At 70.1% G+C, this 222,830-nt stretch carries 219 protein-coding genes, 1 tRNA gene, 5 pseudogenes and 1 riboswitch (2 of these 226 only partly in view); of the genes and pseudogenes, 119 read left to right on the top strand and 106 right to left on the bottom strand.

All coding sequences use genetic code 11. From position 1 onward, the window contains the following. The 9 genes from ACW4TU_RS20755 to mshD form a co-directional block, all read right to left on the bottom strand. Window positions 1-68 carry the start of an SCO4651 family lipoprotein gene (locus ACW4TU_RS20755; protein WP_457429598.1) on the bottom strand. The gene continues 775 nt to the left of window position 1, outside the view, so only the first 68 of its 843 coding nucleotides appear in the window; its start codon is at window positions 66-68; its stop codon lies beyond the left edge, outside the window. Window positions 69-378: 310 nt separating this feature from the next. Beyond that, window positions 379-798 (bottom strand): NUDIX hydrolase, encoded by a 420-nt coding sequence (locus tag ACW4TU_RS20750; RefSeq protein ID WP_457429597.1) that lies wholly within the window; start codon window positions 796-798, stop codon window positions 379-381. After that, window positions 795-1,949 (bottom strand): CHAD domain-containing protein, encoded by a 1,155-nt coding sequence (locus ACW4TU_RS20745; protein WP_457429596.1) that lies wholly within the window; start codon window positions 1,947-1,949, stop codon window positions 795-797. Before ACW4TU_RS20745 ends, ACW4TU_RS20750 begins: the two co-directional genes overlap by 4 nt. Beyond that, window positions 1,930-4,161, bottom strand: a complete 2,232-nt coding sequence (locus ACW4TU_RS20740) for an RNA degradosome polyphosphate kinase (RefSeq protein ID WP_457429595.1) — start codon at window positions 4,159-4,161, stop codon at window positions 1,930-1,932. The genes ACW4TU_RS20745 and ACW4TU_RS20740 overlap by 20 nt, the downstream gene beginning before the upstream one ends. A 286-nt stretch (window positions 4,162-4,447) precedes the next feature. Beyond that, window positions 4,448-5,446, bottom strand: coding sequence for an ABC transporter permease (locus ACW4TU_RS20735; RefSeq protein ID WP_457429594.1), 999 nt, complete (start codon window positions 5,444-5,446; stop codon window positions 4,448-4,450). Then, window positions 5,443-6,447: an ABC transporter permease gene (locus ACW4TU_RS20730; RefSeq protein WP_457429593.1), complete on the bottom strand. Its 1,005-nt coding sequence runs from the start codon at window positions 6,445-6,447 to the stop codon at window positions 5,443-5,445. The genes ACW4TU_RS20735 and ACW4TU_RS20730 overlap by 4 nt, the downstream gene beginning before the upstream one ends. Beyond that, a complete protein-coding gene (locus ACW4TU_RS20725) occupies window positions 6,444-7,337 on the bottom strand; it encodes an ABC transporter ATP-binding protein (RefSeq protein WP_457429591.1) in 894 nt (297 codons plus the stop codon). Before ACW4TU_RS20725 ends, ACW4TU_RS20730 begins: the two co-directional genes overlap by 4 nt. Further along, a complete protein-coding gene (locus ACW4TU_RS20720; RefSeq protein WP_457430218.1) occupies window positions 7,334-7,735 on the bottom strand; it encodes a GntR family transcriptional regulator in 402 nt (133 codons plus the stop codon). The genes ACW4TU_RS20725 and ACW4TU_RS20720 overlap by 4 nt, the downstream gene beginning before the upstream one ends. A 100-nt stretch (window positions 7,736-7,835) precedes the next feature. Further along, window positions 7,836-8,771: a mycothiol synthase gene (gene mshD / locus ACW4TU_RS20715; protein ID WP_457429589.1), complete on the bottom strand. Its 936-nt coding sequence runs from the start codon at window positions 8,769-8,771 to the stop codon at window positions 7,836-7,838. A gap of 251 nt (window positions 8,772-9,022) precedes the next feature. On the opposite strand from mshD, the gene ACW4TU_RS20710 reads away from it, so the two are divergent. The 3 genes from ACW4TU_RS20710 (at window position 9,023) to ACW4TU_RS20700 (ending at window position 13,293) form a co-directional block, all read left to right on the top strand. Continuing rightward, entirely contained in the window at window positions 9,023-10,846 is a 1,824-nt protein-coding gene (locus tag ACW4TU_RS20710) for a bifunctional metallophosphatase/5'-nucleotidase (protein WP_457429587.1), read from the top strand. Window positions 10,847-11,268: 422 nt separating this feature from the next. After that, window positions 11,269-11,403 (top strand): hypothetical protein, encoded by a 135-nt coding sequence (locus ACW4TU_RS20705; protein ID WP_457429585.1) that lies wholly within the window; start codon window positions 11,269-11,271, stop codon window positions 11,401-11,403. 93 nt (window positions 11,404-11,496) lie between these two features. Beyond that, window positions 11,497-13,293, top strand: coding sequence for an ABC transporter ATP-binding protein (locus ACW4TU_RS20700; protein ID WP_457429583.1), 1,797 nt, complete (start codon window positions 11,497-11,499; stop codon window positions 13,291-13,293). Here the strand turns inward: ACW4TU_RS20700 and ACW4TU_RS20695 are convergent. Together ACW4TU_RS20695 and ACW4TU_RS20690 are read right to left on the bottom strand one after the other, a co-directional pair. After that, on the bottom strand, window positions 13,251-13,973 hold the full coding sequence (locus tag ACW4TU_RS20695; protein WP_457429581.1) for a response regulator transcription factor: 723 nt from the start codon (window positions 13,971-13,973) through the stop codon (window positions 13,251-13,253). The genes ACW4TU_RS20700 and ACW4TU_RS20695 overlap by 43 nt on opposite strands. 153 nt (window positions 13,974-14,126) lie before the next feature. Next, the gene (locus tag ACW4TU_RS20690; protein ID WP_457429579.1) at window positions 14,127-16,226 is read right to left on the bottom strand and encodes a pectinesterase family protein; all 2,100 of its coding nucleotides are present in this window, start codon (window positions 16,224-16,226) and stop codon (window positions 14,127-14,129) included. A 521-nt stretch (window positions 16,227-16,747) separates the two neighbouring features. Between ACW4TU_RS20690 and ACW4TU_RS20685 the strand changes: the two genes are divergently transcribed. Then, a complete protein-coding gene (locus ACW4TU_RS20685; RefSeq protein WP_457429578.1) occupies window positions 16,748-17,488 on the top strand; it encodes a dienelactone hydrolase family protein in 741 nt (246 codons plus the stop codon). A gap of 161 nt (window positions 17,489-17,649) precedes the next feature. Here the strand turns inward: ACW4TU_RS20685 and ACW4TU_RS20680 are convergent, their stop codons facing one another. From ACW4TU_RS20680 to ACW4TU_RS20655, 6 genes are all read right to left on the bottom strand, one after another. After that, window positions 17,650-19,101, bottom strand: coding sequence for a HAMP domain-containing sensor histidine kinase (locus tag ACW4TU_RS20680; RefSeq protein ID WP_457429576.1), 1,452 nt, complete (start codon window positions 19,099-19,101; stop codon window positions 17,650-17,652). Continuing rightward, window positions 19,098-19,835, bottom strand: coding sequence for a response regulator transcription factor (locus ACW4TU_RS20675; protein WP_457429574.1), 738 nt, complete (start codon window positions 19,833-19,835; stop codon window positions 19,098-19,100). The genes ACW4TU_RS20680 and ACW4TU_RS20675 overlap by 4 nt, the downstream gene beginning before the upstream one ends. 98 nt (window positions 19,836-19,933) lie before the next feature. Beyond that, window positions 19,934-20,131 (bottom strand): hypothetical protein, encoded by a 198-nt coding sequence (locus tag ACW4TU_RS20670; RefSeq protein ID WP_457429572.1) that lies wholly within the window; start codon window positions 20,129-20,131, stop codon window positions 19,934-19,936. Between the two features lie 51 nt (window positions 20,132-20,182). Continuing rightward, the gene (locus ACW4TU_RS20665) at window positions 20,183-21,361 is read right to left on the bottom strand and encodes a S1C family serine protease (RefSeq protein ID WP_457429571.1); all 1,179 of its coding nucleotides are present in this window, start codon (window positions 21,359-21,361) and stop codon (window positions 20,183-20,185) included. A 108-nt stretch (window positions 21,362-21,469) separates the two neighbouring features. After that, on the bottom strand, window positions 21,470-22,495 hold the full coding sequence (locus ACW4TU_RS20660) for a LacI family DNA-binding transcriptional regulator (RefSeq protein WP_457429569.1): 1,026 nt from the start codon (window positions 22,493-22,495) through the stop codon (window positions 21,470-21,472). A 104-nt stretch (window positions 22,496-22,599) separates the two neighbouring features. After that, a complete protein-coding gene (locus ACW4TU_RS20655) occupies window positions 22,600-23,400 on the bottom strand; it encodes a response regulator transcription factor (protein WP_457429568.1) in 801 nt (266 codons plus the stop codon). Window positions 23,401-23,673: 273 nt separating this feature from the next. On the opposite strand from ACW4TU_RS20655, the gene ACW4TU_RS20650 reads away from it, so the two are divergent. The 9 genes from ACW4TU_RS20650 (at window position 23,674) to ACW4TU_RS20610 (ending at window position 29,508) form a co-directional block, all read left to right on the top strand. Beyond that, complete coding sequence (locus ACW4TU_RS20650; protein ID WP_457429566.1) at window positions 23,674-24,561, top strand: alpha/beta hydrolase; 888 nt, start codon at window positions 23,674-23,676, stop codon at window positions 24,559-24,561. Window positions 24,562-24,633: 72 nt separating this feature from the next. Beyond that, complete coding sequence (locus ACW4TU_RS20645; RefSeq protein ID WP_457429565.1) at window positions 24,634-24,888, top strand: MoaD/ThiS family protein; 255 nt, start codon at window positions 24,634-24,636, stop codon at window positions 24,886-24,888. 10 nt (window positions 24,889-24,898) lie between these two features. After that, window positions 24,899-26,002: a hypothetical protein gene (locus ACW4TU_RS20640; RefSeq protein ID WP_457429563.1), complete on the top strand. Its 1,104-nt coding sequence runs from the start codon at window positions 24,899-24,901 to the stop codon at window positions 26,000-26,002. 332 nt (window positions 26,003-26,334) lie between these two features. Continuing rightward, entirely contained in the window at window positions 26,335-27,078 is a 744-nt protein-coding gene (locus tag ACW4TU_RS20635) for an LmeA family phospholipid-binding protein (RefSeq protein WP_457429561.1), read from the top strand. A gap of 237 nt (window positions 27,079-27,315) precedes the next feature. Beyond that, window positions 27,316-27,396 (top strand): Ms5788A family Cys-rich leader peptide, encoded by an 81-nt coding sequence (locus ACW4TU_RS20630; protein ID WP_351335063.1) that lies wholly within the window; start codon window positions 27,316-27,318, stop codon window positions 27,394-27,396. 185 nt (window positions 27,397-27,581) lie between these two features. Then, a complete protein-coding gene (locus ACW4TU_RS20625; RefSeq protein ID WP_164416824.1) occupies window positions 27,582-28,421 on the top strand; it encodes a sulfurtransferase in 840 nt (279 codons plus the stop codon). Between the two features lie 39 nt (window positions 28,422-28,460). Beyond that, complete coding sequence (locus ACW4TU_RS20620) at window positions 28,461-28,748, top strand: DUF1416 domain-containing protein (RefSeq protein WP_055524959.1); 288 nt, start codon at window positions 28,461-28,463, stop codon at window positions 28,746-28,748. Between the two features lie 84 nt (window positions 28,749-28,832). Continuing rightward, window positions 28,833-29,093: a DUF3099 domain-containing protein gene (locus ACW4TU_RS20615; RefSeq protein WP_457429559.1), complete on the top strand. Its 261-nt coding sequence runs from the start codon at window positions 28,833-28,835 to the stop codon at window positions 29,091-29,093. A gap of 52 nt (window positions 29,094-29,145) precedes the next feature. Beyond that, a complete protein-coding gene (locus ACW4TU_RS20610; RefSeq protein WP_457430216.1) occupies window positions 29,146-29,508 on the top strand; it encodes a VOC family protein in 363 nt (120 codons plus the stop codon). A 37-nt stretch (window positions 29,509-29,545) separates the two neighbouring features. Here ACW4TU_RS20610 and ACW4TU_RS20605 read toward each other — a convergent pair whose 3' ends face one another. Beyond that, entirely contained in the window at window positions 29,546-29,854 is a 309-nt protein-coding gene (locus ACW4TU_RS20605) for a DUF7848 domain-containing protein (RefSeq protein ID WP_457429557.1), read from the bottom strand. Continuing rightward, on the bottom strand, window positions 29,851-30,246 hold the full coding sequence (locus ACW4TU_RS20600; protein WP_457429556.1) for a hypothetical protein: 396 nt from the start codon (window positions 30,244-30,246) through the stop codon (window positions 29,851-29,853). Before ACW4TU_RS20600 ends, ACW4TU_RS20605 begins: the two co-directional genes overlap by 4 nt. 187 nt (window positions 30,247-30,433) lie before the next feature. Here ACW4TU_RS20600 and ACW4TU_RS20595 point away from each other — a divergent pair, with 187 nt between their 5' ends. Continuing rightward, window positions 30,434-31,276 (top strand): helix-turn-helix domain-containing protein, encoded by an 843-nt coding sequence (locus tag ACW4TU_RS20595; RefSeq protein WP_457429554.1) that lies wholly within the window; start codon window positions 30,434-30,436, stop codon window positions 31,274-31,276. After that, window positions 31,258-31,542 carry a DUF397 domain-containing protein gene (locus ACW4TU_RS20590; protein WP_457429552.1) on the top strand — a complete coding sequence of 95 codons (285 nt, stop codon included), beginning with the start codon at window positions 31,258-31,260 and terminating at the stop codon, window positions 31,540-31,542. The genes ACW4TU_RS20595 and ACW4TU_RS20590 overlap by 19 nt, the downstream gene beginning before the upstream one ends. On the opposite strand, the gene ACW4TU_RS20585 is transcribed toward ACW4TU_RS20590, so the two are convergent. Then, window positions 31,536-31,898, bottom strand: a complete 363-nt coding sequence (locus tag ACW4TU_RS20585) for a DsrE family protein (RefSeq protein ID WP_457429551.1) — start codon at window positions 31,896-31,898, stop codon at window positions 31,536-31,538. The two genes, ACW4TU_RS20590 and ACW4TU_RS20585, sit on opposite strands and share 7 nt — an antisense overlap. Before the next feature lie 172 nt (window positions 31,899-32,070). On the opposite strand from ACW4TU_RS20585, the gene ACW4TU_RS20580 reads away from it, so the two are divergent. From ACW4TU_RS20580 to ygfZ, 9 genes are all read left to right on the top strand, one after another. Then, window positions 32,071-32,874, top strand: a complete 804-nt coding sequence (locus ACW4TU_RS20580) for a hypothetical protein (protein WP_457429549.1) — start codon at window positions 32,071-32,073, stop codon at window positions 32,872-32,874. Window positions 32,875-32,987: 113 nt separating this feature from the next. Beyond that, the gene (locus ACW4TU_RS20575; RefSeq protein WP_457429547.1) at window positions 32,988-33,755 is read left to right on the top strand and encodes a hypothetical protein; all 768 of its coding nucleotides are present in this window, start codon (window positions 32,988-32,990) and stop codon (window positions 33,753-33,755) included. After that, on the top strand, window positions 33,752-34,669 hold the full coding sequence (locus ACW4TU_RS20570) for a hypothetical protein (protein WP_457429546.1): 918 nt from the start codon (window positions 33,752-33,754) through the stop codon (window positions 34,667-34,669). The genes ACW4TU_RS20575 and ACW4TU_RS20570 overlap by 4 nt, the downstream gene beginning before the upstream one ends. A gap of 255 nt (window positions 34,670-34,924) precedes the next feature. Beyond that, window positions 34,925-35,500 carry a heme-binding beta-barrel domain-containing protein gene (locus tag ACW4TU_RS20565; protein ID WP_457429544.1) on the top strand — a complete coding sequence of 192 codons (576 nt, stop codon included), beginning with the start codon at window positions 34,925-34,927 and terminating at the stop codon, window positions 35,498-35,500. Between the two features lie 334 nt (window positions 35,501-35,834). Continuing rightward, window positions 35,835-36,497 carry a hypothetical protein gene (locus ACW4TU_RS20560; protein ID WP_457429542.1) on the top strand — a complete coding sequence of 221 codons (663 nt, stop codon included), beginning with the start codon at window positions 35,835-35,837 and terminating at the stop codon, window positions 36,495-36,497. Between the two features lie 14 nt (window positions 36,498-36,511). Continuing rightward, window positions 36,512-38,164: an N-6 DNA methylase gene (locus ACW4TU_RS20555; protein WP_457429540.1), complete on the top strand. Its 1,653-nt coding sequence runs from the start codon at window positions 36,512-36,514 to the stop codon at window positions 38,162-38,164. Beyond that, on the top strand, window positions 38,161-38,847 hold the full coding sequence (locus ACW4TU_RS20550) for a restriction endonuclease subunit S (RefSeq protein WP_457429538.1): 687 nt from the start codon (window positions 38,161-38,163) through the stop codon (window positions 38,845-38,847). Before ACW4TU_RS20555 ends, ACW4TU_RS20550 begins: the two co-directional genes overlap by 4 nt. A gap of 10 nt (window positions 38,848-38,857) precedes the next feature. Continuing rightward, the gene (locus ACW4TU_RS20545; RefSeq protein ID WP_457429536.1) at window positions 38,858-39,340 is read left to right on the top strand and encodes a Fur family transcriptional regulator; all 483 of its coding nucleotides are present in this window, start codon (window positions 38,858-38,860) and stop codon (window positions 39,338-39,340) included. Window positions 39,341-39,350: 10 nt separating this feature from the next. Beyond that, the gene (gene ygfZ, locus ACW4TU_RS20540) at window positions 39,351-40,316 is read left to right on the top strand and encodes a CAF17-like 4Fe-4S cluster assembly/insertion protein YgfZ (RefSeq protein WP_457429535.1); all 966 of its coding nucleotides are present in this window, start codon (window positions 39,351-39,353) and stop codon (window positions 40,314-40,316) included. A gap of 25 nt (window positions 40,317-40,341) precedes the next feature. Here the strand turns inward: ygfZ and dtd are convergent, their stop codons facing one another. After that, window positions 40,342-40,767, bottom strand: coding sequence for a D-aminoacyl-tRNA deacylase (dtd, locus tag ACW4TU_RS20535; protein WP_457429534.1), 426 nt, complete (start codon window positions 40,765-40,767; stop codon window positions 40,342-40,344). A 214-nt stretch (window positions 40,768-40,981) separates the two neighbouring features. Here dtd and ACW4TU_RS20530 point away from each other — a divergent pair, with 214 nt between their 5' ends. The 3 genes from ACW4TU_RS20530 (at window position 40,982) to ACW4TU_RS20520 (ending at window position 44,172) form a co-directional block, all read left to right on the top strand. Further along, window positions 40,982-41,602 (top strand): RsiG family protein, encoded by a 621-nt coding sequence (locus ACW4TU_RS20530; RefSeq protein ID WP_457429532.1) that lies wholly within the window; start codon window positions 40,982-40,984, stop codon window positions 41,600-41,602. A 147-nt stretch (window positions 41,603-41,749) separates the two neighbouring features. Continuing rightward, complete coding sequence (locus tag ACW4TU_RS20525) at window positions 41,750-43,030, top strand: GNAT family N-acetyltransferase (RefSeq protein WP_457429530.1); 1,281 nt, start codon at window positions 41,750-41,752, stop codon at window positions 43,028-43,030. A 284-nt stretch (window positions 43,031-43,314) separates the two neighbouring features. Continuing rightward, on the top strand, window positions 43,315-44,172 hold the full coding sequence (locus tag ACW4TU_RS20520) for a winged helix-turn-helix domain-containing protein (protein WP_457429528.1): 858 nt from the start codon (window positions 43,315-43,317) through the stop codon (window positions 44,170-44,172). A gap of 37 nt (window positions 44,173-44,209) precedes the next feature. On the opposite strand, the gene ACW4TU_RS20515 is transcribed toward ACW4TU_RS20520, so the two are convergent. Then, window positions 44,210-44,398: a hypothetical protein gene (locus ACW4TU_RS20515; RefSeq protein WP_457429526.1), complete on the bottom strand. Its 189-nt coding sequence runs from the start codon at window positions 44,396-44,398 to the stop codon at window positions 44,210-44,212. A 202-nt stretch (window positions 44,399-44,600) separates the two neighbouring features. On the opposite strand from ACW4TU_RS20515, the gene ACW4TU_RS20510 reads away from it, so the two are divergent. Both ACW4TU_RS20510 and ACW4TU_RS20505 read left to right on the top strand, forming a co-directional pair. After that, window positions 44,601-45,482, top strand: a complete 882-nt coding sequence (locus ACW4TU_RS20510) for a FadR/GntR family transcriptional regulator (protein ID WP_457429524.1) — start codon at window positions 44,601-44,603, stop codon at window positions 45,480-45,482. Further along, complete coding sequence (locus ACW4TU_RS20505) at window positions 45,482-46,228, top strand: HAD family hydrolase (protein WP_457429523.1); 747 nt, start codon at window positions 45,482-45,484, stop codon at window positions 46,226-46,228. The genes ACW4TU_RS20510 and ACW4TU_RS20505 overlap by 1 nt, the downstream gene beginning before the upstream one ends. Here ACW4TU_RS20505 and ACW4TU_RS20500 read toward each other — a convergent pair. Then, entirely contained in the window at window positions 46,219-46,401 is a 183-nt protein-coding gene (locus ACW4TU_RS20500; RefSeq protein WP_457429521.1) for a hypothetical protein, read from the bottom strand. The genes ACW4TU_RS20505 and ACW4TU_RS20500 overlap by 10 nt on opposite strands. 147 nt (window positions 46,402-46,548) lie before the next feature. Between ACW4TU_RS20500 and ACW4TU_RS20495 the strand changes: the two genes are divergently transcribed. The 5 genes from ACW4TU_RS20495 (at window position 46,549) to ACW4TU_RS20475 (ending at window position 53,277) form a co-directional block, all read left to right on the top strand. Then, window positions 46,549-47,475, top strand: a complete 927-nt coding sequence (locus tag ACW4TU_RS20495) for a GntR family transcriptional regulator (protein WP_457429520.1) — start codon at window positions 46,549-46,551, stop codon at window positions 47,473-47,475. Window positions 47,476-47,696: 221 nt separating this feature from the next. Beyond that, window positions 47,697-49,865: a phosphotransferase family protein gene (locus ACW4TU_RS20490; protein WP_457429518.1), complete on the top strand. Its 2,169-nt coding sequence runs from the start codon at window positions 47,697-47,699 to the stop codon at window positions 49,863-49,865. A 54-nt stretch (window positions 49,866-49,919) separates the two neighbouring features. Next, window positions 49,920-50,573, top strand: a complete 654-nt coding sequence (locus ACW4TU_RS20485; protein ID WP_457429516.1) for a TetR family transcriptional regulator — start codon at window positions 49,920-49,922, stop codon at window positions 50,571-50,573. A gap of 41 nt (window positions 50,574-50,614) precedes the next feature. Further along, on the top strand, window positions 50,615-52,714 hold the full coding sequence (locus ACW4TU_RS20480) for a HelD family protein (protein WP_457429514.1): 2,100 nt from the start codon (window positions 50,615-50,617) through the stop codon (window positions 52,712-52,714). 11 nt (window positions 52,715-52,725) lie between these two features. Next, window positions 52,726-53,277: an HAD domain-containing protein gene (locus ACW4TU_RS20475; protein ID WP_457429512.1), complete on the top strand. Its 552-nt coding sequence runs from the start codon at window positions 52,726-52,728 to the stop codon at window positions 53,275-53,277. 30 nt (window positions 53,278-53,307) lie between these two features. Here ACW4TU_RS20475 and ACW4TU_RS20470 read toward each other — a convergent pair whose 3' ends face one another. The 3 genes from ACW4TU_RS20470 to ACW4TU_RS20460 form a co-directional block, all read right to left on the bottom strand. After that, window positions 53,308-55,728, bottom strand: coding sequence for an ATP-binding cassette domain-containing protein (locus ACW4TU_RS20470; protein WP_457429511.1), 2,421 nt, complete (start codon window positions 55,726-55,728; stop codon window positions 53,308-53,310). A gap of 62 nt (window positions 55,729-55,790) precedes the next feature. Continuing rightward, window positions 55,791-56,201, bottom strand: coding sequence for a VOC family protein (locus tag ACW4TU_RS20465; RefSeq protein ID WP_457429509.1), 411 nt, complete (start codon window positions 56,199-56,201; stop codon window positions 55,791-55,793). A gap of 10 nt (window positions 56,202-56,211) precedes the next feature. Continuing rightward, window positions 56,212-56,751 carry a helix-turn-helix transcriptional regulator gene (locus tag ACW4TU_RS20460; RefSeq protein ID WP_457429508.1) on the bottom strand — a complete coding sequence of 180 codons (540 nt, stop codon included), beginning with the start codon at window positions 56,749-56,751 and terminating at the stop codon, window positions 56,212-56,214. Between the two features lie 213 nt (window positions 56,752-56,964). On the opposite strand from ACW4TU_RS20460, the gene rox reads away from it, so the two are divergent. The 7 genes and pseudogenes from rox to ACW4TU_RS20425 all read left to right on the top strand — a co-directional run. Then, window positions 56,965-58,446 (top strand): rifampin monooxygenase, encoded by a 1,482-nt coding sequence (gene rox / locus ACW4TU_RS20455; RefSeq protein WP_457429507.1) that lies wholly within the window; start codon window positions 56,965-56,967, stop codon window positions 58,444-58,446. A gap of 181 nt (window positions 58,447-58,627) precedes the next feature. Then, a complete protein-coding gene (locus ACW4TU_RS20450) occupies window positions 58,628-59,233 on the top strand; it encodes a flavodoxin family protein (RefSeq protein ID WP_457429505.1) in 606 nt (201 codons plus the stop codon). 44 nt (window positions 59,234-59,277) lie between these two features. Further along, the gene (locus tag ACW4TU_RS20445; protein ID WP_457429504.1) at window positions 59,278-59,667 is read left to right on the top strand and encodes a nuclear transport factor 2 family protein; all 390 of its coding nucleotides are present in this window, start codon (window positions 59,278-59,280) and stop codon (window positions 59,665-59,667) included. A gap of 48 nt (window positions 59,668-59,715) precedes the next feature. Further along, the gene (locus ACW4TU_RS20440) at window positions 59,716-59,934 is read left to right on the top strand and encodes a hypothetical protein (protein ID WP_457429502.1); all 219 of its coding nucleotides are present in this window, start codon (window positions 59,716-59,718) and stop codon (window positions 59,932-59,934) included. 296 nt (window positions 59,935-60,230) lie between these two features. After that, the gene (locus ACW4TU_RS20435) at window positions 60,231-60,569 is read left to right on the top strand and encodes a MoaF-related domain-containing protein (RefSeq protein WP_457429500.1); all 339 of its coding nucleotides are present in this window, start codon (window positions 60,231-60,233) and stop codon (window positions 60,567-60,569) included. 105 nt (window positions 60,570-60,674) lie between these two features. After that, on the top strand, window positions 60,675-61,544 hold the full coding sequence (locus tag ACW4TU_RS20430) for a helix-turn-helix transcriptional regulator (RefSeq protein WP_457429499.1): 870 nt from the start codon (window positions 60,675-60,677) through the stop codon (window positions 61,542-61,544). Between the two features lie 12 nt (window positions 61,545-61,556). Continuing rightward, window positions 61,557-61,718, top strand: a pseudogene (locus ACW4TU_RS20425) (carbonyl reductase); the annotation flags it as partial. 87 nt (window positions 61,719-61,805) lie between these two features. On the opposite strand, the gene ACW4TU_RS20420 reads toward ACW4TU_RS20425, so the two are convergent. Then, the gene (locus ACW4TU_RS20420) at window positions 61,806-62,498 is read right to left on the bottom strand and encodes a TetR/AcrR family transcriptional regulator (protein ID WP_457429497.1); all 693 of its coding nucleotides are present in this window, start codon (window positions 62,496-62,498) and stop codon (window positions 61,806-61,808) included. 53 nt (window positions 62,499-62,551) lie between these two features. Between ACW4TU_RS20420 and ACW4TU_RS20415 the strand changes: the two genes are divergently transcribed. From ACW4TU_RS20415 to ACW4TU_RS20400, 4 genes are all read left to right on the top strand, one after another. Beyond that, window positions 62,552-63,670, top strand: a complete 1,119-nt coding sequence (locus tag ACW4TU_RS20415) for an FAD-dependent oxidoreductase (protein WP_457429496.1) — start codon at window positions 62,552-62,554, stop codon at window positions 63,668-63,670. 155 nt (window positions 63,671-63,825) lie between these two features. Continuing rightward, on the top strand, window positions 63,826-64,389 hold the full coding sequence (locus ACW4TU_RS20410; RefSeq protein ID WP_457429494.1) for a helix-turn-helix domain-containing protein: 564 nt from the start codon (window positions 63,826-63,828) through the stop codon (window positions 64,387-64,389). Window positions 64,390-64,484: 95 nt separating this feature from the next. After that, entirely contained in the window at window positions 64,485-65,180 is a 696-nt protein-coding gene (locus tag ACW4TU_RS20405) for a hypothetical protein (protein ID WP_457429492.1), read from the top strand. A gap of 148 nt (window positions 65,181-65,328) precedes the next feature. Continuing rightward, window positions 65,329-65,667, top strand: a complete 339-nt coding sequence (locus ACW4TU_RS20400; RefSeq protein ID WP_457430214.1) for a DUF2516 family protein — start codon at window positions 65,329-65,331, stop codon at window positions 65,665-65,667. Window positions 65,668-65,755: 88 nt separating this feature from the next. Here the strand turns inward: ACW4TU_RS20400 and ACW4TU_RS20395 are convergent, their stop codons facing one another. The 3 genes from ACW4TU_RS20395 to ACW4TU_RS20385 form a co-directional block, all read right to left on the bottom strand. Further along, window positions 65,756-67,093: a PP2C family protein-serine/threonine phosphatase gene (locus ACW4TU_RS20395; RefSeq protein WP_457429490.1), complete on the bottom strand. Its 1,338-nt coding sequence runs from the start codon at window positions 67,091-67,093 to the stop codon at window positions 65,756-65,758. Between the two features lie 324 nt (window positions 67,094-67,417). Beyond that, window positions 67,418-68,518 carry a C40 family peptidase gene (locus ACW4TU_RS20390; protein WP_457429488.1) on the bottom strand — a complete coding sequence of 367 codons (1,101 nt, stop codon included), beginning with the start codon at window positions 68,516-68,518 and terminating at the stop codon, window positions 67,418-67,420. A 198-nt stretch (window positions 68,519-68,716) separates the two neighbouring features. After that, window positions 68,717-69,544 (bottom strand): class I SAM-dependent methyltransferase, encoded by an 828-nt coding sequence (locus tag ACW4TU_RS20385; protein ID WP_457429486.1) that lies wholly within the window; start codon window positions 69,542-69,544, stop codon window positions 68,717-68,719. Between the two features lie 168 nt (window positions 69,545-69,712). Between ACW4TU_RS20385 and mshA the strand changes: the two genes are divergently transcribed. After that, window positions 69,713-71,017, top strand: a complete 1,305-nt coding sequence (mshA, locus tag ACW4TU_RS20380) for a D-inositol-3-phosphate glycosyltransferase (RefSeq protein ID WP_457429485.1) — start codon at window positions 69,713-69,715, stop codon at window positions 71,015-71,017. After that, complete coding sequence (locus ACW4TU_RS20375) at window positions 71,010-71,501, top strand: type III secretion system chaperone family protein (protein WP_457429484.1); 492 nt, start codon at window positions 71,010-71,012, stop codon at window positions 71,499-71,501. The genes mshA and ACW4TU_RS20375 overlap by 8 nt, the downstream gene beginning before the upstream one ends. Here the strand turns inward: ACW4TU_RS20375 and ACW4TU_RS20370 are convergent. After that, entirely contained in the window at window positions 71,491-72,309 is an 819-nt protein-coding gene (locus ACW4TU_RS20370) for a helix-turn-helix transcriptional regulator (protein WP_457429482.1), read from the bottom strand. The two genes, ACW4TU_RS20375 and ACW4TU_RS20370, sit on opposite strands and share 11 nt — an antisense overlap. A gap of 49 nt (window positions 72,310-72,358) precedes the next feature. Here ACW4TU_RS20370 and ACW4TU_RS20365 point away from each other — a divergent pair, with 49 nt between their 5' ends. Then, window positions 72,359-72,823, top strand: a complete 465-nt coding sequence (locus tag ACW4TU_RS20365; protein ID WP_457429480.1) for a DUF2000 family protein — start codon at window positions 72,359-72,361, stop codon at window positions 72,821-72,823. 27 nt (window positions 72,824-72,850) lie between these two features. Here ACW4TU_RS20365 and ACW4TU_RS20360 read toward each other — a convergent pair whose 3' ends face one another. Both ACW4TU_RS20360 and ACW4TU_RS20355 read right to left on the bottom strand, forming a co-directional pair. After that, window positions 72,851-73,099: a type II toxin-antitoxin system RelE/ParE family toxin gene (locus tag ACW4TU_RS20360; RefSeq protein WP_457429478.1), complete on the bottom strand. Its 249-nt coding sequence runs from the start codon at window positions 73,097-73,099 to the stop codon at window positions 72,851-72,853. Beyond that, the gene (locus tag ACW4TU_RS20355) at window positions 73,096-73,365 is read right to left on the bottom strand and encodes a type II toxin-antitoxin system prevent-host-death family antitoxin (RefSeq protein WP_164324180.1); all 270 of its coding nucleotides are present in this window, start codon (window positions 73,363-73,365) and stop codon (window positions 73,096-73,098) included. Before ACW4TU_RS20355 ends, ACW4TU_RS20360 begins: the two co-directional genes overlap by 4 nt. 519 nt (window positions 73,366-73,884) lie before the next feature. Here ACW4TU_RS20355 and ACW4TU_RS20350 point away from each other — a divergent pair. Continuing rightward, on the top strand, window positions 73,885-74,646 hold the full coding sequence (locus ACW4TU_RS20350) for a phosphoglyceromutase (protein WP_457429476.1): 762 nt from the start codon (window positions 73,885-73,887) through the stop codon (window positions 74,644-74,646). A gap of 78 nt (window positions 74,647-74,724) precedes the next feature. Here ACW4TU_RS20350 and ACW4TU_RS20345 read toward each other — a convergent pair. After that, window positions 74,725-75,995: pseudogene (locus ACW4TU_RS20345) on the bottom strand (tyrosine-type recombinase/integrase). A gap of 120 nt (window positions 75,996-76,115) precedes the next feature. Between ACW4TU_RS20345 and ACW4TU_RS20340 the strand changes: the two are divergent. Further along, window positions 76,116-76,736, top strand: a complete 621-nt coding sequence (locus tag ACW4TU_RS20340) for a hypothetical protein (protein WP_457429474.1) — start codon at window positions 76,116-76,118, stop codon at window positions 76,734-76,736. Between the two features lie 657 nt (window positions 76,737-77,393). On the opposite strand, the gene ACW4TU_RS20335 is transcribed toward ACW4TU_RS20340, so the two are convergent. From ACW4TU_RS20335 to ACW4TU_RS20320, 4 genes are all read right to left on the bottom strand, one after another. Then, the gene (locus ACW4TU_RS20335; protein WP_457422148.1) at window positions 77,394-78,671 is read right to left on the bottom strand and encodes an IS701 family transposase; all 1,278 of its coding nucleotides are present in this window, start codon (window positions 78,669-78,671) and stop codon (window positions 77,394-77,396) included. A gap of 92 nt (window positions 78,672-78,763) precedes the next feature. After that, complete coding sequence (locus ACW4TU_RS20330) at window positions 78,764-79,333, bottom strand: maleylpyruvate isomerase N-terminal domain-containing protein (protein ID WP_457429472.1); 570 nt, start codon at window positions 79,331-79,333, stop codon at window positions 78,764-78,766. A gap of 55 nt (window positions 79,334-79,388) precedes the next feature. Next, window positions 79,389-80,510: an IS630 family transposase gene (locus ACW4TU_RS20325; RefSeq protein ID WP_457429471.1), complete on the bottom strand. Its 1,122-nt coding sequence runs from the start codon at window positions 80,508-80,510 to the stop codon at window positions 79,389-79,391. Window positions 80,511-80,616: 106 nt separating this feature from the next. Then, window positions 80,617-80,925, bottom strand: coding sequence for a hypothetical protein (locus ACW4TU_RS20320; protein ID WP_457429469.1), 309 nt, complete (start codon window positions 80,923-80,925; stop codon window positions 80,617-80,619). A gap of 853 nt (window positions 80,926-81,778) precedes the next feature. On the opposite strand from ACW4TU_RS20320, the gene ACW4TU_RS20315 reads away from it, so the two are divergent. Beyond that, entirely contained in the window at window positions 81,779-82,579 is an 801-nt protein-coding gene (locus ACW4TU_RS20315; protein WP_457429467.1) for a hypothetical protein, read from the top strand. A 101-nt stretch (window positions 82,580-82,680) separates the two neighbouring features. Here ACW4TU_RS20315 and ACW4TU_RS20310 read toward each other — a convergent pair whose 3' ends face one another. The 4 genes from ACW4TU_RS20310 to phoU form a co-directional block, all read right to left on the bottom strand. Beyond that, window positions 82,681-82,929, bottom strand: a complete 249-nt coding sequence (locus ACW4TU_RS20310; RefSeq protein ID WP_457429465.1) for an SCO4226 family nickel-binding protein — start codon at window positions 82,927-82,929, stop codon at window positions 82,681-82,683. A gap of 123 nt (window positions 82,930-83,052) precedes the next feature. Next, window positions 83,053-84,189, bottom strand: a complete 1,137-nt coding sequence (locus tag ACW4TU_RS20305; protein WP_457429463.1) for a sugar ABC transporter substrate-binding protein — start codon at window positions 84,187-84,189, stop codon at window positions 83,053-83,055. A 301-nt stretch (window positions 84,190-84,490) separates the two neighbouring features. After that, complete coding sequence (locus ACW4TU_RS20300; RefSeq protein ID WP_189145191.1) at window positions 84,491-84,643, bottom strand: hypothetical protein; 153 nt, start codon at window positions 84,641-84,643, stop codon at window positions 84,491-84,493. 154 nt (window positions 84,644-84,797) lie between these two features. Next, the gene (gene phoU, locus ACW4TU_RS20295; protein WP_457429461.1) at window positions 84,798-85,487 is read right to left on the bottom strand and encodes a phosphate signaling complex protein PhoU; all 690 of its coding nucleotides are present in this window, start codon (window positions 85,485-85,487) and stop codon (window positions 84,798-84,800) included. A gap of 203 nt (window positions 85,488-85,690) precedes the next feature. Here phoU and phoR point away from each other — a divergent pair, with 203 nt between their 5' ends. Beyond that, window positions 85,691-87,016 (top strand): two-component system sensor histidine kinase PhoR, encoded by a 1,326-nt coding sequence (gene phoR, locus ACW4TU_RS20290; protein WP_457429459.1) that lies wholly within the window; start codon window positions 85,691-85,693, stop codon window positions 87,014-87,016. A gap of 5 nt (window positions 87,017-87,021) precedes the next feature. Then, a complete protein-coding gene (phoP, locus tag ACW4TU_RS20285) occupies window positions 87,022-87,693 on the top strand; it encodes a two-component system response regulator PhoP (RefSeq protein WP_473965363.1) in 672 nt (223 codons plus the stop codon). Window positions 87,694-87,806: 113 nt separating this feature from the next. On the opposite strand, the gene ACW4TU_RS20280 is transcribed toward phoP, so the two are convergent. Next, a complete protein-coding gene (locus ACW4TU_RS20280; protein WP_457429457.1) occupies window positions 87,807-88,454 on the bottom strand; it encodes a copper chaperone PCu(A)C domain-containing protein in 648 nt (215 codons plus the stop codon). Window positions 88,455-89,111: 657 nt separating this feature from the next. On the opposite strand from ACW4TU_RS20280, the gene ACW4TU_RS20275 reads away from it, so the two are divergent. The 6 genes from ACW4TU_RS20275 (at window position 89,112) to ACW4TU_RS20250 (ending at window position 95,844) form a co-directional block, all read left to right on the top strand. Further along, window positions 89,112-89,594, top strand: coding sequence for a CarD family transcriptional regulator (locus tag ACW4TU_RS20275; RefSeq protein ID WP_327696560.1), 483 nt, complete (start codon window positions 89,112-89,114; stop codon window positions 89,592-89,594). A 381-nt stretch (window positions 89,595-89,975) separates the two neighbouring features. Continuing rightward, window positions 89,976-90,728, top strand: coding sequence for a 2-C-methyl-D-erythritol 4-phosphate cytidylyltransferase (gene ispD, locus ACW4TU_RS20270; RefSeq protein ID WP_457429455.1), 753 nt, complete (start codon window positions 89,976-89,978; stop codon window positions 90,726-90,728). Continuing rightward, on the top strand, window positions 90,718-91,236 hold the full coding sequence (ispF, locus tag ACW4TU_RS20265; RefSeq protein ID WP_457429453.1) for a 2-C-methyl-D-erythritol 2,4-cyclodiphosphate synthase: 519 nt from the start codon (window positions 90,718-90,720) through the stop codon (window positions 91,234-91,236). Before ispD ends, ispF begins: the two co-directional genes overlap by 11 nt. 320 nt (window positions 91,237-91,556) lie before the next feature. After that, window positions 91,557-92,960 carry a cysteine--tRNA ligase gene (gene cysS / locus ACW4TU_RS20260; protein WP_457429452.1) on the top strand — a complete coding sequence of 468 codons (1,404 nt, stop codon included), beginning with the start codon at window positions 91,557-91,559 and terminating at the stop codon, window positions 92,958-92,960. A 109-nt stretch (window positions 92,961-93,069) separates the two neighbouring features. After that, window positions 93,070-94,011 (top strand): 23S rRNA (guanosine(2251)-2'-O)-methyltransferase RlmB, encoded by a 942-nt coding sequence (rlmB, locus tag ACW4TU_RS20255; protein WP_457429450.1) that lies wholly within the window; start codon window positions 93,070-93,072, stop codon window positions 94,009-94,011. A gap of 117 nt (window positions 94,012-94,128) precedes the next feature. Next, a complete protein-coding gene (locus ACW4TU_RS20250; protein ID WP_457429449.1) occupies window positions 94,129-95,844 on the top strand; it encodes a DoxX family protein in 1,716 nt (571 codons plus the stop codon). 127 nt (window positions 95,845-95,971) lie between these two features. On the opposite strand, the gene ACW4TU_RS20245 is transcribed toward ACW4TU_RS20250, so the two are convergent. The 7 genes from ACW4TU_RS20245 to ACW4TU_RS20215 form a co-directional block, all read right to left on the bottom strand. Further along, window positions 95,972-96,703, bottom strand: coding sequence for a nucleotidyltransferase family protein (locus ACW4TU_RS20245; protein ID WP_457429448.1), 732 nt, complete (start codon window positions 96,701-96,703; stop codon window positions 95,972-95,974). Window positions 96,704-96,882: 179 nt separating this feature from the next. Further along, entirely contained in the window at window positions 96,883-97,332 is a 450-nt protein-coding gene (locus tag ACW4TU_RS20240; RefSeq protein ID WP_457429446.1) for a hypothetical protein, read from the bottom strand. Window positions 97,333-97,554: 222 nt separating this feature from the next. Then, on the bottom strand, window positions 97,555-98,691 hold the full coding sequence (locus ACW4TU_RS20235) for an ABC transporter ATP-binding protein (protein WP_457429444.1): 1,137 nt from the start codon (window positions 98,689-98,691) through the stop codon (window positions 97,555-97,557). Between the two features lie 5 nt (window positions 98,692-98,696). Next, window positions 98,697-98,831: a hypothetical protein gene (locus ACW4TU_RS20230; protein ID WP_457429443.1), complete on the bottom strand. Its 135-nt coding sequence runs from the start codon at window positions 98,829-98,831 to the stop codon at window positions 98,697-98,699. 186 nt (window positions 98,832-99,017) lie between these two features. Then, window positions 99,018-99,212: a zinc ribbon domain-containing protein gene (locus tag ACW4TU_RS20225; RefSeq protein WP_457430212.1), complete on the bottom strand. Its 195-nt coding sequence runs from the start codon at window positions 99,210-99,212 to the stop codon at window positions 99,018-99,020. After that, complete coding sequence (locus ACW4TU_RS20220) at window positions 99,149-99,586, bottom strand: RNA-guided endonuclease InsQ/TnpB family protein (RefSeq protein ID WP_457429441.1); 438 nt, start codon at window positions 99,584-99,586, stop codon at window positions 99,149-99,151. The genes ACW4TU_RS20225 and ACW4TU_RS20220 overlap by 64 nt, the downstream gene beginning before the upstream one ends. Next, complete coding sequence (locus ACW4TU_RS20215) at window positions 99,559-99,783, bottom strand: hypothetical protein (RefSeq protein ID WP_457429439.1); 225 nt, start codon at window positions 99,781-99,783, stop codon at window positions 99,559-99,561. Before ACW4TU_RS20215 ends, ACW4TU_RS20220 begins: the two co-directional genes overlap by 28 nt. A gap of 177 nt (window positions 99,784-99,960) precedes the next feature. Between ACW4TU_RS20215 and ACW4TU_RS20210 the strand changes: the two genes are divergently transcribed. Next, window positions 99,961-100,034, top strand: a tRNA-Thr gene (locus ACW4TU_RS20210). A 76-nt stretch (window positions 100,035-100,110) separates the two neighbouring features. On the opposite strand, the gene ACW4TU_RS20205 is transcribed toward ACW4TU_RS20210, so the two are convergent. Continuing rightward, window positions 100,111-101,001, bottom strand: coding sequence for an aminoglycoside phosphotransferase family protein (locus ACW4TU_RS20205; RefSeq protein ID WP_457429438.1), 891 nt, complete (start codon window positions 100,999-101,001; stop codon window positions 100,111-100,113). 33 nt (window positions 101,002-101,034) lie between these two features. Here ACW4TU_RS20205 and ACW4TU_RS20200 point away from each other — a divergent pair, with 33 nt between their 5' ends. The 3 genes from ACW4TU_RS20200 (at window position 101,035) to ACW4TU_RS20190 (ending at window position 106,491) form a co-directional block, all read left to right on the top strand. Continuing rightward, window positions 101,035-101,688: a rhomboid-like protein gene (locus tag ACW4TU_RS20200; RefSeq protein ID WP_457429436.1), complete on the top strand. Its 654-nt coding sequence runs from the start codon at window positions 101,035-101,037 to the stop codon at window positions 101,686-101,688. 11 nt (window positions 101,689-101,699) lie between these two features. Next, window positions 101,700-103,124, top strand: coding sequence for an NAD(P)/FAD-dependent oxidoreductase (locus tag ACW4TU_RS20195; RefSeq protein WP_457429434.1), 1,425 nt, complete (start codon window positions 101,700-101,702; stop codon window positions 103,122-103,124). 115 nt (window positions 103,125-103,239) lie between these two features. Further along, entirely contained in the window at window positions 103,240-106,491 is a 3,252-nt protein-coding gene (locus ACW4TU_RS20190) for a Tat pathway signal protein (RefSeq protein ID WP_457429432.1), read from the top strand. Window positions 106,492-106,637: 146 nt separating this feature from the next. On the opposite strand, the pseudogene ACW4TU_RS20185 reads toward ACW4TU_RS20190, so the two are convergent. Next, window positions 106,638-106,869, bottom strand: a pseudogene (locus ACW4TU_RS20185) (alcohol dehydrogenase catalytic domain-containing protein); the annotation flags it as partial. A gap of 177 nt (window positions 106,870-107,046) precedes the next feature. On the opposite strand from ACW4TU_RS20185, the gene ACW4TU_RS20180 reads away from it, so the two are divergent. Beyond that, entirely contained in the window at window positions 107,047-107,763 is a 717-nt protein-coding gene (locus ACW4TU_RS20180) for a pentapeptide repeat-containing protein (RefSeq protein WP_457429430.1), read from the top strand. Between the two features lie 97 nt (window positions 107,764-107,860). Here the strand turns inward: ACW4TU_RS20180 and ACW4TU_RS20175 are convergent, their stop codons facing one another. Further along, window positions 107,861-108,361, bottom strand: coding sequence for a hypothetical protein (locus ACW4TU_RS20175; protein WP_457430211.1), 501 nt, complete (start codon window positions 108,359-108,361; stop codon window positions 107,861-107,863). Between the two features lie 456 nt (window positions 108,362-108,817). Beyond that, on the bottom strand, window positions 108,818-109,393 hold the full coding sequence (locus ACW4TU_RS20170) for a TerD family protein (protein WP_457429429.1): 576 nt from the start codon (window positions 109,391-109,393) through the stop codon (window positions 108,818-108,820). 185 nt (window positions 109,394-109,578) lie between these two features. Between ACW4TU_RS20170 and arfB the strand changes: the two genes are divergently transcribed. Beyond that, complete coding sequence (arfB, locus tag ACW4TU_RS20165; RefSeq protein WP_457429427.1) at window positions 109,579-110,016, top strand: alternative ribosome rescue aminoacyl-tRNA hydrolase ArfB; 438 nt, start codon at window positions 109,579-109,581, stop codon at window positions 110,014-110,016. A 253-nt stretch (window positions 110,017-110,269) separates the two neighbouring features. Here the strand turns inward: arfB and ACW4TU_RS20160 are convergent, their stop codons facing one another. Beyond that, window positions 110,270-110,737 carry a GNAT family N-acetyltransferase gene (locus ACW4TU_RS20160; RefSeq protein WP_457429425.1) on the bottom strand — a complete coding sequence of 156 codons (468 nt, stop codon included), beginning with the start codon at window positions 110,735-110,737 and terminating at the stop codon, window positions 110,270-110,272. 71 nt (window positions 110,738-110,808) lie between these two features. Then, window positions 110,809-111,399 carry a flavin reductase family protein gene (locus tag ACW4TU_RS20155; RefSeq protein ID WP_457429424.1) on the bottom strand — a complete coding sequence of 197 codons (591 nt, stop codon included), beginning with the start codon at window positions 111,397-111,399 and terminating at the stop codon, window positions 110,809-110,811. A gap of 319 nt (window positions 111,400-111,718) precedes the next feature. On the opposite strand from ACW4TU_RS20155, the gene cdgB reads away from it, so the two are divergent. Continuing rightward, window positions 111,719-113,449 (top strand): diguanylate cyclase CdgB, encoded by a 1,731-nt coding sequence (gene cdgB, locus ACW4TU_RS20150; RefSeq protein WP_457429422.1) that lies wholly within the window; start codon window positions 111,719-111,721, stop codon window positions 113,447-113,449. A gap of 192 nt (window positions 113,450-113,641) precedes the next feature. Further along, window positions 113,642-114,640, top strand: coding sequence for a CBM35 domain-containing protein (locus ACW4TU_RS20145; protein WP_457429420.1), 999 nt, complete (start codon window positions 113,642-113,644; stop codon window positions 114,638-114,640). Window positions 114,641-114,692: 52 nt separating this feature from the next. Here ACW4TU_RS20145 and ACW4TU_RS20140 read toward each other — a convergent pair whose 3' ends face one another. From ACW4TU_RS20140 to ACW4TU_RS20130, 3 genes are all read right to left on the bottom strand, one after another. Further along, window positions 114,693-115,634, bottom strand: a complete 942-nt coding sequence (locus tag ACW4TU_RS20140; RefSeq protein ID WP_457429418.1) for a 1-phosphofructokinase family hexose kinase — start codon at window positions 115,632-115,634, stop codon at window positions 114,693-114,695. 20 nt (window positions 115,635-115,654) lie between these two features. Beyond that, window positions 115,655-116,794: an N-acetylglucosamine-6-phosphate deacetylase gene (gene nagA / locus ACW4TU_RS20135; protein ID WP_457429416.1), complete on the bottom strand. Its 1,140-nt coding sequence runs from the start codon at window positions 116,792-116,794 to the stop codon at window positions 115,655-115,657. A 71-nt stretch (window positions 116,795-116,865) separates the two neighbouring features. Continuing rightward, on the bottom strand, window positions 116,866-117,807 hold the full coding sequence (locus ACW4TU_RS20130; protein WP_457429414.1) for an ROK family protein: 942 nt from the start codon (window positions 117,805-117,807) through the stop codon (window positions 116,866-116,868). Window positions 117,808-117,941: 134 nt separating this feature from the next. Here ACW4TU_RS20130 and ACW4TU_RS20125 point away from each other — a divergent pair, with 134 nt between their 5' ends. The 3 genes from ACW4TU_RS20125 (at window position 117,942) to otsB (ending at window position 120,518) form a co-directional block, all read left to right on the top strand. After that, the gene (locus ACW4TU_RS20125; protein WP_457429412.1) at window positions 117,942-119,204 is read left to right on the top strand and encodes an extracellular solute-binding protein; all 1,263 of its coding nucleotides are present in this window, start codon (window positions 117,942-117,944) and stop codon (window positions 119,202-119,204) included. Between the two features lie 84 nt (window positions 119,205-119,288). Continuing rightward, window positions 119,289-119,522 carry a DUF3263 domain-containing protein gene (locus ACW4TU_RS20120; protein WP_457429410.1) on the top strand — a complete coding sequence of 78 codons (234 nt, stop codon included), beginning with the start codon at window positions 119,289-119,291 and terminating at the stop codon, window positions 119,520-119,522. Window positions 119,523-119,672: 150 nt separating this feature from the next. After that, window positions 119,673-120,518 (top strand): trehalose-phosphatase, encoded by an 846-nt coding sequence (otsB, locus tag ACW4TU_RS20115; RefSeq protein ID WP_457429408.1) that lies wholly within the window; start codon window positions 119,673-119,675, stop codon window positions 120,516-120,518. Between the two features lie 7 nt (window positions 120,519-120,525). Here otsB and ACW4TU_RS20110 read toward each other — a convergent pair whose 3' ends face one another. Both ACW4TU_RS20110 and ACW4TU_RS20105 read right to left on the bottom strand, forming a co-directional pair. Next, a complete protein-coding gene (locus ACW4TU_RS20110; RefSeq protein ID WP_457429406.1) occupies window positions 120,526-121,938 on the bottom strand; it encodes an alpha,alpha-trehalose-phosphate synthase (UDP-forming) in 1,413 nt (470 codons plus the stop codon). Between the two features lie 121 nt (window positions 121,939-122,059). Then, window positions 122,060-123,004 (bottom strand): glucosyl-3-phosphoglycerate synthase, encoded by a 945-nt coding sequence (locus ACW4TU_RS20105; RefSeq protein WP_457429404.1) that lies wholly within the window; start codon window positions 123,002-123,004, stop codon window positions 122,060-122,062. Between the two features lie 166 nt (window positions 123,005-123,170). Continuing rightward, a riboswitch (SAM riboswitch) is annotated at window positions 123,171-123,317 on the top strand. A 15-nt stretch (window positions 123,318-123,332) separates the two neighbouring features. On the opposite strand from ACW4TU_RS20105, the gene thrC reads away from it, so the two are divergent. From thrC to ACW4TU_RS20075, 6 genes are all read left to right on the top strand, one after another. Continuing rightward, a complete protein-coding gene (gene thrC, locus ACW4TU_RS20100) occupies window positions 123,333-124,664 on the top strand; it encodes a threonine synthase (RefSeq protein WP_457429403.1) in 1,332 nt (443 codons plus the stop codon). A gap of 121 nt (window positions 124,665-124,785) precedes the next feature. After that, a complete protein-coding gene (locus tag ACW4TU_RS20095; protein WP_006382340.1) occupies window positions 124,786-125,061 on the top strand; it encodes a MoaD/ThiS family protein in 276 nt (91 codons plus the stop codon). A gap of 452 nt (window positions 125,062-125,513) precedes the next feature. Next, window positions 125,514-125,720 carry a cold-shock protein gene (locus ACW4TU_RS20090; RefSeq protein WP_019057200.1) on the top strand — a complete coding sequence of 69 codons (207 nt, stop codon included), beginning with the start codon at window positions 125,514-125,516 and terminating at the stop codon, window positions 125,718-125,720. A gap of 368 nt (window positions 125,721-126,088) precedes the next feature. Beyond that, window positions 126,089-127,717: a chaperonin GroEL gene (groL, locus tag ACW4TU_RS20085; RefSeq protein WP_189145221.1), complete on the top strand. Its 1,629-nt coding sequence runs from the start codon at window positions 126,089-126,091 to the stop codon at window positions 127,715-127,717. A 238-nt stretch (window positions 127,718-127,955) separates the two neighbouring features. After that, the gene (locus ACW4TU_RS20080) at window positions 127,956-129,080 is read left to right on the top strand and encodes an NADH:flavin oxidoreductase (RefSeq protein WP_457429400.1); all 1,125 of its coding nucleotides are present in this window, start codon (window positions 127,956-127,958) and stop codon (window positions 129,078-129,080) included. 143 nt (window positions 129,081-129,223) lie between these two features. Beyond that, complete coding sequence (locus ACW4TU_RS20075; protein ID WP_457429398.1) at window positions 129,224-130,363, top strand: winged helix DNA-binding domain-containing protein; 1,140 nt, start codon at window positions 129,224-129,226, stop codon at window positions 130,361-130,363. 138 nt (window positions 130,364-130,501) lie between these two features. Here ACW4TU_RS20075 and ACW4TU_RS20070 read toward each other — a convergent pair whose 3' ends face one another. The 10 genes from ACW4TU_RS20070 to ACW4TU_RS20025 all read right to left on the bottom strand — a co-directional run bounded on the left by ACW4TU_RS20070 (window position 130,502) and on the right by ACW4TU_RS20025 (window position 138,770). Next, window positions 130,502-131,287, bottom strand: a complete 786-nt coding sequence (locus ACW4TU_RS20070; RefSeq protein WP_457429396.1) for a class I SAM-dependent methyltransferase — start codon at window positions 131,285-131,287, stop codon at window positions 130,502-130,504. 305 nt (window positions 131,288-131,592) lie between these two features. Continuing rightward, a complete protein-coding gene (locus ACW4TU_RS20065) occupies window positions 131,593-131,874 on the bottom strand; it encodes an amidase family protein (protein WP_457429394.1) in 282 nt (93 codons plus the stop codon). A 220-nt stretch (window positions 131,875-132,094) separates the two neighbouring features. Then, window positions 132,095-132,733 (bottom strand): RRXRR domain-containing protein, encoded by a 639-nt coding sequence (locus ACW4TU_RS20060; RefSeq protein WP_457429392.1) that lies wholly within the window; start codon window positions 132,731-132,733, stop codon window positions 132,095-132,097. A 226-nt stretch (window positions 132,734-132,959) separates the two neighbouring features. Then, entirely contained in the window at window positions 132,960-133,781 is an 822-nt protein-coding gene (locus ACW4TU_RS20055; RefSeq protein ID WP_457429390.1) for a hypothetical protein, read from the bottom strand. A 526-nt stretch (window positions 133,782-134,307) separates the two neighbouring features. Continuing rightward, window positions 134,308-134,598, bottom strand: a complete 291-nt coding sequence (locus ACW4TU_RS20050; RefSeq protein ID WP_457429389.1) for a DUF6355 family natural product biosynthesis protein — start codon at window positions 134,596-134,598, stop codon at window positions 134,308-134,310. 125 nt (window positions 134,599-134,723) lie between these two features. Further along, a complete protein-coding gene (locus ACW4TU_RS20045) occupies window positions 134,724-135,320 on the bottom strand; it encodes a dihydrofolate reductase family protein (protein ID WP_457429387.1) in 597 nt (198 codons plus the stop codon). Window positions 135,321-135,419: 99 nt separating this feature from the next. Further along, entirely contained in the window at window positions 135,420-136,010 is a 591-nt protein-coding gene (locus ACW4TU_RS20040; RefSeq protein ID WP_457430209.1) for a hypothetical protein, read from the bottom strand. A 140-nt stretch (window positions 136,011-136,150) separates the two neighbouring features. Further along, the gene (locus ACW4TU_RS20035; RefSeq protein WP_457429385.1) at window positions 136,151-136,684 is read right to left on the bottom strand and encodes a GNAT family N-acetyltransferase; all 534 of its coding nucleotides are present in this window, start codon (window positions 136,682-136,684) and stop codon (window positions 136,151-136,153) included. Between the two features lie 38 nt (window positions 136,685-136,722). Further along, window positions 136,723-137,670, bottom strand: coding sequence for an N-acetylmuramic acid 6-phosphate etherase (murQ, locus tag ACW4TU_RS20030; protein ID WP_457429383.1), 948 nt, complete (start codon window positions 137,668-137,670; stop codon window positions 136,723-136,725). Between the two features lie 110 nt (window positions 137,671-137,780). Then, window positions 137,781-138,770 (bottom strand): MurR/RpiR family transcriptional regulator, encoded by a 990-nt coding sequence (locus ACW4TU_RS20025; RefSeq protein ID WP_457429381.1) that lies wholly within the window; start codon window positions 138,768-138,770, stop codon window positions 137,781-137,783. A gap of 56 nt (window positions 138,771-138,826) precedes the next feature. Here ACW4TU_RS20025 and ACW4TU_RS20020 point away from each other — a divergent pair, with 56 nt between their 5' ends. Continuing rightward, window positions 138,827-139,231: a hypothetical protein gene (locus ACW4TU_RS20020; protein WP_457429380.1), complete on the top strand. Its 405-nt coding sequence runs from the start codon at window positions 138,827-138,829 to the stop codon at window positions 139,229-139,231. Further along, entirely contained in the window at window positions 139,228-139,494 is a 267-nt protein-coding gene (locus tag ACW4TU_RS20015; protein WP_457429378.1) for a DUF4031 domain-containing protein, read from the top strand. The genes ACW4TU_RS20020 and ACW4TU_RS20015 overlap by 4 nt, the downstream gene beginning before the upstream one ends. 41 nt (window positions 139,495-139,535) lie before the next feature. On the opposite strand, the gene ACW4TU_RS20010 is transcribed toward ACW4TU_RS20015, so the two are convergent. Both ACW4TU_RS20010 and ACW4TU_RS20005 read right to left on the bottom strand, forming a co-directional pair. Continuing rightward, the gene (locus ACW4TU_RS20010) at window positions 139,536-140,630 is read right to left on the bottom strand and encodes a GNAT family N-acetyltransferase (RefSeq protein WP_457429377.1); all 1,095 of its coding nucleotides are present in this window, start codon (window positions 140,628-140,630) and stop codon (window positions 139,536-139,538) included. Window positions 140,631-140,670: 40 nt separating this feature from the next. Next, a complete protein-coding gene (locus ACW4TU_RS20005; RefSeq protein ID WP_457429375.1) occupies window positions 140,671-141,360 on the bottom strand; it encodes an HD domain-containing protein in 690 nt (229 codons plus the stop codon). A 226-nt stretch (window positions 141,361-141,586) separates the two neighbouring features. Between ACW4TU_RS20005 and ACW4TU_RS20000 the strand changes: the two genes are divergently transcribed. Continuing rightward, window positions 141,587-142,279 (top strand): copper homeostasis protein CutC, encoded by a 693-nt coding sequence (locus ACW4TU_RS20000; protein ID WP_457429373.1) that lies wholly within the window; start codon window positions 141,587-141,589, stop codon window positions 142,277-142,279. 157 nt (window positions 142,280-142,436) lie between these two features. On the opposite strand, the gene ACW4TU_RS19995 is transcribed toward ACW4TU_RS20000, so the two are convergent. Next, window positions 142,437-144,512, bottom strand: coding sequence for a HelD family protein (locus ACW4TU_RS19995; protein WP_457429371.1), 2,076 nt, complete (start codon window positions 144,510-144,512; stop codon window positions 142,437-142,439). A gap of 307 nt (window positions 144,513-144,819) precedes the next feature. Here ACW4TU_RS19995 and ACW4TU_RS19990 point away from each other — a divergent pair, with 307 nt between their 5' ends. After that, on the top strand, window positions 144,820-145,005 hold the full coding sequence (locus ACW4TU_RS19990; protein WP_457429370.1) for a hypothetical protein: 186 nt from the start codon (window positions 144,820-144,822) through the stop codon (window positions 145,003-145,005). Between the two features lie 12 nt (window positions 145,006-145,017). Here ACW4TU_RS19990 and ACW4TU_RS19985 read toward each other — a convergent pair whose 3' ends face one another. Beyond that, complete coding sequence (locus tag ACW4TU_RS19985; protein ID WP_457429368.1) at window positions 145,018-146,697, bottom strand: DNA repair helicase XPB; 1,680 nt, start codon at window positions 146,695-146,697, stop codon at window positions 145,018-145,020. Between the two features lie 198 nt (window positions 146,698-146,895). Here ACW4TU_RS19985 and ACW4TU_RS19980 point away from each other — a divergent pair, with 198 nt between their 5' ends. Continuing rightward, window positions 146,896-147,441, top strand: a complete 546-nt coding sequence (locus ACW4TU_RS19980; RefSeq protein ID WP_457429366.1) for a hypothetical protein — start codon at window positions 146,896-146,898, stop codon at window positions 147,439-147,441. Between the two features lie 11 nt (window positions 147,442-147,452). Here the strand turns inward: ACW4TU_RS19980 and ACW4TU_RS19975 are convergent, their stop codons facing one another. Then, window positions 147,453-150,008: a helicase-associated domain-containing protein gene (locus ACW4TU_RS19975; RefSeq protein WP_457429365.1), complete on the bottom strand. Its 2,556-nt coding sequence runs from the start codon at window positions 150,006-150,008 to the stop codon at window positions 147,453-147,455. Window positions 150,009-150,201: 193 nt separating this feature from the next. Here ACW4TU_RS19975 and ACW4TU_RS19970 point away from each other — a divergent pair, with 193 nt between their 5' ends. Both ACW4TU_RS19970 and ACW4TU_RS19965 read left to right on the top strand, forming a co-directional pair. Beyond that, window positions 150,202-151,206, top strand: a complete 1,005-nt coding sequence (locus ACW4TU_RS19970) for a hypothetical protein (RefSeq protein WP_457429364.1) — start codon at window positions 150,202-150,204, stop codon at window positions 151,204-151,206. A gap of 501 nt (window positions 151,207-151,707) precedes the next feature. Next, window positions 151,708-152,358 (top strand): HAD family hydrolase, encoded by a 651-nt coding sequence (locus ACW4TU_RS19965; protein WP_457429362.1) that lies wholly within the window; start codon window positions 151,708-151,710, stop codon window positions 152,356-152,358. Here ACW4TU_RS19965 and ACW4TU_RS19960 read toward each other — a convergent pair. Beyond that, a complete protein-coding gene (locus tag ACW4TU_RS19960; RefSeq protein ID WP_457429360.1) occupies window positions 152,331-152,585 on the bottom strand; it encodes a hypothetical protein in 255 nt (84 codons plus the stop codon). The two genes, ACW4TU_RS19965 and ACW4TU_RS19960, sit on opposite strands and share 28 nt — an antisense overlap. A 226-nt stretch (window positions 152,586-152,811) precedes the next feature. Here ACW4TU_RS19960 and ACW4TU_RS19955 point away from each other — a divergent pair, with 226 nt between their 5' ends. Next, window positions 152,812-153,195: a cold shock domain-containing protein gene (locus ACW4TU_RS19955; protein WP_164317505.1), complete on the top strand. Its 384-nt coding sequence runs from the start codon at window positions 152,812-152,814 to the stop codon at window positions 153,193-153,195. A gap of 54 nt (window positions 153,196-153,249) precedes the next feature. Here the strand turns inward: ACW4TU_RS19955 and ACW4TU_RS19950 are convergent, their stop codons facing one another. The 4 genes from ACW4TU_RS19950 to ACW4TU_RS19935 form a co-directional block, all read right to left on the bottom strand. Beyond that, the gene (locus tag ACW4TU_RS19950) at window positions 153,250-154,131 is read right to left on the bottom strand and encodes a 1,4-dihydroxy-6-naphtoate synthase (RefSeq protein WP_457429358.1); all 882 of its coding nucleotides are present in this window, start codon (window positions 154,129-154,131) and stop codon (window positions 153,250-153,252) included. Continuing rightward, a complete protein-coding gene (locus ACW4TU_RS19945) occupies window positions 154,097-154,843 on the bottom strand; it encodes a futalosine hydrolase (RefSeq protein ID WP_457429356.1) in 747 nt (248 codons plus the stop codon). Before ACW4TU_RS19945 ends, ACW4TU_RS19950 begins: the two co-directional genes overlap by 35 nt. Next, the gene (locus ACW4TU_RS19940; protein ID WP_457429354.1) at window positions 154,813-155,313 is read right to left on the bottom strand and encodes a DUF2771 domain-containing protein; all 501 of its coding nucleotides are present in this window, start codon (window positions 155,311-155,313) and stop codon (window positions 154,813-154,815) included. The genes ACW4TU_RS19945 and ACW4TU_RS19940 overlap by 31 nt, the downstream gene beginning before the upstream one ends. A 93-nt stretch (window positions 155,314-155,406) precedes the next feature. Next, window positions 155,407-156,861, bottom strand: coding sequence for an MFS transporter (locus ACW4TU_RS19935; protein WP_457429353.1), 1,455 nt, complete (start codon window positions 156,859-156,861; stop codon window positions 155,407-155,409). Window positions 156,862-157,310: 449 nt separating this feature from the next. On the opposite strand from ACW4TU_RS19935, the gene ACW4TU_RS19930 reads away from it, so the two are divergent. Further along, window positions 157,311-158,270, top strand: a complete 960-nt coding sequence (locus ACW4TU_RS19930) for a DUF3027 domain-containing protein (RefSeq protein WP_457429351.1) — start codon at window positions 157,311-157,313, stop codon at window positions 158,268-158,270. Window positions 158,271-158,399: 129 nt separating this feature from the next. Here the strand turns inward: ACW4TU_RS19930 and ACW4TU_RS19925 are convergent, their stop codons facing one another. Continuing rightward, window positions 158,400-159,287: a prohibitin family protein gene (locus ACW4TU_RS19925; protein WP_457429349.1), complete on the bottom strand. Its 888-nt coding sequence runs from the start codon at window positions 159,285-159,287 to the stop codon at window positions 158,400-158,402. A gap of 231 nt (window positions 159,288-159,518) precedes the next feature. On the opposite strand from ACW4TU_RS19925, the gene ACW4TU_RS19920 reads away from it, so the two are divergent. Then, complete coding sequence (locus ACW4TU_RS19920; protein ID WP_457429347.1) at window positions 159,519-162,668, top strand: sacsin N-terminal ATP-binding-like domain-containing protein; 3,150 nt, start codon at window positions 159,519-159,521, stop codon at window positions 162,666-162,668. 229 nt (window positions 162,669-162,897) lie between these two features. Beyond that, on the top strand, window positions 162,898-163,695 hold the full coding sequence (locus ACW4TU_RS19915) for a hypothetical protein (RefSeq protein WP_457429345.1): 798 nt from the start codon (window positions 162,898-162,900) through the stop codon (window positions 163,693-163,695). Window positions 163,696-163,927: 232 nt separating this feature from the next. Here the strand turns inward: ACW4TU_RS19915 and ACW4TU_RS19910 are convergent, their stop codons facing one another. After that, on the bottom strand, window positions 163,928-164,242 hold the full coding sequence (locus ACW4TU_RS19910) for an immunity protein TriTu family protein (protein WP_457429343.1): 315 nt from the start codon (window positions 164,240-164,242) through the stop codon (window positions 163,928-163,930). Beyond that, a complete protein-coding gene (locus ACW4TU_RS19905) occupies window positions 164,233-168,090 on the bottom strand; it encodes a TreTu family toxin (RefSeq protein WP_457429342.1) in 3,858 nt (1,285 codons plus the stop codon). Before ACW4TU_RS19905 ends, ACW4TU_RS19910 begins: the two co-directional genes overlap by 10 nt. A gap of 663 nt (window positions 168,091-168,753) precedes the next feature. On the opposite strand from ACW4TU_RS19905, the gene ACW4TU_RS19900 reads away from it, so the two are divergent. The 4 genes from ACW4TU_RS19900 to ACW4TU_RS19885 all read left to right on the top strand — a co-directional run bounded on the left by ACW4TU_RS19900 (window position 168,754) and on the right by ACW4TU_RS19885 (window position 173,375). Next, window positions 168,754-169,221, top strand: coding sequence for a hypothetical protein (locus ACW4TU_RS19900; RefSeq protein WP_457429340.1), 468 nt, complete (start codon window positions 168,754-168,756; stop codon window positions 169,219-169,221). A 146-nt stretch (window positions 169,222-169,367) separates the two neighbouring features. After that, a complete protein-coding gene (locus ACW4TU_RS19895; protein WP_457429338.1) occupies window positions 169,368-170,966 on the top strand; it encodes an FG-GAP-like repeat-containing protein in 1,599 nt (532 codons plus the stop codon). Between the two features lie 263 nt (window positions 170,967-171,229). Further along, window positions 171,230-172,162 (top strand): hypothetical protein, encoded by a 933-nt coding sequence (locus ACW4TU_RS19890; RefSeq protein ID WP_457429336.1) that lies wholly within the window; start codon window positions 171,230-171,232, stop codon window positions 172,160-172,162. A gap of 274 nt (window positions 172,163-172,436) precedes the next feature. Then, window positions 172,437-173,375 carry a hypothetical protein gene (locus ACW4TU_RS19885; protein WP_457429334.1) on the top strand — a complete coding sequence of 313 codons (939 nt, stop codon included), beginning with the start codon at window positions 172,437-172,439 and terminating at the stop codon, window positions 173,373-173,375. A 15-nt stretch (window positions 173,376-173,390) separates the two neighbouring features. On the opposite strand, the gene ACW4TU_RS19880 is transcribed toward ACW4TU_RS19885, so the two are convergent. The 3 genes from ACW4TU_RS19880 to ACW4TU_RS19870 all read right to left on the bottom strand — a co-directional run bounded on the left by ACW4TU_RS19880 (window position 173,391) and on the right by ACW4TU_RS19870 (window position 176,635). Further along, window positions 173,391-175,817, bottom strand: coding sequence for an HAD-IC family P-type ATPase (locus ACW4TU_RS19880; RefSeq protein ID WP_457429332.1), 2,427 nt, complete (start codon window positions 175,815-175,817; stop codon window positions 173,391-173,393). 264 nt (window positions 175,818-176,081) lie between these two features. Then, window positions 176,082-176,330, bottom strand: coding sequence for a DUF2530 domain-containing protein (locus tag ACW4TU_RS19875; RefSeq protein WP_457429331.1), 249 nt, complete (start codon window positions 176,328-176,330; stop codon window positions 176,082-176,084). Between the two features lie 122 nt (window positions 176,331-176,452). Continuing rightward, complete coding sequence (locus ACW4TU_RS19870) at window positions 176,453-176,635, bottom strand: ribbon-helix-helix protein, CopG family (protein ID WP_457429329.1); 183 nt, start codon at window positions 176,633-176,635, stop codon at window positions 176,453-176,455. 155 nt (window positions 176,636-176,790) lie between these two features. On the opposite strand from ACW4TU_RS19870, the gene ACW4TU_RS19865 reads away from it, so the two are divergent. The 3 genes from ACW4TU_RS19865 (at window position 176,791) to thpR (ending at window position 179,529) form a co-directional block, all read left to right on the top strand. After that, window positions 176,791-177,228 carry a MarR family winged helix-turn-helix transcriptional regulator gene (locus tag ACW4TU_RS19865; protein ID WP_235477330.1) on the top strand — a complete coding sequence of 146 codons (438 nt, stop codon included), beginning with the start codon at window positions 176,791-176,793 and terminating at the stop codon, window positions 177,226-177,228. 406 nt (window positions 177,229-177,634) lie between these two features. Then, window positions 177,635-178,915, top strand: a complete 1,281-nt coding sequence (locus ACW4TU_RS19860) for an MFS transporter (RefSeq protein WP_457429327.1) — start codon at window positions 177,635-177,637, stop codon at window positions 178,913-178,915. A 14-nt stretch (window positions 178,916-178,929) separates the two neighbouring features. Continuing rightward, window positions 178,930-179,529, top strand: coding sequence for an RNA 2',3'-cyclic phosphodiesterase (thpR, locus tag ACW4TU_RS19855; protein ID WP_457429325.1), 600 nt, complete (start codon window positions 178,930-178,932; stop codon window positions 179,527-179,529). Between the two features lie 163 nt (window positions 179,530-179,692). Here the strand turns inward: thpR and ACW4TU_RS19850 are convergent, their stop codons facing one another. Then, window positions 179,693-180,685: an aldo/keto reductase gene (locus tag ACW4TU_RS19850; protein WP_457429323.1), complete on the bottom strand. Its 993-nt coding sequence runs from the start codon at window positions 180,683-180,685 to the stop codon at window positions 179,693-179,695. Between the two features lie 200 nt (window positions 180,686-180,885). Between ACW4TU_RS19850 and ACW4TU_RS19845 the strand changes: the two genes are divergently transcribed. Next, window positions 180,886-181,830, top strand: coding sequence for a nuclear transport factor 2 family protein (locus tag ACW4TU_RS19845; protein WP_457429322.1), 945 nt, complete (start codon window positions 180,886-180,888; stop codon window positions 181,828-181,830). A gap of 72 nt (window positions 181,831-181,902) precedes the next feature. Here ACW4TU_RS19845 and ACW4TU_RS19840 read toward each other — a convergent pair whose 3' ends face one another. The 3 genes from ACW4TU_RS19840 to ACW4TU_RS19830 all read right to left on the bottom strand — a co-directional run bounded on the left by ACW4TU_RS19840 (window position 181,903) and on the right by ACW4TU_RS19830 (window position 183,974). Continuing rightward, on the bottom strand, window positions 181,903-182,382 hold the full coding sequence (locus tag ACW4TU_RS19840; RefSeq protein WP_457429320.1) for a carboxymuconolactone decarboxylase family protein: 480 nt from the start codon (window positions 182,380-182,382) through the stop codon (window positions 181,903-181,905). 267 nt (window positions 182,383-182,649) lie between these two features. Further along, window positions 182,650-183,216 (bottom strand): Uma2 family endonuclease, encoded by a 567-nt coding sequence (locus ACW4TU_RS19835; RefSeq protein WP_457429318.1) that lies wholly within the window; start codon window positions 183,214-183,216, stop codon window positions 182,650-182,652. 74 nt (window positions 183,217-183,290) lie between these two features. Then, window positions 183,291-183,974 carry a GDSL-type esterase/lipase family protein gene (locus ACW4TU_RS19830; protein WP_457429317.1) on the bottom strand — a complete coding sequence of 228 codons (684 nt, stop codon included), beginning with the start codon at window positions 183,972-183,974 and terminating at the stop codon, window positions 183,291-183,293. A 232-nt stretch (window positions 183,975-184,206) separates the two neighbouring features. Between ACW4TU_RS19830 and ACW4TU_RS19825 the strand changes: the two genes are divergently transcribed. Continuing rightward, window positions 184,207-185,196: a WD40 repeat domain-containing protein gene (locus ACW4TU_RS19825; RefSeq protein WP_457429315.1), complete on the top strand. Its 990-nt coding sequence runs from the start codon at window positions 184,207-184,209 to the stop codon at window positions 185,194-185,196. A 161-nt stretch (window positions 185,197-185,357) separates the two neighbouring features. Continuing rightward, a pseudogene (locus tag ACW4TU_RS19820) lies at window positions 185,358-185,786 on the top strand (DUF4158 domain-containing protein); the annotation flags it as partial. A gap of 244 nt (window positions 185,787-186,030) precedes the next feature. Here ACW4TU_RS19820 and ACW4TU_RS19815 read toward each other — a convergent pair. After that, a complete protein-coding gene (locus ACW4TU_RS19815) occupies window positions 186,031-186,426 on the bottom strand; it encodes a cupin domain-containing protein (RefSeq protein ID WP_457429314.1) in 396 nt (131 codons plus the stop codon). A 52-nt stretch (window positions 186,427-186,478) separates the two neighbouring features. On the opposite strand from ACW4TU_RS19815, the gene ACW4TU_RS19810 reads away from it, so the two are divergent. Then, entirely contained in the window at window positions 186,479-187,471 is a 993-nt protein-coding gene (locus ACW4TU_RS19810) for a GlxA family transcriptional regulator (protein WP_457429312.1), read from the top strand. Between the two features lie 40 nt (window positions 187,472-187,511). On the opposite strand, the pseudogene ACW4TU_RS19805 reads toward ACW4TU_RS19810, so the two are convergent. Continuing rightward, window positions 187,512-187,598 (bottom strand): annotated as a pseudogene (locus ACW4TU_RS19805) (site-specific integrase); the annotation flags it as partial. Window positions 187,599-187,895: 297 nt separating this feature from the next. Here ACW4TU_RS19805 and ACW4TU_RS19800 point away from each other — a divergent pair. Both ACW4TU_RS19800 and ACW4TU_RS19795 read left to right on the top strand, forming a co-directional pair. After that, complete coding sequence (locus ACW4TU_RS19800; RefSeq protein ID WP_457418680.1) at window positions 187,896-189,098, top strand: IS110 family RNA-guided transposase; 1,203 nt, start codon at window positions 187,896-187,898, stop codon at window positions 189,096-189,098. Between the two features lie 198 nt (window positions 189,099-189,296). Further along, window positions 189,297-190,859 (top strand): cellulase family glycosylhydrolase, encoded by a 1,563-nt coding sequence (locus ACW4TU_RS19795; protein ID WP_457429311.1) that lies wholly within the window; start codon window positions 189,297-189,299, stop codon window positions 190,857-190,859. A gap of 96 nt (window positions 190,860-190,955) precedes the next feature. On the opposite strand, the gene serC is transcribed toward ACW4TU_RS19795, so the two are convergent. From serC to ACW4TU_RS19765, 6 genes are all read right to left on the bottom strand, one after another. Next, window positions 190,956-192,074, bottom strand: coding sequence for a phosphoserine transaminase (gene serC, locus ACW4TU_RS19790; protein ID WP_457429310.1), 1,119 nt, complete (start codon window positions 192,072-192,074; stop codon window positions 190,956-190,958). Window positions 192,075-192,266: 192 nt separating this feature from the next. Continuing rightward, window positions 192,267-193,475: a cytochrome P450 gene (locus ACW4TU_RS19785; RefSeq protein ID WP_457429309.1), complete on the bottom strand. Its 1,209-nt coding sequence runs from the start codon at window positions 193,473-193,475 to the stop codon at window positions 192,267-192,269. Next, window positions 193,472-194,149: a GTP-binding protein gene (locus tag ACW4TU_RS19780; RefSeq protein ID WP_457429308.1), complete on the bottom strand. Its 678-nt coding sequence runs from the start codon at window positions 194,147-194,149 to the stop codon at window positions 193,472-193,474. Before ACW4TU_RS19780 ends, ACW4TU_RS19785 begins: the two co-directional genes overlap by 4 nt. Next, complete coding sequence (locus ACW4TU_RS19775) at window positions 194,130-194,501, bottom strand: DUF742 domain-containing protein (RefSeq protein ID WP_457429307.1); 372 nt, start codon at window positions 194,499-194,501, stop codon at window positions 194,130-194,132. The genes ACW4TU_RS19780 and ACW4TU_RS19775 overlap by 20 nt, the downstream gene beginning before the upstream one ends. Beyond that, window positions 194,498-194,953 carry a roadblock/LC7 domain-containing protein gene (locus ACW4TU_RS19770; RefSeq protein ID WP_457429306.1) on the bottom strand — a complete coding sequence of 152 codons (456 nt, stop codon included), beginning with the start codon at window positions 194,951-194,953 and terminating at the stop codon, window positions 194,498-194,500. Before ACW4TU_RS19770 ends, ACW4TU_RS19775 begins: the two co-directional genes overlap by 4 nt. Beyond that, window positions 194,950-196,935, bottom strand: coding sequence for a sensor histidine kinase (locus tag ACW4TU_RS19765; RefSeq protein WP_457429304.1), 1,986 nt, complete (start codon window positions 196,933-196,935; stop codon window positions 194,950-194,952). The genes ACW4TU_RS19770 and ACW4TU_RS19765 overlap by 4 nt, the downstream gene beginning before the upstream one ends. 254 nt (window positions 196,936-197,189) lie before the next feature. Between ACW4TU_RS19765 and ACW4TU_RS19760 the strand changes: the two genes are divergently transcribed. Then, a complete protein-coding gene (locus ACW4TU_RS19760) occupies window positions 197,190-200,018 on the top strand; it encodes an FAD-binding and (Fe-S)-binding domain-containing protein (protein WP_457429302.1) in 2,829 nt (942 codons plus the stop codon). 145 nt (window positions 200,019-200,163) lie between these two features. On the opposite strand, the gene ACW4TU_RS19755 is transcribed toward ACW4TU_RS19760, so the two are convergent. Then, window positions 200,164-200,442 (bottom strand): hypothetical protein, encoded by a 279-nt coding sequence (locus ACW4TU_RS19755; RefSeq protein WP_457429300.1) that lies wholly within the window; start codon window positions 200,440-200,442, stop codon window positions 200,164-200,166. Window positions 200,443-200,919: 477 nt separating this feature from the next. Between ACW4TU_RS19755 and ACW4TU_RS19750 the strand changes: the two genes are divergently transcribed. Together ACW4TU_RS19750 and ACW4TU_RS19745 are read left to right on the top strand one after the other, a co-directional pair. Continuing rightward, window positions 200,920-201,156: a GntR family transcriptional regulator gene (locus ACW4TU_RS19750; RefSeq protein ID WP_329282983.1), complete on the top strand. Its 237-nt coding sequence runs from the start codon at window positions 200,920-200,922 to the stop codon at window positions 201,154-201,156. Further along, on the top strand, window positions 201,153-201,776 hold the full coding sequence (locus ACW4TU_RS19745; RefSeq protein ID WP_457429298.1) for a nucleotidyltransferase family protein: 624 nt from the start codon (window positions 201,153-201,155) through the stop codon (window positions 201,774-201,776). The genes ACW4TU_RS19750 and ACW4TU_RS19745 overlap by 4 nt, the downstream gene beginning before the upstream one ends. Window positions 201,777-202,208: 432 nt before the next feature. On the opposite strand, the gene ACW4TU_RS19740 is transcribed toward ACW4TU_RS19745, so the two are convergent. Continuing rightward, window positions 202,209-202,697: a hypothetical protein gene (locus ACW4TU_RS19740; RefSeq protein WP_457429297.1), complete on the bottom strand. Its 489-nt coding sequence runs from the start codon at window positions 202,695-202,697 to the stop codon at window positions 202,209-202,211. 184 nt (window positions 202,698-202,881) lie between these two features. Here ACW4TU_RS19740 and ACW4TU_RS19735 point away from each other — a divergent pair, with 184 nt between their 5' ends. Next, window positions 202,882-203,955, top strand: coding sequence for an EamA family transporter (locus tag ACW4TU_RS19735; protein WP_457429295.1), 1,074 nt, complete (start codon window positions 202,882-202,884; stop codon window positions 203,953-203,955). 273 nt (window positions 203,956-204,228) lie between these two features. Here ACW4TU_RS19735 and ACW4TU_RS19730 read toward each other — a convergent pair whose 3' ends face one another. Continuing rightward, complete coding sequence (locus ACW4TU_RS19730) at window positions 204,229-204,486, bottom strand: hypothetical protein (RefSeq protein WP_457429293.1); 258 nt, start codon at window positions 204,484-204,486, stop codon at window positions 204,229-204,231. Window positions 204,487-204,597: 111 nt separating this feature from the next. On the opposite strand from ACW4TU_RS19730, the gene ACW4TU_RS19725 reads away from it, so the two are divergent. The 3 genes from ACW4TU_RS19725 (at window position 204,598) to ACW4TU_RS19715 (ending at window position 206,207) form a co-directional block, all read left to right on the top strand. Continuing rightward, entirely contained in the window at window positions 204,598-204,774 is a 177-nt protein-coding gene (locus ACW4TU_RS19725) for a hypothetical protein (RefSeq protein WP_457429291.1), read from the top strand. A 260-nt stretch (window positions 204,775-205,034) separates the two neighbouring features. Beyond that, entirely contained in the window at window positions 205,035-205,583 is a 549-nt protein-coding gene (locus tag ACW4TU_RS19720; protein WP_457429290.1) for a hypothetical protein, read from the top strand. A gap of 69 nt (window positions 205,584-205,652) precedes the next feature. Further along, a complete protein-coding gene (locus ACW4TU_RS19715; protein WP_457429288.1) occupies window positions 205,653-206,207 on the top strand; it encodes a hypothetical protein in 555 nt (184 codons plus the stop codon). A gap of 33 nt (window positions 206,208-206,240) precedes the next feature. Here the strand turns inward: ACW4TU_RS19715 and ACW4TU_RS19710 are convergent, their stop codons facing one another. Next, window positions 206,241-207,053 (bottom strand): class I SAM-dependent methyltransferase, encoded by an 813-nt coding sequence (locus tag ACW4TU_RS19710; RefSeq protein ID WP_457429287.1) that lies wholly within the window; start codon window positions 207,051-207,053, stop codon window positions 206,241-206,243. Window positions 207,054-207,319: 266 nt separating this feature from the next. Here ACW4TU_RS19710 and ACW4TU_RS19705 point away from each other — a divergent pair, with 266 nt between their 5' ends. The 8 genes from ACW4TU_RS19705 (at window position 207,320) to ACW4TU_RS19670 (ending at window position 217,563) form a co-directional block, all read left to right on the top strand. Beyond that, the gene (locus ACW4TU_RS19705) at window positions 207,320-208,126 is read left to right on the top strand and encodes a TIGR03084 family metal-binding protein (protein WP_457429285.1); all 807 of its coding nucleotides are present in this window, start codon (window positions 207,320-207,322) and stop codon (window positions 208,124-208,126) included. A 74-nt stretch (window positions 208,127-208,200) separates the two neighbouring features. Beyond that, window positions 208,201-209,844 (top strand): acyclic terpene utilization AtuA family protein, encoded by a 1,644-nt coding sequence (locus ACW4TU_RS19700; protein WP_457430207.1) that lies wholly within the window; start codon window positions 208,201-208,203, stop codon window positions 209,842-209,844. Next, window positions 209,841-211,445 (top strand): acyl-CoA carboxylase subunit beta, encoded by a 1,605-nt coding sequence (locus ACW4TU_RS19695; RefSeq protein ID WP_457429284.1) that lies wholly within the window; start codon window positions 209,841-209,843, stop codon window positions 211,443-211,445. Before ACW4TU_RS19700 ends, ACW4TU_RS19695 begins: the two co-directional genes overlap by 4 nt. A gap of 10 nt (window positions 211,446-211,455) precedes the next feature. After that, complete coding sequence (locus ACW4TU_RS19690; RefSeq protein ID WP_457429282.1) at window positions 211,456-213,342, top strand: acetyl/propionyl/methylcrotonyl-CoA carboxylase subunit alpha; 1,887 nt, start codon at window positions 211,456-211,458, stop codon at window positions 213,340-213,342. Window positions 213,343-213,450: 108 nt separating this feature from the next. After that, window positions 213,451-214,617 (top strand): acyl-CoA dehydrogenase family protein, encoded by a 1,167-nt coding sequence (locus ACW4TU_RS19685; RefSeq protein ID WP_457429280.1) that lies wholly within the window; start codon window positions 213,451-213,453, stop codon window positions 214,615-214,617. Window positions 214,618-214,646: 29 nt separating this feature from the next. Then, window positions 214,647-216,215 carry a 4-coumarate--CoA ligase family protein gene (locus ACW4TU_RS19680; RefSeq protein WP_457429278.1) on the top strand — a complete coding sequence of 523 codons (1,569 nt, stop codon included), beginning with the start codon at window positions 214,647-214,649 and terminating at the stop codon, window positions 216,213-216,215. Next, entirely contained in the window at window positions 216,212-216,949 is a 738-nt protein-coding gene (locus tag ACW4TU_RS19675; protein WP_457429276.1) for an enoyl-CoA hydratase family protein, read from the top strand. Before ACW4TU_RS19680 ends, ACW4TU_RS19675 begins: the two co-directional genes overlap by 4 nt. Further along, complete coding sequence (locus ACW4TU_RS19670; protein WP_457429274.1) at window positions 216,937-217,563, top strand: TetR/AcrR family transcriptional regulator; 627 nt, start codon at window positions 216,937-216,939, stop codon at window positions 217,561-217,563. Before ACW4TU_RS19675 ends, ACW4TU_RS19670 begins: the two co-directional genes overlap by 13 nt. Window positions 217,564-217,581: 18 nt before the next feature. On the opposite strand, the gene pdxH is transcribed toward ACW4TU_RS19670, so the two are convergent. Continuing rightward, complete coding sequence (gene pdxH / locus ACW4TU_RS19665; protein WP_457429272.1) at window positions 217,582-218,280, bottom strand: pyridoxamine 5'-phosphate oxidase; 699 nt, start codon at window positions 218,278-218,280, stop codon at window positions 217,582-217,584. Window positions 218,281-218,544: 264 nt separating this feature from the next. On the opposite strand from pdxH, the gene ACW4TU_RS19660 reads away from it, so the two are divergent. Together ACW4TU_RS19660 and ACW4TU_RS19655 are read left to right on the top strand one after the other, a co-directional pair. Then, window positions 218,545-219,645, top strand: a complete 1,101-nt coding sequence (locus ACW4TU_RS19660; protein ID WP_457429270.1) for a citrate synthase 2 — start codon at window positions 218,545-218,547, stop codon at window positions 219,643-219,645. A gap of 93 nt (window positions 219,646-219,738) precedes the next feature. Continuing rightward, window positions 219,739-220,368, top strand: a complete 630-nt coding sequence (locus tag ACW4TU_RS19655) for a lipoprotein (RefSeq protein WP_457429268.1) — start codon at window positions 219,739-219,741, stop codon at window positions 220,366-220,368. Window positions 220,369-220,704: 336 nt separating this feature from the next. On the opposite strand, the gene ACW4TU_RS19650 is transcribed toward ACW4TU_RS19655, so the two are convergent. Both ACW4TU_RS19650 and ACW4TU_RS19645 read right to left on the bottom strand, forming a co-directional pair. Further along, window positions 220,705-221,046: a hypothetical protein gene (locus tag ACW4TU_RS19650; protein ID WP_457429266.1), complete on the bottom strand. Its 342-nt coding sequence runs from the start codon at window positions 221,044-221,046 to the stop codon at window positions 220,705-220,707. Between the two features lie 226 nt (window positions 221,047-221,272). Continuing rightward, window positions 221,273-221,716, bottom strand: a complete 444-nt coding sequence (locus tag ACW4TU_RS19645; RefSeq protein ID WP_457429265.1) for a GNAT family N-acetyltransferase — start codon at window positions 221,714-221,716, stop codon at window positions 221,273-221,275. Between the two features lie 57 nt (window positions 221,717-221,773). Between ACW4TU_RS19645 and ACW4TU_RS19640 the strand changes: the two genes are divergently transcribed. Both ACW4TU_RS19640 and ACW4TU_RS19635 read left to right on the top strand, forming a co-directional pair. After that, entirely contained in the window at window positions 221,774-222,238 is a 465-nt protein-coding gene (locus ACW4TU_RS19640) for a GNAT family N-acetyltransferase (RefSeq protein ID WP_457429263.1), read from the top strand. Window positions 222,239-222,462: 224 nt separating this feature from the next. After that, on the top strand, window positions 222,463-222,830 hold the 5' portion of the coding sequence (locus ACW4TU_RS19635; RefSeq protein WP_457429261.1) for a PAS domain-containing protein. The gene runs 1,054 nt beyond the window's last position; only the first 368 of its 1,422 coding nucleotides appear in the window; its start codon is at window positions 222,463-222,465; the stop codon falls past the right edge of the window.

The raw sequence follows: 222,830 nt of genomic DNA, 5'->3' as shown, positions 1-222,830 counted from the left end.
ATCAGGAGGCCGGTCGTCGCGGCGGCCATGACGACCGCCCCGCCGCCTCGCCAGTGTCGCCGGTCCATCGCCGCACACCCCCAAGCAGGGCCGTCGGTCCACGGCCTCCGTCCCTCCGCTTAACGAGGGGTGGGGGAGGTTGTCACGCGCATACCAGTGCTTTACCCAGGGATGGGTACCGTTGAAGGTGTGGCGCAGCAAGATCGAAGCGAACGTTCCCAGTTGCCCGAAGAACACTCCGTTTCCATGGTGGAGCACGGGCCGTTCTGCTTCGCCAGATGCGTCTGCGGGTGGCGCGGACCGGCCCGCCGGGCCCGCAGTCTGGCCCGGACGGACGGCAGGGGGCACGAGAACGACGACAGGTGACAGCCCGCCTGCCTACCTCTGCGGCAGGGCCAGCAGCTCGTCGACCAGGTCCTTGTCGCGGAGCTGGGTGAGGCGTTCGCGGGCCGCCGCCGGGGGCAGCCACAGGATGAGGTCGACCTCGTCGTTCGGGGTGAAGGCGCCGGACGTCGCCTCCGCCGCCCAGTAACTCACCTGCTTGGGGCGGCCGTTGACCTCGTAGTGGGTGCTGGTGAGGGCGGCGCCGGGGGCTGCCAGGTAGCCCGTCTCCTCCTCGACCTCGCGCAGCGCGCCGGCGAGTGTCTCCTCGTCGCGCTTCAGGTGGCCCTTCGGGTGCGACCAGTCGTCGTACTTCGGCCGGTGGACGAGGCAGATCTCCAGGCCGCCGTCCAGGGGCGAGCGGCGCCACAGGACGCAGCCCGCCGCCAGTACGGGGTGCTCACCGGCGGATGTCACCTCGTGCTCATCGCCTTCTTCTCCCAGGACTGCTGGAACGCGAACCGGGCCGCCTCCACCTCGTGGCGCTGGTCGGCGTGCAGCACGCCGAGCGCGTACGCCGTCGCCGGGGCGATACGGGGGGTGCGGGCCGCCGCCGAGGCCGCCGCGGCGGCCTCGGACGCGTCCCGGTGCCGGTTGAGCGCCGTGCCGGCCGCCAGCATCCGTACGTCGAGGCCGTCCCGGGCTTCGGCGCCCGCCAGCACCTCGTGGGCGTAGCGGCGCAGGCGCAGGAGGAGGCGTACGTGGTGCCAGGGGGCGTCCTGGGGGTGGGGGGCAGGGTCGGGGGAGAGGCCGTGGATGAGGGCCTCGGCGTTGTAGGGGTGGCCGGCGGTGAGGAGGGGGAGGGCGGTGACGGCGTCGCACAGGCGTTCGTGGGCCGCGGCGGCGAGGGGGCGCAGGTCGGTGGCGGTGGCGGTGGGGGTGAGGGGGACCTCGCTGGCGAGGACCGCGACGTTGTCGGCCACCGCGTGGAAGCGGCTCGATCCCAGGGCCTGCAGGGCTGCCGAGTGGGATCGGGTGCGGGCCAGGGTCAGCTGTCGTTCCAGCAGGGCGCCTGCCTTCGCGGCGCCCACTGTCAGGTTGCTGCGGTCCGGGGGTGCTGCCGGGTGGGACTGGGCACCGGCGGTACCGGGGTCCGCTTTCCGTGGGACGGGATCCGCCCCAGCGGAACGACCGCCCACAGCGGGGCTGGTTCGGCTGCCCACGGCCGGCTGTGTGGGGAAGGGTGCCGCCCCCGACAGTCTGTGCAGGGCCAGCAGCAGGCGGTCCAGACGGGCCGCGTACGCGTGTTCCCTCGCCAACGTGCCTGACAGCCAGGCCAGTTCGGGGTGCAGGGTTTCCGACCAGGAGGGGTCGAGGAGGGGGCGGAAGGTGTGGAGGGTGCCCGTGATGCGGCGGGCCGCGTGGCGCAGGGCGCGGGCCGCGTCCACGGGCTCCTCTCCGGGGGAGGCGGCGGAGCCCGTGCCTGTCTCCCTGTGCAGGCGCAGGGCGCGGAGGAACTCCGTCGCCTGCGCCCGCAGGTAGTCCGCCAAGGCGTCCGCCGTCACGGGACCGGCCGTCGTGGATCCGGCCGTCGTGGGGTCGGTCGGGTCAAGGTGTCGCTGTGCCACGCCTACGCCTCCGGGCGTCTATGAGCATCTCCTGGACGTTCCGCAGCGGTTGGCCCTCGGAGTCCGTCGCGTGCCGGGTCCATTCGCCGTCCGGACCCAGGTGCCAGGACTGCGTGGTGTCGGACATGCCGGTTTCCAGCAGCCGGTTGATCGCGGTCCGGTGGGCCGGGTCCGTGACCCTGACGAGTGCCTCGATGCGGCGGTCGAGGTTGCGGTGCATCATGTCGGCGCTGCCGAACCACACCTCGGGCTCGCCGCCGTTGCCGAAGGCGAAGACCCGGGAGTGTTCGAGGAAGCGGCCGAGGACGGAACGGACCCGAACGTTCTCGGAGAGACCCGGGACTCCGGGCCGTACGGCACAGATGCCGCGGACCCAGATGTCACACGGGACGCCTGCCTGGGAGGCGCGGTACAGCGAGTCGATGAGCGCCTCGTCCACCATCGAGTTGACCTTGATACGGACATACGCGGGGCGTCCGGCACGGTGGTGCTGGACCTCCTTGTTGATCCGCGAGATCAGGCCGTCCCGCAGGGACTTGGGGGCGACCAGGAGGCGGCGGTACGTCTCCCGGCGGGAGTAGCCGGACAGCCGGTTGAACAGGTCCGAGAGGTCCGCGCCCACCTGCTGGTCCGCCGTCAGCAGGCCCAGGTCCTCGTAGAGGCGGGCCGTCTTGGGGTGGTAGTTGCCGGTGCCGACGTGGGAGTAGCGGCGCAGCGTGTCGCCCTCCTGGCGGACCACCAGGGACAGCTTGCAGTGGGTCTTCAGGCCGACGAGGCCGTAGACGACGTGACAGCCGGACGCCTCCAGCTTCCGCGCCCACTTGATGTTGGCCTGCTCGTCGAAGCGGGCCTTGATCTCGACGAGGACGAGGACCTGCTTGCCGGCCTCGGCGGCCTCGATGAGGGCGTCCACGATCGGGGAGTCGCCCGAGGTCCGGTACAGGGTCTGCTTGATGGCGAGGACGTCCTCGTCGAGCGCCGCCTGCTCCAGGAAGGCCTGGACGGAGGTGGAGAAACTGTCGTACGGGTGGTGGAGGAGCACGTCCCGTTCGCGCAGGGCCGCGAAGATGTCCGGCGCGGACGACGACTCGACCTCGGCCAGGTCGCGGTGGGTGCCGGCGATGAACTTCGGGAACTTCAGCTCGGGCCGGTCGAGGGAGGAGATGCCGAAGAGGCCGGTGAGGTCGAGGGGACCCGGCAGCGGGTACACCTCCGCCTCGGTGATGTTCAACTCCCGTACCAGCAGGTCGAGTACGTACCGGTCGATGGACTCCTCGACCTCCAGGCGCACCGGCGGCCCGAAGCGGCGCCGCATCAGTTCCTTCTCCAGGGCCTGGAGGAGGTTCTCGGCGTCGTCCTCCTCGACCTCCAGGTCCTCGTTGCGGGTGAGGCGGAAGGCGTGGTGCTCCAGGACCTCCATGCCCGGGAACAGCTCTTCGAGGTGCGCGGCGATGACGTCCTCGATGGGCACGTACCGGCTCGGGGAGGCCTCCAGGAAGCGGGACAGCAGCGGCGGCACCTTCACGCGTGCGAAGTGGCGGTGTCCGCTCACCGGGTTGCGGACGATCACCGCGAGGTTCAGGGAGAGACCCGAGATGTACGGGAAGGGGTGCGCCGGGTCGACGGCCAGCGGGGTGAGGACCGGGAAGATCTGGTGGCGGAAGAGGGTGAACAGGCGGGCCTGCTCCTTCTCCGTCAGCTCGCTCCAGCGGACCAGGTGCACGCCCTCCTCGGCGAGCGCCGGGGCCACGTCCTCCTGGTAGCAGGCGGCGTGCCGGGCCATGAGCTCGCGGGAGCGGGCCCAGATCATCTCCAGCACCTCGCGGGGCTGGAGGCCGGATGCCGAGCGGGTGGCCACGCCGGTGGCTATCCGGCGCTTCAGGCCGGCCACCCGGACCATGAAGAACTCGTCCAGGTTGCTGGCGAAGATCGCGAGGAAGTTAGCCCGTTCGAGGAGGGGTGTGTTGGGATCCTCGGCCAGTTCCAGCACCCGCTCGTTGAACGCGAGCCAGCTGCGCTCCCGGTCCAGGAAGCGGCCCTGCGGCAGCAGCTCGCCGTCGTAGGGTGCCTCCTCGTACTCGTCGAGGTCGGCGTCGATGTCGGGTTCCAGGTCGGAGACCACGGCCGACACCGTGTGCGGGCGGTGGGAGGTCAGGGAACCGACGGACGGCTGCGCGTGCTGTACCTGCGACTGGGCGTTTGGCTGGCTCATGACCCCATTGTTCCGCGCCTCGCCCGGTACGGGCGCGTCGGAGCGTGCGGGCGGGAGCGCGGCGGGGGCGATCCGGTCGGCTCCGGTCCCGTTGGTGGCCTCGGGGGGCGGCGAAGGCTCAGGCACGGCGGGCGTCATTGGGTGAGCCTCGCAAGCCTGGCTGAATCACTGGTTACGGGGACATGACGTGCGGGATATCGGGGGGCGACTCGCGGGTGCGGATGCGAGGGGCGCGTATGCCCCCCTCCCCGTTGCAGGGGCATACGCGGGTCGGGCGGGCCGGGGCTCAGGCGGTGCGGCGGCGCAGCAGCAGGAGGGCGGCGGCCGTCGCGGCGGTGGTGAGGGCGAGGACGACTCCGGTCTCCGTGAGCTGGAGGGGCCAGAAGTGGGAGACCGGGTGGTAGTCGCGGTAGAAGCCGACGACGTCGTGGTCGGCGAGGCACTTGGTGTCGGCGACGCAGATCGGGTCCGAGATGTGCTTTCCGGTGGAGGTCAGGGCGCCGTCGTCGACGACCATGCCGATGTAGTCCGGGTAGTCGTCCTTGCTGGTCAGGGTCTTGACCGGCCATAGATGCGGACGAAGTGACGAGATCACGTACACCAGGATCAGGAAGGCGAAGAAGGTGCTGCCGGAGGCGGCCATCGACCGCTGTACGAGCAGTCCCGTCAGGGCGCCGACCGCCAGGCCGAGCAGGGCGTACGCGGGGGCGAGGGTGCCGTTCGCGACGTAGGTGCCCTCGTCGTACCAGTGCCGGGTGCCCATCCCGTGGAACAGCTTGGTGTGCGCGCCCCACGCCAGGCGGTGCAGCAGCACGAGGAGGAGGGTGCCCGCGGTGAGCAGCGCGGCCGGTACGGCGAGCTTGGCGGCGAGCCAGCGCGCCGGGGACACGGACTGGGTCCAGGCCAGCTGGGCGGTGCCGTTCTCCAGCTCGCGGCCGATGAGCGAGGCGCCCGCCCAGAGGGCGGTGAACAGCGGTACGAGGTTGATGAGGCCGCCGCTGATGGTGTTCGCGGTTTCGTAGCGGGTGTAGGCGGGGCCGCCGTAGTTGCAGCTGTCGTTGACGGCCCCCCCGACGCAGCCCTTCCGGAAGAACTCGGCGGCGGCGGCGTCGGCTCCCCAGCCGTACATCCACAGCATCGCCGCGGCGGCCACGGCGATCAGCAGCAGCCAGAACCAGAGGGCCCAGCGGTGCAGGATCAGCATGACCCAGGGCAGGCCGTGGGGACGCAGGCGGGTGCCGCGCTGAGGTCTCGCGGGGGCCGCGAGTGCGGTGGTGGTGGTCATGCGGTGGCTCCCGTGCGGCGCTTGAGGAGGGCGAACGCGATCAGCGCGGCCACCGTCGCGAGGGCGAGGAGGATGCCGGTCTCCATGAGTTGGAGCGGCCAGAAGTGGGAGGCCGGGTGGTAGTCGCGGTAGACGCCGGCGACGTCGTTGCGGGCGATGCATGCGGCCCTGTCGTCGCAGAACAGATCGGGGATGCGGGCGCCGGTGGAGGTGTAGGAGCCCTTGGCGACCGTCATGCCGCCCTCGTCGGGGAACCCGCCGGGGCTCTGCCTGGTCTCGGCCGGCCACAGGTGCGGACGTAGAGACTGGAACTGCTGTACGACGATGCCGATGGCGACGACTCCGACGCCGAGCGCGGGCAGCGAGCGGCGTAGGGCCATGCCCGCGAGGACGCCGACGGCCAGACCGGCCAGGGCGTAGGCGGTGGCGAGGGTGCCGTTGGGCTCGAAGATCTGGCTGTCGTACCAGTTGAAGTTGCCCTGCCGCAGTTCGGAACCGGCCGCCCACATCAGGCGATGCAGGACGGTGAGCAGGAGCATGCCGGCCGTGATCAGTACGGCGGGCACGGCGAGCTTGGCGGCCAGCCAGCGCGCCGGGGACACGGACTGGGTCCAGGCCAACTGGGCCGTGCCGTCCTCCAGTTCGCGGCCGATGAGCGAGGCGCCCGCCCAGGCGGCGATCAGGAACGGGGCGAAGAAGACGAGGAGGCTGCCGAGGACGACGCCCGAGTCCCAGCGGGATCCCAGCGGGCCCAGGGTGTCGCAGCCGAGGTTGGGCATACCGCCGTCACGGCAGCCCGAGCGCACCAGCTCGTCCATGGCCGCGTTCGTGCCCGGCCCGTACGTCCAGAGGAGCACACCGGCCACCACGACGACGTACAGCAGCCAGAACCAGAGTGCGGAGCGGTGGACGCGCAGGAGGGTCCAGGTGAGGCCGTGGAGACGGCCGGTGCGCTGTGCCGCTGGTCGCTCGGGTGCCGCGAGTGCGGCGGTGGCGGTCATACGGCGGCCTCCGCCGACTCGTCCGCGTCGAGGTGCAGGGGCGGTGCTCCCGGGGAGCGGAGGTGGGCGAGGACCAGTTCCTCCAGGGTGGGGGTGGCGCTCTGCCAGGTTCCGGCGAGGCGGCCCCCGGGGCGGATGAGGGCGGTGGTCTGGCGGCCCGTCGTACGGGACTCGATGACCGTGTGGTCGTCGAGGTCGGCGGCCGGGCCGGTGACCAGGGTGTGGGCGGCGAGCAGGTCCTCCAGCGGGCCGGCGAGGCGGACCCGGCCGGCGCCGACGAGGAGGACGTGGTCGCAGGAGCCCTCCAGCTCGGCGACGACATGCGAGGACATGACAACCGTGGTGCCGTTCTCGGCGGCGTCGGCCATCAGGGTGCCCATCAGCTCGTGCCGGGCGAGCGGGTCGAGGTCGGCCATCGGCTCGTCCAGGAGCAGCAGTTCGGGGCGCTTGCCGAGGGCGAGGGCTATCGCGACCCGGGTGCGCTGACCGCCGGAGAGGTTGCGGATCTTGGCGGCGGGGTCGAGGGCGCCGTCCGCGACGATTCCCTCGGCGACGGCCCGGTCCCAGCGCCGGGGGTTGAGCTCCCGGCCCAGCCGCAGGGTGTCCTCGACGGTGAGCTGGGGGTGCAGGGGCTTGTCCTGGGCGACATAGGCCGTGCGCTCGCGTGCCGCGCCCGGGCTGGTGCCGAGGACGGTGAGCGTGCCCTCGGTGGGCCTGAGGAGACCGGCCGCGTGGGCCAGCAGCGTCGACTTGCCGGCGCCGTTGGGCCCGACGACCGCGCAGACGCGCCCGGCCGGCAGGCGGAACGCGCACTCGCGCAGCGCCCAGCCGCCCTTCCGCAGGCCGAACCGCTTGCCCAGTCCGGCCGCCTCCATGGCGGTGTCGTTCATCCCTGGTCCCCCTTGAATTGCGTGTCGGTGAAATGCGTGTCGAGTACGGAGGTGAACAGCGCTGCCACGTCGTCCCGTTCGAGTCCGGCGGCGCGGGCCCGGCCGGCCCAGTCGGCCAGTTCGGCGCCGAAGGGGGAGTCCGCCGGGGCGGCCCCCAGAGACTTGCGGACGAACGTGCCGAGGCCCCGCCGCGCCTCGACCAGGCCCTCGCGCTCAAGCTCGCGGTAGGCCTTCAGGACGGTGTTCGGATTGATGGCGGTGGCCTCCACGACCTCACGGGCTGTGGGCAGCTTGTCGCCGGGTTCCAGCAGGCCCAGGCGCAGGGCCTGTTTGGTCTGCTGGACGATCTGCAGATAGGTGGCGACGCCGGTGCGTCTGTCGATGCGGTACTCGACCACTCGTACAACCACCCTTTCACTAATTGAGTAGTGAAAGGGTGAACCAAGAGAGGGGGCGATGTCAAGATCACCGCCCCCACGTCCTGCGAGTGCCCGCGTGTTACGACTCCGTGCGGTACATCAGGTCCGTCTCGTGGGTCTCGAAGCCCAGCCGCTCGTACAGCGCCACCGCCGCCGTGTTGTCCGCGTCGACGTACAGCATCGCTGTGGGCAGCCCGCGCTCCGCCAGGTGGCGCAGGCCGATCGTGGTGAGCGCCCGGCCGAGGCCGCCGCCCTGGGCGCCCGGGCGCAGGCCGATGACGTACACCTCGCCGAGGCCCTCCGCCGTGTGCGTCTTCGTCCAGTGGAAGCCGATGAGCTCGCCGTCGCGGAAGGCGAGGAAGAAGCCGTCCGGGTCGAACCAGGCCTCGGCCATGCGGTCTTCGAGGTCGCGCTGGGTGAGCGAGCCCTGTTCGGGGTGGTGGGCGAAGGCGGCGGCGTTCACGGCGAGCCAGGCCGCGTCGTCCTCGCCGGGCACGAAGGTCCGTACCGTCACATCCTGCGGAAGCTTCGGCTCGGGCAGCTCCAGGTCGGTCAACGGCCGCCGCAGCTGGCGCAGTTCGCGGAAGAGGGCGAGGCCGAGGACCTGGGCGAGGTGCCGGGCGGCGGAGTGGGCGCCGTGCGCCCAGACGCGCACTCGCTTGCCGGAGGCGGCCAGCAGGGCCGAGCCGAGGGCGCGCCCGTGACCGTTGCCGCGGTGGGCGGGGTGGACGACAAGTTCGGCGGCCGGCGCCTCGACCGGGTCGGTGTCCTCCAGCTGTGCGTAGCCGACGACTTCGCCGCCGACGATCAGGAGGAAGTGCGACACGCCCTCGCGGGCGCCCCCGCGTAGTCGGAGCCGCCCCTGCTCGGACACCGCCTGCTGGCCGTCGGTCCGGGCGGCCTCCGCGAGCAACGCGAGGACGGCGTCGGCCCGCTCGGGCGTGAGGGCGGCCAGGGTGTCGATGGAACGAGACAGGTCGGGGGAGCCGGGGCGCGCGGTGTCGTCGCTGGTCATGGCTACGAGGGTAAGGCCTGCCCGATTCATGGTGAATCTCCCGAGGAGGCAACCGTTCCGTAACCCTGAACCCCTGTCGCGCTACGCGCGTTGACCCTAGGCTGCGCCGGGACGGGATCACATTCTCACCCTCTTCTTAAGTCGTCCTTTCCTTGGGCGTCCACGGGGCGTCCAAGGGGCGTCCACGGGGCGTCCCCTGGGCGCTTCCCAAGTCTTCAGTCTTCCGAATCTCGCTCACTTCAGGGGGGCACATGCCAGCCACACCCCAGCCGTACCACCGCCGCAGACGCCGTACGCGCGCACTGCTCGCCGGCGTCGCCGGTATCGCCACGGTCGGCGCACTCGCGGCCGCCGCGCTCCCGGCCAGCGCCGGCGGCAGCGCGTCCAAGCCCGGCAGCCAGGGACACAGCAAGCCGAGCCGCTACCAGGACGTGCAGCTGCTGTCCTTCAACGACCTGCACGGCAACCTGGAGCCGCCGTCCGGCTCCTCCGGCCGGGTCACCGAACTCCAGGCCGACGGCACGACGAAGACGATCGACGCGGGCGGTGTCGAGTACCTCGCCACCCACCTGCGCGAGGCGCGCGGGGACAACCCGTACTCGATCACGGCGGCCGGCGGCGACATGGTCGGTGCCTCCCCGCTGATCTCGGGCCTCTTCCACGACGAGCCCACCATCGAGGCGCTCAACGGCCTCGACCTCGACGTCACCTCGGTCGGCAACCACGAGTTCGACGAGGGCGCCAGGGAACTGGCCCGTCTGCAGAACGGCGGCTGCCACCCGACCGACGGCTGCTACGTCAAGGGAAAGAAGTTCAAGGGGGCGGACTTCCCCTACCTCGCGGCGAACGTGCTCGACGAGAAGACCAAGAAGCCGATCCTCAAGCCCTACTGGGTGTGGAAGAAGAACGGCGTCAAGATCGGCTTCATCGGCGTGACCCTGGAGGACACCCCCGGTGTCGTCTCCGCCGAGGGCGTGAAGGGCCTCAAGTTCAAGGACGAGGTCGAGACGATCAACAAGTACGCCAAGGAGCTGGAGAAGCAGGGCGTCAAGTCGATCGTCGCGCTGATCCACGAGGGCGGCCTCCCGGCCTCCGGCGCGTACAACTACGACTGCGACGCGGCGGGCGGCGGCTCCGGTATCTCCGGGCCGATCGTCGACATCGCGAAGAACGTCACCTCGAAGGTCGACGCGCTGGTCACCGGCCACACGCACGCGGCGTACGCCTGCACGATCCCGGACCCGTCGGGCAAGCCGCGCACGGTCACCTCGGCCGCGTCCTTCGGCCGCCTCTACACGGACACCACGCTGACGTACGACCGCTGGACGGGTGACATCGCCCGTACGGCCGTCTCCTCCGCGAACCACGTGGTCACCCGGACCGTCGCCAAGGCCGCGGACATGACCGACCTGATCGCCCGCTGGAACACCCTCGCGGCGCCCATCGGCAACCGCGCGATCGGTTACATCTCCGGCGACATCAACAACACCGGCACCGAGTCCCCGATGGGCGACCTCATCGCCGACGCGCAACTGGCGTACGGCAGGAAGCTCGACCCGGAGACCGACCTCGCGCTGATGAACCCGGGCGGAATCCGCGCGGGGCTCACCTTCGCGGCGAAGGGCGCGGAGGGCGACGGTGTCGTCACCTACGCCGAGGGCTTCACGGTCCAGCCGTTCTCCAACACGGTGAACCTGCAGAACTTCACCGGCGCGCAGCTCGTCTCCGTACTCCAGGAGCAGGTCAGCGGCACGAACACGGCCTCGCCGAAGGTGCTCCAGGTGTCGACGGGGCTCACCTACACCCTTGACCTGACGAAGGCCGGCGCCGCGCGCCTGGTCGCCGACTCCGTCAAGCTGAACGGTGCGGCGATCGACCCGGCCGCCACCTACCGCGTCGCGACGAACAGCTTCCTCGCGGGTGGCGGCGACGGCTTCCCGACGCTGGGTCAGGGCACGAACGACCTGGTCGGCGGGGACGACCTCGCGGCGCTGGCGGACTACCTGACCGCCAACTCCACGGCCACGACCCCGATCGCGCCGCCGGCGGCGAAGCGGATCACGGTCGTGCAGTAGCGGTAGCGGTTCCATCCCAGAGGGCCCAAGGCATGTTGCCTTGGGCCCTCTGTCATGCCCGTAATAAATCCTGTGTGAAATGGGGATCGGTTCCCCGGGTGTCCTGAAAATTGGTCTCAGCTGCTATTAACCGAGGTCTAAGCGGAATTGGTCTTTTCCGCTTCTCGGGTCCCGTAGTGTTTTCCATGTCGAAAGCGAACGGCGGACGACACGGAAAGCAAGGGAGAGCAATATGAGCTTCAAGAAGATCGCCCCGGTCAAGAAGGCCCGCAAGGCCGTCCCGCCGCCCCACAAGCCCGCGCCGAAGAAGGTCACTCCCAGGCGTCGACCGGTCGCCCATAAGGGCTGACGCAGAACACAGCCGCAGTCACAGCTAAAAGCAAAACGCGAACAGCCAATTCACAACCCGGGAGGGAATTCCTATGAGCTTCCACAAGATTGTCCCCGTCAAGAAGGCATCCAAGCCCGCCGCCCCGGCTCCGGCTCCCAAGAAGAAGGCTCCGAAGAAGCCGGCGCCCCAGAAGGTGCCGCGTCGTCCGGTCGGGCACCAGCACTGAGACCTGCCGTGAGGCGGGGTCACCGGAGGGCGAGCGCATCGTCCCGGTGGCCCCGCCTCGGGCGTGTAAGGAGAAAAGGAAAGGGAGTTGAGCATGAGGGAAGTCCGGGAGGCGTTCCGCCGGTTCTGGCCGTTGACGCGCGGGGACCGGAAATGGCTGGTGGCGATCGTCATGTGCGTGGTGGTGTCCGCGCTGGCCGAGACCGCCGCGATCCTGCTGTTCGCGGAACTGACGGACAACGCCCTGAAAGCCGGTTCCCTCGCCGCCTTCTGGGGCCCGGCCGGTGCCTGGCTGGCCGTCGCCGTCCTCGGCGCGCTCGTCGGCTACGCCGGAAACTCGCTCGCCACCTGGACCGCCGAGAGATTCGTCCTGCGCCTGCGCGCCAACGTCTTCCGGCATGTCCAGGACCTCCCGCCCCACTTCTTCCAGAAACACCGCCAGGGCGATCTGGTGGAACGTCTCACCGGTGACGTCGAAGCCATCGAACAGATGGTCGTCTCGGGAGTTGTCGGTACCGTCTCCGCCGCCTTCTCGGCCCTCTTCTACTCCGCCGCAGCCCTCTGGCTGCGCTGGGACCTGGCCCTGGTCACCTTCTTCCTGGCCCCCCTCTTCCTCCTCGCCGCCCGCCGCTTCGCCGGCCGTATCCGGACGGCCAGCCAGGACGAGCGGGTCGCCGACGGCGCGATCACCTCCGTGGTGGAGGAGTCCCTCGGCAACATCGTCCTCACCCAGGCCTACAACCGCCGCCGCGACGAGGAGAAGCGCCTCGACCGGGAGGCCCGCGCCTGGATGAGGGCGAGCGTGCGCGGGGCGCGGCTGAGCGAGATGTACGAACAGTTCGTCGAGGTCGTCGAGACGCTGTGCGTCCTCACGGTGATCGGGCTCGGCGTCTGGGAGATCTCCGCCGGCCGGATGTCACTGGGTGCCTTGCTGGCCTTCGCCGCCTTCGTCGGCTACCTCTACCCGCCGATCCGCAGCCTCGGCCAGCTCGGCCTGACCCTCACGGCGGCGACCGCGGGCGCGGAACGCCTCGGCGAGCTGCTGGACGCCGAGCCCGCCGTCACCGACCCGGCCGAGCCGGTGGCCCAGTGGCCGGTGCGCGGCTGGGTCAGCGTCCACGGGGCCTCCTTCACCTACCCGGGCGAGGGAACGGACCGGCGGCCGTCGCTGCGCGAGGTGACCTTCACCGCGGCCCCCGGCGAACTGGTCCTGATCACGGGGGCGAGCGGCGCCGGAAAGTCCACCCTGTCGAAGCTCCTCACCCGCTTCTACGACCCCTCGGCGGGCGTGATCTGCCTGGACGGCGTCCCGCTGACCGACGTACCCCTCACCTTCCTCCGCGAGAACGTGGTGCTGCTGCCGCAGGAGACGCTGATCCTGCACGGGTCGATCCGCGAGAACATCGAGTGCGGGCGCCCCGGCGCGAGCGACGCGGACATCGAGGCGGCGGCTCGGGCGGCCGACGCGCACGACTTCGTCACCGCGCTCCCCGAGGGGTACGGCACGAGGATCGCCCCCGGCACGGCCACGCTCTCCGGCGGCCAGCTGCAGCGGATCGCCATCGCCCGGGCCATGCTGCGCCGGGCCCCGGTACTGGTCCTCGACGAGCCGACGGCCGGCCTGGACTCGATCGCCGCCCGCCGGATCGTCCCGGCGCTGCGCCGGCTGATGGCGGGCCGTACGACCATCATGATCACCCACGATCTGAGCCTCGCCCCGGACGCCGACCGCATCCTGGTCGTCGACGACGGCCGCCTCGCCGAGACGGGCACGCACGACGAACTGATGGCGCGGGGCGGCGGGTACGCGAGGCTCGCGGCCCCGCTGCTCCCCCAACCGGCCGGGTCCTACCGGCGGGAGGAGACGCTGACACTGGCCCTGAGGGTGTAGCCCATTCCCCGGACGGTGTGGATGAGCCGGGGTTCGCCCCGGCTCTCCAGCTTCCGGCGCAGGTACATGACGTACACGTCAAGGGTGTTGGAGGCGGGCTCGAAGTCGAAGCCCCAGACGTCCTTGAGGATCTGGACCCGGCCGAGGATCCTGTCGGGCCGTCTCAGCAGGTATTCGAGGAGGTTGAACTCGGTCTTGGTGAGGTCGAGTCGGCGGTCGGCGCGGGTGACGGTACGGGTCCTCGGGTCCAGGTGGACGTCCTGGAAGCTGAGGCCCGCGAGCTGCGAGGGCGGCCGGGGTTCGCGCTGTGGGCTCCGGCGCAGCAACGCCCTTACCCGCGCGAGGAGTTCCTCGGTGGCGAAGGGTTTCATGAGGTAGTCGTCGGCGCCGTTGTCGAGCGCGACGATCCGGTCTCCGACCGCGGCCCGTCCGGTGATCATCAGGATCGGGACGGTGCACCCCGAGGCCCGTAGCCGCCGGGTCGCGGCGAGCCCGTCGAGGCCGGGCATGGTGACGTCCATGAGCACGAGGTCGGGTGCGCTGTCCGGTTCGGCCACCAAGGCGAGCGCCGCACGGCCGTCCCCGGCGAGCACGGTCTCGTACCCCTCGAACCTGAGCACCCGGTCGAGCCCCTCACGTACGGCCGCGTCGTCGTCGGCCAGCAGGATCTTCCGCGCCATCCCTCCAACGTGCGACGACGGGCTGTGCTGGGCCTGGGAAAGGGGTGTGCGGGGGCTGGGGAGGTGAGGATGCGGAGAGGGCGGGTGGCGGGTGTGGCTGGGGAGCGGGGCATCGGCTCGCGCTCCCCAGCCGTTCTGCTGTGCTTACGCCGGTCAGCCGGCCGTGGGTGTCCAGTCGCCCAGCCAGTCGGCGACCTCCTGGCCGGTGGCCTGGGCGTCGGTCAGCTGCGGGCGGTCGCCGCTCGCGGCGCCCGAGCCCGCGCCGGTGTTCTTGTACTCGGCGAAGCGGTCGTCCTTCCAGGAGAAGCCGCTCATGTCGGTCCAGGGAGTGGTCCTGATCGCGGCGCTCAGGGAGGTGTTGCGGATGGTGGTCTGCGGGTCGAGGGTCGCGTCGCCGCCCGCGTGCCAGGGGCGGCCCAGGTAGAAGCTGCGGTCGGAGACGTCGCCGTTCACCGTGGAGTTGGCGATCAGGATGCCCTTGCGGTTCGCGGCGGTGCTGGGGGCCGTGACGTAGCCGGCCGAGGTGCCGTTCCAGCGCTTCTTCAGGGTGATGACGGACTTGTCGATCACGGCGGTGGCCCGGCCGAAGATGAAGTCGGTGTTGCCGACGACGTAGGAGTTGGTGATGTAGACGCGGCCCAGCTTGTCCTTGGACGCGGTGTCCACCAGCAGGGTGTCCTGGTCGCCGCTGACGATGACGCTGTCGAGGAACACCTTGTCGGCGGAGGTGCGCAGGGCGACCGCCTGGTTGGCGATGTCCTGGTGCGCGGCCTCGTCGAAGTCGTTGGAGATGGTCAGGTTGCGGGCCTGGAAGTCGTCCGCGTCGACGGCGACGGTGGCGCTGCCGCCGGTGCCGTATGTGCCGGAGCCGTCGGGCTTCGGCGTACCGGACGCGTTGTTGTAGACGATCGTGGTGTCCTTGCGGCTGCCGCCGCTGCCCTGGATGGTGACGTGCGGCTTGTTGGACGGCACCTTGACCAGTTCGCGGTACGTGCCCGGCTTGACGGAGATCACCACCCGGGAGGTGTTGTTCGCGGGTACGGCGTTCACGGCGGCCTGCACGGTCCGGTACTGGCCGGAGCCGTCGGCGGCGACGGTGAGGGTCGTGGCGGCGGCGGCCGTGGTGGTCGCGGTGCTGGTCGCCTTGGCCACGGAACTGCGCGGCCCCACACCGGACTTGAGCAGCGCGGGCACGTCGGCCGTCTTGTCCGGGGTGTAGCTGTAGTACGTCTTCGGGTCCCAGGCCGCGCCCGACCCCCCGCTCTCGTTCTTCCCTGTCGTCCCGGAGAAGACGTTGCCGCGCTGGACGAGGGTGGCGGTGGCGTCGCGGACGACGGGGTTGGTCATGCCCTGGAAGTAGGAGTTCTCCAGCACCATGTTGGTCTTGCCGCGCGAGTAGTTGCCGTACGAGGACTTGATGGTGGTCCCCGCCTCGTCCTCCAGGTAGTTGTTGTAGAGGTGCGCGTGGGCCACGTTGTCGGTGGACGGGTTGCGCTGCTCGGTCTCGCGGATCCAGTTGTGGTGGATCGTGATGTCGGCGGTGGTGTTCTCGGTCCAGCCGATGCCGAAGGCCTTGTTGTCCTGGCTCAGCTTGTTCCAGGAGACGGTCAGGTAGGTCGTGTCCTTGCGGCTGTCGATGAGACCGTCGGCCATGTGCCGCAGGTCGTTGTGATCGATCCACACATGATGGGCGCCGTCCATCTGGATCGCGTCGAAGTCGTGCTCCTTGTCGTTCCAGATGCCCTGGTAGGCGTCCCGGATGGTGAGATTCCGGATGATGACGTTGTGGACCCCGGTGCCGAGGAAGAACCCACCGCCGACGATCTGCCCGGAGGTCCCCGACCCGATGATGGTCTTGTCGGAGGCGACCTTGATCTCCTTGCCGACCGGGTCCATGGTGATGGTGGCGGCGACAACGATGATGTACGGCTCGGAGGCTGTTGCGTACTTCTCCAGGTCGGCGAGCGTCTTCACAGTGACGGTCTGGCCGTCCCGGCCGCCGTAAGTCCCGTTCTGGCCAAGGGCGTTGACGGAGGCGAAGCCATTGGCGACGTCGGTGACACCGGCGAGGGCGGAGCCGGCGGAGGTCGCGGCGGACGCCTTCGGCTGCGCGTCCGCGCCGAACACTCCGAAGACACCGCCGTAGGCCATGGCTCCGGCGGAGGCGAGGGCCAGCGGGACCCCGGCGAGCAGTGCGGTCTTGCGGCGGCGGTGACGACTGCGGCTACGGGACTTGCTGCGGGTTTCGCTCACGACTGCTTCCGATCAAGTGAGGGGTCAAGAGGGGTGAAGAGGGGTTCGAGGGGGGCTTGACTGGAGGGAGAACCACGTCACTTGGGTGTTGCAGCCGAGGAGGCAAAGGTTGCCGCGCTGAGGCGACGAAGGCCAGGGACCGCAGAGGAAGCGGAAGGATCGGGAGACAGGCCCTGTCCGAAGCGGAGTTGGCCGAGAGTAGACGCAGTGCCAAGAAAGTGTGGACTGGCTGAGAACGACAACCCGGGCCCCACCAGGGCATTCTCGATCATGCAAACGGGGGTTTCCTCGGCCGTGTGGCTGATCAGCCACACGGCCGAGGAGCGTTGCCGGATCGGCGCAGCCATAAAACCCGTTGGCGGACCACGGCGACCACTGCTACTTTGCCGGAGGCCGTGGGAGAGAACGAGGAGGTGGTACCCGTGAACGCTGTATCGACATGGGTGCTCCCCTCCGGGGCCACGGTCGGGCGATAGGTCGTCCGGGAGCGCCGTTCAAGCGCACTCCCGAAAGGCACGACCATGCGATTCACTTCCGAACAGCGTCTCGACGACGGCGTCCTCGAACGCGAATTCACCCTCGGTGACATCCCCGGACTCCTGTGGACACCCGCATCGGCGTCCGCATCCGCACCGGCGCCGCTGATCCTGCTCGGCCACCCTCCCCTCGGGCTGCGCAAGATGTACCCCCGACTCGTGGCCCGGGCCCGGCACTCCGTGGCGGAGGGTTTCGCCGCAGCCACCATCGAGCTCCCCGGGAGCGGAGACCGGCCCCGTTGGCCCGCCGTCGAGCAGGCCCGTGCCGACCTGCGCCGGGCGGTGGAGGCCGGCGAGCCGGTCAGCGACGAGATCGTCGACGCCCTCGTCCTCCCGCTGGTCGACAAGGCGGTCCCGGAATGGCAGACCGCCCTGGACGCACTCCTGTCGCTGCCCGGGATCGGTGGCCCGGTCGGGTACTCGGGGGGAGTGATCTCCATCGGCGTCCGGCTGGCGGTGGTCGAGCCTCGTATCTCGGCCGCCGTTCTGTTCGCCGGGAGTTTCGTGCCGCGCGCCCTGTTCGAGGAGGCCCGGCAGGTCACCATTCCCCTGCACGTCCTGCTGCAGTGGGACGACGAAGGGAACGACCGGCAGGCGTCCCTGGACCTGTTCGACGCCTTCGGCTCCAAGGAGAAGTCCCTGCACGCCAACATGGGCGGGCACACCGGTGTCCCGCAGTTCGCGGGGGACAACGCGGCCCAGTTCCTCACCCGACACCTGAAGTGAGGCCGGGCCGTCGGACCGGCAGCGGACGGTAGCCGCTGCCGGCCGGCAGACGAGCACAACCGCCCCGATCGCGGCGGTACCGGCCGGCCATCGGCGGTACCGGCCGGTCGGGGCGGCGCTCGGCCCGAACCTCGACGCCCACGCTGAACCGCTTGGGCGCCCTACATCGCCTCCGGCGGCGGAATCGCCGCCCCCGGCAGCCGTACGGTGGCCACCGTGCCGCCGCCCGCCGCGCGGGCCAACGTGACCTCACCGCCCGCCTGTTGGACCGTACGGGCGACGATCGACAGACCCAGGCCCGAACCGGGGAGGGCGCGTGCACTCGGTGAGCGCCAGAAGCGGTCGAAGACGTGGGGGATCTCGTCGGCGGGGATACCGGGCCCGTGGTCGCGGACCGTCAGGGTGCCGCCGCTGAGCTGCACCTCGATCGTGCCGCCCTCGGGGCTGAACTTCACCGCGTTGTCCAGGATGTTGACCACCGCCCGCTCCAGCGCAGACGGCTCCGCCCGGACGAACCAGGGCTGGATGTCCGCGGTGATCGTCAGCTCGGGTCCACGGAGCCGGGCCCGGCGCAGGGCCGACTCCACGGTGTCCTCCATGGCGACCACCTGAACGCGCTCACCTCGCTGGCCCTCCGAACGGGACAGCTCCTGCAAGTCACCTATCAGGGCGGCCAGTTCGGTCATCTGGGCCTTCACCGAGGCGAGGAGTGCCTTGCGGTCGGCCTCGGGGATCGGGCGGCCCGTCTCCTCGCTGCGGGTGAGGAGTTCGATGTTCGTGCGGAGGGAAGTCAGGGGGGTGCGGAGTTCGTGGCCGGCGTCCGCGATCAACTGTTGTTGCAGCTCATGGGAGTTGGCGAGCGAGGAGGTCATCGAGTTGAAGGAGCGGGAGAGGCGGGCGATCTCGTCGTCGCTGTCCTCCTCCACCGGGATGCGGACGCTCAGGTCCTCGGTGCGGGCGACGTGTTCCACGGCCTCGGTGAGCTTGTCCACGGGGCGCAGGCCCGCCCGCGCCACCGCCAGCCCGGCCGCGCCGGCGCCCACGACTCCGATACCGGAGACGAGGAGGAGGATCAGGGCCAGCTCATTGAGGGTGGACTCGGTGCCCTTGAGAGGGACCGCGATGACGAGGGCGGCACGGTACGGCTGCGTGCCGGGACCTTCGCTGACAGCTACGGGCAGGGTCATCACCCGTACCGAGTCGCCGTTCTTGTCCGTGCCGTTATGGAGGATGCCGTTGGTGGCGCTGGTGTCCTCGATCAGCTCTTTGTCGGCACTGGTCACCTTGACCGTGCCCTCCGAGAACCCTGCGACGCAGATGGTTCCGTCCGGCTTGACCAGTTGGAGGTAGTTGTTCGGAGCCCGGAAGTCGTTGCTGTTCTGCTGCGGGGTCTCGCTGCAGTTGGCGACGAGCTGGCGGAGGCTGTTGTCGTCGAACCCGCGCTGGGTCATCTTCTGAAGGTCGTTGTCGACCTGGTCGTACAACTTGCCCTGCACGATGAACCAGCACGTCACCGAAACCGCCGCCACCGCGAACGCCACAGCCGCAGCGACCAGCAACGCCAGCCGCGACCGGATCGGCAGGGATCGGTACCGGCGTCCCACTCTGCTCATTCCGCGCCGCCCTGTCGAAGCACATACCCCACGCCCCGGACCGTGTGGACGAGGCGCGGCTCGCCGCCCGCCTCCGTCTTGCGGCGGAGGTACATGACGTACACGTCGAGGGAGTTGGAGGACGGCTCGAAGTCGAAGCCCCAGACCGCCTTCAGGATCTGCTCCCGGGTGAGGACCTGGCGCGGGTGGGCCAGGAACATCTCCAGGAGGGTGAACTCCGTGCGGGTCAGTTCCACCGACCGGGCGCCGCGCGTCACCTCGCGCGTCGCGAGGTCCATGCGCAGGTCGGCGAAGGTGAGTGCCTCGTCCTCCGGGAGGCTGCCCGCCACGGCCGCCGCCGCGTAGGAGCTGCGGCGCAGCAGGGCCCGTACCCGGGCGAAGAGTTCGTCCAGTTCGAAGGGCTTGACCAGGTAGTCGTCCGCTCCCGCGTCCAGGCCGGTGACGCGGTCGCCGACCGTGTCCCTGGCCGTCAGCATCAGGATGGGCGTGGTCGTGCCCGCGCCGCGCATACGCCGGGCCGCCGTCAGGCCGTCCATCCTCGGCATCTGGATGTCGAGGACGACCAGGTCGGGCTGGTACGCGGTCGCCTTCTCCAGGGCGTCCGCGCCGTCGACCGCGACCTCCGTGTCGTACCCCTCGAAGGCGAGGCTGCGCTGGAGTGCTTCGCGCACAGCCGGCTCGTCGTCGACGATCAGGATGCGCTGGGTGTCACGGTCGCCTTCGGCGGGGCTCATGGTCGTGGATTCCTCGGGTGCGGTGGGACGTGTCGGGCGCCTTCAGCCTCGCACGTTTCCGGTCTGCTGCGGAGAGAAGGGATCAGCTGTGGAGCGGATCAGCTGAGTGCGGGACGGCGACCGCGCGTCGTGACCCTGCGGGCGGCGGCCGTATGCGTGACCGTGGCGACCTCCGCGGCCCGGGTCGTCGCCGTCGGCGGGTGCAGGGCGAAGGCCACGCCGAGGGCGAGGTCCAGGGCGGCCGGGCCGGTGGCCGCCGTACCGGCGGTCAGCTTGTGCGAAACCTGCTTGATCATGACGTACCCCTCATCTCACTTCGGTTCTCGTGCGTGTGCCGGGCGTCGACGTCAGCTGGTGGAGCCCGAGCGCAGGGTCGCCAGGTCGGACTTGACGGTGTTGATCGGGATGGCGAAGCCGAGGCCCGCGCTGCCCGCGTCCGACGAGGACGAACTCGCCGAGTACATCGCGGAGTTGATGCCGATGATGTTGCCGTTCATGTCGATGAGCGCGCCGCCGGAGTTGCCGGGGTTGAGGGACGCGTCCGTCTGGAGGGCCTTGTACGTCGTCGTGGACGTGCCGGTGTCGCCGTTGAACTGCTGGCCGCCGAACTCGAACGGCCAGCCGCCACTGCCGCCGCCCTGCTGTTGCTGCTGGCCCTGGCTCTCCTCGGTGGCGACGGTGACGTCACGGTTGAGGGCGGACACGATGCCGCTGGTGACCGTGCCGGTCAGGCCCTCGGGGGAGCCGATCGCCACGACCTCGTCGCCGACCCGGACGCCGGCGGAGTCGCCGAGGGTCGCCGTCTTCAGGCCGGAGGCGTTCTCCAGCTTGATGAGGGCCAGGTCCTTCTTGCTGTCGGTGCCGACGACCTTCGCGGTGTACGTCTTGCCGTCGCTGGTCGACACCTTGATCGACGAGGCACCGGTGATGACGTGGTTGTTGGTGATGATCTCGCCGTCGGACGTGATGATCACGCCGGATCCGGTCGACGAACCCGCGTTGGAGGTCGCGTTGATCTCGACGATGCTCGGGCTGACCGCCGCGGCGACCCCGGAGACCGTGCCCTTGGCGCTCGACGGCACCACGTTGGTGCTGGTGCTGCTGGAGGTGACGGCGGAGTCGGAGTTGGTGAGCTCCTGGATGCCGTACGCCGTGCCGCCGCCTATCGCCGCGGCCACGATCGCCACGGCGGCGAGGAGGGCGAAGGGGCCCTTCGCACGCTTCCTGCGCGGGGCGGAGGCGGCGTGATCGGCGGGGGGCTCCGCGAGCAGGGTGGCCGTGGCCGCGGGCTGCTCCTGCGTGGCCTGCGGGCCGTACGGAGCCTGCTGGGCCTGGGGCTGGGCCGGTTCCTGGTACGCGGGCTGCTGGACCGTCGGCGGCTCGAACGCCGGCGGGGGCGGCCACTCGGGGTTCACCGGGGAGGAAGCCTGGGGGGCGGAAGCGTACTGCTGCTGGGGGTACGCCGACTGCGGCTCGTGGCCCTGGGGGGTCTCGTACTCGCCGCTGCGGCGGAAGCTCTCGGTCATGGAAGAGAGCTTGTCCCGTCAGCATGAGAGCTGGCTGAGTGCTCCCTGAGAAGCCCGACAGAAGCTCGTATGCCCGAAATAAAGACCCCGGCCGAACGGCTGGAGCGTCTACTCGCAGCCGCAGGAACGCCGGGTCACCAACCGGGACGGGAACAGCTTCAGCCGCTCGCGCCGCGAGCCCGCCACCCGTACCCCGTCGTCGAGGACCAGGTCGACGGCCGCCCGGGCCATGCCCGGGCGGTCGGAGGCGACGGTGGTGAGGGGCGGGTCCGCCAGGGCCGCTTCCTTGATGTCGTCGAAGCCGGCCACCGCCAGCTCGCCGGGGACGTCGATGCGCAGTTCGCGGGCCGCGCGCAGCAGGCCGATGGCCTGGTCGTCGGTGGAGCAGAAGATGGCCGGGGGACGGCGGGCCGGGTCGGCGAGGATCTCCAGGGCGGCCTTGTAGGCGTCGTACCGGTTGTAGAGGGCCTCGAAGAGGCGGCCCTCCGTGGGGACGCCGGCCTCGTCCATCGCGCGCCGCCAGCCCTGGACGTGGTCCGAGACGGGGTCGCCGACCGCGGGGGTCTCGGCGATGCCGCCCATACAGGCGACGTACTCGTAGCCGTGCTCCAGCAGGTGGCGGACGGCGAGGTGGGCGCCGCCGAGGTCGTCCGTGACGACGGCGGCGTCGTCTATCGCCTCGGGGCGTTCGTGGAGGAGGACGACCCGGGCGTCCCAGGCCTCGATCTCCGCCGCCGCGTTGTCGTTCAGGGCGTGGCTGACCAGGATCAGCCCGGAGACCCGCATACCGAGGAACGCCCGCAGATAGTGGACCTCGCGCTCGGCGACGTAGTCGGAGTTGCCGACCAGCACCATCTTTCCGCGCTCGGACGCGGCCTGTTCGACCGCGTGCGCCATCTCCCCGAAGAAGGGCTGGCGCGCGTCCGGCACGATCAGGCCTATGAGGTCCGTGCGCCGCGACGCCATCGCCTGGGCGACCCGGTCGGGCCGGTAGCTCAGTTCCTTGATAGCGGCGAGGACACGCTCGCGCGTGGCCGGGGCAACCGGCCGGGGTCCGTTGTTGATGACATAGCTGACGACGGCGGTGGAGGTACCCGCCAGCCGAGCCACATCATCCCTAGTCACCTTGGCCACGCGCGGAGTCTACGCGGATGGACCCGCTCTGGGCAGGGCGTAAGGAATTCGATCCACCCGCCCGGAGCGCGGACCAGCCGTGCGTCACCGCCCGGCCACCGAGGTCACGCCTCGGCGGTGACCTCGGACGACTCCTCGACGGCGTCCAGGGCCGCTGTATCGCCCGTAACGCCCGCAACGTCCGACTTTGCGAGGGCTGCCTTGGCCTTCGCCTCGTCGCTCGTACGGTCGCCCTTCTCCGGCGTAACGAATCGATAACCGACGTTCCGGACGGTCCCGATCAGCGACTCGTGCTCGGGGCCGAGCTTCGCGCGCAGCCGTCGTACGTGCACGTCGACCGTCCGGGTGCCACCGAAGTAGTCGTAGCCCCAGACCTCCTGGAGGAGCTGCGCGCGCGTGAACACGCGGCCCGGGTGCTGGGCGAGGTACTTCAGCAGCTCGAACTCCTTGAAGGTGAGGTCGAGGACCCGGCCCTTCAGCTTCGCGCTGTACGTCGCCTCGTCGACCGAGAGGTCGCCGTTGCGGATCTCCATGGGGGAGTCGTCGTTGACGATCTGCTGGCGCCCCATGGCGAGCCGCAGTCGTGCCTCGACCTCGGCGGGCCCGGCGGTGTCCAGGAGAACGTCGTCGATACCCCAGTCGGCGGTGACGGCCGCGAGGCCGCCCTCGGTGACGACGAGGATGAGCGGACAGCCGGGCCCCGTGGAGCGCAGGAGCTGGCACAGGCTGCGTACCTGGGGCAGATCCCGCCGGCCGTCGATCAGGATGACGTCGGCACCTGGGGTGTCGACGAGAGCGGGTCCCTCCGCCGGAGCCACGCGCACGTTGTGCAGCAGCAGGCCGAGAGCGGGGAGTACCTCCGTCGACGGCTGGAGGGCATTGGTCAGGAGGAGAAGTGAACTCATCGAGTCCCACCTACCCGGATAGTCGTCGCCATACGGTCGTGCACGTTTCGCTCGCCCATAACGTCTGGTTCCTCCTCGGTCCCTGCGAGGACGTTGCGGTACTGCGGTACTGCTGTACTTCTGCACTGCTGTGCGATCTACGTGGCGTGGCGTACACCTGCGGTTTCCTACAGCGTTCCGCTTCGTAACCCGCTTCGTATACAGCGCCACCGAAAGCACAAAAGGACTCGGGGGCTGCGCTGCCCGAGTCCTCTGCCCAGCAGAATAGCCCACATGAGCACTGGTCCGGCAGGTCATGTGACGCGATCTTTCACCGTCCCGAAATCTGAGACGGCCGATCGCACCTCTCTGCGGAGGTTTCTGACCACCGACGACGGGGTGACGATCGATGCCGTATACGAGCCGGGAGGCGTTGTATACGACACCTCGACGCCACTTTCCGATCACCTTTCCGATCACCTCGTGTTCGTCGTCGCGCACGGTTTCACGGGAGACGTGGACCGGCCGCACGTTCGACGGGTGGCGGCGGCGTTCGCGCAGTACGGGGCCGTGCTGACGTTCTCCTTCCGGGGGCACGGGGCGTCGGGCGGGCGCTCGACGGTCGGCGACCGCGAGGTCCTCGATCTGGCCGCCGCGGTCCGCTGGGCACGTGAGCTCGGGCACACCCGGGTGGCCACGGTCGGCTTCTCGATGGGCGGCTCGGTGGTACTGCGGCACGCGGCGCTGTACGGGAGTTCCGGGCGCCGGGAGCGCGGGGGGCGCACGGGGGCGGCGTCGGACGTGGTGGTTTCGGTGAGTGCGCCGGCCCGTTGGTACTACCGGGGCACGGCCCCCATGCGGCGCGTGCACTGGCTGGTGACCCGTCCCGAGGGCCGCCTGGTGGGCCGATACGGACTCCGTACGCGGATCCACCACCAGGACTGGAACCCCGTACCTCTCTCCCCGGTGGAGGCGGCGGCGCGGATGGCGCCGACCCCGCTGCTGATCGTGCACGGCGACCGGGACGGCTACTTCCCGGTGGACCATCCACGGATGCTCGCGGAAGCGGCGGGCGACACGGGCGAACTGTGGCTGGAGCCGGGGATGGGCCACGCGGAGCACGCGGCGGACGACGAACTGCTGCGGCGCATAGGGGACTGGGCGGTCACGAGGGCGGGCTAGCCTTGGCGGTGTCACAGACAACAGCAACAGACAATTGACTGCCGGCCGATCGAGGAAGCAGAGAACAGGCAGATGCCAAAGGTCACGGTGCGCTACTGGGCCGCCGCGAAGGCCGCGGCCGGGACCGCCGAGGAGCCGTACGACGCGGTCACCCTCGCCGGGGCGCTCGACCAGGTCCGCGAGCGGCACCCCGGTGAACTCGTCCGCGTCCTGCTCCGCTGCTCGTTCCTCATCGACGGTGACCCCGTGGGCACCCGCGAACATGAGACGGTACGGCTGGCCGAGGGCGGCACGGTCGAGGTGCTCCCGCCGTTCGCAGGAGGGTGAGCGCAGCGCTATGAGCGACCAGCAGCGATATGGGCAGCAGTACGGCGAGTCGTACGAGGGGTACGACCCGTACCAGCAGCCGCAGCAACAGCAGCAGTACGGGGGACAGCAGCCTCAGACTCCGGCCTGGCCCGGGCAGCAGCAGCCGGCGTACGACGACGGGCAGGCGCAGCAGTACACGCAGCAGTGGCAGGGGCAGACCTGGGAGACGCAGATGCAGGCCCCGGTGACGGCTGCCCCGGTGGTGCCGGCCGCGGTGGCGGAGGTACCGGAGACTCCGTACCTGCCGCCGCAGGGGGCCGGCGGGGATGCGGCCGGGCCCGGGTACGGGCCCGCCACGGTCGCGGGCAACACCCGCGTCACCGATGCGCAGCGGGCCCGGCTCGAAGGACGTTCGCCGATCATCGAGCCCGGAATGCAGCCGGCCGCCCTCACGGCACTGCTCGGGCTGCTGCTGTCGGGTACGGCGGCCGTCGGTACGTACGCGCTGGTGGTCCCCCTCGTCGTCCTCCAGGCGGTCACGGCGGCGGGCTGGTTCCGGCTGAACGGTATGTGGCCCGCCCGGCAGGGCATCGCCCTCGCCTTCGCGGGCGCGGTGACGGCTGATGTGGCGCTGCTGGCGGCGGGGCGAGAGAACGCGCCGACGGCGATCGTCGGCACGCTCGGGGTCTGGGTCGTGCTGACCCTCGTCCTGCAGCTCCGGTCCCACGCGGACCCGGACACCCGGATGTCCGGCCTGATGGCGACGATCGCCTCGGCGGCGCTGGCGATCATCGCGGCGGGTCACCTCGCGGCGGAGCCGGACGCGGTGAGCGTCGGGGCGGCCGCGGTCGCCGTGGCGGTGCTCGCGCGGGCGTTGCCGTTGCCGACGGTGGCGTCGGTGGTTGTTGCCCTGCTGGCGGCTGCGGGGGCGGGGATCGCGGTCGGGGGGATGACGGACCTGGGAAGCAAGGGTGCGTTGCTGGGGGTGGCTGCGGGTGTCTGTGCGCTCGTCGGACACCGGGTGGCCAGCTATGACTACCCGTCGAGGTTCGTCCACTTCACGGCGGGAGTGGCGTTGCCGCTGGCGGCGGCCGCACCGGCGGTGTACCTGGTGGGACGCGCGCTGACCTGAGGCGGCGCCTGGCCTGCGATGGGCGGGTATCAACTGTTCCGGCGTTCACAGTCGAGGCCGCCGCAGCCCGGGTCTTGTTTCCCACCCACCCGCCCGTTCGCCGTCTCTATCCAGCCCAGGTCCAGGCACCTCCAGCCCGTTGGGGGTCCCCCCTCCGGGGGAGTTTGAGGACGAGGCCCGTTCAGGGCCGAAAGGGGGGTCTGGGGGCGCCGCCCCCAGGGATGGGACGGGTAGGGGCGGCGGGGGCGAGGAATCGTCCCGCCTGTCACAAGCGATCTACAACCACCCCCGCCCCGGCCCCCGTCGAAGCCCCGCCGGGTACCGTCGCGACCATGCGTGCACTCCGAATACTCCTCATCGTCGCCATCATCCTCGGCGGCCTCTTCGTGATCGCCGACCGCGTCGCCGTCGGCTTCGCGGAGGACGAGGTCGCGGACCGCCTCAGGACCAGCGAGGGCCTGGCCACCACTCCCGACGTGTCGATCAACGGCTTCCCCTTCCTCACCCAGGTCGCCGGCGGCGAACTCGACGACGTCAAGGTCGGCATCAAGGACTACGACGCCGCCACCGGAACCTCCGGCCAGAACATCCGCATCGACGACCTCAACGCCCGGATGCGCGACGTCGAGTTCACCGGCGACTACAGCTCCGCCACCGCGGCCACCGCCACCGGCAGCGCGACCATCACGTACGCCGAACTGCTGAAGGCGGCCAAGTCGGCCGAGCGGGGGCCCACGGAGGTGGTCCCGGGGGTGACCGCCACGGTCGTGGGGCTGTCCGACGGCGGCAACGGCAAGATCAAGGTCGAGGTCGAGGCGACGGTGCTCGGCAAGAAGCTGCCGAAGCCGGTGTCGGTCCTCAGCACGGTCACGATCGACGCCGACACGGTGAAGGTGAAGGCGGACTCGCTGCCCAACCTGGGCATCGACCTCGCCGACGGCAGGATGCGCACGGTGACGGACTTCCAGCAGCGGATCGACGGTCTGCCCGGCGGCATCAAGCTGTACTCGGTCGTGGCGGCGAAGACCGGTGTGGACATCACGGTGCGGGGTTCGAACGTCAGCCTGGCTGGGTAGCTGGCTGGGTAGCCGGCGGATAGGACAGCTCAGGACGCCCCGTGTCGTGCGAGCGTCCACCTGGCGAGACAGCTTCGTCCGTACCGCAGATGAGATGACGAACGCACTCCCACCTCCTCGCCCGCACCCCGCCGATCACCGCCCCCTCCCCCCTCGTATCCCACATCGCGGACGATCGCGTCTCATCATGCGACACGCCGGTGACATCCCCGGCAATCCGTCCCTACGATCGACGCTATGCAGCGACAGGCGGATCTCACGAAGCGGCGGGCAGTAGACCTGTGCCGCGTCGCCGCCATGCTCTGTCGCCCTTTCTGAGCGGGAGCGCGCGGCGTCACCGGCGCACCACATCCCGCATCCCCGGCGCCCTTCACCCAAGGGTCCTCGTGCGCGAGTCGCAACAGGCCTGACCGCACACGAGCGGGTACGACCGGGTACGACCGCATTCGTACCCCCTCTGCTTACGCACCACCCCGCCGCAACTGCCCCGGAGGAGAAAAAGCATGAGCCGCAGCGACGTACTGGTTGACGCCGACTGGGTCGAGGCCAACCTCGACAACGCCGACATCGCCATCGTCGAGGTGGACGAGGACACGTCCGCCTACGAGAAGAACCACATCCGCAACGCCATCCGGATCGACTGGACCAAGGACCTCCAGGACCCGGTCCGCCGTGACTTCATCGACGAGGAGGGCTTCGAGAAGCTCCTCTCGGCCAAGGGCATCGGCAACGACACCCTGGTGATCCTCTACGGCGGCAACAACAACTGGTTCGCCTCGTACGCCTACTGGTACTTCAAGCTGTACGGCCACGACAGCGTCAAGCTGCTCGACGGCGGCCGCAAGAAGTGGGAGCTCGACGCCCGCGAGCTGGTCGAGGAGGTCCCGGAGCGGACCGCCACCGTCTACAAGGCCAAGCCGCAGAACAAGTCCATCCGTGCCTTCCGCGACGACGTCGTGGCGGCCATCGGCTCGCAGAACCTGGTCGACGTGCGCTCGCCCGACGAGTTCAGCGGCAAGCTGCTCGCCCCTGCCCACCTCCCGCAGGAGCAGTCGCAGCGCCCGGGCCACGTCCCGTCCGCCCGCAACATCCCGTGGTCGAAGAACGCCAACGACGACGGCACCTTCAAGTCGGACGACGAGCTCAAGGAGCTCTACGCCGACGAGCAGGTCGACCTCGCCAAGGACACCATCGCGTACTGCCGTATCGGTGAGCGTTCCGCGCTCACCTGGTTCGTCCTGCACGAGCTGCTCGGCGTGGAGAACGTCAAGAACTACGACGGCTCCTGGACCGAGTACGGCTCCCTGGTCGGCGTTCCGATCGAGCTCGGCGCCAACAAGTAACCCTCGTAGTCAGTCAAGGCCTGAAGGACGGAAACGAACATGTGTGGAGCGAAGGCCGGCGGCCCGGACGCCTCGACGATCAAGCCCGGTGAGACCACGATCCAGGGTCAGGTGACCCGCGACGGCGAGCCGGTGGTCGGATACGTCCGCCTCCTCGACTCGACCGGCGAGTTCACCGCCGAGGTCCCCACCTCGGCGACCGGGCAGTTCCGCTTCTACGCGGCCGAGGGCACCTGGACCGTCCGCGCCCTCGTCCCGGGCGGCACGGCCGACCGCACGGTCGTCGCCCAGACGGGCGGCCTCTCGGAGGTCGCCATCGCCGTCTGACGGCACCAGCGGCAGTAACCGAAGGGCCGTACTCCTTGACCTTGGGGTACGGCCCTTCGCCGCGCGCGGAACTACCCTTGACCCATGTACGCGCGACGGCGCCACGCCTACTTCGCCATGATGGGGACGTGCATCGGCCTCTTCGTCCTGGCCTGCGGCGTCGTACGCCTCTGGTCGGTGCCGGTGGCCGTCGGTATGTGCGTGGTGGCGATGGTGATCCCGCCCCTGGCGGCGATGGTCGCCAACCGCCGGGGCCCGGACGACCGCTGGTGGGACGACCCGTCCGGCGACTCCAAGTCCGACGAGTGGTGGGACGAGCTGGACGGCAAGAAGCGCCGGCAGTGATCGGGAGGGTGAAGGGGGACCTGTGGGGCGTACGAGTACGAGAGTGTCCACCGTGACGCTGGACGCGCACGACGCACACGAGCTGGCCGGCTTCTACCGCCGCCTCCTGGGCTACGAGATCCGCAGCGAGGAACCCGACTGGGTCCTCATCGGCCCCCCGCCCGGCACCGAGGGCGTCTCCCTCGCCTTCGAGACGGAACGCGCGTACGTCCCGCCGGTCTGGCCCACCCGCGCCCCCGGCGACCAGCAGATGATGCTCCACCTGGACATCGAGGTCGACGACCTGGAGGCGGAAACCGCACGGGCTGTGGCTGAGGGGGCCCGCCTCCACGAACACCAGCCCCAGGGCGACGTACGAGTCCTGCTGGACCCGTCGGGTCATCCGTTCTGCCTGTGGACGCAAGCCGCGCCCTGAACACCCGTGCCCCGTGCCCGTTGCCCTGTGCCTCAGGTCATGGCGTGCGGGGCGGCCGTGTCACGCGTGCCGGTTCCAGGCCCGGGGGCGGACTGTCGGGCCCCTCGGTCGGCTCCACCGGCTCCATGACCGAGTAGTCCGCGAAGAGTCGGCGATAGCGCGTGTGCCGGGTCTCCTGAGTGTGCCTGCGCTGCCACTCCTCGACCTCCCCCGGCCCTGGCCACGTACCGGACCCGGCCCCGCAGTCCGCGTCCTCGCCCGAGACGCAGCGCGCGGAGTACTCCGGGTACGCGGTGAGGTCCTGCGCGAGCACGTACGCCACGTACCGGAAGATCCGCCGGGTCACGAGCCGTGCTCCGCCCGCTGGTGCCTGCGCATCAGGACGTCGGCGTCGGTCACCGCGCTGGCGTCCGACTCCGCCCGTGCGGTCCGCCGCAGCCCGTCCACTTCGGCGCACGTCTCGCAGCCGGGCACCGGCGCGGTCGGTCGGCTCGGCTCCGGGTAGCCCCAAGTGGCCCGCTCGGCACGCTCGTTCGCCGCGCGTACGCCCGCGCTCAGCCGCTGCTCGGGCGTGGCCGCGCGGAGCGACCCGGGGTCCGCCTGCCACTCACGGCCGCCGCCGACGGGGCGCAGCATCGCGTACGGGCCGGAGGTGGCCCGGTACTCGCCGATCCTGTCGGTGACCGGGTCGTGGACCAGCGTTCCGGGCTCGAAGGATGTCGTCGGCTCGGTTGTCATGGAGGCCGTTCCTTTCATCCAACTCGTACAACTTCTATACGGAATGCGTTGTTTGTACTACTCTGCGTATTCGAGTTCAGGGTGAGCATGGCCCATCCGCGCGGCCAAAACGCCGCTGAGCGGCGGTTGTTCGGCGCCTGGAGGCGCAAGTTCCATAAATTCCACAAGGTTCCACAGGAGGAGTGCGATGCCGTCGCGAAGGGTGATCACCGGGCGGAGCCAGGAGCCCAGGCGACGGTTCGCGGAGGAGCTGCGCTTACTCCGGGTCGAGCGAGGGGAGAGCCTGCGGCAGCTCGCGGAAACGCTGGGGTGGGACGCGTCCCTGTTCGGCAAGCTGGAGAGCGGGGCGACGCTGGGGAGCCCGGAGGTGGCCCAGGCGCTGGACCAGCATTACGGGACGGGCGGGTTGCTGCTCACTTTGTGGGAGCTGGCAGTGGGGGATCCGGCTCAGTTCAAAGAGCAATATCGGCGGTACATGACGCTGGAGGGGGAGGCGGTCAACCTGTGGCAGTACTCCGTGAGCATCATGCCGGGCTTGCTTCAGACAGACGCGTACGCCTACGAGGTTCTCTCGTTGGGGGGTGCCAAGGGGCAAGCGTTGGATCAGCAGGTCGAAGCACGCACAGGTCGACGGAAACTGCTCGACGGGGAGGAGGCGCCGCCGTTCCGTGCCCTCCTCGCGGAGGCGGTGCTGTGCACCCCTCTGCGTAGCGCGAGCGCGTGGAGAGAGCAGCTGGAGCATTTGTTGGAGGTGTCGGAGCGCCCGAACGTCACGCTCCAAGTGCTGCCGAACAGGGCAGGTCTGTACGGCCTGGTGAGCACCGACGTCATGTTCTTGAGGCTGCTGGACGGCGGTACGGTGGCGTACACCGAGAACGCGCACCGCGGCGAACTCATCGAGGAAAACAGCTCGGTTGAGCTGCTGCAACGTGCGTACGATGCGGTGCGCGACATGGCTTTGAACGCGGCCGAGTCGCGGGAGTTCATCTTGCGGATGTTGGAGGAAGTGCCGTGCGAGCCATCGACCTGAGCAACGTGACGTGGCGCAAGAGCAGCTACAGCAATCCGGATGGAGGCAACTGCGTAGAGGTCTCTGACGACCTCCTCAGCTCCGCCTCTTGGCGCAAGAGCAGCTACAGCAACCAGGACGGCGGCGCGTGCGTCGAGGTCGCCCCCAACCTCCCCGCCGTCGTCCCCGTTCGGGACAGCAAGGACCCCGGTCGAGGCGCCCTCGTCCTCGGGGCCGGTGCCTGGGCCGCCTTCGTCGGGGCTGTCAGGGACGACTCGGTTCAGTAGACGAGCGCCTGCGTCCCGTCCGCCATCGCCTCCTGGACGAAGACCTGCGCGCCCGCGATCCGTACGCCCTCGATGACGTCCTTCTCGGTGATGTCCCGCCGGGCCGCGCACTGGGTGCACAGGGTGAGCCGGCCGGCCGCGAGGACCGAGTCGATCAGGTCGGGCAGCGGCGCGGCGTGCGGCAGCTCGAACTCGGCGGCCCGGCCCGGCAGCGCGAACCACGCCGACTCCCCGGTCAGCCACAGGGACACCTCGACCCCGCTGGCCACGGCCACCGCCGCCACCGTGAACGCCTGCGAGCACCGCTCGGGGGCGTCGGCCCCCGCGGTCACCTTGATCACGAGCTTGTTCGCCATGGCCGCATCGTAGGCCGTGGTGCGGACCCTCGGGGCGGGGCGCGCCTGGCGACCGCGAGCTGGGTCCGGCCGGCCGTCATGTAGTCCGAATCGTGATCAACTCCCTTGCAACTCTGGGCGTTCGCCATGGGTCTCCTGTGCGCGCGGATAGGGAATCCGTGCGTCACGTTGCATGGGGGACGTCTTGGAAGTCTCGGAAGAACATGATGAAGCGCCGAAGAACCTGGAGGCAGCGGAAGCGCCGCAGGAGCCGCCCGCGCCGCCGCGGGTGCGTCGGCGCGGGCGTACGACGCTGTTGATCGCCGGTGCCGCCGTGCTCGGGCTCGTCGCCGGAACCTGTGCCGGCTACCTCGTACAGGCCGACCGTGAGCCCACGCCGTTGCCCCCGCTGTCGCAGCCGGTGCTGGCGCAGGCGGGCGGCGAAGGGCCGGAGCCGCTCTCGGCCGCCCAGGACCGACAGCTGCGGACCGAAGGCGATCTGCGCAGGCTGCTGTTGAGGAAGCCGGCCGGCACGAAGACCGCCGAGTGGCTGGAGCGCACTGACGGTTGGTTGGATTTCTCCGCTTACCTTGGCGACTTCACTGACCCGGGCGTGAGGTTCGACGATATGGCCGACGACGAGTTCCGCCGTGCGGCCGTCGTCGGCTGGGGGAGCGGTCGTTCGCGCAGCGTGGAGATCCGGCTCATGCAGTTCCGGCAGGAGGACAGCATGGCGGCGGCCGACTCCAGTGAGTACAACCAGAGATGGGCGGACGACGAGGAAGCCACCGACAGCTGGGGCATCCCGGGCACCGGGAGCGGCAGGGCGTACGTACACACCCGGCCGAGCATCGAGCCCGGATACGAGCCGCAGTACTCGGCCGAGGCACACGCCTGGCGCGGGGATGTCGCGATGGAGGTCTGGATCTACGACAGCAAGCCGATCCCGAAGAAGATGATCATGGATCTGGCCGAGCGGCAGATGGAGCGGCTGTGAGTGAGCGCGAGAGTGACGTGAGCCAGCAGAGCCACGAGAGCCACGCGGATCGCGAAGATCGCGAAGGTCGGGACGCGCAGTCGGTGTCACTGCCCGGCCAACATGTCCGGCGAGTGCGCTTCGCAGCCGTGGCCGGGTCCGTGGTGCTGGCCGGGGCGCTGGTCGCCGGGGTGGTCCACACGGTTGCGACCGTGCGGGCGGCCGACCGTGACGCGGGTGCTCCGACCTGGAAGTTCCCCAAGGGCGAGGCCGAGAAGAAGGCGACTGCCAAGCCGGGGCTCGCGGGCATGCTCGTGCCGTACGGGAATGGCGACGGCAGTGGCAGCACCGGCGGCAGTGACGAGGGCGCATGGGTCCGGGGGCCGGACGTCGTGCCGTTCGGTTCCGACGTGGAGCTCGGCGGAGCCCAGGCCACGGACCTGCGGAAGGAATCCCTGCGCGGACTGCCTCGCGCCCAGCGCAAGGAGCTGGAAGGGATGATCGACCGGCAGCGCATCAAGGGACTGGTGGCGCGCAGCTACCTCAGTGACCTCTCGTACGCCCGTGTGCACACTGCGTCCGTCTCCTCGGTGACCGTCGTGCTCGTCCGGATGGACAGGTCGGCTGTCCGCGACAGCTCCACGTTCCAGAACAGGTTCCTCGACGCCTCGGGACTCTTCCGTAAAGGCGTGAAGATCAAGGGGCACGACAACGCCCGGTGCTTCCAGCCGCTCAAGGGCGGGGACGAGGTGCAGCTCGACAGGATGGTCTGCTCCGCCTACGTGGGGGACGTCCTGGTCGCCGTCACGGCATACGGTGCGCGGCCACTCGACACCGAGGGCATCACGACGATGGTGCGTGCCCAGCTCGACCGCATCGTAGAGCCGGGGGAAGCCGTATGACCGAGCAGCCAAGACTGATCGACGAACGCGGACCGGACACCGCCGACGAAACGCCACCGGTCGTCAGTTCGCCACCGGCCGGTGGCGAACCGTCGGTCACCGGTGAGGCGCGGCCCGGTCCCGCAGCGCCCCCGGTGTCCAAGGGCCGACGGGTCCTGCCCGCTCTGCCCGCTCTCCTGCGCTGGACAGCCGCCCTCACCGTCCTCGTCGCGGCCGGTACGGCGACGGCGTACGGGATCGCGCGGATGGAGCGTACGGACGTACCGGGACTGGCCACCGAGTCGGACGGGCGCTGGGACTTTCCGCGGCTCACCAAGCCGCCGTTGCCCGCCGGCAGCCCCGGGCCCTTCGCCGCGGACAACCCGGCCGGCACGCACTACGCCGATCTGCGCGCCCTCGTCCTGCCCGCGCCCGAGGGGGCGAAGGAGGACAAGACGCTGCGCGGCTCGGACGGCTGGCTGGCGACGAAGGACTATCTGGCGGAGTACGAGCTGAAAGAGGACCGCGACGTCCTCGGGCAGAGGCTCGTCGACCTCGGCCTGCGGCACATCGCCGCTCGCGGCTGGACCACACCGGACGGCACTCGGACCCGCATCTACCTGCTCAGGTTCGGCACGGTGAACGTCGCGGAGGAGGGGATGGGACGCTACGCCGTCTCGCACACCTCCCCGGTCTTTCACGTACGGGGCGTCGGTGAGGCCCGCTACGACACTGACTTCCGCGGTCTCTCCGAAGTGGCGCACGTCACCCGTACCGCCTACGTGGAGGCGAAGCCGTACGGCGCCGAGCAGGTCCGCCAGGTGCACCTCTCCGCCGGGGACGTCTACGCGGTGATCCTCCAGTCCCGCAAGGGCACGGCCGAGGCCGTCCCCTTCCAGCAGACGGTGGTCCTGCAGAGCCAACTGCTCGGCTAGCACCGAACCGAACCACCCGGCCGCCAGTACCGCACCACCTGGCCGAGAGAGCCGGGCCCCGGCCGCGTAAGCTTGGGCCCGGCTCTTGTGCACACAACCGATCGTCCGAGGAGCACCCCGTGCTTGAGGCATTCTTCGAAGCCCTGCTGGTTCTGGTCGCCGTCGGCGTTCTCGCCTTCGCCGGTCTCACGGTCAAGAAGCTGTACCAGGGCCAGCGCTGACCCCCGCCACCAGGAATCGCAGGAAACGCAGCTCATGATCGAGATCCCGTCCGACCTCCACAAGGACCTTCTGCCGCTCGTCTTCCTGGTCGGCGAGTGGGCCGGCGCGGGGGTCTACGACTTCCCCGGCGACGAGAAGTGCAACTTCGGGCAGGAGGTCACCTTCACGCACGACGGACGTGACTTCCTGGAGTACCACTCCCGCTCGTGGGTGCTGGACGCCGACGGCAACAAGGTCAGGCCCCTGGAGTCGGAGTCCGGCTACTGGCGGGTCGACGCCGACCGCAAGGTCGAGGTCGTCATGGTCCGCCAGGACGGCGTCGTCGAGGTCTGGTACGGCGAGCTGGCCGCCAAGAAGCCGCAGATCGACATCGTGACCGACGCCGTGGCACGGACGGCGGCCTCGGGGCCGTACACCGGCGGCAAGCGGCTCTACGGGTACGTGCACAGCGACCTCATGTGGGTCGGCGAGAAGCAGACCCCGGACGTCGAGCTGCGCCCGTACATGTCGGCGCACCTGAAGAAGGTCGTCACCCCGGAGGACGTCGAACGCTGGGCGAAGGCCCTGCCGGACGACATGCCGGACGACGGGATCGCGTTCTTCAAGTAGACCGCTCGCTTCTTCTGGCGATTCCCTCCACATCCCCCCGTGTCCCCGTGGCCGGGGGGTCGTTCTCTCCATGGGTCCCGCACGCCCGACAGGGTTAACAGAATGAGCAGCACGACAATGCATTTGTGGTGTGCGATGTCTGGGGCTACAGTGACGCATGTCTTCGCGGGGTGGCTGGCTGCTTCGCAAACGCGCGGAACCCCGGTCGCAATTTGCCTGCGACCGGGGTTCCGGATGCTGTGCTCTGGGTGGCATGCGAAGCAGCGGCGAGCCCAGAACGTTCACTGAGCAGACTAACACGACGCATCCACGGATGCGCTTGAGTGGGGGAGTCATGACCAACCGCCTGCCCGATTGGATGGTGCGGGACCTGTCCCTGCCGAGGCTGCGACGTTACATCCGTGCCGCGCACGGCGACGCCCGGGGCGCGGAGCGGCTGTACTGGTGGAACGTCGAGCTGTCGGCCGCGCTGGTCGGCCCCCTGCACTGTCTGGAACTGACACTGCGCAACGCCCTGCACGACGCGCTCGTACGACATCACGGCAGACCGGACTGGTGGGAGGTGGCACCTTTGAACGAGCGCGGACGCGGGCTCGTGGACGGCGCTCGCCGCTCCTGTGAACGCCGCCTGCCGCGCACGAGGCCGGACGACGTGGTGGCGGAGCTGACTCTCGGCTTCTGGGTGTCGCTGCTCAGCCGCGGCTACGACCGGCATTTCTGGGCGCCTGTGCTGCAATTCGCGTTCCCGCACTACAGCGGCGGGCGTCGTGACCGCCTCTACCGCGACCTGACCTCGCTCGTCCTGCTGCGCAACCGGGTCATGCACCACGAGCCGGTCCACCACCGGCACCTCCAAGCCGACCATGACAGCATCTACCGCGTGCTCGGCCACCTCAGCCCCGAACTCGCCAAGGAGGCACAGGCCATGGACCGGTTCCCCGCCGTGCTCGCCGCCCGGGCGGACGTCCTGGGCGGCGTCAGACCGCCCCGGTTCTGAACGCGGGAGACGCAGTGACCGACCACGACACCCCGCCGTCCGGCCCCAGCGGTGACCCCGTGCCCGCCGACGTGCTCGTCTCCCGGCCCGACATCGCGCGCCTCGCGGGCGTGAAGCGGCCCGCCGTCACCAACTGGGAGCGGCGCCACCCTGAGTACCCCGCTCCGGTCGGCGGGGATCCCGAGCTGTTCCGCTCCGGTGAGGTGCTGGCCTGGCTGTCCACCCGGACCATCCCCGCGAACGCCCTGCTGCCCGACGAACCGGCGGGAACCACCTACGGCGACCGCTTCCGGGCCCGGTTGCCGGGCGGGACGGCCGGCGGGCTGCTCCGGCTGGTCGAGCGGCTCGCGGGGCCGGAGGCGGACCGGCTGCGGGGGCCGATGTCCCTGGACCGCTATATCTGGTGGCTGTTGTACCTCGTCGTGGTCCGGATCGTGGAAGGGCCTTACGGACTGACCAGGGTCTTGGACGGCTCCGACACGGCGGACCGCGAACACGACTTCCCGAGGGAAGTGTTTCCGCGCGACCTGATCATCGAACTCGCCGGCGTGCTCGACCGCACCCCCACCGGATCCGAGCGCGAAGCCCGATCGGCGTTCGATCACGTCCTGGTGCGCTGGCGTGCCGAACACGCACGCGAGGGCGGCGCGTTCCTCACCCCGTCGTCCGTGAGCCGGGTCATGGCCGGGGCGCTGGCCGCCGTGCGGCCCGGGGCGGTGCGCGTACACGATCCGTACGCCCGTACCGGAGAACTGCTCGTCGCCTACCTGGACGCGGTCGCCGTACCCGGTGGCGGCGAACCGCCCCAGGCTGACGGCCGGGTACCGGAGTCCGGGGAACGGCAGGTGGCGGGCTGGAACCTGCGGGTGCGCCATGGGCGTACCGTGCCGCTCGGCGAAGGGCCCGTCGCGCCGGCACTCGACCCCGCCGACCCCCCGGGCGCCTTCGACGTGCTCCTCACCAACCCGCCCTTCGGCCGCCTCCCGGAGGACGTCGCCCCACCCCCGTACTGGACGTACGGTCCTGCCCGCCGCACCGAGTTCGACTGGCTCCAGTACGCCGTCTCGCGCCTCGCCGCCGACGGCCGGGCCGCCGTGCTGATGCCGGCCGGGGCGGCCTCCAACTCCGGAGTCGCCGAGAAGGTGCGCGGGGGACTGGTCGAGGCCGGGGCCGTGGAATGCGTGATCGCTCTGCCCGCCGGGCTCTTCACGCTCACGGCCGTCAAGACGCACATCTGGTTTCTGCGCGCCCCCGGCTCCCGCGGTGCCGCCGAGCCCGCCCCCGAGGTGCTGTTCGTGGCCGGTGAGCACCTCGGGCACCAGGTCAGCCGGACCCAGCGGGCACTGTCCGACGACGACATCGCTCGGCTGGTCGGGGAGTACGTCTCCTGGCATGAGACCCGGGAGAGCGGGGCTCCGTTCGCGGGCACTCCGGGACTGAGCCGGTCCGTGCCGGTGCCGGACATCGTGGCCCACGGCCACAGTCTGGACCCCGTGTCGCGCGTCCGGCCGCCCGGCCCGGCCCGGGCCACCGAGGAAGCAAGGTCAGGATCCGCCGGTTTCCGCGACCGGCTGGACCGGCTGACCGAGGAGATCGGGGCCCTGCACGAGCGGGCGCGAGAGGCCGACGCCGAAGCCGCCCGCTGGCTCAGGAGGTACGGACTGTGACGACCACCACGACCATCGACGAAACCGTGCCGCCGGGCTGGTCGCACGGCATCCTGCGGGACCTGTGCGCCTCCATCCAGGCCGGGCCGGCGATGCGCGCCGAGGACAGGGGCCGCACCGGGGCCGACGGGGAGGGCGGCACCCCCGTCGTACTGCCGCGCGATCTGAGGGGGCAGCGCATCGTCCCGGACGAGACCGCGGACACACCGGTGATCCCCTGGAACCGGGCGCGCACCCTGGTCAAGTACGAACTGGCCGCCGGGGACGTCCTCCTCACCCGGACCGGCACCGTGGGGCGCTGCGCACTGGTCACCGGTGCGCACGTGGGCTGGCTGTTCCATCCCAACCTGGTACGGCTCCGGCTGCCGGAGGAGCGTGCGGGGCTGGTGTCGGCCGCGTACCTCGCGGCCTGCCTGAGCGCGACCGCCGCGCAGGACTGGATCAGGACCCGGACGGCCGGCTCGGTCATCCCGTCGCTGAGTATCCGTACCCTCGGTGAACTGCCCGTTCTCCTTCCGCCGGCCGCCGTGCAGGAGACGATCGGTGCCACGCTCGCCGCCCTCGACGACAAGATCCAGGCGCACACCGAGATCGTCCGCGCGACCCGCGACTACCGCGCCGTGCTTGCCGACGCCCTGATGAACGGCGTCCTGGCCGCAGAGCAGCGATCCGGTCGGCCCTAGACTGGACGGCGTGGTGAGCACCGACTGGAAAAGTGATCTGCGGCAGCGCGGTTACCGGCTGACCCCGCAGCGCCAGCTTGTCCTCGAAGCCGTGGACACCCTTGAGCACGCGACCCCCGACGACATCCTCGTGGAAGTGAGGAAGACGGCGTCGGGGGTCAATATTTCCACGGTCTACCGGACCCTGGAGCTGCTGGAGGAGCTGGATCTGGTCAGCCATGCCCACCTCGGGCACGGTGCGCCGACGTACCACCTCGCGGACCGGCATCACCACATCCATCTGGTCTGCCGCGACTGCGAGAACGTGATCGAGACGGATGTCGCCGTCGCCGCGGACTTCACCGCCAAGCTGCGCGAGGACTTCGGGTTCGAGACCGACATGAAGCACTTCGCGATCTTCGGCCGCTGCAAGGACTGCTCCCTCAAAGCCACAACCGGCAAGGGTGCCGCCCCTCACACCGCGACGGCCAAGGTTTCAACTACCGAGTCGTAGGCTTGTCCCCATGAAGAGTCCTTTGCTGTTCCTGCCCGGCGCCGTCCCCGCCGAGGGGGTGGACGAAGGCGTCGCCGCCCATTACGGCGAACTGTTCCGCGAACAGCGTGCCCTCGCCGAGGGCATCGGATTCGTCGACCTCTCCCACCGCGGTGTGGTCACCGTCACCGGTGACGACCGGCTGAGCTGGCTGCACCTGCTGCTCACCCAGCACGTCAGCGACCTGCCCGTGGGCGAGGCCACCGAGGCGCTGGTGCTGTCCGCCAACGGTCACATCGAGCACGCGCTGTACCTGGTCGACGACGGCACGACCACCTGGGCGCATGTGGAGCCGGGGACCCAGGAGGCGCTGATCGCCTACCTGGAGTCGATGAAGTTCTTCTACCGGGTCGAAGTCGCCGACCGGACAGGCGAGTTCGCGGTCGTCCACCTGCCCGCCGGCGCCATCGCGGAGGTCCCCGACGGTGTCGTCGTACGCGAGACCGCGTACGGGCGTGACCTCTTCCTTCCCCGTGCCGAGCTGGAGTCGTACGCCGAGAAGGCCGGACCGGCGGCGGGGCTGCTGGCGTACGAGGCGCTGCGGGTCGAGCAGCACCGGCCGCGCGTCGGGTTCGAGACCGACCACCGGACCATCCCGCACGAGCTGGGCTGGATCGGCACGGCGGTGCATCTGCAGAAGGGCTGCTACCGGGGGCAGGAGACGGTCGCCCGGGTCCAGAACCTGGGCAAGCCGCCGCGTCGGCTCGTCTTCCTGCACCTGGACGGCAGCGAGGTCCACCTGCCGCCGCCCGGCACGGAACTCCGGCTCGCGGACGACGGACCCGACGGGCGGAAGATCGGCGTCATCACGACGTCCGTACGGCACCACGAGCTGGGGCCGGTCGCGCTCGCGCTGGTGAAGCGGAACGTGGCGGTGGACGCGCGGCTGGTGGCCGACACGACGGCTGCCGCGCAGGAGGTCGTGGTCGAGCCGTAGGCCCCGACCACCACCCCGACCACCCCTACATCTCCACGAGGACCGTGAACGGGCCGTCGTTCGTCAGGGTCACCCGCATCTGGGCGCCGAAGCGGCCTGTCGCCACCGTCGCGCCCAGGGAACGGAGTTGGGCGACCACCTCGTCGACAAGCGGTTCGGCGACGTCGCCGGGGGCTGCCGCGTTCCAGGTGGGGCGGCGGCCCTTGCGGGCGTCGCCGTACAGGGTGAACTGGCTGATGACGAGCAGCGGGGCGTCGATGTCGGAGCACGATTTCTCGTCCGCCAGCATGCGGATCGACCAGAGTTTGCGGGCCAGTTGGGCCGCCTTCTCCTTCGTGTCCTCGTGTGTGACCCCGACGAGGACGCACAGGCCCTCGCCCGCGATCTCGCCGGTCACCTCGCCGTCCACGACGACGCTCGCGCCGTCCACCCTCTGCACCACTGCACGCATGGGGGCCATCATGCCGTGCCGTCGCGCACGTCATGGACGTCGTGGCGTGGTGTGGCATGGCGTGGCGTCCGGGCCGGTTCCGTGGGCCCATGGAGGGATTCTTTTTGATCCTTAAGCCCCCATCTGGGGCCGTTCGGGGGCACTCGGTCACATAGCGGCCACCGGGGGTGGCACGATGCTACCCATTCGCCTGTCGAGGGGACGGTAGAGGCACATGAGCACACCGAGTACCGGGCGGCCTCATACGGCCGCCCGACCGCCCGAGCAGCGCCACGTCGGTCCGGTGGCTCCGGCGGCTCCGGTCACTTCGGTCGGTTCGCTGCTGGCCCCCGCTCCGCCCGAGCACGACCTCGCCGTGCTGCGCCTGGCCGAGCTGCGCGTCCTGCGCCGGGAGGCCCAGCGCGACGAGGCCGACCTCAGTTACGTACGACGGCTGTTGCAGGGGCGCATCGACATCCTGCGGGCGGAACTCGCGCGTCGCGGGCCCACGTCCGTGGTGGCGGTGGGGGAGGGGTCGGTCGTGGAGCGGCTGTCGGAGATCCTGACGGACGCGCCGGCGCGGCACCGGTCGTCGGCGCGGCACGTGACGCTGGGGACGCCGCACAGCGAGGAGTACGGGCGGCTGGCGGCGGAGATGCTCGCCGAGGTCGAGCTGTCGGACCTGAACGCGCGCACGGATCCGGAGCTGACGGCGGCGATGGGCAGGCTGGTGCGGTACGAGCAGCAGGTCTCGCGGCGGCGGCAGGGGCTGCAGCGGACGGCGGACGACTGCAGCGGGGAGATCGCGCGCCGCTACCGGGAGGGCGAGGCCCAGGTGGAGGACCTGCTGATCTGAGTGTCCAGCCTCCTGGGGGTCCCCCTCTCGGGGAGTTCGAGGAGCGGGGGTTCGGGGGCGGAGCCCCCGAGGACGCGACGGGTAGGGGCGGCGGGGGCGAGGGAAATCCGCGCGACACCCCACCCACCCTCCCCCTAGCCTGACCCCATGACCCCCCGTGCCGACATCGACGTACGCACCGTCAACGAGGACGGGCTCCGGGAGTGGACCCGGGCCCTGAGCACCGGGTTCCTCCGGTCGCCCGAGGTCACGGACGCGGAGCTGGCGGCGCGCCGCGGCGGCTTCCTGCCGGGGCGGACCCTCGGCGCGTACGACGGCGAACGATGCGTGGCGACGTTCCGCTCGTTCCCGCAGGACCTGAGTGTCGGCGCCGGCGCGACCGTCCCCGCCGACGCGATCTCGAACGTCACCGTCTCCCCGACCCACCGTCGCCGGGGCATCCTCACCCGCATGATGGCCCAGGACCTCGCCGCGGCGAAGGAGCGCGGAGACGTCGTCGCCACGCTGATCGCCGCCGAGTACCCGATCTACGGGCGGTACGGCTTCGGGCCCGCCACCTGGACCTCCGAGTGGACCATCGACGTACCGCGCGCGGGCCTCGACCCCCGCTGGGCGGGCCCGGCGGACGGCGGCCGTATCGACCTGGTGGACGCGGCGGACGTACGGAAGCTGGGGCCCGAGCTGCACACACGGCTCGTGCGACGGCAGCCGGGTGCCGTCAGCCGTGACGAGCGCTGGTGGCAGGTCAACACCGGTGCGGTGCTGTTCGGCGGGTCCTGGGACGAGCCCTTCTACGCCGTCCACCGCTCGGCGGACGGCGAGGTCGACGGGCTGGTCTCGTACGAGGCCGAGGACAAGTGGGACGGCAAGCAGCCGCAGGTCACCGCCGACGTGAACTGGCTGATCGCCGCGACGCCGGCCGCCGAGCGCGCCCTGTGGCAGTACCTCTGCTCGATCGACTGGATCACCAAGGTCAAGACCGGCTGGCGCGCCCCGGACGACCTGCTCCCCTTCTTCCTGCCGGACCCTCGGGCGGCCAGGCTCACCACCCACGCGGACTGGCTGTGGGTGCGGATCCTGGATGTCGTACGGGCCCTGGAGGCGCGTCCGTACGACGCGACGGCCGGCGGGACGGTCGGCGGCAGCCGTTCCCTTGTCCTGGAGGTCGTCGACGCGGCCGGGTTCGCCGGGGGGCGGTACCGGCTCGACGTGTCCGCTGAGGGCGTCGGTTCCTGCACGGCCGGGACCCGTGACGCCGCCGAAATCACCCTGGATGCGAGGGAGTTGGCGGCGCTGTGGCTCGGTGACGAGTCGGCGGTGCGGCTGGCGGCGCTGGGGCGGGTGCGGGAGGAACGAGCGGGCGCCGCCCGTGTGGCCGACGCCCTGCTGCGTACGTCCAGGCGGCCGTGGTGCCCGGACATCTTCTGATCCGATCCTGATCCGATCCTGATCCGTTTCCGGTCGGACCGTGATCCGACCGCTGATCCGACCTCTTTTCCGGTCGTGGTGGCTGCCGAGCTCCAGGCTCCCCTCCGGAAGAGAGTCCGGTAGCCAACCTGTGGAAGGTTTGACCATGTTGTGGAAGTTGGTAGCCAACTTCACTGTTCTTATCTCCACCCGGAAGCGTCTTATAACCACCTTCCCTTGAACTGCCCAAGGATGGCGGGAAGTTGTAGTGTTTGGTTGTGGAGACCCATAGGTCACACCGAGACGTGGCCGACGCCCTGCGCAGCCGGATCAGGACCGGTGAGCTGCGGCCGGGCCAGCGCATGCCCACCCAGGCCAGGCTGGCCGAGGAGTTCGGCGTCGAGCGAGGTGCCGTACGTGAGGCGTTGCGCATCCTGCAGGCCGAGCGGCTGCTGACCAACGTCAGCAAGGGGAGCCCGGCGACGGTCGCCCCCGATCCCGGACCGGCGCCGACCGGCCCCGCCGCCCCGCCGCTGCCCACCATCGGGGCCCTCGCGCCCCGTATCGCGGCGGCCTTCTCGGCGCCGCACGTGGTGGTCGACGCCCTGTGTCTGACGTCCGTCTCGCTCACCCTCGCCATCGGGGAGCCGCTGCGCCAGATCCACGCCGGACGGCTGAATCCGGCCAGGATCGACGTCCGGGTGCTGCTGCCGAGCCGCGACATCGACCTCGCGTTCCCGGCGCCGGTGGCACTGGCGGACGGTTCCCCGGCCGGGGCCTCGGCCACCGGCCGGCTGCAGCGCCGCTGGCTGACGCATCGCAACGCCCAGGGGCAGGTCCTGCGGCACAATCTGCTGGCCCTGCGCGGCACGCACGGTATCGACGTGCGCGTCTCCTTCCGGGCCCTCCCGTTCACGCCACCGGTGCAGCTGTACCTGCTCAACGGGGCGGACGCGCTCTTCGCGTACTACACGCTCAAGAGGAGCGAGGCGGAGATCGACCACGAGCAGGTGGAGATGTACGACGCCGAGGGCGTCCGGTCGACGCTGTTCGCGTTCGAGCGGGGCGCCGGGCTGCGCGACTCGACGTTCGTGGAGCAGTCGCACCTCTGGTTCAACGCACTGTGGGAGACGATCAGTTCGGAGCTGGTGCTCACGGACTGAGGTCTCCCACGGCCGGCTGTCACTGGTGCCGTCATCGTCACAGGGTGGGCCCCGTGACCAGCAGGGCGAGCACGACGGCCCCGATGGAGCTGAGGGTCGCGTTCCTGGCCTTGATGCCTATGGTGAGCAGCAGCAGGCCGACGACGCCGGAGGTGCCGTACTGCCAGCTGACGAACTGCTGGAAGCCGCTGATGAAGACGGCGGCGAGGAGAGCGATGGCGGGCATGGTGGTTCCTCCTTCAGGGCGGTGACCGGGGCGCTGCGGGGGGTGTTGTCCGGGACGGTGTCGCAGAGGTGGCAGAAAGGAGGCGGAGATTCCACCAACTTCACCAAGTTGGTAACCAACTCTGATTAAGTTGTCCCCACTTGGCTACTACTCATAAACAACTTTTCAGCAACTCCCCAAAGATGGATCCCAGTTGTAGCGTTTGGTCGTGACCCAGGAGAACGTGGCAGTGAACGGCAGCAGAAGACAGACGCCCCAGGAGATCTCCACCGCCCTGCGTGACCGCATCCGCGCCGGCGATCTGCAGCCGGGCGACCGCCTGCCCACCCAGGCCGAGCTGGCCGAGGAGTTCGGCGTCGAGCGAGGTGCCGTACGTGAGGCGCTGCGCATCCTGCAGGCCGAGCAACTGCTCACCAACGTCAGCAAGGGCAGCCCGCCGCGCGTCGCCGAAGTGACGCCGCCCAGGGAAGGACCCCAGCCGACGATGGTGGGGCTGGCGCCGCGTCTGACGGAGGCGTTCTCGGTCCCCCACGTCCGTGTCGACGCGGCCTGTCTCACCGCGGAGAGCCTGATGCTGGCCGTCGGGGAGTCGGTCCGGCTCATTCACGAGGGCCGCATCCGGCCCGAGCGGATCGACGTACGCATCCTGCTGCCGTCCCGGGACATCACGCTGGCGTTCCCGGTGCCTGTCGAGGGCCGCAGCGAGGACGACCCGGTCCACCAGCGCTGGCTGGCCCAGCGCAACGCCCAGGGGCACGTCCTCCAGCACAATCTGCGCGCCCTGCGCTCGTCGCACGGCATCGACGTACGGGTGACGTTCAGGGCGCTGCCGTTCACCCCGCCGGTGAAGCTGTATCTGCTCAACGGGACGGAGGCGCTGATCGCGTACTACATGATCGCCCGCCGCGAGGAGCCCATGGAGGGCGGGACGCCGCTGGACATGTACGACGCCCTGGGGACCGAGTCGCTCCTCTTCCCGTTCGAGAAGGGTGCCGGGGAACGGGACACGGCGTTCGTCGAGCAATCCCAGAAGTGGTTCGACGCCCTCTGGGAAACCATCACGACGGACCTGACACTCTCCTAGTGACCTCTGATACGACACAGCCCGAACTGGTGACCGAGGACGACTCCGTGATCGACGACCTGCGGGAACCGGTGGCCCGCGCACGGGTCGTGCTCTGGGACTTCGACGGACCCATCTGTGCCCTGTTCGCCGGCCACTCGGCGCAACGCGTGGCGATCGACCTCGTCGAGTGGCTCGAAGGGCGGGGCCTGCACGGTCTGTTGACGGAGGCGGAGCGCGAGTCCCTGGACCCGCACGTCGTACTGCGTGCCGTCGACCGCCGGCATCCGGGGAGTGACCTGGTGGACGAGCTGGAGAAACGCCTCACTCAGGAGGAGCTCCGGGCCACGAGTCTGGCGATGCCCACTCCGTACGCCGACCCGCTGGTCCGCACCTGGACGGCGGTGGGCGCCCGGCTCGCGGTCGCCACGAACAACTCCCCGCTGGTGGTCCGCCAGTATCTGGCGAGCCGCGGGCTGACCTCGTGCTTCGCCCCGCACGTCTACGGCCGCACGCGGGAACTGAGCCATCTCAAGCCCCACCCGCACTGTCTCAACCGCGCGCTGAACGCGATGGGGGCGGCGCCGTCGTCCGCGCTCATGATCGGGGACACCCCTTCGGACTACCTCGCCGCACGGGAGGCCGGTGTTCCGTTCCTCGGCTACGCGCGTAACGAACACAAGGAGAAGCTGCTGCGGGACGCGGGTGCCGAGGTGGTCGTGGACTCGCTGGAGCCCGTACTGAGGCTGCTGCGCGGTCAGGCCTGAGTCATCAGCAGGGTGAAGACCACCGCCGCGCCGACGGCCAGCCCGGTGTGGCGTGCCCGGATGCCTACGGCGACCGCCGCCAGGAGCAGCAGGCCCAGCACTCCGAGTCTTGACTGGGCCAGTCGTCCCAGCAGGAACTCGCCCAGTGCAAGGACCACTTGGAACAGAAGCATTCTCCTCACCCTCCCCTTCCACTTTGCGTGAAGCGGTCAACTCACCGTCCAATTGGACTGGTTGACGTGAATGTGGTCTGCCCGGTCCGCTAGATCCCTTAACCGGCTTGGTAGTTGATGGTTCAGTTGACTGGAATCTGTTTGGAAATGGACCGGAAGCGGTACGGTCGGGGTGTGGGACATGGGGAAGGACAGCAGGCCACTGACGGCGGCGGCAGGGAGTTCGACCGGGTGGCCGACGAGCTGCGCCACCGTATGGCGGACGGGCTGTACCCGGTGGGCTCGCTGATGCCCGCACAGCGCGACCTCGCCGAGGCGTTCGGGGTGTCCCGGGACACCGTGCAGCGTGTCCTGAGGGAGCTGCGCAACGAGGGCTGGATCGAGTCCCGGCAGGGCAGCGGCTCCCGGGTCGTCAAGACGCAGCGCATCCAGTCCACGGCGCCCAAGGCCAGCCGCTCGCGCCAGGCGGTGACCCTGGGGCCGCTCATCAGTGAGGCGTTCGAACAGCCCGAAGTCACCCTGGACGTCTACACGTTGACCTCGGAGACCCTGGACGCGCACATCCGTCTCCAGGCGGAACGGATCAGGGCCCATGTCATAGTTCCGCAGCGCATCGCCCTGCGGATGCTCCTGCCGTCCGACACGGAGTCCCTGCCCTATCCGCGCGGAATCGACGCGAAGGACGACCCGCTCCTGCGCAACAGACTCCGCGACATCACCGGCCGTCACACCGATTCACTGCGCGGAGTACTGGCGGAGCTGGCGGCCGAAGGGCTGGTTCCGGAGATCGGCCTGGAGGTCCGCTACGCACCGCTGACCCCCACCTTCAAGCTCTATCTGATCAATGGTGTGGAAGCGCTGCACGGCATGTACGAGGTGATCCGGCGGCCGGTGGTGGTGGACAGGCGGAAGACGGTCGAGGCCCTCGACGTCCTGGGCCTGGGTGCCACGCTGACGCACCACGTACGGGACGGCGACCCGAACTCACCGGGTTCCACCTTCGTCGAGAGCATGCAGAACTGGTTCGAGTCGGTCTGGAACCTCCTGTCCGAGGAGTCCGGGGCCGTGCGCTAGCATGCCCGCACCGTGTGAGCAACACCTCGCGCACATACGTATGGATGGCGAACAGGCCAACCTCGGCGACTTGATGCAGCAGAGCGGCAGACCACCCGTCGTGTCGCTCCGTTGGCGCTCAAGTCGTGCGGAGTATCACCTGGGAACACCGTTCTGCCGCACCATCCATCCTCGCGCGAGTCCCGGAGCAGCCAGTGGGCGCACCCTCAGTTCCCCGTTCCATGACAGGGGAGCGCGCCGACGGCGGTTCGCCGGACATCATCGAGGCGTTCGTGCTGAGGGCCACGCTCAAGGGCAAGGCGAGCAACGGCTTCCACAACCAGAACTATGTCCTGCCGTTGACGGAGGACCTGGCACAGAAGGTGGGCCTGGCGGCCGGGACGCCGGTCACTGTCCGGATCCGGCGGGAGACGGCGCTTCCTGTGGTGATCCGTACCTGGCGGGACGAGGCACGGATCCTCGACGCCGTACACGGTGCGCTGCCGAATGTGCCGAAGTGCCTGCTGGAGGGTGACGGGTTCACCGTCCACAGCTATGTGGACGGCGTACCGCTCTCCAGCATCTGCGGAAACGGCAAGCCCGTCGACACCCTCCTCATGAAGGCGCTGGCCGACCTGCTCGCCCAGATGACCCAGGTGCGCCGAAGGGCTCTGCCGCCCCTGCCCGAGGTCTGGCCCCGCAACCACACGGACAGTCAGGGCTTTCTGCGGGCGCTCGTCCAGCTGGCCGACCGTCAGATCCGCCGGCGCAACTGGCCGGCTTTCGGCGGCCTGTTCAAGGCGCTCGGCATTCCGGAGGACTCCCTCACCCGGTTGGCCGAACGGGTACCGGCCATGACGCGGCGGCCCTACAGCCTGCTGCACGCGGACCTGCACCGCGACAACCTGATCGTTTCCTACGACGGTGACCCACCCCTCATCTGTGTCGACTGGGAACTGGCGACCTACGGCGACCCTCTGCACGACCTCGCGACACACCTCGTGCGCATGCAGTACCCCGCCCATCAGTGGAACGACGTGATCGACGCCTGGGCGGATGCCATGCGGCTGGTCCGCCCCGCCGCCGTCAAGGGCCTGGGCAAGGACCTGCGCCACTACGTGGACTTCGAGCGGGCGCAGTCCGTCTTCCCGGACGTCATGAGGGCCGCGCAGTCCCTGGAGGACACGTTCGACCAGAAGAGCCTGGACGAGGCGACAGCCTCGGTGAGCCGGGCCCTGGAGGCGGCGGCGGCGCCGCTCGGGCTCCGGCATGTGCCGGGCACGGACGAGATCGAGCGCATCCTCTTCCGCTGGCAGGCGTCTCGGGAGGACGGGAGGAAACGCGGCCGGGGGTGGGGCGCGGACGACATCCACTGGACGCCGGACGAGCGGGTGCGGGAGCGTCCCGAGTTCTCCCGCGCCAATGTGGACCGCGCGCTGGTCGCGGAGGGTGTGGCTCCGGCCAACCGTGTGTTCAAGGGGACCGCGAACCTCAACTCGGTGGTCTGGGTCGGGGGCGTCGACTTTCCCGTGGTGGTACGGCGCCAGGTGCCGAAGGCCTGCCGCCGCGAGCCCAGCTTCCTCAGCGAGCACGCGGTGCTCCAGGCCATCGACGAGTCGTCGGTCGCGGTGGCGGCGCCGAGGGTCCTCGCCCTGGGCACCGGCTACCGGAACGAACCCTTCGCCGTCCACACGTACGCGGGCCGGCGCGACATCGACCAGCCGCCGAGCCATCCGGTGAACGGCCTGCTGCCGCACGAGGCGGACGCACTCGTCGACCAGCTGTGCGCGCTGACGGACGTGGACTACCGCGCACTCGACCCGGCGGCGGGCGAGGGCGACTTCTACGGCTGGCTGAGCGACCAACTCGTCGTTCTGGTACGGGACCTGCCCAGGGAGTCGCAGCAACTGGCCAGGGTTCTCGGCCTGCCCGACGCCGACCGGCTGCGGCAGATCCTGGGCCGGCACGTGGTGAGCGAACGCGAGCCGGCGCTGCTGCACGGTGACCTGAACCCCTGGAACCTCGTCCGGCGCGACGACCCGCTGGTGCTGACCATCATCGACTGGGAGATGGCGGTCGTCGGCGACCCGCTCTACGACCTGGTGCGGCACATGCACCTCACGCCGACCCGGTCGGAGATCCGGGACCGGATGTTCCGGCGCTGGGAAAGCCTGCTGTCGCCGAGGTACACCGACAACTGGCGACAGGACTGGCGGGTGTACCGGGACATCGAGGTCGTCCGGTCCGCCTACATCGACCTGGACCGCCTGGTCACCGGCGCCGGTCTGGACGCCCCGAACGTCCGCCGGGCGGTCGACTCGTACCCGATGACTCTGGCGTCGGCCATGGCCGCGCTGGGGCTGCCGGCCCGCTCCACGGAGAACCCGTATCTGGCGCTCGCGTTGCGATAGCCGGAGGCGGCTGGCGGGTCCGTGCGGGCCAGGGGAGTGCGTACCCTCGCTCCCATGGCAGGAACCGGGCTGCGTGAGCGCAAGAAGCAGCAGACATACCAGAATGTGTCCGACATCGCGATCGGGCTCTTCCTCGCGAAGGGCTTCGACGCGGTGTCCGTCGCCGAGGTCGCCGCCGCGGCCGGGATCTCCAAGCCGACGCTGTTCCGGTACTTCCCGGCCAAGGAGGACCTCGTCCTGCACCGCTTCGCGGACCACGAGGACGAGGCGGCGCGGGTGGTGCGGGCGGCCGTCGCGGGTACGGGGGCGGAGGCGTCGCCGCTCGACGCGCTGCGGCGGCACTTCCTCGACGGGCTGAGCCGCGAGGACCCGGTCACCGGCCTCAACGGCTCCCCCGAGGTGCTCGCCTTCCACCGTCTGCTCTACGGCACGGCGTCGCTGGTCGCGCGGGCGTACGAGTACCAGCAGCGCTCGGAGGCCGTACTCGCCGTCGCCCTCGGCGACACCCTGGCGGCCCGGCTCGCGGCCAGCCAGATCATCGCCGTACAGCGGATTCTGGCGCAGGAGAACTGGCGGCGGATCGCGGCGGGGGAGACCGTGGAGGCGGTACGGGAGGACGCGGTCGCGGCGGCGGAGGGGGCGTTCGGGCAGTTGGCGGCGGGGCTGCGGTGGCTCGGGCCGGCGAGGGAAGAGAACACCGCCGGGTAAAATATTTAACTCGGTTGCGTTATTTCGGTATGCTTGCTGGAATGACGCCACCCGGTCCCGACCCCACCCGTGCCCAGGCCCTTCTCCGCGACTCCCTGGGCCGTGAGCGCGCTCATCACGACATCTGTCGTGCCGCCCTCGCCGCGATGATCGACGGCGCCCGGGAACACGTCGTCACCGGCGCGGACGTCTCCGCCTCCGGGGCGGACGCGGAGGTGCTCGGGTACCAGCTGCGCAGCAAGGCGAAGGAACTCGGCGAACTGCCCGCAGGGCCCCTGTTCTTCGGCCGGTTGGACTTCGGCAGCGGTGACCGGGGCGGCGATCACAGCGGCGCGAGCTACCACGTCGGGCGCCTGCGGATCAGCGAGCACCCGACCCGCCCGCCCCTCGTCGTCGACTGGCGCGCCCCCGTCTCCCGGGCCTTCTACCAGGCGAGCGCCCGCGATCCGCAGGGTGTGGCCGTGCGCCGCCGGTTCGGCTGGGCGCCCGGCAGCAGGGGCGACTCCGCCGACCTGACCGGCCTGGAGGACGAGCACCTGGACGAGCACCTGGACGAGCATCCGACGGAAGTCGGCTCGGGGGAGGGGGAGTTGGCGGGCGGCGCGGACGGCTTGGTCGCACGGGAGATCGCGCGACCCCGTGTCGGGCCCATGCGGGACATCGCCGCGACGATCCAGCCCGAGCAGGACGACCTCGTCCGGGCGGGCCTCGGCGTCTCCGTGTGCGTGCAGGGCGCCCCCGGCACCGGCAAGACGGCCGTCGGGCTGCACCGGGCCGCCTACCTCCTCTACACGTACCCCCAACGCGTGCAGCGGGGCGGCCTGTTGATCCTCGGGCCCAACCGCACGTTCCTCTCGTACATCGCGGAGGTCCTGCCCGCCCTCGGGGAGACGGGCGTACGGCAGTCGACGGTCACGGACGAGATCGCGGCCCATCCGGTGCGCGCGGAGGACGACGAGCGGGCCGCCGTCGTGAAGCACGACGCGCGGATGGCGGAGGTGCTGCGCCGGGCGTTGTACGCGCGGGTGGTGGTCGAGGGGTACGCCAACTCCCTTGAGGTGCCGGACGATTCGTACCGCTGGCGGGTCCCGGCGGTGGAACTGGCGCGGATCGTGGCGGGCGTACGGGCCGAGGAGCCGCCGTACGCCGTGGGGCGCGAGCGGGTACGGACGCGGGTCGTCAGCCGTATCCAGCGGGAGGCGGAACGGCGGGCGGGGCCGCAGCCGAACGCCTGGGTGCGGCGGATCGAGCGGGCGCGGGCGGTCGGGGCGTACGTCGAGGCGGTGTGGCCGAGGGCGCGTCCGGAGGAGGTGGTGGCCGAACTCCTGGGCGACGAGCGGGCGTTGGCGCGGGCTGCCGAGGGAGTGCTGGAGGCGGACGAGCAGCGGGCGGTGCGGTGGGCGCGTCCGCCGAGGTCGTGGAAGTCGGCGCGCTGGTCGGCCGCCGACCTGGTCCTCCTCGACGAGGTCGCCGGCCTGATCGAACACCCCGAGGGGTACGGTCATGTCGTGATCGACGAGGCGCAGGACCTCTCCCCGATGGAGTGCCGGGCGATCGCGCGCCGGGTCCCCTACGGCTCACTGACGGTGCTGGGTGACCTGGCCCAGGGCACCACACCGTGGGCTGCGCGGGCGTGGGGGCCCTTGCTGGCCCACCTGGGCAGACCGGACGCCACGGTGATCCCGCTGACCACCGGGTTCCGGGTGCCGCGGACGGTGGTCGCCTTCGCCAACCGACTGCTGGCCCGCCTGGACGTACCGGTGCCACCCGCCCGATCCCTGCGCGGCGACGGGGAGTTGAGGGTCGTGGAGACCACCGACATCGCCGGGGAGGTGGTGGCCGCGGTGCGCCGGGCGCTGGACGGGGAGGGGTCGGTGGGGGTCGTGGCGGCGGAGGGCGAAGTGGCCGCGGTACGAGAGGTGTTGGACACGGCGGGGGTGGCGGTGGACGGGGGGCGGGTCGCGGTGATGTCGGCGAAGGCGGTGAAGGGGCTGGAGTGGGACCACGTGGTCGTGGTGGAACCGGCGTCGATCGTGGAGGGGGAGGGGGCGACCGGGCGGGGCCTGAACCGGCTGTACGTGGTGCTGACGCGGGCGGTGTCACGGCTGGAGGTCGTGCACGGGCGGGCGTTGCCGTTCTGAACGGGGGTGCGGTGACTCCCGAACCGGTGGACCCCCGGCCCGCCCCGCTCCCTCCGCTTCTCCCGCTCCTCTTCCTGGATGTCGACGGACCGTTGATCCCGTTCGGCGGTACCCGGGAGCAGTATCCGGACGGCTATCCGATGTACCGTCCCGCCCGGCGACTGCGCTTCCCGGAGTCTGAGGTGAACCCCTTGCTGCCTCGGATCGACCCCGCACTCGGTCCCCGACTGGCCGCGCTGGCCTGCGAGTTGGTGTGGGCCACGACCTGGATGGACGAGGCGAACGAGTGCGTCGCCCCGTGGCTCGGCCTGCCGGCCCTCCCGGTGGTGAACTGGCCGGAGCCGGACCCCGACGACCTGCCCGGCGTTCACTGGAAGACCCGCCCGCTCGTCGAACGAGCCGCCGGGCGGGCCTTCGTCTGGCTCGACGACGAGGTGACCGACGCCGACCGTCGCTGGGTGGCCGAACACCACCCGGGCCGGGCCCTGCTGCACCGGGTTGACCCTCACCACGGGCTGCGGGACGCGGACTTCGCGGTCGTCGAGGAGTGGCTCCGGTCGTAGGGGTAGGGCCGCGGTTGGTGCGGGGCGTGCTCAGGTGCCCACATACGCCGCCAAGTGCTCCCCCGTGAGAGTGCTGCGGGCCGCCACCAGGTCTGCCGGGGTGCCCTCGAAGACGATTCGGCCGCCGTCGTGGCCCGCGCCGGGGCCCAGGTCGATGATCCAGTCGGCGTGGGCCATGACCGCCTGGTGGTGCTCGACGACGATGACCGACTTGCCGGCGTCGACGAGCCGGTCGAGCAGGCCGAGGAGGTGTTCGACGTCGGCGAGGTGGAGGCCGGTCGTCGGCTCGTCGAGGACGTACACGCCGCCCTTGTCGCCCATGTGTGTGGCCAGCTTGAGGCGTTGGCGTTCGCCGCCGGACAGGGTGGTGAGGGGCTGGCCCAGGCTGAGGTAGCCGAGACCGACGTCCGCGAGCCGGTCGAGGACGCGGTGCGCGGCCGGCGTACGCGCCTCGCCCGCGCCGAAGAACTCCTCCGCCTCCGTCACCGACATCGCGAGCACCTCGCTGATGTCCCGGCCGCCGAGCCGGTACTCGAGCACCGCCGCCTGGAACCGCTTCCCCTCACAGTCCTCGCAGGTCGTGGCCACACCGGCCATCATCGCCAGGTCGGTGTAGATGACACCGGCGCCGTTGCAGGTGGGGCAGGCGCCCTCGGAGTTGGCGCTGAACAGGGCCGGCTTCACCCCGTTGGCCTTGGCGAACGCCGTACGGATCGGGTCGAGCAGTCCGGAGTACGTCGCCGGGTTGCTCCGCCGGGAGCCACGGATCGGCGTCTGGTCGACCGACACCACACCCCCGTCGACGGCACCCCGGGTCTCGACCAGCGACCCGTGGATGAGCGAGCTCTTGCCGGACCCGGCGACACCGGTCACCACGCACAGCACCCCGAGCGGGATGTCGACGTCGACGCCCTGGAGGTTGTGCCTCGTCGCGCCGCGGACGGGCAGCGTGCCGGTGGCCTTGCGAACCGTCTCGGGCGCCTTGAGGGTCGCCCGGTCGTCGAAGTGGCGGCCGGTGACCGTACCGCCGGTCCGCAGGCCCTCGACCGTGCCCTCGAAGCAGACGGTGCCGCCCGCCGTACCCGCGCCGGGACCGAGGTCGACGACATGGTCGGCGATCGCGATCACCTCGGGCTTGTGTTCCACGACGAGCACGGTGTTGCCCTTGTCGCGCAGCCGCAGCAGCAGGTCGTTCATGCGCTGGATGTCGTGCGGGTGCAGCCCGATCGTCGGCTCGTCGAACACGTACGTGATGTCGGTGAGGGCGGAACCGAGGTGGCGGATCATCTTGACGCGCTGTGCCTCACCGCCCGACAGGGTGCCCGAGGCGCGGTCGAGCGCGAGGTAGCCGAGGCCGATCTCCACGAACGAGTCCAGCGTGTGCTGGAGCGCGGTGAGCAGCGGCGCCACCGAGGGGTCGTCGAGGCCGCGGACCCACTCGGCCAGGTCCCGGATCTCCATCGAGCAGGCGTCGCCGATGCTGATCTTCTTGATCTTCGACGACCTGGCCCCCTCGCTGAGCCGGGTGCCCTCGCAGTCGGGGCAGGTGGCGAAGGTGACCGCCCGCTCCACGAACGCCCGGATGTGCGGCTGCAGCGCCTCCTTGTCCTTGGCCAGGAACGACTTCTGGATCTTGGGGATCAGTCCCTCGTAGGTGAGGTTGACGCCGTTGACCTTGATCTTCGTCGGCTCGCCGTAGAGGAAGTCCCGCATCTCCTTCTTGGTGAAGCTGCGGATCGGTTTGTTCGGGTCGAGGAAGCCCGACTGGGCGTAGAGCTGCACGGTCCACTGGCTGTCCGACTTCCAGCCGGGGATGGTGAACGCGCCCTCGGCGATCGACTTGGAGTCGTCGTAGAGCTGGGTGAGGTCGATGTCGGAGACCGCGCCCCGGCCCTCGCAGCGGATACACATACCGCCCGTGCGGTTGAAGGTCGCCTTGACCGTCTTCGTCTTCTCGGCACCGCGTTCGACGGTGATCCCACCGCTCGCCCGGACCGAGGCCGTGTTGAAGGAGTACGCGCTCGGCGGCCCGATGTGCGGCTGCCCCAGCCGGCTGAACAGGATCCGCAGCATCGCGTTGGCGTCGGTGGCGGTGCCGACCGTGGAACGCGGGTCGGCACCGAGTCGCTGCTGGTCGACGATGATCGCGGTCGTCAGCCCTTCGAGTACGTCGACCTCGGGCCGCGCCAGCGTCGGCATGAACCCCTGGACGAACGCGCTGTACGTCTCGTTGATCAGCCGCTGCGACTCCGCGGCGATCGTGTCGAACACCAGCGAGCTCTTGCCCGAACCGGAGACACCGGTGAACACCGTCAGCCGACGCTTCGGCAGCTCGATACTGACGTCCTTGAGGTTGTTCTCGCGCGCGCCGTGCACACGGATCAGATCGTGGCTGTCGGCACCGTGCGGCGCGTCGGCCGCCTGCGAGTCCGTCCTCGGGGTGCTGCTCATCGGGTCTCCGTCTCGTCCGGTTTCCTACAGACTGGCTGACGCGGGCCGCTCCCGGGGCCCGGCTAGCCCTTCGGCTTCTGCGAGATCCGTACCAGGTTGCCCGAAGGGTCGCGGAACGCGCAGTCGCGCGGGCCCCAGCCCTGGTCCATGGGCTCCTGGAGCACCTCGGCACCGGACGCCCGAACCTTCTCGAACATGGCGTCGAGGTCGTCGGTGCGGAAGACGAACATCGGCATGACGCCCTTGGTGAGCAGTTCCTGCAGGGCGTCGCCGTCGGCCGCGGAGCGGCCCGCGTGGGGTTCGGAGAGGACGAGTTCGAGGTCCGGCTGCGCGGGGCTGCCGAGGGTGACCCAGCGGTGGTCGCCGGACGCGACGTCGTTGCGGACCTCGAAGCCGAGTGCGTCGCGGTAGAAGGCGAGCGCCTCGTCGGGGTCGTTGACGGTGATGTGGCAGTACTGGAGTGCGATGTCCATGCCGTCAACGCTAGGCGGCGGCCGTACGGCCCGCTTCTCGAATCCTGCTCGGTACGGTCCCGATGTCCCCGGCCGGTGTGCTGGTGACCGGTGTGCCGGTGGCCGAAGCCTCCGCGCGCGGAGCGCCCGCGCCCGGGACGTCCGGGCCCGGCGCGTTTCTGCTCGGCCGGGTGGTCACCTTCGCCACACAGGCGGGCATCGCCGTCACCGCGTCGTGTTCCCGGCCTCGGTACGCGCTCGGCGTCTCCCCGACGACCTCGGTGAACCGTGAGCTGAACGAGCCCAGCGACGTACAGCCGACGGTCATACAGGCGTCGGTCACGCTCATGCCGGCGCGGAGCAGCGTCATCGCCCGCTCGATACGGCGGGTCATGAGATAGCTGTACGGCGTCTCGCCATAGGCCGCCCGGAACCGCCGTGAGAAGTGCGCCGGCGACATCAGCGCGTGCCTGGCCATCGTCGGAACGTCGAGCGGACGTGCGTACTCCCGGTCGATCAGATCCCGGGCCCGGCGCAGATGCGCGAGGTTGGCGAGCTCCTGCGGGTCCATTCAGCGAAGGTACCACCGGGTCGCGGGACCGGTCCGGGTCTGCGCGAGCGCTCGGAGTCGCTCGGAGGGCGGAAAACATCCACTCCCCTCCACTCTCAAGCTATAGCGCACAGGGGGGCTTGCGGCAAGACCCCGGTCATGCCGCAGAATCGTCGGCCGAGGCAGCCCGGACCTGCGGAAATCGCGGGGATCATGGCAATCGAGGCTGCCGAAATGGGGGTTTTCATGATGGACGTGGACGTGGACGTGGACGGGGACGTGACCGTGGTCGGCGGCGGACCGACCGGCCTGATGCTGGCCGCCGAGCTGCGGCTGCACGGCGTACGCGTGCTCGTGCTGGAGCGGGACGCGGAACCCACCCCGGTCGTCCGCTCGCTCGGCCTGCATGTCCGCAGCATCGAGGTGATGGACCAGCGCGGCCTGCTGGAGCGGTTCCTCGCGCACGGAAAACAGCACCCGGTCGCCGGCGGTTTCTTCGCCGCCATGGACAAGCCCGCGCCCGCCCGGCTGGACACCGCGCATCCGTACGTACTCGGCATCCCGCAGACCGTCACCGACCGTCTGCTGTACGAGCACGCCACCGGGCTCGGCGCCGAGGTCAGGCGCTCCTGCGAGCTGGTCGGGCTGAGCCAGGACGAGGGGGGCGTGACCGCGGAACTCGCCGACGGCACGACGCTTCGCTCGCGCTACCTCGTCGGCTGCGACGGCGGCCGGAGCACCGTACGCAAACTGCTGGGCGTCGGTTTCCCCGGCGAGCCCACCCGGCTCCAGGCGCTGCTGGGCGAGATGAAGGTGGGCGTCGAGCAGGAGACGGTGGCCGCCGTGGTGGCGGAGGTCCGCAAGACGCAGAAGTGGTTCGGCCTCGGGCCCATGGGGGGCGACGGGGTGTACCGCGTCGTCGTGCCCGCCGACGGGGTGACCGGGGACCGCTCGGCCCCGACCCTCGACGAGGTCAAGCGGCAGTTGCGGGCGTACGCCGGTACCGACTTCGGCGTGCACTCCCCGCGCTGGCTCTCCCGCTTCGGCGACGCCACCCGGCAGGCCGAGCGCTACCGCGTCGGCCGGGTCCTTCTGGCCGGCGACGCGGCGCACGTCCATCCGCCGGTCGGCGGGCAGGGGCTCAACCTCGGCATCCAGGACGCGTTCAACCTCGGCTGGAAACTGGCCGCCGAGATCGCCGGCCAGGCACCTGAGGGGCTGCTGGACAGCTACCACACCGAACGGCACCAGGTGGCCGCCGACGTACTGGACAGCACCCGCGCGCAGACGCATCTGATGTCCACCGATCCGGGCGCCCAGTCCGTACGCCGACTGCTGTCGCAGCTGATGGACTTCGAGGACGTCAACCGGTATCTGATCGAGAAGCTCACCGCCATCGGCGTCCGCTACGACTTCGGCGAGGGCCACGCCCTGCTCGGCCGGCGCATGCGGGACCTGACGCTGAAACAGGGCCGCCTCTACGAACTGACGCACGCCGGCCGGGGCCTCCTCCTCGACCGGACCGGCCGCCTCTCGACGGCAGGCTGGGCGGACCGCGTCGACCATGTCGTCGACGACTCGGAGGAACTGGCCGAACTCGACGTACCCGCGGCACTCCTGCGGCCGGACGGGTACGTGGCCTGGGTCGGTGAGGACCAGGGGGATCTGGCCGTCACGTTGGCCAGGTGGTTCGGGCCGGCGGTCGGGACGGAGTGACGACGGGCATTCCGTCCTCGTCGGCGAACGCGGGAATTCCATCAAGGAATGCCCTGCGGTTTCTCCCCCACCAGGAACGAATCCCAACCAGGGACAAATCCTTCCTACCCTCGCCACTGAATTGCGTGCCAAGCTTCCGGAGCAGGATTCGCGCAATTCTTTTCGAGGAGAAATTCCCGCCATGTCTTCCCCCTTCACCGGCCCCACGGTCGCCGTCGCGTTCCACTCCGGATACGGGCACACCGCTGTCATCGCCGAGGCAGTGGCGCGTGGTGCCGCGGCAGCCGGGGCCGAGGTGATCTCCATCTCCGTGGACGTGATCACCGAGGAGCAGTGGGCCCAGCTGGACGCCGCGGACGCGATCATCTTCGGTGCCCCCACCTACATGGGCACCGCGTCCGCCGCCTTCCACACCTTCGCCGAGGCGAGCAGCAAGCGCTGGTACACCCAGACCTGGGCGGACAAGATCGCCGCCGGGTTCACCAACTCCGGCGCCAAGAACGGCGACAAGTCCTCGACCCTGGGCTACTTCTTCACCATGGCCGCCCAGCACGGCATGCACTGGGTCAGCCTCGGCGTACAGCCGGGCTGGGCCTCCACGGAGGGCAGCGAGGACGACGTCAACCGGCTGGGCTACTTCGTCGGCGCGGGCGCGCAGACCCCGGTCGACGCCGGACCGGAGGCGGTCCACAAGTCGGACATCGTCACCGCCGAGGGCCTCGGTGCCCGCGTCGCGCGGCAGACCGCGTTCTTCAGCGCCGGCCGTGCCGCCCTCGCGACCGCCTGACACAGACCCTCTCCCGCATCGTCGGATCATCCAGGAGCACTCTCATGTCCGATTCCCCGAACCTCGCCCTCGTCCGCCGTCTGTACGACTCCGGCATGGCCCCGGACGTGGTCGCCGAGGTCATCGACCCCAATATCGTCTGGGACATCACTCCCGGCTTTCCCTATGGCGGGGTCTACAAGACCTGGGCCAGCGTCGGCGGCGACTTCTTCGGCCGGCTCGCGCCCCGCTTCGCCTCCTTCGGCGCGGTGGCCGAGGAGTTCTACGACGCCGGTGAGCACGTCTTCGCGCGCGGCCATTACCACGCCGTGTCCACGTCCGGCCAGGAGTCGGACGCGCGGTTCATCCACTTGTGGACGGTCACCGACGGCAGGCTCACCCACCTGGTCCAGGCCGCCGACAGCCACGTCGTCCAGCAGGCCGCGACCAGCTGACCGCCCGCACCCACCCCAGGGAGGCCGAGGAGGCCATCGGTCCGTACGGTGCTTCAAGGAGGCCAGGTACGAGATCGGCGCGGCCACCCCGGGTGGCGTATCGCCCACCGCCGACGCTCTCGGTCTGACCGCGGCTTCAACGGCGGCACCGAGGGCGCCGAGCAGTTGGAGACCGCCCTGCGCGAGGCGACAAAGCCGGCGAACCCCGTCCGCATCGAGGACGTCCGCGTCGACGACCACGACGCCGTGTTCGTCCGCGGCATCTGAGGCCCGATGGAGGACCTGTCCGGCAACCCGGAGGCCGGCAGCTCGCTGAGCGACCGGCCCGCCACCGGACCGGACTGTCCAACTCCGAGGAGATCCAGAACGGCCCCGTCGGCCGGGCGAGGTGGCCGCTGCAGGACCGTCTCGCCTCGCACGAGGGCGCGGACCACCGCAAACGCGAGGAGACCTTCGCCCCCACCTCGAAGTCGACCGCACTCTCGTCACCGGCCGGAACCCCGCCTCGGCCGTCCCGTTCGCCCAGGGAGTCGTCGAGGCGCCCAAAGAAAGAGGTAGTACAGATGGACAGCAACGCGACCCTCCCCAGCGTGGGACAGACCTGGCTGGCGGACCTCGGCCCGGACACGCCGCTCGGCCACTTCACGGTGGAGATCACCTTCGACTCGGCGACCCAGGTCAGCTTCGAGGTGACGGGCGGTGCCATCAAGGGCCGGAAGCAGACGATGGAGTACACCACCAGCCGCCTCCGCGACGGCCTGTACGTCGTGCGCTGGACCGAGCCCGACGCCGGTGACCACGTCACTCACATCGAGGACTACACCGAGGGCACCTGCATGGCCAGCTCCGTCATCGGAGGCGGGTTCGTCCAGCTCCACGGGAAGTGGAGCCGCGTCCGCTGAACCCGTGGGCGACGGCGGACGGACCGCGCGTCATCGACGGTGAGCGCTTCCAGGGACAGATCTCTCCCCCTGACAACGCCGCTCTTCCGATGTCAGGGTGATGGCATGAACCGCGATCCTCATCGTCACGATCTGGGAGAATTCCTCAAGGCGCGCCGTGCCGAGCTCGCCCCGGCCGCCGTCGGCCTGCCCGGCGGTGGCTCACGTCGCGTCTCGGGACTGCGACGCGAGGAGATCGCCGTACTGGCGGCCATCAGCACCGACTACTACGCCCGCCTCGAACAGGGCCGTATCCAGCCCTCCCCGTCCGTGCTGGACTCCCTGGCCCGGGTGCTGCGCCTCGATGACGACCAGCGCGCCTACCTCTACGAGCTCGCCGCCAGGGACGACTTCCGCCCTCCCCGTCGGCAGCCGCGCCTCAAGGCCCAGCCGCAGTTGCAGCGCATGCTCGACGACATGGCGCACACCCCCGCCTTCGTGATCGGACCGCGCACCGAGATCGTCGCCTGGAACTCCATGGGCGCCGCCCTGATCACCGACTTCGGAAAGATCCCGGAGAAGCAGCGCTACTACGTCAGGCTCCTCATCACCGATCCCGCGATGCGCGAGCTGTACGCGGACTGGGAGGGCGTCACCCGGCTGGCCATCGCCCAGCTGCGGATGCACAACGCCAACAACCCCGGGGACGCGCAGCTCACCACGCTGGTGGGCGAACTCTCGGTACGGGACGCCCAGTTCCGGCGGTGGTGGGGTGCCCACAACGTCGCCGTCCGGGACACGGGGGCCAAGCACCTGCGCCACCCCGTCGTCGGGGACCTGCACCTCGACTGGAACGCCGTCACCTGGACCGCCGACCCCGACCTGCAGATCATCGTCTGGACCGCCGAATCCGGCACGTCCACCCACGACAGCCTGCGCATGCTCGCGTCCTGGGCCGCCGACCCCAGCCACACGACCAGCGGCAGCTCCGCCTGACCGCCCCGTATTCAGGCCCAGTCACCGGCCCGGGCCGCCGGAGCCGTACTCGACCCGGTCTTCACCGAGCACGTCGATCCCGCCCTCTACGGCGAGCTGGTCCGCTTCGGCAAGGCCTTGCCGTGGCACGACGGCACGCCTCCGGTGGAACAGGACCGGATCCTCAGGCCCTGACCGCCCGCACACCCGCGTCGGGAGAAGCACTGCCTGCGGTCCCGGACACCGACCCCGGCCTCGCTCACGTTCGGCGGGAGCTGAGCGTCACGCCGGCGGCCGGGCGAGTCTGGCGGCCACGGCGTCGAGGACCCAGTCCAGGCCGGTCGTGAAGGATGTCTCGGCGTCCACGTGCGTGCCGTCGTACACGGCCTTGGCCAGCGCCGGGAAGCGGCCCGTGGCCAGCATTCTCGTCACATGCGGCCCGGAGGCGCGCTGCCAGTCGCGCTTGGACAGGCCCGTGGCGCGCTCGGCCCGCAGGTTCGCGATCTCGCGCCTGATCGCGCCGGTGACGTAGGCGCTGACGGTCTCCACGGCGCGCATGACGGTGTCGACGTCGGCGAGACCGTCGAGGGCGGCCAGCTTGGCCTCGGTCACGGCGAGGCCGTTCGGGCCCAGGGTCGGTCGGCCGCCGAGCAGATCGGCCAGCCATTCGTGACGGAGAGCGGCCTGCCTGGTGAGGTGGGCGACGACGCGCAGCGCCTCCCGCCAGTCACCGGGCTGCTCCTCGGGGAGCATCTCGGCGTGGACCTCGTCCATCATGAGGTCGAACAGCTCCTCCTTGGTGGAGATGTATCCGTACAGCCGCATCGGGCCGGCGTCCAGGCGACCGGCGACCTTGCGCAACGACACCGCCTCCAGCCCGCCCTCGTCGGCCAGCGCGATGGCGGCGGCGACGATCCGCTCCCGGTCGAGCGGCACGGGGCGCGTCGGCGGCTCCGGCCGGTCCCACACAGTCATGGCCACATCGTACTGTTGCTATACATCGTACTGAGAAAATACAGTGTATCGACATGAGACATCGCATCGCCGTGGTCGGCAGTGGCCCGGCCGGACTTACCTTCGCCCGTGTCCTGCACCGCCATGGTTACCCCGTCGCCGTCCTGGAACGCGATCCCGCCCCGGACGCCCGCCCCCCGGGCGGCACGCTGGACCTGCACAAAGGGCTGGGCCAGCTCGCGCTGGACAAGGCGGGGCTGCTGGCGGAATTCCAGGCGCTCTCGCGTCCCGAGGGGCAGGCCATGCGCATCCTGGACACGGCAGGGACCGTCCTGCGTGACTGGCGACCCGGTCCAGATGACCTGGCCAATCCCGAGATCGACCGCAGGCAACTGCGTGACCTGCTGATCGGCCCTCTCGACGTCCAGTGGGGCCGGGGTGTGACGCAGGTGGTGCCGGGCACCCGGGACGGCGTCCTGGTCCATTTCGCGGACGGGCGTCAGGAGACGTTCGACCTCGTGGTCGGCGCGGACGGCGCCTGGTCCCGGACCCGCCCGGCGGTCTCACCGGCGACGCCGCACTACACCGGCGTCACCTCGGTCGAGACCTCCCTCGACGACGTCGACACGCGCCACCCCGACCTCGCCCGGTTGATCGGCGACGGCTCCGTGGCTGTGTACGGCGTGAACCGAAGCCTTGTCGCCCAGCGCAACAGCGGCGGCCACGTGAAGGTGTACACCAAATTCCGCGCGCCGCTGGACTGGCACACGAACCTGGACCTGGCCGACGCCGAGGCCGTGCGATCGAGCCTGCTGGCTCTGTTCGACGGCTGGGCCGCTCCCGTCCTCGACCTCCTCCGCCACGGCACCGCTTTCGTCCACCGCCCCCTCCACGTCCTGCCCGTGACCCACACCTGGACCCACGTCTCCGGGGTGACGCTCCTGGGTGACGCCGCCCATCTGATGCCCCCGTTGGGGGCGGGCGCGAACCTCGCGATGCTGGACGGCGCCGAACTCGCCGAGTCCATCGCCACCGGCCCCGGAGACCTGGACGACGCGGTCCGCGCCTTCGAGGAACGGATGTGGGCACGGGCCGGCACCTGGGCGAAGATCACGACGGCCGGTCTGGAACGCCTGGTGAGCCCGGACCCCACCGAAGCCCTCGCCCTCTTCGACCAGGTCCAACCATCCTGACCGCCAGGCGCGCGAGCCCCAGCACCAACAGCTCGCCACACCTACCGAGAACGGACACCTGCGGTCGGTTGAGCACCGGGAGTACGGCAGTGGCGTAGCGCACTTTTGCAAGCAGGCGCTTGCAATAGTTAGCAAGAGTGCGGCAAGGTGGACGCATGGCAACACTCAACGTCGGCAATCTTGGTGAGTACCTGCGCGACCAGCGGCGCACCGCGCAGCTGTCCCTCAGGCAGCTCGCCGATGCCGCCGGGGTGTCCAATCCGTATCTGAGCCAGATCGAGCGCGGGCTGCGCAAGCCGAGCGCGGAGGTGTTGCAGCAGGTCGCCAAGGCGCTGCGGATCTCCGCCGAGACGCTGTACGTGCGGGCCGGGATCCTCGATGCCGAGCGGGACCGGGACGAGGTGGAGACGCGTGCCGCCATCCTCGCCGATCCCACGCTCAGTGAACGGCAGAAGCAGGTGCTGCTGCAGATCTACGAGTCCTTCCGCAAGGAGAACGGGTTCGAGATAGCCGAGTTCGCCGATCCCGGCAGCGCTTCCGCCTCTACGGACGTCCCTGTGCCGGACGTTCCGGGCGGCGCCCACAGCGATACGGGCAGCGATACGGGCAGAGGCACGGACACAGGCACGGACACAGGCACAGCTACAGATACAGCTACAGATACAGCTACAGACATAGGCACCGGCAGTGATGCCGACCCGCAGCAGACGGCCAGTTGACGCACCAGACGCTCCGGTCACACCGGACGAGACCGGCCCGACGTTCACGGAACCCCCAAACCCTCAGTTCGAAGCAACCCGGGAGGACCATCACCATGGCCATCACCGACGACCTCCGCAAGACCTTCAGCGACCCCACGCCGTTCTACTTCGCCGCCGGCACCGCCGACCTCGCCCTTCAGCAGGCCAAGAAGGTCCCCGGTCTGGTCGAGCAGCTGCGCGCCGAGGCGCCCGCCCGGATCGAGGCGGTACGCGGCACCGACCCGAAGGCGGTTCAGGAGAAGGCCGCCGCTCGCGCCAAGGAGGCGCAGGAGAAGGCCGCCGGCCGTGCCAAGGAGGCACAGGAGACCATCCAGACCAAGGTCGGCGAGTTCATCAACACGCTGGACGGCGACTTCAAGAAGCTCGGCTCCACCATCGACGCCGACCTGAAGAAGCTCGGTGAGAGCGCCACGGACCTCGCCCTGCGCGGTGTCGGCGTCGCCGCCGAGTACGCCGTGAAGGCGCGCGAGACGTACGAGAAGGTCGCCGAGCACGGCGAGCAGGCCGTGAAGACCTGGCGTGGCGAGGCCGCCGAGGAGATCGAGGAACTGGCCATCGCCGTCGAGCCGAACTCCGAGCCGGCCGAGGTCAAGGTGGCGACCGAGGAGAAGGTGCCCGCCCCGGCCGCGGCCCCTGTCCCGACTCCCGCCGAGGCCAAGATCGCGTCTGCCCCGGCCGGTAAGCCCGCCGCCAAGAAGGCCCCGGCCCGCAAGCCCGCCGCCAAGAAGACGACTCCGCCGACCAAGTAGGCAGAGCCGAACGAGTGAAACTTCGGGTACGAGGACGGGTCGGGCACTCCAGGAGTGTCCGACCCGTTCGGCGGGTAGCGGGTTTGCGGTTGCGGGTACGGTGACCGCACATACGAACTGACCGAGCTTGGTGGTGGACGTAGTGCTGATGCAGGGGTTCAACGGGTTCATGTGGCTGTTGAGCACGGCCTTTACCCTTTTCAGTGGCTTCGCGCTCTTCGACGCCGCGGTGCGCCGCGAGGACGCCTATCGGGCGGCGGACAAGAAGACCAAGCCGTTCTGGCTGGTCGTTCTCGGACTCGCCTTCGTGGTGAGCCTGATCTTCGGGATCCTGTCGTTCCTGCCGATCATCGGCCTGGTCGCGACGATCGTGTACATGGTCGACGTACGACCGGCCCTGCGCGGTCTCCCGGGCGGCGGACGCAGCCGCAGAGGCGGCGGCTCCAGCAGCGACGGGCCGTACGGGCCCTACAACGGCGGTCGCTGACCGACGGACCCGCCCCCGCCCCCGCCCCCGCGCCCACCTCGTCCCCGCCTCATCGACCCGTCCTACCGGCTCGCCCGCACCGAACGGGCTACGCCAGGCGGTCCAGCAGCAGCACCGCCAGGTCGTCCGTCAGCTCGCCGCCGTTCAGCTCGCGGACCTCGCTCACGGCCGCTCGCAGCAGGTTCTCGCCGCGCAGGCCCTGTGCCAGCTGGCGGCGGATCATCGCCACCATGCCGTCCTGGCCCAGCCGTTCCCGGCCCGTGCCGATACGGCCCTCGATCAGACCGTCCGTGTAGAGCATCAGCGTCCACTCGGCCCCCAGTCGCACCTGCGTACGAGGCCAGCGGGCCCCCGGCAGCAGTCCCAGCGCCGGGCCGTTGTTGTCGTAGGGCAGCAGTTCCGCGATGGCCGGAGAGTCGGCGAGCCCGGAGGTCGCGGGCGCCGGGCGGACCAGCAGCGGAGCCGGATGGCCGGCCAGGCACAGGCCCGCGCTGCGGCCGTCCGGCGAGATGTCGACCGTGCAGAGCGTCGCGAAGATCTCGTCGCTCTCGCGTTCGTGTTCGAGGACCTGCTGCAGCGTGCCCAGCAGCGCGTCACCGCACAGGCCCGCCAGGGTCAGCGCGCGCCACGCGATGCGCAGTTCCACACCGAGCGCCGCCTCGTCGGGGCCGTGCCCGCACACGTCGCCGATCATCACGTGGACCGTGCCGTCGGGCGTACGCACCGTGTCGTAGAAGTCGCCGCCGAGCAGGGCGCGGGAGCGGCCGGGGCGGTAGCGGGCGGCGAAGCGCAGCGAGGAGCCGTCGAGGAGCGGGGTGGGGAGCAGGCCGCGTTCCAGGCGGGCGTTCTCCTGGGCCCGCAGCCGGGACTCGGTGAGCCGGCGTTCGGCTCGGTCGGAGCGTTTTCTCTCCACGGCGTAGCGGATCGCGCGGCTCAGCAGCCGGCCGTCCAGCTCGTCGCGGAAGAGGTAGTCCTGGGCGCCGACGCGGACCGCCTCCGCACCGCGCTCGGCGTCGCCGGAGGCGGTGAGCGCGAGGACGGCGTGCCGGGGCGCGAGCCGCAGTACGTGCTTCAGCACCGCCAGCTCGTCGTCGTTGCCGTCCTCGGTGTGGTGGGGCGCGGGCAGGGCGAGGTCCAGCAGGATGCAGTGGACGTCGTCGGTGAGCAGCCGCTCGGCCTCGGTGAGGTTGCGTGCCGTGCGGACGCGGATCGGCTTGCCCGTCGCGTCGAGCAGCTCGGGCACCACGGGCGAGCCACCGGGGTCGTCCTGGATCAGCAGGAGGGTCAGATGTGTGCCGGGGGCGGTGACGGAGGGGCCGCCCGGTCCGGGGGTGCCTGTGGAGGTCGCTCCGGGCATGGCGCGGGCCGGCGCCTGACCGTTCTCCAGGGCCGGGACCGCTCTCTGCCGCGGTACGGGTACGGGCATCGTCGTGGGTTCCTTCCCTCCCCCCGAGGGCACGATGGGCGAGGGGTCTCGATCCACCGACCGGGACCATAGCGGTTGACAGGCCCGCAGCGGAATGGTTGGCGGCGCGTCGACCGGGTGGCGCCGGTGTCATATGCCGTGCTCCGTAACGCACTTGGACACGGGGTTGCTCGCCCGGGGATGACGAATGTCACGTCCACCAGAGGGTTGGGCGGTGCCGGCGGGTGCGGTGGGTCACGTGGGACGGGTCACGGGCGGTGCGGGATGTTCCGTACGGCGTGAAAGCTGCCGTATGTGGTGAATTGTCCGAGATGGCCTCCGGGTTCACGTGCCCGGTCGGACCACCCCGAGTATCTTCATCGACCCCGCCCCCGCGATCGTCACCGTCCGCCCGGGCCGCGGGGCGTGCACCATCTTGCCGTCGCCCACGTACATCGCGATGTGGCTCGCGTCGTCGAAGTAGACGATCAGGTCGCCGGGGCGCATGTCCTCGATGTCGACGTGCGGAAGCTGCTCCCACTGCTGCTGCGAGGTGCGCGGGATGGGGACCCCGGCCGCCGCCCAGGCCGCCGAGGTCAGGCCCGAGCAGTCGTATGTGCCGGGGCCCTCGGCGCCCCACTCGTACGGCTTGCCCGTCTGCGCCGTCGCGAACCGCACGGCCTTCTCGCCCTGTGCCGTCGCGCCGGTGTCGCTGCCGTCGACGTGGTCAAGGACGCCGGAGTCGAGCCAGGACGTCTGCGCCCTGGCGGCGGCCTCGCGCTCCAGCTCCGCGAGGCGTTCCTTCTCCTCCTTCTGAAGCTGGGACTCCAGGTTCTCGGCCGCCGCGATCTGCTGCTTGATCTGCTTCTGGGCGGCGGCTTTGGCCTTCCGGCTCGTCTCCAGCTTCTTCCACTGGGCCGAGGCGTCCCGCGCGTACAGCTCCAGGTCCTGCTGGGTGCGCGTCAGTTCGGCGAGCAGGCCCGTGGTCGCCTTCTCGCCCTGCCGGATCCGGCTGACCCCCTCCAGCCACGCCTGCGGATCGTCACTGAGCCACAGCCGCGCCGCCGGCGGCAGGCCTCCCGAGCGGTACTGGGCGCGCGCCGCGGCGCCCGCGCGGTCCTTCAGCTCGGCCAGCCGTTCCTGCCCCTTGACGATCTCCCGGGCCAGCGCGACCAGCTCGGCGGACTGCCGCTCGGTCTGCTCCTCCGCCGCGTTGTAGGCGTCGGTGGCGACCGCCGCGTCGTGGTAGAGCTTCTCCAGCCTCTTGTGTACGGCTTCCAGGTCCTTGTTCGGCGGCAGCGTCACGCTCGGGGTCGGTGCGGGCGTCGGGGTGGCCGTCGGGGTCGGTGCCGGGCTCGCGAACGCGGCGCCCGCGCCGCCGAGGACGGTGACCGCGCAGACCAGTCCCACGGCTGTCGCGACCAGACTCCGCTTGCCAACTCCCATTCCCCGTACCCCCGTACCTTTTCGCCCATTTGATTAATCGTCAGTAACTTACGGCGCCCGGGGGATCGTGCCATGTCACCGCAAAAAGCAACAGACATCCCGCAGGTTGCCTGCTCTTTCCCTGTCCCCGCATGTGTGACGAACGGCGTACGGAGATCGTTGCCCTCGAACCGTGAGCAATTCGAGGCACCGGGCAAATCAGCGCCGAGGCGCCAAGGCCCCCCACGCCACGGTCACTTCTCCCTGCCGCCACCGCGCCGGCCCGTCCGTCACCGGCCAGTCGGCCGTCAGGTCCCGTACCGCCCGGATCCAGCGCTGGCGGGCCCCGTACGAGGCGTAAGGCGCCGCGGCGGCCCAGGCGCGGTCGAAGTCGCGCAGGAAGGCGTGCACCGGTTCACCGGGGACGTTCCGGTGGATGAGGGCCTTCGGGAGGCGCTCGGCGAGGTCGGAGGGGCGGTCCAGGGAACCGAGCCGCGCCGCGAAGGTGACCGTGCGCGGCCCCTCCGGCCCCAGGGCGACCCACACATGCCGGCGCCCGATCTCGTCGCACGTCCCCTCGACGAGCAGCCCGCCTCCGAAGGCGCCCCCGAAGCCCTCCGTGGCCGGTGCGAGCCGGGCGCACAGCCGCGCCCAGACCCCGGCGACCTCGGCCTCGTCGTACTGCCGCAGCACGTTCGCCGCGCGGATCAGCGCCGGCCGCTCCGGCACCGGGACCTCGAAGCCGCCGTGCCGGAAGGCGAGCCCCTCGCGCTCGTACGGTTTCGCCGCCGCGACCCGGGCGGGCTCGATCTCGACGCCCACCACGCGTGCGCGTGGCGCCACGGTACGCAGCCGGGCGAGCAGCTCGACGGCGGTCCAGGGCGCGGCCCCGTACCCGAGGTCGACCGCGACGGGGGAGGGGACGTGGCGCAGGGCGGCGCCGTGCGTGGCCGCGATCCAGCGGTCCATACGGCGCAGCCGGTTGGGGTTGGTCGTCCCGCGCGTCACCGTTCCCAGAGGGCGATTCGATGCGCGGGGAGCAGCCATGCGTACGAGGGTAAGGGGCGGCGCCGTATCGAACGGTTGAGCGGAAAACGGTAATGATTGGGCAAAGAGGAAATGGGCCGCCTCCTCCTGGCGTTGACCCTTCGGAGCTGTGCCGAGAGCCAAACCGCGAAGAGCCGCGAAGGTCGGGCCGAGAAGGAGGAACGCCACGTGAGCCAGTACATCGGCCTGCTGGGCCGCCGCCGCAGGCCCCGCCGGGTGGCCATGCTGTCCGTGCACACCTCCCCGCTCCACCAGCCCGGCACGGGCGACGCCGGCGGTATGAACGTCTACATCGTCGAGCTCGCGCAGCGCCTCGCCGCGATCAACATCGAGGTCGAGATCTTCACCCGGGCCACCACGGCCGCCCTCCCCCCGTCCGTCGAGCTGGCCCCCGGCGTCCTCGTGCGCCACATCGACGCGGGCCCCTACGAAGGCCTCCCCAAGGAGGACCTGCCGGCCCAGCTGTGCGCCTTCACGCACGGCGTCATGCAGGCCTGGGCCGGCCACCGCCCCGGCCACTACGACCTCGTGCACTCGCACTACTGGCTCTCCGGCCACGTCGGCTGGCTGGCCGCCCAGCGCTGGGGCACCCCCCTGGTGCACGCCATGCACACCATGGCCAAGGTCAAGAACGCCGCCCTGGCCACCGGCGACAACCCCGAGCCCGTCGCCCGCGTGATCGGCGAGATGCAGGTCGTGGCCGCCGCCGACCGTCTCATCGCCAACACCGCCGAAGAGGCCGGCGAACTCGTACGGCACTACGACGCCGACCCCGGCCGGGTCGCCGTCGTCCACCCGGGTGTCAACCTCGACCGTTTCTGCCCGGCCGACGGCCGCGCCGCCGCCCGCGCCCGCCTGGGCCTCCCGCAGGACGCCCTGATCCCCCTCTTCGCGGGCCGCATCCAGCCCCTGAAGGCCCCCGACGTGCTGCTCCGCGCGGTCGCCGTCCTCCTGGACGAGCGCCCCGAGCTGCGCGCCAACATCGTCGTCCCGATAGTCGGCGGCCCCAGCGGCAGCGGCCTGGCCAAGCCGGAGGGCCTGCAGAAGCTCGCCGCCCGCCTGGGCATCGCCGACGTCGTGCGCTTCCGCCCGCCCGTGGGCCAGGAACAGCTGGCGGACTGGTTCCGGGCGGCCTCCGTCCTCGTCATGCCGTCCTACAGCGAGTCGTTCGGCCTGGTCGCCATCGAGGCCCAGGCGGCGGGCACGCCGGTGCTGGCGGCAGCGGTGGGCGGCCTCCCGGTGGCGGTCGACGACGGACGTACGGGATTCCTCGTACAGGGCCATGATCCGGCCGCCTACGCGCGCGTGCTGCGCGATTTCGCCGACAACGAGACCCTCACCGCCCGGATGGGCGCGTCGGCGGCCCGGCACGCGCAGCGCTTCGGCTGGGACGCCTCGGCCGCCGCCACGGGGGACGTCTACACGGCCGCGATGCAGGCCCACAGGCGTCGCGTACGCTCGCTGCATGGCTGATTCGGCGTCGATCATCGAGCAGGTCCTCACCGAGGCCGAACTGGACTGGGAGAGCCCGAAGCCCGGCAACTACGTGGTGAAACTCCCCGGCACCCGCAAACTCTCGACGACGGTCTCGTTCCTGGTGGGCAAGCACTCCCTCTCGCTGAACGCGTTCGTGATCCGCCACCCCGACGAGAACGAGGCGGGCGTCCACCGCTGGCTCCTGGAGCGCAACCTCAAGCTGTACGGCGTGAGTTACGCGGTGGACCGCCTGGGCGACGTGTACGTGACGTCCAAGCTGCCCCTGTCCGCGATCACCCCGGAGGAGATCGACCGCCTCCTCGGCTCGGTCCTCGAAGCGGCCGACGGCGGCTTCAACACCCTTCTGGAGCTGGGGTTCGCGTCCGCGATCCGCAAGGAGTACGCCTGGCGGGTGTCCCGGGGCGAGTCGACCCGCAACCTGGACGCGTTCGCCCACCTGACCCAGCGCCCTACGGACTGAATCCCCGGCCGAGCCGATAGCGCCCGGGTGGCACGCCCACCAACTTCCTGAAGTGACGGGCGAGATGGGCCTGGTCGTAGAATCCGGCGGCCGTGGCGACCTCACCGGGAGCCAGCCCGTCGAGGAGCAGCCGCCGGGCCAGGTCGACACGACGCGCCGTCAGATACCGGTGCGGCGGCATCCCGAAGGCCGCGCTGAACGCCCGTACGAGATGCGCGGGATGGGCGTGCACGAGCCGCGCGGCCTCGTCGAGCGCGATCCCGTCGACAAGCCGCTCGTCGAGCAGTTCGCGCAACCGCCGGGCTAGCGGCGGATCTACGCGCGCGGGACTGGCTGTGCCGGTCGCCCGCAACCGCGTACGCAGCCGCTCCGCGACGAGCGTCAGCCGGCTCGCGGCCTCGAACTCCTCCCCGGCCCGCACGAGCGCACCGTGCAACTGCCCTACGCGCAGCCGCAGCAGGGGGTCGCGCAGATCGGGCCGGTCGACGGCGGCCCCGATCAACTCGTCGCCCAGATGGGTGGAGTCGAGATAGAGCACCCGTTTACGGAACCCGTCCGGAGTCGCGGGCGACCCGTTGTGCGGCACGTGCGGCGGCAGCAGGGTCACGGTGTCGTGCGGGGTGCCCCGCTCGTGCCGGTCGAGGTCGTACCGTACGGCGCCGTCGTCGACGATGAGCAGCGTCCAGGTGTCGTGTACGTGCATCGGGTAGGCGTACTCGACGAAGTGGGCGTGGAACACCTCAAGGACACCCGGGACGCGCGGGCGCCAGGCGGAAACGGTTCGCTGCTCCGAGGATGTGGCGGCCACGCAAAGAACGTACAAGACGCCTGGGTGCGCGGGTCGGCAGTCTCAAGGCATGAACGCACCGCACACCACCCCCACCTCTGCCCTCGCGCCCGCCCCCGAACCCGTTCGCTTCGACACGAAGATCGCCGTGGTCCTGCGCGAGGACCTGGAACCCTGGCAGCGCCTGAACGTGACCGCGTTCCTGGTCAGCGGCCTGGGGACGACGGTCCCCGAGGTGATCGGCGAGCCGTACGAGGACGCGGACGGCACCCCGTACCTCCCGATGTTCCGTCAGCCGGTCCTCGTCTTCGAGGCCGCGAAGGAGACGCTGAAGGCGGCTCACGGACGGGCGGTGTCCCGGTCCCTGCCGTGCTCCGTCTTCACGTCCGACCTGTTCGGCACGGGCAACGACCGGGACAACCGCGCGGCTGTACGGGCCGTGGGGGCCGGGGAGTTGGATGTGGTGGGGATGGCGGTGTACGGGCCGAAGAACGCGGTGGACAAGGTGGTGAAGGGGGCGCGGATGCATCCGTGAGCCAAAGGCGCCGAAGGTCGATCAGGTTCAGGTTCGCCCGACGTGCTCGATGTGGAGGGTGCGCGCGTCCTGGTCGAAACGGTAGAGGATGCGCCAGGGAAGCCCGTGGTGAAGGCGGCGGTGGTGAGTGCCCCAGGCCCGGGACCCTGCAGGCCTGGGATTCTCCGTGAGTTGGTCGGTCGCCTGGAGGAGTGCGTCCACCCCCTGCGGGTCGTCCTTGAGGTAACCAGTGGCCTCGTTGAGCGCTGCCGGTTCCCACTGGACCTGCCAGGTCACGCCTCGCTCCCCCTTCCTGCGGCTTCGAGAAGCGCACGCCGTGCCTCGGCATGCGGTACGGGAGTCTCTGTACGTCCGAGGGCACGGTCACGCTCAAGGCGGGCGAGCGCGAGCGCGTCCTCCAGGTCTTCGAGCTCCGCGGGGGAGATGAGGACCGCGGTCGGAACACCGTGGTCGGTGAGGGTGATGTGCTCGTGCTGGGCGGCCCGGCGTGCGAGTTCTCCGAGCTTGCCTCTGGCTTCAGCGATCGGATATGTAGCTGACATGAATCTAGTGTACACAGAGATGACACTTTCACCCTCGAAGCCATGTGCCGCAATGTGTTCCACCGCTGTGGCGCTCCGGTGGAGGTCGGTGTCCTTCCGGAGCGCCGCAGCCTTCGGGGAGTCGGTCAACTCCGCAGGATCTGAAGGGAGTTCATGGACAGACTTCCTTCGCAGGGGCCGGCGTCAGGTGGTGGCAGGAGCACGTGCGCGCCGGGGACACCGCTGTCGCGGGGCTCAAAGTCCCGGCAGCGGGGATGCTGACCGAGAGTGCACCGGGGCGACCGGTACGAGGGTTCCGGCGTCCAGGCCGGCTCGGGAGCCCGGAGACAGATTCTCGGGGCGGCGCGTTTCAGGGCGGCGAGTGGCACAGGTATCGCCCATGGACGTAAGCAGCTCGAACGGTGATGACACCTTACGAGCGGGTTCCGCGGGGAAGCCACTCAACTAACAGATCCCGGCAACCGTCCGGTTGCCGGGCGGCCGAGCAACGGATCAGGACGTTCTATTACGCTCGGGGGCATGGCCGACGCACCGTACAAGCTGATCCTCCTCCGCCACGGCGAGAGCGAATGGAACGCGAAGAACCTGTTCACCGGCTGGGTGGACGTCAACCTCACCGACAAGGGCGAGAAGGAGGCGGTCCGCGGCGGTGAGCTGCTCAAGGACGCCGGTCTGCTCCCCGACGTGCTCCACACGTCCCTCCAGAGGCGCGCGATCCGCACGGCCCAGCTGGCCCTGGAGTCCGCGGACCGCCACTGGATCCCCGTCCACCGCAGCTGGCGCCTGAACGAGCGCCACTACGGCGCCCTCCAGGGCAAGGACAAGGCCCAGACGCTCGCCGAGTTCGGCGAGGAGCAGTTCATGCTCTGGCGCCGCTCCTACGACACCCCGCCCCCGCCCCTCGAGGACGGCACCGAGTTCTCCCAGTCGGACGACCCGCGCTACGCGACGATCCCCCCGGAGCTGCGCCCCCGCACGGAGTGCCTGAAGGACGTCGTCGACCGCATGCTCCCGTACTGGTACGACGGCATCGTCCCCGACCTCCTCACCGGCCGTACGGTCCTGGTCGCGGCCCACGGCAACAGCCTCCGCGGCCTGGTCAAGCACCTGGACGGCATCTCCGACGAGGCGATCTCCGGCCTGAACATCCCGACGGGCATCCCCCTCGCCTACGAACTGGACGCCGACTTCAAGCCGCTGAAGCCGGGCGGCACCTACCTCGACCCGGACGCGGCAGCGGCGGCGATCGAGGCGGTCAAGAACCAAGGCAAGAAGAAGTAGGAATAGCGATCATGCCCCTGAGCTGCGCATACGGCGCGACTCAGGGGCATTTTCATGCTGTGGAACCTCCCTGGAACCTCAGCCTGTGGGATCTTGCGGCCGGAGAACCTGCCCGAGAGCCTTCCGGGCCCGCTCCCGGCTGCTCGGCATGAGGTGCGCGTACACCTTCAGAGTCAGGCCAGGGTCCGAGTGCCCGAGGTACTCAGCGAGGGCCTTGATGCTCTCCCCGGCGTCCAGGAGCACGGACGCAAGTGCCTCAGCGCGTGCATGCCGTGCTCCCGCGCGGCGGCATGCTCCCGGCTCTTGGCTTTCGGTATGACGCCTGCCTTCGCGAGAGCGGGCTTCCAGTGATCCTCATTCAGCGACGTACGCCAGACATGCCCACCCAGGGGACCGGTGAAGATGAGCCGCCGGGTCACCGGCTGGCCGTTCGCTCGCATCCACGGGAGCTTGATCTCCACGGGTGGGAACCGCTTGATGTGTTCCTTGAGCGCGTCCGCCACGGGTTCGGGCAGCCGCACGTCACGCAGCTTGCCGCCCTTCGGTGGGGCGAACACGGGCTGACTCAGGCTCAGCTTGAGCTGTTGGACGACGTGAAGAATGCCGTTGTCGAAGTCAAGCTCTTCGACGGACAGTCCGAGGATCTCCCCCTGTCGCAGGCCACAACCGGCGCCCATGTCCACCATGGGACGGAACCGTTCGACCAGGGCGCCGCGCATGGCGAAGACCCGTTCCGACGTCCAGGGGACCACACGACGCGCGCCCATCTCCGGGAGCGCCACCGTGCGCGAGTTGCAGGGGTTCCGGGGAAGGTAACCGTCTTCGACGGCCGCGCTCAGGACGGCGCGCACGTTGGAGAAGATGACGCGGGCGTACGCGCCGGACATGCCGGACGCTTCGAGCTGCGTCACGAACTCGCGGATATGGCTCGGCTGGAATGAGCCCAGCGGCCGGGCCCCGATGCGCGGGAAGGCGTGCAGCTTGAGCTGAGACTGCATCGAGGCCCGGGTGTTCGGGTCGCCGCTCTGGCTCGACAGCCACTTTTCCGCGAACTCCTGGAAGGACGTCCGGGCCGCGTTCGGGTCGATGTACTGGCCCCGGGCCACGTCTGCGCTGATGTTGCTGAGCCACTGTTCGGCGAGTCGCTTCTGTCCATCGGCGAAGGACTTGCCCTTTCGCTTGCCGTCAGGCGCGAGGTACCGGGCGCGGTACGGCAGTCCGGTGCCGTGACGGGCGGTCTTGACGCGGGCGGTCTTGCCGTCGGTGTCGGTCTCGGTCTTGAACCAACGGTCTTGAATGCTGCCGGGTGCGGTTCCTTTCGAGTGACGGCCGCGATCAAGTGAGGTCATAGTTCCGCTGGTGAGTGCGTCAGGCGTCGCCAATAAACCATGCTGCGGGGAACCGTGCCGCGTCGGGATACTGGGCCGGTGAGCAACGCCATGGCTGAGTACGAAGCGGATACTGAACAGTTGAAGCGAAGGGTCTACCTCGGCCTGCGCGAGGGCAACCTCGACCCACAGGACGTCGTCGCCCTCGCCTGCGAACTGCTCGACTGGTTCCATTACACCGACGCCGTCCTGGAGGTCGTCGAGCGGAACCCGGCCGAGGTACCGCAGGCGGAGATGACCGCTCTGGCCCGGTGCATCCTGGACGACGCGGGCTTCGATCCCGGCTTCGACCTCGCCCCAGAGCGTTTGGAGACGTTGCGCGCCGCACTGCGGATCGTGGCCCGTGACCTGCCCACGCGCGGGATCGAGGGCGAACCGGAGATCGAGATCCTGGAGGACTGTTTCCCGGTGGGAGCCGGTGTCTGCCTTGCCGACGGCGAACGGCTCAACTGGGGCGGCCCCATCCTGCCGAACATGTGCGACGACCCTGCCATGGCATTGACCAGTCTGGCGATCATGATCCAGGAGAGCTTGCTCGAATGGACCTGGCAGGTCTGGCCGGTGTGCCCCCGACATGACCTCGGCGTCCACGGCTCGGAGCGAGAGCGCGAGGTTGTGTGGTGGTGCGCGGGCGATGGCGGACACATCCTGGCGCCGGTCGGCGAACTCTCGCGCGCTCTCGGCCGCCGTCGCCCCCAGTAGGGGCGGCGGTGGGGTGCAGTTCGTTTCGAACGACCGCCGGGATCAGGCGGTGGGTGCGTAGTTCCGCTGGTCGGGAGCCTTCGGGGGCCATCCAGGGCGGGGGGGCGGCCCGGCGGTGCTCGCCCACGTCGCCCGTCTTCCCCTTGGAGGCCCAAGGACGGCCTTTACCTTCGGGGCGCCCCCAGGTAAAGGCCCGTCATCAGGCCTTCCAAGGAGGGGCGGGCAGGACCCCCCTCCTGGATTGCCGTTGTCACCCTCACTTCACCTATGCCGCCTGCCGGGGTCTGGAGTACCGGAAACGGCTTGTGGCCCGGAAGGCGACAAGACAAGACAAGACAAGACAAGCGACAAGCCGCACGACAGGGGAGGCGACAAGCAGCGCGACAAGCACACCACCCACCGGAGCGTGCGGGGGCGTCGGTCCGGCGGGTGTCAGGGCCCGGGTGCCAGGAGGTGTCAGGGCGCGGTGTCAGGCCGGTGTCAGGAGCGGGTGACGCCGCGTTTGCCTAGGGGTTTGGGTCAGGAGCCCGTGACTGTAAAGACACCTCATGCAGCTAGTAGGACTCCGTTAGGTTGCTTTGGCTCTTGGGTTTGGTCTGGTGGCGGAGGTTCTGGGCAGGGGGCGGTGGCAGGTGGTGCAGGTGCCGGTCCAGCAGTTCAGCAGGTCCTGGATGGTGTCGAGGATCTGGTAGAGGGTGAGTCCGCCGTATCGGCTTTTGGGGCCAGGCGCTGTTCGGTGAGGAAGGCGTGGGCGGCGGTGACCAGGGTGACGTGGTGATGCCACCCCGCCCAGGAACGTCCCTCGAAGTGGTCCAGGCCGAGGCCGTGCTTGAGTTCCCGGTAGTCGTGCTCGATGCGCCAGCGGATCTTGGCCAGGCGGACCAGTTCGGCCAGCGGGGTGCCGGCGGGCAGGTTCGACAGCCAGTAGTCGGTGGGTGCTTCGGCGCCTTCGGGCCACTCGGCCAGCAGCGTGACCTCGGGCAGGACACCGTCCCACAAGCCCTCCTGCGCGGTCGCGGCGGCCCGGGCCAGGCGGCGGGCCCGGACCCCGGCCGGCCGCACCCGCAGTGCCAGGAAGCGCGAGCGCATCGGCCCGCGGGAGCCTTCACGCCAGGTGACCTCGGTGAATGCCTGTCGCCCGTGACCAACGGCCAGAACGGACACGGAGGACGGCTTGTCCCGGTAACGGGCCTGCGGTTTGCGGCCGTTCCCGGACCAGGCCGGGGCGGCGGGCTGCGCATGGTGCGGGTGCACGGTCACATCCGAACGGACCGCTACGACATATCCGATGCCCCGGCCGGTCAGGCCGTCGCGGAAGTCGGCGTTCTGCCCGTAGCCGGCGTCGGCCACCACCACCGGCGGCACCAGCCCCCACCCGGCCAGTTCGTCGAGGGTGTCCAGGGCCAGGCGCCACTTCTCCCGGTGCCCGACCTCATCGGGCACCTGGCAGCGAAGCCGGCGTTCGGCGTCGCTGTCCCACTCCCTGGGCAGGAACAGCCGCCACTGAAGCGGGACGGAGGCGGCATCGGTGACCGCGTGCACGCTGACCGCCACCTGACAGTTCGCCTGCTTGCCCAGGGCCCCGCAGTACTGGTGAGCCACGGCGACCGACATCCTCCCGTCCTTGGGAAACGACACGTCGTCGATGGCCCAGGCATCCGGGCCGATCAGCGGCACCATCCGTTCCGCGATCCGCCGCCGCACCGGCACCGGATCCCACGGCGACTGGTTCACGAACTGCTGCAGGTTCTGCTCGTTGCCGTCCGGCAGCCGCGCAGCCATGGCCTGGATGGACTTGCGCCGCCCGTCCACCATCAGTCCCCGCAGATAGCAGTCGCCCTTGGCCCGCTGGTCCTTGCGCGGCACCGAGGAGAACACATCAGCCACGAACAACGCCAACTTCGCCCGAGCACGGTTCACTTCATGTGCGTCCACACACCCACCATGCCGCTGAACACCACCGACAGAAAGACCTAACGGAGTCCTACTAGTGCTGTGACCGGATAGGTTCGCCGGGGCCAGCTCGCTCAGTCCGATCGTGCTGCTTCCCACCGCCATGAGGTTTGGCGAGGGAGGCCGTCGAGGCCCCCGCGCCCGGTGCACCAGAGAAGTACCTGGGTGGGGTCTCCGGGCGGGGCGGCAGGGAAGAGCCGGTTGAGTACGGCTGCGCTCAGCGGCGCTGGTGGTAGCCAGTCCACGGACAGCCCCTGCGTGATGTCGTGGGTGTGCAGCAGCGTTTCGGCCACACCCATAGCTGCGAACCCCTCGGGGTCGCACGGACCCCAGTGCCAGGCGCGCAAGGTCGGGTCGGCCGCGGCCAACGCGCTGCTGAGTAGCCTGCCGCAGGCGGTGGCGGCCTGGAGCACCTCAGCCGGTGAGGCTGTGGGGCGGACGTTCAGGTCGAAGGGAAGGTAGGCGTCGGCGGGCTGTGCTGCCACCTGTCCTGCGTAGGCCAGCAGGTCATGGCCGATATGCGCTGCTGTTTGCCAGCAGGTCCATTCGAGCGGCCCCGCCGGCACCGTCCAGTCCGCGGCGGTATGAGGGCTGAGTATCCCCAGCATCTCTGCCACGGCGGCGTCGACGTCCTGATGGTTCATGCGGAACTCCTCGCAGTTCGTGCTGTGCGACTGGGCTGTGGCGGCTGTCGTTCCTTCACGCCGCCAGGGATCTGGCACGTCCGCCCCAGCGGATGCCCTTCTCGCTGCGGATACGGGCGCGTTCCTTGCGCTCGGCGGCCAGGACGTCGCGGTGGCGGGCGTTGGCGTTGCGCCAGCGCAGGTAGGCGTGCAGGGCCCGGGTCTGCACGGTGTGGTTGGGGTAGTTCGAGTTGGCGATGGTGAACTGTCTCAGCGGTCCGAAGTGGGCCTCGATCGGGTTCGCCCACGAGGCGTAGGTCGGCGTGAAACACAGCTCGACCTTGTGCTTCTTCGCCCAGCGTCGGATGTCGGTGCCCTTGTGGGCGGACAGGTTGTCCATGATCACGTAGATCGGGGCGCCGTCCGGGCGGGCGGCGCGGATCGACTTCAGTGCGGCCAGCGTGTTCACGGCGCCCTTCTTGCGGCGGTTGATGCCCCACAACGTGTCGTCGCCGACCGAGTAGCAGCCGTGGAAGTACCGGACTCCATGGGTGCGGTGGTAAGTGGCCGGCAGCCGGTCGGGACGCCCTTGTCCGGCCCAGCCCGAGCCCGCGGTGGGCCGAATCCCGAGCGGGCCGAACTCGTCGAACGCAAAGACCCGGTCCGGGAAGCGGTCCAGGACTTCCTCGATGCGGTCGAGCTTGGCGTCGCGCTCGGGGTCCGGGGACTCCTTCCACGTCTTGGTGCGCTGGAAGGTGATGCCGCGGCGGGCGAGCAGGCACCGTAACGCCTCGCGGCCGATGCAGATCACCCGGCCGTGCACTGTGCGCAGGTAGGCGACCAGCTTGCGCAGCGACCAGCGGGTGAACGGCTGGCCGAGCTTGACCGGTCGGGTGGTGGCCGTCGCGATGACGAAATCCTCGTCGTCATCGCTGAGTTGGCGGGGACGGCCTCCCGCCCACTGAGGGTCCAGGCAGGCCAGGCCAATCTCGTTGAACCGGTGGATCACGTCCCGGACTGTGTCCTCGTCGGCCTTCACCAGCTGGGCGATCACCGGCACCCGGTTCCCACCGGCCGAGGCCAGCAGCATCATCGCCCGCCGGTAACGCACCGAACTGGTGCTGCCCCGGCGCACTATCTGCTGCAGCTTCTGCCCCTCCTGGTCGGTCAGTCTCCGCACACGGACAGGATCAGCCACCGCGCCTCCAGCGATCGGGTCGGATGTCACCGCATATCCAACCGCCACGACCACCGACCCGGCGAACCTATGCGGTCACAGCACTAGCGGGTCAAGTTGACCTTGGTCAGCCGACTGAAAAGGCGGCCAGCAAGGTGTCCGCCCGGACTTCCAGTTCGGGCGTCAGGCTTCCCTTCACGGCCACCATGAGCTCGTCGCCGCTGACCGCGCGGGCAAGCCGAACCTCGACCTGTCGATGCTCGCCGACCAAGGGATACGAGTACCAACCGTCGGTCCGCTCGTCGTCGGTCGCCTCGACCGCCAGAGCCACCGTCTCCCAGTCGGTGGCATCGAACCCGTAGCCCACGTAGTGCGACAGCAACTCCAGGAACGACCGCAGGTTGCGCTCCCAGATCCATCCACCGACTTCTGCCATGGCTTCCCCTCCGTGCTCAGAAGGGACAGCCTGTCATGGGCCGATGTCTCAGTGATCACCCTGCTGCAGCAGGAGGGGGAAACGCGACCGCTTCGTCGAAGGGGCCGCGCCCCAGGCCCATCAGAGATCCTGGACCTCTAATTACAACGAATTAGGAGGTGTCAGGGCGGGGCCATACGCAAGAGGAGCACGCCCACGAGCGGGGTGCTCCTCTTGCTTGTGGGGGCCAGTCATCCGGCCGCACGTCGCCGGCCGAACGTACGCCGGACAGGAATGGGCGCCCGAAGGACGTCCGCCCCGGAGGGCGGTCCCTCTTGCCCTTCCTTGGGACGCTCCGGGTCCCGCCTACGGGGGTGTGACGCGGCCCGCAGGTAGGTGTGACGGACCGGTGTGAGGCGGTGCGACGGGCCGGTGTGAGGGCGCGTCACACCGCGTTTGCCTAGGGGTTTGGGTGTGATGCGCCGTCACACCGTGATGAGTGTTGGGCCGGTGTGACGGCGGAACCGGTGCCCTCCCACGAGACCCTGGCGGGCCCTGTGCCGGGCCCTCCGACGACGACCGGTAACGACAGACAACGACCACCAACAACTGCTTAGCAGCAGGTCAGTTGGCGTGTGCACCCCTCTGACCAGGGCCAAAAAGCGGGCCCGCCAGACCCAGGGCAAGAAGAAGTAGCCTTCACGACAGCCTTCGTGATCATGCCCCCGACGCGCGCTCACCGCGCGGATCGGGGGCATTTTCGTTGCCGAGCATGTCAGTTCGGCGAAAGTGCACAACCCCCCAGGCGTCCCGTCAGTCTCACGCAGCGAAGGCACCACCCAGTTCACCAAACAGGGGAAACCACGCCATGCGCATGCGCGCCACTGTCGCCACCGCTACCGCCGCCGCCGTCAGCGTCGCTCTGGCCGTCACCGCCCTCGCCGTCCCGGCCTCCGGGGCCGACCAGGACGACTCGGCCACGACGTTCTCGAACATCGATGTCAACCACGACTGGCAGGACTACACCGTTGGCGTCGACGCCGCGACGAAGAGACTGATCCCGATCTCCGCGACGCTCAGCGACCCGTCCGGCGTCAAGAGCGTGTCGATCGAGCTGAGGCGCGGAGACGACGCGGAGAAGCCCGACGCGGTCATTACCGCGGGCGCCCATTGCCACAAGACCAACGAGATCACCTCCTGGTGCGAGGCCCTGCTGACGGCCAACCCGAAGGTCAACCTCCACAGCAACGCCCTCGCCGGTCTCTGGTACCTGAGCTTCGTGGCCACCGACGGCGAAGGCAACGTCACCCGCGGGGACGGCCTCACCGACCTCACATCCTTCGCCCGCGTCAAGCGCACGACCTACATGTCCCAGACCGACGCCGGCCCGGAGCCGGTGACCAAGGGCAAGAACCTCACGGTCAAGGCCCAGATGACCGTCGCCAGCTGGGAGACGAACAAGAACGTCCCCCTCGTCGGGCACCAGCTGCTGCTCCAGTACCGCAAGGGCACGAGCGGCCCCTTCAAGACGCTGAAGAAGGTCAAGACCGACCGGAACGGCTGGGCCACGGCCACCGTGCAGGCGACCGCGGACGGCGCGTACCGCTACACCTTCGGGGGCACGAACCTCACCATGCCCGCGGCCAGCTACACCGACTACGTCGACGTGAAGTGAGCCCGGACCCGGTGAAGTAGTGCCCGTCCCCTGTCCGCGACATCGGCGGGCAGGGGACCTCCTCGTACCGGCCTGCTACCTGGTACCTGCCGACCGCGTTCTCAGACCGTCAGCGGAACCGGGTGGATCTCGTCGGCCTTGTGCCCGGCGCGCTCGTGGATGCGCTGGACCGCGTCCGCCGAGGGGGCCTCCGAGAGGCAGTAGACCGTGCCGGAGGCGGGATCCGCCCAGGCCTTCTCGAAGTGGACTCCCTCGTCCTTCTCGATGTCCAGGTCGGCCTGGTGGGCCTGGTTCAGCTGGTCGGCGGTGATGCCTTCCATGCCGTGGTGGACGTCCATGAACTGGGGCATGGAGTCGCACCTCCTATCCCTGATCCGGTCGCGCTTCCTGCTTCGTACGGTTCGACTGTTCCCCATCCTCCGCCCGCACCCCGGTCCCGGCGACCCAGCGACCCCGCAGGCGGCCTCCGTCGGCTACGTGAGGCCGATCGTCGCGCAGTCCGCCGCGTAGTCCGGGGTGCAGATCTCCTGGACGGTGTAGATACCGTCCTGGATCACGGTGTCCTTGATGTTCTCCCTGGTCAGGGCCACCACCGGTACCAGCTGCGCCGGGATCCCCTTCGTCGTCGGGCTGTCGACGCTGTCGCGGGTCAGCGCGTCGAACTCGATCCCGCGGCCCTGGACCCTGGCCACCGCGATGGACGCGGCGTTGTTGGCCTCCAGGATGAACGACTTGTAGACGCTCATGTACTGCTCGCCCGAGACGATCCGCTGCACCGCCGCCAGGTCCGCGTCCTGCCCGGTCACCGGCGGGATCTTAGAGGCGCCCGCCTCCTTCAGCGCGTCGACGACCGCGCCGGCCATGCCGTCGTTCGCCGAGTAGACGGCGGCGATGTTGTTCAGCCCGACGGCATTGATCGCCGCCTCCATGTTGGCCTTGGCGACCTCGGGCAGCCAGTCCTTGGTGTTGTACGAGGCCGCGATCTGGACCTTGCCCTGGAGCTCGGTCATCGCGCCGTCCTTGAACAGCGCCGCGTTCGGGTCCGAGAGCGAGCCGTTGATCATCACGATCTTGCTGGCCGCGGCCTTGTCACCGAGCGCCTCGACGACCGAGCGGCCCTGCACCTCGCCGACGAGTTCGTTGTCGTGCGAGACGTACGCGTCGATCGGGCCCTGCGCGAGCCGGTCGTACGCGATGACGGGTATGTTCGCGTCCTTGGCCTTCTCGATGGCCGGCGCGATGGCCTTGGCGTCCACCGCGGTCACCACGATCACGTCCACCTTTTCGGTGACCATCTCTTCGAGCTGCCGGTTCTGCTTGGTTGTGCTGGCCTCGGCGTTGGCGTAGAGGACCTTGCCCTTGCCGTTGGTGAGGGCGATGACCTGCTTCTTGAAGAGCGGGTAGTCGAACTTCTCGAAGCGCGTCGTCTTCTTGTCGGGCATGAGGAGCCCCACGGTGATGTCGTCGCCCTTCTTGGGCGCCGCGGAGCCGCTGCTGCCACTGGCGCTGTCGATGACACCGCACGCGGCGAGCGAGAAGGCCGAGGCGGCGGCCGTCACCGCGATGGCCGTACGGCGCACGGCGGTTCGACGGGGGGTACGAGCGTTCACAGCAGGTGCCTTCCAGGCGGGGAACAGCAGGACGAACCCAGATACAGATACGGAAGCCAACGCGTCGGCAGCATGTGACGTCAAGAAGTGCTGGTTAACGAGATGGCAACAGGGTGCCTGCTGTGCATGGACAGCGTCCGAGCGTCAACTGCTGTGAAGAGTATGCCCGTTCAACGACCGCCGAGGTCGTCCGCCACCGCCCCGGACACCGGTGCACGACCCCGCCGCACACGAACCCCACACAAAAGGACCCCATCTCCACAACGGGAGACAGGGTCCTCGCGGCCTCAGTGACGCGCCGTCAGCCGCACTGACAGGGGTTGCCCGACTGGCAGCCGCAGCCGCAGCCGGAGCCGCAGCCGCAGGCGCCGAACAGGGGCAGGTTCTTGATCTCGGCCGGCTGCTGCGTCTCGCGTGCCTGCGTCGGGTCGGGCGTGCTGGGGGTCTCGGCCATGGGGCCCTCCTGGAGCGTGGATCCTGGAGACGGGTGCCTTCCCCTCATTGCATGCCCGTCCCGCCGGGCGCATCAACGGCGCACAGAGGCTCGCGGACACCCCGGCGGCGCGAGGGCCGGCCCCGCGCGCCCCGCCGCGGAGCCGGCCGTCGGCCTACGCCCCCTCGGCCCCGGTGGGCGGCTGCACGTCCTGCTGCAGCTCGTTCGCGTGCTCGCCCGTCACCAGGAACACCACACGCTTGGCGACCGACACCGCGTGGTCCGCGAAGCGCTCGTAGTAGCGGCCCAGCAGCGTGACGTCGACCGCCGTCTCGATGCCGTGCTTCCAGCGGTCCTCCATCAGGTGCCGGAAGAGCGTGCGGTGCAGCAGGTCCATCTCGTCGTCGTCCGTCTCCAGCTGCATCGCCAGGTCGACGTCCTTCGTGATGATGACCTCGGCCGCCTTCGCCATCAGACGCTGCGCGAGCTGGCCCATCTCCAGGATCGTGGCGTGCAGGTCGCTCGGGACCGCGCGCTCCGGGAAGCGCAGCCGGGCCAGCTTGGCGACGTGCTGGGCCAGGTCGCCCGAGCGCTCCAGGTCGGCGCTCATCCGCAGCGACGTGACGACGATCCGCAGGTCGGTGGCCACCGGCTGCTGGCGGGCCAGCAGCGCTATGGCGCGGCCCTCCAGGTCGTGCTGGAGCTCGTCGACCCTGGCGTCGGCCTCGATGACACTTTCGGCCAGTTTCAGATCGGAGTCCAGTATCGCCGTCGTGGCACGCCCGATCGCCGACCCGACAAGTCGGGCCATCTCGACCAGACTATCGCCGATCGAGTCAAGTTCCTCGTGGTACGCGTCACGCATCAGGTGTCCCTCTCTTGACGTCCGTTCGGGGGCGAACAGCGGGCCCCGTGACCCCCACGCTCCCACGTTCGGCCCCGCACGCGTCCTTTTCCGCCCCGACAAATGAACCAATACTGGCTCCAAGGTGAACTCTGGGCGACGAGTGTTCGAGGTCGCACTCTGTTGGCTGTGGCCAGGACCTGTCCCATGCCTAACCTGGCTGCATGGACGTGAACGCGGCTGTCGCCGCAGCGGCAGCGATCGCCGGGGTGCTCACCGGCGTCATCGCCATGCTGGCGTTCCGCTGGAGCGAGCGCGACCAGAAACGCCCCACCCGAACCTCCCTGCACACCGACCCTGTACTGCCGCCCGGCGTCGACACGGTGCTGTCCGTGCTGCGCTCCTCGGCCGTCGTACTCGACGAGGCGGACGCCGTCGTCAAGGCCAGCTCGGCGGCGTACGCCCTCGGACTGGTCCGTGGCGGAAAGCTTTCGGTGGAGCCGATGCTCCACATGGCCCGCGACACCCGGCGCGACGGCGAGATACGGCAGGTCGAGCTGGACCTCCCCAGGCGCGGCACCGGACGCGGCGAGGCCCTCGCGGTATCCGCCCGGGTCGCCCCGCTGGGCTCCCGGCTCGTGCTCCTCCTCGTCGAGGACCTCACCGAGGCCCGGCGCATCGAGGCCGTACGGCGTGACTTCGTCGCGAACGTCAGCCACGAGCTCAAGACCCCCACCGGCGCCCTCTCCCTCCTCTCCGAGGCCGTCATGGGCGCCTCGGACGACCCGGAGGCCGTCGAACGCTTCGCCGGCCGTATGCAGATCGAGGCCACCCGGCTGACCAGCCTCGTCCAGGAACTCATCGACCTCTCCCGGGTGCAGAACGACGACCCGCTGGAGGACGCCGAGCCGGTCCGCGTCGACGAACTCGTCGCCGAGGCCGTCGACCGCTGCCGCCACCAGGCCGGCGCCAAACAGATCACCATGGCCGCCGGAGGAACCGCCGACCTGCGCGTCTGGGGCAACCGCGGCCAGCTCGCCGCCGCCCTCGGCAACCTCGTCGAGAACGCCGTCAACTACTCGCCCTCCACCACCCGCGTCGGCATAGCGGCCCGCCGGGTGAACGCGCCGGGCGGGGACCTCATCGAGGTCGCCGTGACCGACCAGGGCATAGGCATCTCCGACAAGGACAAGGAGCGCATCTTCGAGCGCTTCTACCGCGTCGACCCGGCCCGCTCCCGCGCCACCGGCGGTACGGGCCTCGGGCTGGCGATCGTCAAGCACGTGGCCGCCTCGCACGGCGGGGAGGTCACGGTGTGGAGCTCCGAGGGCCAGGGCTCCACGTTCACCCTGCGGCTCCCGGAGGCGGCCACCGGCCGCCGGGCCCGCGCGAACCGACCGCACCTGTACGACCATGACTCCCGCCCCGAGTCACTCCCAGACTCCGACCCCGAAGCCGGGGACGGACCGTCCGACCCCGGCGAAGTGGCCGACCGGACCACCGGTACATCCCCTTACGATCCGCTTCACGCCCCGGAGGTCCATCCGTGACCCGAGTGCTCGTCGTCGAGGATGAGGAATCCTTCTCCGACGCCCTTTCGTACATGCTCCGCAAAGAGGGTTTCGAGGTCGCCATCGCGGCCACCGGCCCCGACGGACTCGACGAGTTCGAGCGCAACGGCGCCGACCTCGTCCTGCTCGACCTGATGCTGCCGGGCCTGCCCGGCACGGAGGTCTGCCGTCAGCTCCGCGTCAAGTCGAACGTTCCGGTGATCATGGTCACCGCCAAGGACAGCGAGATCGACAAGGTCGTCGGCCTGGAGATAGGGGCCGACGACTACGTCACCAAGCCCTTCTCCTCCCGCGAACTGGTCGCCCGCATCCGCGCCGTCCTGCGCCGCCGGGGCGAGCCCGAGGAGGTCAGCCCGGCCGCGCTGGAGGCCGGCCCGGTCCGGATGGACGTCGACCGCCACGTGGTCACCGTCTCCGGCGCCAAGATCGACCTCCCGCTCAAGGAGTTCGACCTCCTGGAGATGCTGCTGCGCAACGCCGGCCGCGTACTGACCCGTATGCAGCTCATCGACCGGGTCTGGGGCGCCGACTACGTGGGCGACACCAAGACCCTGGACGTCCACGTCAAGCGCCTGCGCGCCAAGATCGAGCCGGACCCGGGCGCGCCCAGGTACCTGGTGACGGTCCGCGGCCTGGGGTACAAGTTCGAGCCGTAAACCGACCCGCACACGCGCGTGTGTACGTCGAAGGGCGGGACCTCTCCAGGAGGTCCCGCCCTTCGACGTACACACGCGCGTTGCGACGGCCTGGCGGCCGTCGGGCGACGCTCCTACTGACCGGCCGTCGCCGAGGTGCTCGGGGAGGCGTCGGCGGCAGGCGACCCGGTCTCCCCGGACGGGCTCGGGGAAGCGGACGTCGCCGGCTCGCCCGAGGTGGAGGCGGAGGGCGAGGCGGTGTCGGCCGGTGCCTCGGTCGGGCCCCACGAGGCGTAGAAGCCCTCGGCCGGGACGACGAACGCGCGCAGGCTCACGTCACCGGTCTTGCTGAACGCGAAGGTGATCTTCTGCGCGTTGCCGTCCTGGACCGCCTCGCGGCTGCTCGGCAGCACGGCGGAGGCGTTGTTCTCGCCGCCGATCACGAGCGAGCCGCCGGCCGGGATGCTCAGGTCCTTGCCCTCGGCGGGCTTCAGTTCGGCGGTCTTGCCGGTGCCGGGGACGGTGATCGACTCCAGCGTCTGGGCGGTGTCGCCGGTGTTGAACACCGTCGCGGAGACGGCGGCCGGGCCGGTCGACTCCAGCTCCGACGGGGTGATGACGACGACGTTCTGCAGCTTGATGTCGCCGACGGTCGTGGCCGCGTTGTCCGGCTTGACCTCCAGCGTCTGGGCGTTGTTTCCGGCTGCGCACCCGGCGAGCGTGGCGACCGAGAACGCGAGGGCGGATGCGGCGAGGGCGCCGCGTCGAAGGCTGCTGCTCACGGCGGCGGCAACTCCTTGGAACGCACGGGCAGCTCCTGATAAAGCGGCCCTAAGTGACTGTCAGCGGCCTTAGGTTACCGAGCCGTTCCCGCGCCGCTGCACCCGACCCGCCTCTAGGGGGCGCGGAGGTGCCACCAGGAGAGGACGGGTGCCTCATGAGCCACTTCGACATTCACCGGAGAGCCGTCGCGGTGGCTTGCGGATTTCCGGTGAAGGAATGAGCGCGTCCGGAAATTGATCACCGGTTGATCTGCAGGTGATCTACCGGTAGATCACCTGCAGATCACCTGTAGATCATCCGCTTGGCCGTATACGGACATCGACCGGACATCGACCGCCGTGATCAATTCCGGATTCGCCCCGTCTGACTCCGCTCACCGAACGGAGTAGCGGAAGTCGCACACTTGGAAGCGGACATAAGTGGATGTTTGGTCGCCTGGCGGGGTCTCCGGGTGTGTGTAACGCCCGGGTTTCACTTCGTTCGGAGAGCCGCCCCGACCTGCGAATTCCCTCACTGTCCTCGCCTCCGGGGCCCTGTCGAAGCACGTTCCTGTTGCAGTTGTCAAGCCCCGAGATATGCCCTGACCTGCGAAAACGCCATTCAGAAGCCGTCGTTTCCGTGTTACCCTGGATAGCCACGGAAGGGGTACCTGTCACATGACGTTCAAGGTTGGCGACACCGTGGTCTATCCCCATCACGGGGCCGCGCTGATCGAGGCTATCGAAGTTCGCCAGATCAAAGGCGTGGACAAGACCTACTTGGTGCTGAAGGTCGCCCAGGGTGATCTGACGGTACGTGTGCCAGCGGACAATGCGGAGTTCGTCGGCGTACGTGATGTGGTTGGTCAGGAAGGGCTGGACCGGGTCTTCGAGGTCCTGCGCGCTCCGTATGCCGAGGAGCCCACGAACTGGTCGCGTCGTTACAAGGCAAATCTCGAGAAGCTCGCCTCCGGCGATGTCATCAAGGTCGCGGAAGTCGTCCGTGACCTGTGGCGTCGTGAGCGTGAGCGCGGACTGTCCGCCGGTGAGAAGCGCATGCTCGCCAAGGCTCGCCAGATCCTGGTGAGCGAGCTCGCGCTCGCGGAGAACACGAACGAGGACAAGGCCGAGGCACTGCTCGACGAGGTGCTCGCGTCCTGACTCTGACTGAACGCAGGCCCTGAAAGCCGGCTCACTCAGCTCAGCAGCACAATGAAATGCCGCGGTGCCCGATGACGTATCCAATGTCGCCGGGCGCTGCGGCATGTTCGTGCCCGGATGTTCTGCCGTATCCAAGACATCAACCCAAGACACCACTGGCGCCATCAGCGGATTTCCTACAGGCAGTGGATTCCCCGCGCTCGCGGTTTCCCCGCGGTCTGCCTGTAGCACTGAAGTACTGATACCTGACGTACTGATACCTCATGCCGGGCCCGGAGCAGGCTCGACCGGAAGTCACGGAAGGGTCCGATCGAGGCTCGCGCCCGGCACTCCTCCAGGCCATACCCACGAGGGCTCGGCACACAAACCTGACAGGAACCGATGTCTGACGAATCGCGCCCCACACCGTCCGGGGCACGTACGGCCGCCGTGATACCGGCCGCCGGCCGGGGCGTACGCCTCGGTCCGGGCGCCCCCAAAGCGCTTCGAGCGCTGAACGGCACGCCCATGCTCGTCCACGCGGTACGCGCGATGGCCGCGTCCCGTGCCGTCTCGCTGGTCGTCGTCGTGGCCCCGCCGGACGGTGCCGCCGAGGTGAAGGCCCTCCTCGACACCCACGCGCTGCCCGAACGCACCGACTTTGTCGTCGTACCCGGCGGAGAGTCCAGGCAGGAGTCGGTGAAGCTCGGCCTGGACGCGCTGCCGCCCGGCATCGACATCGTCCTCGTGCACGACGCCGCCCGCCCGCTGGTACCGGTGGACACCGTCGACGCGGTGATCGAGGCGGTACGGGAGGGTGCGCAGGCCGTGGTTCCCGCGCTGCCGCTCGCGGACACCGTCAAGGAGGTCGAGCCGGCCACGACGCCCGGGGAACCGGAGCCGGTGGTGGCGACCCCGGAGCGGGCGCGGCTGCGGGCGGTCCAGACACCGCAGGGTTTCGCGATCGACACCCTCGTACGCGCCCACGAGACGGTGACCGACAACGTCACCGACGACGCGAGCATGGTCGAACAGCTGGGCCTGCGGGTCATGGTCGTGCCCGGCCACGAGGAGGCGTTCAAGGTGACGAGGCCGCTCGACCTGGTGCTGGCGGAAGCGGTACTGGCCCGCAGGAGGCTCAACGATGGCTTCTGAGACTTCCGTACCTTCGGCGGCGGAGCCGGTGCTCCTGCCCCAGGTCGGCATCGGTACCGACATTCACGCTTTCGAGGAGGGCCGGGAGCTGTGGTGCGCCGGCCTGAAGTGGGAGGGCGAGGGGCCGGGCCTCGCCGGTCACTCCGACGCGGACGTCGTCGCCCACGCCGCGTGCAACGCGCTGTTCTCGGCGGCCGGCCTCGGCGACCTCGGGCAGCACTTCGGCACCGGCCGCCCGGAGTGGTCCGGGGCGTCCGGGGTGACGCTGTTGACGGAGGCGGCCCGGATCGTACGGGCGGCCGGATTCACCATCGGCAACGTCGCCGTGCAGGTGGTGGGGCCCCGACCCAAGATCGGGAAGCGGCGCGAGGAAGCGCAGAAGGTGCTGTCGGAGGCGGTCGGGGCGCCGGTGTCGGTCTCCGGCGCGACGACGGACGGGCTCGGATTCCCGGGGCGGGAGGAAGGGCTGATGGCGGTGGCCACGGCACTGGTGGCCCGCCTGGGCTGAGCCTCAAGGAGTTCGCCGCCCCCGCCGCCCCTGCCCGTCCCGTCCTCGGGGGCGCTGCCCCCGAACCCCCGCTCCTCAAACGCCCCCAGAGGGGGGACCCCAAGGGGCTGGAGATGCCGGCCGGGGCTTGATCTTCCAGCCCGTCCGGCGATTGAGGACGAGGCCCGTTGAGGGCCGAAGCGGGGGTCTGGGGGCGGCAGCCCCCAGGGACACGCGCCCGCACGTCGTCTCCGCCCGACCGCCGGCGGCAATGTCACGAATATGTGGCCCTTGTGCACAAGGGTCGCAAGGCACTGGGTGCAGGCCACTACCCTGGTCCCGTGACCATTCGCCTGTACGACACCAGCGCCCGGCAGATTCGTGACTTCGCCCCGCTCACGCCGGGTTGTGTCTCGATCTACCTCTGTGGCGCCACCGTGCAGGCCGCCCCGCACATCGGGCATATCCGGTCCGGCCTCAACTTCGACATCCTGCGCCGCTGGTTCACCTACCGCGGGTACGACGTCACCTTCATCCGCAACGTCACCGACATCGACGACAAGATCATCAAGAAGGCCGCCGAGCAGGAGCGCCCCTGGTGGTCCATCGGTTTCGAGAACGAGCGGGCCTTCACCGACGGATACGCCGCCCTCGGCTGCCTCCCCCCGACCTACGAGCCGCGTGCCACCGGGCACGTGACCGAGATGGTCGAGATGATGCGCGGGCTCATCGAGCGCGGACACGCGTACGAGGCCGACGGGAACGTCTACTTCGACGTGCGTTCCTTCCCCGGTTATCTGCAGCTGTCCAACCAGGAACTCGACAACCTGCTCCAGCCCTCCAGCGACGGCGAGACCGGCAAGCGCGACTCCCGTGACTTCGCCATGTGGAAGACCGCCAAGCCCGGCGAGCCCACCTGGGAGACGCCCTGGGGGCGGGGACGGCCCGGCTGGCACCTCGAGTGCTCCGCCATGGCCCACAAGTACCTGGGGACCGCCTTCGACATCCACGGCGGCGGCCTCGACCTGATCTTCCCCCACCACGAGAACGAGATCGCCCAGGCCAAGGCCTTCGGCGACGACTTCGCCAACTACTGGCTCCACAACGCGTGGGTCACCATGAGCGGCGAGAAGATGTCGAAGTCCCTCGGCAACTCCGTCCTCGTCAGCGAGATGGTCAAGGCCTGGCGGCCCATCGTCCTGCGCTACTACCTCGGCACCCCGCACTACCGCTCGATGATCGAGTACAGCGACGACGCCCTGCGCGAGGCCGAGTCGGCGTTCGCCCGGATCGAGGGCTTCGTCCAGCGCGTCGTCGAGAAGGCCGGGGGCGTTGTCGAACCCGCCGCCGAGGTGCCGCCCGCCTTCGCCGAGGCCATGGACGACGACCTGGGCGTGCCGCAGGCCCTCGCCGTCGTGCACACCACCGTCCGGCAGGGCAACTCCGCCCTCGCCGCCGACGACAAGGAAGCCGCCGTCGCCCGGCTCGCCGAGGTGCGCGCCATGCTCGGCGTCCTCGGCCTCGACCCGCTCGACCCGCACTGGGCCGGGGACGGCGCCGACCGCGGCGAAGATCTGCACGGGGTCGTCGACAGCCTCGTACGACTCGTCCTCGACCAGCGTGAGGCCGCCCGCGGGCGCAAGGACTGGGGGACCGCGGACGCCATCCGCGATCAGCTCAACCAGTCCGGCCTCGTCATCGAGGACGGCCCGCAGGGGCCGCGCTGGACCCTCGCACCACGCTGAGTATCTCCCCTCATATCCGCATATTTCCTTGATCGATTGTGCCGCTCGGGATTCCGGGCGGCACACTCATAGACGTACACACGCACGCCTCCACACAGACAGGTAGGTCATGGCCGCTAACAACCGCCGCATGTCCGGCAAGAAGGGCGCGCAGGTCGGCAGTGGCGGCCAGCGGCGCCGGGGCCTCGAGGGCAAGGGCCCGACGCCGCCCGCCGAGGCGCGCAAGAAGCACAAGAAGAACCGTATTGCCAATGCCATGGCCAAGCAGATCCAGCGGCGGCCCGCACCCAAGGGGCGTGGCGGGAAGGCCTCCTCCGAACTCGTCGTCGGGCGCAACTCGGTCGTCGAGGCGCTCCGCGAGGGCGTCCCGGCCACCACGCTCTACGTCCAGCAGTTCATCGACAACGACGAGCGCGTACGCGAGGCGCTCCAGCTGGTCGCCCAGCGCGGCGGCATCCACCTGATGGAAGCCCCCCGCCCCGAGCTCGACCGGATGACCAACGGCCTCAACCACCAGGGGCTCGTCCTCCAGGTCCCGCCGTACGTGTACGCCCACCCCGAGGACCTCGCCAACGCCGCCTACGACAACGGCGTGGACCCCCTCATCGTCGTCCTCGACGGTGTCACCGACCCGCGCAACCTCGGCGCCGTCGTCCGCTCCGTCTCCGCCTTCGGCGGCCACGGCGTCGTCGTGCCCGAGCGTCGCGCCGCCGGTATGACCGCCGGCGCCTGGAAGACCTCCGCCGGCGCCGCCGCCCGTACGCCCGTCGCCCGCGCCACCAATCTGACGCGCACCCTGGAGGCGTACCAGAAGGCCGGGATCGTCGTCGTCGGGCTCGCCGCCGACGGCAACGCCGAACTCGGCGACCTGCCCGCCCTCGGCGGACCCGTCGTCATCGTCGTCGGCAGCGAGGGCAAGGGCCTGTCCCGGCTCGTCGGGGAGACCTGCGACCACCTCGTACGGATCCCGATGCCCGGCGGCACCGAGTCCCTCAACGCCGGTGTCGCCGCCGGGATCGTGCTGTACGAAGCGGCCCGCCGACGCGCCTGAACACGCGTGCATGGCGTCACCCGTACGGGGGAATCCGGGCGGGTGACGTGACCTTGACGCGGTCCGGACACATCCGCCAAGTCAAAGCAGTGTCCTAACCTCACGTCACTCGGTTAGATGAGCGTGGACACCAGAACACCCCGCACACCCACGGGGGACCGCTCGTCGGGATACGACGACGCTCCCGCGCTGAGCATGGTGAAGGTGCCGAGCGATCCGGCGCAGGTCATCGTCAACCATGCGAGTTTCCGCGTGCAGTTGGGGGCCTCGACGCGGCGGGCGGCACCGTCCGCCCGCGTCGCCCGGCACCTCGGCGCCTCCGAGGACACGGCGCGCATCCCCGTCGCAGGCGCCGGCGGCGCCACAGCCGTCCGACGCCGGGCACCCGTCGTCTGGAGCGGCAAGTCGGCGCCCGACGACACCGGCGCCCACCGGCTGCTCCAGGCCGTACGGGGCTCCAGCGTGCGCCACGGCGAACAGCCGCCGGCCGCCGACGCCGGAGCGACGCAGGTCATCCCCCGTATCGACGACGAGCTCGACTACGCCGGCAGCACCCTCGACCAGACCGTCGAGACGCCCATCGTCGGCAGCCAGCGCACCCACGGCTCCGACCGGCTGCTCCCCAACATGCGCACCACCGGCAGCGCGTACGAGGAAGCCGGATACGACGACTCCGGGTACGGCCAATCCGGCTACGGGGACGGCGAGTTCGGCTACGAGGGCGACGAAGCCTACGAGCGGGACGCCGACGGACGGCGCACCGGCGGCAGACGGCATTCCAACGACCCCGTACGGCACGCCTACTACCCCGGCCGCCGGATGAACCTCGGCGTCGTCCTGCTCCCGCTGCGCATCTTCCTCGGCTTCATCTCCATCTACGCCGGCATGGGCAAGCTCTGCGACCCCGTCTACTTCGACGGCGGCAAACGCGGCTCCATGATGAAGTGGCTCAACACCCTGCACCCCTGGGAAGTCGCCGAGCCACTACGGCAGTTCGCCCTCCAGCACCCCGTCGGCTCCGGCCTCGTCATCGCCTTCCTCCAGGTCATCGTCGGGGTCCTCACGGTCCTCGGCCTGTGGCAGCGGGTCGCCGCGGTCGGCGGCGCCATGCTCTCCGCCGCGCTGCTCGTCACCGTCAGCTGGAAGAGCGTCCCCGTCTACGACGCACCCGACATCATCTACCTGGCCGCCTGGTCGCCGCTGATCATCGCCGGCGCCCCCGTCTACTCCATCGACGGCCGCCTCGCCGGCAGCGCCTGGCGCCGACTCGGCCCCCGTACCGACATCTGGGAGCTGCGCAGCTACGTCCTGCGCCGCGGCGCCCTCGTCACCGCCGTCGCCATCGGGCTCACCCTCCTCATCGGCTCGCTCCTCGGCGGCGCCGTCCGCGACGCCGACCGCGTGGTCGTCCCCGGCCCCGGCGAGGCCCCGCGCAACGAACTCCCCGGCTCCCCGCTCCCCGAACAGCCCGGCGAACGCCGCGCCTCGAAGAGCCCCTCGGTGGCCACCAAGCCCCCGACCCAGAGCGCCACTTCGGCCAGCCCCACCACCGGCGAGGCCGCGACCACCCCCCAGGAGGCCCGCGAGAGCGGCAGCGTCACCGGAAGCCGGCCCAGCCAGACCCAGGGCAGCGCCGGCCAGGCCCCGCCGCAGCAGACCACCCCGGCCCAGCAGGCGCCCAGCACCACCGCCGGACCGACCTCGTCGGGCGGCACGGGCACCCCGGGCGGCACCAACGGCGGCTCCACGGGCGGCAGTACCGGCGGCGGCGACGGCAGCACCGGAGGCTCCTCCACGGGCCAGCCGGGGCTGGTGGGCGGCCTCCTCGGCTAGCAACAACGCGCCTGGACAGGGCGGTTACGTCAGTGGGGTCCCGCACTTTCCCGGTGCGGGACCCCACTGACGTAACCGCCCTCCACACAAAGACCTTTGGCACAAAGACCTTTGGCGGACCGTCAGCTCAACCCCCCAGCGCCGCCAGCTCCTTCGCGGCCTCCGTGAGGTCCTTCGCCGTGTCGATCGCCCGCCAGTAGGCGCCGTGCGGGATCGGGAAGCCGGCCAGGCGCAGTTCACGGGCCAGGTGGGGGAACGTGGTGCGTTCGTGGTCGCCGCGCTCCGGGAGCAGGGCGGCGAAGTCGGCGGAGAAGACGTACACGCCCGCGTTGATCTCGAAGGTCGACGGAGGGGACTCGATGAAGTCCGTGATGTGGCCGAAGCCGTCCGTCTGCACGGCACCCCACGGCAGCCGCGGGCGGGCCAGCGCGAGGGTCGCGACGGCGTCCCGCTCGGCGTGGAAGTCGGCCATGTCGCGCAGCGAGAAACGGGTCCAGATGTCGCCGTTGGTGGCGTACCAGGGCTGTTCCGGGGCGGGGAGGTGCGCGGCGGCGTACTTGAGGCCGCCGCCACGGCCGAGGGGTTCGGTCTCGACGACCGTCGTGACGTTCAGCGGCAGATCGGTGCTCTCCAGCCACTTCTGGAGGACCTCGGCGAGATGGCCGCAGCTGACCACGACGTCTGTCACGCCCTCCTCGGCGAGCCAGACGAGCTGATGGCCGATGATCGGCGTCCCCGTGCCGGGGATCTCGACCATCGGCTTGGGCCGGTCGTCGGTGTACGGGCGGAGCCGGGAGCCCTGGCCGCCGGCGAGGACCACGGCCTGGGTGGGGCGCGACGTGGCGTTCGGATCGGTCATGTCCGAACTGTACGGGGCGCTCCGCGGGTTTTGCGGGGGAGACGGGGGCGGAGTGGTGGGTGGGGATCCGCGGGCCGGTGAGGGGCTTGTCGCGCCCACGCGGCGGAGCACATGGGACACAACCCCGCGCCCCTGTCGTGCGTGCCCCTACGGGGCGCCTGACAGGGGCGCCTGACGAATTAGCTGTGGGCTGCGGCTACTCCTGTGGCGAAGGACGTGTCGCAGACCGGGCGGGCGTACGACTGGGCGCGTGACGGGCCGTACATGCGGACCGCGGCGCGGCCCAGGGCGCGGGCGATCGAGGTGCAGTGCTTCGCCAGCGAGGGGTGGCCGTTCACCGCCTGCTGCAGGTGGGTGAGGGCGGTGCCGGGATCCTTCTCCTGGAGCTCCAGGAGAAGCTGGTCGCGCAGGACGTCCTGCGGTGCGGGGGCAGCGGCGGCCCGGGCGGCCAAGTCCTCGGAGGAGGCGGTGAGCACCGAGTCCGAGGGGTTCCCCGACCAGTTGACTCGGGTGACCGCGAGGGTCCCGGACAGCACCAGGACGACGGGCAGGACAAGGGCGAGGCTACGGCCGATCCGGCGGGCGGGGCCACGGCCACTTCGCGTCAGTTGGTTAGTGGAGTGCTTCACGCGAGTGAGGGTAGCGCTCGGTGCTGATTTGGCGACATTCAGTCACCCGATCGGGGGATGGATTGGTTCCGTTTTGTGGGTAGGGCGTTGACGTACGTGATTCGAAACGACCGGTCTGCCGGGTTCTCGGGCTTCCGGCAGACCGGCATACGAAGGGCCCCGCGGCAGGCAAACCGCGGGGCCCTTCGGAGTTCAGGTCGAGTCTCGGTCGACTCAGCCGTCTCAGTCGGCGAGGCGCTCGCCCGTGGAGGTCGAGAACACGTGGATCTCGCCCGGACGCGGCACGACGTGCAGCGTGGCGCCCTTGTCCGGGACGGCACGGCCGCTGACGCGGACGACCAGGTCCTTGAGCTCGCCGTCGACCTTGGCGCTGCCGTAGACGTAACCGTCGGCGCCCAGCTCCTCGACGACGTTCACCGTGACGGCGAGACCGGCCGGGGCGTCCTCGGTGTCCTTGGACAGCGCGCTGGCGACGGCGCCGTCGTGCTCGACCACCTCGAAGTGCTCGGGACGGACGCCGACCGTGACGGTGGTGTCACCCTTGTCGGAGGCGGCCGTGAGGGCCTCGCGGTTGACCGGGACGACCGAGTTGCCGAACTTCACGCCGCCGTCGGTGATCGGAACCTCGATCAGGTTCATCGCCGGGGAGCCGATGAAACCGGCCACGAAGAGGTTCCTGGGGCGGTCGTACATGTTGCGCGGCGAGTCGACCTGCTGGAGCAGACCGTCCTTCAGCACGGCCACCCGGTCACCCATGGTCATGGCCTCGACCTGGTCGTGGGTGACGTACACGGTGGTGATGCCGAGGCGGCGCTGCAGCGACGCGATCTGCGTACGCGTCGACACACGGAGCTTGGCGTCGAGGTTCGACAGCGGCTCGTCCATCAGGAACACCTGGGGCTCACGCACGATGGCACGACCCATGGCGACACGCTGGCGCTGACCGCCGGAGAGCGCCTTCGGCTTACGGGCCAGGTAGTCCGTGAGGTCGAGGATCTTCGCCGCGTCCTCGACCTTCTGGCGGATCTCGGCCTTGTTGACGCCGGCGATCTTGAGCGCGAAGCCCATGTTGTCGGCGACCGTCATGTGCGGGTACAGCGCGTAGTTCTGGAACACCATCGCGATGTCCCGGTCCTTCGGCGGCAGGTGCGTGACGTCGCGGTCACCGATGTGGATCGAGCCGGCGTTGACGTCCTCAAGACCCGCGAGCATGCGCAGGGAGGTGGACTTTCCGCAGCCGGAGGGACCGACGAGGACGAGGAACTCGCCGTCCGCGACATCGAGCTCAAGCTGGTCGACGGCGGGCTTGTCGCCACCCGGGTAGATGCGGGTCGCCTTGTTGAACGAAACAGTGGCCATGGGTACTAGGCCCCCTTCACCGGCAGGAACGTGCCGGACGATCCGTAGTGGAAGGTGGTGTAGTCCACGTACGCGGACTGAACCTGGACGGTACCTGGGGTTTCGGCGTCTGTCAGTAGCTGGGGGAGTGTGAACTTCACGGAAATTCTCGAGCCGGAAACCTACGACAAGGCAGAGCACCGCACTTTTGACCTTGCCGTGAGGCTTCCTGCTTCACCACGCACCGCCGACGCACACAGCCCTCATGAACTGCGCCCGCACGGTCTTACACGCGCTCCACAGGCATTCCGGCCGACGGCCCGTCGGTCCGCACCACCCAGCCGCCGCTAAGCGGCCAGCAGGCAATCCTCCAGCTCCGACGCCCTGATCAGCGCCGGTACTCCCTTCGAGGGCGGCAGCCCGGCCGCCACCAGCCAATACAGCCGCAGCCCCTCGTCCCGAAGGTTCACGGCCGCATTCACATCCCGGTCATGGACGACCCCACACTCCGCACACGTCCACTCCCGCACCGAGACATCCAGCTTCGGCCCCTTGGTGTGACAGGCGGAGCAACGCCGTGTGGAGGGAAGAACCGGTCGACGATCACCAGCGTCCGCCCGTACCAATCGCACTTGTACCGCAGCTGCCGCAACAACTCACCCCACCCGGCATCGAGGATCGCCTCGTTCAGCTTCGCCTTACGCCGACGACCCTTGCCGCGCGCCGCACGCATCAGGTTCCCGATGGCCAGATCCTCCACCACGAGCACTTGGTTCTCGCGCACCAGGCGGGTCGTGAACTGGTCCAACATGTCCCTGCGTACATCACCGATGAGCGCGTAAAGACGCGCGATCTTCTGCCTCACCTTGTCCCGGTTGGCGGAACCCCTCACCTTCTTGTGCAGCTCCCGCTGCAACCGCGCCAACTTCGGAAGCGGTACAGACGGTGCCGCGTCTCCGGCTCCTTGACGTGCCCCTTCAGCGGAGTCGCCGCGCGCTGGTGGTGCTTGCGACGGTCGCCGATACCGAGGGCCTCGCGCTTGATCCGCTCAGCCTCCTCGCCCGTCACCGCTTCCAGCCTCGGCTTCTCCACCGACTTCCCCGGCTCCCCCATGAATCCCTCCCCGACGATCCGACCTTCGGAACAGCACGTCAGAGCGATCAACGAACGGATGCGCGGATGGTTACGTTTGGTTTTCGAGACCGAGGTCAGCCACGAACTCCGTGGCTTGGGGGATCGCACTCTGTGTACAGTGGAGCCGCCTTCGCGTACGGCGTTGTGGTGCGCGGTGCCCCCTTAGCTCAGTTGGCCGGAGCGATCGCCTTGTAAGCGATAGGTCGTCGGTTCGAATCCGACAGGGGGCCCAACAGCCCAGGTCAGCTCCAAGCTGACCTGGGCTTCTTCGTGTTCGGGCCTGTGCGATGCCGGGGCTGTGACTGGTCAACCGCGCAGCCGTCGCGCGATTTCCAGGTCCTTCTCCTCCACCGGATCCCCGTCCTCGATGTTCCACAGGGTGTTCTGTAGTACCCGGGCGAGGGTCCACGCGCGTGCGCGTTCCCGGTCCAGGGACAGTGCCTCCGTCAGGGCGTCGAAGCGCCAGCGGATGTCGGCGGGGTCGAAGCGGTTGTTCAGGGCCGGCCAGAGGTCGAAGGCTGGGTCGCCTGACAGGGGTTTCGGGTCGATCGCCAGCCAGGGGGCGCGGGTCGCGGCGAGGACGTTCTCGTCGTGCAGGTCCCAGTGGAGGAGACGGTCGCCGGGGTCGGGGGCCACTTCGCGCAGGGCCGCCTCGCAGTCCCTGAGGAGGGTGCGGGCCTCGGGGTCCGGGATCCGGGGGAGTGTCTGTGGTGCCTGGTCCAGCATTCGTGCCGCGATGTCGCCCAGGCGGCGGATGCCCGGTGGCGCCGGTATCGCCGTGAGGTGGGTCAGGAGGTCCGCGATGATCAGGGTGGCTTCGTGGGCGTCGGGGTGGTGGGACAGCATCCGGGTGTGGTCGAGGCGTTCCAGGAGCATCGTTCCGGTGGTGGGGTCGTGGTCGAGGAGGTGTACCGCGTGGTCGCCGTTCCAGAGGCGCAGGGCGGTCGGTTCGCCCTCGCTCTCGTCGTCCGGGAGCTGGAGTTTCAGGACGGCCGGGGTGTCGTCGGCGCGGAGTACCGGGAGGACCAGGGCCGTTACGCCGTGCATGGTCCGGCCGTCGACGCGTAGGTTCCAGCGGTCGAGGAAGTCGGCGGTGCGGGTGGGGAGCGCGGTGATGAAGGCGCGGCCCGCCTCGCCGTTGTACCTGAGCTGGGTGGCGGCCAGTTCGTCAGGGACGTGGATGTGGATGGGGATCACTGGCCGACTGTATGTGCGTGCGTAAATTGGGGCATGCGAATTCCGGTGGGCCCGCGTGGGGTGTGGGCGTACGTCCGTAGTGCTCCGGGCACGTATGTGTGGCTGCTCGTCCTGTTCCTCACGACTGTGGCGGTGCATCACATGTCGGCGGAGTTCCAGGAGGAGTTCCTGCGGCAGCGGTCGACGAACATCAACGAGTTGTCGGACCATCCGGTGCGGGTGTTGATCTCCAGTGCGATGTGGATCGACGGGTGGTGGACCCCGTATCTGGTGCTGTATTCGGTGTTTCACGCGTCGGTCGAGCGGTGGTTGGGGACCGTGCGGTGGCTGGTCGTGTGGGTGAGTGCTCATGTGCTGGCGACGTTGGTCAGCCAGGGTGCGGTGTGGCGGGCGATCCGGGACGGTTCGGCGCCGGCGTCGGCGGCGGACACGATGGATTTCGGGGTGAGTTACGGGCTGGCGGGGGTGGTGGCCGTGCTCGCGTACCGGATCGCCCCGCCTTGGCGGTACGTGTATGTGGTGGGCGTTGTCGGTGTGTACGGGGTGCCGCTCTTCGGCTCGCCGACGTTCACCGATTTGGGGCACTTCACCGCGGTGCTGATCGGGTTCGCCTGCTGGCCGTTGACGCGTGGGCGGGGTGCGGAGGTGCGGATTCCGAAGGAGACACCGGGGGCGGTGAGGCGTTAACGTCCGGCGCTATGAGCAGCGCGGATGGCGGTTCGGGTGCGGTCGGTGGGCCCGTCGACGGGCGGGTTTCGTTCTGGTACGCGCAGGACGGTCTGCCTGCCTCGCGTGCGTCTCTCGACGGGGACGCGACGGCGGATGTCGTGATCGTCGGGGGTGGTTACACGGGGTTGTGGACGGCGTACTACCTGAAGAAGGCGGCGCCGTTTCTCCGGGTCGTCGTGCTGGAGAGGGAGTTCTGCGGGTACGGGGCTTCCGGGCGCAACGGGGGCTGGCTGTACAACGGGATCGCGGGGCGGGACCGGTACGCGCGCGTGCACGGTCACGAGGCTGCCGTACGGCTTCAGCGGGCCATGAACGACACCGTCGGTGAGGTGGTGCGGGTGGCGGGGGAGGAGGGCATCGACGCCGACATCTGTCGTGGGGGCGTGCTGGAAGTCGCTTGCACGCCTGCCCAGTTGGCGCGGCTGCGGGACTTCCACGAGGTGGAGGTGTCGTACGGGGAGGCCGACCGTGAGTTGTACGGCGCCGGCGCGACCGCCGAGCGGGTGCGGGTGGCGGGTGCGCTCGGGTCGTCGTGGACTCCGCACGGGGCGCGGTTGCATCCGGTGAAGCTGGTCAGGGGGCTTGCGGCGGCCGTCGAGGCGCTGGGTGTTGTGGTTCGTGAACAGACGCCGGTTACGGAGATCCGGGCGAAGCATGCGGTCACGCCGTACGGGACGGTTCGCGCGCCCTATGTGCTGCGCTGTACGGAGGGCTTCACGGCGTCGTTGAAGGGGCAGCGGCGGACGTGGCTGCCGATGAACTCGTCGATGATCGCGACCGAGCCGTTGACGGACGCGCAGTGGGAGTCGGTCGGCTGGGAGGGGCGGGAGGCGCTGGGGGACATGGCGCACGCGTACATGTACGCGCAGCGGACGGAGGACGGGCGGATCGCGTTGGGTGGGCGTGGGGTGCCGTACCGGTTCGGGTCGCGGACGGACAACGACGGGCGTACGGGGGCGGCGACGGTGGAGGCGTTGCGGGAGATCCTCGTGCGGTTCTTTCCTTCGCTGGGTGAGGTGCGGATCGCCCATGCGTGGTCGGGGGTGTTGGGCGTGCCGCGGGACTGGTGCGCCACGGTGACGCTGGACCGGTCGACGGGGCTGGGGTGGGCGGGCGGTTATGTCGGTTCCGGGGTCGCCACGGCCAATCTCGCGGCGCGGACGTTGCGGGACCTGGTGCAGTTGGACTCGGGGCAGGCGGGTCGTACCGAGTTGACCGGTCTGCCGTGGGTGGGGCACCGGGTGCGGAAGTGGGAGCCGGAGCCGTTGCGGTGGCTGGGGGTGCGGGGGATGTACGCCACGTACCGGGCGGCGGATCGGCGGGAGTCGGCGGGGGGTGGTGAGCGGTCGTCGCGGCTGGCTCGGGTCGCGGATCGGATCTCCGGGCGCCACTAGGGTCACCGCCCCTCCTTCTGTCTTCCCCCTTGTCTTCTCTCTGTGGATACTCGCGGGTGCGTTGTCGCACCTGTGTGCGAACATCGCTTCAACGATCGATGATCCAGGGGGATCCTTGTCCGACGTCGACTTCTGGCCGTCTGCGAGACGGGGGCGGAGGGCCGTTTTTCCGGCCGTTTTCGTCGCTCTGCTCTCGTTGTTCGCCTCGCTGCTGACCCTGACCGGGGCGAGTCCCGCGGTTGCCGCAGACGAGGAGTGTGCGCCGCTTGCGCTCGCGCCCTTCGGGGACCCCGGGGACGCGGTCGGCCGGACGACGGTTCCGGCCGAGAGCAGTACCTGCTTCACGGTGACGATCCCGGCGGCCGGTCTGTATCTGGTGTCGAAGGACAGGAGCAGTCCGGCGTCCGTGGTGCTGTACGGCGCCGACGGCGGCGAAGTCGACTGCTACGACGAGCAGGTCTCGCAGAGCGGCCGGTGCCAGGTGCCCGCTGCGGGCGTGTACACGCTCAAGGTCGTCAACAGTGGCTCGTGGGATGCCGAGGCCTCGTTCACCGTGGTTCCGCTCGGGGTGGACACCCCGGGCTGCTTCGGGTCCGTCGGTACGGGCTGGGACCTGCGGCCGGTGAGCCGAACGTCGGTGGGTGAACTGGAGGTCGGCTGCCAGGAGTTCGAGGGCAGGGCGGGCGAGCGCGTCCGTCTCACCTACGGCACGAGGTACTACGGCGAGAGCCTCGCGTGGATCACCGACGGGACCGGTGCCTGGATCTGTCCGCGTGTCACGGGGGACGACGAGGACACCCGCAGTTGTGTGCTGCCCGGTGACGGCTCCTACCGGGTGCTGTCGCAGGTGACGTACGCGGAGCGGGGTTTTCCCGCCGAGTACGCGGTGAACGTGCGGTCGCTGTCCGATCCGCAGGGCTGCCGTACCGCGTCCGTGCGCCCGTTCGGGTCGCTCACGGGGCTGGACTACGGCACCGACCCCTGCTTCACCTTCACGGTCGACAGGGCGGGCCGGTACCTCGTCCACGCCGTGGACGACTACTCCGCGGACGCGGTCCGGGTGTTCGACGGGGACGGGAAGATCGTCTGCGGGGAGAGCGACCCGTGCCGCCTGCCGGCCGCGGGCACGTATACCGCGGTTCTCGACGGCCAGTACCCGTTCGCGTACGAGGAGGGGGAGCCGGACGACCTCCTCGTCCTCGACCGTGCCTCCGACGCCGGGTGTGTGGCCGCCGGGACCGGTGTGTACAAGGGCGAGTTGAGTACGGTCGGGCAGTACGACTGTCTGGCGCTGGATGTCCCGCGGGGCGCCCGTATCGCCGGGCTCACCCCGATCGCGCCCACCGGTGTGGACGTCGACCTCGCGGTGTACGACCGGGACGGTGTGGAGCAGTGCGGTGCGACGGAACTGGGCGACGGTGACTGCGCGTTGACCGGCGCGGCGCCCTACCGGGCGCTGGTGCACACCGAGGATGTCGGCGAGGACGCCGTCGGCCCGTACACGATCGCCTTCCACCGCACCGACGCGGCGAACGACTGCCAGGTGCTGCCCGCCGGCAGCTTTGCCGCCGACGGTGCGAAGGCCACGTTCGGCACGGGTGACGGTGTCTTCTCGCGGTGTCTGAGCATTCCGGCCGACGCGCACACGGGCGCGGAGGTTCTGCAGCTGATCGGTACCTCGGGCGGCGTGCCGGCGAAGTTCTCCGTGCTGGATGCCACCGGCACGAAGGTGTGCGACCGGCTCGCCACCAACAACGGCTGGTCGCTGTGCGGGCTGACTCCGGGTGTGGCCCACACGGTGCTGGTCACGGGCCGGGACGTGGCCGCCACGTACACGCTGACCCGGCGTGATGTGACCGCGACGGCTTCCTCGGCGGGCTGTACGAGGGTTGCCGCGGCGAAGGTCGGCGGTCCGTCCGTTGCCGCCGCGTACGGCGTTCCCGGCACGCTGAACTGCCACCAGGTCACCACCGACGCTTCCACCGACGTCCTCCATCTTGACGTACGGGACGCGCTGGGCACCGCCAACATCGCGGTCCTCGGCGGCGACGGCGACGTCGAGTGTTCCTTCGTCAACCGCTCCTGCGCGGCGACCGGGTCGACCACTCACCAGGTTCTCGTGCAGACCCCGGCCACGCTGAAGGCGGCGCCCGAGTACCACCTGGACGCCCTGCGCATCGCGACGGCGGACGGTCCCGCGCCGGAGTGCACCAGGGTTTCGTCGGTGTCCTACGGCTACGGGCCGGTCACCGGCACGCTCGACGAGTCGCACACCGCGGTGTGCGCGGTCCTGCCCACCGCCGGGTACGACCGTTTCAACGCGGAGATCACGGACACCTCGGGCGCGACGGTCACGGCGGTGCCCGCTCTCTACAACAGCGCCTGGAGAAACGGCTGTTCGTCCACGACCTCGGGTGCCCAGTGTTCGGCGGGCGGTACGACCAGCGGGTCCTCCCCGTCGCTGTTCGTCCTCGGCCTGCCGGACAGGGCGTCCCGGACCGCGTACAGCGCCAGGCTGACGTGCGCGTCCACGCTGTGCGGCCCGGACAAGGTGAGCGTCACCGGGATGAGCCCGGACACCGGTGCCGCCGGTGGCAGGGTCACGCTCACGGTGACCGGTACCGCGCTGCCGGCGACCGCCACGGTACGGCTGACCCGGAGCGGTCAGACTCTGACCGCGACGACGGACTCGGTCTCCGCGGACAACCGGACACTGACCGCGACCCTCGACCTGACGGGCGCGGCGGTCGGTGTCTGGAACGTCAGCGTGTTCGCCGGCTGCTGCGAGTTCCAGCGCGGCACCTTCACCGTCACCGAGCCCCAGCTGACCAACACGGTCGCTCCCAAGGTGACCGGCACCGTCAAGGTGGGTGCCAAGGTGACGGCGGCGCCCGGGAGTTGGTCGGTGACACCGTCCTCGTACGGCTACCAGTGGAAGGCCGACGGCAAGGCGATAGCGGGGGCGACCGCGTCCACGTATGTCATTCCCGCCGGGCAACTTGGCAGGAAGCTCAGCGTGACCGTCACCGCGGTCAGGAGTGGCTGGAAGAGCGGGTCGGCGACCTCGGCCGCGGTGGCTGTGGCCAAGGGGGATGCGCCCAAGGCGACGAAGTTGCCCGTGATCAGCGGGACGGCGAAGGTGGGGAAGACGCTCAAGACCTCGGCCGGGACCTGGAGTCCGGCGGCGACGTCGTACGCGTACCAGTGGTACGCGGGCGGTCGGGCGATCTCGGGGGCGACCAGGTCCTCGCTGGTGCTGAAGGTGGCCCAGAAGGGCAAGAAGATCACCGTGAAGGTGACGGCCCGTCGGGCCGGTCACCAGGACGGAGCCGCTGTGAGCAAGGCCACGGGGGCGGTCGCGCGGTGACCTGAGGCGGCCGGCGGCCGGCTGTCGATGGATCGAAGGTTGAGGGGACGGGTCCTGGCGGGCACGTCCCCTCAACCGTGCGTCATGGTTCCAGTACCACTTTGCCGGTGGTGGCGCGGTTTTCGAGGGCGCGGTGGGCGGCGGGTGCCCTCGCCCAGGGCGTCGACGGTGCCGGCGACCTCGCGGCCGGGGACGGTCGGCAGCGGGACGGGCGCGGGCGCCGGGCCCTGGACGCCCTCGCGGAGGGCCGTCCAGGAGGTGTACGCCGGCTGCGGCGACGGCGATACGTACCTGGCCCGGGCCGGGGGCCGGGTCCGCGACCTGTTCGTAGGTGAGGTTCTCGGCGGGGCCGAAGGGGTGCAGGCGGATGGCGTGCATGAGGGGTCCCCCAGGTGTGTGGCCTTGTGTCCGGGCTGCTGCCACTCTTCGACCTCAGGCTTGCTTGAGGTCAAGGGGGCCGAGGTCCGCGCGGGGGTCGGAATGTGACATGGGGGCGGGGGAGACGGGTTCGCGCAGGTCAGGGGGATTGTCAGTGGTGGGGTGCAGGATGGGGTCATGGCGAGGCGAGTGGCGGGTGGAGCGGGCGGCGTGGGTGGGACGACGGGTTCCGGGGCCGGAGTGAAGGGTGCTCGGCGGCCCGAGCTGCGGTTGCCGGTGCTGGAGCCTTTCGGGGGCGGGGAGTTGGAGGCGGACGGGGACTACGACGGGCTGGAGTTCCGGGAGGCCGACTTCGCCAGGCAGGACGGCGGGGGTGCCCGTTTCATGGACTGTGCGCTGACGGGGTGTGCGCTGGACGAGACCCGGCTGCACCACGCCCGGCTGCTCGACTCGGTCCTCACGGGGATACGGGGGGTGGGCACGAACCTCGCCGAGTCGACGCTGCGTGATGTGGAGCTGGTCGACGCCCGGCTGGGCGGGGTGCAGTTGCACGGGGCCGTGCTGGAGCGGGTGGTGGTGCGGGGCGGGAAGATCGACTATCTGAACCTGCGCAAGGCGAGGTTGAAGGATGTCGTCTTCGAGGGGTGCGTGCTGGTGGAGCCGGACTTCGGGGGTGCGGTGCTGGAGCGGGTGGAGTTCGTGGACTGTGTGCTGAAGGGGGCGGACTTCACCGGGGCGCGGCTGAGTGAGGTGGATTTTCGGCGGGCGGCGGAGCTGGGGTTCGCTCGGGGGGTGGACCGGTTGGCGGGGGCGGTGATCAGTCCGGTGCAGTTGCTCGATCTGGCGGAGGTGTTCGCGGCGGAGCTGGGGGTGCGGGTGGAGGGGGTTGGGTAGTTCTCCCGCCCACTTGCCCACCTGCCTGCCCGCCCCCGTCTGTCCACCCGCCTGCCCCGCACCGCTTCTTCGGCCAGGGGGCGACGCCCAGGTCGGTTCACGTGACCCGCGGGAAGCGGGCCTGCAGCGTCCAGATCGCCGGGTTCTCGCCGAGCGCGTCGTGCAGGTCGATCAGGTCGGCCAGTAGGTCGTGCAGGAAGTCCCGTGCCTCCTTGCGGAGTTCCGCGTGGGAGAAGTTGAGCGGGGGCTCCTCCGCCGGCATCCAGTCGGACTCGATGTCCACCCACCCGAAGCGGCGCTTGAACAGCATGCGGTCGGTGGACTCGGTGAAGTCCAGTTCCGCGTACTGGGGGCGGGAGGCGCGGGAGCCCGCGGGATCCTGGTCCAGCTGCTCCACGATGTCGCACAGCGCCCAGGCGAAGTCGAGCACCGGTACCCATCCCCAGGCTGTGGACAGTTCCCGGTCCGCCTTGGTGTCGGCGAGGTAGACGTCCCCGCAGAACAGGTCGTGGCGGAGGGTGTGGACGTCCGCGCGGCGGTAGTCGGTCTGCGGGGGATCGGGGAAGCGGTTGGAGAGGGCGTAACCGATATCGAGCACGGTGGTGATGGTGTCACGACGGGATGGACGGGCGGTCCTCAGGACTCCGTACTCCGTGGCCGGCCGCGGTCCGCCGAACCCGTGTTCCGAGAGGTCGAACCAGTTGCGCCGGTTGTCCTCCGGGTCCATCGCGCGGTACTCGGCCGAGGGGGCGGCCGGTGAAGCGCTCCGCAGGCTTGTCCGTGCCCTTCTCGATCGGCGCCGCCGAGGTGACCGCCGTATCGGCGATGTGGAGGCCGAAGCGGTTCGTACGGCAGCGACGTGGTCGGGGGACTCGCCCAGGTACTGCTCGCCGACCGGGGTGTCGCCGTCGAGCCGGTGTTCGCGGGCGGTGCGCGGGTGTCGCGAGGGCGATGCGCGCGTGTCGTCCGGGCACGCGAAAGCCCCCGGTCCCAGCGCCAGTGACTCGCGCTCGGCCGGGGGCTTTTCAGCCGCACTGGGCGGCTCGGCGTCGACTCAGACGCTGACGCCGAAGTCCTGGGCGATGCCCGCGAGGCCCGAGGCGTAGCCCTGGCCGACGGCGCGGAACTTCCACTCCGCGCCGTTGCGGTACAGCTCGCCGAAGACCATCGCCGTCTCCGTCGCCGCGTCCTCCGAGAGGTCGTAGCGGGCGATCTCGGCGCCGCCGGCCTCGTTCAGGATGCGGATGTACGCGTTGCGGACCTGGCCGAAGTTCTGCGAGCGGTTCTCCGCGTCGTAGATCGAGACCGGGAAGACGATCTTGTCGATGTCGGCCGGGAGGCCGGCGAGGTTGACCTTGATCGCCTCGTCGTCGCCCGCGCCCTCACCCGTGCGGTTGTCACCGGTGTGGACGATCGTGCTGTCCGGGGTCTGCTTGTTGTTGAAGAAGACGAAGTGGCCGTCCGAGTAGACCTTGCCCTCTCCGTTGACCGCGATCGCCGAGGCGTCGAGGTCGAAGTCCGTGCCGGTGGTGCTGCGGACGTCCCAGCCGAGGCCCACGGTGACGGCGGTCAGGCCCGGAGCCTCCTTGGTGAGCGAGACGTTGCCACCCTTGGACAGGCTTACAGCCATTGTTGGGAGTCCTTCCCTCGTTGACGTACGTGCGTGCGGTGCGGTGCCCCGTACGGGACGAAGCTACCGTCACTCCCATGAACGCAGACAAGGGTCCCGAAGGTTCCGTGTCTTTACTTTCTTTACCTTCCATGACGGCTGTCGTGGCGAAAACGGGGTGACGTGGACCGGACAGCCGCGCGACCATGGTGGGCATGTCCGGTCCCTACCTCATCCGTGGCTCCGTCTCGCTCCCCGAGGCCGAGCTCATGTGGCGTTTCTCGCGGTCCGGTGGGCCGGGCGGGCAGCACGTCAACACCAGTGACTCGAAGGTGGAGCTGAGTCTCGACCTCGCGAACACCGAGGCGCTGCCCGAAGTCTGGAAGCTGCGCGCGCTGGAACGCCTCGCCGGCCGGCTCGTCGACGGAGTCGTCACCGTCCGCTCCTCCGAGCACCGCTCGCAGTGGCGCAACCGCGAGACGGCGGCCGTACGTCTGGCCGCCCTCCTCGCCGAGGCCACCGCGCCTCCGCCCAAGCCCCGCACCCCCACCCGTATCCCGCGCGGAATCAACGAACGCCGGTTGCGGCAGAAGAAGGCACGCGCGGATGTGAAGCGGGGCCGTACGGGGCGGGACTGGGGTTAGTCGCCGACCGGTCATTGACCCGGTGTGATTGACCTGGTGGCGGATGAACGACCGTGAATTTCCGGGCGGGCGGGAAAAAGAACCGCGGAACGGCTCCGGGAAAGAATTTCTCTACCTGCGACGCGAATCACACCACAGGCATCTCCGGCATCTCCGTGCCGTCACCTACCGAATGCTCGGTTCGGTCCGGCGTCGGCGCCTGGAGTGAGTCCCCGCCATTCACGTTCGTACACGAAAAGGCCGCGATGATCGGCTAGGTGAGTTTCAGTACCCCGACGGTCTGGCCGCCGCTGGTCTCCCCGGTGGGGCTGAAGCCGAGGCTCAGATAGAAGGGCTCCGGGCCGGTCGGGCCGGGGTGCCAGGTGACGTAGAGGTCGGTGCCCCCGCGGTGGCGGATCTCGGCGGCGACGGACTCGACGGCGAAGCGGCCGTAGCCCTTGCCCTGTTCGTCGGCCGCGATGTTCAGGCGCCAGAGGCCCGAGCGCAGGTCGGTGCCGGTGCCGCCCCAGGCGATGTCGAAGAAGGCCATGAGGAAGCCGACGGCCCGTTCGCCGTCGAGGATCAGCCGGGGCCAGGCGGTGCGCGGATGGATGTACGCCTCGGCCAGGGACTTCATGACCGGTGAGACCGTGTGTTCCTGGTCCGGGCGGACCCGCACGGCGACGGCCGCGTCGAAGTTGGCGGGGCTGATCCGCTCCAGCCGGAGCGCGTCGTTCGTCATACGGGCCAAGCTAGGCCGCCCGGCACCGGTGTGACCAGGGAGTTTCCCGTCAGCCCGGCGGCAGTGCGGCTTCAGTCCAGCTGCCGGTAGCGGCCCCGGAAGTACGCCAGCGGGCCGTCGTCCGCGCTCGGTGCCGTCGCCGTCAGGACGCGGCCGATCGCGAGGGTGTGGTCGCCGGCCGTCACCAGTTGTTCCGTACGGCACTCCAGGGTCGCCAGGGCGCCGCCCAGCAGGGGGGCGCCGGACGCCTCGCCCCGGACGACGGGGAGGTCCGCGAAGAGGAGGCGGTCGCTGATGCGGTTCTTCATCGCGAACCGGCCCGCGATGTGCCGCTGGTTCTCGGAGAGGACGGATACCGCCCACAGGGGCTGTTCGGCGAGCAGATCGTCCATCCGGGAGCCCTCGCGCACGCTGACCATGACCAGGGGCGGGTCCAGGGAGACCGAGAGGAAGGCGGTCGCCGTCATGCCGACGTCCTCACCGCCGGGCGCGTGCGGGTCGTCCGGGTCGAGCGGCGGCTCCTGGGCGGTCACCAGGACCACGCCCGAGGCCAGGCGGGACATCGCGGCGCGGAAGTCGTCGTTGCTCACCCCATCAGGATGCCCGGTGGGGGTGGCGGGTGTGGTGGGCGCGGTGGGTACTGCGGGGGGAGTGGTCGGCACAGGGAAAAGCTATTCGTCGGCTCTGTGCCGCCGCATCGGACCTGCGCCCGAACCCGGACCTAGGACTCCCGACCGACACCCAATGATCGGGAACGCCCACGCCGACTTCTCCTCGCCCGTATCCTCGCTCGTAGTGTCCGCACGGATACAAAGTTTGCGTTCAGTAAACGCACAGGGAGAACTCAGAAACTCTACTCAATTGCTCATCTTTCGTTGTGACTTGAGTCACAGGTGACCTTTTTTGTTGACCCTGTGTACCGAGTGGGCAGCGCGCTGTGATTCAGTGGCGGGGAAGGTGAGATAGGCGGAAGGAGGGCGAATGGAGACCGACCAGGAGCCGTACGTCCGTCTCGCGACCTTGCGGCAACTGCACCAGGTCATGGCGGACATGAACACCGCGCGCAGTCTGGCGGACACCCTCCAGACCGTCGCCGACGGCGTCGTCAACGGCCTCGGGTACGAGTTGGCCTGCGTCAACCTCGTCCGCCCCGACGGCGATCTCGTCGTCGCCGCCTTCGCCGGGAACTCCGCCGCCGAGGCCCTCATCACCGGCCGGGTCGGCTCGCGCGACTCCTGGGAGCGCCGGCTCGCCATGGGTGAGGCCTGGGGCGAACTGGTCTTCATACCGCACACCGAGGGCTGGGTCCTCGACGACGACGACGTCCCGCAGTGGTACACCGACGGCCCCGCCCCGCGCTTCGAGGACGAGTGGCACCCCTCGGACCGGCTCTTCGCGCCGATGTTCACCCCGAGCGTGCCCGGCGGCACCTGCGGCGAACTGATCGGCGTGCTCTCCGTGGACCGGCCGCGCAACGGCCGCCGACCGGGCGCATGGGGCAAGGAAGCGCTCCAGATGTACGCGTTCCAGGCCGCCATCGCGATCAGCAACGCACGTCTACGCGCGAATATGCAGCGGGCACTGGTCAGACTCGAACGCGAGCAGCAGGCGCTGCGGGCCAGCGAGGAAAGCTTCCGGCAGGCCTTCGAGTACGCCCCCTCCGGCATGGCCATCGCCGAGATGGGCGGCGACCAGCACGGGCGAATACTCCGTACCAACGACGCCCTGTGCCGGCTGCTGGGCCGTCCCGCCTCCGCGATGCGCCGCTACTCCTTCTCCGACCTCGTGCACCCCGAGGACATAGGCACCCTGCTCCGCACCTCCGCCGAGGGCGGGCGCACCGAACTCCGGCTCGCCCGCCGGGACGGCACCTATCTGTGGGTGTCGCTGCGCAACTCCGTCGTCGCGGACACCACCGACGGCCCCCGCTTCCTGCTCACCCACGTCGAGGACATCGAGGAGCGCAAGCGCCGCGAGCTCCAGCTCGCCCACCGCGCCTCCCACGACTCCCTCACCGGCCTGCCCAACTCCGCCGAACTGCGCGCCCGGCTCAGCTCCCGCCTCTGCCAGCGCTCGCAGACGGCGGTGCCCGGCCTGGTCGAGTCGGTCGACGCGGCCTATGGCCACGGCCAGGTGGACCCCTACGGGACGCACGACCAGTACACGACGACGCCGGCACCCGTGACGGACGGCGGACTCCAGCCGTACGACGTGAACGGCCACCAGTTCGACTTCCGCGCCGCCCCCGAGGCGTACGGCGCGTACGACCACCACGTCCACACCGTCGCCCCCGAGGGCGAGCAGGACGACGGGACGAAGGGGCTCGCGGTGCTTTTCTGCGACCTCGACGGCTTCAAGTCGATCAACGACCGCTTCGGGCACAACGCCGGCGACGCGGTGCTGATCGAGGTGGCCCGGCGGCTCGGCGGGGCCGTGCGCGACGGTGACACGGTGGCGCGGCTCGGCGGCGACGAGTTCGTGGTCCTCGCCGACGGCCTCGGCCGGGCCGACGCCCAGGACCTCGCCGTACGCCTGCGCAACGAGATCATCCAGCCGATCCGGGTCGACGGCCGCGCGATGCGGGTCGGCGCGAGCTTCGGCATCGGGTGGGCTCACTGCGGGATGACGGCGGACGAAGTCCTGAAGTCGGCCGACGAGCGGATGTACATCGAGAAACGATCTCGTCCCAAACAGCACCGGCGTGCCGGATGATCACCAGATCAGTGGCCCTGTAGCGATCTTGTAGCCGCTCTGTGCTGCGGAGTCACCTGTTTGGGTCAGTGGGAGCGGGTAGGCTCGTTATTCGCATTGCATGTTTCGCATTGCATGCTCCCCAGGACCTCGCAGCATCTCGTGGTCCCACCCGCAGTAGTCCCGCCCCGCACCTGTTGAGGAGACCTAGGGATGACGCCCGGCAACAACGGCGCGAGCACGCCCGAGGACGACGATCCGTTCGGCTACCTGTACGAAGACGGGCGGGCCAACGGAGCTCAGCCGCCGAGCAGCGGCTACGGCTACCCGAACTCGGTCGGCCGGGTGCGGCCGGTCGGCGAGCGCCAGTACAGCCCGCCGGCGGCCCCGGGGCAGGCCCCCGTCCAGGGCCAGCAGCCGGCGTACGGCCAGACCGCCCCGACCGCGCAGTACGGCCAGGCGATCCCGCAGCAGCAGGGGGTGTACGGCGGCCCGAACACCCACTACCAGGCGCCCGAGGCCTTCGGTGGCGGCCCCACGGCCCCGCAGCAGCCCGCGACGCACGGCGGCGGTGGCGGCAGAGGCGGGCGGGGCTCCGGCCCCAACACCAAGGGACTGCTGATCGGTGCCATCGCGGTGGTCGCAGCGGTCGTCATCGGTATCGGCGTGGCCATGATGGGCGGCGACGACGACAAGGACAAGGGCAGCGAGGCCGGTGCGACCCCGACGACCGGGCAGAGCGCCGAGACGTCCCCGTCGCCCACCACCTCGGCGGCCTCGGAGGACGAGCTCCCGACGGTCGACGCGAAGGCCCTGCTGCTGGGTGGCGGCGCCGCCACCACGTCGGATGTCGAGGGCGCGAAGGCGGCCGGCGGTGTCTATGTGGGCAACTTCAACAACGTGGGCGCGTCGGTCACGTGGAACGTGAGCGGCATCGCCAAGAAGGGCGAGTACCGGCTGTACGTCAACTACGGCGTACCCGGCAAGGCCGCCACCGCCACGCTGACGGTCAACGGCACCGCCCAGTCCCGTCCGGTCAACCTGGGCAACTTCGCCAATGCCGACGAGGGCGACTACGCGAAGGGCTGGACGAACACCTGGGCGTCCGTCCAGCTGAACAAGGGCACCAACACGCTCAAGATCTCCTGCGAGCAGGGGAACCAGTGCGACGTCAACATCGACCAGCTGTATCTGACGGGTGCCAACGGATAGTGCGGATGGTGACAGGGGTCTGGGTGAAGGCTGACCTGGCCGAGGCCGTCCGCTAGGCCGCCGTCACCCCGCCCGTCACCGTCACCCGGTTCACCAGTTCCTCGTACGTCGCCCGGTCGAACTCGCCCGCCACCGGCGCCAGTACGGTTGCCGTGGACAGGGCCACCGCTCGGGTCAGGCGTTCGGGCCAGGGGAGTTGGTCGACCAGGCCCGACAGCAGGCCCGCGACCGCCGAGTCGCCGGCGCCCGTCGGGTTGCCCCGGACGCGGGCCGGTGGGGTCGCCTGCCAGCGGCCCTCCGGGGTCACCGCCAGCAGCCCCTCCGGGCCCAGTGAGGCCACCACGGTCTGGGCGCCGCGTCGGCGGGCGTCCCGGGTGGCCTGCAACGGCTCGTGGGAGCCGGTGAGTTCGGCGAGTTCACCGGCGTTCGGCTTGACCAGGTCGGGGCGGGCGGCGACCCCGCGCCTGAGCGGCTCCCCGCTCGCGTCGAGCAGTACGGGCACGCCCGCTGTCCGTGCCGAGCGGATGAGGTCGGCGTACGCCCCCACCGGCACCCCCGGCGGCAGGCTGCCGCAGAGGGCCACCACGGAGACGGACGGCAGCAGCCCCTCGTACACGTCCTGGAAGGCGGCCCACTCGGCCGGGGTGATCTGCGGGCCGGGCTCGTTGAGCTGGGTCGTTTCCGGCGTCATGCTCGCGGGCGCGTCCTCGACCACCGCTATCGTGCGGCGGGTCGGACCCGACACCGGGACCAGGGCGTCCAATATGCCTGGTGTGGCGGTGAGTTGGTCCTGTACGGCCCGTCCGGTCGGGCCGCCCGTGAAGCCGGTGACCGTCACCTCGTGGCCGAGGGCGGCCAGGACGCGGGCCACGTTCAGGCCCTTTCCGCCCGGGCGTTCGGTCACCGAGGTGACCCGGTGGGAGGCGTACGGGCGCAACTCCCGTACGCGGTACGTGATGTCGAGCGCGGTGTTCAGCGTGACCGTGAGGATCATCCCGCCGACCTCTCCTCCCTTCAGCTCAAGGTGGGTAGTTGGGGCTTGACTACCCAACTCCCCTTGCGCATCACTCCCTTGACCGTGAAGTCCGCGTCCAGCAGGACCAGGTCCGCGTCCTTGCCCGGTTCCAGGGAGCCCACCCGGTCGTAGACGCCCAGCAGCCGGGCCGGGTTGGCGGACAGGGCGGCGACCGCGTCCGGGACCGGGAGCCGGTCGACGGTGACCGCCCGCCGGAAGGCGCGGTCCAGGGTGAGCGTCGAGCCCGCGATCGAACCCCCCTCGACCAGCCGGGCCACACCCTCGCTGACCTCGACCTCCAGCGGGCCGAGCAGATAGCGGCCGTCGCCGAAGCCGGCCGCGTCCATCGCGTCGGTGATGAACGCCACGCGGTCCGCGCCCGCGTGGTGGAACGCGAGTTGGAGGGAGGCGGGGTGCAGGTGGGTGCCGTCGTTGATGAGTTCGACGGTGACGCGCTCGTCTTCGAGGAGGGCGGCGATCGGGCCCGGCGTGCGGTGTCCCAGGGCGGGCATCGCGTTGAAGAGGTGCGTGGCGACGGTGGCGCCCGCGTCGATGGCGTCCACCGTCTGCTCGTACGTCGCGTCGGTGTGCCCGATCGCCGCGAGGACGCCGTGCTCGACGAGCAGCCGTACGGAGTCGAGGCCGCCGGGGAGTTCGGTCGCGAGGGTGACCATTTTGGCCCGGCCGCGCGCCGCGTCGATCAGCTTGCGGACCTCCGCCGGGTCCGGGTCGCGCAGCAGCGCCTCGGAGTGGGCGCCCTTGCGGCACGGCGAGATGAAGGGGCCCTCGAAGTGGACGCCGGCGATGTCGCCCTGCTCGGCGAGTTCGGAGAGGAGGCCGGCCTGGGCGGTGAGGGTGTCCATGTCGCCGGTGACGGTGCTGGCGACGAGGGTGGTGGTGCCGTGGGTCCGGTGGGTGTGGATGCCCTTGAGGATGTCCTCGGCGGAGCCCGAGGTGAAGGAGGCTCCGCCGCCGCCGTGGTTGTGGAGGTCGACGAAACCGGGGACGAGCCAGTGGTCGCTCACGTCGATCTCGTGGGCGTTCTCGTGGGGATGCCCGGTGATTCGGGTGCCCTCGACGGCCAGTTGGGCGCCGTCGGTGATTCCTGTGGGGAGTACGACTCGGGCGCCTCTGAACACCAGGTTGTGTGTCCGCTGCGGGCCGGTGGGGGCTTGTCGCGCAGTTCCCCGCGCCCCTGGGTCGGGTGCCATCAGGGCGTTACCTCCGTGAGGTCGGTGGTGGTCAGGAGATCCCAGGCGAGCAGGCCCGCGCCCAGGCAGCCTGCCGTGTCCCCGAGGGCCGCGGGGGCGATGGCCGGAAGCTTCTGGAAGGTGATCCGTTCCCGCACCGCGATGCGCAGCGGTGTGAACAACGTGTCGCCCGCTTCCGCCAGACCGCCGCCGATGATCAGGGTGCGCGGGTCCAGCAGGGTGAGGGCGGTGACCAGGCCGTCGGCGAGGGCGTCGATCGCGCGCTGCCAGACCTGGTGGGCGCGCGGGTCGCCGGAGTCGACGGCTTTGGCGCAGTCCGCCGCGTCCGCGCCGGGGATGCCGGAGGCCTCGGCCCACGCCTCGCTCACCGCCGCCGCCGACGCGTACCGTTCCAGACAGCCGCGCTGGCCGCACGGGCACGGGGTCCCGCCGGGCCGTACGACGATGTGGCCGACCTCGCCCGCGAAGCCGTGCGCGCCCGCCTCCACCCGGCCGTCGACGCCGATCGCGCCCGCGATCCCGGTGCCGAGGGCGACGAAGAAGAAACGGTCGGCTCCCTGGCCGGCCCCGATCCGGCCCTCCGCGAGGCCGCCCGTACGGACGTCGTGGCCCAGGGCGACCGGCAGGCCGAGCCGTTCGGTGAGCAGGTCGCGCAGGGGTACGTCACGCCAGCCGAGGTTCGCCGCGTAGACGGCGAGGCCGCGTTCGGCGTCGACGATGCCGGGGACGGAGACTCCGGCGGCGGCGGCGCTCTCGCCGAGGTGGGCGAGGCCGTGGGCGCGCAGGTCGGCGGCGAAGCCGAGGATCGCCTCGACCACGGCGTCGGGGCCGCGCTCGCGTCCGGTCGCCCGGCGCGCCTGGTGGAGCAGAGCGCCGTCCGGCCCGATGAGGGCGGCTTTCATCGCGGTGCCGCCCACATCGAGGGCGATGACATGTCTCACGGGGACAGTGTGACCCGTTGACCCGGAAGAGGTCTAGTCCACTTACGTGGTGTAGACCTTATGGGTCAAGAGATTGAACGTACCAATGAACACGTATATGAACGTTCAGTGGCGATACAGGTGGAGTTACAGCAGTGCAGCGGCGTACGACAGGCATGATCGCGGCGGTGTCCGCCCTCGGGATGACGGCGGTACTCGGCGGCTGCGGAGGAGCCGGCTCGGGTGAGGTCACCCTGAAGCTGGTCGCCGCCGACTACGGCGACTCCGGCGTCAACAGCTCCCAGGAGTACTGGGACAACCTCGTCGAGGAGTACGAGGGCGCCCACCCGGATGTGAAGGTCGACGTCAGCGTCCACTCCTGGACCGACGTCGACCGCGAGGTCCGGGAGATGGTGGCCGCCGGTGACGCGCCCGACCTGGCGCAGATCGGCGCGTACGCCGACTACGCGGCCAAAGGCGAGCTGTACCAGGCCGACGAACTCCTCTCCATCCCGACGCAGGCCGACTTCGTCGCCCAGCTGGCCGATGCCGGAAAGGTCAGTCGTACCCAGTACGGCATGCCCTTCGCCGCCTCCACCCGCCTCCTCTTCTACAACAAGAAGCTCTTCACCGAGGCCGGCCTCACCCCGCCCACCACCTGGAGCGAGCTGGCCGCCGACGCCGCCGCGCTGAAGGAGGAGGGCGTGAAGTACCCGTACGCCCTCCCGCTGGGGCCCGAGGAGGCGCAGGCCGAGGCCATGCAGTGGCTGCTCAGCGGTGGCGACAGCTACACCAGCGAGGTCGGCACCTACGGCATCGACTCCCCGCAGAACATCAGGACGTTCACCTGGCTCAAGGACGAACTCGTCGACAAGGGCCTCACCGGCCCCGTCGCCCCCGGCAAGCTCAACCGGGCCGCCGCCTTCGCCGCCTTCGCGCGCGGGGAGGTCGGCATGCTCAACGGCCATCCCTCGCTGATGAAGATCGCGGCGGCCAGGGGGGTGGACTTCGGGATGGTGCCGATGCCGGGCAAGGAGGGCTCGACGCGGTCCGCGATGGGTGTCGCCGACTGGATGATGGCCTTCAAGAAGAACGGCCACCGCAGCGAGGTCGGCGACTTCCTCGACTTCGTCTACGACGAGAAGAACGTGCTCGCCTTCTCCCGCGAGTACGACCTCCTGCCGGTCACCTCCTCCGCCTCCAGGACGATGTCCACCGCCGCCCGGGACAAGGACCTCGCCCCCTTCCTGGAGGAGCTGCCGACCGCCCAGCTCTACCCGGTCGGCAAGACGTCCTGGGCACAGGTCAGCGCGGACATCAAGCAGCGGATCGGCACGGCCCTCGCCGCGAACGGCGACCCGGCGACGGTCCTCACCGGGCTGCAGAAGCAGGCCAACTCGGAGGAGAGGGCCGAGTAGGCCGTCAGCCGGAACATCCAGCAGACGACCACCGGAACCCGCTTACGAGTATCAATGTCAGTGGCGCGGGCTACGGTTTCTTCCATGGACGGGAAGCAGCTGGGGCGACGGGAACAGGACATTCTCGCGCTGGAGCGACGGGGGTTCGCGGGGCCGGGGGCGAAGGAGCGGGCGATCCGGGAGGAGCTGGGGTTGGCGCCGGTGCGGTATTACCAGCTGCTGAACGCGCTGCTGGATGACCGGCGGGCGCTGGAGTGTGATCCGGTGACGGTGAACAGGTTGCGGAGGGTGCGGGAGTCTCGGCGGGGGGAGCGGTAGGTGGCGTCGGGTTGTTTCGCCCCCGCCGCCCCTACCCGTCCCACCCTGTTCCTGGGGCTGCGCCCCCAGACCCCCAACGGCCCTGAACGGGCCTCGTCCTCAAACGCCGGACGGGCTGAATAATGCGGGTCGGCCGATAGGGTCTAACCCATGGACTCCCTGCCTACGCCCCTGACGCAGGCCGGCCGGGACGGGCTTGACGCCGTCCTCTCTCAGCCTGCCGGTGCCGTCGTCGTCCTCGACTTCGACGGGACCCTCGCTCCTATCGTGGCCGACCCCGAGCAGGCCCGCGCCCACCCCGACACCATCCCCGCCCTCGTCGCCCTCGCCCCCAGCGTCGCCTCCGTCGCCGTCCTCACCGGACGCCCCGCCGGTGTCGCGGTCCGGCACGGCGGTTTCGCGGGCGTGCCCGGTCTGGAGCACCTCGTCGTCCTGGGCCACTACGGCACCGAACGCTGGGACGCCGTGACCGGCACGGTCAGCGCCCCCGCCCCGCACCCCGGCGTCGCCGCCGTCCGTGCCGAACTGCCCGGATTCCTCGAACGGTTCGGCGCCTGGCAGGGCACGTGGATCGAGGAGAAGGGCCGGGCCGTCGCCGTGCACACGCGGCGCGCGGCGGACCCGCAGGCCGCGTTCGAGGCCCTGCGCGAGCCCCTCGCCGACCTGGCGACCAGGCACGGCCTGATCGTCGAACCCGGGCGCCTCGTGCTGGAGCTGCGCCCACCCGGCATGGACAAGGGCGTCGCCCTGGAGGAGTACGTCCGCGAGACCGGCGCCACCTCGGTCCTCTACGCCGGCGACGACCTCGGCGACCTCCCGGCGTTCGCGGCGGTGGAGAAGCTCCGCCAGAACGGCGTCCCGGGGCTCCTGGTGTGCAGCGGCAACAGCACCGAGGCGGTGACGGAACTGGCGGAGCGCGCCGACCTTGTCGTCGACGGCCCCGCCGGCGTCGTACACCTGCTCCACGTCCTCGGGCAGGCCGTCGTCAGTCGTTAGGCATTGGTCATTCGTCGTTGAGCGCGTTCAGCTGGTCCAGGAACCACTGGGCCGGCGGGAGCGCGGTCGCCGCCGCGGCCAGCCGCTTCGTGCGCTCCGCGCGTTCGCCGGCCCCCATGTTCAGGGCCTCCTCCAGCGCCCGCGCGGTCTGCGACACGTCGTACGGGTTCACCACGATCGCGTCCTCGCCCAGCTCCTCGTACGCCCCCGCCTCCCGTGACAGCACCAGCGCGCACCCCTCGTCGGAGACCACCGGGATCTCCTTGGCCACCAGGTTCATACCGTCGCGGATGGGGTTGACGAGGGCCACGTCGGCGAGGCGGTAGGCGGCCAGGGAGCGGGCGAAGTCGTCCTTGACGTGGAGGACGACCGGCGTCCAGGTCGCTGTTCCGTACTCCTTGTTGATGGTGTCCGCCACCCGCTGCACCTCGGCCGTGTAGTCGCGGTAGACGGCGAGATCCTGCCGGGAGGGGTAGGCGAACGCCACATGCACGACCCGCTCCCGCCACTGCGGACGGTCCTCCAGCAGCTGCCGGTAGGCCAGCAGCCCCCGCACGATGTTCTTCGACAGCTCGGTACGGTCCACCCGCACGATCGTCCTGCGGTCGACCCCGCCGATCTCCGCCCGCAACCCGGCCATCCGCTCCTCGACGTCCGGTTCGTGCGCGCGCCTGCGCAGGAAGTCCGCGTCCGCGCCCAGCCCGTGCACCCCGATCCGCGTGTCACCGACCCCGCCGACCAGGTCCGTACAGCAGGCGGTGAACGCGTCGGCCCACCGCCGGGTGAGGAAGCCGAGGCGGTCCGCGCCGAGCATGCCGCGCAGGAGCTGCTCGGAGATGTCGTACGGCAGCATCCGGAAGTAGTCCGCCGGTGCCCACGGCGTGTGCGAGAAGTGGCCGATACGCAGGTCGGGGCGCAGTTCGCGCAGCATGCCCGGGACCAGGCTCAGGTGGTAGTCCTGGACGACCACCGACGCGCCCTCGGCCGCCTCGGCCGCCAGTGCCTGGGCGAACGCGCGGTTGTAGGCCTCGTACGACGCCCACTGGCGCCGGAACTCCGCGTCGAAGACCGGCTCCAGCGGGGTCTGGTACAGCATGTGGTTCACGAACCACAGCACCGAGTTGGCGATGCCGTTGTACGCGTCCTCGTGCACGTCCGCCGGGATCGCGAGCATCCGTACGCCCGCCTCGCCCTCCCCGCGCCGCACGGCCTCGCGGTCGCCGTCGCCGAGGGCCGAGCAGACCCACAGGGAGTCCGCGTCCGACCCGATCGCCGACAGACCGGAGACCAGCCCGCCACCGCCGCGCCGGGCGTGCAGGGAACCGTCCTCACGGATCTCGTACGTGACCGGGCCGCGGTTGGACGCGACCAGCACTCGGTAGGAACCCTGCGTACCCTGCACACCCTGCGTCGAAGCCATACGCCTCAACCTAGCCCGGCCCGGAAACACTCAAACGTACACACGTACGCCCCGGCCGTATACAAACCCGCACAGAACCCGTTCAGAGCCCGTTCAGAGCCCGTACGGAACCTGTGCCGGCCTAAGCGGCCTTCCTCCTCGCGTACTCCGCGACGTCCACCATCGGCGGCCGTTCCTCCGTGTCCACCGAGTACGTACGCGGCTCGAAACCGTCCTCTCCGCGCTCGAACTGGGTGATCGAGGGGCGGATCAGATGGCCCCGGGCCAGCCGGAGCTGCGCGGTGCGGTAGATCGCGGCGGACATCCGGCCCAGGGCCCGGCCGTCCTGGTGGCGGTGCTTGCGCACACCCACGTCGACCTGTGCCAGCGCGTCCAGGCCCACCAGGTGCAGGGAGTCGATCAGCATGCCCAGCTCCACGCCGTAGCCGACGGGGAACGGGAGCTGTTCGAGGAGCGAGCGGCGGGCCGCGTACTCGCCGCCGAGCGGCTGGACGAAGCCGGCCAGCTGCGGCCAGTGCATGTTGAGCAGGGGGCGGGCCATGAGTTCCGTCACGCGGCCGCCCTGGCCGGCCGCCTGGCCGAGCGGGCGGTCGTACATCGCCTTGACGAGGTCGACACCGGGGTCCGTGAGCAGCGGGCCCACGATCCCGGAGACGAAGTCCGACGAGAACTCCTTCAGGTCCGCGTCGATGAAACAGACGATGTCCCCGCTGGTGACCAGGAGCGAGCGCCACAGCACCTCGCCCTTGCCCGGCACGGCCGGGATGCGCGGCAGTATGTCGTCGCGGTGGACGACCCGGGCGCCCGCCGCGGCGGCCACCTCGGAGGTGCGGTCGGTCGACCCCGAGTCGATGACGACGATCTCGTCGACGAGCGGGACCTTCAGCATCAGGTCGCGGCGGATGACGGCGACGATCTCGCCTACCGTCTCCTCCTCGTTGAGCGCGGGCAGTACGACACTCACCGTGGCGTTCGAGGAACGCTTCGCGGCGAGGATCTTCTTCAGCGGGCGGTCGCCAACGGACCAGGAGCGGGTGTTCAGCCAGCGCTCGACGTCTTCCAGCACGTTGCGGCTCTCCCTTACGTTCCATGGGGGGAAGCGCGAGCGATCTTCTATCTCGCGGTTCGGACGGCTCCCACCACCATCCAAGCCTTCGGTTACAGTCTTGAACAACGCGGGTGACCATCGCATGTCCGAGGTCATCGGCGTTCACAACCTCACAACTTCATACCGCTCATCCAGAGGGGCAGAGGGATACGGCCCGATGAAGCCCCGGCAACCCTCCAGCCGATCTTGTCGCAGTCATGTGGCGAGGCTCCCGGCTCGGGAAGGTGCCAAATCCGTCTCATGGCGAAACGCGTCGTGAGGAAGATGAGGAAAGGGCTTCGCCTCCATGGCTGCGCAAACTGCTCTGAGCACCGAGAGCACCACTTCCGGCTCCGTCACCACTGACTCCGTCACCCCTGTCGATCTCGGTCCCGCCGTGGCGCTCTCCTGCCGCGAATGCGGCCACCGGGTCCCCCTCGGTCCGGTGTTCGCCTGCGAGGAGTGTTTCGGCCCGCTGGAGATCGCCTACGACTTCGGCATCCATTCGGCGGCCGACACCGAGGAACTCCGCAAGCGCATCGAAGCGGGACCCGCGAACATCTGGCGCTACGCGCCCCTTCTGCCCGTCCCCGCGAACGTCGCCGAGAAGCCGAACATCAACCCCGGCTGGACCAAGCTCGTCAAGGCCGACAACCTCGGCCGCGAGCTGGGTGTCGACCCCGGCAAGCTCTTCGTCAAGGACGACTCCGGCAACCCGACCCACTCCTTCAAGGACCGGGTCGTCGCCCAGGCCATCGAGGCCGCGCGCGCCTTCGACTTCACCACCCTGTCCTGCTCCTCCACGGGCAACCTGGCCGGTGCCGTCGGCGCCGCCGCCGCCCGGGCCGGTTTCCGCTCCTGCGTGTTCATCCCGCACGACCTGGAGCAGGGCAAGGTCGTCATGGCCGCGGTGTACGGCGGCGAGCTCATCGGCATCGAGGGCAACTACGACGACGTGAACCGCTTCTGCTCCGAGCTGATCGGCGACCCGGCCGGCGAGGGCTGGGGCTTCGTCAACGTCAACCTGCGCCCGTACTACGCGGAGGGAAGCAAGACCCTGGCGTACGAGATCTGCGAGCAGCTCGGCTGGCAGCTGCCCGACCAGCTCGTCGTGCCCATCGCCTCCGGGTCGCAGCTCACGAAGATCGACAAGGGTCTCCAGGAGCTGATCAAGCTCGGGCTGGTCGCCGACAAGCCGTACAAGATCTTCGGCGCCCAGGCGGAGGGCTGCTCACCGGTGTCCGTGGCCTTCAAGGCCGGGCACGACGTCGTACGGCCGCAGAAGCCCAACACCATCGCCAAGTCGCTGGCGATCGGCAACCCGGCGGACGGGCCGTACGTGCTGGACATCGCGCGGCGGACGGGCGGGGCGGTGGAGGACGTGAACGACGAGCAGGTCGTCGACGCGATTCGCCTGCTCGCGCGTACGGAGGGGATCTTCGCGGAGACCGCCGGTGGTGTGACCGTGGGTGTCGCGAAGAAGCTGATCGAGAACGGCCTGCTGGACCCGACCCTCACGACCGTCGTGCTCAACACCGGTGACGGTCTCAAGACGCTGGACGCGGTGGCCGATACCGGGTTGACCGCGACGATTCGGCCCAGCCTTGAGTCGTTCCGGGAAGCTGGGCTTGGTCAGTAGGTCGTTGTTCGTCCGCGGGGCCGTGGGGCCGTGGGGGCCGGTCGCGCCCACGCGGCGGTAGCCGCACATGCGGCACAGCCCCGCGCCCCTGAGCCCGTATCCCTTGACCGGAGGTTTCATCGTGAGCGTCAGTGTCCGCATCCCCACCATCCTGCGTACCTACACCGGCGGGCAGGCCGAGGTGGCTGCCGAGGGTGGGACCCTCGGCGAAGTGATCGCCGATCTGGAGAAGAACCACACCGGGATCGCCGCCCGGGTGCTCGACGATCAGGGGAAGCTGCGGCGCTTCGTCAACGTGTACGTCAACGACGACGACGTCCGCTTCGAGCAGGGGCTGGAGACGGCGACGCCGGACGGTGCGGGTGTGTCGATCATCCCGGCCGTCGCCGGCGGCTGAGACCCGTTGATACCCGCCAGTAGTAACCGTCGGTAACATCGATTACCGAGAGTTCATCGAATTGCCCCCTCCGTAAGAGAAGCGGAGGGGGCAATTCTGTATGGTTGAGCGCGGTACAGTTGGGGAAGCCGCACCACTTCGCTCGTCACACGCGTATTAATTCCTGCCGTGCACCCAACGAGAAGTAGCCAAAGTGTGCAGGCCTTTTGCGTTTTTTGTTCACTTTGTGGGGCCCGGCTTGCCCTGAATCCGCGTGAATTCTCCGCATATTTACTGACCTGGTGTGCCCGGATTTCTCGTCCGATTGACCTGTTGCAGAGGGCAGTTGGACAGATACATTCGGCCGCGGTCGACGCGTTCCGGCGCACACCTCCACCGGTTGGGGGGGTGAGGTCTGACCCGGATTCGCGAAGTGCGGATCCGTGCAAGGGCCAGTAATAGGGGAGTTAGGCATGGCTCAGGGCACCGTCAAGTGGTTCAACGCGGAGAAGGGGTACGGCTTCATCGCGGTCGACGGTGGTGCGGATGTTTTCGTCCACTACAGCGCGATTCAGATGGACGGCTACCGCACCCTCGAGGAAGGTCAGCGGGTCGATTTCGAGATCTCGCAGGGCCAGAAGGGGCCGCAGGCGGACATGGTCCGTCTGGCGACCAGCTGAAGCAACGCGCCGGCGCACCGCAAGCGACGTTCTTCTTCCTTCGTTGAAGGATTCGATGGGCTCGTACCTCGTGGGACCTCACGGGGTGCGGGCCCATCGGCATGTCTGTCTCCGTGGCTGTCGGCGTGGCTACCGGCCCGTAGGCGCCCCCCTGTTCACCTGCGGATCTTCGAGAGCGGCTTGCACTCGGCAGGGGCGAGTGCTAATCATTGGCGTTAGCACTCTGAAGGTGAGAGTGCTACCGAAGGACCGAGTGGGTGAGGCCCGCAGGCCAGGTGGTGCAAGGAATCACCGAGGCAGGCAGGCCGTCCGTCGCGGGCGCCAGCGCGGTCCGGAGCATCCACCCCTGTCCGGGAGGACCACTTCACATGGCCAAGATCATCGCGTTCAACGAGGAGGCACGGCGCGGTCTCGAGCGCGGGATGAACCAGCTCGCCGACGCCGTCAAGGTCACCCTCGGCCCCAAGGGCCGAAACGTCGTCCTCGAGAAGAAGTGGGGCGCCCCCACGATCACCAACGATGGTGTTTCCATCGCCAAGGAGATCGAGCTCGAGGACCCGTACGAGAAGATCGGCGCCGAGCTGGTCAAGGAAGTCGCGAAGAAGACGGACGACGTAGCCGGCGACGGCACGACGACCGCGACTGTCCTGGCCCAGGCGCTGGTCCGTGAAGGACTGCGCAACGTGGCCGCGGGTGCGAACCCGATGGCGCTGAAGCGCGGTATCGAGAAGGCCGTCGAGGCCGTCTCCGGTGCCCTGCTCGACCAGGCGAAGGAGGTCGAGACCAAGGAGCAGATCGCTTCGACCGCCTCCATCTCCGCCGCCGACACGCAGATCGGCGAGCTCATCGCCGAGGCGATGGACAAGGTCGGCAAGGAAGGCGTCATCACCGTCGAGGAGTCCCAGACCTTCGGTCTGGAGCTGGAACTCACCGAGGGCATGCGCTTCGACAAGGGCTACATCTCGGCGTACTTCGCGACCGACATGGAGCGCATGGAGTCGTCGCTCGAGGACCCCTACATCCTCATCGCCAACTCCAAGATCTCCTCGGTCAAGGACCTGCTCCCGCTCCTGGAGAAGGTCATGCAGTCGGGCAAGCCGCTGCTGATCATCGCCGAGGACGTGGAGGGCGAGGCGCTCTCGACCCTGGTCGTCAACAAGATCCGCGGGACCTTCAAGTCCGTCGCGGTCAAGGCTCCGGGCTTCGGTGACCGCCGCAAGGCGATGCTGAACGACATCGCGATCCTCACGGGTGGCGAGGTCATCTCCGAGGAGGTCGGTCTCAAGCTCGAGAACACCTCCCTGGACCTCCTGGGCCGTGCGCGCAAGGTCGTCATCACCAAGGACGAGACCACGATCGTCGACGGCGGCGGCTCTGCCGACCAGGTCGCCGGCCGGGTCAACCAGATCCGTGCCGAGATCGAGAACTCGGACAGCGACTACGACCGCGAGAAGCTCCAGGAGCGCCTGGCGAAGCTCGCCGGCGGTGTTGCGGTCATCAAGGCCGGTGCCGCCACCGAGGTCGAGCTCAAGGAGCGCAAGCACCGCATCGAGGACGCCGTTCGCAACGCGAAGGCGGCCGTCGAGGAGGGCATCGTCGCCGGTGGTGGCGTGGCCCTGCTGCAGGCCTCCTCGGTCTTCGAGAAGCTCGAGCTGACGGGTGACGAGGCGACGGGCGCCAACATCGTGCGTCTCGCCCTGGAGGCCCCGCTCAAGCAGATCGCCGTCAACGGTGGTCTCGAGGGCGGCGTCATCGTCGAGAAGGTCCGCAACCTTCCCGTCGGCCACGGCCTCAACGCCGCGACCGGTGAGTACGTCGACATGATCGCCGAGGGCATCATCGACCCGGCGAAGGTGACGCGCTCCGCGCTGCAGAACGCCGCGTCGATCGCCGCGCTCTTCCTCACCACCGAGGCCGTCATCGCCGACAAGCCGGAGAAGGCCGGTGCCGGCGCGGGCGCCGGTGGCGGCATGCCGGGCGGTGACATGGACTTCTGATCGACCTCTGGTTGATCACCGTCCTTCGTACCGAGGGCGGCACCCTTCTCCTTACGGGGAGGGTGCCGCCCTCGGGCGTTTGCGGGACCTCCGAGGTCGCGGCGCGCACAGTGGCGGGGATCACAGCAGACATCCCCGGCGGACCGGAATGGAGGACCGGAGGACCGGAGTTGATGCACATGCAAGCAATTGCATCTACACCTCCGCTCATCTCCCGTCCCTCCCAAGGAGCCCCCACGTGACAGCCCCCGCCCAGACCTCCCGCGCGGCCCAGATCCTGTCCCGCCCCGTCACGCTGAACGGCCTGACCGTGCCGAACCGGATCGTGATGGCGCCGATGACGCGCAAGTTCTCGCCCGGTGGGGTACCCGGCGAGAACGTTGCCTCGTACTACTCGCGCCGCGCGGGCGCCGGGGTCGGTCTGATCGTCACCGAGGGCACCTACGTCGGACACGAATCCGCCGGTGACAGCGACGGCGTCCCCCGGTTCCACGGCGAGGAGCAGCTCGCGGGCTGGGCGAAGGTCGCCGACGCCGTGCACGCGGCGGGCGGGAAGATCGTGCCGCAGCTGTGGCACATCGGCATGGTCAGGGAGGCCGGGCAGCCCCCGTTCGCCGACGCCCCGCCGGTCGGCCCGTCCGGTCTGCGGCTGGACGGCACCGCCGGTGCGGGCAAGGAGATGACGCAGCAGGACCTGGACGACGTCATCGACGCGTTCGTCGAGGCCGCGGTGGCCGCCGAGCGCATCGGCTTCGACGGGGTCGAACTGCACGGCGCCCACGGCTATCTGCTCGACCAGTTCCTGTGGTCCACCACCAACCGCCGCACGGACGCGTACGGGGGTGACCTGGTCGCCCGTACGAGGTTCGCGGCGGAGATCGTGGCCGCGGTACGCGGGGCGGTGTCCGCGTCGTTCCCGATCCTCTTCCGTTACTCGCAGTGGAAGTCGGGCGCCTTCGACGCGCGCCTCGCCGAGACCCCCGAGGAGCTGGAGTCGGTCCTGACCCCGCTCGCGGCGGCCGGCGTCGACGCCTTCCACGCCTCCACGCGCCGCTACTGGCTCCCGGAGTTCGACGGCTCGGACCTCAACCTGGCCGGCTGGACGAAGAAGCTCACCGGCAAGCCCACGATCACCGTCGGCTCGGTCGGCCTCGACGGCGACTTCATCAACGGCTTCGCGGGCGAGGGCTCCCCGGTCAAGAGCATCGACGACCTCCTGGACCGCCTGGAGAACGAGGAGTTCGACCTCGTCGCGGTCGGCCGCGCTCTGCTCCAGGACCCGGAGTGGGCGGCGAAGGTCCTGGAGGACAGGACGGGCGAGCTGAAGGCCTACGAGGCGTCGGCGCTGGGGTCGTTGAGCTGATCTCCGGCTGAACTGTGCCGCCGGCGGCCGGCGTTTGCCCGCCACCCGGCACCACGGACACACGCCGAAGCCCAGGTCCGGTTCCCCGGCCTGGGCTTCGGCGCCCGCGTCCGTGTGTGGGAGGGGGCGGCATAATCTGGGGCGTGATCCTCACAGCGCGTCAGCTCGCCCTGGCCACCTTGGACCGCCAGCTCCTGCTCGAACGTCAGCGCCTTGATGTGGCGGAGGCGGTCCGCCGGGTCTGCGCTCTGCAGGCGCAGACACCGGCGTCGCCGTACCTGGCGTTGTGGAACCGCTTGCGGGATTTCGAGCCCGAGCAGCTCGACGCGGCGTTCGCGGACCGCAGGATCGTGAAGGCGACCCTCATGCGGATCACCCTGCACGCCGTCCACGCCGAGGACTACGCGGCCTACCACGCCGCCATGCTGAGCACTCTGCGGGCGTCGCGGGTGTACGACCGCCGCTTCACCTCGACAGACCTGACCCACGCAGACGCCGACGAACTGCTCCCGGAGCTTGCCGAGTTCCTGGCGCGACCCCGTACGGGCGCCGAGGTGGAGGAGGAGGTCACGGCGCGGTTCGGCGAGCGGGCGCACCGCGTGTGGTGGGCGCTGCGGACGTACGCGCCGATACATCACGTTCCGACCGGCGGCCCGTGGTCGTTCACGCAGCCGAACACCTACCTCGCCTCCCCCACTGCCCCCGGGTCCGCGACACAGGACGCGGCAACCGGGGTGCGGCGGCTGTTGCTCGCCTACCTGCGGGGGTTCGGGCCTGCGTCGGCTCAGGATTTCGCCCGGTTCACCTTGTTGGGGCGCCCGGTGATAACTCAGGCGCTGCACGAGCTCGGCGACCAGGTGGTGCGGGTGGCGGGTCCGGGCCGCGCCGCCCTGTTCGACCTGGCAGGGGCAACCGTGCCTGACGAGGACACCCCGGCGCCGCCGAGGCTGCTGCCGATGTGGGACAGCACGCTGCTGGCCCACGCCGTCCCCGGGCGGGTGATGCCCCTGGAGTACCGGCCGCTGGTCGTCCGGCGCAACGGCGACATGCTGCCCTGCCTGCTCGTCGACGGGCAGGTCGCCGGAGTGTGGCGCGCAGTCGACGGCGGGCTGGAACTGACCACCTTCCGCAAACTCGGCAAGGCCGAGTGGCAAGGTCTGACGGAGGAGGCGGAGAGGCTGTCCTCACTGCTCACCGACCGCGACCCAGCTGTCTACCGGCGCTACGGACACTGGTGGGACAAGGGGTTTCCCGGTGTCGAGAGCAAGATGGTCAAGGGCTGACCGCTCCGCCCGGACGACGGTCACCGTCGGCTCGGTCGGCCTCGACGGCGACTTCATCAGCGGCTTCGCGGGCGAGGGCTCCCCGGTAGGAGCACCGACGACCTCCTGGACCGCCTGGAGAACGAGGACGACCGACGCCTACGCGCCGTCGTGGACGGGGCCACCGTCGCCTGACACAGCCGCACCCCGACGGAACAACGCGGTCCACAGGAACGTCAAGCCGAACAGCGCTGACTCAGGGGGTTCCTCGCGCATGCGGCGCAGTTCGACCTCTACCAGGTCAGAGAAGATCCAGCGCAGCGATTCGGGTGTGTAGGCGAGGCCGCCCTGCAGCTCGCGTTCACGGTAGAGGTCAGCGTCGGTGAGTTCCGACCCCATTCCCGCATCGCCGGCGGCGAAGCTGGTGAGTGCGAGGTGGCCGCCAGGGGCGAGGACGCGGTCGAGGAGCGCCAGATAGCTGACCCGGCGGTGAGGCGGTAGGTGGTGGAAGCACCCTGAGTCGACGACCAGGTCGTACGGGCCGCTCAACTCGTTGGCAGGGAGCGCGAAAGCGTCACCGCACATGAAGCGGATGTCGACTCCGGCCTCGTGAGCCCGGTCCTCACCCCAGGCGACGGCAACGGGAGAGAGGTCGACTGCGTCCACCTCGAAGCCGCGCGCTGCGAGGTACAGAGCATTGCGGCCCGGCCCGCACCCCAGGTCCAGGGCTCGACCGGGAGCAATCAGGCCCTGGTCGAGGTAGGCGGCCAGGTTCTCGTCCGGCTTCGCCGCGAAGAACGGGACGGGCCTTGACCGGTCGGCGTAGAAGTGGTCCCAGAAGTCCTTGCCGTCGCCGGTCGCCGAGCGGCCGGCCTCGGACTGAGATGTGAAGAGTGCGTCCAGGAGCGCGAGAACGTCCTCGACGGTGCGTACGGTCCGGTCCATCCGGCCCCCTTTCGACCGAGATCGATGATAGGAACGGCGGGGATTAAAGGCCAGGTCAGACGGCATATGGTGATGGGTGGAGCGGGCTGCTGCGGCCCCCTGGGCAGGCGGGGAAGGAACCCTCCAGACCTCGACCCGGCATTCGCCCAAGCACCCATCAGGGGGCAGGAAGGGGCCATCCTCGGCCGGGCCGGGGAAACTATTTCGACAGGTTTTCCAGCGGTGCTGCAGGGCGAACGTTGTCCGGCGCACCACACCAGATCTCGACCGTCCTTACCGATCTGGCTCGGGAAGAGCCGCCGCGCTCAGCTGAGGGGCGCGCGGCGATCGATCCACGGGTGCGCGGGCTCAAGGGCGCGGGACACCTGGAGCAGGAGGTCCTCCCGCCACGGTGCGGCGACGATCTGGATGCCGACGGGCAGGCCGGTGGCGTCGTCGTGGTGGAGGGGGAGGGAGATCGCCGGTTGGCCTGTCACGTTGAACAGTGACGTGAACACGGCCATCGGGTAGCTGTTCAGCAGTGCTGTCAGTGGATCGTCGTCGGTGCCTGCCCGCCAGGCACCGACGAGTGGCGGGAGGCCTGCCATCGTGGGTGTGACCAGGAGGTCCGCGCCACCGCGTCAGCCGCGGTGGCCGCGGCCTTGCGGACGTCGATCGTCGGCCCGGTGGCAGAAGGCGTTCAGCCGGGGATCGAGCTCGTCCATCCGCTCGAGACAGCAATCGGCCACCTCGACCGGGCTCACTCCTTTCGGCGTATGGCCGCGGCGAGTTCGACGGCTGATGTGAACGGGTCGATCGACGAGCGTGTCACGAGTGGTCCCTCCGGTCCGGGGTGCTTACCGAGGACGTCAGCGTGTCGGGACTCGGGCATCGCGTCTTGGACGAATGTCGCCTAGCCTGACGAACATGCGATCCGCCGAGTCGGCTCAGGACGCTGCGGCGGTGTGGGACATCGCCACCCCCTCCGGGCCCTTCGGCCGGGTGCGGTTGAGGAAGCGGGGGTGCGCGGTAGCGCAGGTTGCGGGTACGCCTGCCCCGCCGGTAGGCGGATCGCTGCTCCAGCTTCTTGCTGATCGCGGCGCCCCGGTGGTCGAGCTGGACCGCGAACCGGCCCCGGCGCTCACCGTCCCGGGCGGTGAACACAGCCAGGCCGGTGTGCTTGGAGCCGGGGTCGATGCCCAGCTCGACACCGTCGACCTCCGAGGCGTCGGCGGTGCGGTCCTTCAGACGGATCACGAACGGTGTGTGCCGGGCGACGACCGCACGGCCGGATACCAGGAGCTTGCGGGCCCTGGCGGGGCTGGTGGGCTGCAATGGTGTGCCGTGCTTGTCCAGGACGAACACGGCACGGTCGGCCTCACGGCCGGGCTCCCGGACCTGATGGTCCGGGGTGACGCCACCGGCAGCAGGTGCACTGCCCGTGATCTCCCCTCGCACATGTCCCACACCGGATGCCTTGCCTCGTCCGAGCCCCGTTTCGTCCCTGATCCCGGGGTTGTCTGCTGACTCGAATTCCAGAGCCAACTGCTGAGGAAGCACAGCTGGGTGGGTCTTCTGTCCTGCGTGGAACGTAGCCAACTTCGGTCACCTCCATATCAGTTGGCTGGTGCTGGTAACAGCGGGCCATCAGCCGGTCGGGCTGAAAGCCCCCGCTCTCAGACGGAGGATCCCGTTACACGAGTGTCCTTTCCTGCCGCTTATGTGCCATCGCAGCGCGAATCTCTGCCGCACGGGCGTGGATTGTCGGTGCGAGCGGGGGCGCATCGCGGTGAGCGAGGGCGCACTCGCCCCGGCACTCCCCACACACGCCCCCCGCCAGCGCCTCCGCCCGCCCCGGCACGCCGCACTTCGCGCACTCCAGCATCCGCAGCGGTGGCCGTACGGCGACGGGCTCCGGCGGGAGCTTGCTGGTCAGGCGCCTGCGGATCAGACCGGCCGGGTGGTGGACCGGGGTAGGCAGGCCGGCGGTCACGGCGTGCCGTACGGATTCCTCGTTCGCCCCTCGCTCGAACCACTCCGCGACCAGCGGGGCCAGCGCCGCACAGTCCGCCTCGGAGAGGGACAGGGCGGCCGTGCTACGGCCGAGGGCGGCGAGCAGGATGAACGCGCGGGAGCGGGTCGGACGGCGGCCCGGTTCCTCCGGCGACTCCGCCGGTACGTCTCCCCGCGTGAACGCCGCCCACCAGTCGTCGCCTCGTGCCGTGCGGGTGAACCACGTTCGGGTGATCCAGAGTTGGCTGCCCGTGCCGGTCAGGTGTTCGCGCCCCCGGCGCAGGTGGCCCGCCTGGTGGAGGTTGTTGAGGGTCGTGCGGAGCGCGCACTGGCCGTACGGGAGGTGCTTGGCCAGCGTCTTCACGGAGATGTCGGCCCCGCCGGGCAACCGGTCGATGTACGCCGCGACCGCTGCCTCGCGCGGCGGCAGATGTTCGAAGTCGTGGTTCGTGCGGGGGCGTTGGTCGGGGGCGTCGCGCTTGCCGTAACCCGGATTCGCCATCGGGTGAGGCGGGGTCGTGTGCGCGGGCAGGACGGCACCACTAAAGTTGGCTTCAGCCACGGGATCGCTCGCTCTTTTCGATCTCGGAGGTCAGACCCCCGCAGGTGTTCCAGCACCTGGCGGGGGTTGTTTGTTTGCTATTTCGGCACGCTAGCTCCTCGTGACTCTGCGTGGCAAGCCGAACGCGTCAAGTCAACACGCAGGGAGGGTGGGTGGGTTGAGGCCCACCACCCAATCCTCAGAAAGAGGGCTCGATGCCCGAATCCCGAAGCTCAGGGCGGGTCGGGTAGAGCTGAGGACGCTCAGGGCTTGAGGTTCCCGACGAACGCCGACCACGCCTCCGCCCGGGACGCGAGCTTCGGGTCTTGCGGGTTCGGGACTGTCCGCCGGAGGCGTTGCGCGAGGCGGCGCCCGGGGATGTGCTGCGGGCTCGGCGGTGAACCTGGAGGGGCGGCTGCCTTGAGGCGGCGGGCGGGTGATCCGGCCCGGGACGAGGTCGGGCCGGATCGGCTGAGCCGAGGTCAGGTCAGCAGGTGCGGCCGACGTAGAACGCACCGTCGATCTTGCTGCTGCTGCCGAGCCAGGTATCGCCGGGGAGCACGCACTTCTCGTAGTTCGGGCCCCACACCTCCACCTCGATCACGATGTGTGAGCCGTCGCCCGTGCAGTGGTTGTAGTACGCGTCGCTGCCCGTCTCGTAGAACCCGCAGGGGTTCGCGGCGGCGGTGGCCGCCGGGGTGGCGACGGCGAGCACCAGGGCGCTGGTCAGGGGGCCGACGACGGCGAGGGCGGTGGTCAGGAAGCGGCGGACGTTCAAGGATGGTCTCCCGCGAAGGAATGATGCGGAGCGATGATGCGGACACCCGCAGCATTGACGATCACCGGCCGCTGATCCGGCCACATTGCCTCGGACGAGGGACCTGGTTCACCCGGTCGTGTGGATCAAGGTTTGCGGTGCGTCCGGCTGACCCGGTAGCGCAGGTGCAGCACCCGGTCGCCCTGGATCACCGTGTGCGGGTCGTCGAGCAGATGCCGCGCGTCCGTCGCCCCGAAGTAGCGCTTGCCCGAGCCGAACACGACGGGTACGACGTCCATCGCCACCTCGTCCACCAGGCCGAGGGCGAACGCCTGCCCGCCGACGTCGCCGGCCGACACGGCGACCGTGCGGTCCCCGGCGAGTTCCCTGGCCTTCGCGATCGCCCGCGTCACGTCGTCGACGAAGTGGTACGACGCCTCGGGGTGCCACCCGTCGGGCCGGGGCCGGTGCGAGACGACGACCACGTGCTCGCCGGCCGGTGGCTTCCCCTCCCAGCCGTTGGTGGTGTCGAACAGGTGGCGTCCGATCACCGTCGACCCGATGCCCGCCCACATCGGCTTGACGTACGCGGCCGAGGGCTGCGAGATCTTGAAGGCCACGTTCTCCGCGTCGAGCGGAACGTCGCCGTTGCCGTACCAGTCGAACAGGGGACCGACCTGGTCGTCCGCGTCGGCGATGAAACCGTCCACGGAAACGACGGCGTGCATGACCACGGTGCTCATCACAGCTCCTACGGGTTCAGAGTGCGGCTGTCACACCCTTGGACCTGGCCCGCTCCCGAAACTCATCGCTCCTTGTCGCGACTCATCGCTGTGCCGGGCTCACAGGTTCCCCATCGGCTCGATGTCCACCTTCCTCGGTGTGCCCCAGATGCGCAGGACCTCGTAGTCGGTGAACTCGTGGACCAGGCGGTAGGCGATGCCGGGGCGGGGGGCGCGGCGTTCGGCGGAGAGGTAGCGCTCGGCCTCCTGGCGGTCGCGGCGCGGGGTGCCGCAGAGCTGCCAGTTCTGGCCGGTCCACACCTCGGGGATCCAGCGCTGCTGGGACTCGGGGCGGTCGGCGCGTACGCCGTAGCGGGACATCGTGCGCTCGGGGGGCGCCGTGTCCGGGTCCGCGTGGCGGGCCTGCGGGTAGGTGCCGTTCTGCTGGGAGCGGCGGGCGCTGCGGCGGCGCGTCTCGCAGAGCAGGCAGAGGTCGCCCGCGCTCTCGTCGACCGGGCCGTTGGGGTGCTCGGCGCAGCGGGTCGTGGGCGCCGCCCCGGCCACCGTGTCGTCCAGGATCGCCAGGGCCCGCTTCAGGTCGGCCTTGATCTCGTGCAGCTTCGTGTCGGCGGTGTCTCCGCTGAGCGCGTCCCCGTGCTCGCCGAGGACACGCAGGGCTCGCCCGAGGGCGGTCAGCTGGGCGTGGTTCACGGTCATCGTCCCTTCGGCGTGCGGGCATACCTGCATGTGTATGGGCGTGCGTTGCGCTGGGCGCGCAGCGGTCTCAACCGTCGCACACGCCACTGACAACGCGGGCGCGAGTGCGGGTATGCCGACCGACCGGTTCGGGCCTACGCCTCGAACTCCGTCAGGTCGATCGCGTGTACGAGCAGCTGGTGGCCGTACACGGGGTGTGTCGTGTCCCGTTCCTCCGTCAGCCCCAGCTTGCGGATGATGTTCTCGGAGGCGTCGTCGCCCCCTCGGCTGATGCTGATCACGCGGTCGAGGCCGCGGTCCTGGAGGGCGAACTCCAGGGTGGCGTGGGCGGCCTCGGAGGCGTATCCCTGGCCCCAGAACTGGGAGCCGAGCAGCCAGCTGATCGCGACGTCGTGCGCCACCTCCGGCAGGAAATCGGGCACGGACAGGCCGACAGCGCCGATCAGTTCACCCGAGGCGAGCAGTTCGACGGCGAAGAGACCGAAGCCCTCCTCGTCCCACTCCTCCTCCCACCGCTCGATGGCCTCCGCCGTGTACTCCAGGTCGCGCACCGAACCGTCGTCGATCCAGCGCATGACCTGGGAGTCCGCGAGGATCTCCGACAAGGGCACGAGGTCGTCGTCGGTCCAGCGGCGGAGGAGAAGGCGAGGGGTGTGGATCTCGGTCATGGCGCCCATCCTGCCCGACCCGCGAACGGGTGAGTGAATCAGTGGGGTGCCGCCGCCAGTGCCGCGCGCAGGTGGCCGTCGTTCTCCGCGAGGAGGCGGGCGGCTGTCGCGCCGTCGACCGAGCCGAGGACGACGAGGATCGCGTTCTTCGTCTCCCCGTCCGTCGCCGCGAGCGCCGCCTCGATCTCCTCGTCGCCCGCACCGGTCGCCAGGGCGACGATCCGGCGGGAGCGGGCCCGGAGCTTCTCGTTCGACGCCCGTACGTCGACCATCAGGTTCCCGTATGTCTTGCCGAGCCGGATCATCGTGATCGTCGACAGCATGTTGAGGACGAGCTTCTGGGCCGTGCCCGCCTTGAGACGCGTCGAGCCGGTCAGCAGCTCGGGCCCGACGACGACCTCGATGCCGTGGTCGGCCGCCGCGGCGAGCGCGCTGTGCGCGTTGCAGGACAGGCCGATCGTCAACGCGCCCAGCGCGCGGGCGTGTTCGACGGCGCCGACCGCGTACGGCGTACGGCCGGACGCCGAGACGCCGACCACCGTGTCCAGGGCGCCGACGCCGAGCGCGTCGAGGTCACCGGCCGCCAGCTCCTTGGAGTCCTCGGCGCCCTCGACGGAGGTGACCATGGCCTCGGGGCCGCCCGCGATCACGCCGGTGACCTGCGCGGGGTCGGTGTTGAAGGTGGGCGGGCACTCGGAGGCGTCCAGTACGCCGAGCCTGCCCGGGGTACCCGCGCCCGCGTAGACCAGTCGGCCTCCGCGTGCCATCCGGGCGGCCAGGGCGTCGATCGCGGCGGCGATCTCGGGGAGCCGTTCGGCGACGGCGGCCGGGACGGTCGTGTCCTCGGCGTTCATCAGCCTGGCGATGTCGAGGGTGGGAAGCTGGTCGATCTCGGCCAGCTCCGGGCGGAACGCCTCGGTCGTCAGCGACTCCAACTCCTCTTTCAGGGCGCGGTGGTTGGAGGAGGCGTCAGCGGTTGAGGTCATGGCGTGCGGCTCTTTCGGATCTTCCGGTACGACGCTGTGACGGTGCGGCTACCGGTGTTGTGGCTGTCGGTGTGCGGCCCGGACGGGGAGGCGCCCGGGCGCGGGCGGGCCTAGCGGCGTGCTGTCGTGCCGCTGTTGCGCGGGGTGTGGCGATGGGCGAGGGCCTCGTAGGAGGCGGAGAGCGCGGGGGCCGCCGTCTCGTACGTTCGCTGCGCCACGCCTATGAACAGGCAGTCCACGACCAGGAGTTGGCTGGTGCGGGACGACATCGCCGCCGGGCGCAGCTCGCTCTCGCGGGCCGTGGAGGTGGTCAGGATGTGGTCGGCGTACTGCGAGACGGGCCCGTCGGGCCGCCCGGTGATCGCGACGGTCGTGGCCCCGCGCTCGAAGGCGACGCGCAGCGGCTCGATGACGTCCCCGGTCGACCCGGAGTGCGTGATCGCGACGGCGACGTCCTTCGCGCGCAGCTGCACGGCGTTGGTCACGGCGAGGTGCGGGTCGCTGTGGGCGTGCGCTATCAGCCCTATGCGCAGCAGCTTCTGGGTGAGGTCCTGGGCGACCAGACCGGAGGCGCCGACGCCGTAGATGTCGATGCGACGGGCGGCGGCCAGCGCGCCGACGGCGGCGGACAGCTGGGCCATGTCCAGCCCGGCGGCCGTGTCGGCGAGGGTCTGCTGCTCGTCGTACGCCAGTTTCGCCACGACGTCGGCGATCGGGTCGTCGACCGCTATGTCGGCGGTCACGGCGGGGGAGCGCCCCGACTGCTGCTGGGCGGCCAGGCCCGCGAGGGCGAGGCGCAGGTCGCGGTAGCCGGGGTAGCCGAGCAGCCGGGACGTACGGACGACCGTCGCCTCGCTGGTGCCGGTGAGCTCGGCGAGGCCGGTGACCGTGAGCGCCGCGCAGCCGGCCGGGTCGGCGGCGACCGCCTCGGCGACGCGCTGCATGGAGCGGGTCATGGAGGGCGCAAGCGTCCGCACCTTGGCGGCGAGGGCGGCGGGCGCGGGCGGGGTGACACCCGGCCCACCCGTTCCACCGGTTCCACCAGCTCCACGGGCTGTGCCCGCTGCTGCTCCGAAAATTTCCTTCACGTCTCGGCTCACATGATGAAAGATATTTTCCATTCGGACGTACGGTCAAGAGTGCGCACAATGGGTGCATGACCCCCACCGGCGACCCCGACGCCCCCATCACCCGCCTGGAGCAGGCGTTGCACGCGGCACGCGCCCTCGTCCTCGCCGACCTGGCCGCGCGCGAGGTCGCCGAGGCGGATGTCGTCTCGATGGTCGAGGAGTCGGTCGTACAGCGCCGCTGGTGGGTCGAACAGTGGCCGGACGGTGCGGACTTCGTGACCGGGCTGGTCGCCCAGGACGTCCAGGACGCCCTGCTGGAGACATACGGCCGCTGGCCCCTGTGCCCGGTCTGCGGCGGCGGCGATCCGCACGCGCTCGAGGTGGAACCGGAGTTGGGACCCGATCCGCAGTGGGTGTGTCACAAGGCGGGGGTGCGGGTCTCGGCGGTCGGGCGGCTGGACTCCGCCTCGGGCGGGACGGCGTCGTCGTGACGATCTACATCGACCCGCCGGTCTGGCCCGGGCACGGCCGCCTGTGGTCACACCTCGTGAGCGATGTCTCGTACGAGGAACTGCACTCGTTCGCCGACGGGTTGGGGGTACCCGCGCGGGCCTTCGAGCGCGACCACTACGACATTCCGTCGCATCGGTACGGGGATGTGGTGGCCGCCGGGGCGGTCGAGGTCAGCAGCCGCGAGGTGGTGCGGCTGCTGCACGGGGCGGGGCTGCGCAGGCGGAAGAAGGCGGACCGGTAGGACCGGCCGGGTCGTCCCGGTCGGCCTGGTGGGCTTGGTCGTCAGCCGCGCAACTCGTAGGCCTGGAGGCCTTCTTCGTCGGGTTCCGCGCTCACCGGCACGAATCCCGCGCGGGCGATCACTCCCTGGGACGCGGTGTTGTGCGGCTCGATCGTCGCGAACAGGGACCGTACGTCGGCCCGGGCCAGCGTCCATTCCGCCAGCGTGCGCAGCGCCTCCGTGGCGTAGCCGTTGCCGCGGGCGGCTTCCGCGAGGTCGTAGCCGACCTCGGCCTTGCCCTCCTCGTCGGGGGCGCCGTGGAAACCCATGCCGCCGACCGCGCGGTCGTCCTCCCGCCGCACGAGCACGAACAGGCCGAACTCCGGGCGGTGTACGCCCGCCTCGTACGCCTTCGTCGTCATCCCGGCGGCCTCCCGCGTGCCCTCGAAGGGGCCGCCCTCGATCCAGTCGAAGCCGCCGGTGCCGCCCGCGCTCAGATCGGCGGCGGCGGCCGGGTTGACGCCCTCCAGACGGAGGCGTTCGGTGTCGAGGACGATGTTGTTGGTCCAGTGCCACTCGGTGAGTCGGGCGCGGCCGGGGAGGTCGGCGCGGCCGGTCGCCCAGAGCAGGTTCTGCCAGTGGTCCGGGCCGGGCTGGACGTGCGGGAAGATCCGGGTGAGGACGAACTCCGCGAGATGCGCGGGCGCTTCGTACGGCAGCCCCAGGCCCTCGGCCATGTCGTGGGTGTGCAGCAGCACTTCGGCGATGCCCATCGCGGCGAAGCCCTCGCGGTTCGCGCTGCGGAAGGGGTACGGGTGGAAGCCGCGCGCGTCACGGGGGGCGGTGCGGACGGCGGCGGTGAGCAGGGCGCCGGTCGTCGTGAGGACGTCGACGATGCCCGCGTTGTCGGCGGCGTCCAGACCGTCCTCACGGCCGTCGATGGTGATGTCGAAGGGCGTGTAGGCGCTCTGCGCCCGCCCCGCCAACTGCCCCGCGTACGCGATGAGGTCGCTGGCGACGTGCTCGGCCGTCCGTCGGCAACTCCACTCCAGCCGCCCCGCGTTGATCTCCGCCCAGTCGCGGTCCAGCGCCTGCCGCAGCAGCGCCACCGCGCTCGCGACAGCCTCGTCCACTTCGTTCCCGCCCGTGCTCAGCATGCGGTGAGGATAGGGGGTGGGGTGCGGTGACGGACACGGATTAAACCGGCCCCGAGTCCGTTTCGAGCCAGGTCAGCTCCGCCGTGATGTTGGCGCGCGCCGGCTCCTCCCAGTGCCGCGTGCCGTACGGCGTCCGGAACAGCTGTGGCAGGGCGAGGAGTTGGCGCAGCACCGCGGCCCGGCCTTCCCGGAAGGCGTCCGCAGGGACGAAGGCGTACTCCTCGCGTACGGCCGCCGTGTACGCGGTGTACGTGTCCTGGGACGCGGCCAGGATCGCGAGGTCCGCGTCGCACAGGACCTCGCCGTTGCGGTCGCCGGGCGCGGGGGCGTGGGTGACGGTGAGGCGGACCAGCCGGGCCACCTCCGCGGTGCCTGCCGGGGAGACGCCCGCCTCGGGGAGGGCCCGCTCGGCCAGCCGGGCGGAGCGCTCCTCGTTCTCGGAGCGGTCCGGGGCGTACACGACGTCGTGGAACCAGGCGGCGAGGCGGACCAGGGCGGGGTCGTCCGCGTACCCGGCCTCAGCCAGTACGTCGATGTGGTCCAGGACCGCGGTGAGGTGGGTGAGGGTGTGGTAGCGGCGCTGGGGTTCCTGGTAGCGGGCGAGGAGGTTGTCGGCGTAGGGGGTGGGGTCCGGGTCGGGGGTGAGGCTGTTGGCGGGGGTGGCGCGGGCTGCTTCCAGGGTCTGGGTCCAGCGGGCGCGGAGGTCGTCGAGGTCGGCTTGATCGGGCATGCGGGCATTCTGCCGTCCGCGTGGGTCGGAGTGGGGGTGGTGCTGCGGTGAGTGACGGGGGCTGGGCTCGGGCGTACTCTTGGATTGGACTAGACCTGTAGTCGTTCCAGTCGTTCCAGTCGTTCCAGTCGTTCCAGTCGTTCCAGTCGTTCCAGTCGTTCCGATCGTTCCGATCGCTCAAATGTGTATCCACGGGAATCCAAGGAAATCCAAGGGAAGGGGTCCGATGAGCCGGCGCGCAGTGCTGGAGGTGATCGCCCTCGGTGTCGAGGACGCCGTCGCCGCCCGGGACGGAGGGGCGGACCGGCTGGAGCTGGTCACCGACATGGCCGCCGACGGGCTCACCCCGACGGTCGCGGCCTTCGCCGGGATCCGGGACGCCGTCGACATTCCGCTGCGGGTGATGCTGCGGCTGGCGGACGGGTTCGGTGCCGGGGACGTCGACCGGTTGGTCGGGGTCGCCGGGGAGTTGCGGGGGGCCGGTGCGGAGGAGTTCGTGCTGGGGTTCCTCGGGGCGGACGGTGGTGTCGATCTCGCTGCCGTCGAGCGGGTCGTGGGGGAGATCGACGGTTGCCGGTGGACGTTCCACCGGGCGATCGACCATGCCGTCGACCGGGATGCGTTGCGCAAGCAGCTCGACGGGTTCCCCGGGCTGGACACCTACCTCACCGCCGGTTCGGCGGTGGGGGTCGACGACGGGCTTCCCACGCTGCTCGCGGAGGCGGCGCGGGGTGGGGAGCCGGGGTATGAGCAGCGGCTGCTGGTGGGGGGTGGGTTGCGGCTGGAGCATGTGGCGCGGCTGCGGGCGGGGGGTGTGGACGCGTTTCATATCGGGGGTGCGGCTCGGCCGGAGGGGTGGGGGAGGCCGGTGTCGGTGGGGGCGGTTGCGGAGTGGCGGGGGGTGCTGGACGGGGGGTGACGGGGGTTTTCTCGCCCCCGCCGCCCCTACCCGTCCCGTTCCTGGGGGCTGCCGCCCCCAGACCCCCGCTTCGGCCCTGAAGGGGCCTCGTCCTCAAACGCCGGACGGGCTGAAATACCAGGGCCTGGGCTGGATAGCGACGGCGAACGGGTGGGTGTCAGGTCAGCTCGCCCGGTAGTGGCGCCGCGTGCACCACGATCAGGCCCGACACCGCTCGGGTCAGGGCCACGTACAGCCGCCGCAGGCCCGTGCGCTCGTCCGGTTCGCCGTCGACGACCGCCTGGGGTTCGTCCAGGACCACGTAGTCGTACTCCAGGCCCTTGGCGAGCGACGCCGGGACCAGGGTCAGCCGGGTCTCCTGCGTCGTCTCCTCGCCCGGGGAGAGGTGGCCGAGGCCGGCTGCCGACAGCGCCTCCGCCAGCGCCGGGACACGGGCGTCCGCCGCGATCAGGCCCGTCGAGCCCTCGTTGCGCAGCAACTCCTCGCAGGCGGCCACCACTTCGGCCGGGTCGTCGTTGATCGGCCGTACGTCGAAGAACCCCGGGTTCTCGCGCACCGACGCCACCGGCGTCAGACCCGGCGCGATGTGCGGCAGTAGGCGTGAGGCGTACGTGATCACGTCCGTCGGGACGCGGAAACCCGCCGTCAGTTCCTCCACCACCGCGTCCGACTTGCCCAGGTGACCCAGCGCCTCCTCCCAACTCCGCGTCGCCCAGGGCGTCGTACCCTGCGCGAGGTCGCCGAGGACGGTCGCCGAGCCGGTCGTGCAGCGCCGGCCCACCGCCCGGTACTGCATGGGCGAGAGGTCCTGCGCCTCGTCCAGGACGACATGCCCGAGGGAGTGCGTGCGCTGGACCAGGTCGATCGTCTCGTCGATCAACACGGCGTCCGCGGCTGACCACTTGGCCGCCTTAACGGACCGTACCGGCTTCGTCCGGAGGATCTCCTTCTGCTCGTCCTCGTCGAGGATTCCGGCCGCGTGCGCGGCGAGGAAGTCGGCGTCGGTGAGCAGCCGCAGGACGAGTTTCGCGGGGTCGACGGGCGGCCAGACCGCCTTCACGGCCGCCTTCACCGCCGTGTTGCGGGCGACAGCGTCCTGCACACGGTCGTCCGGGGCCTCGCCCGACCGTTCCATCTGCACCAGCACCATGTGCGCGATGCGCTGCGGCAGGGCCTCGCGGGCGGCGCCGTAACGAATCCCCCGGTCCAGCAACTCCCGGACGATCTCCTCCAGTTCGTACGCCGGGACGCGCCAGCGCCTGGACCCCCGTACGACCATCACGGGCTCGGTGGGCAGGGTCACGTGGGAGTAGACGGCGTTCCGGAGGACGTCCGCCATCCTCGCGTCACCCTTGACGATCGCCGCCGGCGCGTCGTCCGTACCGTGCACCTCGACATGGGCCACCAGGTCGTCGACGGTGGCCTGCTTGACCTCCAACTCGCCCAGCGCGGGCAGCACTTGTTCGATGTAGTGGAGGAAGGAGCTGTTCGGCCCGATGACGAGCGTGCCGGTACGGGCCAGCCGGTCGCGGTGGGCGTAGAGGAGATAGGCGACGCGGTGCAGACCGACCGCCGTCTTCCCGGTGCCGGGACCGCCCTGCACGCACACCGAGCCGCCCAGCCCGCTGCGTACGATCTCGTCCTGTTCGGGCTGGATGGTGGCCACGATGTCGCGCATCGGGCCCACGCGCGGGCGCTCGATCTCCTGCTGGAGCAGCTTGCTGGTGGTCGCTGCCTTCGATGGATCAGCCGGGTCGGACAGGTGCTCGTCCTCGTACGCCGTGAGGTCCCCGCCGGTGTACCCGAAGCGGCGGCGCAGGGCGACATCGAGCGGGTCCGTCTTCGAGGCGCGGTAGAACGGCTGGGACACCGGCGCGCGCCAGTCGATGACCATGGGGTCGCCGTCGGCGTCGTGGACGTGCCGGCGCCCGATGTAGAACTGCTCCCCCTCCGCGCCCTCGGCCTGCTCGGCGCCGGGCGCGTGCAGGTAGTCGAGGCGGCCGAAGAACAGCGGGGTGTGACTGAGGTCGGCGAGGGCCTTGATCCGCTCCCCGATCTGGCGGGAGAGGACCGCCGCGTTGACCCAGTTCGCCGTGACGTCCTTGATGTCGAGGGACTCCGCGTCCTCACGCATGGCGCGCAGGGCCGCTCGGGAGGCGGAGAGATGGGAGCGTTCGCGGCCGAGGGGGTCGTCGGAAACCGGGTCGTCGGAAACGGAAACGGGGCTGGACAAGGGGGTGCCTCCGGATACCTGCGGCACGAAGTGCCGCGTATCTGCTGCTCGGGTGTGACGTCGAGTGCCGACCGGTTTCCGTCCGGGCGGCGGCGCTCCACGACGGGAGGCGGGCAAGAGCGGAGATCCTAGGGGACCGGAGGAGGCGGAGGCCAATCAATATCCGGTGTACGGCGTCCGCAGTCCCCTAGGGGGCGGACTCCACCATCCTGTGGGGGAGACGTCCACCCGGAGTCGTACGGGGAGACGACGGAGGTTCGACCCGCAGGCGGATGGCGCCGCCGCCCCCGGAAGCAACCATGGATACATGAGCACAGCAGCCTTCACCTCCGCGTCCGTAGCCTCCGTCCGCTCCGGTGCCACCCCCGTGCGGGGCGGCCAGCGGCACCCCTTCGGCGACGCCTTCCGCGCCGTCAAGGTGTTCGCCGGAGCCACCCTGAGCGTCGTACTCCTCGGCGAGTACGGGGAGGAGGCGGGCGTGCGCCGCAGGTGAGCGGCGCACCGCTCAGCCCTCGGCTCCCTCAGCGCCTTCGACTCCCCCGGCGTCCCCCGCCAGCAGCTCGTCCGCGTCCATGATCCGGTACGCGTATCCCTGTTCCGCCAGGAACCGCTGGCGGTGCGCGGCGAAGTCCTGGTCGAGGGTGTCCCGGGCGACCACCGAGTAGAAGTGGGCCTTGTGCCCGTCGGCCTTCGGCCGCAGTACGCGTCCCAGCCGCTGAGCCTCCTCCTGCCGTGACCCGAAGGTCCCCGAGACCTGGATGGCCACGGTGGCCTCCGGCAGGTCGATCGAGAAGTTCGCGACCTTGGACACGACCAGCACACTGATCTCGCCCTGGCGGAACGCGTCGAAGAGTTTCTCGCGCTGCGAGTTCGGCGTCTCGCCCTTGATGACGGGCGCGTTCAGATGCTCGCCCAGTTCGTCGAGCTGGTCGATGTACTGGCCGATGACGAGGATCTGCTGCCCGGCGAAGCGCCGCACGATCGCCTCCGTGACCTTGCGCTTGGTCGCGGTGGTCGCGCAGAAGCGGTACTTCTCCTCGGTCTCGGCGGTGGCGTACGCGAGCCGCTCGGACTCGGTCAGATTGACCCGCACCTCGACACAGTCGGCGGGCGCGATGTAGCCCTGCGCCTCGATCTCCTTCCAGGGCGCGTCGAACCGCTTCGGCCCGATGAGCGAGAAGACGTCCGACTCGCGCCCGTCCTCCCGTACGAGGGTCGCGGTGAGACCGAGGCGCCGCCTGGCCTGCAGATCGGCGGTGAACTTGAAGACGGGCGCGGGCAGCAGATGCACCTCGTCGTAGATGATGAGGCCCCAGTCGCGGGAGTCGAACAGCTCCAGGTGCGGATAGACGCCCTTACGCCGGGTCGTGAGCACCTGGTAGGTCGCGATGGTGACCGGCCGGATCTCCTTGCGCGTCCCGCTGTACTCGCCGATCTCCTCCTCGGTCAGCGACGTCCGCTTCACCAGCTCGTGCTTCCACTGCCGGGCGGAGACCGTGTTCGTGACGAGGATGAGGGTGGTGGCCTTCGCCTGGGCCATCGAACCGGCCCCGACCAGCGTCTTCCCCGCCCCGCAGGGAAGGACGACCACGCCGCTGCCGCCGTGCCAGAAGTTCTCCACGGCCTGCTGCTGGTAGGGGCGCAGCGCCCACCCGTCCTCGGCCAGCTCGATCGCGTGCGCCTCGCCGTCGACGTACCCGGCGAGGTCCTCGGCCGGCCAGCCCAGCTTGAGCAGCACCTGCTTGATCTGGCCGCGCTCGGAGGGGTGCACGGCCACGGTGTCGGGGTCGAGCCGGGCGCCGACGAGCGGGATGATCCGCTTGGAGCGCAGGATCTCCTCGAGTACGGGACGGTCCGTGCTCGTGAGGACCAGCCCGTGCGCCGGGTGCTTGGAGAGGGTCAGCCTGCCGTAACGGTCCATCGTCTCGGCGATGTCGACGAGCAGCGCGTGCGGCACGGGGTAGCGGCTGTACTGCACGAGCGCGTCGACGACCTGCTCGGCGTCGTGCCCGGCGGCCCGCGCGTTCCACAGGCCCAGCGGGGTCACCCGGTAGGTGTGGATGTGCTCCGGCGCCCGCTCCAGCTCGGCGAACGGCGCGATGGCCCGACGACACTCGCCGGCCTGCTCGTGGTCGACCTCAAGGAGCAGGGTTTTGTCCGACTGGACGATAAGTGGACCATTCACGTACGTGCACATCCCTTCCGTACGGCCTACGGCCAAACGTCCAGTGTGCCCTACCGGCCGACGGTCATGGCGGGGTACGCATCACAGCTGAGCCCGGCGGATCACAGTCGGCGTGGCCTTACGGGCAACCCCGGGGCCGGGACGGATGTCTGGTATGGCGGGAGCGGCGCGAGCGCGCGGCCCGGTGAGGAGCTCGCGGTGCGGTCGGTGGGCAGGCGTGCGGCGGGGCTGGGAGCCGTGGCGGTTCTGATGGCGACGGGGGCGTGGGCGCTGTGGCCGACGGGCGTCGACGCCCGCCTCTGGGGCGAGGTGCGGCCGGCGGTCGAGGCCCGGCTCGTGGCCGGCTCGCGGGGCGGTGGGGACGCGGAGACGGTGCCCGGGAGCAGGGTGCGGTGGTTCTGCCGGGCGGAGCCGCTGGACCTCGGCGAGGACGACGACGGCGTCGTACGGGCGGGCGTCAACAGCCTGTGTGTGGAGTACGGGGTCCGCGGGGGCGCTCTGGTGGAGTGCGGCGGCGCCCGGTATCCGCAGGTGCTGCGGCTGGAGCGGGAGGCGGACGGCGGCTACCGCGTCGTGTCGCGGGAGGAGCCGCCGGACGGTGCGGGGTACGCGGAGTGGACGCGGGACCACTTCAGCCACTTCGCCGAGTCCGACGCCGACGGCACGATGTCCTCCACGGCCCTGGAGACCGCTGCCCGCGTCCACTTCGGCCTGCCCGCGGACGCCCGGGTCGCCGCCTGCTGACGTGCACGTGCCTACGGCTGGTCGTCCGCCAGTTCCGCCACACCAGTGACCCGGTGCAGCGGATACGTCCGTACCTCGTCCGCCGTGTGGTCGTACGCCGTCACGAAGCCGCCCTCCACGCGGATGGGGGCGATGACGCGCTGGCTGGCGGCGCCCTCGGCGTTGACGTAGCCGATCCACACCGCCTCGCCGGTCATCACGGCGGCCTGCATGGTGGCCAGGGTCTCGGGAGGGCTGGTGCGCGGGAGGTCGCCGTTCGGGGCCGGGGTCTCCGTCGGCCTGCGCGGGGTCGTCGAGGCCAGGTCGCCCGCCCTGATCGCGCGGATCGCAGCCGAGAGGAGCGTGGTGTCGGGGGCCGGCGGGCCGTCCGGTACCGGGTCCGGGGCTGTGCGGGGCGGGGTGCGGTGGGCGTGGGCGCGGGTGATCAGGACGTCTCCCTCGGCGGACTCGGCGGCCGGCGCGAAGCCCATCGCGCGCAGGCCGTCGAGGAGCGTGGCCGGATCGGCCTGGGCGGCCAGCACCGTGGGCGCCAGGCGCCGCAGGCGCAGGTTCGCGGACCGCTTGTCGGCGAGGATCTCGCTGAGCACCGCGTCGTCGTCGCAGCGCACGTAGGCCGAGGCCGCGCCGATCCGCAGGTGTCCGTGCCTGCGCGCCACGTCGTCGATGAGGTAGGCGAGGGGCTGCGGGACCGGCGTACGGGAGTGGGCGGTCAGAAAGTCGTGCAGGTCGGAGGCGGAGCGGCCCGCGTCCAGGGCACGGCGTACGGAACCGGGGGTGAAGCGGTAGACCGTCGCGCCGCCCTTCGACTCGACGTCCGCGAGCACGCCGAGCATGTCGGCCAGCGGGCGCTTGAGGGGGCCCGGGGCCACCGCCGTCAGGTCCGCCTGGAGGAGGACGTGGTCGAGCGGCTCGGGCAGCAGCGGGGTGAGCAGCCGGGCGGCGGTGGCGGAGGCGACGGCCTGCTCGGACGCCGAGAGGGGTTCGAGGCTGTGGGGGTGCGGGTGAGGGTGGGCGTGATGGTGGACCGGGAGTTTGTCGCCGGGGCCGGTCGGCTCGGGCGGCTTCACCGGCGCGGCGGGGGCGCCCAGCAGCGCCCGGCCCTGGGACGACAGCGCCCCCCGGCCCGTGACGCCCAGCGACTCCGCCTCGGCCAGGGTCCAGCGCGCGAGCCTGGTGCGCAGGTCCTCGTCGCCCTCCCGGTCCTGCTGCGGGCCGCGCGTCGGACGCTCCCAGTGCAGGCGGGCCAGCACGGACTCGACGGTCGGGGACGTGCCCTCCGGGAGGGCCGCCAGCAGGGCCAGCACCCGGTGCCGTACCTCCGGCGCGGCCGACCGGTCCAGGGCCGGGCCGAGGGCGGACAGCGTACGGTCCTTGGCGTCCCGGCCGCCGATCACTCCGGACGTCCGGGTCGCCGTCAGCCAAGCCTCCGCGAGCCGCGCCCAGCGCCGGCCCGAGGGCCACTCCAGCCACTCGTCGTACGCGGGAGTCGCCGCGTACCGCTCGTCGGCCTCGCCGTCGGACGCCAACAGGCCTGCCGCGTAGGCGAGTTCGACCCAGAACGCGGCCACCGGCTCGGACACGTCCAGGGCGACGGCCGTCCGCTTGAGGTCGCGGACGCTCAGCCCGCCGGCCCGCAGCACCGCCGGGCCGCCCTCGTCCCAGTCCTTCAGCAACTCCTCGACGGTCGCGAGCGCGGTGTACGCCTGTCCGGCCGCCGCGTTGTCCACAACCTGTGGACGATGGGTCGCGGCGGGCTCGATCCCGGGCGGCAGCGGCTCGGTCGTACGGTGCGCCCGGCCGGCGCGCAGATGCAGGGCCACCTCGCGCGGCAGTACGACGGTTCCGGGCGCCGTGGGCAGGAGCAGACCTCGGTCCAGCAGCCAGCGCAGGTGTGCGGCCGGCTCGGCGGTGATCTGCCCGTACGGCGGGCCCCAGACGAGGCGCCGCAGTACGTCCACGGAGTCCGGGACGGCGCTGTCGAGCAGCGCGGCCATCCGCTTCCGGTCGGTGAACAGGGCGGTCAGCGAGGCCACCGCGCTCACCGCGTCGTGCGTCGACGTGAGCCCCGCCGCCGCCACGATGTCCTGGACCCGGCCCGGCGACATCCCCGACGTCGCCTCCGCGACCGTCGGCCCGAGCCCCGTCGGGGACGGATGCTGCGGCGAGGGCGCCAGCAGCTCACGGGCGGTACGGACGAGACGCAGCCGGTCCCTCCCGCCCCACACCAGCGCCTGCTCGCGCAGCGCGCTGAGGGCGCGGGGGAGGGCCGCCGTGACGGCGGGATCGGCCGCGTCGCCCGCGAGGAGGGCCAGCAGATCGTCGTACGCCGCCGGGTCCGGGGCCACGGCCAGCGCCTGCGCCGTCTGGAGCGTGAACCGGTCCAGGCGCTCCAGCGCGCGTACGACCGACGCGCGCGTGCCGGCCCGGGTGGCCAGCTGGGTGAGGTCGGTGGGGACGGGGGTGATGAGGTCCGGACGCGTGCGCAGCAGCGCGGCCAGGGACGCGTCGTCCCGCGCGCGAAGCGCCTCCGCGAGGGAACGCGGCGCCGGTGTCTCCTCGGTGCTCATCCCGCCCACGGTAGCGGGTGGGTGCGGGGAGGTGTCTCTCGTAGGTGCGGGTCGGTTGGTGTGGACGTCACTGGGGGCTGCGCCCCCAGACCCCCGCTTTCGGCCCTGAAGGGGCCTCGTCCTCAAACGCCGGACGGGCTGGATGGTGCCGACCGGCGTCAAGACGTGCGGGGCGCCGGTAACGTCTGGCTTCGTGGGTATCGAGAGCGACCAGGTCGTCTACGAGTATCTGAGCAGGGTCGGAGACCTGGCCCAGCAGCGGCAGTTGCCGTCCGGCGAGCGGATGCGGCTCGTCTCGGGGCTGCGTGCGGAGATCGACCGGCGCCGCGCCAAGGCCCCGGTCGACAGCCCCGCCTCCGTACGCCGCATCCTCGACCGCATCGGCACCCCGGACGAGGTCGTGGCCGGCGCGGGCCCCGGTTCCGGTGCGCCCGAGGCGCCGCGTGCCTCCGTGCCCGTACAGCGTGACCGTGAGGAGCCGCAGCGCAAGGGCAAGGGGCTCGGGCGACTCGTACCGCGCCCGCGGCCGGCGGAGACCGGCAAGGAAACGGAAACGGAAGCGGACGTGGGCGACCCCGCCCCGCCCCATCTCGCGGGTACGGACGAGCTCGGGGACCCGGACTGGTGGCTGGCGGGCCGCAGGGGCCCGTTCGCGGACGCGGACAGCCTCCCGGCCGGGTTCGTCGGCGGGGTGGAGATCCCTGACCTGCTCAAGCCGCCGCCCAGACCGCAGAAGCCGCAGCCGAAGCCGGCGGACGAGGTTGCCGAGCCCGAGGAGTCCGCTTCCGAGGGGGACGCCGAAGACGCGGTCGCGGACGCGCCCCGTCGACGGCCCCGGCTGCGCCTCCCCCTTCCCTCCGGCAGCTGGAGCAACCCGCTCCTGCTCCTCGCCGCCGGCCTCCTCGTCGCGGGAGCGGTCCTCGGCAATGTGTACGCCCTCCTCATAGGCTGGGCCATCGCCTACGCCTCGCGCCGGCTCTCCCAGGCCGAGACGAAGTGGGCGGTCGTGTACCTGCCCGGAGCGGCGGTCGCGGCAGGCGCCGGGTGGCTGTGGGGCCGTACGCAGGGCCGCTGGGGCGAACCCATCGCCGAGGGACACATGAGCGAGGCCCTCAGCCAGACCTGGCCGTGGGTGGTGAAGGGCGCCGCGATCGTCTCCGCCCTGTTCCTCGTCTGGCGCTCCCAACGCCTGCGTTGACCGCCGCCGCACTGACTCCTGCTGCCCCCGCTGCCCCCGCGTTGACGGGCCCCGCGCTGACGGGCCCGCCTCCGTCTTTGCTGTCGCCGTGCTGCCCGCGCCTGCGTTGTCCGTGCCGGTCCTTGCTGGCGCCGTGTGGAGCGCCCCTGCGCTGGCCGGCCCGCCTCCGTCTTTGCTGTCGCCGTGCTGCCCGCGCCTGCGTTGTCCGTGCCGGTCCTTGCTGGCGCCGTGTGGAGCGCCCCTGCGCTGGCCGGCCCGCCTCCGTCTTTGCTGTCGCCGTGCTGCCCGCGCCTGCGTTGTCCGTGCCGGTCCTTGCTGGCGCCGTGTGGAGCGCCCCTGCGCTGGCCGGCCCGCCTCCGTCTTTGCTGTCGCCGTGCTGCCCGCGCCCGCGTTGCCCGTGCCCGCCCTTGCTGCTGCTGCCGCCGCGTCGCCGCCCCCGCGCTGACCGCCCCCGCCACTGCTCCCGCCCCCGCCCCTGTCGGCTCCCGCACAATGGTGCATATGACATCCATGCCCTCGCCGACGCCCTCCGGCGCGTTCACCGTCGGGTTCGACCTCGACATGACCCTCATCGACTCCCGCCCGGGCATCCACGCCTGCTATCTGGCGCTCGCCGAGCGGACGGGCACGTACATCGACGCCGATCTGGCCGTCACCCGGCTCGGGCCGCCCCTCGCGGACGAGCTGGTGCAGTGGTTTCCGGCCGATCGGGTCGCGGACATGAGCGACCTCTACCGTGCGATGTATCCGGCCATCGCCATCACCGCGACCCCCGCGATGACCGGCGCCCGCGAGGCGATCGCGGCCGTACGGGAGTCCGGCGGGCGGGCGATCGTCGTCACCGCCAAGTACGAACCGAACGCCGAACTGCACCTGGAACACCTCGGCATCGAGCCCGACGCGGTCATCGGAAACCTGTGGGCCGAGCAGAAGGCGGTGGCGCTGCGCGAGCAGGGCGCGAGCGTGTACGTCGGCGACCACGTCGGAGACGTACGCGGCGCCCGGGCCGCCGGTGCCCTGTCGGTGGCCGTGCCCACCGGGCCCTGCGACGCCGCTGAGCTGCGCACGGCGGGCGCGGACGTCGTCCTCGACGACCTCACCCACTTCCCCTCCTGGCTGGCCTCCTACCGAGGTGTGGCCGCCCGCGCCTGACGGCGGCCCTCGGCCACCGACCGGAGCACCCCGGCGCCCGCGACGAGGAAGCCGACGCCCATCAGCATGCTCAAGCCGAACATGAACGTCGGGAATGGCGTCGTCCCGAGGAGGAACGGGGCCACGGTGACCAAAGTGGCCACCGCGCCGACGAAGAACACGATGGCACCGACACGGATCAGCCGATCTCCGGCCGCGGCGGAATTCGTTTGGGTTTTGTCACGCACTCGACCAGGGTAGTTCCCTGCCCGGAGGAACAACCCGGCGACGTCTTGTCACCGGCCTACGGACCATTAGCCTTGGTACCGGCGGGTCACAGGACCCGCCCCAGTGCTATCAAGACCCGTTTTCCCGCCAGCAGTTCGAAGTGCTTCGAAGCACTTCGAAGCACTTCACAGCAGATTCAAGCAGCCCGAAGCAGTTTTCCGACGAGTATGAGGACGAGGAACAGACGTGCCCACCGGCAAGGTCAAGTGGTTCAACAGTGAGAAGGGTTTCGGCTTTCTCTCCCGCGATGACGGCGGTGACGTCTTCGTCCATTCCTCGGTCCTGCCCGCCGGAGTCGACGCCCTCAAGCCGGGCCAGCGCGTGGAGTTCGGAGTTGTCGCCGGCCAACGCGGTGACCAGGCACTTTCCGTCGTGATCCTGGACCCGACCCCGTCGGTCGCCGCGGCACAGCGCAAGAAGCCCGACGAACTGGCCTCCATCGTCCAGGACTTGACGACCGTCCTGGAGAACATCACGCCTTTGCTGGAAAGGGGCCGTTACCCCGAGAAGACCTCGGGTGCGAAGATCGCGGGCCTGCTGCGGGCGGTCGCCGACCAGCTGGACGTGTAGGACGTGTAGGACGTGTAGGACGTGTAGGACGGCGTGTAGGACGTCCGGAGATTCCTAGGGGAAATCGAGTGCGTTCGGGCCGAGGGGCGGTACCAGCCCCTCGGCCGCCGCGCGGGTCAGCAGTCCCCGGACCGCCGCATAGCCGTCCTCACCGAGGTCGGCGGTGAACTCGTTGACGTACAGCCCGATGTGCTGGTCGGCCACCTTCGGGTCCATCTCCTGCGCGTGTTCCAGGACATAGGCCCTGGACGCCGCAGGGTCGTCCCAGGCGGCGCGTACGGACGTCCGGGCGGCCCGGGCCAGCAGCTCCAGCGTCCGGGCTCCCAGCGCCCGCTTGGCGATGATCGCGCCGAGCGGGATCGGCAGCCCGGTCGTCGCCTCCCAGTGCTCGCCCATGTCCGCGAGCTTGTGCAGCCCGTAGTTCCCGTACGTGAAGCGCGCCTCGTGGATGACCAGCCCTGCGTCGACCTTCCCGTCCCGGACGGCGGGCATGATCTCGTGGAACGGCATCACGACGACCTCCCCGACCCCGCCGGGGACCTTGTCCGCCGCCCACAGCCGGAACAGCAGGTACGCCGTCGACCGCTCGCTCGGCACCGCGACCGTGCGCCCCGTGAGGTCGGCCCCCGCCTCCCGCGTGAGCACCAGCGGCCCGCAGCCCCGCCCCAGCGCGCCCCCGCAGGGCAGCAGCGCGTACTCGTCGAGGACGTACGGCAGCACGGCGTACGACACCTTCAGCACGTCGAACTCGCCGCGCTCGGCCATGCCGTTGGTGATGTCGATGTCCGCGAAGGTCACGTCGAGCGCGGGCGCGCCCGGCACCCGGCCATGGGCCCAGGCGTCGAAGACGAAGGTGTCGTTCGGGCAGGGCGAGTACGCGATCCGCACTTTCCCCGGCTTCTCAGGGCTCATGTGGGTGCTCTTGTGGGTGCTCATGTGCGTTCCAACTCTCCAGTACGGGGCCGAGCTTCCCGAAGGCCTCCGTCAGGGCCGTGAGCGCGTCGCCGATGCGCCAGGCGGCGCGGTCGCGGGGGCCGACGGGATTGGACACGGCCCGGATCTCCAGCACCGGCACACCGTGCGCGGCGGCGGCCTCGGCGACCCCGAAGCCCTCCATCGCCTCGGCCAGCGCACCGGGGTGCCGGGTGCGCAGTTCGGCGGCGCGTTCGGCACTGCCGGTGACGGTGGAGACGGTCAGGACGGCGCCGGCGCGGGCCCCGGTGACGGCCGTGAGATCTCGTACGAGTGATTTCGGCGGACGGTGGGTGACGGCGCCGAAGCCGAGCGCGGTGACCGGGACGAACCCGTCCGGGGTCTCGGCGCCCAGGTCCGCGACGGTGATCTCGTCGGCGACGACCAGCGAGCCGACCGGCGCCTGCGGCTGGAAACCGCCGGCGATGCCCGCCGAGACGACCAGGTCGTACGGGGTGCCGCGGAGGGCCGCGGTGGTGAGCGCCGAGGCGACGGACGCGGCGGAGGCGGCGGGGCCGACTCCCGCCGCGATGACGTCGAACGACGGGCCGGTGGCGCCGGCGTCAGCGGCGCCGAACGCCTGTGCCACCGCGTCCCGTTCGACGGTGACCGCGGTGGCGACGAGGACTCGTACCCCCGACGTGGTCAGGAGTCCTTCTTCAGGCGGAACGACCACAGACCCTTGACGTCGGTCTCGCCCTCCTTGATGGTGACGAGCGTCGAGTTGCCCTGGGCGCCGTACTGGGCGTTGAAGAACACACTGCCCGGGATCGTGCGGTACGTCTTGGTGCTGGAGTCGGTCAGCGGGTTGCCGTTCAGCAGGATCGTCCAGCCCTTGTCGGCGATCTTCGGGTCGACACCGAAGCGCACGTTCTCGTCCGGGTCGACCTTGATGCTCTTGAGGTCCGCGTCCTTGGCGGTGTCCTTCTTGAGGCACTCGGTCACCTCGGCCGTCTTCAGCTCCTTGCCGTCACCGTCGGCGAAGCAGGAGGCCTCCGAGCTCACCGAGGAGGTGCCGACGGTGATCGTGGAGATCGGCGTCGGCTTGTCGCAGGCGGACAGGACGAGCAGTCCGGCACCAACGGCGCCGACGGCGGCAACAGCGCGGCGACGGCGCGCAGTGGAAGCGGAACGCAACGAGGTCATGGCCGAAGGCTATCGGGCACCCGCGACACGGTTGTCACGTGGGTACGGCGTGCCGGGCCCCGGTCGGTGGTGACCCGGCCCGGCCGAGTGGTGTCAGGCGACCCGGGGGTGGGCCCGGCCTCCGTGGCGGGCACAGCCGATCAGGCCCTTGACGGTGGTCAGCCAGCCCGTGGCGACGATCGCGGCGGCCACCCCGAGGCCCAGCTCGCCGATCAGCGGCAGCGCGATACCGATCGCGCCGCCGAGCACCCAGGCCATCTGGAGCAGCGTCTCCGAGCGGGCGAACGCGGAGGAGCGGACGTGTTCGGGGACGTCCCGCTGGATCAGCGCGTCCAGGGACAGCTTCGCGAGGGCCTGGCAGAACCCGGCGACCGCGGCCAGACAGGCGACCAGGGCGGCGCCGAAGAAGATCGCGGCGACGATCGCCGCACCGAGGACCACGGCGACGACCGTCACGACGATCAGCTCCGGCGCGCGCTGCTTCACGGCCGCCCCGACCGCCGTACCGAGCGCGTTGCCGACGCCCGCCGCGACGGCGACCATGCCCAGGGACCACGCGGCGCTCTCCCCGGTCAGCGGATGCTCGCGGAGCAGGAAGGCGAGGAAGAAGATCAGGAAGCCGGACAGACAGCGCAGGGCGGCATTGGCGCCCAGGGCGTGCGTGACGGCCGTACCGACCGTGCGCAGACCCGGGCGGCGCAAGGTCTCTCGGCGGTGCGGGCCGTGCAGATGCTCCGGGTCGGCGGCCAGCAGGGCGATGTCCTCGCCCTTGGCGGAGTCCACCTTGTGGGGGAGCGTGAAGGACAGGAACGTACCCGCGATGAAGATCACGAAGGCGCCGTAGAGCGGCCAGCGCGGCCCGAGGGCCTGGAGTCCGCCACCGATGGGTGCGGCCAGACCGGTGGCGAGCAGCCCGCTCAGCGTGACCCGCGAATTCGCCTTCACCAGGGAGAAGCCGGGTGGGAGGAGACGGGGTACGACGGCGCTGCGGACCACGCCGTACGCCTTCGAGGCGACCAGGACGCCCAGCGCGGCCGGGTACAGCTCGATGCTGCCGGTGGCGACCGCGCCGGCGAGCAGCAGGGCGAGGAGGGCGCGGGCGAGCATCGAGCCGGCCATCGCGGCGCGGCGGCCGTGCGGGAGGCGGTCGAGGAGGGGGCCGATCACGGGGGCGAGGAGGGTGAAGGGCGCCATGGTGATGCCGAGATAGATGGCCACGCGCCCGCGTGCCTCGTCGGTGGGGACGGAGAAGAACACGGTGGAGGCGAGGGCGATGGTGATCATGACGTCGCCGGCGCCGTTCACCGCGTGCAGTTCGATGAGCTTGCCGAGCCCGGACTCCCCGGCCCCGTGCGCGTGGGTGGCCTTGCGGATGCCCCGGGCCGTACCGGTCACCGGAAGGTGCAGGGCATGGCCGACCGCACGTACGGACCCGTTCACCCGGTCCCGTACGCCACGCCGGCCGCTCTTGGTGCCGGTGCCGCTCCGGTTGTGCCCCTCGGTCGCACCGGTCTCGGTGGCGCCGTGGGGCGACCTGTCGGTTGCCACCCCGCAATAGTGCCCCGAGAACGGCCTACCTAGCGCGGTTACCGCGCTTATGGGGCCGAGTGAGGTGAGGGAGGAGGGTGTTGGAGAGGGTTGGGCGCGTCTCATGACGGTTCGGGTGAGGTGTTTTCCGGCCATTGAGGGCTGGGAAGAGTGGGGTGAGAGGCAGGTGGGAGGAGGGCCGGAGTTGCCACGGTTCGATGTCGGTCGTCGAGAACCGTCCCGTCGGTGTGGGCCCCGGGCGCTGGAGAAGGTAGCGTGCGTAGCGCGCAGTGGCGGTTGTTCTCGGCCGCGCGCCTCTCGGCCATCCCGCAGAATGGATGACGTAGGTGCGCCCGAGCGTGATCGGGCGCGAACGTTGACGCGGTCCAGTGGTCCGCTCCGTTCGCAACCGTTCGCACCCCGTCGGGACGGGCGCACTCGTGAGACGGCGTAGGAGAGAAGCGATACCTGTGAGCGCAGCGACAACGCGAAGCCGCACCCCCGACCGCCTGTGCGCCGAGGCCGTCGACCTCGCCCTTTCGGCAGCGGAGGAGGCGGCGGCACCAGGCGTGGTGGGTGAACACTCGGGCCTGGTGTCAGAAGGCGACCGTGTCGTCACGCACTTCTTCGAGTGCAAGGAGTTCGGCTACCGGGGCTGGCGCTGGGCGGTGACGGTCGCCCGGGCGTCCCGGGCCAAGCTGGTCACCCTGGACGAGGTGGTCCTCCTCCCCGGCCCCGACGCACTCCAGGCCCCGGAATGGGTGCCCTGGAGCGAGCGCCTGCGCCCCGGTGACATGGGCCCCGGGGACCTGCTTCCCACGGACGCGGAGGACCTGCGTCTGGAGCCCGGTTACTCGGGCGAGGACGAGCCCCTGCCGAACTCCGTGCTGGTGTCGGGGTCTGCCGCGGCCTCGGTGGCACTGGCCGCGGATCTGGCCGAGGCCGAGGACGCGGACCTCACACCGGGACCACCGTCGGACTTCACGGTCGTACCGGCCCGCGGCTCGATCGCGGCGGTGGCGGAGGAACTGGGCATGCGCCGGGCGCGCGTCCTGTCGCGGTACGGCCTGCACAGCGCCGCCGACCGCTGGGAGGACGCGTACGGTCCCACGACACCCATGGCGCAGGCCGCGCCGGCGACATGTGTGAGCTGCGGGTTCCTCGTGGCGATCGGCGGATCGCTCGGACAGGCGTTCGGCGTGTGCACGAACGAGTTCGCCCCGGCGGACGGGCGTGTGGTGTCCCTGGCGTACGGCTGCGGGGGGCACTCGGAGGCAGCGGTGATGCCGAAGCCGCCGGTTCCGCCGCCGCACGTGATCGACGAGACGTTGGTCGACCCGTTCCCGCTGCGGCCCGCGGCGGACTCCGGATCGGTGTCGGTGGGCGGCACGGACGCGGACGAGGACACGGCGGACCTCGGACACTCGTAGGGAGTGCGGTGGGGGCGGGGCCGCGGCCCCGCCCCCACCGGCCCGCAGCGGACGAACCGCCTGTCCGGCGGAGCCAGTGCCGCGGCGGGCAACGTTCGCCCCGTCGGGCAAACGTTGCCCGCCGTGGCACTAGTTCTTGCCGCTGTCCACGATGACCGGGGTGCCGTTCGCGTTCGTGCCGCACGGCACCGCGTACACCGGGTTGGCCTTGGCGGCCTCCTTGTAGGCCTCCAGGCACTGGTTGTACAGCACCTTGTCGCTCAGCGACTTCGCGAGGATCTCGTTGGCGCGGGCGATGCCCTCCGCCTCGATCCGCCTGCGCTCGGCCTCCGCCTTGGCCGTACGCGACGCCTCGACGGCCCGCTCGGTGTCCTGCTCCTGCTGGATCTTCTTGTCGATCTGGTCCTGCAGCTTGTCCGAGGGCTTCACATTGCGCAGATTGACGTTCGTGACGTCGATCCCGCGCGGCGCCAGACGCTCCTTGATCGCGGCGGCGATCTCCGAGCCGATCTGCTCGCGGGCGGAGGCGTAGCCCTCCTCGCTGGTGTGCTTCGCGAAGACGTTACGGATGATCTCGCGGCTGTCCGGCACCACCAGCCGCTCCTGGACGGCCTCCTCACTGCCCGCCAGCCGGTACAGCTCGACCGCCCTGGCCGGGATGACGGCCCACTTGATGGTGACGTCCGCGTACAGCACCCCGCCCTGCGCCGAGCGGACCTCGACCACGTCCTTGCCGTACAGGTCGAGGTCCACGGGACGGGTGGAGAAGGATGTGACCTCGGTGAACGGCGACTTGAACTGGACGCCGGAGGTCAGCGGTTTCCCGATCCTGCCGAAGGTCACCGGCACCCCGACCTCGTAGGCGCGCACGACATGGACGCACGCGAAGACGCCGGCCAGCACGGCCGCGACGGCGCTGAGCGCCGCCCCGGCCTTCCAGCCGCCGGCCTCCCGGCCACGGCCGACGAGAAAAAGCACGACCGCCGCTATGAGCAGCAGTATGGACAGCACCAACATGGAAATCCCCCCTGAGGAACAGGTACCGCGTACCTGGTTCGTGGACCGGCGCCGCATCGGGCCTGATCCGCAGGGCATCGTAAGGGGCGTCGGTGTACACCTTGTGTCGGTCTGGATGTGAGGGACGCGTGGGGGTGTGTGCGGCCCCGGGGCCGACCGGGTCCGGTGGGCGGGTGCCCTGTCCGGCGCGGGGTACCTTCTTGCTCACGCCGATGAGGAGAGTGAACGTCAGTGAGCAAGTTCGTGCGGCCAGCAGCTGAGGGCGCGGATCCTTTCGGTACTGCCCGTCTGCGCAGGGGTGTTCTGGACGCGTGGGCCACCAGTCCCGCCCGGTTCCGTGAGGATGCCAACGCCGAGGAGGATCTCGTCCTCGGTGGCTACCGGGACCGGCTCGTCGTCGAGCTCGCCCAGAACGCCGCCGACGCCGCCGCGCGGGCCGGGGTGCCGGGCAGGTTCCGGCTCACCCTCCGCGAGGGCGTCCTCGTCGCGGCCAACACCGGCGCCCCGCTGGACGCCACCGGTGTGGAGTCCCTGTCGACCTTGCGCGCCTCCGCCAAGCGGGACGCCCAGGACAGCAAGGACGGCAAGGAGACGGTCGCCGTCGGACGGTTCGGCGTCGGCTTCGCCGCCGTGCTCGCGGTGAGCGACGAGCCCGCCGTCGTCGGGCGCCACGGGGGTGTGCGGTGGGCGCTCGCCGAGGCCCGCGAGCTGGCCGCCGAGACCGCCCGGCACAGCCCCGGACTCGGTGACGAGATCCGGCGGCGCGACGGCCATGTGCCCCTCCTCCGGCTGCCGTTCGCCGCCGAGGGCACCGCGCCGACCCCGTACGACACGGCCGTCATCCTCCCGCTGCGCGACACCGCCGCCGAGGATCTCGCGGAGCGCCTGCTGAACGGCGTCGACGACGCACTTCTGCTGACGTTGCCCGGGCTGGACGAGGTCGTCATCGAGGTGGGGGAGCGGACACGCACCCTCAGCCGCCGCACCGACGGCGCCCTGACCCTCGTGGAGGACTCCCGGGACGGTACGAGCCGTTGGCGTACCGTCTCCGCCCACGGGCCCCTGGACGCCGCCCTGTTGGCCGGGCGGCCGGTCGAGGAGCGTCTGCGTCCGCACTGGTCGGTCACCTGGGCCGTGCCCGTCGACGCCGACGGAACTCCCGTGCCGCCCCGGACCAGCCCCGTCGTGCACGCGCCCACGCCGAGCGACGAGCCGCTGGGCGTACCGGCGTTGCTCATCGCCTCGCTCCCGCTGGACACCGCCCGCCGGCACGCCGCGCCCGGCCCGCTCACCGACTTCCTGGTGCAGCGCGCCGCCGACGCGTACACCGAACTCCTCGCCGACTGGCACCCGGTGGGGGAGGGCATCATCGCGCTCGTGCCCGGCCCGCTGGGAAAGAGCGAGCTGGACGGGCAGTTGCGCCAGGCGATCCTCGAACGGCTGCCGCGCACCGCCTTCCTCCCGCCCGCGCTCGACCCGGGAGACGACGAGGAACTGCCCTCCGCCCTGCGCCCCCGGGACGCGGAGGTCGTCGAGGGCGCCGGGTCCGAGACCGTCCGGGTCCTCGCCGAGGTGCTGCCCACGCTGCTGCCCGCCGGGCTCGAACGCCGGGCGGAGCTACGGACGTTGGGGGTCGCCCGCGTCCCCCTGACCGAGGCCGTCGACCGGCTCGCCGGCCTGGAGAAGGCGCCCGAGTGGTGGCACCGGCTGTACGACAGCCTGGCCGGCGTCGACCCCGACCGGCTGACCGGACTGCCCGTGCCGCTCGCCGACGGGCGTACGACCATCGGCCCCCGCCAGGTGCTGCTGCCGACCGGTGGCGAGGTGCAGGGCCCCACCCCCGAGACCCTCGCCCGCCTCGGCCTCAAGGTCGCCCACCCGGACGCCGCCCACCCGCTCCTGGAGAAGCTCGGCGCCCTCCCGGCGACCCCGCGCGCCGTCCTCACCACCCCGCAGGTACGGGCCGCCGTCGCCGCCTCCCTCGACGAGGACTCCGCCGCCCTGTCCTGGGACGACGAAGGCACCCCGGACGCCGAGGAGTTGGCCGACACGGTCCTCGCCCTCGTCCGGGACGCCGGCCTCGAACCCGGCGACGAACCCTGGCTCGGTGCCCTCGCCCTCCCCGACGAGGACGGCGAGCTGGCCCCCGCCGGCGAACTCGTCCTGCCCGGCAGCCCGTTCGCCCAGGTGATCCGCGAAGGCGAACTGGCGACAGTGGACAGCGAGTTGGCGGACAGGTGGGGCGAGCAACCGCTCGCCGCCTGCGGCGTCCTCGCGACCTTCGCCCTCGTCCGCGCCACCGACGTCGTCCTCGACCCGGACGAACTGGAGCCCCGGGACAGCGACTTCGCCGAACCCGACGACCCCGGCCTGCTCGACGCCGTGGACGTGTGGAGCGAGGACATCCTCGACCGTTTCCCCGACTCGCCCGTGCCTCCCGTGGCCACGGAGCTGGTCGCCGTACGCGACCTGGACCTCGTGGACGACGACCACTGGCCCCAGGCCCTCGCCCTCCTGGCCCAGCCGCCCCTGCGGGACGCGATCGTCCAGCCGGTGCGCGTACTGCTGCCCGACGGCACGCATGAGCTCGTACGGCCGTACACCGCCTGGTGGTTGCGCGGAAATCCGGTGCTGGACGGGCGCAGGCCCGCCGGTCTGCTGGCGGCGGGCGGCGACGCCGTGCTGCGCGGCCTGTACGAGGAGGCGGACGCCACCGGGTTCGACGACGAGCAGGTGCTGCGGGCGCTGGGCGTACGGACGTCGGTGGCCGCCCTCCTCGACGAGCCGGGCGGCGCCGCCGAACTGCTGGACCGCCTCGCCGACCCCGAGCGGGAGGTGAGCGGCTCCCAACTTCACGCCCTCTACGGTGCGTTGGCCGACCTCGACCCGGAACAGGTCACGCTGCCCGACGACCTGCGGGCCGTGGTCGACGGCCACGTGGAGGTCGTGGACGCGGCTGACGCGGTGGTCGTCGACTCACCCGACCTGCTGCCGTTCACGGCGGGGGTGCCGCTGCTCCCCGTACGCCCGGCGAGGGCCGCCGAACTGGCCGAGCTGTTCCAGGTGCGGCGGCTGAGCGAGTCGGTGACGGGCGAGGTGACGTCGGAGGGGGCGGAGCACGACGTACCGCAGTCGGTACGGGTGCTGCTCGGTCCGGCGACGCCGGCCACGTACGTCGAGCACGACGAGCTCGTCGTCGACGGCGTGGAGCTGGACTGGCGCAGGACGCGGGACGGTGTGGTGCACGCCGCCACCCTGGAGGGCGTCGCGGCCGGGCTCGCCTGGGCGGCGGGACAGTGGCCTCGGCGGTTCGAGGTGGCGGCGCTGATCGAGGACCCGTCGAGGACGACGGAGCTGGCGCGGGATCGCTGGTTCGACTGAGGGGGAGAGATCCATACGGGGGATCCCCGCACGGATCCCCCGTATGGATCTCTGTGTTCCACGCCACATTCCGCAACTTCCGTACAACCATTCCCATCCGTCACGGATCTGAGCCAGCGAGTCAAGAGACTCCCAGATCACTTGGGCCCCGGGTGTGACTGCGCGTGGTACGGACGGACTCCGTACGGGCGTGCGCCACCGGGCCCCCTTTCTCCACTTGGGGAAACGCATGCGTATACGTGCCACTGTGGCCGCCGTCACCGGCGCCCTGGCCCTCTCCGCCTTCGCCGTGCCTGCCGCGCAGGCCGCCCCGGCGGCGGCGCCCGACGTCACCTTCACCAAGGTGACGGTCAACAACGGCAAGCCGATCGTCGCTCGTGCCACGGGGACCGCCTCGGTGCCGGTGACGTACACGTTCAAGCACGCCGCGGGTCTCGACATCAGCTCGGACAAGCTCGTGGTCCTTCCGTTCCTCTATGTGGGACCCCTCGACGTGAACAAGGTCCGCCTCGGCGGTGAAGACCCCGCTACCTGCACGGCCACCTCGTCGACCACCGCCAGCTGTAAGTCCTCCTTCGCCCTGCACACCAGCGGAGAAGACGCCAGGCTCCGGAACACGGACGCGCGCACCTGGAAGGTGGGCGCTGTCGCCGTCACGGACGAGGGTGAATACAAGGCTCAGGGCGATCTCGGCACGACCCAGATCAAGTTTCACTCGAAGCTGACCACCGACGCCACCCCGGAGCCGGTCAGGAAGGGCGCGACCATCACGGTCAAGGGCAGCCTGACCCGCGCCAACTGGAACACCAACAAGTACGGGGGTTACGTCAACGCCCCGGTGACGCTCCAGTTCAAGAAGAAGGGCGCCACCACCTTCACCACCGTCAAGACGGTCAAGGCGGGTGCCGCCGGCGCCCTGAAGACGACGGTCAAGGCGTCGGTCGACGGTACCTACCGCTACGCCTTCGCGGGCTCGTCGACGACCGCGCCGATCAACGCCGTCGGGGATGTCATCGACGTGAAGTAGGCCGGGCGGGCCGTATGGCCCGGAAGGTTTGAACGGCGAAGGCCGGTGCCGCCCAGACTGGGCGGCACCGGCCTTCGCCGTACTTTGCCTTCAGTGAGACGACATTGGCACCCTCGGCGCCATACTCGACTGAAACTGACGAAAATTCCTTTGCTCGCGCCGCTCAAATTAAACTCCGACAAATCTCCTGAAGGAACTTAAGATTTGCAGACGCGGGCCTATTGCTGGAGCATTAGAGGCGCTGAAGAGCCCAATCGCGAGCGATTGTGAAAAAGGATTCGAGGTCCTCGAAGGAGGTCAAGAGGCCACTACGTGTCTGAACCTGACCGGTTTCCACATTCGCGAGATCTTCCTCGAATTCTCCGGTATCCCACACCACCACTTGGGCCATAAAATTATCGCCATCGATGGTCCAGCTTACGGACTTCAGTTCTCCCTCATGTGGATATGTCTCGACCTGTGAAATATCTCGCAGGGCCTCGGTATTTCGGATTTCCTGATTGATCCACTCCTGGGCCCGCTCCAGCAGCGTATGGCTTAGGTGCATCCCCAGCCTCCCAATTGGAGATTCTTTGCCTCGGGGAGCTGAGGAATAGGGTTCCCCTTTTTCGCGGCCAGCCGAGCAAAGATGGTATCGGAGTCCGACATCTTGAAGTCTCCAGGCCTGCCTCCGGGAATGAGGGTCGACTTTGGGACGTCAAATTCTACGTACACGGATCCTGGACGTGCAGATATGTACGCGTCTCGACTTGCCGGGTACACGACGTAGGTGAAACCACCCCCGCCGCGCTGAACCTTTCCGGTCTCTACCATCGACTGATGCTCTGCCGACGACATCCAACGGCCAACAGTGACCATCCCCTCGCCTGGTGTGTGGCCTCCGCTGTTGTGAACGAGGATCGGAGTGGCCCCGGCAAGCACATAATACGTGTGGATGTCTGCGATGGTGAGATTGTAAGTGGTCTGCCGTTGGGCGAAGGAGCGGTTTGCTTGAACCCGGACTGTGGACTTGTCGCTACTCAGGAGGGTTGTGCCCGGCGTCAGCGAGCCTGCCTGGATCCAGTCCTGCTGTGACGGACTCCAGAACGGATGCTCGTAGGTCGCGGTGAGCTTTTCGGGACCGGCGCGAGTGGCGATCGTCAACTCGTTGAAGTTCTTGTCGTCCTCAGTGACGATCTGACGGGTCACCTCGCTGACGACTGTCTGCCCGGAGACCGGGTCGGTGGCCAGTACATGGTCACCCGGATGGACGTCCTCGATGTTCTTCCTGGAGCCGTCTCCCATGAGGACCTTGGTGCCAGGCGGGAAGCATTTGGTGCAGATACGCTTCAGCAACTTCAGTTTGTCGTAGGCCTTTTCCAGGGCTTTGACTTTGGCGCCGATTAGGGCGTCCACCGCGAGGCTGCTGCAGTGTTCGAAGTCCTTTTCCCGCATGCAGGCTTCGAGGCTACTCAAGTCGACGACTACACTCGTGACGTTCCAGAGTGCTTCCATCGCGGCGGCGAGCTCATGGCTGTGGGCCAGGATGTCGCAGTAGGTCTCGTTGTGCTGGCACCAGCGGGCAGAGCCCTCGGGGTCACATGGAATGTAGCCCTGCTGGCAACGGTACATCTGGCGGGCGCGGGCCCCCGGGTCGTTCTTCGCCTTCTCCTTGGCCGCGACGGCGGCCTTGCGCCGGGCTTCGGCTTCTTCCCGCTCCTCCTGGACCGCGATGGTGAACGCCTCGGTGGCCGCCTTCAGCGCGGCCTCCGAGTCTTTGCCCGCGTCGATGGCTGATTGCTTCGCCTTGTCGGCGTAGTGCCATGCTGTGGACGCGCTTGCCTGGGCCATCTCAGAGGAGAGCGTGGCGTCGGCCGCCGACCTGGCGGCGTCGGAGACTGCCACGTCCGCGCTGTTGGCCGCGTCCCGAGCTGTCCTCGCGGATGCGGCGGCACTCGCTGCGGAAGCCTCGGCGGCTTTGGCGTGCTGGGCGGCCTCGTCGGCGTACGTCTTGGCCTTGGCCGAGGAGTCGCTGGCCTTCTTTGCCCACTCCGTAGCCTCGGCGGCTGCATTGCGCGCGGTTGCGGCCACCTTCTGGGCGGTTGCGGCGTTCTGCTGCGCGGTGGCCGCGACCTTCGCCGCGTCCGCGATCATCTTCTGGATCTGGGCCACGTGGGTGGCGGCCAAGTAGTCCTTGCGCTGAGCCATGTACTGGCCGGAGACGATGAAGGCGTGCAGCGACTGGGGTGAGCCCTCAAGGGCGATCCGGGCCGCCGACTTCACCTCCGGGCTGCCGGTGTCGAACAACTGTGCCGCACGGACCCGCTCGTCCTGTGTCTGGGCGGTGAACTGGGTTCTGGTCAGGAACTTGCTGAACTTCTTGGGGTCGTCCGAGTTGAGGGCTGTGAGGCCGGACTCCTTGAGGACGGGGCCGGCATCGCCGATCACTCGGGCGATGGCGACGCGCATGCTCTGCGCGGCGACCTTGTACTGCCCGTTGTCGATGAACTCCGTGACGGTGGCGGCGTTGCCGTCGAGGGCGACCTCGGCGGCGTTCCGCACCTCCTCGGTCTCGCTCTCCTCCGCCAGGCGCTCGACGTAGGAGCGGTCGTCGCCCTCCTTGGCGGTCGTCCAGCCGCTGCGCAGGTAGTCGATCACGTCGTCGTCGGTGCCGGTGAGGGCGTCTTCGGCGGCGGCTCGTCCCCAGGCGGTGCCGTTCTGCATCACCAGGACGGCCAACTTGCGACCCGAGGCGGCGATGGTGGATAGGGCGGCTCCGGGCTTCGCTGCCTCAGAGACCAGCCGGTTCCGTTCGGTTTCCCGGTCCTTGGCCGCCTGCTCCAGCGCGGCCTGTCCAGTCGTACTGGCGTTGGCTTCCGCCTGGTCGTCGCGGGCGCGCTCGATGCCCGCGTTGGTACGGCCGAGTAGTTCCTCCGCCTCCACCTCGCGGGCGATCTTGTAGATGTCCTGGGCCTTGGACACGGCGGCGGTGGCCACGTTCGCGGCGTCGGTGGCCGCTTTCGCGTGGTTCGTGGAACGGCCTGCGGCCTTCGCGGCGTTGCCCGCGTCCTTGGCAGCCTCCTCGGCGAAGGTGGCCGCGTTGTTCGCGTGCGCGGCCGCCGACCTGGCGGCTACGCCTGCCTCGCGGGCCGCCTTGGCGGCCTTGGCCGCCAAGGCCTCGGCGGCGGCAGCGGCACGGTTGGCCTCGGCGGCATGACGCCGGGCGGTCGCGGCGGCGGCGCGTGCCTCTGCGCCGGCGGCGCTGGACTGGCCGGCGTAGCCACTGGCCTCGACTGCGGCGTCGGCGGCGAGTTGTGCGTTGGCGCCCGCACTCGCGGCGGAGTGGGCGGCCTTGCCTGCCTCGTCGGCCGCGATGGCCGCCTGGTCGGCGGCGTCGGCGGCGAGAGTGGCGCCGTCGGCCGCGGTACGTGCGCTCTGGGCGGCCAGGTTCGCGGCGTGCGCGTCATTTGCGTCCACCGCCGCGTCGGCGGCGGCGTTACGGGCCTTGGACGCGGCCTGGGAGGCGCCGGCTGCAGCTGCGGCTGCCTGGGAGGCTGCGTTCGCGGCGACACGCGCCGAGGTGTTCGCCGCGCGGGAGGCCTCGATCGCAGTCTGTGCGGAGGCGGCGGCCTGGGTCGCTGCGGTGGCGGCTTGACCTGCGGCTCTCGCTGCCTTGGTAGTGTCGCCCTTGGCTGCCTCGGCCTCAGTAGCGGCCTTCTGCGCAGCTTCCTTGGCGAGCTGCGATGCCTGCACGGCCTTGGCGGACTCCGCCTTCGCCGCCGCCGTCTCCTTGGCGGCCAGCTTTCCGGCTTCCTTCGCCTGCTGGGCGAGCTGCGCGACGGTGGCGTGTTCCTGGTCCTTGGCGAGCGCGACGTACTGGCCGACCTCCAGGAACTCCCGGATGTCGGCGGCGCTGCCGTTCAGCGCGAGGCGCGCGGCGAGTTGCACGTTGGTGCCGCCCGTACCCATGATCTGGGCCGCCTGGACACGCTCGTCCTGCTCGCGCTGTTTGTACTGGCCCTCGCGGAGGAATTTCAGGACGTCGTCGGGTGAACCATCGAGTGCGGCATTGCCGGCGTCCCGGACGTTGGGCCCGCTCACACCCATGATCTGGGCGACTTGGACTCGATTGTCCTGCTCCGTCGGAGCTTCCCAGCCCTCCTGTATGAAGTCCCACAGTGCTTCAGGCGTTCCGAACAGAGCTGTGCGAGCTGCGGTCAGCAGCTCAGGACCACCCACCGAGGCGATCCGGGCGACGGTCACCCGCTGGTCCTGGAAGGCCAAGTCGTCCGCGACCGTGAGAAAGGCGGCCACATCGGCGTCGCTGCCAGTCAGCGCCGACTGGGCGGCTTCCTTGACGATGGGCCCGCCGCCTCGCCAGTAGTCGACGACCATGTTGCGGTCGGCGGCGGTCACTTCCGACGCAGTGATAGATGCTGCTCCCCCTGCAGGCAGTGCCGCGGCTAGGGAGGGTGCGGAGCTCAGCAGGCCGGCGCTGAGAGCCAAAGGCAGCAAACTCAACGCCGTTCTGCGTATCAGCTGCGCCGCCTTACCGGCAGCGTCGAACTGGTCAGTTCTTCGATTCACTGAGTACCCGTTTCGGTCATCGGCGACGTCCCCAAGTGCATGTCGCCGAATATTGGAGGAGAGAGCATAACTTCCTCGATCTCGGCGATGGTGTCAGATATTCGGCCAACGAATGAATGGGGGCCGAATTGAGCGTAATGGCCGGTTTGGGTATCTTTGCGCTCCCGGCGCGCGTGTACTTGTCCTGAGGTGACTCTCCTCGGCGGCATGCATGGAGGAAAGGTGTTGACGATCGCTAAATCTATGGTTACGGTGTGTTCTGCCTTTGCATTCACTTTGCCTGCCCCGGCGGGATGTTCGTTGAGAGGGTTGCCCTGACCTGGCCCCTCTTCTCCGGGGTCGTTGTGGTGGCGGTAGAGGCGGCGCTTTTGCGCTCACATGGGGGATTTACTTTTCCATTGCATCTTGGCGAGGGCTCCTGCTTTGGGAGACCTGTGCCCGAGGGGGTTTTCGTTGCCTTTCCATGCCCGAAGTTTCGCTATTTCCGGAACCTTGGGGATCCTTGTCGTTCTGGCGGGCATCTCTATTGCTTCAGCTGACGATCCGCCTCAGCCGCCGACGTCTGCGGCGCCCCCTGCGGCGATCGAAAATTACGACTACCCCGGAGCCAGTCGGATCCTGACTGAAAAGGGAATCAAGCTGAAGAAGGGCGACGGGCGTATCCTGCTGGCCGAATGCGACCAGGCGGCCCAGCAGATCCGAGTCCTGACTGTTGCGGACGATTCCGTCGGCCGCGAGGGGACCTACTGCTTCAAGGCCCTCGGCAAGACCGGCCACCTCACCCTGGAACTCCCCAGGGTCTTCGTGGTGCAAGCCGCGGACCATCCGATCAGTGCCGACCTCACCGCCAACGGCCAAACCACGACGGTCGACGTGGCCAAGGGTGAGACCGAGTCCGTCGGAGAAGCCGCCCCCGGGGGTGCCAGGTCGGTGCTCGTCGAGCTCCGAGTGACTGGTTGATCCGCTGCCCGGTTTCCGGGTGCGGTACGGGGAGCGCGGACGGCAGCAGACCTCCCGGTGACTGCCCATGGCCGTGCATCACATGACGTACGTGATCGACAGGCTCTTCTGCGCGCATAAAAACTTTGTGATTCGAGGGAAACGTGATGAATGCCCGCCCGCGCAGGATGCGAACGATCAGAACGCGCACGGTGTGGACCACTGGGTTCCTGGCAGCCGGTCTCACGACCGGCCTGCTGGTCGCCCCATCGGCTCAGTCCGTCACAGGTGCCCAAGTCGGTGACGCCGAGGATCAGTTCGCCGTCAAGCTCCACATCGGGACCGGTACCGATGTGGAGCGGAGTTGCTCCGGCACGCTGGTCGACCAGCAGTGGGTGCTCACCGCCGCCAGTTGCTTCGCGGCCGACCCTCAGCAGGGCTTCAAGATCACCAGGGGAGCGCCGACGGACACCACCGTCGTGACTCTCGGCGGTGACCGTCCCACGGCCGCGCAGATCGCCAAGCAGAAAGTCCTGGAACTGGTTCCGCACCCGGACCGAGACCTGGTCATGGCCCGCATCAGCGACGCGACCACGACTCAGGACCCGCTCGATGGACCGTTCCCGGACGTCACCCCGGCTGACGTCGGAAACGTCCAGTCTGCCCAGGGTGACCAGTTGAGGGCCGTCGGTTTCGGGCGTACGAAGGACGAGTGGATCCCAGGACGTGTGCACACCGGTGCCTTCGCCGTGGACACCGTGAATCCATCCACTCTTGCCATCGCGCCCGCAGGTACCGGTGGGGCTGCCCTCTGTAAGGGCGACGCCGGCGCTCCGGTGCTGCGTGACGACAAGGTGGTCGGTGTGGTCACCGCCGCGTGGGACGGGGGCTGCTTCAATTCCGACGAGACCCGTAACGGTGCCCTCGCCACCCGTGTCGACGATGTCGCGGGCTGGGTGCAGCAGGTTCGGCTGACGTCCCGGAAGGCGTACGTTACGGATGTGATGACGGCCGCTGACTTCAACGGTGACGGCCGTACGGACGTTGCTTCCCTTATGGCGAACGGCGAAGTGGAGGTGTTCTACGGCAGGTCGGACGGCACCCTCGAGTTCGGCGATTGGCTGAACGGCGCCGGCCGACTCTCCGGCCAGCAACTCATCGCTGGTGACTTCGACGAGGCCAAGGGCATCGAGATGGTTGGCGTGAGGGACGACGGCACTCTGTACCTGGTGAAGCGACGTGCCCTGTGGGGAATCCCCGGCATTCTGAACTCTTGGGAGTCCGACAAGCTGTGGACGGATGCAACCTGGAAGAACGGCCTGCCCGCCGGCCGGTTGCGGACCGGTGCAGCCGGCCATGACACCATGTTGTTTCAGTGGCCCGACGGCTCGCTGTACACGTACAAGAGTGATGCTGACGGCAAGCTCGTCAACCAGAAGAAGGTGATGTGGCCCGACAAGACATGGAAGAAGAAGCACATCGCCACAGCTGACTTCAACGGAGACGGCCGGGATGACATCGCAGCTGTCGCCGCCGATGGCGCGCTGCATCTCTACCCGGGCAAGGCCGACGGTTCCTTCGACCAGCCTCGCTCCATGTGGCCCGACAAGACGTGGACGAGTGAACGGCCTGTCCTGGGCGGCGACTTCAACGGCGACGGCAAGGCCGACATCGCTGCCATGCGTACTGCTGGCGACCTGCGGTTCTACGCCGGTGATGGCAAGGGTGGGCTGGCGGCGAGCCGAACTATGTGGCCGTCCGTGTAGGACCGCCAGTCGCGAGCACTCGACTTGTGGTTTGTCCCGTACGGCATGCAGTTCCGTGCGGGACAAACCGTAAGTGAGCAGTGATGGTGCTGGACCTCATGTGCGAGGAGGCACAGAAATCCGCACCACCCGTACAACCATTCCCGCCTGTCACGTATCTGAGCATGCGGGTCACCTGACTCCACGATCACTTGGGCCCCCGGTGTGACGACAACCGCGAGGACGACCGCCATCGGGCCCCCTTTCTCCAAGTGGGGAAACGCATGCGTATACGTGCCACCGTGGCCGCCGTCACCGGCGCCCTGGCCCTCTCCGCCCTTGCCGTGCCGGCCGCGCAGGCCGACGGTTCTGTGTCCCGCGCGGATGCCGCCAAGATCCTTGCGGCCGGCCAGGCCGCCTCCGGCAAGTCCGCGTTCAGTGCCTCGGCCGCCGCTGATGACGCCGGCAAGCCGTACGCCCTGAACGCCTCCTTCTCCAACATAAAGATCAACAAGGGCAAGTCGATCGTGGCGGGCATCACCGGCACGATCACCGTGCCGATCACCTACACGCTGACCCACGGCGCCGACGTCGACATCACCGCCGAGGACTTCTTCACCGACGTCGAGCTGTACTACGGCGCCTCGTACGTCGATTCCGACTTCGGGTTGTTCGGCGACGACTGGTCCCACTGCACGGCCGCGTCGACGACCGTCGCCAACTGCACCCAGTCCATCGTGATCCACCCGGCTCGGGACCTGTTCAACGAGACCGCCGGAAAGTGGAAGGCGTTCGCGTACGCCGAAGCCTGGAACGGCCAGGACATGGGCAGTGATGACTTCGACGCCACGAAGGTCGGGGTCGCGGAGAAGGACCTCATCGCCGGCCCGAGCCTCCTGCGCGCCGCGAAGCTGTCGGTCAACGCGACCCCCGAGCCGGTCGTCAAGGGCAAGACCATCACCGTCACCGGCAAGCTGACCCGCGCCAACTGGGACGGCGCCAACTACACCGGGTACGCCGGCCAGCCGGTGCAGCTCCAGTTCCGTAAGAACGGGACCAGCGCCTACACCGTCGTCAAGACCATCAAGACGACGACCACGGGCGACCTGAAGACCACCGTCAAGGCCGCTTCCGACGGTTACTTCCGGTACGTCTTCACGGGGACGGCGACCACCGGCGCCCTCGGTGCCACGCCGGACTTCATCGATGTGAAGTAATCGACGCACAAGTCCATACAGGCGCTAAGTATACCAAATCGTACGTCGGTTGGGTGAAATGTGCGTAACCGCCGTCGACCCTCATGCTCTCGGGGTCGACGGCGGGCCCATGGGTAAGAGGTGCGCAAAATTACGTCCCCCGCGCACAACCAACCACACCCGTATCGGATCTGATCATGGGGGCCAACAGGCTCCACGATCACCCGGGCCCCGGGAAGAGCGCGCGTCGATGCGGACGATCGCCGCCGGGTCCCTTCTCCATGTGGGGAAACGCATGCGTATACGTGCCACTGTGGCCGCAGTCACCGGCGCCCTGGCCCTCTCCGCCCTTGCCGTGCCGGCCGCGCAGGCCGATGTCCACGCTTCCGGCGGTGACTCCGCCTACCGCGCGGCGGTCGCGAAGATCCTGGGGAACGGAGGCAAGAGCGCGTTCGTCACGTCGCCTGTCGATGGTGGTCTGCCGTACGAGCTGAACGTCTCCTTCTCCAACCTCAAGGTCGCCAAGTCGATCAACGTTGGTGCCGGCGGGCACGTCGTCGTCCCGGTCACCTACACGCTGACCCACGGCACCGAGGTCAACATCAAGGCCTCCGACTTCATGAGCGGGCCCGTCCTCTACACGGGCGCTGACGACGAAGATCCCGATTCGTTCAACGCGATCCAAGGCGAGAAGCCCGCCATCTGCACCGCCACCTCGACGACGGTCGCGAACTGCAAGGCCAACATTGACATCTACCCGGCTGAGGGTGACCTGATCAACGCCAACGCCGGGGCCGTCTGGACGGCCGGCGCATTCGCCATCGCCCTCAACGGCCAGGATCTCGAGGGTGACAACATCGACCCGTCCAAGATCGGTACCAAGTCCCAGGGCGACCTCGGCACCACGACCGTGCGGCGCCTCTCCAAGCTGACGGTCAACGCCACGCCGGAGCCCGTCGTCAAGGGCAAGACCATCACCGTCACCGGCAAGCTGACCCGCGCCAACTGGGACGGGCCCAACTACACCGGGTACGCGACCCAGCCGGTGCAGCTCCAGTTCCGTAAGAACGGGACCAGCGCCTACACCGTCGTCAAGACCATCAAGACGACGACCACGGGCGACCTGAAGACCACTGTCAAGGCGACCGCCGACGGGTTCTTCCGGTACGTCTTCGCGGGTACCGCGACCACCGTGGGCGCGAGCGCCGCCGCGGACTTCATCGACGTGAAGTAAGCCTCGCCGTACGGCTCATGCCGGGAAGCGGCGGTCCACCCACCTCCACAGGATCTCCAGGGTGGCCGCCGCCACCGCCGCGATGCCCACCGCGATCCACGGCATCGTCACGCCCACCAGCTTCAGCGCGAAGAACTCCTGGAGCGACGGTACGACGAGTACCACCAGGAAAGCCGCGCCCATCGAGGCGACCAGGACGATCCGCCACCAGGTGTAGGGGCGGGCGACGATCGCCAGCACCCACATGGAGATCAGGAACAGGGTGAGGGTCGCCGCGCTCGTCTCCGCGTCCAACGAGCCCTCGCCCGTGTAGTAGTGACGGGCTATCAGGTAGGTCGCGAAGGTTGCCACCCCGGCCAGTACACCGCCCGGGATCGAGTAGCGCATGACCCGCCGTACGAAGTGGGGTTTCGCGCGTTCCTTGTTGGGGGCCAGGGCCAGGAAGAAGGCCGGGATGCCGATCGTCAGGGTGGAGAGCAGCGTCAAGTGGCGTGGGAGGAAGGGGTATTCGACCTGGAAGCAGACCACCAGGACGGCCAGGAGGACCGAGTAGACCGTTTTCACCAGGAACAGCGTTGCCACGCGGGTGATGTTGCCGATGACCCTGCGGCCCTCCGCGACCACCGAAGGCAGTGTCGCGAAGCTGTTGTCGAGGAGGACGATCTGGGCCACGGCCCTCGTCGCCTCCGAGCCCGATCCCATGGCCACGCCGATGTCGGCGTCCTTCAGGGCCAGTACGTCGTTCACGCCGTCGCCCGTCATCGCCACCGTGTGTCCACGTGACTGCAGCGCGCCCACCATGTCCCGCTTCTGCTGCGGGGTGACCCTGCCGAAAACCGTCGCTTCGTCCAGTGCCTTCGCCATCTCCACTGGCTCGGTGGGGAGTTGACGGGCGTCCACCGTCGTGCCGGTCAGGCCCAGTTTGCCTGCCACCGCGCCCACCGACACCGCGTTGTCGCCCGAGATGACCTTCGCGTCGACGTCCTGCTCGGCGAAGTAGCGCAGCGTGTCCGCCGCGTCCGGGCGCAGACGCTGCTCCAGGACCACCAGGGCGGTGGGGGTTGTCCCCGTGGCCACCTCCGGGTGGTCGAGTTCGCTGGTGGTGCGGGTGAGGAGGAGGACGCGCAGACCGGCCTGGTTCAGGCGGTCCGTCTCGGCGAGGGCCGGGTCCTCGGCCGAGAGCAGTACGTCCGGGGCGCCCAGCAGCCAGGTGCTCGTCTCCCCGTTGCCCTCGCTGAACGACGCTCCGCTGTACTTGCGCGCCGAGGAAAACGGCAGCGACTCGGTGCAGCGCCAGTCCTCGCTGTCCGGGTAGGCGGCGATGACGGCCTTGAGGGAGGCGTTCGGGCGGGGGTCGGACTCACCGAGCGCGCCCAGGACCCGCCGTACGTACGCCTCGTCGCCGCCGTTGAGCGACCGCAGCTCGGTCACGTCCATGCCGCCCTCGGTCAGCGTGCCCGTCTTGTCCAGGCAGACCGTGTCGACACGCGCGAGGCCCTCGATCGCGGGCAACTCCTGTACGAGGCACTGCTGTCGGCCGAGCCGGATGACACCGATCGCGAAGGCGACGGAGGTCAGGAGGACGAGGCCCTCGGGGACCATGGGGACAATGCCGCCCACCGTACGGGCGATCGAGTCCTTCACGTCGTTTTCCTTGACCACCAGTTGGGTGATGCACAGGCCGATCGCGGCCGGCAGCATCATCCAGGTCACGTACTTGAGGATCGTCGAGATTCCGGTACGGAGTTCCGAGTGGACGAGAGTGAAACGGGAGGCCTCTTCGGCGAGTTGGGCCGCGTAGGCCTCGCGGCCGACCTTCGTGGCCGTGAAGGCGCCGCCGCCCGCGACGACGAAACTGCCCGACATGACCTGGTCGCCGGGCTGTTTGACGACGGGGTCGGCCTCGCCGGTGAGCAGCGACTCGTCGATCTCGAGCCCGTCGGCCTCGACGCACTCGCCGTCCACGACGATCCTGTCGCCGGGGCCGATCTCGATGAGGTCCCCGAGGACGATGTCGGAGGTGCTCACCGCGGTGGCGACGCCGTCCCGGCGGACCGTTGGTCTGGCTTCGCCGATCACGGCCAGGGAGTCGAGGGTCTTCTTCGCCCGCCACTCCTGGATGATGCCGATGCCGGTGTTGGCGAGGATGACGTATCCGAACAGGGTGTCCTGGAACGGGGCGACGAACATCGTGATCAGCCAGAGCACGCCGATGATCGCGTTGAACCGGGTGAAGACGTTGGCGCGGACTATCTCGGCGATGCTGCGGCTGCTGCGTACGGGGATGTCGTTGACCTCGCCGCGGGCGACGCGGTCGGCGACCTCAGCGGGGGTGAGGCCGTGGGCGCGGGCGCGGGCTGGTGCGTCCCTGCCCGGCGTGGTGCTGGGGAGGGGGACGGGGTGCACAGGATCGAGTTCGGCGCCGGCGTCGATGTGCGTCATGTGTTCGACGGTACGTGCGGATTCAGGGCTTCACCCGGTGGGAGAGGCAAAGATCCGACCTGGGGAGGAGGGGTGGGGTGGGGAGTGGTGCGGTGGTTGTAGTCGGGGGTGCGTAGGGGTCGGCGGTGGGGGCACGGTTTTTTTTGGGTCTCGCCCCCGCCGCCCCTACCCGTGCCATCCCGTTCCTGGGGGCCGCGCCCCCAGACCCCCGCTTTCGGCCCTCAAGGGGGGCCTCGTCCTCAATCGCCGGACGGGCTGAAATACCTACTCCGCCTGCGTCCGCTTGATCGCCGCGTCCCGTCCCCGGACGTACCAGATGCCGATCAGGCCCAGGGCCGTGCCCGCGAGGCAGGTCCAGACCCACCACTCGTGGTCGTGGTCCTCGTACCAGCCGTAGAAGGGGAGCTGGGCCAGGAAGAGGACGAACCAGAGGATCGTGAGGCCCGTGATGGTGGCGACGACGGGGCCCTCCAGGGGCTCCGGCGCCTCGTGCTTCGGTGTCCACTTCGCCATGCGCACAGCTTACGAGGCCGCCCTGCGGGCGCGCCGCAGGCCCATGGCTCCCCCACTGCCTGTTGCCGGCGCCGGCGCTGGCTGACCCGCCTCACCCCGTCCCACCTGGTCCACGAGGTGTCCTACGGCACCCCGTAGAACTTCTCCGTCTCCTCGACGGCGGTCTGGAAACGCTCGTCGAAGTCGTCGCGGACGAGCGTCCGGACCACGTAGTCCTGCACGCTCATCCCCCTTTTCGCCGCATGGGCCCGGAGCCGGTCGAGCAGCTCCCCGTCTATCCGCAGGCTGAGCACGTTGGTCCCCATGGAGACGAGGGTCGCGGGCCGGTGCGGGGCGGCGGGGGGCTTTTTGCGGTCGGTTCACTCGTACGTGTGATGTGGAGGTTCCGTGGCCCGCATCACGGGCATCTCGGCGTGTTTCGAGTGGTCTTTAGTCAGGGTAATGAGTTACGCTAAAGAACATGCATGACCTAACCCATGGCGACGACGCTGCCGCCGTGAACTCCCTGCGCTCCGCCGTGATGCGCCTGTCGCGCCGACTCAAGCACCAGCGTGTGGACGAGTCGCTGAGCCCCACCGAGATGTCGGTGCTGGGCACTCTTGCCCGCTGCGGCTCGGCCACGCCGGGCGAGCTGGCCCGCAAGGAGCATGTGCAGCCGCCCTCCATGACTCGTATCGTCGCGTTGTTGGAGGGCAAGGGCCTGGTCAGGCTGGAGCCGCATCCCGAGGACCGGCGCCAGAAGGTCGTCACCCAGACCGAGACGGCCGAGGCGATGCTCGAAGAGAGCCGCCGCAGGCGGAACGCCTGGCTGGCCGGTCTGGTCGAGGACCTGGACGAGGACGAGTGGGCCAAACTGCGCGCCGCCGCCCCCGTACTGGAGAAGCTCGCACATCTGTAAGCAGGACCCAGCAAGGAGGCGATTACCTTTGAGTTCGGGAACCGGAGCACACTCCGCACCCGCACCAGCCGCCCACGACCCCCAGCCCGCTCCCCACCCCACCGCGCCCGTGACTCCGACGGCGCCTGTGACTCCGGCGGCGCCTGTCAGTCCCGCCGCGCCTGTCACTCCGGCAGCGCCTGTCGCTCCCACCGCGCCCGCGGCTCCGGTGAAGCCCGTGGCTCCGACGGCGCCCGCAACCCCCACCGCGCCCGCGGCTCCGGCGACGCCCGTGCCCCCCGCCGCGCCCGTGACTTCCTCCGAGCCCGCGGGTCGCCCCGAGCCCGGCGATCGCCCGGAGTCGCCTGCCGGGCTCCCCGCGCCTTCCGTCGAGGCGGAGTCCCCCCGCGCCGGCTCCCGTACCGCCATGTTCAGTTCCCTGAAGGTCCGGAACTACCGTCTCTTCTTCCTCGGCCAGGTCGTGTCCAACATCGGCACCTGGATGCAGCGCATCGCCCAGGACTGGCTGGTCCTGAGCCTCACCGGCTCCTCGACCGCCGTCGGCATCACGACCGCGCTGCAGTTCCTGCCGATGCTGCTCTTCGGCCTGTACGGCGGTGTCCTCGTCGACCGGCTGCCCAAGCGCCCCACGCTGCTCGTCACGCAGGCGATGATGGCCGTCACCGGCCTCGCGCTCGCCGCCCTGACCCTCACCGGGGGTGTCGAGGTCTGGCACGTCTACCTCGCCGCCTTCGCCGTCGGTCTCGCCACGGTCGTCGACAACCCGGCCCGGCAGTCCTTCGTGTCCGAGATGGTCGGGCCCGGGCAGCTCCAGAACGCTGTCAGCCTCAACTCCGCGAACTTCCAGTCCGCACGCCTCGTCGGACCCGCCGTCGCCGGTGTGATGATCACCGGCGTCGGTACGGGCTGGGCCTTCCTCTTCAACGGCCTGTCCTTCGTCGCCCCCATGGCCGCCCTGCTCCTCATGCGGGGCCGCGACCTGCGTGCCGTGGAGCGGGCGCCGCGTGCCAAGGGGCAGCTGCGTGAGGGCCTCCACTATGTCGCCGGGCGGCCCGAGCTGGTCTGGCCGATCGTCCTCATCGGGTTCATCGGCACCTTCGGCTTCAACTTCCCGGTCGTCCTCTCGGCCTACGCGGACGACGTCTTCCACGCGGGCGCCGGCGCGTACAGCCTCTTCAACACCCTGATGGCGGTCGGTTCCCTGACCGGCGCCCTGCTCGCCGCCCGGCGCGGTACGGCGAAGCTGCGCGTCCTCGTCGCGGCGGCCGTGGCCTTCGGCACGCTGGAGGTCGTGGCCGCGGTGGCCCCGTCCCTGTGGCTGTTCGCGCTGCTGATGGTGCCGATCGGAATCGCCGGCCTGACGGTCAACGTCACGGCGAACACCTCGATCCAGATGTCCACCGACCCGGCCATGCGCGGTCGGGTCCTGGCCCTGTTCATGATGGTCTTCATGGGCGGTACGCCGGTCGGCGCACCGATAGTCGGCTGGATCACGGACGCGTACGGCCCCCGGGTCGGCCTCGCCTTCGGCGGCGTCGTCGCGACGGCCGCCGCCCTGACGGTCGGCCTGGTCCTGGCCCGGGTCGGCGGCCTGAAGGTCTCCGCCGTCTGGAACTCCGGACACCCGCGCGTCAGCCTCGTCAAGCGCCAGGAGGAGCATCGGGAGCCGGTGGCCTCCGTGGCGTGAGTACGGTGAGCGCCATGAGTTCCACGAGTGCCACGAACACCGTCAGGCTGTTCGCCGCCGTGCTTCCGCCCGAGGACGTCTCCGCCCAACTCGCCGACGCGGTGGCCGGGTTGAGGGGCCTGCCGGGTGCGGACGGGCTGCGCTGGACCGGCGTACCCGGCTGGCACTTCACCCTCGCCTTCTATGGCGAGGTGGACGAGGACGTCGTACCGGAACTGTCGGAGCGGCTGGCCCGGGCCGCCCACCGTACGGATGCGTTCGCGCTGGCGGTGTGCGGCGGCGGGCAGTTCGGGCACGGGCGGGCGCTGTGGGCGGGCGCCGCCGGTGAGGTGCGCGTACTGGGTCTGCTGGCCGACCGGGCGGAGGCGGCGGGCAGGAAGGCGGGCGTCGACATGGGGGAGCACCGGCACTACAAGCCCCACCTCACCGTGGCCCGCAGCCGCGAGGCCTTCGAGGTGCGGCCGTACGTCGAGGCCCTGGACGCGTTCACGAGCCGCACCTGGACGGTGGACGACCTGGCGCTCGTGCGCAGCGATCTGCCGAGGTCGGGGGTGCCGGGGGAGCAGCCCCGGTACGAGGTGGTCGCCCGTTGGTCCCTCGGTGCGGCCGGTTAGGCTCGACGGCGTGAATCCGAAAATCCGGAACCGGGTGATGGCCGGTGCGCTCGTGCTGATGTTCGTGGTGGTGGGGGTGGCGGCGGCGGTCGGGAAGTGACGTGAGCCGGACTCCGGCCTGCCTCGCGACCGCCGCCCACCTGTTACGCCTGGTGCCCGCGCCTCACCAGGCGAAGGCCTCCGGTGACGGGCCCGGGCCCGGGAAGATCTCGTCGAGCGAGGTCAGCAGGTCGTCGCTCAGCTCCAGCTCGGACGCCCGTACCGCCGACTCCAACTGTTCCGCGGTGCGCGGGCCGACGATCGGGCCGGTGACGCCGGGGCGGGTGAGCAGCCAGGCGAGAGCCGCCTCGCCGGGCTCGATGCCGTGCTTGTCGAGCAGGTCCTCGTACGCCTGGATCCGGGCGCGGGAGGCGGGGTCGGCGAGGGTGTCGGCCGCGCGGCCACTCGCCCGCCGGCCGCCCTGGACCTCCTTCTTGATGACGCCGCCGAGCAGCCCGCCATGCAGCGGCGACCAGGGGATGACGCCGAGCCCGTACTCCTGCGCGGCCGGGATGACCTCCATCTCGGCGCGCCGTTCGATGAGGTTGTAGAGGCACTGCTCGCTGACGAGCCCGATGGTGCCCCCGCGCCGGGCGGCGATCTCGTTGGCCTGGGCGATCTTGTACCCCGGGAAGTTGCTCGAACCCGCGTAGAGGATCTTCCCCTGCTGTACGAGCACGTCGATCGCCTGCCAGATCTCCTCGAAGGGAGTCGAGCGGTCGATGTGGTGGAACTGGTAGACGTCGATGTAGTCGGTCTGGAGCCGCTTCAGCGAGGCGTCCACCGAGCGGCGGATGTTGAGCGCGGAGAGCTTGTCGTGGTTGGGCCAGGCGTCGCCCTCCGGGGCCATGTTGCCGTACATCTTGGTGGCGAGGACCACCTTGTCGCGGCGTTCGGCACCCTTGGCGAACCAGTTGCCGATGATCGATTCCGTACGGCCCTTGTTCTCGGCCCAGCCGTAGACGTTGGCGGTGTCGAAGAAGTTGATGCCCGTTTCCAGGGCCGCGTCCATGATCGCGTGGCTGTCGGCCTCGTCGGTCTGGGGGCCGAAGTTCATGGTCCCGAGGACGAGTCGGCTGACCTTGAGTCCTGTGCGTCCGAGCTGCGTGTACTTCATGACTGTTCAGCCAACGTCGTGGAGTGCGCTCTAGGCAAGGGCGGGCCGGGCCGGGCCGGCAGCCCTTGACGCTAACTCGTGGTTAGTGCTTACGTATGCACAGCGCGACTCGCTTTAAGTTTCAAGATTCTGGTCGCCGTCTGGCTCGCCGTCTGATTCGTCGTCAAGATCCCGAGAGAGGGAGCACTGTGACCCCCCACATGCCTGCCCCGCACCTGCCCGTCCGCCGTGTCCTCGTCGCCGCGCTCGCCGCGTCCGCCCTGCTGGGCGCCGCGACCCTGCCCGCCGTCGCCTCGCCGTCCGCCGGTGGGCGTCACGTCGTCGGGTACGGCGGGTACATCGGTGACGGCGTCCGGCTCGACTACCAGAAGGACGTTGCCGTACGCGTCCTCAAGGGCGTGTTCGAGCGGGGTGACACCGCGGTCGTGGACAGGTTCGTACGGGCCGACTACATCCAGCACAACCCGTTCGCGGCCGACGGCTCCGGGACGCTGAAGAACCTGGCCACCGGGGTGCACCAGCAGTTCCCCGAGGCGAAGTACGACGTCAAGCGGGTCATCTCCGAGGGCGATCTCGTCCTGGTGCACTCCAACGTCGTCCTGACGCCGGGGAGCCGCGGCTCGGCGGTCTTCGACATCTTCCGGTTCCGGGACGGCAGGATCGCCGAGCACTGGGACACCGGGCAGAACGTGCCGGACACCAGCGCGAACGGCAACGACATGTTCTCCACGGTCAGTTGGCCGCGGAGCGAGCAGCCGGGTCCGCGGTGGCTCACCGCCTACAACAAGAAGCTGGTGACCAAGGCGTTCGACCGGCTCATCGTCGCCAAGGATCTGTCCGCGCTCGACACGTACTGGGGGACCGAGTACCACCAGCACAATCCGAGCATCGCGGACGGTGTGGCCGGTGCGCGGGAAGGGCTCGGAGGGTACTTCCGGGCGTTCCCGGAGCTGGCGGTGTCCCGCAAGCGGGTGGTGGCGGAAGGGGATCTGGTCGCCGTGCACAGCCACTACGTAAACGCGCCGGGCGAGCGCGGACAGGCCGTCGTGGACCTGTTCCGGGTGCGGGGCGGGAAGATCGTCGAGCACTGGGACGTGCTGCAGGACGTGCCGGCCACTTCGGCCAACGACAACACGATGTTCTGAGTGACCGGGCCGCCCTGCCTCCCGCTGGGTGGCCCCGCCACCCCGGTCGCCCGGCAGCGGGCGTCGCCGTCGTCAGAGCTGGGCGAACATGCCGGGCACGTAGTCGCCGGCGGGCTGCTGGACGATGACGTTCATCCGGTTGAAGGCGTTGATGAGGGTGATGGTGAGGACCAGCGCGGTGAGCTGCTCCTCGTCGTAGTACTTGGCGGCGTTCGCCCAGGCCTCGTCCGTGACGCCGCCGGCCGCGTCCGCGATACGGGTGCCCTGCTCCGTCAGCTCCAGCGCGGCGCGCTCGGCGTCGGTGAACACCGTGGCCTCGCGCCAGGCCGCGACCAGGTGGAGGCGCTGCGCGGTCTCTCCCGCCGCGGTGGCCTCCTTGGTGTGCATGTCGGTGCAGAAACCGCAGCCGTTGATCTGGCTGGCGCGGAGCCGCACCAGCTCCTGTGTCGCGAGCGGCAGGGCCGATTCCGTGGCCGCCTTGCCCGCCGCGACGAGGTGCTTCGTGGCCTTGGCGGCGACCGGGCTGGCGAAGAGGTTCAAACGGGCTTCCATGGTGGGCTCCTCCGTGATGGGTGCTGCTGCCTTGTGGGGCGTTACACATGCACGACGGGGCGGAGCGGCGGGATGTGACATGGCTGAGCGAATGTGACGTGGGTCTCGTCGGAGCCGACGGCGCCGAGGCGCCCTTCGAGTGGCTCCACGGCCTGGCGAGCCGGCGGGAGCGCCAGGGCGGGACCGGCGGGGGACGAGAACCGCGACTCCGAGTTGATCCGCGAGTGGTTCGGGTCAGGGTGGTCGACACTCCCCTTGCCACCCACCTCAAGTACCGCTTCGTGGCGTCTGGTCGCGGGGGAACTCGTCCGTCTTGAGGGTGAGGCCGACGACGGTGTCGCCGAAGGAGAGCTTCGTCTCGGTCGCGTACTCGCCGTTCTTGGGGTGGGTGCAGAGGAAGCACCTGCCCTGGTAGGGGTCGGCGATGAGATAGACGGGCACTTCGGCATCGGCGTAGGCGGACTTCTTGGGGCCGTAGTCATTGGCGGCGGTCTTCTTCGAGATCACTTCGGCGACGAACTCGACGTCCTGGTAGCGCCACAGGCCCTTGTCGTCCTTTGCGGCATCCTCGGCCAACAGCGTCACGTCGGTGGCGAACCCGTTGAGGTAGCCGGGGTAGTCGATGCGGACATCGGACTTCAGGCCTTTGCGTGAGTAGGTGGCCCCCAGTTGCTCGTGGATGTCCGCAGTGATCTCCAAGGGAGTGTCCCGCTGGGGTGAGACGAAGACGTGGCCCCCGACAATCTCGGTTCTGTACCCCTGGGGAAGGGGACTTTGCTCCAGCCACTCGAACATCGCGTCGAGTGTGGGCTCATCGCCAATGCCGTCGGCCATGTCGATCCTCTCCTCGAGAACTGTCACCGGGACGTCAACGACGTACGCGGCGGCTGGGCCACGCCTCGATCCAGTCAGTCGGTTCCAGCCCCGTACCGGTCCCCCAGATCCCAGGCCTCGTGCAGCGAGTCCGCGAACGCGCCCGCGATCTTGTGCTCGCCGTTCGCGTTGGGATGCGTGCCGTCGTACGTGTCGTGGTGGATGTCGTACGAGGGCGGGGGTGATGCCAGGAGCAGGGGGGAGCGGGGTTCGGCCAGGTCGGCCGCCGTCTTCGCGAGGAGTTCGTTGAAGCGGGTGACCTGGGCGGCGAAAGGCGGGTCCGTCTCCGCGCGGACGTTCGGGATCACCGGGAGCAGGGCGATGGCGATGCGCGGGTTGGAGCGTCGGGCCTCGGCCACGAAGAGGCGGGCGTTGTCCGCCGTCTGGTCCGCGTCCGTGTAGAAGCCGAGGTCGATCAGGCCCAGGGAGACCAGCAGGACATCCGGCTTGTGGGCGTGTACCGCGTCCGCGATCAGCGGGGTCATGTGGTGCCAGCCCTCGCCCCAGCCGGCCAGATGGGCGCGGGGGAAGTCCGGGTCGGCGTACTCGTAGGAGTCGGCGGTGTCCGTCGCCTTGTCGTACAGCGCCTCGCGCGGGCCGACGATCCGGAACGGGCCGCCGTACGTCTCCCGCAGGTGCTGCCACAACCGGTAGCGCCAGGTGTGTTCACCGGCACTGCCGATGGTCATGGAGTCGCCTACGGGCATCAACCTGAGCATCCGCTCATGATGAGGGATGGGGGGAGGGGCATGGGACGCGTGCGGTGTGTGAGTCGGGCCACCCGGTGTCAGGCGAATGTCAGGTGTAGGTCGGCTTGCGGGCAGTTGTACGTCAGCGAGCGGCCGATCCGGCACTGATCCGGCACTGATCCGGCACTGATCCCGCACTGATCCGGCGGGCGCTCAGGGTCGTGGGCCTCGTATCGATCGCCGGGATGGCACGCTTGGGGGCATGCGCCGATCGCTCGCCCTCCTCGCCGGGGGCCTACTCGTCGGGGCGCTCGCCGCGCCCGTCTCCGCTGCCGATGGTGACCAGGACTTCACCATCAAGGACCCGCGGATCACCGAGTCCAGCGGTCTCGCGGCCTCCCGCCAGCACCCGGGCGTCTACTGGACCCACAACGACAGCGACGACGGCGCCTTCCTGTACGCGATCGACAGCGCGACCGGGCAGACCGTCGCCACCGTCACCATGACCGGCGTGGGCAGACCCCGCGACATCGAGGCCATCTCCATCGGGCCGGACAACCAGATCTACGTCGGCGACATCGGCGACAATGATGGTGTGACCTGGGATTATGTGTGGGTTTACCGGCTCACCGAGCCCAAGGTGCTCAAAAACCAGACGATCCGCGCCACGCAGTACGTCGTGAAGTACTCGGACGGTTCGCGGGACGCCGAGTCCCTCGTCGTGCATCCGAAGACGGGGCGCGTCTACATCATCGACAAGCAGGAGGACGGCGGCCATCTGTACGCCGGCCCGGCCAAGCTCTCCTCCTCCGGCGCCAACGTCTTCCGGCCCGTCGCCGCCGTCGACATGTGGGCCACCGACGCCGCGTTCTCGCCCGACGGGCAGCAGTTGGCCGTACGGGGGTACTTCGGGGGTGTCTCCTACGCCTGGAACGGCGGAAAGCTCAAGCGGCAGGGGCAGCTCGACGTGCCGTTGCAGGGGCAGGGGGAGTCGGTCACGTACAGCCGCGACGGGTCCAGGATCATGTACGGGAGTGAGGGTGCCGAGAGCGGGGTCGAGGCCGAGGACGCTCCGTCGTACGGGAAGTCAGGTGGCTCCGACTCGGCTTCCGGTAACGGGAGTTCGGCCTCGGGTGGCGGGGGAGGCGGGGGTTCCGAGGGGAACGTCAGGACCGGGGCCATCGCTGTCGGCGTGCTCTTCGTCGCCTATCTCGGGCTGAAGCGGCTTCGGCGGCGGCGGCCGTCGTCGTGATCGTCCCGGGGGTCCTGCCCGCGAGGGCCGGGGCGGGGCTTGAGGAACATCTATGGCGGATCGTGCGCTAAGCCTTCTCAGCGCTGATCGGCGCTTTGACCTGGGGTGATTGCGTGCCGGAGCCTTCGTAGGTCGCTGTTGTCGATCTTCGGAGAGTTGCTGTGGCGGTCGAGTTCCTGTCGGGTGAGCAGGTTGGGTACGGGGCGTTCGTCGGGGCGCCGTCGCGTACGGAGTTGGAGCGGTACTTCTTCCTGGACGACGCGGACCGGGAGGCGGTGCAGGCCAAGCGTCGTGCCCACAACCGCCTCGGGTACGCAGTCCAGCTCACGAGCGTGCGCTACTTGGGCCGGTTTCTGCCGGACCTGAGGCAGGTGCCGGAGGAGGTGGTCGAGTATCTGGCCGAGCAGTTGGAGATCGCGGACCCGTCGTGTCTGAAGGAGTACGGCGAGCGGGACGGGACTGCTCGCACCCACGCCGGGGAGATCCAGGAGGCCGGGGGCTGGCGGGACTTCGCAAAGGTCTCGGCGGAGCTGAGTGAGTGGCTGGACGCGCGGGCCTGGACGACCGGGGACGGGCCGAAGGCGTTGTTCGCGGACGGCTTCGACGTCCGTGACGAGGACGTCGCCCGCCTGTCGCCGTTCGTACGGCATCACATCAACATGCTCGGCCGCTATTCCTTCCAGCTCCCCGACTTGCCCGGCGGAATGCGCCCCCTGCGCGATCAGGACGCCGCCGAAGATTGAGTACCGCGCAGCTCCATCCGGGCAGGTCGGTGAAACGGTAGGACCCGGTGACGCGCTGATGCCAGTGAAAGGGGGCCCGAAGCTTGTCGGCTCAGGTGTTGAGTGTGTGCCCGGTCGTTGCGTCCACGTGGTCCGGGATCTCGTCGTGGCGATCGCCCACGGTCGGCGTCCCGGCGGGCTCGAACATAAGGATCGCGGCGCCGGACGGAGAGTACGGCTTGTGCTCCGTACCTCGGGAGACGGTGAAGACCGCCCCCTGCGGGAGCAGGACCGTGCGCTCCCCGGCGGGCTCGCGCAAGGAGATGTGCAGTTCTCCTTCGAGTACCAGGAAGAACTCGTCGGTGTCGTCGTGGGCGTGCCAGATGTGGTCGCCCTGGACCTTGGCGATGCGGACGTCGTAGTCGTTGACGCGCGTGACGATGCGGGGGCTCCACAGGGCATCGAAGGAGGCCAGAGCCTTGCTGAGGGGGATCGGTTCGTTGCTCATGTGCTCATCCTTCAGTCTGTCGTACGCCTGGCGTGAGTGCTAGGAATTGCATATGGCGAAAGAATCCTCGCAGGCAGTTCGCTCGGCGGGCGTACACCGGGTCGTCGTGATCGTGGACGAGAACTCGAACCCCTTCGAGCTCGGCTGCGCGACCGAGATCTTCGGACTGCGCAGACCGGAGATCGGCCGTGACCTCTACGACTTCAGGCTCTGCTCCCCCGAGCCCCACACCCTGATGCGCGACGGATTCTTCACGCTCACGGGAATCGCCGACTTGGAAGCGGCCGATGCCGCGGACACCTTGATCGTCCCCAATCGCCCAGACGTCGAGGTGCCCCGCCGACCGGCCGTGCTCGATGCCGTCCGACGGGCGCACGCGCGCGGTGCGCGCCTGGTCGGCTTCTGCAGCGGCGCCTTCACGCTGGCCGAGGCCGGAGTCCTCGACGGGCGCCGGGCCACCGCGCACTGGCAATGGGCGGATTCCTTCCGGGCCCGCTTCCCATCTGTCCACCTCGAATCAGACGTGCTGTTCGTGGATGACGGTGACATCCTTACCGCTGCGGGGAGCGCGGCCGCGCTCGACCTTGGACTGCATGTGGTGCGCCGCGACCACGGAGCGGAGGTCGCTAACTCCGTGAGCCGGCGACTGGTCTTCGCCGCGCACCGGGACGGCGGGCAGCGGCAGTTCGTGGAGCGCCCCATGCCCGACCTGCCGGACGAGTCCCTGGCACCTGTCCTGGTCTGGGCCCAGGAACGGTTGGACTCACCGCTCACCGTGCCCGACCTTGCGGCACGCGCGGCGGTCAGTGCGGCGACGCTGCATCGCCGCTTCCAAGCGCAACTGGGCACGACGCCGTTGACCTGGCTGACGGGGGAACGACTTGCCCTCGCATGCCGCTTGATCGAGCGGGGCGAGTCCCGCTTCGAGATGGTCGCGCGGCGCAGCGGGCTCGGCACCGCCGCCAACCTGCGTACGCTGATGCGCCGCGAGACCGGCATCACTCCGTCGGCATACAAGCGTCGGTTCGGGCCCGAGGCGAATTGACGGCAGGGCATCCTCATCCGGCGAATTACGGGAATGTGCCTCAGCGTCGGCTATCACCAGGGGCGAGGAGGCTGGTGATCGCAGCGATGGCCTCCGGGGAGGGCTTGAAGTAGCGGCGGACGTTATCTGTGGGAAGACTTCAGATCGCGCCCACCGCCGACGCCCCGTCAGCCGCTCACCAGGCACAACGAGGGCCTAGCGCACGATCCGACATGGATGTTCCCTAAGAATGTGAGGCGGTCCGGGAGGACCGGGTGTGGCTGATGGTTGTTTGCCGTTGATGGCTCACGAGGAATGGCCGCCCGGTCCTCCGGGACGCTCCGACCACTGATTGAGAACTGCGGTCATCGCTGGTTAGGGACCTGTCGGCGGGGTGTTCTTCGGGCCATGAAGTGCTGGTCACGAGGGATACGGAGCGATGGGGTTGAGCACGCGGCAGGCGCGGATATGGGTCGGCATCGACGCCGGCAAGGGGCATCACTGGGCGGTTGCGGTCGACGCCGACGGCGAGACGCTGTTCTCGACGAAGGTGATCAACGACGAAGCCCAGATCCTGACTCTCATCGGGACGGCCCGGGAACGGGCCGACGAGGTGCGATGGGCGGTGGACATCTCGGGACGCGCCTCCACCTTGCTGCTGGCCCTGCTGATCGCACACGGCCAGCAGGTCGTCTACGTGCCCGGCCGCACGGTCAACCGGATGACCGGCGCCTACCGGGGCGAGGGCAAAACCGATGCCAAAGACGCCCGAGTCATCGCTGACCAGGCACGGATGCGGCGGGACTTCGCCCCGCTGGACACACCGCCGGAGCTCGTTTCGACCCTCCAGCTGCTGACCCGCTACCGGGCCGACCTGATCGGAGATCGGGTGCGGCTGATCAACCGGCTCCGCGATCTGCTGGTGGGCATCTGCCCGGCCTTGGAGAGAGCCTTCGACTACTCCGCGGCCAAGGGCCCGGTCGTCATGCTGACCGAGTACCAGACCCCCGCCGCCCTGCGCCGGATCGGCGTCAAGCGCCTGACAACCTGGCTGGAACGACGCAAGGTCCGTGGTGCCGCTGAAGTCGCCGCGAAGGCCGTCGAGGCCGCCCACTCGCAGATGACCGCTCTGCCCGGTGAGAAACGGGCCGCCAAGCTGGTCTGTGACCTCTCCCACCAGCTCCTTGCCCTGGACGAGCGGATCAAGGACAACGACCGGGAGATCCGCGAAGCCTTCCGCACCGACGAACGCGCCGAGATCATCGAATCCATGCCGGGCATGGGCCCGATCCTGGGCGCCGAGTTCGTCGCCATCGTCGGCGATCTGTCCGGCTACCGCGACGCCGGCCGTCTCGCCTCGCACGCCGGCCTGGCACCGGTCGCCCGGGACTCCGGCCGCCGCACCGGTAACTACCACCGGCCCAAGCGATACAACCGGCGTCTGCGGCACATCTTCTACATGGCCGCGCAGACCGCGATGATGCGGCCCGGACCGTCCCGCGACTACTACCTCAGGAAGAGGTCCGAAGGACTGCTGCACACCCAAGCCCTGCTCGCGCTCGCCCGGCGACGGGTCGACGTGCTGTGGGCCATGCTGCGTGACAAGAGGCTGTTCACCTCCGCCCCGCCCGTCACACAGGCGGCTTGACACGATCATTGAGATTCCTCAAGCCCCGGGGCAGGGCCGACGGGAGTTCCGGGCGGCTGCTGAACTCCGTGCTGCACGCACTCCGCGGTGCCGCGAGTATTGACGTGGGCATGTTGTGTCAGTTTCCTGGGAGGTGCGCGGTATGTGGGAGCGCTCCCATCGATTCCGGGGCCGCGCCTCCCGAGAGGAACGAGCGACATGTTCCGCTTCCCCCAACTCCGCGACCGCCGTACCTGGCGAAGGGCGCTGTGTTCCGTGGCCGCCGTGCTCCTGCTACCGCTGGGAGCGGGTGCGCAGGCCGCCCACGCGGCGGACGCCGATACGGCGGACGTCCGTGCGGCAGCCGCCGGCGCCGGCTACTGGCACACCAGCGGGCGCCAGATCCTGGACGCGGCCGGGCAGCCGGTCCGGATCGCCGGCATCAACTGGTTCGGCTTCGAGACCAGCAACAACGTGGTGCACGGCCTCTGGTCCCGCGACTACAAGAGCATGATCGACCAGATGAGGACGCTCGGCTACAACACCATCCGGCTGCCGTACAGCGACGACATCTTCAAGTCCTCCACCGTCCCCAACAGCATCGACTTCAGCAGCGGCAAGAACGCCGACCTGCAGGGTCTGAACTCCCTGCAGATCATGGACAAGTTGGTCGCGTACGCCGGTCAGGACGGCCTCAAGGTCATCCTGGACCGGCACCGGCCGGACGCGGGCGGGCAGTCGGCCCTCTGGTACACCTCGGCGGTGCCCGAGTCGACATGGATCGCCAACCTGAAGGCGCTGGCAGCGCGTTACTCCGGCCAGGACGCGGTCATCGGCATCGACCTGCACAACGAGCCGCACGATCCCGCCTGTTGGGGCTGCGGTGACACGACGAAGGACTGGCGGCTGGCGGCGCAGCGGGCGGGCAACGCGGTGCTGTCGGTCAATCCGCAGCTGCTGGTGTTCGTGGAGGGCGTGCAGACGTTCAACGGGGTCTCCGGCTGGTGGGGCGGCAACCTGATGGGGGTCGCGCAGTATCCGGTGCAGCTGGATGTGGCGAACCGGGTGGTGTACTCGGCCCACGACTACGCGACGAGCGTGGCCCAGCAGAGCTGGTTCAGCGATCCCTCGTTCCCCGCCAACATGCCGGGGATCTGGGACAAGTACTGGGGCTACCTCTTCAAGCAGAACATCGCGCCGGTGTGGGTGGGGGAGTTCGGTACGACCCTCCAGTCGACCGTGGACCAGCGGTGGCTGGCCGCGCTGGTCGACTATCTGCGGCCGACAGCGACCTACGGCTCGGACGCCTTCCACTGGACCTTCTGGTCCTGGAACCCCAACTCCGGTGACACGGGCGGGATTCTGAAGGACGACTGGCAGACGGTCGACACGGTGAAGGACGGCTACCTGGCGAGCGTCAAGGCGCCGGGGTTCCCGGGGAGCGGTGGCGGCGGGGGAGGGGGTGGCGGTGGCGGCAGCACGGCGGCCTGCGCCGCCACCTACGCCGTCAGCAGCGACTGGGGCGGCGGGTTCAACGCCGAGGTGAAGGTCACCAATTCGGGGACGGTTGCGCTCAAGTCCTGGAAGGTGACGTGGACCTGGAGTGGCGCACAGACGGTCACCAGCATGTGGAACGCCTCGTACACGCAGAGCGGAGCGACGGTCACCGCTGTGAACGCGTCTCACAACGGGAGCGTGGCGGTGGGGAGTTCGGCGAGCTTCGGGTTCGGGGGAGCGCCGGGAGGTGGGGGTGTGCCTGCGGTGAGCTGTACGGCTACGTGAGGTGCTGAGGGCACGTGGGGCATGAGGAGGGGGCGCCCGGTGCTCACCGGGCGCCCCCTCCTGCGTACGTGCTCATGTACGGGAGTACGGAAGCGGCTACAGCTTCTCGATCACGTAGTCGATGCACTTCGTCAGCGCCTCGACGTCCGCCGGGTCGACCGCCGGGAACATCGCCACGCGGAGCTGGTTGCGGCCGAGCTTGCGGTAGGGCTCGGTGTCGACGATGCCGTTGGCGCGCAGGACCTTGGCGACCGCGGCGGCGTCGATATCGTCCGAGAAGTCGATCGTGCCGATGACCGCCGAGCGCTTGGCCGGGTCGGTGACGAACGGGTTCGCGTACTTGACGTCCTCGGCCCAGCCGTACAGCGTGCGGGCCGAGGTGGCGGTGCGGCGCACGGCCCAGTCCAGGCCGCCCTGGCCGTTGATCCACTCCAGCTGCTCGTTGAGGAGGAACAGGGTGGAGAGGGCCGGGGTGTTGTACGTCTGGTTCTTGCGCGAGTTGTCGATCGCCGTGGGGAGCGAGAAGAACTCCGGTACGTGGCGTCCGCTCGCGTGGATGCGCTCGGCGCGCTCGATCGCGGCCGGGGAGAACGCGGCGAGCCAGAGGCCGCCGTCCGCCGCGAAGGACTTCTGCGGGGCGAAGTAGTAGACGTCGGTCTCGGTGATGTCCACGGGCAGACCGCCGGCGCCGGACGTGGCGTCCACGAGGACGAGGGAGCCCTCGTCGGCACCCGGTACGCGCTTGATGGGCGCGGCGACACCGGTGGACGTCTCGTTGTGGGTGAAGGCGTAGACGTCCACGCCCGCCTCGGCCTCCGGGTCCGGGTGGGTGCCCGGGTCCGAGGAGAGGACCGTCGGGTCGGCGAGCCAGGGGGCGAGCTTGGCCGCCTTCGCGAACTTCGAGCTGAACTCACCGAAGGTGAGGTGCTGCGACTTGTTCTCGATCAGGCCGTGCGTCGCGACGTCCCAGAACGCGGTGGAGCCGCCGTTGCCGAGGATCACCTCGTAGCCGTCGGGGAGCTGGAACAGCGAGGAGATGCCCTCGCGCACCCTGCCGACCAGGTTCTTGACCGGGGCCTGGCGGTGGGAGGTACCGAGAAGGGAGCTACCGGTGGCGGCCAGCGCGTCCAGCGCTTCCGTCCGCACCTTGGAGGGGCCCGCGCCGAAACGTCCGTCGGCGGGCTTGATGTCAGCGGGAATCTGGATCTCAGCCACGGGGGGAGCCTAGCCGTTTTGGGAAACGTGGAGGAAACGTGGTCCGTCCGGTGAGACGCGCTCCGCGGGGTTGGCGGGGGGTTGGGGGGGCGCCCGTCTCTGGGGGCTGCCGCCCCCAGACCCCCGCTTCGGCCCTGAAGGGGCCTCGTCCTCAAACGCCGGACGGGCTGGATGGTGCCGGACGGGCTGGAATCAGCCCCTCAGGATCGGCGTGAACCGCACCGGGAGTTCCGTCAGGCCCCGTAGCCACGGGGACGCGCGGCGGGTCAGCGTCTCGGCCGGGACCGCCAGGTCGATGTCCGGGAGGCGGTCGAGGACGACCTCGATGCCTGTCCTCGCGATGACCTCCGCGACCTCCTGCGCCGGGAACGGGCACCGGTGTTCGCCGTGTCCGAAGGAGAAGTGGGCGTTGTTGCCGCCGGTGAGGGCGGAGCCGTCGGTGCGGACCTGGGGGTCGGAGTTGGCGGCCTGGAGGCCGAGGAGGAGCAGGTCGCCCGTACGGATGTGCCGGCCGCCCAGGCGGGTGTCGCGGGACGCCCAGCGGCCCGGCATGGTCTGTACGGGCGCGTCCTCCCACAGGACCTCGTTCATGGCCTCGGCGACACTGCTGCGGCCACCGAAGAGGGAGGCCGCGAACCGCTCGTCCGTGAGCATCAGGCGCAGCGAGTTGCCCATCCAGTCGGCCGTCGGGTCGTTCCCCGCCGCGATCATGATCATCAGGTCGTGGGCGATCTCCTCGTCCGTGAAGCCGTACGGGTTCGCGAGCATCCGCGAGACCACGTCGTCCGAGGGCCGCAGCCTACGGGCGGCCAGCAGGCGGCCCATCGACTCGACCAGGTGCTGCTGCCCCGCCATACCGGTCTCCAGGCCGTCGGTGATGGCGAGCGTCGCGGAGACCAGGGCCGGCCCGTCCTCGTCGGCGAATCCGAAAAGGCGGGCGATGACGCGTACCGGCAGCCGCATCGCGTACTCCTGGACGAGGTCCGCCTCGCCCCGGGCGCAGATCGCGTCGATCAGCTCGTCCGCGAACTTCTCGGTGTACGACCGCAGTTCGACCGGATCGGCCTCCTCCAGCGCGCTGCCGATCATCGCGGCACGCTCGCGGTGGCGTTCGCCGACGGTGTAGAGGATCGAGGGCTGTCCGCGGCCGATCATCGGCAGGTGCGGCCAGTCGGCGGGGATCCTCTCCCACTGGTTCCACAGCTCCGAGTCCCGGCTGAACAGCACGGAATCGCCGGTGACCTGATGCAGTTCGCGGTAGCCGAGCACCAGCCACGCGGGTACGTCCCCGTCGAGCAGCACCGGGGTCACCGGACCATGGTCGCGCCGCATCTCCCGGTACAGCCGGTCGGGTTCGGTCCGCAGCCGGGAGCCGTTGAGGGGGACATGAGCGGCGGTCACCGGGGCAACTCCTCGTAAGGGGCGGGGACTTGAGCATCGTACGAATGTGCAGGCTGTGAACGCCGGTAGCGGTTCTTCGCGTGTTCCACGAGGGCGATCAGCACCCGCTTGCTCGAACTCCGTGCGCGCGCGTCGCAGTGTATGAGGGGTACGTCGGGGTCGAGGTCGAGCGCGTCGCGGATGGCCTGGGGGGCGAAGTCGGGGCCGCCGAAGTCGTTGCGGGCCACGACGAACGGTGTGCCGTGCCGTTCGAGGCGGTCGATGGCGTACCAGGAGTCGTCGAGGCGGCGGGTGTCGACGAGGACGACCGCGCCGAGCGCGCCGGAGAACAATCGGTCCCAGAGGAACCAGAAGCGTTCCTGGCCCGGCGCCCCGAACAGGTACAGCACGTTGCGGGCGTCGAGCGTGATGCGGCCGAAGTCGAAGGCGACGGTCGTGGCGTTCTTGTCGCGCACCGCGCTGACGTCGTCGACGGACTCGCCGGCCCGTGTCATCGTCTCCTCGGTGCTGAGCGGACGTATCTCGCTGACCGAACGGACGAGCGTCGTCTTGCCGGCGCCGAAGCCGCCGACGACCACGATCTTCAGCCCGTTGTCGGCGGAGGCGCGCAGCGGTGGCCGTGGGTCGGCCTCGGGATCGGCGCCTTCGGCCGGGTCAGAGGTTGCGGAGTCCAACGAGCACCTGCTCCAGGATGTCGGGGTCGGTAACGGCGGTCCGGCGCGGATGGCGGGCGCTGACGCGGCCCGCGGCGAGGAGGTCGGCGAGCAGGATCCTGGTGATTCCCACCGGCAGCCGCAGCACGGCGGCGACCTCCACCACCGCCGTGGGACGCTCGGTGAGCCGCAGGATCGCGGTGTGCTCGGACTGCATCCCCGGCGCCGGACCGCACTCGGCGACGACCAACGTCACCAGGTCGAACGGGTTGTCGGGCGTGGCGCGGCTGCGCCCTCCGGTGAGCGTGTAGAGCCGGTCCGGAGAATCGTCCCTTCCCGGACGGTTCCCCGGTTGTCCCCCCGGTCCAGTCATGCCGTACGGGGCTGAACTGTCCGGGACTGGACTGTTCGGGGTTGGGCGCGCAGGTGTTCGCCGAGCTGCTCGACGAGTTCGCTCATGTTGTGGCCGACGAGCCCGGTGTCCGCGTCCTCGGCGGTGACGACGGCGAGGTGCGCGCCCTGGCCGGCCTCGACGATGAACAGCACCCCGCCGTAGAACTCGGTCATCGCGGTACGGACCCCTCCGCTGCCGTCCCCGAACTCCACGGACGCGCCGTGCGACAGCGACTGGATGCCGGCCGCGATCGCGGCGAGCTGGTCCGCCTGGTCGACGGACAGCTCCGGCGTACGGCACAGCTTCAGGCCGTCCCGGGAGAGCACGAGCGCGTGCCGGGCACCCGGGGTGCGCTCCAGCAGGCCCTCGATGAGCCAGGTCAGCTTGTCGTCGGCGGTCGTCGGTCCGGGGCCGAGGCCAGTGCCGGTCATGGGGTGGGGTCGCCTTCCGGGTGGGAGGTGGTGGGGGGTGCGGGTGCGGCTTCCGCCGGGGTCGAGGGGGCCTGCGCGGGGGCGGCGTAGGGCGCGGGTGCCGGCTCCGGGCCGGCGCTGCCCTGGAGGGCCGCCTGATCGGGCACGGTGCCGCGCACGGCCTGCCGGAAACTCCCGAAGCGGGCCACCCGCTCGCGCGTGTCGTCGGGGTCGGGCGGCGCGAGCGGGATCGAGAACCTGGACTCGTCGGCCCCCGCGGCCCCTCGGGCGCGCTCGGCCGCGGCGAGCGTACGGCCCCGGCGCCGCTGCGGCAGCTCGCCGGGGGGCACCTCCGCGGAGTGGCTCTCCGGGGGCTCCGGTGCCTGGTCGGGGGACTCGTGGGTCGGTACGGGGTCCGGGTCCAGGTCACCGACGGCGGCGCGGGCGGCGGTGTACGACTGCTCCGCGTAGGGCCGCTCCGCATAGGACGGCTCCGCGTACGGTTCCTGCGGGTACGCCCGCCCCTGCTCGTACGGCTGCTCCTGCTCGTACGCCAGCTCCCGCGCGGAGGGTGTGTCCGCGTACGGCTCCTCCGGGTACGGCCATTCCGCGTGGCCCTCTTCCGCGTACGACACCTGCGGGTGCTGTTGCTGTTCCCGCTCTGCGGAGTGGGCTTCCCAGGGTTCGCCGGGTGTGGGCGCCGGGGCCACGGGGGCCTCCGTCACCGGCTGTGCTGCCGGTCGAGTCGGCGGCGGTGGCGGCATCGGCATGGGCAGCGGCTCCGCCGCCACCGGGCTTCCGGCCAGGACATCCTGCGGGACGAGCACCAGGACGCCGGTGCCGCCGCGTGCCGAGGGGCGGAAGGAGACCTTGAGGCCGTACTTGCGGGCGAGCCGGCCGACGACGGTGAGGCCGAGGCGGGTGCCGGTGAGGCCGCCGAGCCCCACACCGTCGGAGCTCCTCCCGCTTCCCCTGGCGTCGTTCTTTCCGTCCTCGCCGGAGACGGCCCGTTCGGCGCGACGCAGCTGCACGTCGCTCATGACCAGGCCGCTGTCCTCGACGGAGACGATGACCCCGGCGGGGACCTCCTCGACGTACACGTGGACCTCGGCGGTCGGCGGCGAGAAGTTCGCGGCGTTGTCGAGGAGTTCGGCCAGCGCGTGCATGACGCCCTCGGCGGCGTGTCCGGCGACGGCGGCGGCGCTGGCGGAGTGCACGCGCACGCGTTGGTAGCCGCTGATGCGGCCCATGGCGCCGCGCAGGATCGACTCCATGGCGATCGGGCGGGCCCAGCGGCGGCCCGAACGCGCGCCCGAGAGGACGGCGATCGAGTCGGCGAGGCGGCCCGCCTGGGCTGTGCGGTGGTCGAGGTGGAGGAGGTCGGCGACGACGTCCTCGTCCGTGTGCCGGTCCTCCATGGCGCGCAGGTCGGCCAGGGTGCTCGTGGCCAGCGCCTGCATACGGCCGGCCACGTTGGCGGTGGCCGCGAGGGCAGCCGCCCGCTCCTGGTTGGCCCGGCGCAGCTCTTCGGCCAGGCGGGTGTTGTCCTCGGAGAGCCGGGTGATCTCGTCGGCTTTCTCCTGCTGGAGGCGGCTGTACTCCCGGGCGGACGCCTCGGTGAGGCGGACGCGTTCCCGGGCGAGATCGGCGGACACGCGCGCGTGTTCCCGTTCCAGGTCGGCGGCCGTTCCGGCCCGTACCTGGTTCAGCTCCTCGGTGAGGAGGGCGCGGTCGTGCAGCAGCCGACCGGCGTCGTCGGTGACGGTCGCGAGCCGCCGGCCCGACAGACGGGCGGACCTGACGCCGTGGACGGCCACGGTGACGGCCGCGCACAGCAGCAGCGCGGCGACCGCGCCGCCCAGGGCGAGCGGGACCCGTGCCTCGTCCGGCGCCCGGGCGACCCCGCCGGCCACCGCGACGGCGGCGAGTGCGGCGGTGAGCAGCGGGGCGGGCAGGAGGGCGCGGTAGGCGGGGCGTTCACCGGGTTGGCGGGGCGCGGTCATGAAGCGGTCCTCGGTCGGTTCCTGGGTCGGATCCTCGGCTGTGTCCTCGGTGCTGCCGCCTGGCCCACGGGGCCCTGCGGGGTGCCTGTGCGATCGGTTCGTGAGCGAGATGTGACTAATGGTGCTCAACTCGCCGTAACTATAGGGGAGTTAGTGATCAAATTGGCGGTGTTTCGGTTCGGTCCCCACAAACCGTCCACGTTTGCCCGGCCGCCCCGACGGTCACTGTCAGTGGTGGGATGCATGCTGGGGGCATGACGGATCTTCGGCCGCTGGAGGCGGAACTGCGGGAGGCCGTCCGGGGCGAGGTCGGTTTCGACGTCACGTCCCGGGCGCTGACCACCATGGACGCGTCGAACTACCGGCGCGTCCCGCTGGGCGTGGTCGCCCCGCGCGACGCGGACGACGTGGCGGCGGCCCTCGCCGTCTGCGGGGCGCACGGTGTCCCGGTCGTGGCGCGCGGAGGGGGTACGTCGATCGCGGGCCAGGCGACCGGTACAGGGGTCGTTCTGGACTTCACGCGGCATATGGCCCACCTCCTCGCCCTCAACCACGAGGAACAGACCGCCGTTGTTCAGCCAGGGCTGGTTCTCGACCGTCTTCAGGAGGCCGCCGCCCCGCACGGGCTGCGTTTCGGCCCCGATCCGTCGACGCACGGCCGCTGCACGCTCGGCGGCATGATCGGCAACAACTCCTGCGGCGCGCACTCCGTCGCCTGGGGCACCACCGCCGACAGCGTGCGTGAGCTGACGGTGATCCGCGCGCGCGGTGACCGGCTTCGCCTTGGCCGGGACTGGGCGGGCGCCCCGGACGGCCTGCGACAGCTGGCGGAGGGCGACCTGGCCCGCCTGCGCACCGGCTTCCCGGACCTCCCCCGCCGTATCTCGGGGTACGCGCTGGACGCACTGCTGCCCGAGAAGGGCGCGGACGTCGCCCGCTCCTTCTGCGGCTCGGAAGGAACCCTGGGGATCGTCACGGAGGCGGTCGTCCGCCTGGTCGAGGCCCCGCGCGCGCGTGCGCTGGCCGTGCTGGCGTACGTGGACGAGAGCGCGGCGGCTCAGGCGGCGGCAGGCCTGCTGCCGTACGGTCCGCTGACGGTCGAGGGCATGGCCGCCGACCTGGTCCGCACCGCCACGGACCTTCCCCGGGGCGGCGCCTGGCTGTTCGTGGAGACGGGCGGCGAGACCCCGGCGGAGGCACGCGCGCGTGCGGACGCGATCGTGCGCGCCGCGGACGTCACGAACGCCCTCGTGGTGTCCGACCCGGCCGGTCAACGCGCCCTGTGGCGCATCCGCGAGGACGCGAGCGGCACGGCGACGCGGATGCCGGACGGCACGGAGGCCTGGCCCGGCTGGGAGGACTGCGCGGTACCGCCGGCCCGACTGGGCGCGTACCTGCGGGACTTCAGAGGGCTGTTGCGCGACCACGGCCTGCGCGGCACGCCGTACGGCCATTTCGGCGACGGCTGTATCCACGTACGCATCGACTTCGACCTGCTGACGGCGCCGGGCGTGGCCCGCTTCCGCCGCTTCTCGGAGGAGCTGGCGGAACTGGTGGTGTCGCACGGCGGTTCCCTGTCGGGCGAACACGGCGACGGCCAGGCCCGCGCGGAACTCCTCCCGAAAATGTACGCCCCCGAGGTGATCGCCCTCTTCGAGCGCACGAAGGCCATCTGGGACCCGGACGACCTCCTGAACCCCGGCATGCTGGTCCGCCCCGCCCGCCTGGACGAGAACCTCCGCTTCGCCGTCCTGCCCCGCGAGCCGGTGGACGTGGCTTTCGGCTACCCGGCGGACGGCGGGAACTTCGCTGCGGCGGTCAGCAGATGCGTGGGCGTGGCGAAGTGCCGTACGCCGGCCGTCGGCAAGGGAGGTTCCGGGGGCTCGGAGGTGATGTGCCCGTCCTTCCGGGTGACGGGCGAGGAGGCGCACTCCACGCGCGGGCGGGCCCGGCTGCTGCACGAGATGCTCGCGGGCGAGGTGATCACCGACGGCTGGCGGTCGACGGAGGTCCGCGACGCGCTGGACCTGTGCCTCTCCTGCAAGGGCTGCCGCTCGGACTGCCCGGTCGAGGTCGACATGGCCACGTACAAGGCGGAGTTCCTCCACCACCACTGGGCCGGCCGACTGCGCCCGGCCGCGCACTATGCGATGGGCCTGCTGCCGGTGTGGCTGGGGGCCGTCGCTCGTACGCGCACGGCGCGCGTGCTCAACTTGCTCGCCTCGGTGGGCGCGTTGGCGGCACTGGCGAAACGGCTGGGCGGAATCGCGCCCGAGCGGGAGATTCCGGCGGTGGCGAGGGAGACGTTCAGCCGGTGGTGGGGGAGGCGAGCGGCGGTGCCCGAGGGTGGAGGGCGTCCGCCGGTGGTCCTCTGGCCCGACACCTTCACGGAGCACCTGACGCCGTCGGTGGGACAGGCGGCGGTACGCGTACTGGAGGCGGCGGGCCTGGAGGTGACGCTGCCCCCGCCCGCCCGCACCCGGGTCTGCTGCGGTCTGACGTACGTCTCGACCGGCCAACTGGACCGGGCCCGCGCGGTGTTGCGCCGCACGCTCGACGTCATGGAACCGGTCCTGGACGCGGGCACCCCGGTGGTGGTCCTCGAACCGAGCTGCGCGGCAGCCCTCCGCGCCGACCTCCCGGAGCTGGTGCACGACGACCCGCGCGCGCGACGCCTCGCGGACGCGGTCCTCACCTTCGCGGAGACCCTGGAACACCATGCCCCCGACTGGACCCCGCCCCACGTGGACCGCCCGGCGACCGGCCAGACCCACTGCCACCAGCACGCGGTCCTGGGCGACGCGGCGGACCGACGGCTGCGCGAGGCCGCGGGCCTGAGGGGTGAACTGGTCGGCGGCTGCTGCGGTCTGGCCGGCAACTTCGGCTTCGAGAAGGGCCACTACGAGGTGTCGACGGCCTGCGCGGAGGAACACCTGCTGCCGGCGGTCCGGGAGGCGGGCGAGGGGGCGGTGGTGCTGGCGGACGGGTTCTCCTGCCGGACGCAGCTCCAGCAGCTGGCGGGGGTACGGGGGCGGCATCTGGCGGAGGTGCTGGCGGAGGGGTTGGAGGGGAACGAGGTTTGAGAGGAACGGAGGCAGAGGAAGCACATGTCCTTGGGTTGCGGGACGGGCAGCCAGTTCGATCTCGGCGACGATGTCTTCAGTGGCCGCGAGGAGGAGGGCTGGGGTGGCCGCACCCTCCTCCCTTCCCTTCGCTCTCGCCTCCGGCTCAGTTCAGCCGGTTCAGCCGCTGCCCCCGGCTCTCGGCCACGCGGAGCGCATCACGCAGGGCCTCCGTCAACCGCTCGGCGAGGAAGCGGAGTTCGCCGCGCGGCATGTCCGGGAGCAGTTCGCGGGCGTGGGCGAGGAGTTCGGCGCCCATGCCGAGTTGGATGGACTCCGTGGCGTCGGCCAGGCGGGACACGGGGCCGCCGTGGTCGTCGGTGATCAGGTAACAGGGCTTGCCCTCCTGGCCGGACCAGGGAAGCAGGCGAGGCGAACGCGTCATGCGACCTCCACCCCGTGGGTCCAGTACGGACCGGGCATGTCCAACCCCAGGGTGGCCATCGCCATCTCCCTTCGCCGCAGCCGTTGTTCATGGGCGGTGAGGTACGGGCGTACGGACCTGGTGGCGGCGCCGTCGAGAGGGGCGTCGGCGTCAAGGCCGTACGGGCTGCGGTGGGCGGGGAGCGTGGGGCGGGCCGGGGGTGGAGCGGTGGGTACGAGAAGGATGGGCGGGCGGGTACGGCGGTGCGCGCCGCGCGGGGTGAGCAGGGTGCACGCCCAGGCGATGAGGCGATGAGGCGGTCGATAAGGTCGGTCACTGTCATCAGCTCCAGTTGAGGTTGCTGGTGGCCATGCCCCGGAGCGGCCGGAATCCGCTGCCGGGGTCTTTCAAAGCTATACCCTACTGCGGTCTACTGCTGTATGAGCGGTGGACTGTGAATCGCACAGAATACGGCCGTCTGCGCATGGTGGTGCGGTGATGGAATTTGCTGCCGACATCCCCCGCTGGCGCCAGGTGGCCGAGGTGATCCGCCGCCGCATCGAGGACGGCACGTACCCGCCGCGGACTCGCATCCCGTCCGTTGTGGAGATCACGGCAGAGTTCGGGATCGCCGCCGTGACCGCGCAGAAGGTGCACAAGGGTTTGCGTGCGGAGGGGCTCATCTACACCGAGCCGGGCCTCGGCTCCTTCGTTGCCGAGCGACCCGAGGGGTGATCGGTCGGCTTCCCCTTGATGAGCAACTCGTAGTTCTGCGCGAGGTGTTGTCCCGCAACGACGTGTTGCTGGAGGTGCTGGTCCGCACCTCGACGCTGGATCTGCCCGGGTGGTATCTGACGGCCGGGTGTCTGTTCCAAACCGTGTGGAACGTCGCCACGGACAGGCCGCCCACCCATGGCATCAAGGACTACGACGTCTTCTACTTCGACGACGGCGATCTGTCCTGGGAGGCGGAGGACAGGGCGATCCGAGCCGGGCACGAGGTCTTCGCCGGCCTGCCGGCGAAGGTCGAGATCCGCAACGAGGCCCGGGTCCACCTCTGGTACGAGGAGAAGTTCGGCGTCCGGTGCCCGCCGCACTCGTCCACCGAGGCGGCGATCGACAGCTTCGCGGCGACGACGTGCTGTCTGGGCGTACGCCTGGAGGGGGACGGCCGGTGGCGTGTGTACGCGCCGCACGGGCTGTCGGACGTGTTCAACCTCGTCGTCCGGCCGAACCCGGTACTTGCCCCGCAGGCCGTCTACGAGGCGAAGGCGGCGCGGTGGCGGGAGCAGTGGCCCGAGTTGACAGTGCTGGACTGGCCTCGGTCGCGGGGGCCGGGGGACGGCCGGAGTTGATCTCCCGGGAGGCTGGGCCGAGCAGTGGTTGTAACGGCGGTGAACATGGTCTCCGAACCCGCCTCCGGCAAGGAGAGGCCGCTATTCGGTTGCTTTGGGGTGACCGAGGCCGGCCTTCACCAGCCAGACGATGCGCCGCACCTCGTCGACCACGTACCAAATGCGCCCACCGCCTGTGACCTCGATCTGCCATTGCGGCAGCCGTTCACCTTTGTAGTCGCGGTGAGCGAGATCGAACTTGAGTTGGTGGTGGCGTTCCGTCTGGACGGCGGGGCCTTGGATCGGCTCTCATCTGCTCCCACGCCTTGTAGGCGTTGCCAGGTGCCTTGTTGCCGACCTTGCGCCATCCTTCGACCGTCGCGGTCTCCCCGTACCGGATGTCGTACTCGCTCCTCCCCGGTCGCGGTGCGACTGAGTCTCCCTTCTTCGGACTCACTCGGAGGGGACCTCCGGCGGCTCGACCGGGCCGAAGTCCTCGCCGGCCGGGGTGGTGAGCTCGCGGTGCAGATTCTTGTCGGCGTGGATGAGGGCGGTGGACTTCCACGCGGCGATCACGGGGGCGAGCAGGCTCACGTTGTCGAGGTCGACGGCTGCGCGCGCGGTCTCGACGAACTCGACGAGGAACTCGCGGACGGCCGCTTCGGGCAGGAAGCGCACCCATGGGAACGCCTCGGGAAAGACGTGCGTGAGGATCTTTGTCGCCTGGGGGTCGCTCTTCATCATGGCGACGAAGATCCGGGTGGTGGAGTCGACGACCTGCACGGCCTCGTCCGCTCGGGCCGCAGTGGTGAGGTACAGGTCTTCGTCATCGCGGCGGTGCAGGCGGATGCCTCGGCGGGCGCTGCCCTGCATGCGGGCGACCGTGTCCTTGGGCTTCTGGATCAGCTCCGAGAAATTCGCTTCTATGGGCATGGCAGTCATGACTTCAAAACTACTTCAGAAGTCTGAGGGTGTCCATCAATGGCTTTGCCCGGCCGTCGTGGCGCAGGCCTGGACGCCTCGGGTGCCCCGGGTTCGCATGCTCTTCCTGGTCCATTACTCTGGACGTTAGAGTGCATCTCATTGTACGGAGATCGCGCGTAAATCGTGGGAAGGCCCTGTGAAGATGCCCAGTGCTGAGCGTCTGCCCTCGTGGGCCGCCGTGGCCGGAACGGTGGTGCCTGCCGGTGCGGGTGAGGTTGTGCTGGCCTCCGCCAACCTGCCCGCGCTCGTCGTTCCCACCCCCGGGGGCTCTCGGGGGCGGCATCGGGGGGCGCGTAAGGGGTGGGGGGCCCTGGGGGCCGTTGGACTCGTGCTGTCCGGGGGGATATCCGTGCAGTTCGGTGGGGCGCTAGCCGTGACCTTGTTGCCCAGGGCCGGGGCCTTCGGCATCGTGACGCTGCGGCTGGTGGCCGCCGCCGTGATCATGCTGCTGGTGTGCCGGCCGAAGGTGCGCGGGTACTCGCGGGGCGACTGGGGGGTGGTCGTCCTGTTCGGGGTGACCATGGCCGCCATGAACGGGCTGTTCTACCAGGCCATCGGACGGATTCCGCTCGGTCCCGCCGTCACGCTGGAGGTGCTCGGGCCGCTCGTGCTGTCTGTGATCGCCTCCCGGCGAGCCGTTAATTTCGCCTGGGCCGGTCTCGCCCTCGCCGGGGTCTTCCTGCTCGGTGGCGGCGGCTTCGGCACCCTTGATCCCGTAGGGGTCGCCTGCGCCCTCGGCGCCGGTGTCCTGTGGGCGGTGTACATCGTCCTCAGTTCCCGTACGGGGCGAAGGTTCCCGCAGGCCGACGGGCTGGCGCTCGCCATGGTGGTCGCCGCGGTGGCGTTTCTGCCGCTGGGCATCGTCGAGTCGGGCGGGAGGCTGCTCGACCCGACCACCGTGGCCCTGGGTGCGGCGGTGGGCGTTCTGTCCTCCGTGCTGCCGTACACCCTTGAGCTGCTGGCCCTGCGGCGCCTGCCCTCCTCCACCTTCGCGATCCTGATGAGCCTGGAGCCCGCTGTCGCCGCGACCGCCGGTTTCCTGATCCTCGACCAGGCCCTCTCCGCCCCCGAGGCCCTCGCGATCTCCCTCGTCATCGTGGCGAGCATGGGGGCGGTACGGACACAGGTGGGCCGGAAACAGGTCCCGGCCGTCGTTGTCGACGAGCCCGCCGGATCGGCTGAAGTTCCCAGGAAGGTCCTGGAGTTGGAGGCGTAAGGGCGCCGCGTTACGGGTTGCCCCGGTACTCCAGCGGCTTTTCGCTTTTCCTGCTGGTCAGGGTCCTGGTTGTGAGTGCGGTGGGCCGGTGGCGGGTCGCATACGAAAGGTCCCGTTACGGCCGAGGTGACGGGACCGGTGCTGTGCCTCCGCGGGGAGCGGATGTCCTGTGCGCCCTACCCACCCTGGCGCGCTGCTTCGCAGCGGGCTTGGTCCAGGGGTGGCACCCGCTGCCCGGCGCTGGCCGCCAAGGTGGGAGGCGCGGCGGGACGATCAGTGCTGATGGCCGCCGAAGTCCGGGCCGGACAGGAAGCCGTCGTGTCCCTCGCGCTCATCGCCCTCGTCGTCGGAGCGCTGACATCCCTGGGCGTAGTAGCCCTGGCCGTGGCCCGCACCAGCCACGATCCAGCACGCGCTCGACGAGTGGCCGTCGTCGTCGCCCTGTCCGCCCCCGCCGTGCGCCAGCGCCGAGGCCGAACCGCCCAGAACAAGACCGGCCGACAGAACCGCAGCCGCCACAATGGTACGCATGCGCATGAAAAGACTCCCTGTTCGATGAGTTGAAGGGTCGTCCTCAGCAATGGCCCTCAGACGTGGGTCACAAACCTGCCCATACCCGTTCAGCTCACCGAAATCGCCACCATGCTGCGGGTCGCCGGCGTGCCGGAGGCAGCCGCGAAGGTCGAGCCCGTACCGCTCGGGCAGATCCGGCCAGGGCACCCCGTCCGGGCCCGGAACAGCACCCCGCAGATCGGTGCAGGTTCGGCGGAGGTGGTGGCAGTGCCGGGCGACGGCCTGATGGCGGCGTCGTCATTTTGACCGGCTCAGCGCATTGACTCGCTTATGTGAATGGGGCGTTGGGTCATGAACCGGGTAACTGCCCACCCAGAGCCCGGCATTCCGCGACGGTCGGGATTTGGAGACCGGAGACCATAAACGGGAGACCGGAAACCCGAGCCCCGAAACCGGAGCGGCCACCCGTCCCCGCAAAGGTGGCAAACCGCCAGTGCCCGTCCCGTCAGCCGTTTACTGTACGTACATGCTTCGCTGCGCACCGCAGCCGCCCGAGGAGGACTTCAGTGTCATCGCCCTGCGATCCCCAGCACGCTCCCGTCGGCGATGTGGGCGCGGCACTCCTGGTGATCGACTCTCACCTCAAGAGTGTCCACGACGGCAAGACCGGGGCCGATCCCGAACAGCGGAAGCTGATCGAGCAGTTCGCCACGTCGCTGGGTCCCAAGGGGGCCGATGACCTGCTGGACGGCGCGTGCACGCTCATCTACATGTTCATGACGTGGCTGCGGAAGGCCCACGAGGAACACGACAAGGACGTCATCGAGTACGTGGTGCCCAACCTCGTCGCCTCGATGCGCATGATGCCCAGGAGCGTCCGCCCCGAAGCGATCCCCACCATGGCCGGCCTGGTCATCGCCGCCGGCGCGGGCCTGAGCCCCAACCTGTGGCGCAAACAGTACGGAGACTGGACCGAGGCCGAGCTGACTCCCCTGGAGGCCACCGCCTTCCTGCTCGCGGAGCACATCAACCGCATCACCGAGGACCCCGACTTCGCCACCCGCATGATCGGCGAAGCGCTGTCCAGGTCGGTCGACGAAGCCGACGAAGGCTGAGTGCCCTTGGTGGCGGAAGGCCGAGGGGGCGGCACCGGGCAACGGATGGCGGGGAGAGATCATGAGGGGGTGAGAATCACCCCCGAGGGCACCTTGGAAGACGGCCAGGACGGCGGGCCCGTGCCCGAACCGGTGCGCGAGCTCGTCCTCCTGGAGGGCCTGGACCACGCCGACATCGCCCATGTCCACCGCGAGGCTCTACGGGTGCTGCGCTCCGGCCTCGACACGGCCCACCTGGACGCGTACAGCGACGACGCCTGGCCGCCGGAGACATTGCCGTCGTACGAGCGGCTGCTGACCCTGGGGACGGAGACGCTGGCGGCCGGCAGGCGCTCACGCCGCGCCGACCTCGGGATGGCCATCGACATCGACGTCCGCGACGACGAACAGTTCGGGCTGCTGCTGGCCCTGGCGCCGCACACGATCAACGCCGAGGCGGGTCAGGGGGACCGCTCGGTCTTCAGCGCGAACGACTCCGGAACGTCGCTGTGGCTGGCGGTCACAATGGAGCAGGAGGCAGAACTGCGGCGGCGGCTGGGTGAGTTGGGGATCCCGGCGGACGTACTCGCCGATGCTCCGCGACGCCGCCGCGGATGGTGGAGCCGCCGACAGTCACCGAAGTGACCTCGGCGGCCGGGCCGCGCCCGATGCCCCAGTTCAGAACGCCCGCTTCTCCCACACCGACACATGCGTCGTGCTCTCGCTCGTGAACGGCTCCCGCGTCCATCCGTCCCACCGCTCGCGCAGTCGCATCCCGGCCAGCTGGGCCATCAGGTCGAGCTCGGACGGCCAGACGTACCGGAAGGGAATGGACCGGTACGACCCACGTCCGTCCACCACCTCGACGTAGTTCGAGCTGGTCGCCTGGGTGGCGGTGTCGTAGATGTCGAAGGCCCAGCGGGTCGGGCTCGTGTGGAACGGTACGACGTTCTGGCCGGGCGGCAGGTGGCGCAGCCGGGGCACGCCGACCTCGACGACGAAGGTCCCGCCCGGCGCCAGCTGCGCCGCGACATTGCGGAAGCACGCCACCTGCGCCTCCTGCGAGGTCAGGTTCATGATCGTGTTGTAGACGAGGTAGGCGACGGAGAAGTCCCCGTCCGTCGTACCCGCCCTCGTCGCCGAGAAGTCCCCGATCGTCACCCCGATCGCGTCCCCGCCCTGCTTGGCCCGCAGCCGGGCGACCATCGCCCGGGACATGTCGATCCCGTGCACCTCGACCCCGCGCCGCGCCAACGGCAACGCGATACGTCCCGTCCCGATCCCGAGTTCGAGAGCCCGCCCGGCACCGGCCAGCTCGGCCAGGAAATCGGCCGCCGGTTCGATGGCGGCGGGCGTGAACATGTGGGAGGAGGGGTCGTCGTACCCTGCGGCTACGGGTTCCCCGAAGTAGCCGTCTTCGGCATCCTCTTTGTCTTCGGCATCGTCGTCTGCGGCTCGGCCCTGGTCGGTTCCGGCGTCTGAGGCGGTCACCGGGGGACCGTACTGCGGGGCGCGACCGCGGTGCATCCGAATTTGGCAGCGGATCGACAGGCTGAACCGGCTGAACCGGCTGAACCGGCTGAACCGGCTGAACCGGGCGAACCGGCCGCATCGAGGGCCGCCCCGCCCCCCGCCCCGATGGTCCCCAGTCAATGCAAGCATGCTTGCTTGTTTATGGTCGCGCTGCCATCCTTCGGGAACGGACCGCACCACGCCGCAACGCCCGGCACGCCGTCGTGCCCGAAAGGAAGCGCCTCGTGTCCGACCTGTCGGCCGTCATCGACGATCTGTGCCAGGAAGGCGCCCAACTCGACGAACTGGTAGCCGAGTTGAGTACCGAACAGTGGGCCCTCGACACCCCCGCCCCCGCCTGGACCGTCGCCCACCAGATCGCGCACCTCGCCTGGACCGACCACTCCTCCGTGCTGGCCTTGACCGACCGGGCCGCCTTCGACCGTGAGGTGGAGAACGCGCTGACCTCGCCGGGGGACTTCGTGGACAACGGCGCCGAGGAGTGGGCGCAGAAGCCGCCCGCGCGGTTGCTCGCGGACTGGCGGGCCGGGCGCGAGGCCCTGGCGGACGCCCTGCGCGCGGCACCCGACGGGGCACGGTTCCCCTGGTACGGGCCGCCGATGTCCGCCGCCTCCATGGCGACCGCCCGGCTGATGGAGACCTGGGCCCACGGCCTGGACGTCGCCGACGCGCTGGGCGTGCCCCGGATCGCCCCCACCGCCCGGCTCCGGCACATCGCCCGACTCGGTGTCCGCACCCGCGACTTCGCGTTCGGTGTGCACGGGATGGCCCCGCCGTTCGACGAGTTCCGCGTGGAACTCGTCGGACCCGCGGGGGAGTTGTGGACGTACGGTCCGGAGGACCCGAAGCACGCGGTCGGCCGCGTCACCGGACCCGCCCTCGACTTCTGCCTCCTCGTCACCCAGCGCGCCCACCGCACCGACCTCGCCCTGCGCGCCGAAGGCCCCGACGCCGACCGGTGGCTCGACATCGCCCAGGCCTTCGCGGGACCGCCGGGCAACGGGCGTGCGCCGGGCGGAGCACCACAGTGACGGCTCCCCAAAGCCGACCGGCTGCCCTCCGCATAGGCAACGCCTCCGGCTTCTACGGCGACCGTTTCGACGCCATGCGCGAGATGCTCGACGGCGGTCGACTCGACGTCCTCACCGGCGACTACCTGGCCGAGCTGACCATGCTCATCCTGGGCCGCGACCGGCTCAAGGACCCGTCGGCCGGGTACGCCCGTACCTTCCTGCGGCAGTTGGAGGAGTGCCTCGGGCTCGCCCGTGAGCGCGGGGTGCGCATCGTCGCCAACGCCGGTGGCCTCAACCCGGCGGGCCTCGCGGAGAACGTCCGGAAACTCGCCGACCGACTCGGCATCCCCGTCCGCGTGGCCCACGTCGAGGGCGACGACCTCACCCCCCGCCACCCCAACAGCCTTGCCGCACACGCCTACTTGGGCGCCTTCGGCATAGCCGCATGTCTGCGCGAGGGTGCGGACGTCGTCGTCACCGGCCGGGTCACCGACGCCGCCCTCGTCGCCGGTCCTGCCGCCGCCCACTTCGGCTGGGGACCGCAGGACCACGACCGACTCGCGGGCGCGGTGGTCGCCGGGCATGTGCTGGAGTGCGGTACGCAGGCCACCGGCGGCAACTACGCCTTCTTCGCCGAGCATGTCCGTCAGGGTCCCCGTACCCTCCGCCACCCCGGCTTCCCCCTCGCCGAGATCCACGCCGACGGCACGAGCGTCATCACCAAGCACCCCGGCACCGGCGGCGTCGTCGACACCGGCACGGTCACCGCCCAACTCCTGTACGAGACCCAGGGCGCCCGGTACGCCGGCCCCGACGTCACCGCCCGCCTCGACACCGTCCGCCTCACCCAGGAGGGCCCCGACCGGGTACGTATCCACGGCGTACGAGGGGAAGCGCCTCCGCCCACCCTCAAGGTGGGCCTCAACCGGCTCGGCGGATTCCGCAACGAGGTCACCTTCGTCCTCACCGGGCTCGACATCGACCTCAAGGCCGCACTCGTCCGGGACCAGTTGGAAACCGTGCTCTACGCGGCCAAGTCCCGCCCAGCCGAAGTCAGTTGGACCCTCGCGCGCACCGACCACCCCGACGCCCCCACCGAGGAGACCGCCAGCGCCCTGCTCCGGCTCGTCGTCCGCGACCCCGACCAGAACACCGTGGGCCGCACCCTCAGCGGCGCCGCCGTCGAACTCGCCCTCGCCAGCTACCCCGGGTTCCATGTCCTGGCGTCCCCCGGAAAGGGAGCTTCCTACGGGATCTTCGAGGCGGAGTACGTCCCGCAGGACGCGGTGGACCACGTGGCCGTCCTGGACGACGGACGCCGGATCCCCGTACCCCCGCCGCACGACACCCTCGTACTCGAGGAACAGCCGAAGCCGCCCCTGCCCGAACCCCTGCCGCCCGGCCCTACCCGCCGCGCGCCCCTCGGGCTCGTCGCCGGTGCCCGCAGCGGTGACAAGGGCGGCAACGCCAACGTCGGTGTCTGGGTGCGCACGGACGAGGCCTGGCGCTGGCTCGCGCACACCCTCACCGTCACCCGATTCCGTGAACTGCTCCCGGAGACCGCCGACTTGACCGTCGTACGACACACCCTCCCGCACGTCCGCGCTCTCAACTTCACGGTCGAGGGCATCCTCGGCGAGGGTGTCGCCGCGCAGCACCGCTTCGATCCGCAGGCCAAGGCGCTCGGCGAATGGCTGCGCTCCCGGCACCTCGACATACCGGAGGCACTCCTGTGACGGTCCTGACCTCCGGCCTCGACATCAGCGGCGCCGATTTCGCCGGCCACCGCGAGTCCATGCTCGGCAGACTCGCCGCCCTCGACGCCGAACACGCCAAGGCCCTCGCGGGCGGCGGCGAGAAGTACATCGCCCGGCACCACGGGCGCGGCAAGCTCCTCGCCCGCGAGCGCGTCGAGCTGCTCCTCGACCCCGACACGCCCTTCCTGGAGCTGTCGCCGCTCGCGGCCTGGGGGAGCGAGTACGCCGTCGGGGCCTCCCTCATCACCGGGATCGGGGTGGTCGAGGGCGTCGAGTGTCTGATCACGGCCAACGATCCGACCGTGCGCGGCGGCGCCAGCAACCCCTGGAGCCTGAAGAAGGCCCTGCGCGCCAACGACATCGCGCTCGCCAACCGGCTGCCCTTCATCAGCCTCGTCGAGTCCGGCGGCGCGGATCTCCCGTCCCAGAAGGAGATCTTCATCCCCGGGGGAGCCGTCTTCCGCGACCTCACCCGGCTCTCCGCCGCCGGGATTCCCACGGTGGCGGTGGTGTTCGGGAACTCGACGGCCGGTGGGGCGTACATCCCCGGTATGTCCGATCACGTGATCATGGTCAAGGAGCGCGCCAAGGTGTTCCTCGGCGGGCCGCCCCTCGTCAAGATGGCCACCGGTGAGGAGAGCGACGACGAGTCGCTGGGCGGCGCCGAGATGCACGCGCGCGTGTCGGGCCTCGCCGACCACTTCGCCCTCGACGAGCACGACGCCCTGCGCCAGGCCCGCCGGATCGTCGCCCGCCTCAACCACCGCAAGGCGTACGCCGATCCGAGCCCCGCCGACGTCCAGCCGCCCAAGTACGACGCGGAGGAGCTGCTGGGGATCGTCCCGGGCGATCTGAAGGTGCCCTTCGACCCCCGCGAGGTCGTCGCCCGTATCGTCGACGCCTCCGACTTCGACGAGTTCAAGCCCCTCTACGGGAGCAGTCTTGTCACCGGCTGGGCCACGCTGCACGGCTATCCGGTCGGCATCCTCGCCAACGCCCAGGGTGTTCTGTTCAGCGCCGAGTCGCAGAAGGCCGCCCAGTTCATCCAGCTCGCCAACCAGCGCGACATCCCGCTCCTCTTCCTCCACAACACCACCGGTTACATGGTCGGCAAGGAGTACGAGCAGGGCGGCATCATCAAGCACGGCGCGATGATGATCAACGCGGTCTCCAACTCCCGCGTCCCCCACCTCTCCGTCCTCATGGGGGCCTCGTACGGCGCCGGGCACTACGGCATGTGCGGGCGCGCCTACGACCCCCGCTTCCTCTTCGCCTGGCCCAGCGCCAAGTCCGCCGTCATGGGCCCCCAGCAGCTCGCCGGCGTGCTGTCGATCGTCGCCCGTCAGTCGGCCGCCGCGAGGGGGCTGCCGTACGACGAGGAGGGCGACGCCGCGCTACGGGCCATGGTCGAGCAGCAGATCGAGGCCGAGTCCCTGCCCATGTTCCTCTCCGGGCGGCTGTACGACGACGGCGTCATCGACCCGCGCGACACCCGCACCGTCCTCGGCCTGTGCCTCTCCGCGATCCACACGGCCTCCTACGAGGGCGCCCGCGGCGGCTTCGGCGTCTTCCGGATGTAAGGAACCAACGATGCCTGGGGAACCAACTGTGATCACCTCCGTACTCGTCGCCAATCGCGGGGAGATCGCCTGCCGGATCTTCCGCACCTGCCGTGAGCTGGGCATCCGCACGGTCGCCGTGCACTCGGACGCCGACGAGAACGCCCTCCACGCGCGCGTGGCCGACGCTGCGGTACGGCTGCCGGGGGCCGCCTCCGCGGACACGTATCTGCGCGGTGACAGAATCGTGCGGGCGGCGCTGGCGGCGGGCGCGGACGCCGTGCACCCCGGGTACGGCTTCCTGTCGGAGAACGCCGGCTTCGCGCGTGCCGTACTCGACGCGGGACTCGTCTGGATCGGCCCGCCCCCGGCCGCGATCGAGGCGATGGCGTCCAAGACGCGCGCCAAGCAGCTGATGGGGCTCAAGCCGCTGACCGGCGTCACCGAGGCCGACCTGCCGGTACTGGTCAAGGCGGCGGCGGGCGGCGGCGGGCGAGGTATGCGCGTCGTACGCGAACTGGCCGAGCTGGAGGGCGAGTTGGAGGCGGCTCGGGCGGAGGCCCAGAGTGCCTTCGGGGACGGTGAGGTCTTCGTCGAGCCGTACGTCGAGGGCGGCCGGCACATCGAGGTCCAGGTCATGGCCGACACCCACGGCACGGTGTGGGCGCTCGGCACCCGCGACTGCTCCCTCCAGCGCCGCCACCAGAAGGTGATCGAGGAGTCCCCGGCCCCCGGCATCCCGGAGACGCTCACCGCGGAACTCCACGAACTGGCCGTACGGGCCGCCCGTGCCGTCGACTACACGGGCGCCGGCACGGTCGAGTTCCTCGTGGGCAAGGACGGCAGGGCCCACTTCCTGGAGATGAACACCCGCCTCCAGGTCGAACACCCGGTCACGGAGGCCGTCTTCGGCATCGACCTGGTGGCCCTCCAGATACGTGTCGCGGAGGGCTGTGCTCTCGCGGCTCTCGAAAACGAGCCCCCACGCGCGCGTGGCCACGCGATAGAGGCCCGCCTGTACGCCGAGAACCCGGCGGCGGCCTGGACCCCGCAGACCGGCACCCTGCACCGCCTCGCCGTCCCGGAAGCCGAGAACATCCGCCTGGACACCGGCTACGCCGACGGCGACACGATCCCCGTCCACTACGACCCGATGCTCGCCAAGGCCGTCGTACACGCCCCCACGCGCGCGGAGGCGATCCGCAAACTGGCGGGCGCCCTGGAACGGACGACGATCCACGGCCCGATCACCAACCGCGACCTCCTTGTCCGCTCCCTGCGCCACCAGGAGTTCACGACGGCCCGGATGACCACGGGCTTCTACGACCGCCACCTCCCCGAACTCACCGAGCCGACCCCCGATCCCCACGCCCCCCTGGCCGCGGCCCTGGCCGACGCCCACGGCCGCTCCCGCTTCGGCGGCTGGCGCAACCTCCCCTCCCAGCCGCAGGTCAAGCGCTACGCGACGGCGGACGGCGAGGAACACGAGGCGAGCTACCGCCACACCCGCGAGGGCCTGACGGCGGAGGCGGACGGGGTACGGGTCGTCCACGCCGACGCGGGTCTCGTCGTCCTCGAAGTGGCCGGCGTACGAAGGAAGTTCGAGGTGACGAGGTACGGCGACCAGGTCCACGTCAACAGCACGACCCTCACCGCCCTGCCCCGATTCCCCGACCCGACGGCACAGCACGCCCCGGGCTCCCTGCTGGCGCCCATGCCGGGGACGGTGGTCCGGGTGGCGGAGGGCTTGGCGCCAGGAGCCTCCGTACAGGCGGGACAGCCCCTCCTGTGGCTGGAGGCGATGAAGATGGAACACAAGATCGCGGCCCCCACCACAGGCACGCTCACGGCCCTGCACGCCACACCTGGGCAACAGGTAGAGGTCGGCATGTTGCTGGCGGTAGTGGATCAGGCCTAGGGGCGCGGGGCTGTATCGATATGCGGCTCCGCCGCGTGAGCGCGCCAAGCCACAGCGGCCCGCCTCACCACACACGACCGAATCTCCTCCCCCTTTTAGGAGTCCTGGATGCCCTCCGCGATCGAACCCGAGGAACACAAAGCCCTACGCACCGCCGTAGCCGCCCTCGGCAACCGCTACGGCCGCGCCTACATGGCCCAAGCCGTCGCCGACGGCCGCCACACGGACGAACTCTGGTCCGACGCCGCCAAACTCGGCTACCTCGGCGCCAACATCCCCGAGACATACGGCGGCGGCGGAGGCGGCATAGCCGAACTCTCCATCGTCCTGGAGGAGTTGGGTGCCGCGGGCTGCCCCCTCCTCATGCTGATCGTCTCCCCGGCGATCTGCGGCACCGTCATCGCCCGCTTCGGCACGGACACACAGAAACAGGACTGGCTCCCCGGAATCGCCGACGGCACCCGCACCATGGCCTTCGGCATCACCGAACCCGACGCCGGCTCCAACAGCCACCGCATCACCACCACCGCCCGCCGCGACCCGGACACCGGCGACTGGCTCCTGAGCGGCCGCAAGGTGTTCATCTCGGGCGTCGACATCGCGGACGCGGTCCTCATCGTCGGCCGCACCGAAGACTCCCGTACCGGACGCCTCAAGCCCTGCCTGTTCATCGTCCCGCGCGACGCCGAAGGCTTCACCCGGCGCCGGATCGACATGGACATCGAGTCCCCGGAGAAGCAGTTCGAGCTGACCCTCGACGACGTACGGCTGCCCGCCGGCGCGCTCGTCGGCGACGAGGACGCCGGGCTGCTCCAGCTCTTCGCCGGGCTCAACCCGGAACGCATCATGACGGCCGCGTTCGCCATCGGCATCGGGCGGTACGCGCTCGACACGGCAGTCCGGTACGCCAAGGAGCGCACCGTCTGGAAGGAGCCCATCGGCGCCCACCAGGCCGTCGCGCACCCGCTCGCCCAGGCGCACATCGACCTCGAACTCGCCCGCCTGATGATGCGGAAGGCCGCCGCGCTCTACGACGCCGGTGACGACGTCGGCGCGGGCGAGGCGGCCAACATGGCCAAGTACGCGGCCGGGGAGGCCTGTGTGAAGGCCGTCGACCAGGCCGTGCACACCCTCGGCGGCAACGGCCTCACCCGGGAGTTCGGGCTCGCCTCGTTGATAACGGTCGCCCGCGTGGCTCGTATCGCTCCGGTGAGCCGGGAGATGATTCTCAACTACGTCTCCCACCAGACCCTGGGCCTGCCCAAGTCGTACTGACCCGGCACGGTTTTGCGCGAGGAGGAACCATGTTCCGCAGCGAGTACGCAGACGTCGAACCCGTCGATCTCCCCATCCACGAGGCGGTGTTGGGCCGGGCCGCCGAGTTCGGCGACGCGCCCGCCCTTGTCGACGGCGTCGACGGCACCACCCTCACGTACGACCAACTGGACCGTTTCCACCGGCGGATAGCCGCCGGACTCGCCGAGGCGGGCGTCCGCAAGGGCGATGTCCTCGCCCTGCACAGCCCGAACACGATCGCCTTCCCGACCGCCTTCTACGCCGCCACGCGCGCGGGTGCCACCGTGACGACCGTGCATCCGCTCGCCACCGCCGAGGAGTTCGCCAAGCAGCTGCGCGACTCGGGCGCCGGCTGGATCGTCACCGTCTCACCGCTCCTGGAGGCGGCCCGCGAGGCGGCCGAACAGGCGGGCGGCGTACGGGAGATCTTCGTCTGCGACAGCGCGCCCGGGCACCGCTCGCTCATCGACATGCTCGCCTCGACCGCGCCCGAACCGGAGATCGGCATCGACCCGGGCGAGGACGTGGCGGCCCTGCCGTACTCCTCCGGGACGACCGGTATCGCCAAGGGCGTGATGCTCACGCACCGGTCGATCGCCACGAACCTCGAACAGCTCGCACAGTGCGTCTCGGTGGCCCCGGGTGACCGCATTCTGGCCGTATTGCCGTTTTTCCACATATACGGCTTGACCGCCCTTATGAACATGCCCCTGAAGCAGGGCGCGGCCGTCGTCGTCCTGCCGCGTTTCGACCTCGACACGTTCCTCGCCGCCATCGAGAAGCACCGCATCACCGGCCTGTTCGTGGCCCCGCCGATCGTCCTCGCCCTGGCCAAGCACCCGGCGGTCGCGAACCACGACCTGTCGTCCCTGGAGTACATCATCAGCTCCGCCGCTCCCCTGGACGCGGCGCTCGCCGCCGCCTGCTCGAAGCGGCTCGGTCTGCCGCCGGTCGGCCAGGCCTACGGCATGACGGAACTGTCCCCGGGCACCCACGTCGTCCCCCTGGCCGACATGCGCGGCGCCCCTCCCGGGACGGTCGGCAAGCTCCTCCCGAACACCGAGATGCGGATCCTCTCCCTCGACGACCCCGACCGGGACGCCGACGGCGACGAGGCCGGCGAGATCGCCATCCGCGGCCCCCAGGTGATGAAGGGCTACCTGGAGAACCCCGAGGCGACGGCCGCGATGATCGACGCCGACGGCTGGCTGCACACCGGGGACGTCGGCCGCGTCGACGCCGACGGCTGGCTGTTCGTCGTGGACCGGGTGAAGGAACTCATCAAGTACAAGGGCTTCCAGGTGGCCCCCGCCGAACTCGAAGCCCTGCTCCTCACCCATCCAGGGATCGCCGACGCGGCCGTCATCGGCGTCTACAACGAGGACAACAACGAGGTCCCGCACGCCTACGTGGTCCGCCAGCCGTCGGCCACCGACCTCTCCGAAGGAGAGGTCATGATGCACGTCGCCGAGCGCGTCGCCCCGTACAAGCGCGTCCGGCACGTCACCTTCGTCGACGGCGTACCGAGGGCCGCCTCGGGCAAGATCCTGCGCCGCCGACTGAGGGAGAAATCGTGACACCGGTAGTGACCGCCACGCGCGCGCGTGGCATCGCCACACTCACCCTGGACGCGCCCGCGACCCGCAACGCCCTGTCCGCGCACCTCGTACGGGACCTGGCGGAGGCGCTCACGGACTGCGGCAAGGACCCGGCCGTACGCGCGGTCGTCCTCACGCACACCGGGAACACGTTCTGCGCGGGCGCGGACCTGAAGCAGCCGCCCGACCCGGCGGCCTTCGTCGGCCTGCTCCGGCAGCTGCTGGAGCTGCCGAAACCGGTGGTCGCGCGGGTGACCGGCCACGTACGCGCGGGCGGCCTCGGCCTGCTCGGCGCCTGCGATCTCGCGATCGGCGGTCCGGGGACGTCGTTCGCGTTCACGGAGGTACGGATCGGGGTGGCGCCCGCCGTCATCTCGATGCCGCTGCTGCCCCGCCTCGACCCGCGTGCCACCGCCCGCCACTACCTCACCGGCGCCCGCTTCGACGCCGCGGAGGCCGCCCGTACCGGCCTGCTCACGGAGGCGGCCGAGGACGTGGACGCGGCCCTGGAGCCGATCCTCGACGGGCTGCGCAGGGCGGCGCCGGGCGCCCTCGCGGAGACGAAGAGGCTGCTCACGGCTAAGGTGCTGGAGATCTTCGACCGGGACACCACCGAGCTGACCGCCCTGTCGGCACGGCTGTTCGCCTCCGCCGAGGCCCGCGAGGGGATGACAGCCTTCCTCGAACGACGGGACCCGGCATGGACGCTGTGACACGCGAACCGAAACGCCAACCGGAACGCCAGCCCAAACAGGACCGCAGCCGGGCCACCCGCCAGCGTCTCCTGGAGGCCGCCGTGTCCTGCCTCGCCGAACACGGCTGGGCCGGCTCCACGGTCTCCGTCGTCGCCGAACGCGCCGGTGTCTCCCGGGGCGCCGCCCAGCACCACTTCCCGACCCGCGAGGACCTGTTCACGGCCGCCGTCGAGTACGTCGCCGAGGAGCGCTCCACCGCCCTGCGCGCCCTCTTCCCCGAGGGTGCCGCCCATCGCCGCGCGGTGGTCGCGGCCCTGGTCGACCTCTACACCGGTCCCCTCTTCCGCGCCGCCCTCCACCTCTGGGTGGCCGCCTCGAACGAGGAGCAACTGCGCCCGCGCGTCACCGAGCTGGAGGCCCGCGTGGGCCGCGAGACACACCGCATCGCGGTGGAGCTGCTGGGCGCCGACGAGTCCCGTCCCGGCGTACGGGAGACCGTCCAGGGCCTGCTGGACATGTCCCGGGGCCTCGGCCTGGCGAACCTGCTCACGGACGACGGCGGGCGCCGGGACCGGGTGGTGGTCCAGTGGGCGACCCTGCTGGACGAGTCCCTGGACCGCCCGGCACCCTGACCCCGCGCTGTCCGGCGGTCAGGGGCTGAGCCGCTCCACGCGCCAGCTCCCGTCCGTCTCCGCCACGTACCGCAGCCGGTCGTGCAGCCGGTTCTCGCGCCCCTGCCAGAACTCCACCGTCTCCGGGGCCACCCGGAACCCGCCCCAGTTCGGCGGCACCGGCACCTGCTCACCCTCCGGATAGCGGGCGGCCAACTCGGCGTACGAGGACTCGAGTTCGTCCCGGGAGCGGATCACCGAGGACTGCTCACTGGCCCAGGCGCCGAGCTGGGAGCCGTGCGGCCGGGTGCGGAAGTAGGCGGCCGTCTCGTCGCGCCCCGTACGGCGGGCGACGCCCGTGACGACGACCTGGCGGGCCAGCGGCAGCCAGGGGAACAGCAGCGAGACGTACGGATTGGCGGCGAGGTCGTTCCCTTTGCGGGAGCCGTAGTTGGTGAAGAAGACGAAGCCCTGCTCGTCGTACCGCTTAAGGAGCACGGTACGAGAGGAGGGCCGCCCGACGGCGTCGGCCGTGGAGACGACCATGGCGTTGGGCTCGATGAGCCCGGCGTCGTCGGCGGCCTGCCGGAACCAGCGCGCGAACTGCTCCATGGGACCATCGGCCAGCTCGCCCTCGGCAAGGCCGTCGGCGCGGTACTGCTTGCGCATCGAGGCGGGGTCGAGGGGGATGGCGGGGCGGCGGTCGGTCACACCGTCATCTTGCCGTATCGGCGACATCACTGAGTGGCACTGAGTGCCGCAGGGGGTCCCCAAAGGTGGCACTCGGGGATATCGTGCTGTTGACGTCCGGTTGAACGACCGCTCGAACCGGGCATCACCAGGGTGACCGTTTCGGACCGCGAGCAGTGTGGAAATGGCCGTGGAACCGAACCGGACACACGGAATCTCGCGCACCCGGGCCGCACAGCCGCACAGCCGTAGCAATGCTCGTAGCCAACGCCTGTCCCAGCATCTGTCGCACGCATCAAGAGGAGCCGCCTGATGTCCGACTTCGTACCCGGACTAGAGGGAGTAGTCGCTTTCGAGACGGAGATCGCCGAACCGGACAAGGAGGGCAGCGCCCTCCGGTACCGGGGCGTCGACATCGAGGACCTGGTCGGCCACGTCTCCTTCGGCAACGTCTGGGGCCTGCTCGTCGACGGCGCCTTCAACCCCGGCCTGCCGCCCGCGGAGCCGTTCCCGATCCCGGTCCACTCCGGCGACATCCGGGTGGACGTCCAGTCGGCGCTGGCGATGCTCGCCCCCGTCTGGGGCCTGCGTCCGCTTCTCGACATCGACGAGCGGACGGCCCGCGACGACCTGGCCCGTGCGGCCGTCATGGCACTGTCGTACGTCGCCCAGTCGGCGCGCGGTCAGGGCAACGCCATGGTCCCGCAGCGCGAGATCGACAAGGCCCAGTCCGTCGTCGAACGCTTCATGATCCGCTGGCGCGGCGAACCGGACCCGAAGCACGTGGCCGCGGTGGACGCCTACTGGACGAGCGCGGCCGAGCACGGCATGAACGCGTCCACGTTCACGGCACGCGTGATCGCCTCGACGGGCGCGGACGTGGCGGCGGCCCTGTCGGGCGCGGTCGGAGCGATGAGCGGCCCCCTGCACGGAGGCGCGCCCTCCCGGGTCCTCGGCATGATCGAGGAGATCGAACGCACGGGCGACGCCGAGGCGTACGTGAAACAGGCCCTGGACAAGGGCGAGCGCCTGATGGGCTTCGGCCACCGCGTCTACCGGGCCGAGGACCCACGCGCGCGTGTGCTGCGCCGCACGGCCCGTGAGCTGGGCGCCCCGCGCTTCGAGATCGCCGAGGCCCTGGAGAAGGCCGCGCTGGCGGAGCTGCACGCCCGCCGCCCGGACCGGGTGCTGGCGACGAACGTCGAGTTCTGGGCGGCGATCGTCCTGGACTTCGCCGAGGTCCCGGCCCATATGTTCACGTCCATGTTCACGTGCGCCCGCACGGCCGGCTGGTCCGCCCACATCCTGGAGCAGAAGCGCACCGGCAGGCTCGTACGCCCGTCGGCCCGCTACATCGGCCCGGGGACGCGGAACCCGCGGGAGATCGAGGGGTACCAGGGCATCGCGCGCTGAGGCCGGCACCCGGTCGGGCTGCCCCGACCGAGGACGACGGACCGTCACCCGCTCCGATAATGTGACCCGCTCGAACGAGGGGAGACACGGCACATGCTGGTCGGGGCGGGAAACGGACGGCACGGGCTGGTCCAGGTGACGCTGCTGGTGGCGGCACTGGCGGGCTCACTGGCGGGCTGCTCGGAGGCAGCGGACGACGACGCGAAGACGACCGCGACCGCGAGCGCCTCGGTGACGGCGGCCGGGGTGGGCGCCAAGAGCGGCGGCAGCATCGGAGCCGTCGGCTCGGCCTGCGAACTTCCCGTCACGTTCGACACAGCCGAGGACTGGACGGCGGAAGCCGTCGACGAGCCGCCGCGTCAGGGCCCGGTCGCCCTCGTGTGCGAGGTGGATGCCAAGCCCGCCGGCCACATCGGCTATCTGCGCGTCTGGACCGGAGACCCGGGCGCCGACGACGCCCGCACAGTGCTGGAGGCCTTCATGGCCGCCGAGACCGGCGCGAGCAAGGCGCGGTACGGCACGTTCAAGGCGGGCACCCTCACCGGCGTCGAGGTGAAGTACGTGTACAAGACCGAGTTCGACGACGCGGCGAAGACCGAGCGCGCCCTCGCCGTCACGACCCCGCGCGGACCGGTCGTCGTACACCTCGGAGGTCTGGACGACGAGGAGCACGAGGCGATGCTCCCGGCGTACGAACTCGTCAAGCGCACCCTGAGGACCTGAGAAACCTGGGGACGTGGAACCCGAGGCCTGACGCAGACGACCCGCGAGCTCGGTCCCTCTGGACGAGGGGCCGGCCGGACGTACCGGCGAGCTCGCGGGTCGGGTGACTGCGTTGGATTCGGCCGGCTGCGTGTCAGTCGCCCACGCCGGTCCGGCACCGCATTGAACGTGGTGGCGAGCCGCTAGCCCGCAGCCACCTCACGCGTCCGGGTTTCACTCATGTACCCGATCACCTCCCATCATGTGTAAGCCACACCCTAGGAAGCGATCGACCGCGCATCAACCGATTTATCGGAGAGTTCGGGACGGCGGTGTCAGAGACGCCTGAGACGCAGGTCAGGCGGTCTGCCCGAACTGGATGCCCCGGCCGTTGGTGGCCAGGTACACCATGCCGGGAATGCGGGGGTCCCCGGTGATGGCCTCGCCGAGCCAGCCCCACTGGTGCTGGTCGTCGTTGATGCGCCGCCAGGTCTTCGCGGCGTCGTCGGAGCGGTAGACGCCGGTGACGCCCTTCACGGTGGCGACCTGGTAGACCGAGAGGCAGGAGGCGCCGTCGGCCGCCGCGCCGAAGCCGAGCGTGATGGCGGGTACTTCGGGCAGCTTGTCGCCCTTGGCGCTGGGAGATTGCCACGGTGCGGGTCGGCGAAGATGACGGTGACCGACCCGAACGATGATCACTCCGGGTCCTTGTGCATGCGCGCCATGTGGTCGGGCCGTTTGGTTGCGCCGAAGGGCGGAGCGTGTTGTCGGGGCTCCGGAAGGGCCCTGGAAGGGGTTCGCGGCGGGCTCTTCGGCGGGATCCGCAGAGGGCTCTACGGCGGGATCCGCAGAGGGTTCCGCGGTGGGCTCTGTGCGGGAGGGCGCGTCCCTGTGGCCCGCGCCCCGGACCAGCCCCCGTCGGCGCTCATTCAGCCGGCGTGCGCACCATGAACACGTCCACCGGGTCCTCGTGCTCGACCGTGAATCCGTGCCGCTCGTACAGCCGTCGGGCCGGGCTGCCCTGGAGGACGTCCAGCCGGACGAGCACACCCTCGCTGTCACACCGCTCCAGCAGTTCGCGCAGCACACCCGAACCGATGCCGCTGCCCTGAAACCTCGGGTCGAGGTAGAAGTGTTCCAGCCAGCAGCAGTCCTCGGCCGGGCGCAGTGCCACGCAGCCCGCGAACTCGCCGCCCACCTCGATCACCCAGGTGTGGGCCGCCCCGAACCCGTCCCGGAACCGCTGCCGGACGCGCTGCTCGTCGTACCGCCCGAGCCGCTCCAGATCCGCCCGCATCACCACGGCCCGCAGCTCCGCCACCGCCTCGACGTCCGTCGTCGACGCCGGCCGTATGTCCCAGTCCGCCATGATCGGCACGGTACTACTCCGTTGACGACCTCCCGGAGCGTGCGATTTCCTGGCGCCGTGTCTGATCTTCGTTTCGTCCCCGTGAGTCATGCGGACGAGGTTGCGCTTCGGGACTGGCGGCACGTCCACAACCTGATCGTCCCGCCTGCCGCCATGTCCCTCGACGACGTGCGCGAACGCGGCGCGCGGTTCCGGCTGGAGGTCGCGTATCTCGGTGACACCCTCGTGGGATGTTCCACCGTTCGGCCACCCGCCGGTCAGGGTGACGAGGCCGTGGCGACCGTCATCGCGCGCGTGCTGCCCGGTTTTCGGCGGCGTGGGTTCGGGGCCGAGATGTACGGGCGGGGGCTCGCGCTCGCCCGGGAGCTGGGGGCCGGCCGGATCGAGACGGTCGTACTGGCCGCCAACGAGGACGGGCTCTCCTTCGCGCACGGGCACGGGTTCGTGGAGGTCGAGCGGTATGTGCTGGACGGTGGGAGTGACCTCTGGGTCGACCTGCGGCTGGCGGACACGGGATCATGAAGGCGCGTGATCGTGGAGACCTTGGACATTCCGGATGGTCGGTTTGGTCCGCCGGTGGTGGGGCAGGAGGGGCTTGTTCCCGGACTACGGCGAGTTTCCGCCGTACAACGATTTCCTTCGAACTTGGGGGAACGTGATGTGTGCTGCGTCACGTTCGAGTTGAATGATGGTGAGTGAGCGAACCGTCGCGCAGTACGTGCGGACGCAGCCTGCAGGGGGTCCAGGTGAGTGCTTCCCGGCGTAGTGGGACCACCGACGAGCTGGGGCCGGACGAGCCCGAAAGGGACGGCCCGGAAAGCTCGGACGGCGGTGGCTTCGATCTGCTCGCCGCCCTTCTCGACGGCATGGACGCCGCCCTGTGCGCCTTCGACGTGGACGGCGTGGTCACCCACTGGAACCGGGAGGCCGAGCGCATTCTCGGGTGGACCGCCGCCGAGGCCGTCGGGCGGCACGGGTTCGCCGGATGGGCCGTACGCAAGGCCGACGCCGAGGAGATCGAGGGGCGGCTGCTGTCCGCGATGCACGCCCCGGGGCGCCAGGTGCACGAGTTCGCGCTGCTGACCAAGGACGGCGGGCGGGTGCTCGTCCGGAC

Source organism: Streptomyces kryoterrae (assembly GCF_054072135.1).
The sequence above is the reverse complement of the archived record's forward strand: the minus strand, read 5'-3'. Positions and strand labels throughout refer to the sequence as shown.

What these genes read in the sequence shown, in the direction of transcription:
- ACW4TU_RS19940 (WP_457429354.1), bottom strand. Translation starts at nt 155,313, where the DNA reads ATGACCTCGTTGCGTTCCGCTTCCACTGCGCGCCGTCGCCGCGCTGTT.
- ACW4TU_RS20275 (WP_327696560.1), top strand. Translation starts at nt 89,112, where the DNA reads ATGACGTTCAAGGTTGGCGACACCGTGGTCTATCCCCATCACGGGGCC.
- ACW4TU_RS19775 (WP_457429307.1), bottom strand. Translation starts at nt 194,501, where the DNA reads ATGACTGGACCGGGGGGACAACCGGGGAACCGTCCGGGAAGGGACGAT.
- arfB (WP_457429427.1), top strand. Translation starts at nt 109,579, where the DNA reads ATGGTGGGCATGTCCGGTCCCTACCTCATCCGTGGCTCCGTCTCGCTC.
- ACW4TU_RS19670 (WP_457429274.1), top strand. Translation starts at nt 216,937, where the DNA reads ATGGACGCTGTGACACGCGAACCGAAACGCCAACCGGAACGCCAGCCC.
- ACW4TU_RS20700 (WP_457429583.1), top strand. Translation starts at nt 11,497, where the DNA reads ATGAGGGAAGTCCGGGAGGCGTTCCGCCGGTTCTGGCCGTTGACGCGC.
- ACW4TU_RS19645 (WP_457429265.1), bottom strand. Translation starts at nt 221,716, where the DNA reads ATGGCGGACTGGGACATACGGCCGGCGTCGACGACGGACGTCGAGGCG.
- ACW4TU_RS20665 (WP_457429571.1), bottom strand. Translation starts at nt 21,361, where the DNA reads ATGACCGAGAGCTTCCGCCGCAGCGGCGAGTACGAGACCCCCCAGGGC.
- ACW4TU_RS19925 (WP_457429349.1), bottom strand. Translation starts at nt 159,287, where the DNA reads ATGTTGGTGCTGTCCATACTGCTGCTCATAGCGGCGGTCGTGCTTTTT.
- mshD (WP_457429589.1), bottom strand. Translation starts at nt 8,771, where the DNA reads ATGACCAGCGACGACACCGCGCGCCCCGGCTCCCCCGACCTGTCTCGT.
- ACW4TU_RS20365 (WP_457429480.1), top strand. Translation starts at nt 72,359, where the DNA reads ATGAACGCACCGCACACCACCCCCACCTCTGCCCTCGCGCCCGCCCCC.
- ACW4TU_RS20625 (WP_164416824.1), top strand. Translation starts at nt 27,582, where the DNA reads ATGAGCCGCAGCGACGTACTGGTTGACGCCGACTGGGTCGAGGCCAAC.
- ACW4TU_RS20525 (WP_457429530.1), top strand. Translation starts at nt 41,750, where the DNA reads ATGACCCCCCGTGCCGACATCGACGTACGCACCGTCAACGAGGACGGG.
- rox (WP_457429507.1), top strand. Translation starts at nt 56,965, where the DNA reads ATGGGGGTTTTCATGATGGACGTGGACGTGGACGTGGACGGGGACGTG.
- ACW4TU_RS19830 (WP_457429317.1), bottom strand. Translation starts at nt 183,974, where the DNA reads ATGCTCAGGTTGATGCCCGTAGGCGACTCCATGACCATCGGCAGTGCC.
- ACW4TU_RS20735 (WP_457429594.1), bottom strand. Translation starts at nt 5,446, where the DNA reads ATGACCACCACCACCGCACTCGCGGCCCCCGCGAGACCTCAGCGCGGC.
- ACW4TU_RS20500 (WP_457429521.1), bottom strand. Translation starts at nt 46,401, where the DNA reads ATGCTTCTGTTCCAAGTGGTCCTTGCACTGGGCGAGTTCCTGCTGGGA.
- ACW4TU_RS20410 (WP_457429494.1), top strand. Translation starts at nt 63,826, where the DNA reads ATGGCAACACTCAACGTCGGCAATCTTGGTGAGTACCTGCGCGACCAG.
- ACW4TU_RS20035 (WP_457429385.1), bottom strand. Translation starts at nt 136,684, where the DNA reads ATGACCGAGATCCACACCCCTCGCCTTCTCCTCCGCCGCTGGACCGAC.
- ACW4TU_RS19755 (WP_457429300.1), bottom strand. Translation starts at nt 200,442, where the DNA reads ATGACGCGTTCGCCTCGCCTGCTTCCCTGGTCCGGCCAGGAGGGCAAG.
- ACW4TU_RS19965 (WP_457429362.1), top strand. Translation starts at nt 151,708, where the DNA reads ATGACATCCATGCCCTCGCCGACGCCCTCCGGCGCGTTCACCGTCGGG.
- ACW4TU_RS20480 (WP_457429514.1), top strand. Translation starts at nt 50,615, where the DNA reads ATGACGCCACCCGGTCCCGACCCCACCCGTGCCCAGGCCCTTCTCCGC.
- ACW4TU_RS20515 (WP_457429526.1), bottom strand. Translation starts at nt 44,398, where the DNA reads ATGCCCGCCATCGCTCTCCTCGCCGCCGTCTTCATCAGCGGCTTCCAG.
- ACW4TU_RS20330 (WP_457429472.1), bottom strand. Translation starts at nt 79,333, where the DNA reads ATGAACCATCAGGACGTCGACGCCGCCGTGGCAGAGATGCTGGGGATA.
- ACW4TU_RS19655 (WP_457429268.1), top strand. Translation starts at nt 219,739, where the DNA reads ATGCTGGTCGGGGCGGGAAACGGACGGCACGGGCTGGTCCAGGTGACG.
- ACW4TU_RS20110 (WP_457429406.1), bottom strand. Translation starts at nt 121,938, where the DNA reads ATGGCTTCGACGCAGGGTGTGCAGGGTACGCAGGGTTCCTACCGAGTG.
- ACW4TU_RS20495 (WP_457429520.1), top strand. Translation starts at nt 46,549, where the DNA reads ATGGACCGGAAGCGGTACGGTCGGGGTGTGGGACATGGGGAAGGACAG.
- dtd (WP_457429534.1), bottom strand. Translation starts at nt 40,767, where the DNA reads ATGCGTGCAGTGGTGCAGAGGGTGGACGGCGCGAGCGTCGTCGTGGAC.
- ACW4TU_RS20470 (WP_457429511.1), bottom strand. Translation starts at nt 55,728, where the DNA reads ATGAGCAGCACCCCGAGGACGGACTCGCAGGCGGCCGACGCGCCGCAC.
- ACW4TU_RS19690 (WP_457429282.1), top strand. Translation starts at nt 211,456, where the DNA reads ATGCCTGGGGAACCAACTGTGATCACCTCCGTACTCGTCGCCAATCGC.
- ACW4TU_RS20630 (WP_351335063.1), top strand. Translation starts at nt 27,316, where the DNA reads ATGCAGCGACAGGCGGATCTCACGAAGCGGCGGGCAGTAGACCTGTGC.
- ACW4TU_RS20400 (WP_457430214.1), top strand. Translation starts at nt 65,329, where the DNA reads ATGCAGGGGTTCAACGGGTTCATGTGGCTGTTGAGCACGGCCTTTACC.
- ACW4TU_RS19750 (WP_329282983.1), top strand. Translation starts at nt 200,920, where the DNA reads ATGGAATTTGCTGCCGACATCCCCCGCTGGCGCCAGGTGGCCGAGGTG.
- groL (WP_189145221.1), top strand. Translation starts at nt 126,089, where the DNA reads ATGGCCAAGATCATCGCGTTCAACGAGGAGGCACGGCGCGGTCTCGAG.
- ACW4TU_RS20315 (WP_457429467.1), top strand. Translation starts at nt 81,779, where the DNA reads ATGCGCGCCACTGTCGCCACCGCTACCGCCGCCGCCGTCAGCGTCGCT.
- ispF (WP_457429453.1), top strand. Translation starts at nt 90,718, where the DNA reads ATGGCTTCTGAGACTTCCGTACCTTCGGCGGCGGAGCCGGTGCTCCTG.
- ACW4TU_RS20140 (WP_457429418.1), bottom strand. Translation starts at nt 115,634, where the DNA reads ATGATCCTCACGGTCACGCTGAACACCGCGCTCGACATCACGTACCGC.
- ACW4TU_RS20585 (WP_457429551.1), bottom strand. Translation starts at nt 31,898, where the DNA reads ATGGCGAACAAGCTCGTGATCAAGGTGACCGCGGGGGCCGACGCCCCC.
- ACW4TU_RS19840 (WP_457429320.1), bottom strand. Translation starts at nt 182,382, where the DNA reads ATGGAAGCCCGTTTGAACCTCTTCGCCAGCCCGGTCGCCGCCAAGGCC.
- ACW4TU_RS20250 (WP_457429449.1), top strand. Translation starts at nt 94,129, where the DNA reads ATGAGCGTGGACACCAGAACACCCCGCACACCCACGGGGGACCGCTCG.
- phoU (WP_457429461.1), bottom strand. Translation starts at nt 85,487, where the DNA reads ATGCGTGACGCGTACCACGAGGAACTTGACTCGATCGGCGATAGTCTG.
- ACW4TU_RS20655 (WP_457429568.1), bottom strand. Translation starts at nt 23,400, where the DNA reads ATGAGTTCACTTCTCCTCCTGACCAATGCCCTCCAGCCGTCGACGGAG.
- ACW4TU_RS19915 (WP_457429345.1), top strand. Translation starts at nt 162,898, where the DNA reads ATGCGTATACGTGCCACTGTGGCCGCCGTCACCGGCGCCCTGGCCCTC.
- ACW4TU_RS20460 (WP_457429508.1), bottom strand. Translation starts at nt 56,751, where the DNA reads ATGGACCCGCAGGAGCTCGCCAACCTCGCGCATCTGCGCCGGGCCCGG.
- ACW4TU_RS20675 (WP_457429574.1), bottom strand. Translation starts at nt 19,835, where the DNA reads ATGAGCCCCGCCGAAGGCGACCGTGACACCCAGCGCATCCTGATCGTC.
- ACW4TU_RS20650 (WP_457429566.1), top strand. Translation starts at nt 23,674, where the DNA reads ATGAGCACTGGTCCGGCAGGTCATGTGACGCGATCTTTCACCGTCCCG.
- ACW4TU_RS20310 (WP_457429465.1), bottom strand. Translation starts at nt 82,929, where the DNA reads ATGCCCCAGTTCATGGACGTCCACCACGGCATGGAAGGCATCACCGCC.
- ACW4TU_RS20695 (WP_457429581.1), bottom strand. Translation starts at nt 13,973, where the DNA reads ATGGCGCGGAAGATCCTGCTGGCCGACGACGACGCGGCCGTACGTGAG.
- ACW4TU_RS20200 (WP_457429436.1), top strand. Translation starts at nt 101,035, where the DNA reads ATGCGAATTCCGGTGGGCCCGCGTGGGGTGTGGGCGTACGTCCGTAGT.
- ACW4TU_RS20065 (WP_457429394.1), bottom strand. Translation starts at nt 131,874, where the DNA reads ATGGCAGGCCTCCCGCCACTCGTCGGTGCCTGGCGGGCAGGCACCGAC.
- ACW4TU_RS20730 (WP_457429593.1), bottom strand. Translation starts at nt 6,447, where the DNA reads ATGACCGCCACCGCCGCACTCGCGGCACCCGAGCGACCAGCGGCACAG.
- ACW4TU_RS19760 (WP_457429302.1), top strand. Translation starts at nt 197,190, where the DNA reads ATGACGGATCTTCGGCCGCTGGAGGCGGAACTGCGGGAGGCCGTCCGG.
- ACW4TU_RS20615 (WP_457429559.1), top strand. Translation starts at nt 28,833, where the DNA reads ATGTACGCGCGACGGCGCCACGCCTACTTCGCCATGATGGGGACGTGC.
- ACW4TU_RS20235 (WP_457429444.1), bottom strand. Translation starts at nt 98,691, where the DNA reads ATGGCCACTGTTTCGTTCAACAAGGCGACCCGCATCTACCCGGGTGGC.
- ACW4TU_RS19975 (WP_457429365.1), bottom strand. Translation starts at nt 150,008, where the DNA reads ATGAGCACCGAGGAGACACCGGCGCCGCGTTCCCTCGCGGAGGCGCTT.
- ACW4TU_RS20600 (WP_457429556.1), bottom strand. Translation starts at nt 30,246, where the DNA reads ATGACAACCGAGCCGACGACATCCTTCGAGCCCGGAACGCTGGTCCAC.
- ACW4TU_RS20300 (WP_189145191.1), bottom strand. Translation starts at nt 84,643, where the DNA reads ATGGCCGAGACCCCCAGCACGCCCGACCCGACGCAGGCACGCGAGACG.
- ACW4TU_RS20170 (WP_457429429.1), bottom strand. Translation starts at nt 109,393, where the DNA reads ATGGCTGTAAGCCTGTCCAAGGGTGGCAACGTCTCGCTCACCAAGGAG.
- ACW4TU_RS20005 (WP_457429375.1), bottom strand. Translation starts at nt 141,360, where the DNA reads ATGCCCGATCAAGCCGACCTCGACGACCTCCGCGCCCGCTGGACCCAG.
- ACW4TU_RS20405 (WP_457429492.1), top strand. Translation starts at nt 64,485, where the DNA reads ATGGCCATCACCGACGACCTCCGCAAGACCTTCAGCGACCCCACGCCG.
- ACW4TU_RS20705 (WP_457429585.1), top strand. Translation starts at nt 11,269, where the DNA reads ATGAGCTTCCACAAGATTGTCCCCGTCAAGAAGGCATCCAAGCCCGCC.
- ACW4TU_RS19725 (WP_457429291.1), top strand. Translation starts at nt 204,598, where the DNA reads ATGCTGCGGGTCGCCGGCGTGCCGGAGGCAGCCGCGAAGGTCGAGCCC.
- ACW4TU_RS20180 (WP_457429430.1), top strand. Translation starts at nt 107,047, where the DNA reads ATGGCGAGGCGAGTGGCGGGTGGAGCGGGCGGCGTGGGTGGGACGACG.
- ACW4TU_RS20565 (WP_457429544.1), top strand. Translation starts at nt 34,925, where the DNA reads ATGATCGAGATCCCGTCCGACCTCCACAAGGACCTTCTGCCGCTCGTC.
- ACW4TU_RS20560 (WP_457429542.1), top strand. Translation starts at nt 35,835, where the DNA reads ATGACCAACCGCCTGCCCGATTGGATGGTGCGGGACCTGTCCCTGCCG.
- ACW4TU_RS20045 (WP_457429387.1), bottom strand. Translation starts at nt 135,320, where the DNA reads ATGAGCACCGTGGTCATGCACGCCGTCGTTTCCGTGGACGGTTTCATC.
- thrC (WP_457429403.1), top strand. Translation starts at nt 123,333, where the DNA reads ATGGCTGCGCAAACTGCTCTGAGCACCGAGAGCACCACTTCCGGCTCC.
- ACW4TU_RS19740 (WP_457429297.1), bottom strand. Translation starts at nt 202,697, where the DNA reads ATGACTGCCATGCCCATAGAAGCGAATTTCTCGGAGCTGATCCAGAAG.
- phoR (WP_457429459.1), top strand. Translation starts at nt 85,691, where the DNA reads ATGGACGTGAACGCGGCTGTCGCCGCAGCGGCAGCGATCGCCGGGGTG.
- ACW4TU_RS19795 (WP_457429311.1), top strand. Translation starts at nt 189,297, where the DNA reads ATGTTCCGCTTCCCCCAACTCCGCGACCGCCGTACCTGGCGAAGGGCG.
- ACW4TU_RS19685 (WP_457429280.1), top strand. Translation starts at nt 213,451, where the DNA reads ATGCCCTCCGCGATCGAACCCGAGGAACACAAAGCCCTACGCACCGCC.
- ACW4TU_RS20350 (WP_457429476.1), top strand. Translation starts at nt 73,885, where the DNA reads ATGGCCGACGCACCGTACAAGCTGATCCTCCTCCGCCACGGCGAGAGC.
- rlmB (WP_457429450.1), top strand. Translation starts at nt 93,070, where the DNA reads ATGGCCGCTAACAACCGCCGCATGTCCGGCAAGAAGGGCGCGCAGGTC.
- ACW4TU_RS19885 (WP_457429334.1), top strand. Translation starts at nt 172,437, where the DNA reads ATGCGTATACGTGCCACTGTGGCCGCAGTCACCGGCGCCCTGGCCCTC.
- ACW4TU_RS20355 (WP_164324180.1), bottom strand. Translation starts at nt 73,365, where the DNA reads ATGTCAGCTACATATCCGATCGCTGAAGCCAGAGGCAAGCTCGGAGAA.
- ACW4TU_RS20395 (WP_457429490.1), bottom strand. Translation starts at nt 67,093, where the DNA reads ATGCCCGTACCCGTACCGCGGCAGAGAGCGGTCCCGGCCCTGGAGAAC.
- ACW4TU_RS20670 (WP_457429572.1), bottom strand. Translation starts at nt 20,131, where the DNA reads ATGATCAAGCAGGTTTCGCACAAGCTGACCGCCGGTACGGCGGCCACC.
- ACW4TU_RS19835 (WP_457429318.1), bottom strand. Translation starts at nt 183,216, where the DNA reads ATGGCCGACGGCATTGGCGATGAGCCCACACTCGACGCGATGTTCGAG.
- ACW4TU_RS20680 (WP_457429576.1), bottom strand. Translation starts at nt 19,101, where the DNA reads ATGAGCAGAGTGGGACGCCGGTACCGATCCCTGCCGATCCGGTCGCGG.
- ACW4TU_RS19990 (WP_457429370.1), top strand. Translation starts at nt 144,820, where the DNA reads ATGAGCACAGCAGCCTTCACCTCCGCGTCCGTAGCCTCCGTCCGCTCC.
- ACW4TU_RS20435 (WP_457429500.1), top strand. Translation starts at nt 60,231, where the DNA reads ATGGACAGCAACGCGACCCTCCCCAGCGTGGGACAGACCTGGCTGGCG.
- ACW4TU_RS20635 (WP_457429561.1), top strand. Translation starts at nt 26,335, where the DNA reads ATGCGTGCACTCCGAATACTCCTCATCGTCGCCATCATCCTCGGCGGC.
- ACW4TU_RS19700 (WP_457430207.1), top strand. Translation starts at nt 208,201, where the DNA reads ATGCGCGAGATGCTCGACGGCGGTCGACTCGACGTCCTCACCGGCGAC.
- ACW4TU_RS20055 (WP_457429390.1), bottom strand. Translation starts at nt 133,781, where the DNA reads ATGGCGAATCCGGGTTACGGCAAGCGCGACGCCCCCGACCAACGCCCC.
- ACW4TU_RS19880 (WP_457429332.1), bottom strand. Translation starts at nt 175,817, where the DNA reads ATGACGCACATCGACGCCGGCGCCGAACTCGATCCTGTGCACCCCGTC.
- ACW4TU_RS20145 (WP_457429420.1), top strand. Translation starts at nt 113,642, where the DNA reads ATGACGCCCGGCAACAACGGCGCGAGCACGCCCGAGGACGACGATCCG.
- ACW4TU_RS19815 (WP_457429314.1), bottom strand. Translation starts at nt 186,426, where the DNA reads ATGAGCAACGAACCGATCCCCCTCAGCAAGGCTCTGGCCTCCTTCGAT.
- ACW4TU_RS19770 (WP_457429306.1), bottom strand. Translation starts at nt 194,953, where the DNA reads ATGACCGGCACTGGCCTCGGCCCCGGACCGACGACCGCCGACGACAAG.
- ACW4TU_RS20640 (WP_457429563.1), top strand. Translation starts at nt 24,899, where the DNA reads ATGAGCGACCAGCAGCGATATGGGCAGCAGTACGGCGAGTCGTACGAG.
- ACW4TU_RS20320 (WP_457429469.1), bottom strand. Translation starts at nt 80,925, where the DNA reads ATGGCAGAAGTCGGTGGATGGATCTGGGAGCGCAACCTGCGGTCGTTC.
- thpR (WP_457429325.1), top strand. Translation starts at nt 178,930, where the DNA reads ATGAGTTCCACGAGTGCCACGAACACCGTCAGGCTGTTCGCCGCCGTG.
- ACW4TU_RS20450 (WP_457429505.1), top strand. Translation starts at nt 58,628, where the DNA reads ATGTCTTCCCCCTTCACCGGCCCCACGGTCGCCGTCGCGTTCCACTCC.
- ACW4TU_RS19910 (WP_457429343.1), bottom strand. Translation starts at nt 164,242, where the DNA reads ATGCACCTAAGCCATACGCTGCTGGAGCGGGCCCAGGAGTGGATCAAT.
- ACW4TU_RS19730 (WP_457429293.1), bottom strand. Translation starts at nt 204,486, where the DNA reads ATGCGTACCATTGTGGCGGCTGCGGTTCTGTCGGCCGGTCTTGTTCTG.
- ACW4TU_RS20215 (WP_457429439.1), bottom strand. Translation starts at nt 99,783, where the DNA reads ATGGGGGAGCCGGGGAAGTCGGTGGAGAAGCCGAGGCTGGAAGCGGTG.
- ACW4TU_RS19950 (WP_457429358.1), bottom strand. Translation starts at nt 154,131, where the DNA reads ATGAGCACCCACAAGAGCACCCACATGAGCCCTGAGAAGCCGGGGAAA.
- murQ (WP_457429383.1), bottom strand. Translation starts at nt 137,670, where the DNA reads ATGACCTCAACCGCTGACGCCTCCTCCAACCACCGCGCCCTGAAAGAG.
- ACW4TU_RS19825 (WP_457429315.1), top strand. Translation starts at nt 184,207, where the DNA reads ATGCGCCGATCGCTCGCCCTCCTCGCCGGGGGCCTACTCGTCGGGGCG.
- ACW4TU_RS19845 (WP_457429322.1), top strand. Translation starts at nt 180,886, where the DNA reads ATGCCTGCCCCGCACCTGCCCGTCCGCCGTGTCCTCGTCGCCGCGCTC.
- ygfZ (WP_457429535.1), top strand. Translation starts at nt 39,351, where the DNA reads ATGAAGAGTCCTTTGCTGTTCCTGCCCGGCGCCGTCCCCGCCGAGGGG.
- ACW4TU_RS20160 (WP_457429425.1), bottom strand. Translation starts at nt 110,737, where the DNA reads ATGACGAACGACGCGCTCCGGCTGGAGCGGATCAGCCCCGCCAACTTC.
- ACW4TU_RS19680 (WP_457429278.1), top strand. Translation starts at nt 214,647, where the DNA reads ATGTTCCGCAGCGAGTACGCAGACGTCGAACCCGTCGATCTCCCCATC.
- ACW4TU_RS20485 (WP_457429516.1), top strand. Translation starts at nt 49,920, where the DNA reads ATGGCAGGAACCGGGCTGCGTGAGCGCAAGAAGCAGCAGACATACCAG.
- ACW4TU_RS19810 (WP_457429312.1), top strand. Translation starts at nt 186,479, where the DNA reads ATGGCGAAAGAATCCTCGCAGGCAGTTCGCTCGGCGGGCGTACACCGG.
- ACW4TU_RS19860 (WP_457429327.1), top strand. Translation starts at nt 177,635, where the DNA reads ATGTTCAGTTCCCTGAAGGTCCGGAACTACCGTCTCTTCTTCCTCGGC.
- ACW4TU_RS20620 (WP_055524959.1), top strand. Translation starts at nt 28,461, where the DNA reads ATGTGTGGAGCGAAGGCCGGCGGCCCGGACGCCTCGACGATCAAGCCC.
- ACW4TU_RS20375 (WP_457429484.1), top strand. Translation starts at nt 71,010, where the DNA reads ATGGCTGATTCGGCGTCGATCATCGAGCAGGTCCTCACCGAGGCCGAA.
- ACW4TU_RS20645 (WP_457429565.1), top strand. Translation starts at nt 24,634, where the DNA reads ATGCCAAAGGTCACGGTGCGCTACTGGGCCGCCGCGAAGGCCGCGGCC.
- ACW4TU_RS20580 (WP_457429549.1), top strand. Translation starts at nt 32,071, where the DNA reads ATGGGGGACGTCTTGGAAGTCTCGGAAGAACATGATGAAGCGCCGAAG.
- ACW4TU_RS20725 (WP_457429591.1), bottom strand. Translation starts at nt 7,337, where the DNA reads ATGAACGACACCGCCATGGAGGCGGCCGGACTGGGCAAGCGGTTCGGC.
- otsB (WP_457429408.1), top strand. Translation starts at nt 119,673, where the DNA reads ATGGACTCCCTGCCTACGCCCCTGACGCAGGCCGGCCGGGACGGGCTT.
- ACW4TU_RS20740 (WP_457429595.1), bottom strand. Translation starts at nt 4,161, where the DNA reads ATGAGCCAGCCAAACGCCCAGTCGCAGGTACAGCACGCGCAGCCGTCC.
- ACW4TU_RS20530 (WP_457429532.1), top strand. Translation starts at nt 40,982, where the DNA reads ATGAGCACACCGAGTACCGGGCGGCCTCATACGGCCGCCCGACCGCCC.
- ispD (WP_457429455.1), top strand. Translation starts at nt 89,976, where the DNA reads ATGTCTGACGAATCGCGCCCCACACCGTCCGGGGCACGTACGGCCGCC.
- ACW4TU_RS20020 (WP_457429380.1), top strand. Translation starts at nt 138,827, where the DNA reads ATGACCCCCACCGGCGACCCCGACGCCCCCATCACCCGCCTGGAGCAG.
- ACW4TU_RS20430 (WP_457429499.1), top strand. Translation starts at nt 60,675, where the DNA reads ATGAACCGCGATCCTCATCGTCACGATCTGGGAGAATTCCTCAAGGCG.
- ACW4TU_RS19765 (WP_457429304.1), bottom strand. Translation starts at nt 196,935, where the DNA reads ATGACCGCGCCCCGCCAACCCGGTGAACGCCCCGCCTACCGCGCCCTC.
- ACW4TU_RS19850 (WP_457429323.1), bottom strand. Translation starts at nt 180,685, where the DNA reads ATGAAGTACACGCAGCTCGGACGCACAGGACTCAAGGTCAGCCGACTC.
- ACW4TU_RS20710 (WP_457429587.1), top strand. Translation starts at nt 9,023, where the DNA reads ATGCCAGCCACACCCCAGCCGTACCACCGCCGCAGACGCCGTACGCGC.
- ACW4TU_RS20490 (WP_457429518.1), top strand. Translation starts at nt 47,697, where the DNA reads ATGACAGGGGAGCGCGCCGACGGCGGTTCGCCGGACATCATCGAGGCG.
- ACW4TU_RS20000 (WP_457429373.1), top strand. Translation starts at nt 141,587, where the DNA reads ATGAGCCGGCGCGCAGTGCTGGAGGTGATCGCCCTCGGTGTCGAGGAC.
- ACW4TU_RS20445 (WP_457429504.1), top strand. Translation starts at nt 59,278, where the DNA reads ATGTCCGATTCCCCGAACCTCGCCCTCGTCCGCCGTCTGTACGACTCC.
- ACW4TU_RS20595 (WP_457429554.1), top strand. Translation starts at nt 30,434, where the DNA reads ATGCCGTCGCGAAGGGTGATCACCGGGCGGAGCCAGGAGCCCAGGCGA.
- ACW4TU_RS19895 (WP_457429338.1), top strand. Translation starts at nt 169,368, where the DNA reads ATGAATGCCCGCCCGCGCAGGATGCGAACGATCAGAACGCGCACGGTG.
- ACW4TU_RS19870 (WP_457429329.1), bottom strand. Translation starts at nt 176,635, where the DNA reads ATGGGGACCAACGTGCTCAGCCTGCGGATAGACGGGGAGCTGCTCGAC.
- ACW4TU_RS20120 (WP_457429410.1), top strand. Translation starts at nt 119,289, where the DNA reads ATGGACGGGAAGCAGCTGGGGCGACGGGAACAGGACATTCTCGCGCTG.
- ACW4TU_RS19865 (WP_235477330.1), top strand. Translation starts at nt 176,791, where the DNA reads ATGCATGACCTAACCCATGGCGACGACGCTGCCGCCGTGAACTCCCTG.
- ACW4TU_RS20195 (WP_457429434.1), top strand. Translation starts at nt 101,700, where the DNA reads ATGAGCAGCGCGGATGGCGGTTCGGGTGCGGTCGGTGGGCCCGTCGAC.
- ACW4TU_RS20070 (WP_457429396.1), bottom strand. Translation starts at nt 131,287, where the DNA reads ATGGACCGGACCGTACGCACCGTCGAGGACGTTCTCGCGCTCCTGGAC.
- ACW4TU_RS20245 (WP_457429448.1), bottom strand. Translation starts at nt 96,703, where the DNA reads ATGACCGATCCGAACGCCACGTCGCGCCCCACCCAGGCCGTGGTCCTC.
- ACW4TU_RS20415 (WP_457429496.1), top strand. Translation starts at nt 62,552, where the DNA reads ATGAGACATCGCATCGCCGTGGTCGGCAGTGGCCCGGCCGGACTTACC.
- ACW4TU_RS19875 (WP_457429331.1), bottom strand. Translation starts at nt 176,330, where the DNA reads ATGGCGAAGTGGACACCGAAGCACGAGGCGCCGGAGCCCCTGGAGGGC.
- ACW4TU_RS20465 (WP_457429509.1), bottom strand. Translation starts at nt 56,201, where the DNA reads ATGGACATCGCACTCCAGTACTGCCACATCACCGTCAACGACCCCGAC.
- ACW4TU_RS20420 (WP_457429497.1), bottom strand. Translation starts at nt 62,498, where the DNA reads ATGACTGTGTGGGACCGGCCGGAGCCGCCGACGCGCCCCGTGCCGCTC.
- ACW4TU_RS19735 (WP_457429295.1), top strand. Translation starts at nt 202,882, where the DNA reads ATGCCCAGTGCTGAGCGTCTGCCCTCGTGGGCCGCCGTGGCCGGAACG.
- pdxH (WP_457429272.1), bottom strand. Translation starts at nt 218,280, where the DNA reads ATGTCGCCGATACGGCAAGATGACGGTGTGACCGACCGCCGCCCCGCC.
- ACW4TU_RS20685 (WP_457429578.1), top strand. Translation starts at nt 16,748, where the DNA reads ATGCGATTCACTTCCGAACAGCGTCTCGACGACGGCGTCCTCGAACGC.
- ACW4TU_RS19890 (WP_457429336.1), top strand. Translation starts at nt 171,230, where the DNA reads ATGCGTATACGTGCCACCGTGGCCGCCGTCACCGGCGCCCTGGCCCTC.
- ACW4TU_RS20090 (WP_019057200.1), top strand. Translation starts at nt 125,514, where the DNA reads ATGGCTCAGGGCACCGTCAAGTGGTTCAACGCGGAGAAGGGGTACGGC.
- ACW4TU_RS20570 (WP_457429546.1), top strand. Translation starts at nt 33,752, where the DNA reads ATGACCGAGCAGCCAAGACTGATCGACGAACGCGGACCGGACACCGCC.
- ACW4TU_RS20385 (WP_457429486.1), bottom strand. Translation starts at nt 69,544, where the DNA reads ATGGCTGCTCCCCGCGCATCGAATCGCCCTCTGGGAACGGTGACGCGC.
- ACW4TU_RS20010 (WP_457429377.1), bottom strand. Translation starts at nt 140,630, where the DNA reads ATGCTGAGCACGGGCGGGAACGAAGTGGACGAGGCTGTCGCGAGCGCG.
- ACW4TU_RS19660 (WP_457429270.1), top strand. Translation starts at nt 218,545, where the DNA reads ATGTCCGACTTCGTACCCGGACTAGAGGGAGTAGTCGCTTTCGAGACG.
- cdgB (WP_457429422.1), top strand. Translation starts at nt 111,719, where the DNA reads ATGGAGACCGACCAGGAGCCGTACGTCCGTCTCGCGACCTTGCGGCAA.
- ACW4TU_RS20390 (WP_457429488.1), bottom strand. Translation starts at nt 68,518, where the DNA reads ATGGGAGTTGGCAAGCGGAGTCTGGTCGCGACAGCCGTGGGACTGGTC.